The sequence below is a fragment of the Ensifer sp. Root1252 genome, assembly GCF_001425885.1.
Classification (GTDB): domain Bacteria; phylum Pseudomonadota; class Alphaproteobacteria; order Rhizobiales; family Rhizobiaceae; genus Ensifer; species Ensifer canadensis.
The window spans coordinates 1-201,083 of sequence record NZ_LMDT01000058.1 but is presented as its reverse complement, the minus strand read 5'-3'; the positions used below and the strand labels follow the sequence as shown (position 1 = coordinate 201,083).

The window sequence follows — 201,083 nt, the reverse complement described above, 5'->3', positions numbered from 1 at the left end:
TCCCTGAACAGCTTCCACTTGGTTGGTCGGAATGCGACCCTTGCGCGGTCCTGTGTTGTGGTTCTCTCGGGTGGCAGTTCGATTTCGGCATGTGGGTGGTTGCGGCCGAGGTCGAGTTCGAGATGGCGGGTACCGGCAACGCGGCGGCTGGCGGTGACCAGGCCGGCGAGACAGCCGCCACAGCCATCGATCAGCTCGATGTCGTGCGGGCGGAAGTAGAGGGTGGCCGGGCCGTCGGGCTCGGTCGGGGCTCTGAGGCCGATCGGCCGGTCCTCGAACCAGATCTCGCCGTTGGCAAGGGTGACGGCAAGCGCGTTCGACTGGCCGATAAAGCCGTAGACGAACGGCGAGACCGGATGGTCGTAGATCTCGTCGGGGGTGCCGACCTGTTCGATCGTGCCCTTGCTCATCACCACCACCCGGTCGGCAAGCTCCAGCGCCTCTTCCTGGTCATGGGTGACGAAGATGGTGGTGTGGCCGGTGCGGTCGTGGATCTCGCGCAGCCAGCGCCTGAGTTCCTTCCTCACCTGGGCATCGAGTGCGCCGAAGGGCTCGTCGAGCAGAAGCACGTTSGGCTCGACCGCCATGGCGCGGGCRAGCGCCACGCGCTGGCGCTGGCCGCCCGACAGCTGCGCCGGATAACGCTTCTCCAGCCCGGAGAGCTGGACGAGATCGATGAGATCGAGCGCGCGCTTGCGGATGTCGGCCGCCGGTGGCCGGCGGTTGGCCGGACGCACCTTGAGGCCGAAGGCGACATTGTCGAGCACCGTCATGTGACGGAACAGGGCATAGTGCTGGAACACGAAGCCGATGTTGCGCTCTTGCACGGTCTTTTGCGAGGCATCCTCGTCGCCGAAGAAGATCGTGCCGTCGGTCGGGCTTTCGAGACCGGCGACCAGCCGCAACAGCGTCGTCTTGCCCGAGCCGGAGGGGCCCAAGAGCGCGATCAGCTCGCCCGAGCGGATGTCGAGCGAGACATCGTCGAGCGCCGGAAAGCGGCCGAATTCCTTGCGTATGTTCTGAACGCGGACTTCCATGACRATCCGGACCTTTCAATGCCTGCGGCTGGCGGCGATCTCGGCGCTGTAGCGAAGCTCGAGCGCCGTTTTCAAGACGAGGGTGACCAGCGCCAGCAGCGCCAGCAACGTCGCAACCGCAAAGGCGGCGACGAAGTTATATTCATTATAGAGGATTTCCACCTGCAACGGCATGGTGTTGGTCTGGCCACGAATATGGCCCGAGACCACCGACACCGCGCCGAACTCGCCCATGGCGCGGGCGTTGCACAGGAGCACGCCGTARAGCAGCCCCCATTTGATGTTGGGCAGCGTCACATGCCARAASGTCTGCCAGCCGGACGCGCCSARSGACAGCGCCGCCTCCTCGTCRCTGGTGCCCTGTTCCTGCATCAGCGGGATCAGTTCGCGGGCAACGAAGGGGAAGGTGACGAAGACGGTSGCCAGCACCAGTCCCGGCACGGCAAACAGGATCTGGATGCCATGGCTCTGCAGCCACGGSCCGATGAGGCTGTGCGAGCCGAACAGAAGCACGAAGACCAGACCGGAGATCACCGGCGAGACCGAGAACGGCAGGTCGATCAGCGTCGTCAGGAAGGCCTTGCCGATGAACTCGAACTTGGCGATCGCCCAGGCGGCGGCGACGCCGAAGACGAGGTTGAGCGGCACGGCGATGGCCGCGACGATCAGCGTCAGGCGGATGGCGGAAAAGGTTTCGGCATCGCCAAGCGCCGACAGGAACTCGGCCGGTCCCTTGCGCAGCGCCTCGGTAAAGACGGCGGCCAGCGGCAGCAGCAGGAACAAGGCGACGAAGGCAAGCGCTGCCAGCGTCAGGCTTAAGCGAGCAAAGCGGCTTTCCGAGGTGGCGGCGCGCACGTGATGGGCGGCTGTAGYSAGATCAGGCGACATAGACATATCTCCGCCGGCTCCAGGCCTGGATCGAGTTGATGACGAGCAGCATGGCAAAGGAGATCACCAGCATCACCGCGGCAATGGCGGTGGCGGCGGGATAATTRAACTCYTCCAGCCGGATGACGATCAGAAGCGGGGCGATCTCGGAGACGTAGGGCAGGTTGCCGGCGATGAAGATCACCGAACCGTATTCACCGACGCCGCGGGCAAAGGCGAGCGCAAAGCCGGTCAGCCCAGCCGGCAGCAGTCCCGGCAACAGCACCCGGCGGATCGTCTGGAARCGGCTGGCGCCGAGCGTGGCGGCGGCCTCCTCCACTTCCTTGTCGATCTCCTCCATGATCGGCTGCACGGTCCGGACGACGAAGGGCAGGCCGACGAAGATCAGCGCGATGACGATGCCGATGGGGGTGAAGGCGATCTTGATGCCAAGTGGGGCCAGCAGCGCGCCGATCCAGCCGTTCGGGGCATACAGTGTCGCCAGCGCAATGCCGGCGACCGCCGTCGGCAGCGCGAACGGCAGGTCGACCATGGCGTCGATCACCCGCTTGCCGGGNGCCGAGCGTGGCGGCGGCCTCCTCCACTTCCTTGTCGATCTCCTCCATGATCGGCTGCACGGTCCGGACGACGAAGGGCAGGCCGACGAAGATCAGCGCGATGACGATGCCGACGGGGGTAAAGGCGATCTTGATGCCAAGTGGGGCCAGCAGCGCGCCGATCCAGCCGTTCGGGGCATACAGTGTCGCCAGCGCAATGCCGGCGACCGCCGTCGGCAGCGCGAACGGCAGGTCGACCATGGCGTCGATCACCCGCTTGCCGGGRAAACGATAGCGCACCAGCACCCAGGCGAGGATGACGCCGAAGATCAGATTGACGATGGCGGCGACRAAGGCCGTGCCGAAACTGATGCGCAAGGCATTGAGCGTGCGGGTGTCGAGCGCCAGCGTCATGAACTGCGACCAGCCAAGGCCGCTCGAACGCCAGATCAGGCCCGACAGCGGGATGAGGATGATCAGCACCAGCCAAAATAGCGTGACGCCGAGCGCCAGACCAAACCCCGGAAGCACACTCGGCTGGCGAAACCGCCAGCGCCTGTTGTGGCCATGCTCTCTCAAATCCAACTCACCTCTCATGCCCAAGGCAAAAAACCCAAGCGGTCCTCAATGATGCCCGCAATCCCCACGTGGGCCCACTGCACAATTTCCTCCTCAAATCGGAAACGGTTTTACGAGGAAATTTGCAGCAAGTTCAAAGCGCTACAGCGTCCCTTTGCGCGTCATATTTGACGCGCGGCGCTGTAGCACGGGATCGGCCGGATCGAATGGTCCGGCCGATCTTCTCATGTCATGAACAGGGTCGATTATTGCCCCGGCTTGTAGATCTGGTCGAACACACCACCGTCGCCGAAGAACTTCGGTTGCGCTTCCTTCCAGCCGCCAAAGTCCTCGATCGTCACCAGCTTGAGATCACCGAAGCGAGCGACATCCTTGGGGTCGGCAGCCGCCGGCTTGAACGGGCGATAGTAATGCTTCGCCGCGATTTTCTGGCCGGCGTCGCTGTAGAGGTAACCGAGATAGGCCTCGGCGACCTTGCGCGTACCCTTGGCATCGACATTGCCGTCAACCAGCGCGACCGGCGGCTCGGCCTTGATCGAGATCGACGGCGTGATGATGTCGAAATTATCCGGGCCGAGTTCCTCGAGCGAAAGATAGGCTTCGTTTTCCCAGGCGAGCAGCACGTCGCCAAGGCCGCGCTGGACGAAGGTCGTGGTCGAGCCGCGCGCACCGGTATCGAGCACCGGCACATGCTTGAACAGATCGGTAACGAATGCCTGCGCCTTGGGATCGTCGCCGCCATTGGCCGCACGTGCGTAGGCCCAGGCTGCCAGGAAGTTCCAGCGCGCGCCGCCCGAGGTCTTCGGGTTCGGCGTAATCACCTGGATGTCGTCCTTGACGAGATCGCCCCAGTCCTTGATGCCTTTCGGGTTGCCCTTGCGCACCAGGAAGACGATCGTCGACGTGTAGGGTGCGCTGTTATTTTCGAACTTGGTCTTCCAGTCTGCCGGGATCTTTCCGGTTTCCTTGGCGATCGCGTCGATGTCCGCCTCAAGCGCCAGCGTCACGACGTCGGCCTGCAGTCCGTCGATCACGGAGCGGGCCTGCTTGCCGGAGCCGCCATGCGATGTCTGGATCGTCACGGTTTCGCCGGTGTCCGCCTTCCACTTTTCAGCGAAGGCAGCGTTGAAGTCCTTGTAAAGTTCACGTGTCGGGTCATAGGACACGTTCAGGATCGTCGTGTCGGCAAAAGCCACACTTGCAGCACCAAGCTGCAGGCCTCCGACTACAATTGCCAGTCCCACAATTCCGGTAATTCGTCCAAAGCCCATCTCGACCTCCATCGGTTACCAGATAAAACTATCAATTTAATTGACTGCTTCAACGCAAACTGATGATGCGGGAGGTGGCTATCGGGAAAAGTCCTATCGTTGTTGTGCCTTTTTAAGGAACGGTTTGCCCAACGCCCGTCTGGTCGCCGATCTCCTGTCAGTGGCGAACCGGGCGGAGAATAGCATGAGCCCTTTGACGCGCACATCAAAATTCCGGATGGGCTATGTGATCGGGCGGCCGTATGGACGCGGTTTGGGCACGGGACTGCTAGGGATGCGACCCTTCTGGGACGAAGCGGGGCCTAGGAAAACTCAGCCAAAGAACGGTTGCCGCAGCAACAAACCCGCTAGAGCACGTGGCCGCGGGCGACAATCGGCCAGATGGCCTTCGGCTCGTCGCCTTCGACGATATGCACGGCGTCGACCATGTTGGTCACGACGCAGGCGTGATTGGGAACGATGCGCAGCTGCTGCCCGACCGTCAGGCCGATCGGTCCGTCGGTCACAAGTCGGCCGTGTTCCTCCGAGAGCTGGTCTATGCGGATGTCGTCGCGGCCAAGCACATGGCCATAGCCGGTGAGGCCTAGGAGGTCGGCGGTCAGAACCTTGCTGCCCGCATCGATGATCGCACGGTGCTCAGAAGGCACCGAGACGACGGTCGCCAGTACGGTGAGGGCGCAGTCGTCCCAGGTTGCGACGCCGCGCGAAACGAGGGAACGGTCGTTGTAGATATAGGTGCCGGGCCGATATTCGGTTGCAACAGGCGCGCCGGCAGCATGCATCATGCTCGGCGTGCCGCCTGAGGTGATCGCAGGCACGGTCAGGCCGTCCGCCTCAATCAGGCGCTTGGCCTCGCTCATGAAGGCCTGAACCTTTGCCTCGCCGGCAATCGGCGGGTAGGTCATCAGGCCGGCGAATTCGATACCCTTGGCATCATTGATCAGGCGGGCCAGACGGGCGGCTTCCACGGGCGAAGCGACGCCACAACGGTCCGCGCCGGTGTTGCATTCGACGAACACCCGAAGCGGCTTGTCCTTGGTCGAGAAGTGACGGGAAAGTCCATTGATGACCGTCTCGTTGTCGGCGACGACTGCCAGCGCGATGCGTCCGTTAAGGCGCTCGAGCCGGTCGAGCTTGGGCGTTCCGAGAATGTTGTAGGTGATGAGGACATCGTTGATCCGCGCACTACCGTCCACCATCGCTTCAGCTTCGGTCACCTTCTGGCAGGTGATGCCGATGGCGCCGGCGTCGAGCTGTAACTCAGCCATCTGCGGCAACTTGTGGGTCTTGATATGCGGCCGAACGCGGATGCCGTTGATGTCCGCGTAGTCCTGGAACGTGCGGATGTTGCGCTTGGCGATCTCGATATCGACCAGCACGGCGGGCGTTTCGATCGGCAGGGGCATCGCTCATCACTTCCTTTTGTCGGGCGCGGCACACGGGGAAGCTACATCATCCACCCTTGACAAGTTATGACCGTCGGCATTTCATACGTCAATCCATTATTCAGGATTGTAATACTGTATAATGGAACAATGACGGGAACCCAAAAATGGGAGAATGCAGATGATCAAGACAGTTCTCGCGGCTGCCGCCATCGCAGCCGCCTCCATTACCTTGCCGGCACAGGCGCAGCAGCCAGCGAGCAAACTCGACGAAGTTCTCGCGCGCGGTCATCTGGTGCTCGGCACCGGCAGCACCAATGCGCCGTGGCACTTCAAGAGCGCCGAAGACAAGCTGCAGGGCTTCGATGTCGACATGGGCCGGATCATCGCCAAGGCGCTGTTCGGCGACCCGGAAAAGATCGAATACGTCAACCAGTCGTCCGACGCCCGTATCCCGAACATTACCACCAACAAGGTGGACATCACCTGCCAGTTCATGACTGTGACCGGCGAGCGCGCCCAGCAGATTGCCTTCACCATCCCCTATTATCGCGAAGGCGTCGGCCTGATGCTGAAGTCGGATGGCAAATATGCCGACTATGCGGCGCTGAAGGCTGCCGGCTCCTCGGTGACCGTGTCGGTGCTGCAGAATGTCTATGCCGAGGCGATGGTGCATGCGGCATTGCCGGAAGCGACCGTCGATCAGTATGAATCCGTCGACCTCATCTATCAGGCGCTCGAATCCGGCCGCGCCGATACGGTGGCCACCGACCAGTCGTCGCTCGCCTGGTATATGACCCAGAACCCCGATCGCTACAAGGACGCCGGCTATGGCTGGAATCCGCAGACCTATGCCTGCGGCGTCAAGCGCGGGGATCAGGACTGGCTGAACTTCGTCAACACCGCGCTGCACGAAGCCATGACCGGGGTGGATTTCGATTTCTATGCGAAGTCGTTCAAGACCTGGTTCGGCAAGGACCTGACGCCGCCGCAGATCGGCTTTCCGGTCGAATTCAAGTAGGCGCTTCCGTTCGGTCGATCCCGTACTCGTGCGGGATCGACGCCTGTCCTGTCGGCATGGATGGCTGAAGACATGGGTTATCAGTTGAATTTCGCCGCAGTCTGGCGGTCTTTCGACCTTCTGCTCGAAGGTCTGGCTCTCAGTCTCGGCCTCGCCTTCGCGGCGATCCTCGCCGGTTGTCTCATCGGCCTCGTCACCGCCTTCGGGCTGGTGTCGAAGTCCATGGTTCTACGCAAGCCGGCCGGCTTCTATGTGACCGCGATCCGCAACACGCCGATCCTGGTGCTGGTGCTGTTCAGCTACTTTGCCCTGCCGCAGCTTGGCGTCAGGCTAGGCAAGATCGAGAGTTTCGTGCTGACGCTGGCGATCTATTCCGGCGCCTATCTCGCCGAGGTGTTCCGCGGCGGGTTGCTTTCCGTGCCTCCTGGCCAAAGGGAGGCGGGACTGGCGATCGGGCTCACGGAAATGCAGATCCGCACCTCGATCATCCTGCCGCTGATGCTGCGCAATGTACTTCCCTCACTTAGCAGCACGATGATCTCCTTGTTCAAGGATACCTCGCTTGCCGCCGCGATCGCCGTTCCCGAACTGACCTTCGAGGCGCGCAAGATCAATGTTGAAAGCTTCCGGGTGATCGAGACGTGGATCGTCGCCAGTTGCCTCTATGTCGCCACCTGCTCGCTTCTCGCGGCATTGATGCGCGCGGTCGAGCGCCGACTTGCCGTGCCGAGGTGATCGCCATGGATCTTTCCGCATTCCTCGACCAGCTCTGGATCGCCCGCCTCCCCCTTCTCAAGGGGCTCGGCGTATCGATTTCCATTTCTTTCCTGTCCATCGTTGTCGGGACGGTGCTCGGCGTCTTCGTCGGTCTCGCCCTGACCTACGGCTACAAACCCGTGCGCTTCATCGTGCGCGGCTATACCGACTTCATCCGCGGCACGCCGGTGCTGGTGCTGGTTCTCGCCAGCTATTACGTCCTCAGCACCATCGGCATCGACCTCGGGCCGTTTCAGGCCGGCATTCTCGCCCTTTCGGTTTTCTGCAGCTCGCATGTGGGAGAACTGGTCCGCGGCGCGCTTCAGGCGATCCCCAAAGGGCAGACGGAGGCGGCCAAGGCGATCGGCCTGACATACCCGCAGACTTTTGCCTATGTGCTTGGCCCGCAGGCCTTGCGGCAGGCCCTGCCGGCCTGGGTGAATACCGCCGCCGAAATGGTCAAGGCTTCGACGCTGCTGTCGATCATCGGCGTCGCCGAGCTTTTGCTGCGCACGCAGGAGCTGATCTCGCGCACTTTCATGAGCCTCGAGTTCTATTTCTTCGCCGGCTTCCTCTATTTCGTCATCAACTACAGCATCGAGCGCTTCGGCCGTTACGTCGAACGCAAGACCGCCGTCCCATCGTGAGGCACCGGATCCGATGACCCAGACACTTCTTGAAATCCGCGACCTCCACAAGCGTTATGGCCCCGTCGAGGTGCTGAAGGGCGTCGATTGCACCATGGCGCAGGGCGAGGTCATTTCGATCATCGGCTCCAGCGGCTCGGGCAAGACGACGATGCTGCGCTGCATCAATATGCTGGAGGAGTTCCAGGGCGGGTCGATCCGCATTGACGGCCAAGAGATCGGCTATGACACCGTCGGCGGCGTCAGGCGGCGCAAGCGGGAAAAGGAAATCGCCCGCCAGCGGGCAATGACCGGCATGGCGTTCCAGCAGTTCAACCTCTTTCCGCACATGAGCGCGGCGAAGAACGTCATGCTCGGCCTTATCAAGGTGCGCGGCATGGGGCGGGACGAAGCACGGTCGGTCGCCGAGAAGTGGCTGGACCGGGTGGGGTTGCTCTCGCACAGGGATCATTTTCCCGGCCAGCTTTCGGGCGGTCAGCAGCAACGTGTGGCGATCGCCCGGGCGATTGCCATGAACCCGAAGCTGATGCTGTTCGACGAGGTGACCTCTGCGCTCGATCCGGAGCTTGTCAACGAGGTGCTGCAGGTGATCAAGGGGCTGGCGGAGGACGGGATGAGCATGTTGCTCGTGACGCACGAGATGCGGTTTGCCTACGAGGTGTCTTCCCGGGTGATCTTCATGAACCAGGGGCGCATCGGCGAAGAGGGCAATCCGCGGGAAATGTTCCTGAAGCCGCAGACCGAGCGCCTGGCCGAATTCCTGAAAACCTCGTCGTTCAACTGATGCACAAATACCGTTGGTAGGGGCGGTCGTGGCATCCGGGCACGAGGCCGCGGAACAGTGCTTGCGGCGCCTCCGCCGCAGGTCGACATATCGAGCGTCACTTCGCCACTCGCTTTGGGTACGCGATAGGCGCCGGGACCGAGCGAGCCCCTTTCCGCATCAACCGGAAAGCAAGGACCGACCGGTTTCCGGGTCGAACAGATGCAAGGCGCCCTCGTCGAAAGCGAATGTTCGCTCCGCATCGATGGCCAGCTGCGTGCGCGGCGGCAGGCAGGCGGTGATGCGCTGGTCGCCGATGCGCGCCGTCACCACCAGTTCAGGGCCGGTCAGCTCGACAACCTCGACGCGCGCCGTCAGCCGCAGTGCATTGGACTCGTCCGTTGCCAGCCGCAGCGCCTCCGGGCGGATGCCGACCTTGACGCGTTGGCCATTCTGCACCTTGCCATGAAAACGCGCCGGCAGGGCGATCGGCTGGTCGCCGCCTTCCACGCGCAAACTGCTGTCTGATACTTCCGCCTCAAAAATGTTCATCGGCGGTGAGCCAACGAAGCCCGCGACATAAAGCGTGGCCGGGCGATCGTAGATCTCTTCCGGCGTGCCGAGCTGTTCGATGCGGCCGTCGCGCATGACGGCGATGCGCGTAGCAAGCGTCATCGCCTCGATCTGGTCATGGGTGACATAAACAACCGTCGTCTTCAGCAATTGGTGCAGGCGCTTCAGCTCCGTGCGCATCTCCATGCGCAGCTTGGCATCGAGGTTCGACAGCGGCTCGTCGAAGAGGAAAACCTGCGGGTTTCGCACGAGCGCCCGGCCGATGGCGACGCGCTGTCGCTGGCCGCCAGAGAGCTGGCTCGGCTTGCGCTCAAGCAGGTTTTCGATCTGCAGCAGCTTCGCTGTCTCAATGACTGCCTTTTCCCGTTCCGGCGCCGGAACTTTGCGCATTTCCAGGCCGAAACCGATGTTGCGGGCAACGCTCATGTTTGGGTAGAGCGCATAGGATTGGAACACCATGGCGATGTCGCGATCCTTTGGGTGCGTCCCGATGATCGACCGGGGCCCGATGCGGATATCGCCGCCGCTCGGCTCGGCAAGGCCGGCGATGATATTGAGCAGGGTCGACTTGCCGCAGCCCGAAGAGCCGAGCAGCACGAGAAACTCGCCGCTTTCCAGCGCGATGTCGATGCCCTTCAGCGTTTCGACTTCGCCGTAGCGCTTGTGGATGTTGCAGATCTCAAGCGCGCTCATGCGATCGTCTCCTGGAGAATGGCGGAAAAGGTTTTTCCATAGCTGCGCGGCAGCGTCGAGATTGCCTCCGAGGCGATGGTGACGCCGGTGCGAAGGCAATGCTCCAACGGCATGCCGGCGGCAAGGGCTGCAAGGAAACCGGCGTTGAACACGTCGCCCGCGCCGATCGTGTCGATCACGTTGACCGCAGGCGCGACGACGGAGACGATGTCTCCGGTCGGGCCGAGGGCAAGGGCGCCGTTCGGCCCGCGCTTGACGACGACGATCGCGTCGGCCGGCATGTGGGACTTGAGCGCGCGCGCTGCCTCTGCCGCATCGACAAGGCCCGTCAGCGTCGTCGTCTCGACCTCGTTGAAGAGCGCGAGCCGACAGCGTTTCAGCCAGCCGATTGTCGCCGCGCAGTTGGCATCCGTCCAGCCGTCGAGCGGCCAGCCGGTGTCGAGTGCCACGGCGATGTCATGCGCCTCGGCCCAGTCGAAGACATCGTCATAGGCGGCGGTCAGCGCGTCGGTGAGGAAGGAGCCGGCAAGCAGCGCCAGGCCGCCACGCAGGTGCTCGCCGTCGAGCATTGTCCGGATTTCGTCGAAATTTAAGAGCGGTAGGTGTCCACGGGTGGTGAAGAAGGTGCGCTCGCCGTCCGGATGGGTAATGCCGACCGACAGCGTCGTGCCGACGTTTTCGACCGGCCAGCCACTGGCCCGCTCGGCAAAGGCGTCTTTCAGCCAGGTGCCGAACTGGTCGTTACCGATGTTGGCGGCGATCGCATAATCGACCCCAAGCGAATCCCAGGCAAGCGCGCTGTTGCCGGCGCAGCCGCCGACGCGCAGCTCATCGTGATCGACGATGATTTCGGTGCCGGCCTTTGGCCAGGGTGCGGCCGGCCCGAGGATCAGATCGACGTTGACGTTGCCGATGACGACAAGAGGACGCATGCTTCATTCGCTCCGGGTAATCTTGGTCGATCGGACCGGCGTTCCGGCATCGACGACACGCGCCTCGGCAAAGGCGATCATGAACAACTGCGCCACAGGCAGCATCGCAAAGATCGCGGCCATGCCGGCGGCCGGTTTGAAGGAAAGCGTGGTCACGCCAGGGATTGGTGCCTCGCCGGAGGCATCAAAGACGACAACCGGAGAACCGGCTTCGGCTGCGGAAACCGCCATGACGCTGACGAGGCCGGCAGTTGCATCGGCGGCGCGAAACAAGACGACGCCGACCGACGGGCCGAGCATTTCCATTGGCCCGTGCCGCAGCTGCCCGCCTTCGAGCGAGAAGCAGGGCAGCCGGGACAACTCGGTCAGACCGAGCCCGATCGCTTCGGCAAGTCCCTGAAGTTGGCGGCCGGACGTTACCACGGCGCGGACATCCGCAAGCGCTGCGAGCGCCGAAGTCGTGTCGGGCGCCTGAGGCGCTTCGATCGCCTGCAATGCCGCAGATGCGTCGTCTCCGAGGGCGGCAAGGATCGAGAGGTGCAGCGCGAAGCTGATCGTCAGGCTGCGTGTCGCGGCAAATGCCTTTTCGGTGCCACCGACGCCGACCAGCGATGGGGCGCTGCGGGCCAAGAAGGATCCCTCTTCGAGGGTCAGGCCGAAGGTGTCGCCGGTCGCCCCATTGGTCTCGGCGAACCAGCGCAGAACCTCCGCACTTTCACCGGACTGCGACGTGACGAGGATCGTCTTGCCTTCGATCGCCAGCGGCTGGCCCAGCTGTTCGGACAGCGGCAGCGCGATCGCGTCGATGCCGTGGGCCCGGTAGAGCGGTTCGAGCGCGCGACCAACCGCATGCGAGCCGCCCATTCCGAGCAGTAACAGCTTGCCGGTCGATCTGAGCGATGCAGCGATCCTGCCGTTGAGCGCCTGTGCGGCGTGGAACGAGGCGACGGCGTCAGCGGCCTGACGGGCCATTTCGCGGTCTATTGCAATGAGCCCGGCCGGGCGGTTTGTGGTATCGCTCATGGTCATCCCTTGACGCCGCCGCTGGTGAGCCCGGAGATCAGGGCTTTTTGCATGATGAGGCCGATCAGCACCGGAGGCAGGGCGGCTAGCACGCCGGCGGTCGCAATCAGTCCGTAGTCGGAAACGCGGCCGCCGGCGAGATCGGCGATGGCGACCGTCAGGGTTTTTGCGCGCAGGTCCGAGGTGAACAGCAGCGCATAGAAGAATTCGTCCCAGGCAAGCAGAAAGGCAAAGAGTGCCGAGGTCGCCATCACGGGGGCGGCGAGCGGCAGGGTGATCAGCCTGAGGATCTGATCCAGCCTGGCGCCGTCCATCATGGCAGCGCTCTCGATCTCCTTGGGAATGGAATCGAAGCCGGACTTCAGCAGCCAGGTGGTGAAGGGCGCAAGGATGGTGAGATAGACGAGTGCAAGGCCGAAGACCGAATTCAACAGGCCGAGAGTGGCAAGGCCCATATAGAGCGGCACCGCCAGCGCCACCGGCGGCAGCATGTAGGTGGCGATCACCGCGTAAAGCGACCAGGAGACGGTGGGCGTGCGCGACACGGCCCAGGCCGAGGGAATGGCAACGGCGATGGCGGCAAGCGTCGCCATGCCGGCGACCTTCAGGCTATTGAAGAGCGAAGCGACGAAGGCCGCGCCGGCGGTGTTTTCGAGCGTGGTCAGCAGCAGCCCATAGCGCGACAGATCGATCTCATCAGGCCACCAGTTGAGCGGCTTTGCCGAAAGGTCGGCCGCAGACGAGATGCTCATGACGAAGAGCCACACAACAGGCGCCAGGATGACGGCCGTCAGCAACAGGGCGCAGGCGTAGATGAAGGCAGTGAACAGTGGGCTCTGGCGTTCCATCAGGTGGCTCCCGCGGCTTTGCGCACAAGTGCGGCATAGGCGACCGCAAGTACGGTCACCAGCAGTGTGACGATCAGCGCCAGCGAGGCGCCGGACCCTGCCCGCTGAAACGAGAAAGCTTCCTGATAGACGAGGATCGACAGCGTGCGCGTGCTGTTGGCCGGGCCGCCGCGTTTCATCACCCAGATGAGGTCGAAGACCTTGAAGGCTTCGATTGTGCGCAGCACCAGCGCCACGAGCAGAGGGCCGGCGAGATAGGGCATGATGACATAGCGGAAGCGGTTGAACGGGCCTGCGCCATCGACGAGCGAGGCGGCCGTGATGTCGCGCGGCACCGCCTGGAGAGCTGCAAGCGCGATCAGGGCAACGAGCGGAAAGTTCTTCCAGCAGTCGGCGACGATCAGGGCTGTCAGCGCCGAGCTGGGCTCGCCGAGCCAGGAGCGATAGCTGTCGATCAGGCCGATCTGCATCAGGGCCGCGTTCAGTGCACCATATTCCGGATTATAGATCAGCCGCCACAGCGTCGCGTTGACGACCGTCGGCAGCGCCCAGGGCAGGATCATCAAGGCGCGCAATGCCGTGCGGCCGCGGAATTGCTGATTGAGCAGCAGGGCCGCCAGCACGCCGATCACCATTTCGGCGGTCACCGAGACAACCGCAAACCATGTGGTCGTGACCAAGGCCCGCATGAAGTTCGAACCGCCGAGCACCTTGGCATAGTTGTCGAGGCCGACGAAGCTGCCTTCGGTGCCGACGAGCTTTGCGTCAGTGAACGAAAGCCTGACGGTGTCGACCAACGGCCAACCGATGACAGCGATCATGACTGCGAGCAGCGGCAGCATCAGCAGCCACGCGCGTGTTGTTATCCAGGTACCGGACATGGGATGGAAACCTTTTAGGCCATCTACAGCGCCGCGCATCAGATATGACGCGCAAAGCACGCTGTAGCGCTTTAAACCTGCGGCATAATTCCTTAAGTCGATTCCGATTTAAGGAATTATGCCGTGGGCTCATGCTATTGCCGGTGAAACCGTTCCGGCAAGTCCCGGGCGGCAGGGCCACCCGGGAGGTCGAAGCCGTGGGATCAGAGACCGCTGTTTTCGGCGGCGGTCTTGAGTGCATCCTCGGCGGAGGCCTGTCCAAGCAACGCTTCCTGGATCGCCTGCTGCAGGGCTGTCGAAAGCTCCTGGTACTTCGGCGTCGTCGGGCGCGGATACATGGCGGCAAGGCCGAGCTTGGCGGCGGCGATCAGCTCTTCCTGGCCCTTGGTGACATTGGCGTCTTCATAGGACGAGGCCCAGATCGGCAGGCTCAGCTTGGCATAGGCATTCTGCGTCGGCTGCGATGTCATGTGGACGATGTACTTCCACGCTTCGTCCGGGTGCTTGCTGGTCGAGGTGATGCCGAGGCCCATCGACCCGTTGACGGCCGACACCTCGCTCTTGCCCGCAACACCCGGTGCCGGCACGACGCCGACCTTGCCGGCAACCTTGCTTTCCTTGGGGTCGTTGGCGAGGTTGTACATGTAGGTCCAGTTGAGCGCGAAGGCGGCTTCACCGTTCTGGAAGACCTTGCGAACGTCTTCCTCGAGGAATTCCTTCGAGTTCGGATTGGTCAGGCCCGACGAATAGCTCGTGACCATGTAGTTGAGCGCGTCGAGACCGCCGCCGGACGTGAAGGCAGGCTTGCCGCCGTCGATGAACTTGCCGCCATAGGCGCTGACAAGCGTGGTGTAGTCGCAGATCGCGGCTTCGGCCTGCGACCAGCTCCAGGCGATCGGCGTTGCGAGCAACCCCTTGTCCTTGATGATCTTGGCCTGTTCCGTCAGTTCGTCCCAGGTTTTCGGCGGCGCCTTGATGCCGGCCTTTTCAAGGATTTCCTTGTTGTAGAACAGGTATTTTGTGTCGAGGATCCAAGGCATGCCGTAGCGCTTGGCGTCATATTCGACCGTCGTCCAGGCGCCCGGCAGCACGCCGGATTTCATCTCGTCGGTGATCCGGTCGGAGACGTCGACCAGCACCTTGTTGGCGGCGTATTCGGCCGGCCAGATCACGTCGAAGAGCACGACGTCGTAGCCGCCGCCGGAGCCCTGCGCCAGCACGGTCTTGTCATGCAGGCCTTCGTAGGGAACGAATTCGAGGTTCACCTTCACGTCGGGATTGGCCTTGGTGAAGGCCTCGGTCATGGCGCGCACGTCGGCTTCGCTATAGGCCGCCTGCGCCATGAACAGCGCATTGAGTGTGGTCTCAGCATAGGCGTGGCCGGCAAAGGACAAGCCGAGCAAGGTTGCGCTGAGCAACGTGGTTTTAATGGATTTCAACATTCCTGCCTCCAATAACTGAGCGGTTCAGTTTTGCCGATACACCTCCCCGGTGCACCGAATATAAGAAATCCGCCCGCTTGCGGACGGCCGTCGACATATCTATCGGAGCGCTGGTGACGACCTTTGGCCATGACCTTCGTTCCCCTGGAGCTCTTTGCGGCTCTCAATTAAGTCAATTGTCTTGACTTATTTCTTGTTCAATATTCTAACAGTGTCAAGAGGGTTTTGAGGATGAATGATTTACGCCCGATCCGGGCAAAGAGCGGCACCAACCAGGAAGGGGCGAGCGCCCACAACCGTCGTGTCATGATCGACGCGTTGCGGCTGAACGGGCAGCTGTCCCGCGCCGATCTTGCCCGTGCGACGGCGCTGACGAAGCAGACGGTTTCAAACATCATCGAAGAGCTTGAGCGTGACGGGCTGGTTCAGTCGCTGGCAGTCGTTCGCAGCGGCCGGGGACAGCCGTCAACGCCCTATCGTCTGGTTGCCGAGGGCGCCTTCGCGATCGGCCTGCAGATCGACAGGCACGTCACACGCACCATCGCCGTCGACCTGGTGGGTACGGTCCTGGCGCGCCGGGAGGCCAACCTTCCGGCGGGCGGGCCGGTGACCGGCGTGAAAACCATTCTCGACCTGATCGAAAAGACCCGAAGCGACCTGGCGTCGATCGCGCCGCAATCGGAGGATCGCCTCGTCGGGCTCGGTGCGGCGATGCCCGGTCCCTTCGGTATCGACGCCGACGCTGACGATCCCTGGATGATGGCGGCGTGGCAGAATTTCCCGCTACTCGAAACGCTTGCTGCAGGCACAGGTCTCGATGTCGGCCTGCAGAACGACTCTGCCGCCGCAGCCACCGCCGAGCGCCTGGTCGGTGCCGCCCATGGCGTCGATCACGCGATCTGCATCTATCTCGGCTATGGCCTTGGCGCCGGGTTGATCCTCAATGGCGAGCTTTATCGCGGTGCCAATGGCAATGCCGGCGAGATCGGCATGATTCTCAGTCTGCCGCGCGGTGCTGCCGAGCATGAGCGCACGCCGCTTGAATACCGCGCTTCGATCGCCTCTCTGTGCAAGCTGCTCGCGCTCGATCCTGCCGATCCGGACCTCTATGCCCACATTGATGCGGCCGTGGAGAGTGAAGATATCAGGTTGCCCGGTTGGCTGGATGCGGCCGTCTACGAACTGCGCGCGGCTGTCCAGGCACTCGAAACCATCTTCGACCCGCAGACGGTGATCCTGTGCGGCGGGCTTCCGCCCGGCCTGGCGCGGCTGGTCACGGATGCGATGCAACCGCTGCTTCCGTCACTCGCCGATCGCCGTGATCGCAGTCTGCCGCGCCTGCAGGTCGGCTTCACCGATCCCTGGGCGGTCGCGATCGGCGCTGCCGCCGAGCCGATCAGCCGCACATTTGACCCGCGCTTTTCGGCAATCCTGAAGACCCGCGCCGCCGACCATTCCTGAGGCTGCGGCTTGCGGCGCGTCATCGGCGCCGATCAGGTCCCCGGCTCGTCAAGGCGTGCAAGTTCGGCATATTCGGCCGCGAGAAAGTCGAGCAGAGCCCTGACCGAGGGAAGCAGGCCGCGCCGCGATGGAAAGGCTGCGTGAATGATGCCTGATCGGGGCGCCCAGTCGGGCAGCACGTCGACCAGCGTTCCGTCCTTCAGGTCCTGCCTGACGACCATGGTCGGCAGCTGGGTGACGCCGACGCCTTTCAGGGCGGCGAGGCGCAGGGCCACCATATCTTCGGTGACAAGCCGCGGGTGATGGCGGACAATGGCATTGGCACCATCAGGACCGTCCAGACACCACTCATGCTCCTGCCGGTTGGAATTCCATGCCAGGCTCGGAAGGTCCGTGAGATCGGCGGGCTTCAGCGGTCGTGCATCCTGACCGAGCAGTCCGGGGCTGGCGACCAGGCGCTGCCCGCTTTCAGCCAGCCTCTTGATCACGAGATCGCTCTCCTCGAGCGGTGGAAAACGAACGCGGATGGCCACGTCTATGCCTTCGCGCAGCACATCCACTTGCCTATTGGTGCTTTCGAGCACCACCTCGACCTTCGGGCAGCCGGCCATGAAGCGGGCAATCATCTCGCCGACCTGGAAATAGAGGACCGAGGAGGGACAACTGACATGCACGACGCCCTGCGGTTCGGAGCGCATACGGTCGATCACCTCCTGCGCGGCTTCCGCCTCGACCAGCATCGCCACACAATGGCGATAGTACTCCCTGCCGATATCCGTCACGACGAAGTGGCGCGTCGAACGCTGAACAAGGCGGACGCGAAGCTGTTCTTCCAGCAAGCCGATGCGGCGGCTCAGCCGCGAACGCGGCATATTGAGCTTGCGCGCGGCCGCAGCAAAACCGTTCTGCTCGACGACATCGACGAAAAGCTTAAGATCGTTCAGGTCCTGCATGGCGGATGATTGTCCTATTGATAGGACACTATAGTCCGATTTGGCTGTCTACCGCCAGATTTGTCGCGAGAATATGTTCCTCCCAACGTCATCGCTTGCAAGGCGATGCACAAGGAGAAACACCAATGCGCAAGATACTCGGCATTTTTGGAAACGCCCGGCAGCACTGGGTTGGCGATGGTTTTCCGGTCCGTTCGCTGCTGTCCCATGACAGCGTCGGCGAACATGCAAGCCCGTTCCTGCTGGTCGACTATGCAGGCCCGACAGAATTTGCACCGACCAGCCGGCCGCGTGGCGTCGGCGTGCATCCGCATCGCGGCTTCGAGACGGTGACCATCGTCTATCGCGGCGAAGTGGATCATCGCGACTCGGCAGGCAATGGCGGCCATATCGGTCCCGGCGACGTGCAATGGATGACGGCCGCCGGCGGCATCCTGCACGAAGAATACCATTCCGACGCCTTCACCAAACAGGGCGGGACGCTGGAGATGGTCCAGCTCTGGGTCAACCTGCCGGCGCGCGCCAAATCCGCAAAGCCTGGTTACCAGACGCTGGTCAACGGCGACATTCCGACGGTGACGCTGCCGGAGGATGCCGGGACGCTGCGGGTGATCGCCGGCGCGTTCGACGGTCGCAATGGACCTGCGAAGACATTTACCCCGATCAATCTTTGGGACCTCCGCCTGAAACGGGGTGGCTCTCTTGCACTCGACCTGCCTGAGAGCCATTCGGTCGGCCTGGCGGTGCTACACGGCACCGTGCTGGTGAACGGCAGCGATCTGATCGGCGAAGCCCAGTTCGGCCTCCTCGGCCGCGAAGGCGGCGCCATTACGCTCGACGCCAGTTCCGATGCGACCGTTCTCGTCTTGAGCGGCGAGCCGATCGATGAACCCGTGGTCATGCACGGCCCCTTCGTGATGAACACGGCCGACGAAATCCGTCAGGCCTTCGCCGACTTCCAGAACGGCAGCTTTGGCGCCGTTGCCGCACCGGCACTTTGAGTTCTCGTGGGCTCGGAACTCCGCGCCGAGCCCATGACGGCCGATCAACGGCCCGAGCACGCGGACAAGACAAAAGATGAAGGAGTCTTCACTATGGCAAAAACCTACAAGCGTCTCGACAAGGATCAGGCTGCGGTTCTGCTCGTCGACCACCAAGCGGGTCTGCTCTCGCTGGTCAGGGATATCGACCCCGACAAGTTCAAGAACAACGTTCTGGCGCTCGCGGACCTCGCGAAATACTTCAAGCTGCCGACGGTTCTGACGACCAGCTTCGAGGATGGCCCGAACGGCCCGATCGTGCCGGAACTGAAGGAAATGTTCCCGGATGCGCCGTTCATCCCGCGCCCCGGCCAGATCAATGCCTGGGACAATGAAGACTTCGTCAAGGCGATCAAGGCCACCGGCAAGAAGCAGCTGATCATTGCCGGCGTCGTCACCGAGGTCTGCGTTGCCTTCCCAGCCCTGTCCGCCCTCGAGGAAGGTTTTGACGTCTTCGTCGTCACTGACGCGTCAGGCACGTTCAACGAAATCACCCGCCATTCGGCCTGGGATCGCATGTCGCAAGCCGGCGCCCAACTGATGACCTGGTTTGGTCTCGCCTGCGAACTGCATCGCGATTGGCGCAACGACGTCGAGGGGCTGGGAACGCTGTTCTCCAACCATATCCCCGACTACCGCAACCTGATCAGCAGCTACACCACCACCAAGGCTTCCCGCTAATTGCGGTCTGGCAACAGGAGAATACCCATGACGAACGTCAACAATGTCGCCAACTTCAACGGCGCTCGCCCGGTCATCGATCCCGATGATGCGGCCATGCTTCTGATCGATCACCAGAGCGGGCTGTTCCAGACCGTCAACGACATGCCGATGCCGAAGCTGCGCGCCCATGCGGCAGCCCTTGCAAGCATGGCGACGCTGACGAAGATGCCTGTCATCACCACGGCGTCGGTGCCGCAGGGGCCGAATGGTCCGCTGATCCCCGAAATCCATGCGAATGCGCCGCATGCCACGTACATTGCGCGTCGCGGCGAGATCAACGCCTGGGACAATCCGGACTTCGTGGCGGCTGTCAAGGCGACCGGTCGCAAGACGCTGATCATTGCCGGCACCATCACCAGCGTCTGCATGGCATTCCCGGCGATCAGCGCCGTCCATGAAGGCTACAAGGTCTTCGCCGTGGTCGATGCTTCGGGTACCTACTCGAAAATGGCGCAGGAGATCACGCTTGCCCGCGTCGTCCAGGCGGGCGTTGTCCCGATGGACACGGCGGCCGTCGCTTCCGAGCTTCAGCGCACCTGGCATCGTGACGATGCGCAGCAATGGGCCGAGATCTACACCAAGATCTTCCCGGAATATCAGTTGCTGATCGAAAGCTACCTGAAGGCACAGCAGGTCGAGAAAGAGCACGAGCAATTGGATTCAGCCCGCGGCTGAACCAGCACGCACTGAGAAAACGTCGCCGGCGGGAAAATCCCTGCCGGCGACATCTGTCGCTATTTCAGGTCGATCTGCAGTACCGTCTGCAGCAGGACGTCGGTACCGCGCGCGCATTCCTCAGGCGAGGAATATTCCGCCTCGTTGTGCGACAGCCCGTCCTTGGAAGGCACGAAGATCATGGCCGTCGGGCAGATGCCGGCGATATGGGCTGCATCGTGACCGGCACCGGAGACCACTTCGGTTGCGGAATAGCTGAGTGCCTCGGCGCTGGCACGCACTGCTTCGACAGTGGCGGGTTCGAAGACGACCGGCTGCTTCGACCAGATGTGTTTGAGCCCGATCTCGGCATCGATCGCTGCGACAGCCTGCTCCAGCGCGGCCTGCATTTGGTTCAGGCCTGCTTCCGAAGGGTGACGCATATCGATCTGCAATTGCACTGTGCCCGGCACGACATTGCGGGAATTGGGGCCGACCGTGGCAAAGCCTGTTGTCCCGACACCGGGCGAATGACGGCGGGCGATGTCGCGCACGGCAAGCACGATCTCTGAAGCCGCGACCAGCGCGTCGTCGCGCTGCGCCATCGGGGTGCTGCCCGCATGCGCCTCCGTCCCGGTAATGGAGACGTCGAACCAGCGCACGCCCTGCACGCCGGTGACGATGCCGATTTCCGTCGCCGCCGCTTCCAGGAGCGGGCCCTGCTCGATGTGGAGTTCGACATAGGCGGCAAAGCCCACATGTCCGACAGGGATTTCGCCGCGATAGCCGATCGTTTCGAGCGCCGTCTTCACGGTCGTCCCGTCCCGGTCAGTCAGGGCCTCGATCGCTTCCAGGCAGGATGCGCCGGAAAAGACGCCGGACCCCATCATCGCCGGCGAGAAGCGCGAGCCTTCCTCGTTCGTCCAGTTGACGACGGTCAGGCCATGCCGCAGCACTGTGCCGGTCTCCTTTAGCGTGCGGATCAGTTCGACCCCGGCAAGAACGCCGAGGATGCCATCGAACCTGCCGCCCTGCGGCTGGGTATCAAGGTGGCTGCCGACGGCGATAGGCGGCAGTGATGGATCTTCGCCGGGGTAGGTGGCGAAGATATTGCCGATCCCGTCGACGTCGATCGTGCAACCAAGCGAGCGGCATTCGGCGACGAACCAGTCGCGGACCTGCCGGTCCTCTTCCGTCAGCGTCAACCGGGTGACGCCGCCCTTGTCGGTGCCACCGAAGCGAGCGGTCGCGACGATATCAGCCCATAGCCGGTCGCCGTTGATCCGGGGCATGTTGCTGCCGGCGGCAGGGGTTTTGCGTGGCTGGCCCGCCGCGGTCATTTCTGCTCTCCGGCCTCAGTATTCAAGCGGTAGCGGAAATCGCAATGGGACGCGCCCTGCATCACCGTTTGCGTGCGCTCGAGCGTGATGCGCGGATCGTAGCCGGTGCAGAACACGCCGTCGCGGTTGCAGGAAAGCAGGTGGCCGATATGGCCGAGCCCCATCTCGCGATAGGTCTCGGCGTAGCGACAGCGCTTGACGTTGTAGTGGAATTCGTCGTCGGTCGCCTTCGTCACCTCGATCGTCAGGGCATCGTCCTGCGTCCAGAGATCCTGCAATTCCTGGAACGTCCGCAAGTTGGTACCGCCAGGCGTTTTCGCCGCAAACGCCTTGCCGGCCTCGATGGCGGCGCTGCTGACGGCCTTGTCGAGAATAGCCTGGGCGCGCTCCTCGCCGATCTCTTCGCGCATTGCCTCATAGATCGGCGCGATAATGCCGGCCTCGATGCGCCGTCGTGCGAGAATGCCCAACTCGCCTTCCATCGCCGCGCGCGATGTCGTGGCGCTTGCCGCCTTGTCCTGGTCTGTCATGAAAAAACCCTGCCTCCCTGTCCAACAGATGGTTGGTTCGATTGAGGGACAGGATACACCGTGACCGCGGAGACAGGGTTGCAAATCCGTGCCATTCACAAGGGCCGTTGCGCAAATATTTCGCGCCCGGCTGTATTTTTCGCGGAATTATTCTTGGCCGGTTGCGGTTGGCCGCGCGGCCTGCAGATGTCGGTGTAAAGCCATTGCGGCCTCAGCGATGACGTCAGCCAATCCGTTATCGCTGACTGCTTGAAACGAACCATTTGTAATAGGGATTGGCCGGCTCGACCTGCATCAGCAGTTCCATGTCGCGAGCCCATTCGGCGCGGTAGCCGGCATAGGCATTGAGCGAGGCCTGGTAGAAGAGCAGCAACCGGTTGTGCGCCTCGGCAATCGACGCTTTCGTCGTGGGGTCGGCGGCAACAAGCGGAAGTTCCGTCCGCAGGGCGATCAGCGCCGGAAGGATGCGCTGCAACTCGTCGGGGCGCACCCAGCTTGCATATTCGATCCGAGGCTGGTCGTCGGTCACCGGAAGTGCAGAACCCGCGTAACGTTCCAGCCCCGTGCGGTCCATCATCCAGGTCGCCAGCAGATCGGCCGGGCTGGATATGCCGACCTCGCCGAGGGCTGCGGCAATCGAGCGCTCTTTCATCCGGTCGGCAATTCGTGTCGCGTCGAGCTGTTGCGGTTCGAGCGAGCCGATGAGCAGCATCTCGTGCAGTTCCGTCGACCAGAGCGTAGCTTCGGGGAAGGTGTCGAGGAAGCTCCTGACGAGGGAGCGGGTGTCTTCGTCGTTCTGGGTTGCGATCGGCAGCCATTGCGCGACCATGCCATTCTCAGCCAGGCGGTCGCGCGCGAGGCGGTAGAAGTCCGACGAGTAGAGATTGACGACGCCGGCCGCCGATGGCGGCGGCGGCTCCAGGGTGATGAGGTCGTAGCGTTCCTGGCTGCGCAGCAGTTCGCGGCGCCCGTCGCGCAGCCGGACCTCAAGTCGGGGATCCTTGGCTGCGTCATAATTGCCCTTGAACAGGCTTGTTGCACGCGCAACGGAGGGCAATAGCTCCGCTGCCACGCGGCGTTCCAGCCCGGGATAGGCGAGCAGCGAGCCGGCGGTAATGCCGGTTCCAAGCCCGATCACCAGCGCCGACTTCGGTTCGCCCTTGTGGATGAGGAGCGGCAACAAAGCCTGCAGCCGCATGTAGCGCAGCGACGGCATGGCATCGCCGGTGTTGGAAACACCCTGGATATAGAGCCGGCGGAAGCGGCGGTCGGCTTGCCCCTGCTCGATAACCGCGACCGTGGCGCCGAGGCCCTCTTCGTAGGAAATGATTCTACCGTCGCTGCGCGACTTCGTCAGCAGAGTGGCGAGCCGGTCCGATGGCACGAGGACCGCAAGCAAAAGCGTGAGGGCGCCGAGCACGGGCACGACCAGGCGAGAGCCGGCAAGCACGCTGCCTTTGCCCCTGAAGATTGCGACAAGGCCGATCACGGCGGCGACGACCGCCAATATGGCAAAGCTGCGGATGATGCCGAGTGCCGGGATCAGCAGAAAGCCCGTGACCAGGGTTCCTGCGATGCCGCCGAGCGTGTTGAACGCCAGCACACGGCCGGTATCGCGCCCGACATGGGCGGGGTTGACCGCAAGGCGCAACGCGACTGGAAAGGCAGCACCGAGGATCAGCGTCGGAACGAAAACGATGCTCAGCGCCGCCACGACAAACCGCGCGCTCATGCCGGCAAAGATGCTGCCCGTCATGGCTGCGACCGTAGCTTCGGCATTCGTCTGCCAGGCGGTGAGCCAGGTGCCGAGCACAGCCAGTTCGAAAAGGGCGACGAGGCCGGCGGCGGTAATCAGCAGGCCGAACGCGGTCCAGGGATCGGCAAGCCGATCGGTCCGCCGCGCAAAGAGTGCTGCGCCCAGCGCAAGGCCGGCAAGGTAGGTGGCAAGCACAACGGAGAAGGCAAAGGAGCGGGTGGAGATAAATTGCACGATCGCCTGCGACCAGGCGACCTCGTAGCCGAGCGCGACGCCGCCGGCGAGCGCGTAGAGAACAAGCGCCAGGCGAGACCCACCTTCGCCAGTGGACGATGCCGGCGATGCGTCCGGCGCGGAGACGGCGAAAGCCGAACTGCGCAAGAAGCCGATAGCAGCGGCGGTTAGCCCGAGAGCGGCGGCGGCAAGGCCGGTGGCCTGGACCCCAAGCGCTGGAATGATGACGAAGGAGACGGCGAGGCAGCCGACGATCGCGCCAAGCGTATTGGCAGCGTAGAGGCGTCCGCCTTTGGTCCCGATCCCGCCGGGAGCCGACTGCAGGCCGCGCAGAAGAACAGGCAGCGTGCCGCCCATCAGAAAGGCTGGTGTGGCGACGAGCAGGATCAGCATCCCCCACGCGACAACAGGCAAGCTCGACTCGATCGAGACGAAGAGAGGCGCGATCCGCGCCAGTGCAAATGTGGCGACAACGCCGAGCAGGGCGACGCCGGTCTCAAGCAGCGCATAGAGGCGCAAGGGACGGCGGGCACGATCACCGAAGCGACCAATGGCGAAGCTGCCGAGGGCAAGGCCGAGAAAGAAGGCGCTGACGCCGGCGCTGACCGCATGCACATCGACACCGGTGACGAGCGAGAGTTGCTTGATCCAGAGAACCTGAAAGATCAGCGCGGCCGCGCCGGAAAGGAAAAGCATGAACCCGGCCATTGCGGGGCTGATGGCAAAGGCCCGTTGCTGCATGCCCTGTCTCTCGTTAGCCCCGTCGACATCGACCGAGCGTACGGGCGCGGAACTCTTTGCGGTCAATCCGGCTCACCATAGATTCTAAATGCAAAGAAAGAAAAGGCGGCGCTCGGGTGAGCGCCGCCTTCGTCAGCTTATTGGGCGGCCGGGGCCTTTTTCATGATTTCGTCGATCTTCGCATGCACGCCTTCCTCGACCTGGTCGACCGAGAAGCTCGCCGGCTTCTGGCTCGGCGGATACTCGATGAAGGTTTCCAGGAAGCTTGCGGCCTTCATGGTGGCTATCCCTGCAAGATAGACGTTCTTGGTCCTCCAGTCGTCGTACTGGTCGGAGACGATGTCGGCCCGCTCATAGGGGTCCATGCGCAGGTTGAAGATCTTCGGCACACGCAGGCAGGTGAACGGATCCTGCCAGACGTCGAAGCCACCGGGCTTGCGCATTTCGCAGAAGACCGCTTTCCAGTTGTCCCAGCGAATGGCCACGAGCTTGGCGTCGTCGTTGAAGTAGAAGAACTCGTTGCGCGCGCCCTTCGGCTGCTCGCCTAGAAGGTAGGGAAGCTGGTTGTAGCCGTCGAGGTGAACCTTGAAGTCCTTGTCGCCGAGCTTGGTGCCCGTCAACAGCCGCTCCTTGACGTCCTTGTCACCGGCAGCGGCAAGCAAGGTCGGGAACCAGTCGAGACCGGAAACCATCTCGTTGGAAACACCGGGCTTGATCTTGCCCGGCCAGCGCACCATCGCCGGCACGCGGAAGGCGCCTTCCCAGTTGGTGTCCTTCTCGCTGCGGAACGGGGTTGTCGCCGCGTCCGGCCAGGAGAACTGATTGGGCCCGTTGTCGGTGGCGTAAACGACGATGGTGTTCTCGGCGATCTTCAGGTCGTCGAGTGCCTTCAACAGCTTGCCGACATCGTTGTCGTGCTCGATCATGCCGTCGGCATAGTCATTGCCCGGCATGCCGCTCTGTCCCTTATATTCCGGCCGGATATGGGTGAACAGATGCATGCGCGTCGTGTTCATCCAGGTGAAGAAGGGCTTGCCTTCCTTGACCTGCTTTTCCATGAAGCCGATGGCTGCTGCCGTGGTCTCGTCGTCGATCGTTTCCATGCGCTTGGTGTTGAGTGCGCCGGTATCCTCAATCTTGCCGTCGGCGAACGAATGCAGCACGCCGCGGGGCGTGGCCGCCTTGACGAAGGGATCATTGGGATCCTTCGGCCAGTAGGGGCGCTCCGGCTCTTCCTCGGCATTGAGGTGATAGAGGTTGCCGAAGAATTCGTCGAAACCGTGCGCTGTCGGGAGGAAACGATCCTGGTCGCCCAGGTGGTTCTTGCCGAACTGGCCCGTCGCATAGCCGAGCGGCTTCAGCGCCTGGGCGATCGTTACGTCTCGGTCCTGGATGCCGACGGGCGCTCCGGGAACGCCGACCTTCGACATGCCGGTACGAAGCACCGACTGGCCGGTGATGAAAGTGGAGCGGCCGGCGGTGCAGCTGTTCTCGGCGTAGTAGTCCGTAAACATCATGCCTTCAGAGGCAAGCCGGTCGATATTGGGCGTCTTGTAGCCCATGACACCCATGGAATAGGCGCTGATGTTGGTCTGGCCGATATCGTCGCCGAAGATGACGAGGATATTGGGCTTGGCCGCATCCTGGGCCATTGCTGGCATGACCGATGCCGATAGCGTCGACATCAGCACGGTGCCCGCAAGCGCAAGCGCTTTCGGCTTGATGGACCTTCGAACTGCTGAAGCAGCCAGCAGTCCGATGGCATTCTTCATATCAATGGGCATCTCATGTCTCCTCGAGGCACGATGGATTGCTTTTAGTCAGGTAGGCAAAGTCTCGGAACGTACCGTTGAACTTTGGGTTGAGGCGGGTGTTACGGGCAAGTACGTAACAGTTACGAAGGATCGTAACGCCCGGTCCGGCAGCGCTAGCGACTGGTTGGTAAATCGGCGTCGAACGCCGGATTGAGATCGGGGAGTTCATTGGCCGGCACCGGCTCGTCGTCGAAGATTTGCTCGAGCCAGCGGCTTCTGGCTTTGCCAAGGCCGGCTCTAAGCGGCAGGAGATTCGGCTTCTGCGCCGCGTCCTGCTGGTCTCGATAAAGCGACTGCTGGTGGTTGGCGAAGGCGGCCCTTGTCTCCGGGTCGGCGAAGCGATCGAGCCACTGGGTCATTGGAACATTCCCCGTCTTGCGCGACCATGCGTCGATCGCCGCCTCGAACCGCTCTGCGTCGCCGCTGCGGCATCCCTCGTCGACGCGATGGAAAGCCGTTGCCTCGGACTGCGCCTTGCGCGTCCGTATTTCGTCAAACCATGCCTGGATACGGCCGGCCATAACGGCGGCAAAGTGGATCAGGAGCGCCAGTGCCACCACCACCAGGCCTGCGCCGACCCACCACTGCCAGTCGAATGGCGCATTCTCAGGCGGCGGGTGCGGCGGGGCAAGGGCGGTCGCATCTGCAGGTGCTGCCGCAACCGAAACCTTGGCCAACGGCGCTTCGGCCGTTTGCGTCTTGCCGAGCGACGGATTGAACCACTGTAGGCTGATTGCGGGGATCGTGTAGGTACCGGCTTTCGCGAAGACATAGGTGGCCGTGTCCTTGCGGACGCCGCCCAGGAACACGCCGCGATCCGACCTATGCTCGGAGAGCAAGGGGTCGTGGACATAGACTTTGACACCCGCGGGTGCTTCGAAGGACGGCTCCGGGATCATCATCGCCGCCAGTCCATCCGCTTCGAAGGTAACGGTGCGAACCAGAGCGTCGCCGGCACGCAGGCTTGCCGGATCACGATCAAAGACTTGCGTGATCGTCACTTTCTCGGCGGTGACGCCGGCCTTGCCGTCAGCGCCGCCGGGCACCTCCGTCACTGTCAGCCGCAGCGTCGGCAATTTCACTCGCCCTTGCGTGGTTTTGCCGGGAACGGCCGCATAACCGAACGGGATATCGACAGGCGGTAAAGTGTAGTCTCCCGCCGCCTGCGGTGTGATGACGTAGGTCTTGCGGATACCGGAGAAATCGACGCCATCGATTGTCTCGTTGAGGTTCAGGCCGCGATCGTCTGGCATCGTCACGATGGTGCCGGGAAGGTCGAACAGCGGAAACTGTGGCGGCGACAGAAAGTAGTTCGGCGCGAAAACGTCGACGTCGACCTCAACCTGCTGTCCGGCGTAGATCGTTCCCTTGGTGGCGAGCGTGGCGCGGGCGAATGGATCGGCTGCCAGCGCGACGTTCGCCAGCGACAGCCAGAAGGCGGCGAGCGCAAGAAGAATGGGCTGGATACGTCGGTTCACGGCACTGCATCCTTCGCTTCGATCGCGAATTTCCGTGCCAGCAGATCGGCCGGGGAAACCTGGATATTGCGCATCCACATCTCAGCGGTCTGCGGCGCTCCCGCCACCGTGCCCTCCTTGCCCTTCTTGCCCTTGTCGTCGAACTGGATCTGATCCGGATCGAGCCCGGCCGCCTCCTGCTGGGCATCCTGATCCTGCTTGTCATTGTCTGCCTTGCGTTTCTCGGCCACTGCCAGGTTCTGCCTGGCTTCGGGCCAGTCCGGGCGGCGTTTGAGCGCCTGCTGGTAGGCGGCAATCGCCTCCTCGGCCTTGTCGAGATGCATCAGGGCGTTGCCTTGGTTATAGTAGCTTTCGGCCGTATCGCCCTGCGCAAAGGCATCGATGGCATCCTGATAGCGTCCGATACGAAAGAGGGCGACGCCCTGCCAGGCCGGGTCCTGGAAATCGCCGGCCGCTCCCTGGAAATCGCCGCGATCGATGGCCCGCTGGCCCTGCTGGTCCGGGGTGAACCAGAGATCGGCAAAGCTGCGATCGGCTGCCTCGGCCTTTACCCCTGGCAGCACCGTGCCGACGGCTACCAGATAGACCGCCCAACGGACTGTCCAGCCGCGGCGGAACCACAACGCGGCAAGGAGTGCGATCGGGATGGTCAGCCACCAGCCGGCATCGTACCAGCGCGTCAGGCCTTCGGCGGTCCTTTGCGCGAAGCTGCTCTGGATCCGCCTGATGATCCAGCGCACGTCGCTGTCGTCGGGCGTGACCGTCGCGACCTGCGCTTTCGACGCCGCTTGCAATGCCTTCAGCGCATCGACGTCGAGTTTGGCACGGACCCGCGCGCCCGTCGCGTCGGTGAGGAACTGGCCATCGGCCGTCTTCACCGGGCCGCCATCGGCGGTGCCGATGCCGAGCACCATCAGGTCGTTGCGGCCCTGATATCGCGCAAAGGCGTCGAATGCCGTGCGCTCGACGCCATCGGTCATGAACAGGATCGTGCCCGGTACGGTCTCGCTGGAAAGCGCATCCTCGGCGACCTGCAGCGCCCTGCCGGTGTCTCGGCCGGTTACCGGCATGATGCTCGGCGAGAGGGCGGCCAGATAGGTCTTTATGAGGTTTGCATCGTCGGTGAGCGGCAGCACCATGTGTGCTGTGCCGGCATAGGCAAACAGGGCAGTACGCGCGCCCTTTCGCAGAGAAAGGATATCCTGCACCTTCAACTTGGCTCGCTCGAGCCGCGTCGGCGAGACATCAGTGGCATTCATCGTTTCGGTCAGGTCGATCGCGATCGCCAGCGGCGCCGTATCCTCGACGAAGGGCGGCTTTTCACGCTGCCATGTCGGTCCGGCCGCCGCGATCGCGGCAATCACGATCAGCACGGCCGTCAGGTGAACCGGTTGCAGCCATCGCCTTCCGCCTTTCTCGATCAGCAGGTGGTCGAGAAGATGCGGCGCGATCATGTTCTGCCATTGCGAGCGCACGTCGGTGCGTCGGCCGATCAACATCACAAGCAGGGGGGCGGCTAGCAGCGCCAGCAGCCAGAGCGGCCGGAGGAAATGGAAGTCGGTGATCATGCTCCCGCCTCCCTTTCGCGACGCCGGTCTGCGCGGGCCGACAGCAGCCACATGATCGCGTGATAGACGAGGACGAGGATCAACGCCGCGCCCAGCGGATAGTGGAACAGTTCGATGCGCGGCCGCCAGGACAGGGTCTTTTGGTTTTCCGGCGTCAACTGATCGAGAAGCTCGTAGATATTCTGCAGCGAGGCCTGGTCCTGGCCGAAGAAATATCGTCCATGCGTCGCCGTCGCGATCTGTTGCAAGACTGACGTGTCGAGCTTCTGTTCCCCTTGCGCATTGGGATCGCCGATGCCGACCGTGTGGATGACGATGTGTTTTTCGGCGGCAATGCCGGCGGCCTTGTCGGGCGGCATCTTGCTCGCGGTGTCGTTGCCATCGGTCAGTAGGATCAGCACCTTGTCCGGTGCCGTGCTTTGGTCGAACATCTTGATCGCAAGGCCGATCGCATCGCCGATCGCGGTGCGTGGACCCGCCATTCCCGGCAGGCTGTCGGCCAGCATCGCCTTGACCGTCTTGTGGTCGAGCGTGAACGGCACGAGCGGGTAGGGGGCATCGCCAAAGGCGATGAGGCCGAGACGGTCTTCGGGGCGCTTGTCGATAAAATCGGCGACGACCGTGTGCACGGCATCGACCCGGGCCTGCAGATTGCCGGCCGGATCGTGAAAGTCGCGCGTATCCATCGATTGCGACAGGTCGATTGCCAGCATGAGATCGCGTTGCGGTTCGGTCTTTTCGATCGGCGGCTCGATATATTGCGGCCGCGCCAGTGCCAGTACGATCAGGCCCCAGCAGATCGGCGCAATCAGCTTCTGCCCAAAGTTCGACTTGGGCACGACCGATCCTTCGGTCGCGCCGATGCCCGCCGCTGCGGTGATGTCCTTGAAAAATGGGATCCGGATCGCCGCCGATTGCTCGCGATAGGCCGGAAGCAGCCACCAGATGACGGCCGGAAGTGGCAGCAGGACGAGCAGCCAGGAATGATCAAGGACGTACATGGTGCGCCTCGATCCAATATCGTGCCGCCGCAACATGGGCTTTCGCTTCGGCCTCGGGAGCAGATGCCAAAACCACCGGCCCGCGGTACTCAGCCTCTTCGAAGAAATGCGCCGCGGTTGTGGGAAATACAGGGCCACCGGAATGGGCGTCGAGGAAGCCGGTCCAGCCCTTGCCGCTCAGATTGGCGATCGTCTCGCGTGGCCAGACCGCAAGCGCGGTGCGCTTGAGAAGGGCGGGCAGGGCAGCGAGCGCATCGCCACGTGTTTGAGCAGCACCAATGCGCTGTTCTATCTGGCGAAGCTCGCCAAGCGCCTCGCGGCGGTAACGATTGAGCTCGCGGTGGCGATACCAGCGCCGGAGCGCGAAGGCGATTGCCAGCAGAACAAGTCCGGCGAGCACCGCCCAGGCCCAGGTCTGCGGCAGCATCGAGACGGGCGGTGGCAAGGCGATATCGGCAAGGCCGCGGAGCGCGGCAGCGAGGCCGGGATCGACCGCTGGCGTGGTCCCTTCCATCGCTACCGTCTCCGCTGACGCCAGGCCAACTGGCCGAGCATGGTGCGCAATTGCGGTGCAATCTCTTCCGCCGAGGAAATCGGCAGCATCGGCAGCCCCAGGTCCTCCTGCCATGCCTGAAGCGCGCGGCCGCGCTTGCGCGCGAAGCTGTCGATCGCCTCGCGGACGTTTGCATGACCGAATTGAAGCTCTGCCTGTTGCGCGCCGCCGCTGACGACGATGTCGCCCTTGCGCGGCAATTCCAGCATGAAGGGGTCGTAGATCAGGATGGCGATCACGTCATTATGGGCAGAGAGCTTGAGCAGCATGTCGCGCGTTTCCAGGCCGTGGCCGTCGAAATCGCTGATGACGATGATCAGATGGTCATGTTTGGCGATGTTGGCAACGGCCGAAAGCACGATGTCCAGTTGCTCGTCGCCTCTTGCAACCTTGGAGGTTGCGGAGAGTGCGATGTTGTGGCGAACGATGACGTCGGCAAACCGAATGACGGCCTCGCGGCTGCGGTAGGGCCTGATTTCGTCGACGGTCTCATCTCCGAATACAAAGCCGCCGACCCGATCGCCAAGCGCCGTGATGCGCCAGGCGCAGAGGGCGGCCACTTCCGCCGCGGCAACCGACTTCATGGCGCGGCGGCTGCCGAAGAACATGTTGATGCGCTGGTCGACGATCACAAGCGCCGGCCGATCCTTCTCCTCGTCATAAACCCGCACGACCGGTTTGCCGGTCCGCGCCGTCACCCTCCAATCGATGGTGCGGATATCGTCGCCAGGCAGGTATTCGCGAAGCTCCTCGAAGGAAAGCCCACGACCACGCATGCGCGATTCATGGCGTCCTGCCAGCAATCGCCGGACCGGCGCCTTACGCAGGAAGGTCAGGTCACGGGCTGTCGCCTCAAGGCCGACCAGTTCGTCGACGGAGGTGTAGGCGCCCGATGCCTCCACCTTCGGAGGATGGGCAATGCCCTTCGACCGGGCGAATGCGGACAGGGATATTGCCATCGGGCCTCTCCATCTCTCAGGCGACAGCGACCTGCTGCACGATCCGGTCTATGACCTGGTTGGCCGTCGTGCCGCCGGCATGGGCTTCATAGGAGAGGACGAGCCGGTGGCGGAAGACGTCGTGTACTGTCGCTTGCACGTCATCCGGCGTCACGAAGTCTCTTCCCTTCAGCCAGGCATGGGCGCGCGAGACCTTGTCGAGACCGATGACGCCGCGCGGACTGATGCCCACCTGGATCCATTTGGCCACGTCCTTGTCGAGCTTGTCCGGGTAGCGTGTCGCCATAACCAGGGCGACGATATAGTCCTCGATCGCGCTCGAGACGGTCACTGCCGAGATTTCCTTTCGTGCCGTAAACACCGCATCCTGAGCCAGCTTTTCGTTGGACTTCACTTTCGAGGCGGCAGCCGTTTCTTCCGACCGCACCAGCCGCATGATCTCGGCCTCCGACTTGGCGTCGGGATAATCGACCTGGATGTGCATGAGGAAACGATCGAGCTGCGCCTCAGGCAAGGGGTAGGTGCCTTCCTGCTCGATCGGGTTTTGCGTTGCCATCACCATGAAGAGCTCGGGAAGCTCGTGACTGTCGCCACCGACAGTCACTTGCCGCTCCTCCATCGCTTCGAGCAGGGCGGACTGCACTTTCGCCGGTGCGCGGTTGACTTCGTCGGCAAGGATGAGATTGGCGAAGATCGGACCCTGCTGAAAGCGGAACTCGCCCTTGCCGCCTTCGGTGAAATAGACCTCCGAGCCGGTGATGTCGGAGGGTAAAAGGTCCGGTGTGAACTGGATGCGTGACAGCTCGGCGTCGAGGTTCTTCGCCATGCTCTTGATGGCCCGCGTCTTGGCAAGCCCGGGCAGGCCTTCGACCAGCAGGTGGCCGTTGCTCAGGAGGCCGAGCAGCAGGCGTTCGATCATGCCCTGTTGGCCGACAATGGCTTCGCCGATCCGCTTGCCGAGCTGTTCGATGTCGTCACGTGTACCCATTGAGATTTAGCCCCTCCCGCCGGCCCGGCGGCGCCAACCCTTGTGAACTCTCATTTGTGAACTCTGAGGGGAGATTAAGGTGACATGCGGCCCGTTGGAAAGAACGTAACAGTAACGAAGCGGGCGATTGTGGTTCTCGATCAATCCACGGGCGGGGCAAACGGCGCCCGAATTCGATTCGTGCGCCGTCGTAACAGTTACGTACTTTGGAGTCGGAAAGTTTGCGTCTAGACTTCGGGCTATCAGGATGGACGCGACATCCGCCCGGGAGATCGAAGCCGTATGCAAACACTATCCACCAGGCCGACCCTCGACGAAACGCCAATGGCGATCAGCGCGCGCGAGCCGATCTGGATCGAAGGCGGCACCTTCACGATGGGGTCCGACAATCATTACCCCGAAGAGGCACCGGCTCACCCGGTGAAGGTCGACGGATTCTGGATCGACGTCACGCCTGTCACCAATCGGCAATTCGGCGCGTTCGTCGAGGCGACCGGCTACGTCACCGTTGCCGAGAAGGCGCCCGACCCGAAGGATTATCCGGGCGCCCTGCCGGAAATGATGCGGCCGGGGTCGGTGATTTTCGATCCGCCGAAGCGCGTCACCAGCCGTGACCCCTCGCAATGGTGGAACTTCAAGTTCGGTGCCGACTGGAAAAGGCCATATGGCCGGCAGAGCAACATTCGCGGCAAGCTCGACCATCCCGTCGTGCAGATTTCCTATGTCGATGCCATGGCCTATGCGAAATGGGCCGGCAAGGATCTGCCGACGGAAGCCGAGTGGGAGTATGCCGCCAAGGGCGGCCCGAATGACGCGGAATATGCGTGGGGCGCCGAACTTGTCCCTGAGGGCCGTTTCATGGCCAACACCTGGCACGGCACCTTCCCGACCGAGAACCTGCGCCCTGACGGCTTCGAGCGGACGTCGCCGGTCGCCAGCTTCCCGCCCAACGGCTATGGCCTTTACGACATGATCGGCAATGTCTGGGAATGGACAAGCGACTACTGGTCGAGCAACCACCCGGGGCCTGCGCAAAAAAGCTGCTGCATCCCCTCCAATCCGCGCGGCGGCGGGGCTGAGGCAAGTTACGACCCGCGGCAGCCGGAGATCCTGATCGCGCGGCGGGTGGTGAAGGGCGGATCGCATCTCTGCGCGCCGAACTATTGCCGTCGCTATCGCCCCGCGGCCCGTCACGCGCATGAGGAAAATGCGGCAACGACCCATATCGGCTTTCGCTGCATTCGCCGGCCGTAGACGTCTAACACCGACAGTCTTGTTTCAGTTGAGGAGGACACCCGATGATTTTGAGGGCAGGAGAGTTCGCGTCGATTGATGTGGATACGCATCGGAAGGGCTGGTGGCGGACCTTCATGGGAGTTGCGGCATCATTCGCATTGATGCTGGCCGCGCCGGCGCTTGTGGTGGCCGCTGATGCACCTCCGGCTGGCCTTCCTTCCTGGAACGACGGTTTGGCGAAATCGGCAATCATCGACTTCGTGACGCGGGTGACGACCGAAGGCGGCCCTGATTATGTCACTGAAGTGGACCGTATCGCCGTGTTTGACAACGACGGTACGCTCTGGACCGAGCAGCCGATGTATTTCCAGGGCATGTTCATCAACGATCGCATCAAGGCTATGGCCCCGGATCACCCGGAATGGAAGGACAAGGAGCCGTTCGCATCGCTGCTGAAGGGCGATATGGCCGGCGTGGCTGCGGCCGGCGAGAAAGGTCTTGTCGAGCTCGCGATGGCGACACATGCAGGGATGACGACGGACGAATTCACGAAGATCGTCAAGGATTGGTTCGCAACCGCGAAACACCCGCGTTTCGACCGGCCCTATAACGAGATTACCTACCTGCCGATGAGGGAGGTATTGGATTATCTGCGGGAAAACGGCTTCAAGACCTATATCGTTTCGGGCGGCGGCATCGAATTCATGCGGCCGATGACCGAGCAGATGTACGGGATACCGCCGGAACAGGTTGTCGGCAGCACCATAACCACCAAGTATGAACTTCAGGGTGACACCCCGGTGCTCATGCGCGAACCGAAGGTGGATTTCATCGACGATGGCCCCGGCAAGCCGGTCGGCATCAACAAGTTCATTGGTCGCCGCCCGATCTTTGTCGCCGGCAATTCCGACGGCGACTACGAGATGCTGCGGTGGGTTACCTCTGGCGCAGGGCCGAGCTTCGGGATGATCGTGCACCACACCGACGGCGAGCGGGAATGGGCGTATGACCGCCAGTCGCATGTCGGCAAGCTCGACAAGGCGATGAACGAGGCGGAGCAGCGGAAATGGCTTCTCATCGACATGAAAGCCGACTGGAACAGGATCTACGCCTTCGAGAAATAGACAGTGTGCCGGGGACATCACTCGCCGCCAGCACGGCCGCGAGGGATGTCAATTATACCCGCTATTTCGATGTAATCTGCGTGAAGGCGATGCCATCGATGTGGCCGCCTTTTAGCCGATAGACAAGCATTTGCATGACCGTCGTGTTCTGTTCGCCCTGTTGCTGGTGGGTGTAACGCACCATGCCTTGCTTCGGAGCTGCGCCGAAGCGTTCCTCCAGGGCTTCCGTGCCGTCCTTCAAGGTCGGAACCGGAAGCAACAGCGGCGCGAGCGCAACGGTTGGGGTGTCACATTTATCGGCTTCGTCGGCAACTTCTTCGGTGGAGATGAATGTCACCGGTTTCTGGGCAGGCGTGGCTGCGTCAGATCTGTCGTTGGCGACGAACCAGATCCGCCGCGGCAGATCTCCGGTCGCAAGCTCGTAGCACAGCCAGCCGACCGTCATGCCCTCCACCGTCCGGCTGCGGATATTGCCTCCGAACGTGGCCTTGACCTCGTCGAGTGTCGTCTTCTCGAGCGTGATCGGGAGCGAGCCGGCATTGATGAGATTGTTGAAAGGCGTCTCGAACTGGAGTGTCTGCGCTGTCGCCGTCAGCCCACCAAGGACGAGTGAGGGCAGGCCGCTCAATTTGTCGTCGCTTGCCGCAAGCTCGGTGCTCAGCAGCGTCAGACCGGTCGCGGCGATCCCTGCAGAAAGGAACGCTACCAAACGTCCGCAATGAGATGTCTTGTCCAAGGATCGCATGGAAATCTCTCCGTTGTACTCAGCACGCGATACGGCCTGTCGCCGAATGTCATCGTAGGCATTCTAAACATCGCAGTATTCCGCATCGAAGTACGTAACAGTTACAATCGGCGATGAACCGCTGTAGAGAAGTGCAATATGTCAGCTGTGTCACCCCGTGGAAGCCAACTGTAGCGCAATGCCCATGCCAAGCAAGCCGTCGCGATTACGGTAAGCTGCACGTCGCTGGCCTGGGGAGTGGCGGTTGCGATTAACGTGCCCTGGCCTGGCTATCAATGCCGGATCCGACGAGGTGTCATCGGTGCGTTTTCGGGGACGGGATCGCTTCGCCGTCAAGCCAGCGGCGGCAATGTTACTGTTACGTACTTCCGGAAACGGACGGTTCCTGCGATTTTGCGGGGGCAGGAGAGGGATAGGTAGAAGTTGGTCGTTTAGCTGACCCGAGGCTGCACCCGTCAGGTAGGCATATCTCAACGAGACGCTGGCAATCAGAGTACCGGTGGCATTCCGGATCTGTACTGAGGCGCGCGAACGCTATTTTCGCGCGCAGGCGTGGCATGAAGCATCGATCGTCGTTCAAGCGGATAGAGCACAATGCCCAACGAAGCCAAACAACGGGGACTTTTGAAGCTGATGCTCAAGCTTCCGGCGTTGCGCGGCCAGTTGCAACTGCTGAGCGCCAAGAACATGCCGCTCGCAAGCCTTTGCGAGGCATATGACGAGGCGACCTCCATGCTGGATCGGCAGCGTCGGTGTGATCCGCAGGATGCATCGATGGTGGCAGAGTACGAACTGATCTGTCTAGAGATCGAAGAGGAGGTGATTTCCATCTGCCTCTCCAGTGCAAGCAGTGAATCTAATCCATAGTGATCAGTTGTTCGTTGGTCTGGAATTTTCGGTTTCTATCACGCAGCCCCTGTAATCTTATTGGATTTCCAGTTCACTGGCCGTTTCATTTTGGGGCTACGGCATTTGTTAGAAAAATGTTTTGTGACTGCCCTACATTTCTCTTTCCGCTCCCGGCTCTGTGATCTAGAGTTCACCTCGCATTTGCACTCTCTCTCGGGTTGTAGGTAAATGGGGGCGCGCTATGAACACAAGAGAAGACGCGGACCGAGCGGCTTACTGCCCAGTTGCCGAGCGCCCGGCGCGAGCCGAACTCGACCGTATGTTGGGCGACCCGCGCTTTCATGGGACAGAGCGACACCGCAAGCTCTTGCGATACCTGGTTGACGAGTTCTTCGCCGGTCGTTCAGCCTCGGTGAAGGCCTATACAATCGCGATCGATGTCTTCGCCCGGCCGAGCTCCTTCGACCCGGCGACCGATCCGATCGTGCGCGTCGAGGCGTCGCGGCTTCGAGCGGCCCTGGCACAATATTACGAGGCGCTTGGCGATGAAGCCGCCCTGCGCATCGAACTCCCCAAGGGCAACTACGTCCCGCTCTTCGTCAGGGCTGACGGAAAACCGTCACTAGCCGTCCTCGCTCCACCGACGATAGCGCCTGATGCCGCCGAGCCACCGCCGCCATCGCCTTCGGCCGTCGCCGTCGGGCGCCGCATCTCCATGGCGAATGTTGCCATTGCGAGCGCCGGGGTTTTGGCGATGGCTGCAGCGTTCTACGTTTCGATGGCCGACCATTTCCCGTGGAAACCGATCCTGTCCGAAAAGCCGACCGTCGTTGTCGACGTGCAGCCGCAACGGGTGAAAGACGGCGAAGAGCAGAGGAAGATTGGCGACTATCTGGTGCATGCCCTGTCGCAGTTCTCGTCGGTACGGACGCTGGCGCAGGAGCAGCCTGCCGGCATCGACGTCGCATCGGTGACAGGTTGGGTTGCACCCAGACCGGCTGTCCGCCTTGCCGGCAGCAAGGAATATAGACTGTCGATCAGCTACAGCATGGCGAACGATGCTCACGAGCTCGCCTGGCAGGTGGTGGACCCACAGAGTAGCGAGGCTTTGCGCTCCGGTGTCTCGAAGCTGCCACTAGAGAGCGGTAATGCCCACCAGATTCAACAAACGCTTCTGGTGAGACTTGCGCGCGCACTTGCGGGCGAAGACGGCGTCATCACCAGCCTGGAGGCTGCACGCCAGGTCAGTGCGCCATCCCTCGGTTATGGCTGCGTGTTGCAGGCCGATATGGCTTTGGCACGAACCGACCCCGAAAATCTCGCAAGCGCGCTTGCCTGCCTCGAGCGGTCGCTTGCCTACAATGCAAACGACGCGGATGTATCGGCAAGCCTGGCAATGATCCTGGTGGTGACGGGCGAAGCGGATACTTCGCCGATCGCTGGCAACAGGGCGTTGAAGCTGGCAGACAAGGCAGTCGCGCTCGCCCCCCAGGCAAGCCAGAGCTATGTGGCGCAGATGATGGCGCGCTTTGCGGCGGGGGATACGGAGGCGGCCTTTCTTTCAGGGCAGCGCGCCAGCGCGCTCAATCCGCTGGACGAGGCCATTCCGGCGAGGTTGGGGCTGTTGCAGTACATCTCCGGCCACTGGTCCGAAGGTGTAAGATTGGCGCGGCTGGCGGAGGCGAATGGGGAGTATGTGCATCACGATGCAGCGCTGACGCTGGCGCTCGACGCCTATCGCGGGCGCCGTTACGAGGAGGCCCTGCTTCGTGTGCGCCAGCTTGCAAACACATCGGACCTGGCCGTCAACCTGCTGCGCCTGGCCGTCGCCGGCCAGCTCGGATTGACGCAGGAGGCGGCCAGCGCTCTTGACGAGGTGCGCGCGCCGACGGGACCTGCGGATATTTCGCTTTTGGCGAAACCGGTGACAAGGAGCTATGCGCCGGAACTGGCAGCGATGATCGAAGACGGCCTCGGCAAGGCCGGTGTCCGCCCGGCCGAAAATCCCTAAAGCGCGTCGCGATCTTTCAGATTCGCTTGCTGCACTTTAAGTTCTTGTTTCTACGCATGTCGTTATCGCAAAACCGGGGCAAACCTTTGCGCGACACGCTCTACTGCATGTTTCCTTAAATCGTACCCGATTTATGGACAAAAACATGCAGAAATTCAAAGCGCTACAGCGACCTTTGCGCGTCTGAAAGACGCGCGGCGGTGTAGGCGGCGACCAAGCCTGGCCGCCGCGCCAGGCGTTAGTTCTCGTCGGCGACGCGAATGACGAGCTTGCCGAAGTTGTGGCCCTCCAGCAGCCCAATGAAGGCTGTCGGCGCATTATCGAGGCCGTCGACGATGTCTTCCCGGTAGCGGATCTGGCCCGATGTAATCCAACCGGCCATTTCCCGATAGAAGTCGGGGCGCTGGTCGACAAATTCCCTTTGGATGAAGCCGCGAATTTGCAGGCTCTTGCTCAAGACGTCACGCATGACGAGGGGCAGGCGGTCGCCGCCCGTCTGTTCGCCGGGGCGGCTGTTGTATTGTGCGATCAATCCGCAGACGGGAATGCGGGCGAAATCATTCAGCAGCGGAAATACCGCATCCCAAACATGCCCGCCGACATTCTCGAAATAGACGTCGATCCCGCCAGGGCAGGCGGCTGCCAGTTGTTCGGGAAAATCGGCTGCGTGGTGATCGATCACCGCGTCAAAGCCGAGTTCGTCGCGAACGAAAGCGCATTTTGCGGCACCCCCTGCGATCCCGACGGCTCGCGCGCCTTTGATGCGGGCGATCTGCCCGACCGCCGAACCGACAGCGCCGCTTGCCGCCGCAACCACGACTGTTTCGCCCGCCTTCGGCTTGCCGATCGTCAGCAGGCCGGAATAGGCGGTAAAGCCGGGCATGCCCAGGACCCCGAGAGCGGTTGACAGCGGGGCCGCCGATGGGTCGAGCCTGCGCAGGGCTGCGCCATCGGAAACGGCGTAAGCCTGCCAGCCGGAATGAGAAAGCACGAAATCGCCCTCGGCGAAATCCGGGTGACGCGAGCGCACGACGCGGGCTACCGTCCCACCCTCCATCACATCGCCGATCTCGACGGGCCTGGCATAGGATTTCCCGGCATTCATGCGACCGCGCATATAGGGATCGAGCGACAGGTAGACGATCTTCAGCAGGACCTGGCCATCGGCAGGTTCCGGGATCGCGGAATGACCGATCCTGAAATTGTCTTGTGTCGGCTTGCCGTCCGGGCGGGAGGCAAGAAGGATCTGGGTGTTTTCGGAGGTCATGGCATTTCCTTCCGCCGCTGGCGCATGCGCTCTGTGGCAGCGTAGCGGGTAAGATGTTTCTGGTTGGCTACCTTCGCGGGCGTCACTCAAGACGGCAAGCCGCGACTTCTGGCCCTGGGCTCGGTGCCGAACTTTCGAAGCTTTGGCCGATCATCGAATATGACAATGGCCCAACCGTTGCCGACGGTTGGGCCATTGAACCCATTGTTGATTTCGCCGGGTTACGCCGCGTCGATCGCCTGCTTCAGGTCGGCGATAATGTCGTCAGGATGCTCGATGCCAACAGACAGTCTGACATAGCCGGGGGTGACACCGGTTCTGAGCTGGTCCACCTCGGAGAGCTGCGAGTGGGTGGTCGTTGCCGGGTGGATCGCCAGCGACCGCGCGTCACCGATGTTGGCGACGTGGTAGAGCAATTGTAGTCCGTCGATGAAGCGGCGTCCGGCCTCGCGTCCCTCCTTCAACTCGAAGCCGACCAGTGCACCATAGTGGCCGTTGCGCAGGTATTTCTCGCCGCGTGCCTTGGCGTCGCCGTCCTGAAACTTCGGAAAGATCACACGCGCCACTTTTGGGTGCGCACGGAGGAAATCCGCGACCTTGATGGCGTTTTCGCTGTGCTGGCGGATGCGCAGCGGCAAGGTTTCCAGCCCCTGAATGAACTGGAACACATTCTGCGGGCTGATGGCAGCGCCGAGGTCGCGCAGGAGAACGGCGCGGGCACGCAAGATATAGGGGTGAAAGTCGATGGCGGCGGCTTTTTCCAGCCAGGTCTTGCCCTGATAGCTCGCATCCGGCTCGTGCAGATTGGGATGGCGCTCGGCGTGTTCGTGCCACGGAAAAGTGCCGCCATCGATGATGGCGCCGCCGATGGAGGTGCCGTGTCCGCCGATATATTTCGTGGTGGAATAGACGACGATAGCGGCCCCGTGATCGAAGGGGCGGATGGTCAGGGGCGCCGCCGTGTTGTCGATAATCAGCGGAATGCCGAACCGACGGCCGATCTCGGCGACTTCGCCGATCGGGAAGACTTCGAGGCTCGGATTGGGAAGCGACTCCGCGTAATAGGCCCGTGTCCTCTCGTCGGTCGCCTTCGCAAATGCCTCCGGATCGGACGCATCGACGAAACGCACCTCGATGCCGAAACTCTTCAGCGTTGAGGCAAAGAGCGCCCAGGTGCCGCCGTAGAGCCCGGCGGCACTGACGATATTGTCGCCGGATCGGGCAAGGTTGAGCACGGCGAAGGCCGACGCCGCCTGGCCGGAGCCAAGCGCGAGGGCGGCGGCACCACCCTCGATTTCGGCGAGGCGCTGTTCGAATGCGTCCTGCGTCGGATTGGACACGCGGGTGTAGAGATGGCCGGCCGCCTCAAGCGCAAACAGCTTGTCTGCGCCATCGGTGCCCGGCAGCTGATAGGACGTCGTCTGGTAGATCGGCACGGCGACGGCGCCGCTCACCGGATCGAAACGGTAGCTGCCGCCATGAAGCGCCAGCGTTTCGGGCTGAAGCGGTCGCGACGTATCGCGCAGGCCGCTCGGAGCCTTGATTTCGACTGCAGGCTCCTCAGGCTTTTGATGGATCGTCATGGATTGCTTCCTTCAGCGTTCGAGTGGTTGCAATGGGATGGATCAGGCCGGCACCGGCGCCTTCAGCTGCTCGACAAGATCGGCATGGTGGGCAGCGGCGACGTCGGGGTGCGACCTGAGGCGTGATTTCAGGACATTGCGCCCGACCTCGTGGAACAGCGGGTTGAGCGGGTCCTGCGTCACGCCGCGAACCTCGGCCGCAAGTTCGGTCGGCAGATCGAGCACCGGGATGGTCGAGGCGAGGTTGGCGCCAAGGAAGAAGGCGACCGAGCGGCGATCGCCGCCGGCGGGCGGCGTGATGACGCGGTGGATATTGGCGAGCAGGTAGCCGTTCGATGCCAGTTCCAGCAGTTCACCGACATTGATGACGAAGGTGCCGCGCTTCGGCGGCGCATCGATCCAGCCACCCTTGCCGTCATCGACCTGAAGGCCGCCGACTTCATCCTGAAGCAGGATGGTTACGAAACCGCCGTCCTTGTGTGCGCCGACGCCCTGGTCGCTTTCGGTCTTGTCGCGACCGGGATAGCGGATGATCTTCAACAGCTGGTTGGGGCCGTCGCGATAGATCGGCTCGAACACGTCGGCGCGCTGTCCGAGCGCCTCGGCGAAAACCTCGATCAGGCGGATGCCAAGTCGGGTCACCGCCTCGATCCAGGCGAGGATCGCCGGCTTCAGTTCGGGCAAGGCGTCCGGAAACTGGTTGGGGCCGACCAGGCGCTTCCACGGTGCATCGTTTGCGTGGATCGCGAGGGGGGCGCGCTGTGGTCCGAAATCCACCTGCTCGCGCCAATCCTGCGTCCCGCGGGTATATTCCAGGCCGGCGCGATTGTAGCCGCGAAAGTGCGGCGACTTGCGCATCTCGATCGCCAGCTTGTCCTGTTCCGGCAGGGTGAAGAAACGGCGCGAGAGATCGAGGACGCCATCGATCTGTTCCTGCGGGATGCCGTGTCCCTCGAGGTAGAAAAAGCCCACCGAGCGGGTGACGCTGCGCAATTCTTCAAGCGCCGTCGCCCGCTCGGGATGGCCCGCCGCAAAGCGTTGCAAATCGAGAATGGGCAAGGATGAGTTGGCGTCGGTCAATGGTGGCTCCCTTCATTTTCTAGGCTGCGGCGGGTGGCGATGCCGTCTTCTCCTGTGTGAAGCCGACACGGCGCTGAAATGGCAGGCCGCAGATGCTGAGGGAAGCTTACCTGTCGGCGCCGGTTATTCAATATTGTCTATTGAAAATCTAGACTAAATACGGAGCCGCAGGCGCAGAAGCATTTGGGCAACAGTCCCATTTGCGAGAATTTCTATTCTGCTCCGGATTTCTGGGGGAACGCCGGCCGTCGCATTGATGCCTCATGACCGGCATTGATCACTGCGATCGCCATGCGCCGGGCGCGGTGGACAAGCGAAAAATGCGACCTCGGCCGTGGTGGAGTGTGGAGAGGGCGGCAGTTCTCTTCAGTCGCATCATTGTGGGAATGGTGTTGGCGTGCTGGGAGCAGCCAATCAGCGGCTGCTCCCGGCGGCTTCGTCAACGCAACGCAAAGCCACCGTCGGGATAGAGCGTCGAGCCGTTCATGAAACCATTCTCCATGAGGTAGATGACGGTATGCGCCACCTCGTCGGTGGTGCCGACCCGTTTCAGCAGCGCGGCCTCGGCGTAGCTCGAGAACGAGGCCTCCCTGATGGCGTCGGGCTGGCGGCGCCATAGGTCGCTATCGATCGTCCCTGGTGAAATGACGTTCACCCGGATCGGCGCCAACTCGACGGCGAGCGCCCGCCCGAGACCTTCGATCGCGGCATTGCAGGCGCCATAGGCGGCACCTTCTGCCGCCGGCCTGACGCTATAGGCGCCCGCCATCAAGGTGACGGACCCGTTCTTGTCGAGATAGGGCAGGGCGTGCTTCACCGCGTAATACTGGCCCCAGAACTTCGATCGGAAGGAGCTTTCGGCGACGTCGTCGGACGCCTTGTCGATTCGGCCGCGCGAATAGGATGCGCCGGGTGTGAAGAGATGATTGATCGGGCCGGATTGTTCGAAGAAACGGCGCAAGGAGTCCTGATCGATATTGTCGACAACGACGGCGCGGCTCTTCGGACCGAGCTTGATCGTTGCGCGCTGCAACCTTTCCGGATCGCGCCCGCCAATGACCACCTCTGCGCCAAGGTCGATGGCGCGCTCGGCAACACGCAGGCCGATACCGGAACTGCCGCCGATGATTGCTACTCTCTGCTTTCTCATTCTGTCGGATCCCTGAGATGTGAATGACTGGGTGGCACTATATCCGCGATCAAAAATCGCTTATGAGAACACTTCTCGCAGTACCTGAGATTTAAATTCTGGAGCGTGCCATGCTTCCCGGCGATCATCTCAGTGCTGTCAGGGCCTTCATGCAGGCCTCGCGGTCCTCGAGCTTTTCAGAAGCCGCGGAGCGGCTCGGCCTTTCCACCTCTACGGTGGGCAAGGCGGTTTCGCGGCTCGAGGGGCGGTTGGGCGTGCGGCTCTTCCAGCGCAGCACACGTCACCTTGCGCTGACCGAAGAGGGCAGGGTGTTCCTGGAGGGTTGCGAACGCGCCGCGGCGGAACTGGCCGCCGTCGAGGCGGCGCTCGCCTCGCGCATGGAGGAGCCGGCCGGCCGGCTCAAAGTGAGCTTGCCGGAGCTGCTCGGTCGGCGCATTGCCGCGCCTAGTCTGATCGCGTTGGCAGTCGACTATCCGAAGCTGGAACTCGATATTGCCTTTACCAACCGGCTTGTGGATCTGGTCGAGGAGAATATCGATCTATGCGTGCGCGTCGGCGAGCTCGCTGGTGGGGGTGACCTGATGGTCAGGAAGCTCGGCCAGCAACGCCTGACGGTTTGCGGCGCGCCGGACTATCTGGCAAGGCACGGGACGCCGTCGCGCCCCTCGGAGCTCGCTGCGCATCTCTGCGTAACACAATCCCGAGGGCCTGTAGCCGAGAGCTGGCGGTTTACTGAGTCCGGGCAGACGAGGCACATCAACGTGCGCAGCACCCTCAGCGTCGCTGATCACGCATTGATGGCGGACGCCGCCTGCCGTGGACACGGGTTGGTGCAATTGCCGGGCTGGATCGTTGCCGACGCGATCTCAGATGGTCGTCTGGCTCCCGTCCTCGAAGCCTATGCGCCGACACCTCTTCCCGTCTACGCGCTCTGGCCGCACCGGCTCGGCACGACCCCGCGCTTGCGCATCGCGGTCGACGCATTGGTCGATTGTTTTCGCGATTTCTGAAACGGCGTGGCGGATAAAGCGGTCGCGACGCAAGTCGCCCGGTCCATTCGGTCTTTCTAACCCGAGCATCATTGACTAGGTTTCGGCGATAACCGGGGCCAGATCCCGACGGGCAGATAATGAATGGCTGATACGTCCCACGAAGCGATCGACATCCGGCGAGATGACCTCCTGCGGCGCATCGCAACGGCAGCGGAGCCGATCGTTGTTCTGGACGCCGTTGCGGGCATGGGGAAATCGACGCTGTTGTCTCAGCTGGCGTCGAAGCTTCAATGTCCCATATGGCGATCGGTGCTTCCGCCTGGCGAAGACACCTTCGGCGAGGTGCTGCTCTGGGACGTGCCGTCGGACGTCCATGAGGCCGAAGTTGCTGCCGGCTGGCAGGACGGGGGCCGACGTGTCGTGATTGCCAAACGACCGCGAACCCGGCTTCTCGGCCTCGATCGGGCGATTGCCTATGGCAAGGCGCTCTGCCTCGGTACTGACGACCTCTGCTTCTCGCTCGACGAACTCGAGACGTCTTATGGTAAGACCGAGGCGGCCCGGCTGCTGGCCGAAACGGGAGGATGGCCGTTTCTGGTTGGGCTGCTGGGCCGGCAATCGCGAGACGAGGCGGCGGTCATTCGCTTTCTGGCAGACGATGTCCTGCGCGAAATGGCAGATTCCGAGCTCGTCCAGCTCAGCCTTGCCCAGCAGGCGCCAAAGCCGTTGGCCAGCGCGGAAGAAGCGGTGCCTGCCTATCTGCAGGCAACCGGCATCGGCGGTGTGCTTGCCGCAGCCCTTGACATGGTGCTGGCCGAACGGCTCAAGGATAGCGCCCGCGTACCAGTGATCTCGGCGGCCTATTCCGCGCACGGCATGCAGACGGAAGCGATCCTTGTCTTGCAGCGCGCCGGGCTTCACGAACTGGCAGTTCGCGCCTTCGTTGCGGCCTTCGGGCGGTATTACATCTTTTTCCACGGTTCCGAGGCGTTCGACCGGGTTCTCGCCGGGTTTCCGGCCGAGCTGGCGGCGCAGAACGAAGGCATCGTGACGGCGCTTGCCATGCAGGCGCTGAAGCGCGGCGAGGTCCTGCGCGCGCAGCGGTTGCTTGCCGATTGTTACGGATCGCGCGCCAACAATGTGCTGAAGGTGCTGAGCGACCGCGCAGCGTTCTCGGCGGCCTTCCGCTCCTTCCGCCTGGTGATGCTCATTTACGAGGATGTCGTGCTTGGCGACGACCTGCTGGAGCAATCGACCACGCTTCTGTCGGAATTTCCGCTCGACGCCGATCTGGAGCGCGGCAGCATCTACAATTCGATCCTGGAGTTCTACATCCGGCGACGGCGGTTCGCTGTCGCGCAGGACATCGCCGACCGTGCGCTCTTCCACTATGAGCGTGCTGGCGTGCCCCTCCTGTGTTTCTACATCAACCTGCACCAGGCGATGATGCATCTGATGAGCGGTGACGCGGTGCGGGCGCGCAAGAATGCTGTCGATGCCGCTGAACAGATGTCGCGCGTACCGTTCGACAGCCCCATGGACAAACGACTGCTGGCACTGCTGGAGGCCTGTGTGGAATATGAGGACGGCAAGCCCGAGCCGCTGGCGCGCTTCCTGACCTCCGAGATGGATGATTTCTCGCATGGGGAGATCTGGCCGAGCCTGATCGAATTCGCGCTTCAATACGGCAGCCAGGCGCTGAGCGAGCATTTTTCGATGATTGCGGCACGAGGCTTCCTCGATCGCTGGCGTGCCTATCAGGTCTACAACAGGCAGTTCCGCCTGATGATCGAGGTCCGGGACGCCGTCATTCTTCAAAACGGCAACCGCTGGCAGGAGGCTGCGGAAAAGCTCGCTTCCGTGCAGGCTCGCATCAACAGAACCTGGGTGGAGGCGGCCGTCGACGAACTGACCCGCCTGCAGGACCGCGACGAGATCGCGCTGGCCGTCGTCTGGCTGCGCCACATCGTCTTCGAAATGCCGGGTCGCGTCCATCTCGACCGACAGCTCTCCGCTATGGCCAGCAATCTCAACCTGACCGGCCGTCAGCGATTGTGCATCGAAGTCTGGCAGGCCTATGTCGCCCGCCGCCGGCGCAATCTGACAAGTGCGCGCTCCATCCTGCAGAAGACCTTCGAGAATGCAGCCCGGCTCGGCACCATCGCGCCACTCTCGGAGGAGCGCCAATTCCTGCGCGAGCTGACGGGCGACCGGCGCATCAGCGATTTCCTGCAGACGACGCCCACCGCGCAGCAGATCATGCGGCGCCTGCGCGATACCGGCCTGCCCAACACGACGCTCGGCGAAAAGAATGGCCTGACTCGACGCGAGACGCGTCTGCTGCTGATGATTGCGGAGGGAGCGTCGAACAAGTTCATCGCCCATGCTTTGGGCTTGAGCGAAGCGACGGTGAAATTCCATCTCGGCAATCTCTATCGCAAGCTTGGCTGCGGTCGTCGGCGCGAAGCGATTACCGCGGCAAAGGCACTCGGCGTCATTTCCTGACCAGGTTGCAGCCGGCATGATATGCGCCATTCCTTCGCGTGGGCCAGAACAAAACCTATACCTTTCTTGTCAAAACCTATCCTTTCAAGCCGTTGTGCAAACGACCCTTTCGGCTTGAAACTGCCCTCGACCGCAAAAAGCGGCAGACAGGCCGGGCGATAACCGGCCGAGGGGAAAGGGTTGCCAATGGGCAATTATTACGTCGCATTGTTTGCGCGGCGCGCGGTCGGCTTCCTCATGGTGCTGTTCGTGTTGTCGCTGATGATTTTCGTCCTCGCCCGCATCGTGCCGGGCGATCCGGCGCGCATGGCGCTCGGTCCGAGCGCAACCCAGGAGCAGGTCGACCAGCTCCGGCAGCGCATGGGGCTCGATGAGCCACTGGTCACCCAGTATGTGAGCTATGTCAGCCATGCGGTGACCGGCGATCTCGGGCGCTCGATCGTATCCGATCGGGAAGTCAGCGCCGATATCGCCACCTTCCTGCCGGCGACGCTGGAGCTTGTGATCGCCACCATCGTCATCATCTTCGCAGTGGCCGTGCCACTTGGCGTATTGACGGCGCGCTACAGAAACAGCTGGATCGACAATAGCGGCCGCTTCTTCTCGCTCATCGGCGTCACCATTCCGAGCTTTCTCTTCGCGGTTACCCTGCAGATCATTGCCGCGGATCATTTCCCTTCCTGGCCCACTCTCGGCCGGGTCGATTTCCAGCTCGGCGCGCCCGCTGGCCCGACAGGCTTCCTGTTGGTCGACAGCCTGCTTGCCGGCCGCCCGGATGTGTTTCTGAGCGCGCTTCAGCATCTGGTCTTCCCGGCGCTGGCGCTGGCAATGGCCGGTATCGGCCAGATCACCCGCATCACCCGCTCGGCCATGATCGATCATCAGCGTCGCGATCATGTGCTGACGTTGAAGTCCTTCGGCGTGCCGGACCGCGTCATCGTGTTTCGCTATCTGCTGAAGCTTTCGTCGATCGCGCCATTGACGATCATGGGGCTCGAATTTGCCTCGCTGATCGGCAACGCCTTCGTCGTCGAAATGGTCTTCTCCTGGGGCGGCTTTGCCTCCTACGGTCTCGACGCCATCCTGCAGAAAGACCTCAACGCCGTCATGGCGGTGGTCCTCGTCTCGGGTATTTTCTTCATCGCCGCCAATCTCGTCATCGACCTGATCATCAGCATCCTTGATCCGCGGCTTCGCTTCAAGGAGGCCCGCTGATGCAGGATACGACCCGCCTGTCCGCCGGCTACATGACCTGGTACCGGTTCAGCCGAAATCCGGCCGCCGTGATCGGCGCGCTGATCGTGCTCTCGGTCATCGCCATGGCCATCTTCGCGCCGCTGATTGCGCGTTTTCCCGAACATGTCGGCGCCGTCGTCGACTTCCGCAACCGTCATATGCCGCCGGATGTCGACAACTGGTTCGGCACCGACAAGGCCGGTCGCGACATCTTTTCGCGCACGGTCTTCGGCTTCCGCGTGTCGCTGCTGCTCGTCATCGGCGTGCTTGGCGTGGCAGTGCCGATCGGCTCGGCGCTGGGCATGATCGCCGGTTATGCCGGCGGCCTGACGGAGCGGCTCTTAACCGGCTTTACCGATATCATGCTGGCGATCCCTCCGCTGGTGATGGCCCTGGCGATCGGCAACGTGCTTGAGCCCAATCTGGTCAATGCCATGCTGGCGATCACCCTGCTCTGGTGGACCTGGCATGCCCGCCTTGTCTATCGCGTCACGAAGTCGATCGCGGCGGAAGACTATATCGAGGCAGCGCGGCTCGCCGGCGCCAGCCACCTGCACATCCTCGCCAAGGAGATCCTGCCGAACTGCATCTCGGTCATCTCGGTGAAGACGACGCTTGATGCTGCCTTCGTCATCCTCTTCGGCGCGACGCTCTCCTTCCTCGGCCTCGGCGTGAAACCGCCGACACCGGACCTCGGCTCGATGGTTGCCGACGGCCGGCAGTTCCTGCCGGAGAAGTGGTGGGAGGTTCTGGCCCCGGGCTTTGCGATCTTCTACGCCACGCTCGGCTTCAACCTGCTCGGCGACGGGCTGCGCGACATGTTCGATGTGGAGGCCTGAGACGATGAGCACTCCTCTCCTCAAGGTCGAAGACCTCAATATCGCCTTCACCACCTATGGCCGCCGCCAGCATATCCTGAAGGATGTTTCCTTCGCGATCGGCCGGGGCGAGCGCGTGGCGCTGATCGGCGAGACCGGTTCGGGCAAGTCGGTCACCTCAAAGGCGATCCTCGGTACGCTTCCGGACAATGCCCGCATCGAAAGCGGCAACATCGAATATGACGGCAGACGGGTGCTCGATATGCCTGGCCGCGAGCGCGAAGCGCTGAAGGGCACGGCGTTCTCGATCATCATGCAGGACCCGTTGTCTTCGTTCAATCCGGTGTTCCGGATCGGCCGGCACCTCGACGACGTCATGTATTACGCCGATCGGCGCGATGGCGTCCGAAGCTCGGCGAAAGACCGCAAGCAGCGCATTTTCGAGGTCCTTCGCCGCGTGCAGCTCCAGGATCCGGAACGGGTCTTCGACGCCTATCCCTCGCAGCTTTCCGGCGGCATGCGCCAGCGCGTGCTGATCGGCCTTGCGCTCCTGCATCAACCGCAACTGCTGATCGCCGATGAACCCGGCACGGCGCTTGATGTGACCACTCAGGACGAAATCCTGAAGCTGATCAACCGGCTGGTCGACAGCGAGGGCCTTTCCCTGCTGATGATCACGCACAATCTTGGTGTGGTCCGGCAAACGGCGGATCGCGTCTTCGTCATGCGTCATGGCGAGATCGTCGAAAGCGGCAATCTGCGCCAGATCTTCCAGGCGCCGCGGCAGCGCTACACGATCGATCTGATCGATGCGATCCCGCCGCTTTACGGGTCAAAGGTGGTTGATCAGCCGGTTTCGTCGAATGCGCCGATCATCACGCTCGAAGGGGCCGGGAAGGTCTATGTCGAAAAGCCCTTCCTCGGCCGCATGAAGCGCCACGAGGCGGTCAAGCCGGTGACGCTGTCGGTGCCCGAGGGCGAGATCTTTGGCCTCGCCGGCGAATCCGGTTCCGGAAAGACCACCATTGCCCGCATGGTGATGGGGCTGATTGCGCCGAGTTCCGGCACGATCAGCGTTGGCTCGCCTGCGCAGGCAAGCGCGTCGCAACGGCTGACCCAGATCGTCTATCAGAATCCCGGCACGTCGCTGAACCCCAAACGCACCGTGACGCAGACCTTGGCCGTACCGCTCAGCCATGTCGGTCTTCGCGGCAAGGCAGCGACAGTGCGGATGGAGGAACTGATGGCGCTGGTCAATCTGCCGTCCGCCCACCTCTCGAAATATCCGCACGAGCTTTCGGGCGGGCAGAAGCAGCGCGTGGCGATCGCCCGGGCGCTTGCGGCCGAGCCGAAGATCATCGTTCTCGACGAACCGACGTCGGCGCTCGACGTCTCGGTGCAGAAGCAGGTCATCGCCCTGCTGCAACGCCTCAGGGACGAGCTTGGGTTGACGTATTTCTTCATCTCCCATGACCTTTCGCTGATGCGCAATTTCTGCAGCCGCATCGCCATCATGCTGAAGGGCGAGATCGTCGAGGAGGGGCGCACGGCGGATGTCTTTGCCGACCCCAAGCATCCCTATACCCGCGCGCTCATCTCGGCGATTCCGGTGATGAGCGACGAGGAGGAAGCATTGAAACCAACGGTAAGCGTCGAGGAGAGAGCGCGCTTCCTGGTGAGATCAACGGCCTGAGGCCGAACGAGTAAACAGGGCCGAAGGCCCGCCAACAAGGAGACTGTCCGTGTATCGATTGGGAATAGATGTCGGGGGTACGAACACCGACGCCGTCATCATGGAAGGACGGAGTGTGCTGTCGGGCGTCAAGGCGTCGACGACGGAAGACGTGACGTCAGGCGTCATCGAAGCGCTGGAAGGTGCGATCGCCAAGGCCGGCATCGATCGCTCCAAGATCAGCACCGTGATGATCGGCACGACGCATTTCACCAATGCGGTGATCGAGCGCAAGCACATCAACCATGTCGCCGCCATCCGGCTCGGCCTCCCGGCAACCGCCTGCCTGCCGCCGATGGTCGACTGGCCGAACGATCTCGCCGAGGCCGTTGGCCATCACACCCATCTCGTGCGCGGCGGCTATGAATTCGACGGCCGTGCCATCGCGCCGCTCGACGAAGAGGAACTGATCCGCATCGCCGCCGACATTCGCCTCAAGAATGTCAAGGCCGCCGCCATCACTTGCGTCTTCAGCCCCATCAATGCCGAGATGGAGCAGCGGGCCAAGGCTGTCATCGAAAAACATTGCCCTGGCCTTCCGATCGTCGTCTCCGGCGACATCGGCCGCATCGGGCTCCTCGAGCGTGAAAGCGCCGCCATCATGAACGCGAGCCTGTTGTCGCTTGCGGCCAAGACGGTGGACGCCTTCGCCAAGGCGCTGAAGGATGCCGGGCTTTCCTGCCCGTTCTTCATCACCCAGAACGACGGCACGCTGATGGCGGCTGCCACGGTCAGAAGCTTTCCTGTCCTGACCTTCGCCTCCGGCCCGACCAATTCGATGCGCGGCGCAGCCTTCCTGACCGGCCGCAAGGAGGCGATCGTCGTCGACATTGGCGGCACGACCTCCGACGTCGGCGCGTTGCACCACGGCTTCCCGCGCCAGGCGGCGACAATTGTCGACGTCGGCGGCGTGCGCACCAACTTCCGCATGCCCGATGTGTTCTCGATCGGGCTTGGCGGCGGCTCGCTGGTGCGCGAACTTGCCAATGGCGAGGTTACGGTCGGCCCGCAATCGGTCGGTTATCGCATCGCCAAGGAGGCGCTGGTCTTCGGCGGCCAGACCCTGACGACGACGGATATCGCCGTCGCACTCGGCAAGGCCGATATCGGTGATGCGTCCAAGGTCGCGCATCTCGACCGGGCTCTCGCCGAAAAGGCTCATGCCCGGATCGTGTCGATGCTGGAAAACTCGGTGGAGCGCAGCCGCGTCTCGTCCGATCCGATCCCGGTCATCGCGGTTGGCGGCGGTTCGATCCTGATGCCGGACAGGCTTGGGGATCTGGAGGTCATCCGACCTGAGAATTTCGCCGTCGCCAATGCGGTCGGTGCGGCCATCGCCCAGATCAGCGGCGAAGTCGATCGCGTCTTTGCGCTCGAAAAGGGTTTGACGCGCGAAATCTGCCTGAAGCAGGCTGAGCAGGAAGCGACGGAACGTGCGCTTTCGGCCGGCGCCATCGCCGAAACGATCCAGGTCATCGAGCGGGAGGACGTGCCGCTTGCCTATCTGCCGGGGAATGCCACCCGCATCCACGTCAAGGTTGTCGGCGAAATGGGAGGCTTCCATGGCTGAGCGTGCACTGAAGGCCCTGAACTACGATCCGTCCGATCTCTGGGTGCTCGACGAAGAGGACCTGGAGGCGCTGGAAATCGGTGCCGGCATTCTCGGCACCGGCGGCGGCGGCAACCCCTATATCGGCAAGCTGCGAGCGCGGCTTGCGATGCGCAGCGGCTACAACCTGTCGATCCTGCCGCTCGACCGGCTGGCGGACGATGCGCGCTGCATCTCGCTCGGCGGGATCGGTGCACCGGTCGTTGCCTATGAGCGCCTGAAGGAAGGGCGCGAAGGCCTGCGTTGTGTTCGCGCACTCGAAGAGCATCTCGGTATCGCCATCGACGCGATCGTCTGCGAAGAGATCGGCGGAGCCAATTCGATGGAGCCGCTGATCGCGGCCGCCTTTGCCGGCCTGCCGGTCGTTGATTGCGACGGCATGGGGCGCGCCTTCCCGGAAATGCAGATGACCACCTTCTCGATCTACGGTCATCGCTCGACCCCGAGCGTCATGTGCGACCTGCACGGCAATGTCGTCCTGTTCCAGCACGCGGCATCCGAACTCTGGCACGAACGCATGGCGCGCGCCTGCGTCGTTTCGCAAGGGGGCGCATCGACACTCGCCTCGGCGCCGATGACGGGTGCCTTCCTCAAGAAGTACTCGATCCCGCATTCCTACACCCAAGCGGTCTCGCTCGGGCGGGCAGTGCTGAAGGCGCGGCGCGAGCATGCCGATCCGGTTGCGGCCATCTGCGCCCAGGAAAACGGCCGTCAGGTTTTCTCCGGCAAGATCGTCGATCTCGAACGCCATCTGCGTGGCGGTTTCGTCATCGGTGAAGCCAAGCTTGCCGGCATCGATGCCTTCAACGGCGATACGGCCTCGGTGATGATCCAGAACGAAAACCTCGTTTTCAGCCGCAACGGCGAAGTCGAAGTGTCGGTGCCGGATCTGATCATCGTTCTGGATGTCGACAGCGGCAACGCGATCACCACCGAAATGCTGCGCTACGGCCAGCGCGTCGCGATCGTGGCATTGCCCTGCCATTCGCTGCTGCGCTCGGCTGCAGCGCTTGAGGTGGTCGGCCCGAAAGCCTTCGGCTTCGACGACATCACCTTCCGGCCGATCGAGGAGATGCAGGCATGAGCGAGCGGCTCATTACGGCTGCCGACTTGGAAGCGATCGCCATCGGCGGTGCCTATCTCGGCACCGGCGGCGGCGGCGATCCCTATATCGGCAAGCTGATGGCCCGAACTGCAATCGAGGCGAACGGTCCGGTTCGCGTGGTTCAGCCCGATGCCATCGCCGATGATGCGCTCTGCGTCCCCGTCTTCATGATGGGTGCGCCGACGGTAATGGTGGAAAAACTGCCACGCGGCGACGAGGCGCTGGAGGCGCTGCGCCAGCTCGAAAGGTTTCTCGGACGCAAGGCCGATGCCCTGATCTGCGTGGAAGCCGGCGGATTGAACTCGACCATCCCGTTTGCCGTGGCCGCCGCAACCGGCTTGCCGCTGATCGACGGGGACGGCATGGGCCGCGCCTTTCCCGAGCTGCAAATGGTGAGCTTTACCATGCATGACATCAGCGCCACGCCGCTGGTTCATGCCGATGACAAGGGCAACAGCTCGATCATCAATGCGGTCTCGAACCTGTGGACCGAACGGCTGGCCCGCGTCCAGGCGATCCAGATGGGCGGCGCCAGCCTTGTCGCCGCCTATCCGATGACAGGCGCGCAGATGAAGGCCGGGATCCTGCGCGGCACGCTCAGTCTCATCAAGGGTATCGGCGAGACGATCGCGGCCGAGCGCGCCGCCAAGCGCCATCCCGGCATTGCGCTTCGCGAGCAGTTCGACGGTCGGCATCTGTTTACCGGCCGCGTCGTCGATGTCGACCGGGCGACGACCGGCGGTTTTGCGCGGGGGAGGGCCCTGCTCAAGGGCATCGACGGTTTTGCCGGCCGCACCTTCGAAGTCGCGTTTCAGAACGAGTTCTTGGTTGCCCGCGGCGATGGGGGACAGGTCATCGCCTCGACGCCGGACCTCATCTGCGCGCTCGACGCCGATGGCGGGCTGCCCGTTACCACCGAGCAGTTGCGCTATGGCCTGACGGTCGAGTTCACCGGACTTCCCTGCGATCGCCAGTGGCGGACGGCCAAGGGGCTCGAACTCGCCGGCCCCGGCTACTTTGGCTACGACCATGCCTACGAGCCGGTCGAGGCGCTCAATCCGGCCGCCTAAGGGCGACTGATTCGAAAACAACGACAATCAACGAAAAGGGAACTGAGACATGAAGAGAACACTGATCACAGGGCTGCTTCTGGGGCTGGTGCAGACAACGGCACTCACCGCCCCGGCCGCGGCTCAGGAGAAGGTGTCGATCGTCGTTAATGCGACGCAGGAATTCGGCACCATCGATCCCGGCAAGATCAACGACTACACGGAATACATGGCCGCCGTGAACCTCTATTCGGGCCTGACGACAGTCAACCCTGATGGCTCCGTGGTGCCGGAGCTTGCCGAAAGCTGGAGCGTTTCAGACGACGACAAGACCTATACCTTCAAGCTGAAGGAAGGTGCGACATTCCAGGATGGCTCGCCGGTCAAGGCCTCCGATGTCGTCTACACCGTCAAGCGCCTGCTGGCGATCAACGAAGGCCCGTCCTACCTTTTCACCGATATCGTCGACCCGGCCAAGCTGAAGGTCGTCGACGACCGGACCGTCGAGATCGGGCTGAAGAAAGTCTACGCGCCGTTCATCAGCAACACGCCACTGATCCTTGTTCTCAACGAAAAGCTGATCAGGGAAAACAGCAAGGAAGAGTGGGGGACGGGCTATCTGGCCGATCACCCGGCCGGCGCCGGGCCTTACATGCTCTCATCCTGGCAGCGTTCTTCGCAGATGGTCGTCAATCGCTACGAGGGCTATCACGGCGGCTGGAGCAAGGGTAAGCCGATCGACGAGATCCGTTTCGTCATCACCCATGACGAAGCAACGGTGAAGGCGCTCGCGGCCAAGGGCGAACTCGGCATGTCGGCGCGCGCCCAGGCAAACGAGACCTTCGAGGCGATCGAGAAGATGCCGGGCTACAAGATCCTGCGCGGCACGACGGCAACCGGCTTCTACATCAAGATGAACACCAAGGTGCCGCCGACGGATGATATTCACGTCAGGCGTGCGATTGCGCTCGCAACCGACTATGAAACGGTGCGCAACGTCATTCATCCCGGCGAACCGATGAACGGACCGCTGGCATCCGTGTTCAAGGACGCCTATCTCAACGACCTTCCTGCCCCGGAGTACAACCTGGAGAAGGCGAAGGAAGAACTCGCCAAGTCGAAATATGCCGGCAAGGGGCCGATCAAGCTCAGCCATACCTATGTCACGGGCTTGGCCTTCGAAGAAGATATGGCGCTGCTAATGCAGGCCAATCTGGAGCAGATCGGCATCGAACTCGACATCAAGCCGGAACCGTGGAACCGCATCACCGAACTGGCGGCCAAGGTCGAGACGACGCCGGCGACCACGCAGGTCTTCTACGGCCCGACTTATCCGTCACCCGACAGCGTCTTCTATGTGCAGTATCACTCCAAGGCGAAAGGCACTTGGGCCTCGATGGAATGGCTGCAGGATCCTGAGATCGACGCCCTGATTGACAAGTCACGCGAGACGCTGGACCCCGCCACGCAAAACGATCTTTATAAGGAGATACAGCGCAAGGTCGCCGATGCACAGGCCGATGTATTCCTGACGGTGGAGTCTCAGCGTTATGCAGCAAGCAAATGCCTGCAGGGTTACGCCTATATCCCGATGCAGAGCTGGGACCTGAACTTTTCGCGCTTCTGGTGGGATTGCCAGGCCGATTAAAATGAAAAGCCCTGCTTTGCGGGAGCGCGAAGCAGGGCCCTTTTCTGTGCCACCAGCGAAATTGAAGTCGACCTCGTCTGCTCAGCAGTTTCCGAGGCTGGCGCGGCTCATGAGTTCGTTGGTCAGCAGTGCGGTCTTGTCGCCGCATTCCTCGACTTCCTTAAGCAGCGCGGCGAGCGCCAGCTCGAGGCAATATTGAACACCTTCGACATTCAGTGTGCGCGAAGAATCGCGCGCGTAGGTGACAAGGCGGGCCAGCGCGAGCAGCTCCTTCTCCTTGTCTTCAGGTTCAAAGGACATGGCGATCGAAGATTGCATGATTTTCCCCAGTTCCCTACGGATCGGCCCGATCCGCTTCAACATGACAAATCATAGCGTGACTTTTTATTGATGCGCGTGACATCAGCGTGACACACGTTGCATGGGAAATCTGCATTCTTAGGATGAAGCGACAAGTTGATTGAGCAACCGCTTCCAAAGGCTTGTAGAATTGAATGCCCAGCCTCCCGGGGCCTTCGTCTTTTGGGCGGGGGCGGAGCGCATAATGTCGAGCAGATCGAGGGCATCGAGGCGCTTTTGGTCTACCGAGCCGGTTGTGAGAAGCGCCTCTATCCGTTTCAAATCCGTGGTGGGTGGAAGGTTGGCACGCGCCACGATCGCCGACCAGTTGCGGTGCTTGTAAAAGATCTCGGCGGACGCCATCCGCAGTTGCGCGGCAGACGCCGCGTCGATCTGTTGGCGTGCGCGCAAATCTTCAAGGGTCGCCACGACATTGACCAGCGGCAGGGTCAAGGGCAGATAGCCCAGTTCCGCCGGGCCATGGAGAAGGGCGACATCGGCATCGTCCTCAAGCTCGCCCGTCGCATATTGCTGATAGATCCTGCCGACGCCGATCATGCCGAAGGTCGCGCATTCGGCGGCGCGAAGCGCGCCCATACTGGCGGCGCCGTAGATGCGCACACCTTCGGATAACGCGAACAGGATCTCCTTGTGCCACACGGGTGCGACCTGTTCGAAGTGACCGTCGACGAGCCCGATGACAGTGGCGCCGTCCTGCGTGGCGCGCAGGATGTCGCCCTGTACGGCTGGCGGGCGCAACACGATGTCGGTGCCGATGAGCGCTTGCGCGTCCGGCAAGGTCGGGCCGGCAAAGAGGATCTTCATGCGACCTCCAGCGCGCGCGACAGTGCCCTTGCGCCAAAACGGCGCTTGCGTGCTCCGTCCGGATTTTCGAGTTCCGGTACGAAGATTTTTATCACGGAGAACGGTAGCGGCGCGGCGAGTAGTGGAACCGCAACGACAGTCCCGATACCGGCGTGCTTCAGCGCTTCGAGCACGTGCTTGAGCAGCGAGTTGGCTCCGTTGCCAGCGACCGAGGCGAGGGGGTTGCGTGCGCCCGGCGCTGCCTCGAACAGTTGCTGCGTCTCGCGCGGCAGCCTGCGTGTGAAGGTTTCCGGAAAAACATCGTCGCGTGCGCCACTAATATACGTGAGACGCGATTGCGCCGCCTCTGTGATGGCGCGGATTGCGGCGCGTCGCGGATCGGGATGGGCGCCATGCCCGACGGTGACGTCATGGTAACGCGGCTCTTTCGCCGCCAGAACGCCCGCATCCGAGATAACGGCGGTCAGGCATGGGATGCCGATGTCACTGGTCATGTCGAACAGGCGGAACGTCAGGCCCGCTGCCGCAATGCGGCGCGTCATGTCGTTAATGATGGGATCGTCGAGCAGATCGGCGTCGATGCAGGTGCGCAGTCGCGCCGTCAGGGACAGCAGCCGCCACAGGGTCTCGGCATCGCGTTCGATCCGCTCCAGCAGGCCGTGCAGAACCGCCTCGCTTTCGGTGTTGCCGGAGGCAAGCCCATCCGACGACTGCCAGTAGCGACAGCGCTCGAGCGTGCGATCGAGCAGTACCGCCTGAAGTGGAACGAAGGTCGCCTGTTGATCGAGAAGGTCGAAGCCGCGCAGCCACGCCGTTGCTTCGTCATCGTCAAGATCGGCTTCGCCGGCCGCTACAAGGCCCGGAAGGGTGAGCGCTCTTTCGCCCTTTTCCAGCAATGCACGCCGCGTCGCGTGCGTTGTTGGTGCTGATGGGTTGCAGGCGACCGCGCGCTCCAGCGCTTCCATCGCCGCCGATACCTTCGCGTCGATATCGGTGATGCCTTTGCCCTGGTTGATGACGATCGACCTCGCATTCGGCGAAACGGCGTTCCAGACGGGTATGCCGATGCTATCGAGCCCGGTCAGACGGGCAAGCCTGCTGATGCCGAATGAGGGCAACAGAGGAGCGACGCGCGCGAAGGTCTCTTCGGGCGCGCAGACACGGTCGGAGTAATGATCTGCAATGTAAGGATTGTCCGAAATCGGGCGGCTTTCGCTCGCCCGATCTGAATGTGTGTCCGAAGCCATGCGCAAGCGCGCCGAGACTTAGCCGTCCATGAACCCGCCGGACACGGAGCCCGCGGAGTTGGCACGCACGGCCAAGTTGACACCCTTGACCACCGTGGCGCCGGCATTTCTGTGCTCATTGGCCGAAGCCAGGGCGCCCGTGAGCGGATCTACAATGCGTGAGACAGTTCCCGTCCCGAGATCGGCCAGCCACAGGCCATCGTCGCCCTCAACGCCAAATACAACTACCTGAGTCGTCGTCATCATCTTTCCCCTTGTCCCTCATGTGGTGATGATACTTAGAATCCGGCCTTGCGCAGGCCTTCGCAGTAATGGGTTCGCTGCCATTCCTCGCGGAACGGAACGATCGCAATCCATTTGTCCAGGTTGAAGTCCGGGTGGACCTCAAACGTCTTGCGCACGTATTGTCCTGCCTTCTTGCGATTGCCGAGCATACCCCAACTCGCCGCGGCGAGACGATCGGCCGGGGTGGGATCGCGCATGCGCTCGATATAGTCAAGTGCTTGATCATATTGCGAAAGTGAGTAGCAGGCGCCGGCGGCGGTCCAGAAATATTCGTCCGGAGCCATCGGGTTGAGATTGATCGCCGCTTCGATCTTGCGCAGGCCGCCATCCGGGCGCGAGGCCTGTACAAGCGTATCGGCGTAGCTGGCAATCACATTGGCATGCTGCGGGCTGAGCGCTTCGGCCCTCTCATGGAATTCGATGCTTTCGTCGAATTGCCGGCTGTAGAGTTTGACGACACCGAGCTCACGGTAGCCCGCCGCAAGCGTATCGTCGATGGCGATCGCATCACGGGCGTGCTGTTCGGCAAGCGCCAGAAGTTCGCTGTCGCCGCGGGCGGTCAAAAGCCACTCAACGAAATAGCTTCGCGCAAGTCCACTCATCGCCGGAGCCAGATCCGCATTCTGGCTGAGCGCCTCGCGGAAGCTCTTCCGGGCGCGACGGACCTCGGGCAGGTTGAGTTGCTTGAGATAACGCTGGCCGAGCAGGTAGCTGCGATAGGAACTGCCGTTGCTTTCATAGGTCTTGCGCATGGTCTCGTTGCGCTCGACCTGGCTGGCAATGGCAAACGCGATCTGTCGCGCAATCTCCTGGCGTGACCTCATCAAGCCATCGTCATCGAGTGTAAAACGATCGGCCCAGATCACTTCGTCGTTGGCAAAGAAGATCAGCTGCGTGAACAGTGTCTGTCGGCTGCCTTCGTTCGTCAGGCGCGTATCAAGGATATAGCTGATGGCGTGTTGTTCGTAGGTGCTGGCCTTGTCCGCCTGCAGGCTGATCTGCGCTGCCGTGTAGGGCGCTATCACCGAAACCGAGCGGAGCGCGCAAAGTCCGATGGTCACGTCCTCGATCAGGGAGTGAGCAAACAGCGTGGCAGCAGCGTCGGCATTGCCGGCACCCGGCGGCAGCAGTACCACACGCGGCGGACGGGTTTCGCCCATGGTCTCCAGCAGCTGAGTGTTGGTCAAGCTAGACGGTGGTGCCGCCTTGGCGGTTGCGGCCACCAGTCCGCCGCCCGAAAGAAGGCGTGTGTCATAGTGCCGGCCCTCCAGCGTCAGGACGGTCTTGAGGATTTTGCGAACCTCGTCGTCGTCGGGGTTCTTCTCTAGAAGCTTGACGGCAGCGGACCTGACGAGCTTTCGATCCGGGCCGGTCGCAATCTCGGCCGCATTGATCAGGCACTCGCGCAGCAGGGCTGCGTGATCGGCGCGCCGTTGCTCGATCCAGTCGTGAAGCGCTCGGCCCTGCGACTTCAAATCCTTGAGAAAATCGTCACGGAATTTCTCCCCGGCCCATTGGAAGCGCGATAGCGCGTCCTGCTCGGCGTTCCGGCCGATGTCGTCGAGGTCGCTCGCAATCGAATCCGGCTGCATCCGAACAGTCGATGGCGAAAAACTGAGGAACGTGTGGCCGAGTTCTTCCTGACGCGACGTGATGCGGGAGATTGTCTTGCGCAGATTGACCAAGGCCTGGCTCGGAACGACTTCGTTCCACAAGAGCTTGGCGACATCGTTTCGGGATTGCTCGCGATGGCCGCCGGCAATCGCCTGAGCGAGAATGAGCAGACCCTTCTCAGGGAAAGCGACATCGCAGTCGTCTTCGTCAACGAGACGTAATCGCCCGAGGGTCTGCAATCTAAATTTCATCTGGCTATCTCATCGGCAACCTGTGGCGGCTATCCATGCAGGTCTGGGGCGGGCGCAGTGCTGCCGTGGGCTGCGACTGTTTCCGCCTCGGGTGTCTGTGCGACGGCAGCCACCAGCGAGATGATTTTCTTGCGCAGGACCGGATCGGTAATCTTCAGGAAGGCCCGATTGAGCGCAATGCCCTCCTTTGACGAGACGAAGGACGAGATCTCGTTCGGCTCGCGGACATCGCCGAGGCCTGCCCTCGGGGATGCACCCTCTTCGCCTTCCTGGAAGAAGAAGCTCGGATTAACGCCGAGAACGTCGGCGATGGCTTGCAGCCGGCTGGCACCGATGCGATTCGTGCCCTTTTCGTACTTCTGGACCTGCTGGAACGTAATTCCGAGGCCGTCTGCGAGCTTTTCCTGGCTCAACCCGGCCATCAACCGACGCATCCTGACGCGGGAACCGACAAAGACATCAATCTGGCTGGGTGCTTTTGTGTTCACGTGTGTTTCCTCCGCATGTAGGCGTGACCAAATCATACATATGAGTTTGCTCGAATAAATGACTCGATGCAATCACTACGCGCCAAAACACGGATAATTGCGCTGTATGGCACGACTCATTCCCCATTGGATGGCAGGCGTTACGGCCGTTGTTACTGTTACGTACTTGCGCCCGGCCGGGGCAGCGGGTTGCTGTTGAGCAATGTGGGCCATGCCCGCCTGCAACGAAGTCCATTTCGGCAACGTCGGAGATGCGAGATGCGCGGAATAACCTTGACCTTGACGCTACTTTCCATAGCCGCTGCGCCGGCGTTGGCTGGTCCGGCCACGACGACGGCATCGGTCAATTTTCGGGCAGGCCCCGGCACCGGCTTCGACAGCATGGGGAAGATAGACGAGGGCGGACAGGTCGACGTCAAGGAATGTGACGATTCCGGCACCTGGTGCGCCGTCAGCTTTGAGGGGAAGGACGGTTTCATCAGCGGCAAGTATCTGAACGCTGCCGATCCGAAAGCCCTTGGCTGGCCACGCGCCTACAAGACCGACAAGGGAGCGACGATCACACTCTATCAGCCACAGGTGAACGCCTGGAAGAATTTCGTCGATCTCGACGCCCTGATCGCCGCCGAATACAAGCAGTCCGACGATGCCAAGCCGATTTTCGGCGTCATCGGCGTCACCGGCAAGACCGTGACGGACAGTGGCTCGGACGAGGTCGTCGTCTCCGATATCAAGGTCAACGAGATCAACTTCTCGGTTCTCGATCGTCCGGAACTCGCCGACCTGGCACTGGAAGTCGGCAAGATGATGCCTGTAGGCACGATAACGCTGTCGGAGGACAAGCTGACCGCGAGCCTTGCCGACTATGAGCGGCTCGGCAATGTCGAAGGGCTGAAAGCAGATCCACCGCCGATCTATGTCAGCAAGGAGCCGGCGGTGCTTGTCCAGACCGACGGCAAGGCTGTGTTTGCGCCGGTCAAGGGCGTCCAGAGTCTTTCCTTCGCCGTCAATACCAATTGGGACCTGTTCAAACTCGACGCCGACAGCACCTACTATCTTCGCAACGAAAAGGCGTGGCTGCAGTCGAAAGACCTGTCGAGCGGCTGGCAGGCCGCAACGTCGCTGCCGGATATCTTCGGCAAGTTGCCGGATGATGACAACTGGAAGGACGCCAGGGCGGCAATCCCGCTTGCCACCGGTGAGGGCGTGACGCCAAAGGTCATCTATTCCGACAAGCCGTCAGAATTGCTCGTCTTCAACGGTGAACCGAAGCTCGAGGCGGTGCCCGGGACCGGCCTGAAGATTGCGACGAACACCGAGAGCGATGTCTTCTATCTGCCCGCGGATTCGAACTGGTACGTTCTCGTTTCCGGCCGCTGGTTCTCCGCCGCGTCGCTTGATGGTCCCTGGACCTTCGCCACGCCCAACCTTCCACAGGATTTCCAGAATATTCCGGAGGATGCCTCCTATTATACGGTCCGCTCTTCGGTTCCCGGCACCTCGGAGAATGCGGAAGCGCGACTGAAGGCGAGCATCCCCGAAAAGGCTCGCGTTTCGTTGGACGGCTCGGTCAAGGTTGACGTCGCCTATAGCGGAGACCCGAAATTCGAGAAAATCGACGGAACGTCGCTCACCTACGCCGTCAACACCAATGAGACGGTCATCAAGGTTGCCGACAAGTATTTCGTGCTGAAGGATGGAGTGTGGTTTGTCGGCGATACGCCGACCGGGCCGTTCACCGTTGCGAAGGCCGTTCCGGACGAAGTCTACACGATCCCGCCGTCGTCGCCTGTCTACAATGCCACCTATGTCCGGATCTACGAGACCGAGCCGGACGCAGTTTGGTTCGGATATACCATGGGGTATCTCGGCGCGTATCTTGCCTGGGACACGTTCGTCTACGGCACCGGCTGGTACTATGACGACTACTGGGACTACGGTTGGGCCGGTGGCGGCTATTGGCCCTATTATCCGCGCCCGGTAACCTATGGCGTCGGCGCATTCTACAATCCGGCGGTAGGCACATTCGGTCGTTACGGCTACGCCTATGGCCCCTATCGCGGCATCGCTGCCGGCGCTGCCTACAATCCACGCACTGGCACATATATCCGTGGAGCGGCAGGCTATGGACCTGCGGGTGAACGCGGCTTTGTCGCAGCCTATAATCCCCGTACCGGCAACGCTGCAATCGCGCGCGGCGGGAACAATGTTTACGGCAGCTGGGGGACGGCCGCCGTCAAGCATGGCTCGGACTTCGCCCGTATCAGCGGCGGGTCGACCGCTGGCGGCGCCGGTGCGCATTGGCGCACGTCCGATGGCAACCACGGATTTGTCGCAGGCGGCAAGGGCGGCGACGTCTATGCCGGACGCGACGGCAATGTCTATCGCCGCGACGATGGCCAATGGCAGAAGCATACGCCCGACGGATGGCAACCGGTTCAAAAGCCATCGATTCAGGATGCGAAGAAAGCCGGCCAGCAGTTCGCGACCCAGCACCCGGATGCGACGCAGAACCTGAACAAGCGCATAGACAATCGCGGTCAGGTCGGCGACGGCAGCGCGATTGGTGACCGTGCACCCGACCATCTGGCAATCGACCGCGCGGGTCGCCAGATCGGCAATCAGCGTTCATTCGAACATCAGTCCTTCGACCAGCGGCCGCTGAATTTCCCGAGCGGCGGCGGCTTCGGAGGGGGCGGGTTCGATCGCCCCGGCGGATTTGGCGGTGGCGGCGGCGGATTTGGTGGCGGCGGCTTCCATGGCGGAGGCGGATTCTCCGGCGGCGGTGGTTTTCACGGAGGTGGTGGCTTCCACGGTGGCGGTGGTGGTGGTTTCCGGCGCCGTTGACCGCAGAAATGTGCACCGAAAACGGAAGTTGGTATAAACGTCGGGGACTGTGTTAGCGTTTGCGCAAATGAGAACAGGAATCGATCGGCTCTCGCCGGTCGTTGGGGGTATGGTCAGCATGGTCGGTGTCAGTTCGTTGCGTGGATTCTGGGGGCCGATGGCCCGCGTTCTCGCTTTCTTGATGGTGTTCCTAGGACTTGCGTCCGCAAGCCAGGCGCAGAACCAAACCGCCACGCCCGGCGCGGAGCCGGCCAAGGTTCAGCAACTGATCGAGCTGCTCGATGATCCGGAAGTGCGGCAATGGTTGGCCACCAAGCAGCCGGCGGCGCCCGGTGCGACCGCGCCGGCGGCAACGACATCGACCGATGCCAAGCCGGAGCCCGGATTTGCGGCCCGCTGGACGGCTGAGATCCGCCACCATCTGACCGGTATTACCAACGCGGTGCCGCGCATTGGCCCCGAATTCGACGCGGCGCGCAGCCGCCTCGCTGGAGACATGGAAAACCATGGCTCCGCCCCGATCCTCAAGGGATTCCTCTTGATCTTGCTGGTCGGGTACGGCGCCGAATACGCGCTACGCTATTTTTTGAGGCGGACGTTGCGTTCGGCGGCCTTGACCGGGGCGGCGCGCACGATTCTGGTCAAGGTGCTGCCGCTCCTGGTGTTCGCTATTGCCACGACCGCCGTGCTCGCCGTCGCTGAGTGGCCATCGCGGCTTGAAGAAACCATCGCGCCGCTCCTGGTTGCCTGGATCGGAGCCCGCTTGCTGATCACCAATGGGGCCGCAGTAATGTCTGGTGGAGCGGTCGATGCGACCGATCCATCCGGTCGAGCCGGCTATCTCTCGCTGACGGCTGAGGATGCGCATTTTTGGTACCGCTCGTCAGTGGCAATCATTTGTGCCGCCGCCGCCATCTGGGGTATCGGCGACGCCATGCAGGCCCTTTCTGTCGCCCCCGACGTTCGCAACCTTGTGGCGGCCGCGCTCGGTCTTATCGTGCTTGCACTTGCAATCCTCACCGTGCTGAGGAGACCAGCCGCAACCACAGGATCGCGCCGTGTTGTCGGCAACATTCTGCTGGTCTCCTTCCTGGTGCTGCTTTGGGTGCTGTGGGTGGCCGACATGAGGGTTCTGTTCTGGATCGGCCTTTACATCATCGGCTTGCCACCGCTCCTGCGCTTCACCAGTGCCTTTGCCCGCACGATGCTGGATGTATCGGCGGACGACGATATGCGCGTCATGCGCAATGTGCTGATCGAACGCGGCGCCAGATTGGCGATCATTGCCTTGGCGGCCGGATGGCTCGCGCTTGTCTTCCGCGTCAACGCAGCGATGATGGTCCAGGACGACGTTTTCAATCGGATTTTCCGTGGTGTGCTTGCCGGTGTCGTCATTCTGCTCGCGGCTGACTTGATATGGCAGTTGACGAAGAGCCTGATCAGCCTTCGCGTCAAGCACGCTACCGTCCAAACGACTGACCCCTCCGAACGTGCACGCAACACCCGCTTGCTGACGCTGATGCCGATCCTGCGTAATTTCCTTGCGGCCTTCATCCTCGTGGTGGCGCTGCTGATGGTGCTTTCCGGCCTTGGCGTTCAGATCGGCCCGCTGATTGCCGGTGCCGGCGTTTTTGGCGTCGCCATCGGTTTTGGTTCGCAAACCCTGGTCAAGGATGTGATCAGCGGGATCTTCTACATGATGGATGACGCCTTCCGCATTGGCGAGTACATTCAAAGCGGCAGCTACAAGGGGACGGTGGAATCCTTCAGCATACGCTCGGTGAAGCTGCGGCATCATCGCGGTCCGGTCTTCACCGTGCCGTTCGGGTCTCTTGGTGCTGTTCAGAACATGAGTCGCGACTGGGTGATCGACAAGTTCATGATCAATGTGTCCTACGAGGCCGACATCGCCAAGGTGAAGAAGGTGGTGAAGGGCATTGGCGCGGCGCTTCTCGATGATCCCGAATTGGGGCCGACGATTATCGAGACGGTGAAGATGAAGGGCGTCGAGAGCTTCGGTGACTACGGCATCACCTTGAGTTTTGCGATGACGACCAAGCCGGGACATCAGACACAGGTCCGGCGCCGGGCACAGGCGATGATCAAGGAGGCCTTTGACAAGAACGGCATCTCCTTCGCTTCGCCGACAATGCACGTGGCCGGCGACGAACAGAACGCGGCTGCGGCAGCCGCGACGCGCGATGCGATCGCCAAGAAGAATGCAGCGGCAGCGCTCGCCGAGGGTGCACCACCGGAATAGGGTTTTCTCTGGCTGGGGAGGCCATAAATGAGACGCCTCGCATTGTTTCTGCTGTTCTTCGCCGTGGCGGGGACCGGACATCTATGGGCTCAATCGGACGAAAGTACATTCCAGCCGATCATCGCCCCGCATATGGGTGATCTCGACGTCATGGAGAAGCGGCGGCTGGTGCGGATCATCGTGCCCTTCAGCAAGACAATCTACTTTATCGATCGCGGTCGGCAGCTCGGCACAGCAGTCGAGTTCGGAACGGCGCTCGAAAAAGAGCTGAACGCCGGGCGAAAAAAGGAGATCGAAAAGATAAGGGTCGCATTCGTGCCGATGGCACGTGGGCGCCTGCTGACGGCGCTTGAGGAGGGCCTTGGCGACATCGTCATGGGAAACCTCACGATCACCGAGGCGCGGCTGGCCAAGGTCGACTTCACCGATCCGTTGTTCAACGAGGCCAAGGAAGTGCTGGTTACGGGGCCGTCGGCGCCGGCGATCGCCAACCTGGACGATCTAAGCGGCCGGGAAGTCCGTGTTCGCACGTCCAGCAGCTACCACGAGCATCTGGTCGCGCTGAGCGACGGTTTCGTCAAGGCTGGGCGCGCGCCGATCACGATCAAGGAGATGGACGACAATCTCGAGGACGAGGACATTCTCGAGATGGTGAATGCCGGTCTTTTGCCCTGGGCGGTGGTCGACAGATACAAAGGCAGCATTTGGGCTACGGTGTTCACGGATATCAAGATGCGTGACGATATCGTCGTATCTGATCACGGGCAGGTTGCCTGGGCGATCCGCAAGGAGAACCCTCAGCTCAAGACCGCGCTCGACGCCTTCGTCAAGACCCACCGGGTCGGCACCACCTTCGGCAACATCCTGAAGAACACCTACTACAAGAGCGACAAGATGCTGAAGCGTGCCTATGCGCCTGAGGACATGGAGCGCTTCCAGCAACTGGTCGAGATTTTCCGCAAGCACGGCGGTACCTATTCCTTCGACTATCTGATGCTGATGGCGCAAGGCTATCAGGAATCGCAGCTTGAACAGTCCCGGCGCAGCCCGCGCGGTGCAGTCGGCATCATGCAGCTTCTGCCGTCCACCGCCGCCGACAAGGCCGTCGGCATCCATGGCATCGACAAGGACCAGAACCTGAATGTCGAGGCCGGATCGAAGTATCTGAGGCACCTGATCGATACCTATATTGATGACCCGGCGGTCACGCCGCGCAACCGCATGCTCTTCGCCTTCGCGGCCTATAACGCCGGCCCCGGCAATTTGCACAAGTTCCGTGCAAAGGCAAAGGACATGGGCCTCGATCCGAATTTGTGGTTCGGCAATGTCGAAAATGCCGCGGCCGCGATCGTTGGGCGCGAGACGGTTCAATATGTCAGCAATATCTACAAATACTACGTTGCCTACGGGTTGCTGGCGGAGCAGGCTCAGGAAGCCACCACAATAAAATCCTCGGCCACTGCCAATGCCAGTGCGCAGTAGATTTGCATCACGTCGTCTTGAGTGGCCCGCGCCCTTATTGACGACGGAGACCCGAAAGCCAGCTGGACCTGATGGCGCCGACCGGCCTATTGAATGATGCCTTCAATCAATCGGATGAAGGCATTTTTGGGCGAGTGTGAAATGTTGCGGCGACCATGACGTATCGTTTTTGAGGCGTTGGATACTGGGTCACGAGCGCCTCGTCCGGGGCCGGCCCGAAGGAGGTTTTGGTGATGGTTGTATCGAGACGCGCGTTCCGTCCCTGCGGGCCATTGGTACTGCTCGCAGTGTTGGGCCTTGCTCTGGCCGGCTGCACCACTCCGGATCTGGAGCCGATACCGGGAAGCATCACCTATGGCGGGCAGCCGAGGACGAAGCTGACGAAGGCGCCGGTGGGCAGCATGGTGCCGCATACTTTTGTGAGCGGCAGCAGCTTCGTCAAAGAGACATACATTATCCAGCCGGATCGCTCGCTCAGGCTTGTTCGAAGGGATTATTTCGACATACCTGTCAATTGATCCGGTTAAGGTCCGTGTGCGGCCCGAAGGCCGGCTTGCACTGCCGCTGCCGTTGACAGTGTCAAACGAAGACGCGATAGCTCGATCTGCATGAAAATCGCCTTCTACGCACCGCTGAAATCCCCCAGCCACCACGTTCCATCCGGTGACCGGCTGATGGCGCGCCTGTTGATCGACGCGCTGCGGCAGGCGGGACATGAAGTGTGGATTGCCAGCGAGTTGCGCAGCTTCATGGCGGATGCCAGCGAGGTACAGTTCGCGTCGATGGCGGCAGCCGCGGCCAGCGAAACGGCGCGTCTTCGCACGCTTTGGCAGTCCCTAACGCCACCTGATGTCTGGTTTTGCTATCACCCCTATTACAAGGCGCCGGATCTGATCGGGCCAGGGCTTGCGGCCGAGTTTTCCATTCCCTACGTCACAGCCGAGGCCTCCTATTCATTCCGCCGCAATGAAGGCGTGCGCGCCGTTGCGCAACGCCATGTACTGCGCGCCATTGAACAGGCCGCGGTCAATATTTGCCTGACGCAGCGGGATCGCGATGGCCTGGTCGAGGCAGCACCCACCTGCCGGCAGGCGATGCTTCCCCCCTTCATCGATACGGCTCCGTTTACACGGGCATTCCGCAGTGCTGCGGATGGTTGTCGCCTCGTCACCGTGGCGATGATGCGCAGCGGCGACAAGATGGAGAGCTATCGTATGCTTGCCAGATCCCTGTCGCTGGTTGTCGATCGGCCGTGGACAATGACCGTTGTGGGTGACGGGCCGTGCCGGCAGGATGTTCACGACGTTTTTTCCGCTTTGCCGGCAGACCGATTGATTTGGCTTGGCGAAAAAGATGCGAGCGACATCCCGGGCATCCTCGGCGAAAGCGCGATTTATCTTTGGCCGGGCCGCGGTGAAGCCTATGGGCTGGCCTATCTCGAGGCACAGGCGGCCGGACTGCCCGTCGTTGCGCAGCGCACAGCGGGCGTGCCCGAGGTGGTGCGGGATGGCGAGACCGGGCTGTTGACACCCGAGGGCGACGTCGATGCCTATGCGGCAGCGATCCGCTGTCTGATCAACACCCCAGAGACCCGCCAACGGTTTGGCGAAAATGCCCGACGTTTCGTCCACGAAGAGCGGTCCTTCCCCGCCGCAGCACGGCGATTGGGCGAGATTTTCGAAGGATTTCTGGAGGAGCCCGCGTGACCGTTGATGCCGACTGGCACTTACTCGTCGATGAACTCGATCGCGCACACGTGCGGGGACGAAAGGTCGACTTCTGGCTGAGGGACGACGATGCCACCGAGCCGAGCGCTCCGCTCGACCGGCTTCTATCGCTTGCGGCAAGCCATGCGGTGCCGGTGACGCTCGCCGTGCCGCCTGCGCCGGCGACCGAAGCGCTGGCGCGGCGTCTCGCGGGCCTTGCCGATGTCTGCGTGACGGTGCATGGCTGGGCACACCGCAATCACGCGCCGCCTGGCGAGAAAAAGCAGGAACTCGGTGCCCATCGGCCGCACGTCATGATCCTCGATGAATTGCGATGCGGCGTCGAGCGCCTGCAAACGCTCTTTCCCGAACATTTCATTCCGATGCTCGTCCCGCCGTGGAACCGGATCGATCCGGCCCTGCTGCAACGACTGCCCGAGGCTGGATTTGCCGCCCTTTCGGTTTTCGGACCGGAGAAGCCGTCGCCTTTCCCGCTGGTCAACACTCATGTTGACGTCATGGATTGGCGCGGTACGCGCGGATGTCGGGACCACGGGATTATCATTGCCGATATTGTCTCGCGCACGCGGCAGGTCAGCGGCGACATAGAGGGCAAGGAGCATCAGTCGGGCCGCACGGTCGGTCTCTTGACCCATCACCTCGTGCACGACGAGGCCGTCTGGGATTTTCTCGAGAAGCTCTTCACCGTCACGGCCGGGCACCCCGGTTGCCAGTGGCGTCAGGCGAAAGACATCATAGATCGATGATCTGACCGTCACGGGCAGCGAACGCACCGGCAAACATGGACTGTACGTCGATTTCCATCGCGTCCAGCTGTGCGTCTGTTCGCGCGGGGTCGTGATGGAACATTGCCAAGCGCTTGACGCCGGCGGCCATCGCAAGGCGCGCGCCATGCATCCCGGTCGAATGACCAAAACCGCGAAAATGCGTCATCTCGCTTTCGAGATAAGTGCAGTCGTAGATCACCAATTCGGCGGCGGCGATGAGCTCAAGGACCGCCGGGTCGAGGATGCCGGGTTCGTGTTCGGTGTCGTAGACGAGCGCCACTGCGCGGCCGTTCCATTCGACGCGATAGCCGACGCAGCCGCCGGGATGGGTAAGGCTCGTCGTGCGGATCGTCACGCCCTCGCGCGGGGTCAGGACGTCTCCGGGCTTGAAGTCGACGCCTTCAAGGCTTGCCTGACAGATATCCGGATCGACGGGGAACCATGGCGGCCGCATGAAATCGCGGATCATTTCCTTGGTCGTCATCAAGCCGTGCAGATGCCCCGACCAGAACCGCACCGACGACTGACACTTGTAGATTGGCTTGAAATACGGAAGGCCGATGATGTGGTCGTAGTGGCTGTGCGTAAAGAAGAGGTCGTAATTATCGACGCCTTCGGCAATCAAAGAGGCGCCCGCTTCGCGTAATCCTGATCCTGCATCGAAGAGCAACACTTCCTTGCCGCATCGAATTTCGATGCAGGATGTATTCCCCCCATAGCGCAGGAACTGCTCGCCGGATACCGGCAAACTCCCTCTTACGCCCCAGAACCGCACTCGAAAATTGTCTTCTTGCATTCCTGTTTCGGCTTCACGCTGTCCGCGCAAGCCTAGTTGCCTGCGCTTAACTGATAGACAAGCACATATGACCACCCCCCTGCAATGGCATGGGTTATTGTTTAGACATTAACCTTATCAATGCCCACAAATGACGATGGCATATTTGATGTTGTGTCGGGTGGGCCGAAGCCTTGTCGCGGGCAGCGATCAACGGCCGTTTGCAACAATCGTCAGGCTTTTCGGGAGCTTATCCGGCCATTTGACCGTCGCAGCTGTTGCTCCTCCTCAAGCTGATGCAGCGAATTCTTGCAATCGCCAGCGGATATGAAGCGGCACATCCCAAGCGTTGCTTCTGCCTCTACCCATGACGTTTGCGGCAGCGTCTGGTCACGATGTCACCATTTTATGCTGATGCCGATATTCCCCTCCAGCACTTGCGTTTTGTCTCCGCCGAGGTTGGTCGTGTAGTCCGCCGTCGCGAAGAGGCTGGTCGATTCCGATAATTTTGCAACGAGACCACCGCCGATTTCCAAAGCGGTGCCGCCGACTTTGGTGACGATCGCGTCTGAGCCGAAATTTATGCGCTGGTCCGCATCGAAGCCGTGCCAGATATTGGCTTTGACGTAGGGATGAAGCGTTGCCGTCTCTGTCGGAATGTCGCCTTGCAACCGAAAGCCCAAACGGCCGGTAACAGCGTCCTCGCTGTCGAAGGACGTCGTCGAGAATGCATCCCGTTGCTCGTCCAGCGAGAGATGTTGCCAAATCAACTGTGCCTGCGGTTCGAGCGTCCAGCTCTCGGTCAAGGCTATCGGATAGCCGCCCTCCAGCGATGCCGTAATGCCGGTTCCGTCAACCCCGATGCCGGTGCCGCCGTTGGAGTTCGCATCTCCATCGAACCAGGTACCCATCAAAACGGCATCGAGATACCAGTCATTGGGGCCGATATGGGTCCAATATCCGCCGAAGCTGTTTGCGTCGACCTCGATGTCGCCGACGCTCAGATTGTTCCAGCCGAGCGCCTGGCCGGTGATGTCGCCGTCGGCGCGGACGTGGCTGAGGAAAAGACCGACGCGGTCATGATGGCCCGTATCGGTTTCCCATCCGAAAAGGTCCTGACCGGCCTGAAAGCCGAACAGGTTGCCATCGAATCCCGGCGCGACAGTTCCATCCCACTCCATTTCGGTGTTCTGGCCGAAAACACGCGCCCAACTTGTCGGCAGCGCACCTGCGCCGTCAAGCAATGCCTGCTCGCCGCGACGTTCGTGGAACGTGCCGAGGCTGGAGAGGGCAAGATACTGGGCAACGGGCGGCACGGCCGCGTAGGTAGGTACCTCGACACGGTAGAGTGGAACGACTTCCACAGCTGTCGGCGTACCGTCTATCGTCACAACCACCACCTCGGGGGTTACTGGCGTGGCATCCTCTGAAGGGGGCGTAGCGCCAGGTCCAGGCGGTACGAGGACCACTTCCGGCGTCACGACCTCCGGCAGCGGGGTCGTCACCGGCGGCGAGGGCCACGGCTGCCGAGACCTGACAACCGTCAAATTTTAGGAGGAAACTCGGACAATCGAGGATTGTTGCCAAGGCGTTACGTCCAGTTGCCAAGGTCTTTGACGGCTGATGCTGAAACCCGCTTCGCGGGCCTCTGGCGTTGCCGGGGTCGTCGCAGGTTCCCTGAACACGGGTATCGGGATTTGAAACTTTTTCTTGCGGTCTCGCGTGGAACATCTATCGACATAGCCAGTAGGTAAAAGCTCGGAGCATCGATGGCACAGACGAGTGAAACACGATTCTACGACAGCGTGCCGCTCTTTGACGCGTTCGAAGGGGTTGCCGACGAAACGAATTATCGTGCCTTGCCGGACGACTGGATGCTCGCGCTCGCCGATATCGTCAATTCAACCGGTGCGATCGCCGAGGGCCGCTACAAGACCGTGAACATGGCCGGCGCAAGCGTCATCTCCGCGCTGATGAACGGTCTTGACGAGAAATCCATGCCGTTTGTTTTCGGAGGCGACGGGGCGCTGGCGGTCCTGCCAGCATCGATGGCGGAGCGCGCGAAAGCGGCGCTTGCCGCGGTGAAAACGTGGGTCCTCGAAGAATTCGGGCTCGAGTTGCGCGCGGCACTGGTGCCGGTCAGGGACATCAGGGCGGATGGCCTCGACATGCGCGTCGCCCGCTTCAAGGCGAGCGAGGAGGTCTCCTACGCGATGTTTGCCGGCGGCGGTGCAAGCTGGGCGGAAGCGGCCATGAAGGCGGGGCGTTACCAGGTGGAGGCGGCACCGTCGGGCACGCGACCCGATCTCACAGGTCTATCGTGCCGATGGAACCCAATCCAGTCACGACACGGCTCGATCGCCTCGATCATTACAGTGCCCGGCGAAAAAGGCAGCGGACCGGAATTTCAGGCGCTGATCGCCGACATCGTTGCTCTTGCCGACGAGGAAGAGCGACACGCGCATCCGGTTCCCGAGCTCGGGCCTGAACCACGCTTTTCCACTCAAGGCATCGAAGCCGAGGCGCGGGCGAGGGCGCCGCGGGGAGGGCGGCTTCTGGCGCGCCTTTGGATCACGCTGCAGACATTGGCGCTGTTCATCTGTTTTCGCATGGGTTGGAACCTCGGCACGTTCGATACGACCCGTTATCGGCGCGATCTCGCCAACAACACCGATTTCCGCAAATTCGATGACGGCCTCAAGATGACGATCGATATCAGCGCCGCGCGCCTCGCCTTGATCGAGGCGCGGCTTCGTCGGGCCGAGGCGGCCGGCGTCGGCCGCTACGGCCTGCACGAACAGGACTCTGCATTGATGACCTGCATCGTGCCCACCCCGATGAGCCGGGATCACATGCATTTCGTGGACGGAGCCTCAGGCGGCTATGCGGTTGCCGCCAGCAAGCTGAAGGCGGCCTTGGCTAGGCCTTGACGATGTGCGCGCCGGTCAGGCCGTGGCGGTGAAACACGTTGCGCGTATCGACGATAAGCGGTGAGGCGCTAGCAAGGGCGGCGTAGTCGACCTGGTCGTGGTCGGTTGCCACCAGCACGACATCGAACTGCCGGATCGACTGCTCGTCGAGCGTCACGGACCGTCTGCCCTTCAGAGCGCTGTATTCGCGCGTCGATGGGATCTCGGCGACATAGGGGTCGTGGTACTCGCACCGACCGCCGCGTTCCTCGATCAGTTCGATCAATTTCAGCGAAGGGCTTTCGCGAATATCGGGCACGTTCTTCTTGTAGGCGAGGCCGATGACAAGGACCTTCGAACGGCTGAGCGCCTTGCCCGCATGGCGATCGAGCGCCTCGGCGATCCGGCTGACCACGTGGCGTGGCATTGCCGAATTGATCTCTCCGGCCAACTCGATGAACCGGGTCGGCAATTCGTATTCGCGCGACTTCCAGGTGAGGTAGAAGGGATCGATCGGGATGCAATGCCCGCCGAGCCCAGGCCCGGGATAAAACGGCATGTAGCCGAACGGCTTGGTCTTCGCCGCCTCGATCACTTCCCAGACGTCGATGCCCATCGCCTCGAAGACAATCTTCAGCTCGTTGACGAGGGCGATGTTGACCGAGCGGAAGATGTTCTCGGTCAGCTTGACCGCTTCGGCGGTGGCGTTGGACGATACCGGTACGACCGTTTTGACCACCGCGGCATAGAAGCGTTCCATCAGGCTTGCGGCGAGCGGCCCGTCGCCTGCCACGACTTTCGGAATGCTGGTCGTCTCGTAGACCGGGTTGCCGGGGTCTTCGCGTTCGGGTGAAAAGCCGACAAAGAAATCAACGCCCGACCTGAGGCCGGTCTCCTCGAGGATCGTGCGCACGACGCCGTCGGTCGTTCCCGGGTAAGTGGTCGATTCGAGCACCACGAGCTGGCTGGCCCTGAGCGTTGCTGCAATCGCACGTGCCGTATTCTCAACGAAGGAAAGGTCGGGATCGCGGTGTTTCGTCAGGGGCGTTGGCACGCAGATGACGATGACATCGCAACTGCCCAGCTGTCCGAAATTGGTGGTGGAGCTGAAGCGCCCGGCTGTCGCCTGCTCGGCCAGCACGGCGTCCGGTACGGCTGCGATATAGGATTTGTGCGCGTCGAGCGCGACGATCTTTGCCGGGTCGATGTCGAATCCGGTCACCGAAAAGCCCGCGCGTGCCGCCGCAACTGCGAGCGGCAGGCCGACATAACCAAGTCCGATGACGCCGACATGGGCCGTGCGAGCCGAAATCGACGCCAGCAGCCTTTCGTGATGGGGTGAGGTCAATTTTCGGTTCCAGCTTTTGTGAACGGGAGGCGCCAGCCTGGCGACATGTCGTGGTTTGTTGGATAGAAACAAGGTACAAGTCAAGCGTGGCGCGGATGCCTTCCCCTGACTGCGGTGCATTGGCGTGCCATCAAATCTTCGTGTGGCCGCGGCGCGAAACAAAAAATTCGCGCGCCTCTGGAAATTGCAGAGGGCCATCAATATCTGCAGTATATAAGTGCCGCATTCCGGGTGCCTGCACGTCATCGACGCCGGAATCGGTTGGAGCATTTTCTTAACGGGCACGTATCATCATCAGCCGCCGCGAGCGAACGCCGACACATCGTCGGGCCGTTCGCCCATCGCAATTGGGCATGGTGCTGGACTGTCTGTCACGGTGAGGACGCGAAATGGGCCCGGTAAACGATAACGTATCTGAAATCCTGATCGACAAGGTCGCGGACTGGCTCATGCGGACGTCGCTCAGCGACGAGCCGCTGGAGACGATCGTCAAGGGCTTCTGCGAGCGGCTGGCAGCTGCCGGCCTGCCGTTAATGCGCGTGCACCTTTCCTTTTCCATGCTGCATCCGCTCTATGATGCGCTCGGCTTCACCTGGGTGCGCGGCAAGGGCGTCGAGGTCAGCGGCCTGCGGCACGAGGAACTCGCGCTCAATCCGGAGCGGTTCCTGCGCAGCCCCTACTATTACCTGCTCAACAACAATCTCGAGCATGTCCGCCGGCGCCTCTACAAGGATACGCCGTCCGAGTTCCCGATCTTCGACGAGTTGAAGGAACAGGGGGCGACCGACTACATCGCCTTCATGCAGTCGCTCGGCGCCGATTCCGGCCACGGTATGGTCGGCTCCTGGACGACGGACCGCCACGGCGGCTTCACCGATGACGTCATCGGCGCGCTGTTGCGCCTGCAGAACCATCTCGCTGTTGCGGCCAAGATGGCCGTTCTCGGCAAGCTCGCCGACAACATGCTGACCACCTATCTCGGCTCGAGCGCCGGCCGCCGCGTGATGAGCGGGCAGGTCCGGCGCGGTGACGGAGAGACGGTACGTGCGATCCTTGTCATGGCGGATATGCGCCGCTCGACCATGCTTGCCGAAAAGGAGGGCCGCCAATCCTATATCGAAACGCTGAACGGTTACTTCGATGCGATTGCTGCGCCGTTCAACCGCAACGGCGGCCATATCCTCAGCTTTGTCGGTGATGGTTTCCTGGCAGTCTATCCCTGCGGCCGGCACAAGGAACCTTCCGAATTTGCCGCGCGCGAGGCGTTCGGCGCGGTGCGCGCCGCAACCGCACGCATGGAATTGCTCAATTCCGAGCGGCGCAAGCAAGGGCGTGACCCGATCGGCTATGGCGTCGGGCTTCATGTCGGCAATGTAATGTTCGGCAATGTCGGCCTTCGCGACCGGTTAACGTTCTCGGCCTTCGGCTCGGCGGTCAACGAGGTGCAGCGGCTGCAGAACCTGACGAAGAAATACGCCCACAGCGTTGTCGCCAGCGAGGCTTTCGCCAATTATTGCGGCGGCGACTGGACCGCGCTCGGGCAGGAAAAGCTGCGCGGCGTGCGCCAGAAATTCACCATTCTCTACCCGAATGAGGCAGCGCTTCTGCCAAAGCCGGATGAGCGCCTCGATGATGTTTTGCAGGATGGACTTTCGGAAGCAGAGCATGTCATGCTGCTCCATCGCAACACCCGCCCGCTGCAACCGCCGCGTGGCCTTATCGACAAGATGCTTCAGTAAGGACCTCAATGTTCCGAGCAGCCCTCATCGTCGCGAGCTTCTTCATCACTGGCGTTGCAGCAGCGCAGCCGTGGGAAACCAAGCTTTTCGACGGGTTCGAGGGAAAGGATTTCTCGCCGGACGGCGGGCTCTACTACCGGGAGAATTTCGAGCAGAGCGCGGGGACGGCCGAGTTTCAGAGCATCGTCAAGCGCAACGGCAATGGCGGACTCAAGCTGAGCGTCGTGCCGATCTGTCCGGATTCGCTCGACGGCTGCAGTGAGAGAGCGGAAATCTGGGAGAAGACGGCGCTGCGGGTGCCCTACGACCAGGGTATTTGGTACGGGTTCTCCATGAAGTTTGCCGACCCGATCCCCTCAGGTGATCATCGTTATCTCGTGGCGCAATGGAAACGCGAGATCGACCCGGGTGCTGAAGGCGATTTCAGCCCGTTCCTGGCGCTCCGCATGAACTTCGGCAAGTTGTTCGCAACTATCGAGACCAATTATATCGCGCCGGTTTCCACCGGGCCGGACGGGGTCGCCGCCGCCTGCATGCCGGGTGAAGTGCCGGTATGGGGACGCCCGGGCGTCAACCAGATGCGCATGCTTGTGGCCGCTGATTCCGCGTGGAAGGCGGATGACGGCAATCTGTTCAACGCCTGCACAGATGCGATTACGGTGACGAACCACGGCAATCCATTGCCCGATCCGAAGTCGGGCTGGATCGATTTCGCGATTTATACGAAGCCGGGCGCCGACGGCACCGGCCATATCGAGCTCTTTGCCAATGGTAAGCCGATCATCACGGTCAAGGGCCATGTCGGGCATGCTGACAAGGGGCTCGGCCGTAATCAGTATTTCAAGTTCGGCCCCTATCGCGCGGCCGATGCGACCGACTGGACGCTCTATTATGACGATTTCCGTCGATCGCCGCGCTGCGCCGACGTGCTGCCCCAAGAAACTTGCCCTCTTCCCTGAGATCGCGACGCGACCGTAAACTATGCTGTGGTTGCAAGGGGCTAAGCTAGACAGCCCCCTGAAGCTGCGATAGTCTTTTTTTAGAGGCGGCGGATACAAGGGCAATGAGGGAAGTGTGTTGTGATGACATCAGGGGCGGACCTGCTTCGAGTTGAAGGTCTGCGGATCACATTCTCGGTGCTCGGCGGTGAAGTTGAAGCCGTCAAGGAAGCGAATTTCAGAATTTTGCCAGGAAAGGTGACCGCCCTCGTCGGCGAGTCCGGTTCCGGGAAATCGGCCATCAGTCAGGCCGTCATGGGTATCCTGCCGAATGTCGCGCGGGTCGGTGGACATGTCCTGTTCAACGATCCGGCGGCCAAGGGCAAGCCGATCGACCTGCTCTCGCTGGAGCGCGAAGGTGAAGAAATACGTGCCTTGCGCGGTACCCGCATCAGCAAGATCTTCCAGGAACCGATGACGTCGCTGTCGCCGCTCCACACGATCGGCAACCAGATCTCCGAAGTCTTGAAAATTCATACGGATGCGGAAAAAGCCGAAAGGCGCGCCAGAACGGAAGAGCTTCTTGGTTATGTCGGGTTTTCGAACCCGAAGCGTGCCTATGATATGTATCCTTTCGAGCTCTCCGGCGGCATGCGCCAGCGTGCCATGATCGCCATGGCGCTGATCTGCCGACCGGCGCTGTTGATCGCCGACGAGCCGACGACTGCGCTCGATGTGACGGTGCAGGCGCAAATCCTGCAGTTGCTGCGCGAGTTGCAGGTCAAGCTCAACATGGCGATGCTGTTGATCACCCACGACCTCGGCGTGGTTGCCAATATGGCTGACGAAGTCGTGGTGATCTATCACGGCCAGATTGTCGAAGCAGGTCCGGTCGATGCGATCTTCCGCAATCCGCAGCATCCCTATCTCAAGGGCCTGATGGCCGCGGTCCCGCATTTCGACATGAAGCCGGGCGAGCGGTTGAAGGCATTGCGGGAGGTGCCGGTCAAGGCTGGGACACTGCTGGGTGCCAAGGCCTCCACTAGGGCGGTTGGCCCCGACGTTCTCCTGTCCGTACGCAACCTTTCCAAGACCTATGGAACGCGCAAGACCTCGTGGTTCGGCAAGAAGGACCCGTCTCGCCATCGCGCGGTGGACGATGTCAGCTTCGATATCCGTCGTGGCGAGTGTCTGGGTCTGGTCGGCGAGAGCGGCTGCGGCAAGACGACGGTCAGCAAGATTTTGATGCGGGCCATCACGCCTGATGGCGGCAGCGTCAGCTTCGATGACGGCGAAGGTCCGATCGACGTGCTCAAGGCGGAAGGTGATGAGCTGAAGACGCTGCGCTCGAAGATCCAGATGGTTTTTCAGGATCCGGTGTCGTCACTCTCGCCACGCATGACTGTCAGGAATATCCTGAGCGAGCCGCTCGAAATCCACGGGCGCGGAACGGCGAAGTCGCGTGTCGAGACGGTGCGCTTGCTGCTGCAGGCCGTCGGGCTCGACCAGCGGTTCGTCAACCGCTATCCGCATAGTTTTTCCGGCGGCCAGCGCCAGCGCATAGGTATAGCGCGGGCGCTCGCTCTGGTCCCGCAACTGCTGATCTGTGACGAGCCGGTATCGGCGCTCGACGTTTCCGTCCAGGCCCAGATCCTCAACCTGCTCAAGGATCTGCAGAAAGAACTTGGGCTTACATGCCTGTTCATCTCGCACAACCTCGCGGTGGTCGACTATATGGCCGATCGGATCGCGGTGATGTGTGCGGGGCGCATCGTCGAACTCGCGCCGCGCGAAGTTCTGATGCGCAAACCGGTGCATCCCTACACGAAGTCGCTGCTCGCTGCCGTCCCCTATCCGGATCTCGATCGTCCGCTGGATTTCGATCTGCTCAAGGCCATTGAGGGGTCGGACATGCGGCGCTGGGGACCGCAGTTCAGCGACGACGGCGAGGAAGGTGCGCTTTTTCCTGCTGACCTTGGTGGCGACCACTATGTTCTCGCGCGCAAGTCAGTGGATGCAAGGGAGTTACGGCCATGATCACTCGCCGAACTGCGCTCGCCCTGCTCGCAACAGTGGCGTTTCCCAAGTACCTTCTTGCAGCGGCAAGCGAGCCGAAATTTTTTGAGGCGCTTGTCGCCGAGGGAAAGCTGCCGCCCGTCAATGAACGGTTGCCGAAGACCCCGCGCGTCATCAACGTTGCGGCCATGGGACGCCAGCCAGGCAAACACGGCGGCACCGTGCAGAGCCTGATCGGCAGCGCGAAAGACATACGGTTGATGACCGTTTACGGCTACTCACGCCTGGTCGGCTACGACGAAGAACTCGAACTGCAGCCGGACGTGCTGGAAAGCTTCGAGACAGTCGAGGACCGGATCTTCACGTTCCATCTGCGCGAGGGACACAAGTGGTCGGACGGAAGCCCGCTTACGACGGACGATTTCCGCTACTGCTGGGAAGATGTTCTGCTCAACGAGAAACTGAGCCCGGCGGGCCTGCCGATGGCGCTGGTGATCGACGGCGAGGCGGCAAAGTTCGAGGTGCTCGACGAGCGGACCGTGCGCTACACCTGGTCCACGCCCAATCCTGATTTTCTGCAAAAGCTCGCCGCACCACAGCCCTTGGTGCTGGTGATGCCGGCGACGTACCTCAAGCAGTTCCACGATAAATATCAGGATGAGGACAAACTCAAGGCGCTTCTGAAGGAGCAAAGGGTCAAGAAGTGGAACCAGCTGCATATGCGCATGGCCCGTTCCTACCGCCCGGAAAATCCCGATCTGCCGACGCTTGACCCGTGGCGCAACACAACATCCTTGCCGGCCGAGCAGTTTGTCTTCGAGCGTAACGCCTTCTATCATCGGGTCGATGAGAACGGGTTGCAGCTCCCCTACATCGACAAGTTCGTGCTCAACGTCAGTTCTCCGGCGCTGATCCCGGCGAAGGCCGGCACCGGCGAGAGCGACCTGCAGGCGACAAATATCGACTTTATCGACTACACCTTCCTGAAAGATGCGGAAAAGCGCTATCCGGTGAAGGTTCTCCTCTGGAAGAAGACGCAAGGCTCACGGGTCGCGCTGCTTCCCAATCTCAATTGCTCCGATGCGGTCTGGCGGTCGTTGCTGCAGGATGTGCGCGTCCGCCGGGCGCTGTCGCTGGCGATCGATCGTTCTGAAATCAACAAGGCCGTCTTCTACGGACTGACCAAGGAGAGCGCCGACACTGTCCTGCCGGACAGCCCGCTGTTCCGGCCGGAGTTCGCCTCCGCCTGGATCGCCTACGACCCGGTGCAGGCCAATGCGTTGCTGGATGAGGCTGGCCTGACGAACCGCGGCAGCGATGGCATTCGTATTCTCCCTGACGGCCGTGCCGCTCAGATCGTCGTTGAGACCGCAGGCGAAAGCACCCTGGAGACCGATGTCCTGCAGTTGATCACCGACTACTGGCAGAAGATCGGCATTTCGCTCTTCATCCGCACGTCGCAACGCGACACCTTCCGCAGCCGTGCCGTCGGCGGTGAGATCGTCATGTCCATGTGGTTCGGACTCGACAATGGTGTGCCGACTGCGGACATGAACCCAGGCCAATTGGCGCCGACTGCGGACGATCAGCTGCAATGGCCGGTTTGGGGGCTCAACTATCTCTCGCATGGTGAGATGGGGCAGGCGCCCGATCTTCCGGCCGTCGTTGAGCTAACCGAGCTTCTGCAGCGTTGGCGGCACTCGGCCGAGGATGCCGAGCGCACCGAGGTCTGGGAGAGGATGCTGTCGATCTACACCGACCAGGTCTTCTCGATCGGCATCGTGAATGCCTCCCTGCAGCCAATTCTCGTTGCCAACAAGATCAAGAATGTCCCGGAAGCAGGGCTCTACGGATTCGATCCGACGAGCTATTTCGGCGTCTACAAACCCGATACGTTCTGGATCGAGCAGGAAGGCTGACATGCTGCGATACATCCTCTGGCGCATCGCGGCGATGGTCCCGACCTTGCTCATCATTTCAGCGCTCGTCTTCACCATCATTGAGCTGCCGCCCGGCGACTACTTCGAGAGTTACGTCGCCGAGATCAGGGCGCAGGGCGAAGGCGTCAACATGGAGCAGATCGAGGCTCTCCGGAAGGAATACGGCTTCGATCAGCCGCCGCTGCTGAGATATGTTCATTGGCTCGGCGGCATGCTGCAGGGCGATTTCGGCTACTCCTTCGAGTACGAACTGCCGGTCAGCGCCGTCGTCGGCGACAGGATGTGGCTGACGATCCTCGTCTCGTTCGTCACCATCATCTTTACCTGGCTGATCGCCTTCCCGATCGGCATCTACTCCGCCACGCACCAGTATAGCTGGGGCGATTATGGGCTGTCGCTGGTGGGGCTGATTGGCATCGCCATTCCGAACTTCATGCTGGCGCTGATCCTGATGTACTTTGCCAATATCTGGTTCGGCATCTCGATCGGCCATCTCATGGATCAGAAATATCTGGCAGAGCCCATGAGTTGGGCGAAGGCGAAATCGATCCTCGAACATATCTGGATACCGGTCATCATTGTTGGTGCGGCGGGGACCGCCGGCATGATCCGGCGTCTGCGCGCCAACCTGCTTGACGAATTGCAGAAGCAGTATGTCGTGACCGCCCGCGCAAAGGGGCTTTCGCCAATGCGCACGCTGCTCAAGTATCCGCTCAGGATGGCGCTGAACTTCTTCATCTCGGATATCGGTTCCATCCTGCCGGCGATCATTTCCGGCGCGGAAATCACTGCGATCGTACTGTCTCTCGAAACGACCGGCCCGATGTTGATCAAGGCGTTGCAGAGCCAGGACATGTACTTGGCCGGCTCGTTCCTGATGTTCCTCGCATTTCTGACCGTCATCGGCGTGCTGATTTCCGATCTCGCGCTCGCCATTCTTGATCCTCGGATACGGCTGCAAGGCAGGAGCACCAAGTGACGTCATTCCTTCCGGCGCCCGGCGAACCGCTGCCGCACTACGTATCGACAGCACCATTCGATCCCTATTCCGTCGAAGCGATGACGGAAGAACAGGTGCGGGTTAACCAGGCTTCGCAGCTGCGGCTAATGTGGTGGAAGTTCCGCCGGCACAAGCTGGCGCTGATATCAGGCATTTTCCTGGTCGCGCTCTACCTGATGATCGCGATCTGCGAGTTCCTCGCACCCTACAATCTGCACACGCGCAATGTGGATTTCATCTATGCGCCGCCGCAGTCTGTGCACCTGTTCCACGAGGGCAAGTTCGTTGGCCCGTTCGTCTACGGGCGGACGATGGAACTCGATATGGAGACGCTGAAGCGCAACTACACCGACAACCTGCAGGACGTCGAGCCGATCCGCTTCTTCTGCCGCGGTGACAGCTACCGCTTCTGGGGCCTGTTCGAAAGCAATGTGCACCTGGCATGCCCGGCAAAGGACGGTCAGCTCTTCCTGCTCGGCACCGACCGGCTCGGCCGCGATGTCCTGTCGCGCATCATCTATGGTGCGCGGATTTCACTGACGATCGGCCTTCTCGGCATTACGGTGAGCTTCGTGCTCGGCATCGTCATCGGCGGTCTCGCCGGCTACCACGGCGGTGTCTTCGATCTCATCGTCCAGCGCATCATCGAAGTGCTGCAATCGATCCCGAGCATTCCGCTCTGGCTGTCGCTGGCCGCAATCATGCCTGCGACCTGGAGCCCGATCCTGATTTATCTGGGTATCACGATCATCCTCGGGCTTCTCGACTGGACCGGGCTTGCCCGAGCGGTGCGTTCGAAACTGCTTGCGCTGCGCGAGGAGGACTACGTTCTTGCCGCGCAATTGATGGGCGCAAAGAGCGGCCGCATCATCGGTCGACACCTGGTTCCGGGCTTCATGTCCCATCTCATCGCCACTGCGACCATTTCCATTCCAGGGATGATCCTCGGCGAAACGGCGCTGAGCTTCCTCGGATTGGGGCTGCGCCCCCCGATCACCAGCTGGGGCATCCTGCTGACGGAGGCGAAAAGCGTGAGCGTCATCGCCTTCTACCCCTGGCTGCTATTCCCAACGATCCCGGTCATTTTTGTGATTTTGGCGTTCAACTTCTTGGGAGACGGGTTGCGCGATGCCGCCGATCCCTACAAATGAGGTTCGTTTCGACGCCGGCCGCAAGCCGGCGTCGCGAGTTTTGATTCGTTTTTTCCTGAGCGAAAGGTTTCTGGCATGACGCGGCGCTTAGAAGATGCCCGGATACTCATGTACAGCCATGACACTTTCGGGCTCGGCCACCTGCGCCGATGCCGCACGATTGCGCATTCGCTGGTGGAAGATTATCGGGGTTTGAATATCCTGATCATATCGGGTGCGACGATTGCCGGCGCCTTCGATTATCGCGCGCGCGTCGATTTCGTGAAGATTCCGAGCGTCATCAAGCTGCACAACGGCGACTACACGTCTCTCGATCGCCATATCGAGTTGGACGAGACGTTGAAGATGCGCCAGTCGATCATCCGTCACACGGCGGAAACCTTCAAGCCAGACATCTTTATCGTCGACAAGGAGCCGATGGGGTTGCGAGGCGAGGTCGAGGAGACGCTCACCTATCTCAAGGCCCATGGCACGACGCTCGTTCTCGGCCTGCGCGAGGTGATGGATGCGCCGCATCTGCTCGAAGCGGAATGGAAACGCCGCGACACCATGCGCAAGATCGAGCAGTATTACGATACGATCTGGGTTTATGGGCCGCCCGACTTCTACGACCCGCTGACGGAACTCGAGGTGCCGCCCGCCGTGCGCGAGCGCATGAACTTCGTCGGCTTCCTGCAGAGGAGCGTACCGCGCGAGGAATTGCCCGGTCACAAGCCGGAAGGCGACTATATTCTCGTCACCACCGGCGGTGGCGGCGATGGTGCCGACCTGATCCACGATTTTATTCACGCCTACCAGCAGGATCCGGAGTTGACGCATAAGGCGCTTGTGGTCCTTGGCCCCTATATGCCGGTCAAGAAGCGCGAAAAGCTGATCAAAAAAGGAAGCAAGATCCCTTTCATCAAGATCATCGAGTTCGATAATCGCATGGAAGAGCTGATTGCCGGCGCCAAGGGCGTGGTGGCGATGGGCGGTTACAACACCTATTGCGAGATCCTGTCTTTCGATAAACCGGCGCTGATCGTCCCGCGGATTCAGCCGCGCGAGGAGCAACTGATCCGTGCACGTCGTGCCGCCGAGTGGGGTCTCATCGACATGCTGCTGCCCGACGAGGCGGTGGATCCCTTGCGTTTCGCCGCCGCGTTGAAGGCTTTGCCGCAACGCGCGCCGCCGTCGAAAAGTTGTGCCAACGGCCTGCGGCTCGAGGGGCTGGTGCATATCTCCGAAATCGTAGGCGGGTGGCTCGACGAGCAGTCGAGTGAGCACCTGAGTATTGTCAAGAAATCGAGCTGAAGCATTGCCAACGGACCGCAAGATTGCCGTCATTCTGAAGGGATATCCGCGCCTTTCGGAAACCTTCATTGCGCAGGAATTGCTCGGACTTGAGAAAGCGGGGCATGAGCTGGTCCTGATCGCGCTGAGGCGCCCGACCGACGGCAAGCGCCATCCCGTGCATGACGAGATCCGCGCCGACGTGCACTATCTGCCGGAGTACCTGCACGAGGAGCCATTGCGTGTCCTCAAGGGTCTGGTGCGTTCGCTGCCGAAGCCCGGATTCTGGAAGGCGCTTGGGCTGTTTGTGAAAGATCTGGGCAGGGACCTGACGCGCAATCGCTTCCGCCGTTTCGGGCAGGCGCTGGTTCTGGCATCGGAATGGCCGGGCGATCCGCGCTGGCTGCATGCCCACTTCATCCACACGCCGGCTTCCGTCACAGCTTATGCCAGCGTCATCGCCGGTACGCCCTGGACGTGCTCGGCGCATGCGAAGGATATCTGGACATCGCCCGACTGGGAGCTTTCCGAAAAGCTCGGCCGCGCGCGCTGGACGGTGACCTGCACCCGGACCGGCTACGAGCATCTGCAGAGCCTGACCTCACAAAAGGCCAGAGTGCATCTGAGCTATCACGGCCTCGATCTCGAGCGTTTCCCGCGTTTCGACGGCGAACATTCGAGCCGCGACGGTTCCGATGAGGCAGACCCGGTGCGCATCGTCAGTGTCGGCAGGGCGGTGGGCAAGAAGGGCTACGATGTTCTCCTTCAAGCTCTAGCCCTCTTGCCTGAGGATCTTCACTGGCGCTTCGAGCATATCGGCGCCGGCGAATTGACAGCAAAGCTCAAGGTCCTGGGTAGCGAGCTCGGTATCTCGGACAGAATTGCCTGGAAGGGTGCGCTCGATCAGACCGACGTGCTCGCCCACTATCGCACCAGCGATATCTTTGCGCTCGCCTGCCGGGTGACGGCAGATGGCGACCGTGACGGACTGCCGAACGTGTTGGTCGAAGCGTCGAGCCAGCGGCTCGCCTGTGTGTCTACGGCAATCTCGGGCGTGCCGGAACTCCTGGTCGACGGAGAAAACGGTCGTATCGTGCTCTCCGAGGACGCGAAGGCACTGTCTCTCGCCTTGGAACAGCTGATCCGCGACCCAGAGGGTCGCCGCCGGCTGGGCGCTGCCGCCGAGAAACGGGTGAGGGCGCACTTTGACCACCACTCCAGCATCGAACAACTGACGACCCTGTTTGCAAACGAATGGAAAGCGGCGTGATGCGGCAGCGGCGGGTCTTCTTTTATGTCCAGCATCTGCTGGGGATCGGCCACCTCGCGCGGGCAAGCCGCATTGCCAGCGCACTTGCCGCCGATGGTTTCGACGTCACGGTTGTCACCGGAGGCACGGCCGTTCCCGGCTTTCCAAGCGCCGACCTCAAACACGTAGCCCTGCCGCCGGTTGTTGCCGGCGACAAGGGGTTCTCCGGCCTGGCGGACGAAACCGGAAATCCGGTCGATGATGACTTCAAGGACCGCCGACGGAAGATGTTGCTTGACGCTTTTCGCACCTGCGACCCGGATGTCGTGATCTTCGAGGCGTTTCCGTTCGGTCGCCGCCAGATGCGGTTTGAACTGATGCCGCTGCTCGACCTCATCGAGGCATCGAGCCCGCGCCCACTGGTGGCGACATCCCTTCGCGATATCCTGCAGGAGCGGACGAAGCCCGGCCGTGCCGAGGAGATGCTGGATCTGGTACAGGAGCATTTTGACCTTGTACTCGTGCATGGGGATCCCGCCTTCGCTCGGCTTGAAGAGACCTTCCCTTACGCGCAGGAGATCGCCGACAAGGTTGCCTATACCGGTCTGGTCGCGGGCGATCCGCCGGCGCCGCCGTTGGAGCGTTTCGATGTGCTGGTCTCGGCCGGTGGCGGCGCAGTCGGCAAGGAGCTGATTGGCGCCGGTCTGGAATCTGCGAAGCTCCTGCCGCCGGGGCTGCAATGGTGCATGATTACCGGGCCAAACCTTCCGCAGGTCGACTATGACGCATTCGAGGCCGCCGCGCCTGGCAATGTGAAGCTGTTCCGTTTCCGGCAGGATTTTGCCAGTCTGCTTTCGGGTGCGCGGCTTTCCGTCTCGCAGGCCGGCTACAATACGGTGTGTGACATCATTCGCGCCGGTTGTGCGTCGCTGCTGATCCCGTTCACGGCGGGCGGGGAAACGGAGCAATCAACGCGTGCGGTTCGACTGGAAAAGCTCGGGCTTGCCGGTGTCCTGCCGGAGAGCGAGGTAACGCCGGCCCGATTGGCGCGCGACGTTGAAACGCAGCTCGCACGGGCCAAGCCCACGATGCCGCCGCTCGACCTCGAAGGCGCCGCCCACACGGCGGCGATCCTGCGTGAGCGGCTTTCGCAAGTGGCGGTCAAACCGTCCCGATCAGCATGAACCTTGTATATTTCTTCGTCGGCAACGCACCGACGAAATCGAGCGTCGCGAGTTTCGCCTGGTCGGCGAAAGCATCGACGGACTCGACGCAGTTGATGTGCGTCGGTTCGCTGAAGTAATCGTTCGACTGCAGGAGAACACGTGTGCCTGATGGGATCAGCGCAAGCCAGCTCCGCAGATCGGCGATGTGCTCGCAACTCGTGTTGACGATCAGGTCGGCGTCGAGGCTTGCGTAGTCGATCGCGTACATGTCGGCCGTGATGGCCCGGAAACGATCGGCAAAGGTCGCGTTGAGGGTGCGGGCGACAGCCTCGACGGAGGCGTCAATGTCGTAGCTCTCAGCCATTGCGATTTCGAAGCGACAATCCTCAAGCAACATCGCCGAAAGGATGCCGTACCACCCGCCGAGAACGACGATCCGCTTATAAGACTTGCCCGCCGCTTGCAGCAGCGTGTCGCGAGCCCAGAGCTTGCAGGCAACCTGCCTATGATTGAAGGCATTGGCTATATCGGCGTCAGGGTGTCTGGCAATCACCTTGGCGATGCCATCGATCAGCGGGCTTCCGGTATAGGCGGCGATACCGCGCGTCAGGTCGAAAGCGTTTTCGTACCAGTCGCTCGCAGGAGTAGGGGGATGGCTGGTGTGTTTCATGCACTCGTTGTAAGCTGGCAGACAATCGAGTGCAATATGGGCATTTTTCGTTCCCCACGCCTTGATCCGCCGCAGGGAGGCATGAGCGCCGATCTTGAAGGTGCGTTCAGGCGTCCATTGCGGTTTTCTCGCGCTCCTGCATAATCTAATAAACCGGATTCGAAACCGGATCAGATTTTTGCCGAAACGCCTTCGCGACCGGCCGCCCGTGGCAGTTCAGTCGGAAAGGACCACAAGCAAGCATATCGTGGCCGGGTATCGGTGGCTGCCCGCGCCGCAAACAACGCAGTGTTCAATAAGGTCTCGTTGCCAGAAACATGGAACCACGCCTCTCCCGCTACATTTGGACTCATACGCGCAAGGACCAGCTCTGGATCCTGTTGGTCGTGGCGTTCTCGATGGTCCCCTACTTCCTGTCCTTCGATCTGCCCAAGCAGATCGTCAACGGACCAATTCAGGGCGACGGTTTTGACAGCCCGGAAGCGACGCAGGCGTTCCTGGCGATCTCCTTTGACTTGCCCTATCTCGGGACGATCAATCTTTTTGACGGCTTCCAACTCGGTCGCGAAGGCATGTTGCTGGCGCTGAGCCTCGTGTTCCTGCTGCTGGTTGTCGTCAACGGCCTCTTCAAATTCTATATCAACACCTTCAAGGGGCGGCTCGGCGAGCGTCTCCTGCGGCGGATTCGCTTCGAGCTTGTCGATCGCGTTCTGAGGTTTCCACCGACGCATTTCAAACGGGTGAAACCGGCCGAGATCTCAACGATGATCAAGGACGAGGTGGAGCCGCTCGGCGGCTTTACCGGCGATGCCTTCGTGTCGCCCGCACTGCTTGGCGGTCAGGCGCTGACGGCGCTGATCTTCATCCTGCTACAGAGCTTCTGGCTCGGGCTGATCGCCTCTGTTATCGTCGCCGTTCAGGCGGTGATCATCCCGCGCATGCGCAAGCGGTTGCTCGTCCTTGGCCGCGAGCGCCAGCTGACTGCGCGCGAATTGTCTGGCCGGGTGAGCGAAATCGTTGACGGCATCGGCACGATCCGCGGCCACGACACCTCCAATCTCGAGCGCGCCGACATCGCGTCGCGGCTCGCGCGCATCTTCAAGATCCGCTACGACCTCTATCAGTGGAAATTCCTGGTCAAGTTCATCAACAATTTTCTCGCCCAGGTGACGCCGTTCATGTTCTATTCGATCGGCGGCTATTTCGCGCTTCAGGGCCGCCTCGATATCGGCCAGCTTGTCGCCGTCATCGGCGCCTACAAGGACCTGCCCGGGCCGCTGAAAGAGCTCATCGATTGGGACCAGGCGCGCCAGGACGTGCAGGTGAAGTACGCCCAGGTGGTCGAGCAGTTCAGCATCGAACCGCTGCTCGATCCCAAGGTCCACGCCCTCGCAGCGGCAAGTCCGGCGCCGCTGAACGGCTCGCTCGCGGCCGTCAACCTGACGGTGACCGATGATGGTGGCGTGACACTCCTCGACCACGTCTCGCTGCAGGTGCAGCCCGGCGAGGCGGTCGCACTCAAGGCCGGCGGGGAAGTTCTGGCAGAGGCCTTCGCTCGACTGATCTGGCCGGCTGGCGGTCGTGTTGTCATCGGTGGTCAGGATATACTGGAGATGCCGGAGTCGGTCACTGGCCGGCGGATTTCCTATGCCTCCTCAGACGTGTATGTGTTTCAGGGCAGCCTTGGCGACAACCTGCTCTACGGCTTGAAGCACGCGCCAATGACCGAGGTCCGGTATGAAGGCGAAAGGGCGGCCCATCGCAAGTGGGAGCTGGTCGAAGCCAAGCTTGCAGGCAATCCATCCTTCGACGTCAACAGCGATTGGGTCGATTACCAGGCAGCCGGGGCGACCGGGCCAGACGATCTTCTGATCAAGATCAGGCCTGTCCTTGATGCTGTCCTCCTGACCAATGACGTTCTGGCGCTTGCCGTGCGCTCCACCATAGACCCGAACCGCAATGCGGCCTTTGCCTCTGGTATCGTCGAGATGCGCAGCGCGCTTCGGGAGCGCCTTGAACAGGAAAAGCTCAGCGATCTCGTGGTGTTCTTCGAGCCCGGCTCGTACAACATCGAAGCGACCATCGGCGAAAACTTGCTCTTCGGCACGATTACCGATCAGGTGATGTGGGACGGTGCGCTCGAGGGACACCCGTTCTTCAAGACCGTGCTTCAGCGCGTCGGCTTGCGTGACGTCTTCTACGAAATGGGGCTGGAAATCGCCGAGAACGTCGTCGAACTGTTCCGCGACCTGCCGCCGGATCACCCGTTCTTCCAGCAGTTGACATTCATGACGGCCGAAGAAATTCCTGTTTATGAGGCGTTGCTGCAAAAGGTCCGTGGGCGACCACGCGCGGACGTTGCCGAGGATGACCAAGTCAAGATCATTCGGCTGTGCTTCGGCTACATCGAGCCTCGACACCGCTTTGGTCTCCTGACCGACGAACTGATGGCCAAGATCGTAGCTGCCCGGCGCGAGTTCGACGAGGGCCTGCCGACGGACCTCGCCGGCATGATCGAGCACTATCGTCCGAACCGCTACATCGCGTCCGGCAGCATCATCGACAACGTGCTCTTCGGGCGCATCGGTCACAAGCACGCCGATGGATCGGAGAAAATCCGGGCGATCGTGCGCGATCTTTTCGAAGCCGTTGGCCTCTATAACGAGGTGCTGGCCTTCGGCTTCGAATTCAATGTCGGCGCCGGCGGCAAACGCTTGACCGCAGGCCAGCGCCAGAAGCTTGATCTGGCCCGCGCGCTCATCCGCATCTGCGACTTCTACATCTTCAACCAACCGCTGCTGGCGCTCGACCAACGGGTCCAGGAGCAGGTGGTCCGAAACGTCTTTGGGCTCTTGCGGCAGGGCGGGCGCAATCCGGCAATCGTCTGGGTGGTCGCAAATCCGGCGGTGATGGAACTGTTCGATCGTGTCGCCGTATTCGAAAATGGCCGACTGGTTCGCGACAACGAAACGGAAGTGGGGGCTAACGAAGGACCCGACTATAAGGAAATGGCATCTTGATGTAATATTAATGTCAGGGCACCAGCATAAGGTCCCGCGGCAACGCGGGAGGCAGGTCGCCCCGGCTGGATACTCGGAGAAACGGATTGTGATGTTGCTCAAGGATGAAGTCGAAATGCTGCGCCGGATAACCCTGTTTTCAGGATTGCCGCCTGCAAAATTGAAACTCCTTGCCTTCACCTCTGACCGGGTCATGTACAGCGCCGGGGAGGCCCTTTTCTATCAGGGCGATATTGGCGATGCCGCCTATGTCATTCTCTCAGGCAAGGCCGACGTGCTGGTGACGACTGCAAGCGGGCCGCTGAAGCTTGCGGAAGTGGAACAGAATTCGATCGTCGGCGAAATCGCCATTCTCTGTAACACCCCGCGCACGGCGACCGTGCGCACCACGACACCGCTGGAAGCTCTGCGCATCCGCAAGGACGACTTCCTGAAGCTGCTGGCCGACTTCCCCGAAATGGCGGTGGAAATCATGCGCGTGCTCGCTGACCGCCTCAGCCAGACGACGGCCGAACTTACGGAAGCGCGCAGCCGAAACGAGCGCATGGAAGCGTGAAATCGAACCGGCGGCGCCCGTCGTTGGCATGTCCTGGCCGCATGGAAGACCTTCGCAAAAACGATTCCGCTTGACCGGGATATGGGCTAGAGAAGCGCCATGCGTGCGATCACCTACTTCTGCAAGACCGTCCATTTCCCTGACAAGCCTGAGAAGAAGCGCTTCTTTGCGCGGCTTCAAAGCGGCGAGTGGGAGCCGTGCACATTTCAAAACATCGAGCGGCTGGTCGACGGCAACACGACCTTTGTCGATATCGGCGGCTGGATCGGCGTGACGCCCTATTGGGCAGCTCAGATAGCCGACAACGTCATTACGGTCGAACCCGACCCCGTCTGCTTCGGCATCCTCAAGGAAATGGAACCGCAGAACGAAGGGGAGGTCGCGCTGATCAATGCTGCACTTTCCGAGGATGACGTCCTGGTGCTGAACTCGGTCGGCGGATTTGGTAGCTCGGAGACCTCGGCGCTGATCGCCGACGACACGGGGCAGGCGATCAAGGCGAAAACGATCACGATTGCCGAACTGCAGTCGCTGGCGCGAACCGAGAAGCTATGCTTCAAGATCGATATCGAAGGCTACGAATACCGTTCCCTGGCCCAGTTCCGGGATATCGACCGCACGCGGACGACGGGCGTTTTGCTCGCCGTTCATCCGCAGATCCTGTTTGCGTCACTGAGCGGGCCGGCAATCGTCAGGGCATTGCGCACCGTCGTTGCCACCCTCGGGCTCGTGCGCAGCTTTCGCGGCTTCCGCCTCGACAATCCATCAGCGATATGGACTGCCCTCAAGAAATCCACCTTCCGGCGTGAATTCCGCGGGTTCGATCTACTCTTTGTTGCAAGGTCAGCGACCCGTAACGATGCGCGCTGAAGAGAAACAGTCGCTGACGTTCTGAGCCACGGCCGCAGCCAATACATGCCTTGTGGAAGCAGGACTTAGCTGAAAGGCGCTGAGTCCACGAATTAACCACGTCTGCAACAAGGTTAATTCTTGGTTTAAGAATGTTACTTCTGCTGGTATAAGCGGCTAGTTTCTATTTTCATTCCTCGGTTTTTCTGCTGTGCCATGAGAGCGGTCAGATGTCCTGGATGTATTTTGTTGGCGCAACCTATTGTATCGCTGCGCTTTTCCTGTTGGCGATGACCTATCTGGAAGGTCTGCAGGCGCACGCGCCCTGGAATGTCTATCGTGTCGCCGGCATTGTGATCTGTATTTTCTGGCCGCTGCTCATTTTCTATCTAATGTTTAAAATTGTAACGAAAAGAAAAATTCCGCAGGGGTAAAGGTATTTCTGTGATGTTTTGATGACGTATTTTTGTCTTCTTGGAGAATTTACCATACAACCAGAAAACGCCGGCGGTTAACCCATGAACTCTTCATGCGGATTATGTTTCGGTTGTGATTGACCCGTGTGAAAGTTCTGAACATGTGCGGTTTTGGCGGCTATTTCGGTTCGGTCCGGGAAGCAGAAACCCTTCTCAAGAGGATGGTGACCGCGATCGCGCATCGCGGACCGGACGAGCATGGCACATTCGTGGCGCCGGAAGCCGGCCTCGGTCATGTCAGGCTCTCGATCGTCGGGCTTGGTGACGGCCAGCAGCCAATGTCAGATGCGACGGGCGAGCTAACAATCGCCTTCAACGGCGAGATCTTCAATTATGTCGAACTACGTGAGGAACTGCGCGCCAAGGGCCGGCATTTCCGGACTTCGAGCGACACCGAAGTTATCCTCCATCTCTACGATGAGATGGGCGAGGACTGCCTGTCCGTCCTCAATGGCGACTTTGCCTTTGCAATCTGGGACGCCCGCCGCCACCGAATGATGCTCGCTCGCGATCGCATGGGCGTGCGTCCACTTTTCTATACGACCAGAGGCGGCACACTCTACTTCGCATCCGAGATCAAGGCGCTGCTTCAGGTGCCCGGCATCGTAGCCGAGATCGACCCGATCGCGCTCGACCAGATCTTCACGCTTTGGGCGCCGATCGCGCCGCGGACAGGCTTTCGTGATATCCACGAGCTGGAACCCGCAAATTTCATGATCGCCGAGCGGGGGCGTCAGACGATCAGGCCCTATTGGCGTCTCGACTATCCGGATCGCGAGGCCACTTCACGCTTCGTCAATGAAGACGAAGCCGCCGACGAATTGCGGGCGCTGTTGAGCGACGCGACGCGGATCCGCATGCGGGCCGATGTGCCGGTCGGCTCCTATCTGTCGGGCGGTCTTGATTCCTCCATCGTCGCGGCGCTGGCGGCGGGTATGGCGCCGCAAGGATTGCGCACGTTCTCCGTCACGTTCGACAGCGTCGAGCACGACGAAAGCGCCTACCAGATGCAGATGGCCGCGGCCCTCGGCACGCAGCACAGCACCGTTGCCTGCCGTGCCGGCGATATCGCCAGGGTGTTCCCGGATGTGGTACGTTTTGCTGAAAGGCCGATCATCAGGACGGCGCCGGCGCCGCTCTATCAGCTTTCGGGCCTGGTGCGCGAACAGGGGCTCAAGGTCGTACTGACCGGCGAGGGGGCCGACGAGGTCTTTGCCGGCTATGATATCTTCAAGGAAGCGCGCGTGCGTCGGTTCTGCGGGCGTCAGCCTGGCTCGCACATCCGCCCGCATCTGTTCCGCAAGCTTTATCCCTATCTCCCTGGCCTACAGCAGCAGTCGGCTGAATATCTCGCCGCGTTCTTCGGGGCGGGAGACGTTGCGCTAGACGATCCGCTCTTTTCCCATCGCCCCCGCTTCAAGAGCACGGCGGCGACGAAGATCTTCTTCTCGCCCGATCTGCGCGCCAGCCTTGCCGGCTACGACGCGGCAGAGGAGCTGGCGAGCCGTCTGCCTCAGGATTTCGGCCGCTGGCATCCCTTGCATCAGGCTCAGTATCTCGAGGGTCGGTTCCTTTTGCCCGGCTATATCCTTTCGAGCCAGGGCGACCGCATGGCGATGGCGCATGGCATCGAAGGGCGTTTCCCGTTCCTCGATCATCGGCTGGTCGAGTTTGCGTCCGGTCTGCCGCCGGAGATGAAGCTCAAGGGGCTGGTGGAAAAGCACATCCTGCGCGAGGCAACCAAGGACCTGATGCCGGAAGCGATCGGCAAGCGCACCAAGCAACCCTATCGAGCACCCGATAGCCTTTCGTTCACCGGCGTCGGTGAACTCGATTACGTCCGCGAGGCAATGAGCCAAGACAGAATTGCCGCGGGTGGTCTCTTCAACCCGAAGGCGGTCACGAAACTCTACGAAAAGTGCCAATCCCAACCGGTATCCGGCTTCCGCGACAATGCAGCGTTCGTCGGAATCCTGTCGACACAGCTATGGCTGAAGACATTCACTGGCACGAGCATCCACGCCGCCCAGGCGGCCTGAACGACTGAGGAAAGGAAAGGAAAAGACATGACGGAGACGATCAAGGACAAGGTCAGGGCCTTTGTCATCGAGAACTTCTTGTTCGGCGACACGTCCTACGACCTTGCCGACACGGCATCGCTGATCGAGAACGATATCATTGACTCCACCGGCGTGCTGGAGCTGGTCGCATTCATCGAGGATCACTACGGCATCGCCATGGCGGACGCCGATATCGTACCGGCGAACCTGGATTCGCTCGCGCGCATCTCGGCTTTCATCGAAGCCAAATCTGGCGCGACGGTAGCGGCGTAAGCGACAACGGGTGAGGTCCACGCAGATGCGGTTCGAGCAATTCCTTATCGACAACGCCGCGGCGCATGCGGCGAAAACAGCATTGATCACCGACCGCAAGCGGCTGCGGTATGACGAGTTCGATCGGCTTTCGAGCCAACTGGCGGCCTCGCTTTCCAGGAACGGTGTCAAGCGCAATGACCGCGTGCTGGTGTTCATGGACAATTGCTGGGAAGCCGCTGTTTCGATCTTTGCCGTGCTGAAGGCAGGCGCGACCTTCAGTCCGATCAATTCGTCGACCAAGGCAGACAAGCTGGCCTACATCATCGGCGATTGCGAGGCAGCCGCCATCCTCACACAGGCAAAACTGATGCCGGTCGTGGGCGATGCCCGTGCGCTTGCCGGCGATGCGATGCTGTTCGTTGCTTCCACGGCGGCGCCCAACGGCCAGGTGCCTGCGGGTGCCACCGCATTCGACACATGCCTGGAAGGCGAGCCGCAGCCGGTTGTCCACGGCGGGATCGATGTTGACCTGGCGATGCTGATCTATACCTCCGGCTCCACTGGGCGCCCGAAGGGCGTGATGATGACACATCGCAATATCGATGCGGCGTCCGGATCGATCACCACCTATCTGCGCAACCAGCACGACGACATCATCCTCAACGTCCTGCCGCTCGCCTTCGACTACGGCCTCTATCAGCTGCTGATGGCGGTCCGGCTCGGAGCGACGCTGGTTCTCGAAAAGTCCTTCGCGTTTCCGCATGCGATCTTCGAGCGCATTCGCGAGGAGGGTGTCACCGGATTTCCGCTCGTGCCGACGATGGCGGCGATGATCTTGCAGATGCGCGATCTGGAGCCGGGTTTTCTACCCAGCCTTCGCTATCTTTCCAACACTGCCGCGGCGCTGCCGCCGGCACATATTGCCCGGCTAAGAGAACTCTTTCCCGGCGCGCGGCTCTACTCGATGTACGGGCTGACGGAATGCAAGCGCTGCACTTATCTGCCGCCCGAAGAACTTGATCGTCGGCCGGGCTCCGTCGGCATCGCCATCCCCAACACCGAGGCCTTTGTGGTCGACGATGAGGGTAAGCGCGTTCCGCCGGGCGTGCCCGGCGAACTCGTCATCCGTGGCCCGCACGTCATGCAGGGCTATTGGCGCAACGATGCCTCGACCGAACGCATGCTTCGGCCGGGACCGCACCCTTGGGAGAAGGTGCTCTACACCGGCGATCTGTTTCAGGCCGATGCGGAGGGCTTCCTCTATTTCGTCGGGCGCAAGGACGATATCATCAAGACCCGCGGCGAGAAAGTTGCGCCGAAGGAAGTCGAGACGGTCCTGCATTCCCATCCAGGCATTGCGGAAGCCGTCGTGCTTGGTGTGCCCGACCCGGTTCTCGGCCACGCGATCGCGGCACTTGTCGTGCGCTCGGACCAGACGCTCAGCGACAAGGACATCATCCGTCATTGCTCGCGCCATCTGGAGGACTTCATGGTCCCGAAGGTTGTCGAATTTCGCATCGAGTTGCCGAAGACGGACACGGGTAAGGTTAGCCGCCGACTTGCGGCCGAGACGATGGAGCCTGCAGAATGAACATTCGCCCGACCCAGGACACGGCTGCGTTTTCGGCCGAAACGCTTGATATCGACCATGCGGCTGAAACCGACCGCATCGTGGCAGGGCTGCGTGAGCAGCTGCGTGGAATGAAGAAGCGCGGCCTCGTGCTAGGTCTTTCCGGCGGCATCGATTCCAGCGTGTCTGTCGCCCTGGCTGTGCGAGCTGTGGGTGCGAAGAACGTCTTTTGTCTGTTCATGCCCGAGAACGACAGCGACCCGGAAAGCCTGAGGCTCGGCCGTCTGGTCGCCGAAACCTTTGGCGTCGATGCCGTGGTTGAGGATATCGGGCCGATCTTGCAGGCAATGGGCTGCTACGAGCGTCGCGACGCCTTCATCCGCCAACTTGTTCCTGCCTACGGCGAAGGCTGGGCATCGAAGATCGTGATCGCCAACGCGCTCGAAGGTGAGGGCTACAACATCTCGTCGCTGGTGGTCCAGGATCCACAGGGCAAACAGACCAAGCTGCGCATGCCGCCGCCTGTCTATCTCGGTATCGTTGCCGCCACCAACATGAAGCAGCGCACGCGCAAGCAGATCGAATATTACCATGCCGACCGGCTGAATTTCGCCGTCCTCGGCACGCCGAACCGGCTGGAATACGACCAAGGCTTCTTCGTGAAGAACGGCGATGGCGCCGCCGACGTCAAGCCGATAGCGCATCTCTACAAATCGCAGGTCTACGCGTTGGCGGCCTCTCTCGGCATTCCCGAGGAAATCCGCCGCCGCCCGCCGACGACGGATACCTATTCGTTGGAGCAGACGCAGGAAGAGTTCTATTTCTCGCTGCCCTACGACCGCATGGATCTATGCCTTTATGGCCTCAACAACGGACTGGCGATCGAGGCGGTTGCGCAGGCTGCGGGCTTGACGGCAACGCAGGTCGATCGCGTCTGGGCGGATATTGCCGCCAAACGCAAGGCGACGCGCTACCTTCATCTCGGGCCGCGACTCGTCCAGACCGTTGAGGAGATTGCTGACTGATTGGCATAGGGTGCGATGGCCAATCCGGCCGCATCGGTCAGTCGAAGCGGCCGCCCATAAGTCGGCTCCAATGTTCGCCGGCCAACCCGTTTATAAATCCTTGCGAATGGCGGAACGCCTGAACGAGTTCGTCGTCGCGCGAGTGGATCACGGTTGACGCCATGTGCACAAAGGCGATGCGACGACCGAGCATGGCCTCAAGGAGAGCTGGCTGCGTCCGACCACGCAGACCCGCGACACCGCGCGCGGCTGCGTGGTCGATCAAACAATCGATGACGGGGCCGGCCTGTCCGGGAAGGGCGAGGATCTGCAGCACGCGGCCGATATCGCCGGAGCGAGCGTGATAGGCAAAGGCGCCGACGACGGTTCCGGTGCGCGCGGTGACGGATGCGAAGATTGCGCTACCCTGATCAGGTTTTTGCACCGCGTCTGCGAGGATGTTGTTGAGCTGCCCTTCCGCCCAATCCGGGCGCAAAGGGAATTGGGCAGTGAGCGGACCGACGAGATCGGCGAAACCGCTTCTGTCGATTTCACCAACGCGAAAATTTGCCTGTCCCGTTCCGCTTTCGGGGACGGCCGACCAGCGCCGCTCCCCGCGACCCATCCTGTTGCGATAGAAACGATCAAACGCATGCGCGAGCGGATTGACCAGCCGAGCGAGCTTGATCCGGTGCTCGGCGACGCTGAGCGTGAATGCCGATGGCCGGATGACACGCACCCAATCAAGACTGTATTGCGGCAGTACGATACCGCGCAGTTTCGTCCACATCTGAGTCGATACTTCGCTTGCGGTCTCGCTGAACGACAGATCCTGTGGACCCGCGAGGAAGGCCTTCAGCAACCGTGCACCCGCCATCGGATCGCTTTCACGATCCTCGGCCATAAGGGAGCCGCATATGGCGGCTCGCAACGGCCGCCCGTTAAACGTCATCGGCAGCGCGTTAACGCCAACGAAACCGGAGATGCGGCCGTCGCCGTTGACGTGGACGAGGGGCCGAATCTCGCGATCGCAACCAGGTGCGTCCAGGTAGAGCTGCCGCATATAGTCGACGAGCGCAGCTGGCGGCTCCGTCTGATCCTTGCAGAAAACCCTCTGGAACATTCCAGCGATCGCAGGAATGTCTGCGGGTTCAAGCGGCCGGATGTTACTCATCGTTCCTCGTCCCCGGCACCCGCCGCAACGGATGCTTGAGCAACAAGTTTCCTGACGATGGCGACGCGTGGCTTGCCTTCCGCATCGGTGGCGAAGGTGACGGGCTCGTAGGCCTTGGTGCGGGCGAGAAGGGCGGATGCCTGCCGATCCTGGCCGGCGCCGAACTCGAAGAGCAGCCAACCACCGGGTTTCAGGAACGCCACAGCATCGCGGATAAGGCGCTGATGGATCGAGATGCCGTATGGGCCGCCATCGAAAGCTTCCCGCGGCTCGGCTTCAAGCAGATGGGCGCTGTCGCCTTCGAGCCTGGATGTCGAAATATAGGGCGGGTTGCAGACGATCATGTCGACCGAGCCCTCGAGATTGTCGTCGGCCAGCGCAGCAAACAGATCGCCCTGTCGTATGGTGACGCGATCGGCGACGTTCAGGCGAGTGACGTTTCTGCGGGCCAGCGCAACGGTGCTATCGGTCAAGTCCGCACCCCAGACGCGGGCGGAAACGACATCGGCCGCAAGCCCGAGCGCCAGGTTTCCGGAGCCGCAGCACATGTCGATGACGGTTGCGCCGGATGGCCGGTCATGCAGGATCCTTGAAGCCGTGCGTCCGAGCAGCTCCGTTTCTTCTCGTGGCACCAAGACATCGGGTGCCAGTTCGAGTTCGACGTCCATGAAACGGTGCAGACGCGGCGCCTCGCCGCTTGCCTGATCATCCTGAAGGGGATTGTTGTTTTGCGGCACGGCCTCTCCTTCATGCGTCGATCGATGGCTGCACGATCCACACTACTGCAATCAGGTAAACGGAAGCTAAAATGCAATTGATGCGGGAGTGTTAACCGCGCAATCATTTCTAAGTGCTATTCTTTGCGATGATCGGAAGCGTGTGCTCGGCTGTTGCGGCAACGCCCATCCGGCATCGGACGCACATTTCGTCGGATTGTTGTCAAAGGCAGATCGGGATGGCATCGGAAGGTCTCAGAGAACCGGGCGCGCACAGACCGTTCCTGTCGATGGTCATGTCCTATGCCGCCTCGGGCGGTAGCCTCATCATTGGATCCGCTGCCCAGCTTCTGACGTTCGCGATCCTCGCACGTTGGCTCGGCGTTCATGAGTTCAGTGTCTTCGTGGCGATCACGGCGGTTGCCAATATTGCCGTGCATCTCTGCGGGCTGGGGGCGATGGAGTGCCTCGTGCGCCGCGTCGCACGCGACCGGAGCATGTACTCTCGCATGCTCGGTCACAACGTCATCTTGACCGCCATCAGCGGCATCGTTCTGGTTTTGCTTGGCGCGATTGCGCTGCCGTTCTTCTTCACGCTGTCAGCTGACCCGGCTACCAACATTGCCGTGATTACGCTGATGCTGGTCACCAACATCATCTTCGTTCGCGTCATCGTGCTGACGGAGCAAATCTTTCTCGCTCACTCGAATTTCGCATCTGCCAACAAGGTTGTCGTCGGCTTCGCCATCGCCCGCACCATCGCCGCGGCGCTCGCCTGTATCGTCTTTGGCGTGGCGACCGTTGCCTCCTGGGCGGTCTGGCAGTTCGTATGCCATGTGCTTGTCGCCATCGGTTGCTGGTATGCCGTAAAGGGCCTTGGCCGGCCCGTCTATGGGATCGTGCGCGAAGAGCTGCCGCAGGGGCTCTACTTCAGCATCCCCTTCATTCTGCGCGCGGTGCGCCAGAATGCCGACCTGCTCGTCCTGAGCCTCGTTGCCTCCGCAGAAGTGATGTCGAGCTATAGCGTCGCGCGGCGCATGCTGGAGAGCAGCTATCTCTCGGTCGAGGCGCTGAACCGGTTGATTTATCCCGGTTCGGCCAAGGCAACGGCCTCCGGCCTGCACCATGCCTTCGAGCGGGTACGCAAGGTGCTCGTTGCTGCCACTTCGATCAGTATTGCGGCGGCGATCGCGGTCTTCGTGCTTGCGCCGGTCCTGCCTTACCTCTTCGGCAAGGACTATGTCTCGTTGGTGTCCTTCGTTCGAATTCTCTGCTGGGTCGTCGTGCCGATTGCCATGTGGTCGGTCGCAATGGAAGCGCTCGGAGCATCCGGGCATCACCCTGCGCGTGCCTCTGTCATGGGTCTCGGCAGCGTCCTTGGCGCTGCGTTGACAGCGTGGGCGACTTGGTATGCGCCACCTGCGGGCACGTTCATCTCCTTCTATGTGATCGAGATCGCGATGGTCATCGTTTCCTGGAGTGTCTTCCTGCGCTTCGTCCGGCGCGACAGGGAGGGAGCGGTTGAGCACGTCGTCCCGGCGAGGATGGCGCATGAAGGCTGAGCTGAGGGAACTGGAAACTGCCACAGCCATCGGGCATCGCATGCAGCACCCGGGCCGCGTGAGACCGATGGAGCTGGGCGATATCCCTGCAGTTAGCTCGCTCTTCAGCAAGATTTTCCGCAAGCGCGACATTGAGCCAAGTGGTGACCTCCGGCAGTATCTTGAAGCGGTCTTCTTCGGCAGTCCGCTTTACTCTCCCGAGCATGGCAGTATCGTCTACGATGACGGCGACGGCACCATCGCCAGCGCAATCCTGGCATTGCCGATGGAATTCTCGATCCACGGTCGCCATACCGTCGGCAAGCTTCTTTGCGCGTTCATGTCAGACGGCAAGGCGGGTGCCGTTGGTGCGGCATGTCTCGCTCGTACGATGCGCTCCGCGCGCCAGGACATGTGCTTCTCGGATAATTCGTCGCCGGTGAGTGCGGACCATTGGGTTGCCGGGGGCGGGGTCGTGCTTCCGATACAAAGCCTGGAGTGGCAGCGATCGTTTCGACCGGCTACCAGCAGCGCCATTCGTGCCAGCCGTCAATTTCCGGCATTGGGTTCGAAATTGGTGCTCGGTGTCCTTGGTGCATTCGACAGGGTGTTGCGCTGGCGAAGACCATCCGTCAAACCCACCCCGACTTCAGGATGTATGACGAAGGTGATCGGGGCCGGCGAGTTTCTCGGTTGCGCCCGACCGATGATGGAACGGTTTTCGGTCAGGCCCGTTTGGTCAACCGAGGAGTTCGATTGGCTCGTCGCGATCGCCGGTAAGAACCAAGGCCTCGGTGAAGTGCATTTCCGACAAGTAACGGCGGATGGAAGAGCGATTGGCGTTTTCCTCTTTCTTGGCAGGGCGAACAGGACTGCGACGGTTCTGAATGTGCTTTGCCAACCGGGTCGGGAGTTTGAGGTGACGGCCGAGATGTTTGCCTGCCTCGACCGCGAAGGTTACGCCCAGGCCACAGGCGCCGCACAACCATTTCTGATGAACGCGATCTCGCGCCAACGCTGGCTGACGTTCCGCCACCGTGGCTATTTCTGCATGGTAACGCGCCATGGAGATCTCAAGGACGCGGCATTGCGCAACGACCTCTATATCGGGGGTCTGGCATCCGAAAGCTGGAGCCGGTTGCTGACGGACTTCTAAGCGTCAAGGTAAACGGCTGCCGGGCCGATTAACGGAATTTTCACCGTACAACTCTAATCCTTCATTGGAGATACGAGACGCGCAAGCCGGCGATTTTTGCGTCTTGAAGCGGGCGTGAGGGATGCGGATGTATAGGCCGAACGAGCCCCGACAACAAAGGTCGCCTCAGCCAGCGCACGGTCAACGTGCGATGGTCGGCGGCGGTTCGTTGCTCAACCTTCTGCCGACAGACGACGAGGACGCGCTCCCTCCTTTTGAAGAAAAGCAAGCGCCGCGAAGAGAGCCGGAAGTCCGGCGTTCCCAGGTGGTTGCGCGGGCACAGACCGAGACGCAGCCGACGCCGCATGTCGGTGGCCTGTTCTTCCCGCGGCTTCACCTCGTCAGCCAGATCGGGGTAGACGACGGTATTCGCTGGCTGCGCGACGGTATGCTCTGGATCATCGCCGCAGTGACGATTTGCACATTTGCGGCCCTTGTCTATGCAATGACTGCGTCGCCTCGATACACCGTCTACACGGATATCGTCGTCGACCCGTCCAATCTCAACGTTGTCAGCGACGATGTTTTTACAAGCAATCCGCAGCGTGACGCGCAGCTGTTGGAGGTGGAGAGCAAACTCCGGATCCTGACGTCACGCAATGTGCTGGCGCGGGTGATCGACGAATTGCAGCTCACGCGCGATCCCGAGTTCGTCAAGCCGGCATCCTTTGCATCGCTGCGCAACCTGTTTTCATCGAAGCAGGAACAAGAGGTCAACAACGAGCTTGCAGCCATGCGCGCGCTTTCGGAGCGCGTGGAGGCGCGGCGCGAGGAGCGTTCTTTCGTCGTCGTCATGAAGGTTTGGAGCGAGGAGCCGGCAAAGGCCGTGACCCTCTCGAACGCGATCGTCGATGCCTTCGAGCAGGAGCTGTTTCAGTCGGCGGCCGAAAGTGCAGGGCGTGTCGCCAAGAACCTCAACGCCCGGCTGGACGAATTGCGCCGCAACGTGACCGATGCCGAGCGGGCGGTGGAAGATTTCCGCAGGGTCAACGGCCTGCAGTCGACCAATGGTCAATTGGTCAGCAACCAGCTTTCCGGTGAACTCAACACCCAGGTCTTGGACGCACAGCAGCGCTTCATCCAGGCGGAGACACGCTACAACCAGATGAGTGCGGCAATCGCTCAAGGGAGAACCGCCAGTGCGTCGGAGTTCGAGTCCGAAAACATGACGAACCTGCGCGAGCAGTACAACTTGCTCCAGCAGCAGATTGCCTCGATGCAGCGCACGTTCGGCGAACGGCATCCCCGTCTGGTGTCGGCTCGATCCGAGCGCGCGACGATCGAGGGTGCGCTTGCCGACGAGGCCCGGCGCATTCTGGAGCGGGCCAAGGCGGACATGGATCGCGAGCAGCAGGCGCTTGAAGCCTTGCGCGGTAAGGCAAACGTCGAGAAGTCGAATGTCTTCACCGACAATGAGTCTCAGGTGCAACTGCGCGATCTGGAGCGCGATGCCCGTGCCAAAGCGGCGATTTACGAGACGCATCTTGCGCGCGCCCAGCAAATTACCGAACAGCAGCAGATCGATACGACCAATGTGCGGGTGATCTCGCGGGCGTTGCCGCCCAACGCACGCACGTGGCCGCCACGTACGGTGATCCTGCTGGTCGCCGGCGCTATGCTCGGCCTTTTCCTTGGTGTGTCGGCAGCGATCGCCCTCGGCCTGTGGAGATATATTCGCCGCCCGCAGCCGGCGACTGCCTGACGGGAGCGCGCCAATGACGAGCGCCGCCTACGCCGAAACCAATGCCGCCGAAACGCTGCGGCTGCGTGTCGGCACCGTCCTGTTCATGACGACGTTTCTGTTCTTCTGGATATCGATCACCCCGTTCGTCGACCTGACGGGAGCAGCAGTGCTTGATCCGTCGGCCGGTAATTCGAACCGATTGAACCAGATCGTTTCTCTTTTGTTGTTTACGGGCATGCTCGGTTACGGCCTATGCCATCCGATGCGAAATATCATCCTGCAGCCGCGGCCGCTGCTTGCAGTGCTGTTTACCTGGTTCCTTTTCGTATCGGTGATCTCAGCCCACCCAATGCTTGGGATCAAGGGCACCGTTCTTGCCATCATGGTCACGGTCAATGCCAGCATCTACCTGCTGTTGCCCGCCAGCGAACGGCATTTTGCCAAAATGCTGGGCATCGGTACGCTCATCATGCTCGGCGTTGCCTATTACGGCATCGCCTTTAAGCCGATGCTCTCTATTCATCAGGCGTCAGAATTGCGCGAGCCCATGAATGCGGGTCTATGGCGCGGCCATTTCCCGCACAAGAACAGTGCGGCCGCCGCGATGGTGATCGCGGCCTTCTTCGGGCTTTTCGTCATGAATAGCTGGTCGCGATTGGCCGGGATCGCCATCGTGCTGCTGTCGTTCAACTTCCTCATCCATACCGGCGGCAAGACCTCGACCGCGATGCTGCCGGCGATCCTGTTGCTTGCCTGGATATTCGAGAAGATCCGTCTCCTGCGCATCCCGATCGTCATCGGTGGCGTCGGGCTGTTCAATCTGTTTGCCGTCGGATCAGCCGTATTCATGCCGCTCAGCGAGTTCATCACCGAACTTGGCATCGACGCGACGTTCACCAACCGGGCGGATATCTGGCGCTTCGCGTTCACCGCGCTCGCCGAGCAGCCTATCACCGGCTACGGTTTCAAGGCATTCTGGCAAACGGAAGAGCTGGTCCACAGCGGCGGAGCGATCGAGACCTGGGCGGTGGCGGCTGCCAACGGCCACAATTCCTATCTCGACATCGCCTTGATGACGGGCTTTCCCGGGCTGCTGCTCACGGTGTTGTGGATCCTCGTCCTGCCGCTGCGCAATATTGCCCGCATGGCGTCCGCCGAGCAGCATTCACATCTCACGCGGCTCTTTACGCGCGTCTGGCTCTATACGATCTTCAACGCCGGCCTTGAGAGCTTGTTCTACGAGGGCGGCAACCTGCTGTGGTTCACCTTCCTGTTTTCGCTCTACGGTCTGCATTTGCAGGCCCGCGCGATCCTTGCCTTGCCGTCGCAATCTGCCGAAAAAAGGGGCGTGGCCTATGCTTGAGTTTGTGCAAAAGGTTGACGGCCTTGTCGACCGGCTGGCAAATCGTCTGATCTGGCGCCTTGCTCAGAAGAAGCTCGCCGTTGTGACCGACGTTCCGCTCGTCTCGTTCACCTTCGACGATGTGCCTGACAGCGCCTTGCACCAGGGTGCCGAAATCCTTGAACGGCACGGCGTCCGCGGCACATTCTACATTGCCGGGGGGCTCGAAGGGCGGGTTGAGCCGGATCGAACCTTGATCACCGCTGCGGGTTGTGAGGCTCTCTCCAAGCGCGAACACGAAGTCGGCTGCCACACCTTCAGCCACAGCAAGATAAGACGTCTCACCGGGGGGGCGCTTGCGCGCGACCTCGACCGAAATGCGGACTATCTGGCAGCCAGTGGCGTCGCGGAGCCGGCAAGGAACTTTGCCTTTCCCTACAACGCCGCCTGGCCGATGGCACGCAGGGAATTGGGGCGGCGCTACCGAACGTGCCGGGCCGCAGGGGAGGCGATCAACCGCGGTGCAGTCGATCCAATGATGTTGAAGGCGGTCGAGATCCGCCAGCCCGAGGCGCACGCTCTTGCGCTGACCCGCTGGATCGATGACCTCGTCGCGCAGCCGGGATGGCTGGTCTTTTTCACGCACGACATCGCGCCACGACCGACGCCTTATGGCTGCACGCCGGAGATGTTCGAGCATCTGGTCCGCGATGCGGTCGAGAAGGGATGCACCGTCCTGCCGGTCGACAAGGCACTCGATCGGCTTGGCGGATGAGGAGAACGATGTGCTCAACACGATAGCCGCCGGCAAGCGACTTCTCGCCATCAACAACTACTTCTATCGACGCGGCGGCGCCGAAGCGGTGTTCTTCGACCATATGAAGATGTTCGCCGATATTGGCTGGGATGTCGTGCCCTTTGCCATGGAGCACGAGGACAACGAGCGCTCTGAATGGTCCAAGTATTTCGTCTCCGAAATCGAATTTGGTCGGCAAACGAGCTTTCTGCGGAAAATAGAGCAGGCGGCAAGCGTGATCTATTCGCGCGAAGGCCAGCGCAACATCGCCAGGCTGATTGACCGCGCGCGTCCGTCGGTTGCCCATGCACACAACGTCTATCACCACCTGTCGCCGGCGATCTTTTCGACGTTGAAGGCAGCGGGCGTGCCGGTTGTCATGACGGCTCACGACCTCAAACTTGCCTGTCCTTCCTACAAGATGCTGCGCGACGGCAAGATCTGCGAGGACTGTCGCGGCGGACGGGTCTACAACGTCCTGCGTCACCGCTGCGTCAAGGGCTCGGCGATCTTGAGCGGTGTCGTGCTGGCAGAAACGGTGCTGCATCGTACGCTGGGCCTCTATCGCAACAAGGTCGACCGGATCGTCGTTCCGAGCCGGTTCTACGTGGAGAAGCTTGTCGAATGGGGCTGGCCGCGTGAGCAGATGGTGCACATTCCGAACTTCGTGGATGTGGACGATTACAGCAGCGCCTGGGACGAGGGCGACTATTTCGTTTTCGCAGGCCGGCTTGCACCCGAAAAGGGCATCGCCACGCTGATCAAGGCGGCGGCACTTTCGAAACAGCGGTTGGTCGTCGCCGGTACAGGCCCCGAAGAGGCATCGCTTCGTCGGCTCGCGAGCGAGCTTAATGCAGGCGTGACGTTCACCGGATATCTCTCAGGCGAGAGCCTGCACAAATTGATCGGATCATCCAGGGCACTCGTACTGCCGTCGGAATGGTACGAAAATGCGCCCATCAGCTTGCTGGAAGCCTATGCTCTGGGACGGCCGGTGGTCGGTTCAGCCGTCGGAGGCATTCCGGAAATGATCCAGGTCGGGGAAACGGGCATGACGGCAACGTCGGGAGACGCTGATGATCTGGCAAGGGCGCTGGCCGACATGACGGCTCTTGGGCCGACAGCGCGCGCCCGCATGGGCGCTGCCGGCAGGGCGTGGATATCCAGAGATTTCTCCGCCAATGCTTATCGCGACAGAACGCTTGATCTCTACGCTGCGCTCGGGGCGACCTAGTTGGCAGATTTATCCTTGCGTCATTAACCAAGGCTTGCGAATATACTTACCGCGGCATTAAATATGTTCGTTTATTGATCGAACAATTAGATATTTAACGATTTAATTACGATCTTATTAAGTATTGTTAACGTAAATGGCCTTGGGTGCGCAATCTTTGAGGCCACGCCATGGGCAGGAAGTTACGAGTCTCGCAAGTTGATCGTCGGCAACAGCCGTCGGTTTCCACTGAGATTGTACAATCTGGAATATTGGAAGGCGTCGACGGGAAGGGCGGTACTGCCCAGCGTGGAGTCCACCTCGTGCACAATCATCGCGAGCTGACAGGCAAAGATCGTCGGCTGAGCGCGCGAACCGGACGGCGGCGCGTGATGATGCTGGGCCTGCGCGGAATTCCGGATGTGCAGGGCGGCATCGAAAAGCATGTCGAGATCCTTGCCGGCAAGCTCACGAAGCACGGCTGGGACGTCGACGTGATCGGGCGGCGCCGATATCTTCCGGCATCTGTCCCCTTCAGCTGGAATGGCATTCGTGTCGTTCCTTTCTGGGCGCCGCGCCGGATGGCGCTGGAAGCCATCGTTCACACTTTCATGGGTGTTTGCTACGCGGGCTGGCAGCGTCCCGACGTGCTGCATATCCATGCGATCGGGCCAGCACTGTTCGTCCCGCTTGCGAGAATGCTCGGCCTGAAGGTGGTCGTGACCCATCATGGCTATGACTACGACCGGCAAAAATGGGGTGCTCTTGCCAAGGGTACGCTGAAGCTCGGTGAACGCCTGGGCATGCGCTTTGCAAGCGGGCGGATCGCCATTTCGAAGGATATCGCTGAGACCATGGGCGCGCGGCACAATGTGTCCATGGCCCTTGTGCCCAACGGGGTGTCGGTCACGCCGTCCAGGGGCGAGACCGGCATTCTTGCCGAGTTCGGCCTTGCGCCACGGCGGTACATTCTGCTTGCCGCACGGATCGTGCCCGAGAAGCGCCAGCTCGATTTGATTCGCGCCTATGCCAAATGTTCCACTCCGGAGTTCCGGTTGGTTCTGGCCGGCGGTGCGGAATTCGAGACGCCCTACACCGAGGAGGTGAGAAGGCTGGCAGGTGATATCGCAGGTGTCGTTCTAACGGGCTTTCAGTCCGGTGATCGGCTTGCAGAGCTTTTCGCCAATGCGGCCCTGTTCGTTCTGCCTTCCAGCCACGAGGGCATGCCGATTGCGCTGTTGGAGGCCATGGCCTACGGCTTGCCGGTTCTTGCGAGCGATATCGTTGCCAATGTCGAGCTTGGCCTTGCAAGCGACGAATATTTCCCGCTCGGCGATGTCGAGGCGCTGGCATCGGCCATGACGGCGAAGCTTGCCAATCCGCCCAGTGAAAGCGAGATGCGCGCCCGTGCGGCGCACGCCGAAGCCGCCTATAGCTGGACAAGCGTGGCGGAAAAGACCGTCGCGGTGTATAGCGCGTTGGTGGCAAAGTAGATCGCGCGCAATCGCACGCGACATCCCTGTTGCCGTCGGGCTGATTTTTGCCGTGTTGTGTGCGGTGCGGAGAGACAAGAACAGTATGAATATCAAACGCGCCGCTGGCCTATTTGGCTGGCTCATATTCGCCGTGATCGCCTATTCGACCCTATCACCACTCGATCTGCGCCCGCGTATGGGCACGTTCGTGCATGTCGAGCGGTTCGGCGCGTTCGGGCTGATGGGGCTGCTCTTTGCAATTGCCTATCCCCGGCGGCTCCTGCTTGTCCTCGGGCTCGTTTTGGCCACCGCCATCGGGTTCGAATTGCTGCAGGTGGTGTCGGCAGACCGTCACGCCCGGATCGGGGACCTCGCCATCAAATTGCTTGGCGGTGCATGCGGCGTGGCTTCGGGTTGGGTCCTTATCCGCAATCGGTCGCGTCTGCTGCAATTGCTGGTGCAAATAAACCAAAACTCAAAGTATCGCGGGTAGAACTGGCTGCGCCGGGACGCTTGGCTACTGCATAATTCCTTAAATCGGAATCGATTTAAGGAGAAAATTATGCAGCAGGATTCAAGCGTTACAGCGTCCTTCGCGCGTCATATTTGACGCGCGGCGCTGTAGACGCCCCGGTGATTTTGGAGGCGCGCTTGTCAGTATCCGTCATCATCAAGACGCTGAACGAAGAGAAGCGAATAGCGGCCACGATTGAAAGTGCGCTTGCTGCCCTCGGAGCGACAGGTGGCGAAGTCATCGTCGCCGACAGCGGCTCATCCGACCGAACGGTCGAGATTGCCGCGCAATATCCCGTCGTCATCGCCCAGATCAGCCCGCCGGCGCGGCCGAGCTGCGGCATTGGCCCGCAGCTTGGCTTTCAATACTCCAAAGGCGACCATCTCTGTCTGCTTGACGGAGACATGTTGCTCGACCGTGATTTTCTCGCCGTCGCCGTGGCGTTTCTCGCCGACAATCCTGAGGTTGCCGGCGTTACCGGCCATGTCCAGGAGATGCTGACGTCCAATCTCGAGTTCTCGCGTCGCGTCAATCGCAACTCGCCGGAAAACCGGATCGGATCGATCGACCGGATGAACGGCGGTGGGCTCTACCGGCGCGATGCGATCGAAGCGGTCGGTTACCTCTCCGATCGCAACCTGCATGGATACGAAGAATTCGATCTCGGCATCCGGCTGCGAAGCGCTGGATGGGGGTTGCATCGCCTTGACCGGCGTTTCGTCCAGCACTTCGGACATACTGTCAATTCCTATCGCCTGCTGGTTCGACGCTGGAAAAGCAAATATCTCTTCGGTATCGGCGAACTTCTGCGCGCGTCGCTCGGTCGGCCGTATTTCTTCCAGCTGCTGCGTGAGCTGCCCGAGCTGAAGCTCTGGTGTCTCGTCTATCTGTGGTGGGCGCTCTCGCTCTGTGTGCTTTTGTTCTCGCCGAGCCTGGCTGTCGGCCTGGGCATCGTCTTCGCTGTCCTCGCCGCAGTCATCGTGTTGATGAGCATTCGCAAAGGCAGCTTGAACATGGGGCTGTACACGGTCGTCGCCTGGTTCTTCCACGCCGCTGCACTGCCTGTCGGTTTTTTCGGGCGGCGGCGAAGACCGGAGGTTCCGATCGAGAGCAAGTTGCTTGGAGCGGTAGCTTGATGCGCCAGAGATGTCTGGCTACGGTGCTGGCGCTTGCGGTGATGTGCGTGCCTGCGCGCGCCGCGGATCAATGGGTTCCGGTGAAGGAGATCTCCCTCGAATTGCGACCAGGCAGCCCGCTCGACTTCTCGTCCATCCTGCCCAACGGCCGGATCGATGGCGGTCATAGACTGGTTGTCGGCAAGGAGGGACGTCTCGCCTATGCGAAAGCGCCGGATACGCCGGTCAGGATGTTGTGCGCCTCGCTTGCCTGGAGCCCTGCGTCCGGCGGCTTCCCCGATCATGAAGGCGCGGACCGTTATGCGCGCCAGCTGGCGATGCATGGCTACAACATCGCGCGCCTGCATTTCGTCGACGCAAGTCTGATGTTCGGGCGTGATCGGGATCTCGATTTCGACCCGGAAACGCTCGATCGGATCCAGTATCTGCTTGCGGCCCTGAAGCGCAACGGCATCCACTGGATTATCGACGGCCTGTCGTCGCCGCGTGGCGCCTATGGCGGTTTCGATGACCGCTGGGACACGGGCGGCGATGTAAAACTCATGCTACATCTGGACGATCGGACCTTTGAGCATTGGAGGCGGTTGCAGCAGGCGGTCCTCGGGCGCGTGAACCCTTACACAGGCGAAGCTCCGATCCGCGACGAGGCCCTGGCCCTGGTCATTCTGGCCAATGAGAATGGCCTGGAGTTTGAGGCGGTGGTTCATGATCGGCCCGGCCGGGCTCCCTATGACGACCGGTTGGCTCAGCCGTTCAATCTCTGGCTGAAGAAGCGTTACGGCACGACGGCGAGCCTGGCGAAGGTCTGGGGCGTGCTTGATTCCGGGGAAGTGCTTGAAACCGGCGGGATCAGGTTGCCTCGGGACCGCTATAACGACAGCCCGCGTCTGCGCGATCTTCAGGCATTCTTTGTCGAAACCGAGCGTGCCTCCACCGCACGCATGAGCAAGGTTCTGCGCGACCTTGGCTACACGGGCCTGATCACCAACTACAACAACTGGCCGTCGAGCCAGATGGCCCTCAGCAGGCGCGACCTCCAAGTCATCACGGCGAACACCTACCACGATTGGGTCGGCGGCTACACGCCGGGCAGCGAACTCCTTCAAACCAGCTCAATTGCCGATAGCGTCAACTACATCAGGATGATCGCTGCATCGCGCTGGCTCGGAAAACCGTTTGTCGTCAGCGAATACGACCACCTGTTCTGGAACCGCTACCGCTACGAGGGTGGTCTTGCCATGCCGGCCTATGCCGCCCTTCAGGGCTGGGACGCCCTTTGCCGCCACGGCCATGGACCGATCGCGCTCGCCTATGGTGAGCCGTTTCCGCATAAGCAAGCGATGCTGCCCTACGCGATCGCCCTCGATCCGGTTGCGCGCGCGGGCGAAACCCTGGCCGCCTTGCTCTATCGGCGCGGCGATGTCGCGACCTCGGATGTGACGATCCCATTTTCCGTGCGCGGCGAGGAGGATCTGACGGACGACATGCAGGCGCGCGAGCCGGAGTCTCTGACCGATCTTGCCCTGGTCGGTCGTATCGGTCTGGAACGCGCCGAGCGATTGGGTGATGCGATCGCGGTTACCCAGCCGCGGCGGGAAAGCAGCGACAATGTGCTGGCGCTGCTGCGTGCGAGCAGTAGGTTGAAGCCGGACAACGCAACGACCGTCGATGCCGGCATCTATCAAAGCAGCACCGGTGAAATCGTTCTCGATCGTTTCGCCAGGCAGCTGCGCGTAGCGACGCCGGCGACGGAAGCGATGGCGTTTGCGTCCCTGCGCGAACCGGTCGACCTCGGTGTGCTGCGGGTGGAGCGCGCCGACGGCAACGGTCTTGTCGCTCTCTCGGCGCTCGATCCTCCGGCAACCCTGTCCGACAGCCGGCGTTTCCTGTTGATCTTTGCAACCGACGCCCAGAACACGGACATGACGTTCCGTGACAGTGAAGAGAAGGTCATCGAGAGTTTTGGCCGGTTGCCGGTGTTGATCCGGCAGGGGACTGTCGATCTCTCCCTGTCGAAGACGGCGGCCAAGTGGCGCATTTCACCGGTGGGTCTTGACGGAACAGTTCACCCACCGGTCGTCGATGGCGCCGGTGCGGTTAAATTTCGCCTGAGCAACGACGGCCCGTCCGGCCCGACGACCTACTTCCTGCTGGAGTTGCGATAAGCGACGTTCGGCGAACAAGTCGGCCGTCAGGATCAATGATTGGCCACGATCTTCGGCTATCGTCATTCCTCCAAACCGTAGGAGGATGCAATGAGAACGTGGGAAGCGATGCACCCCGGCGCGCGCTGGATAGCGCCTGAAACGGACTTGCGCACCGTGGCAAGGATTATGCGTGACGAAGACATTGGCGCTCTGCCGGTCGGCGAAAACGATCGCCTCATCGGCATGGTGACGGACAGGGACATTGCGTTGCGGGCATGGGCAAACGGGCACGACGACGCTGCGTTGCTGACTGCGCGCGATGTCATGACAAGGGATATCGTCTACTGCCGCACCAGCGAAACGATCGAGGAGGCTGTTCGCCTGATGGAGAGCAAGAAGATACGGCGCCTGCCGGTGATCGATGACGAAAAGCGAATGGTCGGCATGTTGTCGCTCGGCGATATTTCGCATGCGAGCAGCCGTGAATTGACGACCGGATTGGTCAAGGCCGTCACCGCCCATCACGCATGACGTACGACTGTCCGTTTGGTTGCTGCCCTCGCCGTGTAACGGCGAGGGCGGAGATTTTCCACTGCATGTTTCCTTAAATCCTATTCGATTCAAGGATAAAAACATGCAGCCATTCAAAGCGCTACAGCGACCTTTGCGCGTCTAATATGGCGCGCGGCGCTGTAGACCTGAAGCGGTGTCATCCGCTGGCGAAAAACGTCAGAAGCGGTAGGTGATGCCTGTGCCGATCAGCCAGGGATCGAGTTTGACCTTGCCCGTCACCGTGCCGGCGCCCGGCAGGGTCGCGTTGACCTCTGGCTCGAGGAACAGTTTCTTCACGTCGAAGTTGATACCCCAGTGATCGTCGAGCTTGATGTCGACACCGGCCTGCAGGGCCACGCCGAAGGTGTTCTTGAGGTTGAAGCTGGAGAAGTCGCCCTGGGCTTTTTCATTGTAGAAGATGGTGTAGTTCACGCCGGCGCCGACATAGGGCTTGATCGTGTCGGTGAGATTGACGTGGTACTGCAGCGTCAGTGTCGGCGGCAGCAACCAGGCCTTGCCGATCTCGCCGAGACCGGCGATCGAACCGCTGCCCCTTGCGCTGTGCGGGGTCGTGCCCAGGACCAGTTCCGCCGCAAGATTGTCGGTGAAGAAGTAGGTGATATCGAGTTCGGGCACGACCGAGTTGCTGACGCCGACTTTTTCGCCGTCAAGTGACGTGCCATTCAACTGCAGCGATGCCTTGTCTTCGGGTAAAACGGCAAGCGCGCGGGCGCGGATCATCCATGGGCTCTGCTCGCTTGCAGCCGGTAGCTGAGCGGCGGCCTCGCTCGGCGCGGTAAGGTCCGCGGCTTGAGCCGCAGTGACCGAGGCCGCCAGCAAAACGAGTGCGGCGGCGGTTGGCAGGATGGAGCGAGTAGACATGATTCCGGACCCCCAGAAGAAGTTGAAAATTGCCATTCAGGGCATGCGGCGGCAGGGAATCTGCGGCCGGCGGCACTATGGGCAACTCCGCTCGACGGGGGGTTGTTCTAGATCAAGGTACTTTGTTCGTTGGTGAGGGGGTCGCTAACGGTAGATTCGTGAGTGACCGAAGCGCTCAGGCCGGCATGCGCGGAATGCTGGCAAGCAACCGCTGTGTATAGGGATGCTGGGGCGCCGTCAGGATATCGCGCGTCTTGCCGCTCTCGACCACCTGTCCCTTTTCGAGGATGACCATCTCTTCGCAAAGCGATGCGACGACACCAAGGTCGTGCGAAACGAACACCAGCGTCAGCGTTGCCGACAGCGTCTTGAACAGTTCGACGATCCGGATGCGGGTCGACAGGTCGAGAGCGCTGACGGCTTCGTCGGCAAGAATGATCTGTGGACGGGCGACGATTGCGCGCGCAATCGCGATGCGCTGGCGCTGTCCGCCGGAAAATTCGTGCGGGTAGCGTTGCATGGCATCGAGCGGCAGGCCCACAGCCTCCAGGGCTTGCGCCACCGCATCCTTGCGTGGACCGGCGATGCGCAGCGATTGCAGCGGCTCAGCGATGATGTCGAGCACCTTCTGGCGAGGATCGAGCGACGAATAGGGGTCCTGGAACACCGGCTGCACCGCGCGCCGGTAACGGCGCATGAACGCGCCATCGGCCGGATCGAGTGCATCGTCGCCGAAGCGGATCGTGCCGCTCGTGGGCCGCTCCAGACCGAGCAGCAGCCGCAGCAGTGTCGTCTTGCCCGAACCGGACTCGCCCACCAGTCCAACGCTGGCGCCGGCGCGCACGCTGAACGACACGTCGCTCAAAATCTTGCGGTGACGGGAATAGCCGAAGTTCACATTCTGCAGGTCCAGCATCACGATCCCGTCCGTCCAAGGGCCTCGTCGAACATGCGCGCGGCATCGACAAGCGTCTGCGTATAGTCGTGCGACGGGTTGCTAAACACGTCGACAACGGCGCCCTCTTCAAGCGCGATGCCGTCGCGCAGCACCATCACACGCTCGACCACTTCGGCAACAACAGGCAGGTCATGGCTGATGAAGAGCAGCGCCATTCCCGTTTCACGCACAAGCCCGTCGAGCAGCTTGAGGATTTCGGCCTGGGTGGTGACGTCGAGCGCGGTCGTCGGCTCGTCGGCGATCAGAAGTTTTGGGCGGCAGGCAAGCGCCATGGCGATCGCAACACGTTGGCGCTGGCCGCCCGACACTTCGTGCGGATAGGCGTTGGCAATGCGCTCCGGTTGCGGCAGGGCGACCTTGTCGAGCAGGTCGAGCACTTCGCGGTCGACCGCTGAACGCGTCGCGCGTCCCTGTTCGCGCACGAGCCTGCGGCGCACCGGCTCGGCGATCTGCTTGCCGATTCTCATCAGCGGATCGAGGGCTGTCAGCGGCTCCTGAAAGACGACGGCGGTTGCGACCCCGCGCAGCCGGTTCAGGCGCTTGTCTTCAGTGCCGACCACCTCCTGGCCATCGAGCACGATCGAGCCGGTGACGGAGATGTTCGCCGGCAAAAGGCCGGTAATGGCCATAGCGGTCATCGACTTGCCCGAGCCGGATTCGCCGATCAGTCCCATTCGCTCGCCGGAGCCGATGGAGAACGACAGGTCCGAGACCAATGTCTTGCCGCTAGCGCGGACGGTCAGGCCCTGAACGGAAAGCAAGGCGCTCATCGCGATCTCCCGCGTGTCGGGTCGCCGACGTCCCGCAGGCCGTCGGCAAGCAGGTTCATGCCAATGACCAGTGCGACGAGGGCAATGCCGGGTGCAATCGCGCCGACGGGGGCGGTATAGACCGTGCCCTGTGCCTCCTGCAGCAGCCTGCCCCAGGATGCGTTCGGCGGCGGTGCGCCCAGGCCGAGATAGGAGAGCGACGCTTCCGCGATCACTGCCAGGCCGAATTGCAAGGCGAAGTTCACCGAGAGCGTCGGCCAGATGTTGGGCAGTGCATGGCGCACGACGACGCCGGGCCACGAGGTGCCGGAGGTCCGGGATGCGACGATGTAGTCCTGGCGCAGCACACGCTTGGCAAGGATCCGCGTCAAGCGGGCGACGATCGCCGAAATCGCCAGGCCAAGTGCCAGGGTCGCCGACCACAGGCTAGCACTGTCGCTGGCCGCGACCACCAGCATCGCCAGCAGCAGCGTCGGGAACGCGATCAGAATATCCAGGGTGGCGGCCATGACATCGTCGAGCAGGCGCGTCGCGAAAGCGGCGAGGATGCCGAGCGTCACGCCGATCGAGGCGCCGATCGCAACAGCGCCAGTACCGACGATCAACGCCGTGCGCGCGCCGATCATGATTTGCGTCAGGTAATCGCGGCCGAGCCGATCCGTTCCGACCCAATGCAGCAGCGACGGCGCTTCGAGCCGGCCGCCGGAGGCATTGAGCGGGTCATAGGGTGTCCAGAACAGGGTGAGGAGTGCAACCGCGACATTGAGGCCGACAAGGGCAAGCCCGATGGAAAGCGACAGCGAGTGTCTGCGGGCGGGTCTACCCGTCGAAAGGTCAAGCGCGGTCATGGCGCAGCTCCTGTCGCCCGTTCGCGCAAGCGGGGATCGATCAGCCGCTGAAGCAGATCGGCGGCAAAGCCGATCAGCAGCACCAGCAGGGTGGAGATGAACAACACGCCCTGGACGTTGGGGTAATCGCGCTGTTCGATCGCCAGCAGCAGCATCGAGCCAAGGCCGGGCAGGGCGAACACCCGCTCGACCACGACCGCGCCAAGCAGGGTCGTTGCAAGCTCGATGCCCAGGATCGAGACGATCGGCACGGCGCCGTTGCGAATGCCGTGCCGGATCAGCGCCTGCGAGAAACTGGCGCCGAGCGCACGCGCCGTCCGCAGATAGTCGCTGCCGAGAACATCTTGGGTTGCGGATCGGATGTAGCGGATCAGCGAGGCGGCCATGACCAGCCCGATCGTCAGCACCGGCAGCGCGAGCGCATAGAGAACCTGGCCCTCGTTCTGCCAGCCGCGCCGGGGATAACCGCCCGACGGAAAGATCCGAAGATTGACCGCAAAGACGGTGACAAGCAGGATTCCGACCCAGAAGACCGGGATGGCGATGCCAAGCTGCGACACGGTCGATATGGCCGCGCCGTACCAGCGGTTGGCCTTGACTGCCGAAACGATCCCGAGCGGCACGGCGATCATAACGGCGAGCCCAAAGCCCAGCAGCGCCAGCGGCACCGTTACGGTTAGACGGGCGGCGATTTCCTCGATAACGGGCTTGCCGCTGACGAAGGACGTTCCGAGATCGAAGCGCGCAAGGCTGCCGACGAAGCGCAGGAACTGCTCCCAGAGCGGTAAGTTGGAGCCGACCTGTTCGCGCGCGGCCTCGATCTGCTGCTGATCGGCGCCGACGGAAAGCAGGGCGTTCGCCGGGTCGCCCGGCAGCAGGCGCAACAGCACAAACAGCACCACCGCCGCAATCAGCAGCGACAGGATCAGGATGGCGAGGCGGCGCAGGACATAGGCGAGAATGGTCGGCTTCCTTTCGTCCGACGGGTGTAATACCCGGGGCCGGAGCGCTGGCTTTTGCACAAAATCAACGAGGAGGCTACTGCATAATCCCTTATACCCTCATCGATTTCACGGGAATGATGCAGCACGTTTCGAACGCTGATGCGTCCTTGGCGCGCCATGACTGTCGTGTTGCTTGGAAAAGATCTGACGTAGCGTTGTCGACGCAATGAATCGCCGTCAGCTGCAAGGCAAAGGGAGCCCCCAACTCGCTCGGGGGCTCCTTACATGTACGCGACTATAACGGATCGCTTGGGAAACGAGCGATCAGTTCCCGCTCTTCTTGATGTTGTAGGCGAAGAACTGTGAGTTCAGGCCGTTGACGGGGTAACCGGTGACGGCGGAACTCGAAACCACGATCTGCGGATAGAGATAAAGCCAGTTGCTTGCCGCGTCCTCGGCGATGATGCGGTTTGCCTCCGTCAGCTTGGCGGTCTGCTCGTCGGTGTTGGCCGCAGCTTCCGATTCCTTGATCAGGTCGACAACCTTCGGGTTGTTGTATCCCCAGTAGAAGTCGGGATTGCCGTAGAACACGATGTCGCGGTGGTTGACGTGTTCCTGCAGCGTCGCCTGGAAGTCATGCGCCTTGTAGACCTTGGTGTACCACTCGTTGGCGGTGATGATGTTGATTTCGACCTTGATGCCGACCTTCGCCAGTTCGCTCTGCAGGAACTGGGCAACGATCGGATGCGGATCATAGTTGGGCGTGTCAAGCTTGAACGAGAAGCCATCGGCAAAACCGGCTTCCTTCAAAAGCGCCTTGGCGCTTTCGACGTCATAGGCATCGACGCCGGTCAGGTCGACGTACCACGGATCGGTCGGCGGCACGAAGGAACCGATCAGCGTGCCGTATTCGCCCCAGATCGACTGCAGCAGCTTCTTGTCGTCGATGGCGCGGGCGATGGCCTTGCGAACCTTGACGTTGTTGAACGGCTCGACCCTGTCGTTGAACGCCAGAAGCTCCTTGGTGGTCGACTGGCCGGCGGTCACCGTGTAATCAGGATTGTCCTTGAACTGGGCGATCGAATCCGGGCTCTGGACGCTGGTGATGACATCGACGGCACCGGTCAGGAGCGCATTGTTCAGCGCAGTGGCATCGGTGAAGTACTGGAAGACGACTTCGCCATTGGTCGGCGCCGTGCCCCAGTATTTGTCATTGCGGGTCAGCGCCAGCGAGGAGCCGCGGCGCCATTCGTCCAGGCGGTAAGGGCCTGTGCCATCTTCGCCGGCGTTCAGGTCCTTCGCCGCGTCGTTGACGATCCAGACGTAGCTGAGGTTATAGGGCAGCGAGATGGAGCGGGCGGAGAGCTTGACCACCACCGTCTGGTCGTCGGGGGTCTGGATCTCGCTGATCGTCGCCAGGCTCTTCTTGCGCGAGCTCTTGGAATCCGGTGCCACGACGCGCTCGATGCTGTGCTTCACATCCTGTGCCGTCAGCGGGTCGCCGGAATGGAAGGTCACGTTCGGCCGAAGCTTGAACGTATAGGTCAGGCCGTCTTCGCTGACCGCCTGCTCGGCCACGAGGCCGGGAGCGACGTCGCCCGCGTCGGTCAGCGTGAACAGGGCCTCGTAGACATTGCCGTTGAACGCCTCGTTGATGCCCTGGCCGGCGCCGGCGGTGTTGTCCAGGTTCTGCGGTTCATAGAGCGAGCCGATGACGATGGAGGCATCCGGATCGAAGTTTGCGAACTGCGCGAGCGCTGCCGTGCTCGTTGACAGAACCATGGCCAAGGCCGCGGTGGCGAGGATCGAACGCCTGCCTTTCCGGCCCGGTCCTGAAAGTCTGCCAAAGTCGATCGTGTTGCCAGTCATTTCCCTAACTCCTGCATATATGCTCATCACGCGAGGTCGCGCTTGCCATCCGAATGTACACATCGGGCGGTTGCGGCGCATCATACAAATTCCCTACCAATTTAGTGGGAATTTTGGTTCGTTTTGTTTGGCGAAGTTGAAATTTGCACCCGCTGTTGGCATCGGCAAGCGAAGGGCGTTCCTAAAACCGGAGGGCCGCTCCCGCCGGTTCAGCGCTGCGCATATCGCTGCGACCACCGCCGCGGAATCATCAACACCAGCGTGAACAACAGACCGGAGAGGATTGTCGGGGCCCAGAGCGAGAGCTGTCCGAAGCGGTACTCGAGCATGGCGCCGACGATCGCCCCGCCAAGCATGCCGATCCAGGGCACGATCTGGATCGTCCATTGTATGTTGCCTGTGCCGATGATCCACCGGCCCAAGCCACGGCCGAAGCGGGACAGGGCGCCCGTTACATAGGTGAGACTGATCGGCAGGCCCTCGATATGCTCGACAGAGGCGTTCACGACGCCCATGGCAAGGACGATGAGATAGAAGCGCAGTTCGTTCGGCAGGTGGTCGCCACCGGCGGCGGTAAGGGCGAGGGTGACGGTGACGCCGAAAAGAACGCCGCCCGCACGAAACCTGCTTGAAACGATCGTTCCCATGGCATTGCCGACAACGAAGACCGCGAGCGAGCCGAGAAGGATGAGCGACCGCAGGATGTTGCCTTCGGCGACGGCTGTCGCGGCTCGTGTCGTGTTGCCGCTCATGAAAGAGACGAAGTCGCCGACTGTCAGCAGGCCGATGGCGTCGGTCATTCCGGCCAGAAAGGAAATGAGCGCGACCACGAGAAGCGCGGTCCCGGTTCGCTGGCGCCGCACGATCCGGCGCCTCCGCTGAAACGTCATGATGGTATCCTGCAGGGTTTTGCTGGGGCCGTTAAGTGATGTCGGTGAACAGGTGGCATTTGACCGCTTCGCTTTACTGTCAGCATTTCAGACTGAACCAATGGACGCGAGTCGGTGGCCGCTTGTCCACAGTCCACGGTCCGATTGGATCCACAATTTCATCCTGTGCCGGCAAAAGGATTCGACAGTTGCGGCATTCTGATATATCGCATGATTAATCGTTTAATCACCGATAACGGAAACCACGGCCTTGGCGCGTTCCGGACCAAAACTGACGAGGATTGCCAGAGCACTGGGCGTCTCCGCGGCGACGGTCTCCAACGCGCTCTCCGGTAAGGGGCGTGTCTCTGCCGAAATGGCCGAAAAGATCCGCGCGACGGCCGCCGAACTCGGTTATGTGCCGAGCCTCGCGGGCAGGGCGCTGCGCACCGGCCGCACCGCCGTCATCGGTCTGGTGCTTCCCGATATCGCCAATCCGCTCTTCCCGCAGATCGCGCAGGCAATCGAACTGGCTGCCTCTTCGGCCGGTTACGGCGTTCTGATCGCCGACTCCCGTGGGGACGTCACCACCCAGACCAAGGCCATCGAGCGGCTGATTGATCGCGATGTCGACGGCATGGTCATCGTGCCGCGGCGAGGGACCCGCATCGCCGATGTCGGCTGTCCCGTGGCGGTCATCGATACGCCGTCCACGCCAGGCAATACTGTTGCCGCCGACCATTGGGGCGGGGGCCGCCAGATCGCCGAGCATCTGAAAGCGCTCGGCCACCGGAGCGTGCTCGTCATCGGCAACAATCCGGCCTCCAACGTGCAGAATGACCGCATCGGCGGCATTCGCTCGGCGCTTGCCGAGGACGCATTCGTCGAAACCCTGTGGATCGAACCGCTCGAGCGCGAGCAGGGCAAGGGCTGTCCGCTCGGCCTTGCCGAGAAGGTCGCGCAAGGTTTTACCGCCTTTGCCTGCGTCTCCGATCTTCATGCGCTGAGGGCGCTGACCGAACTGCAGCGCGCCGGCATCAACGTTCCGGAGAGAGCAAGTGTTACCGGCTTTGACGATCTCATTTGGTCGCCTGTGGTAACGCCGGCACTGACCACGGCGCGCATGGACATGACGCGGATCGCCGCGATTGCCGTCGAAGCACTTGTAAAAGCGATCGGCGAGCGCGACCCGACCGATGCCGCCATCGGCGCACCGGTGACCGCCGCTAACGCCGAGGTGCCGATGCAGCTGGTCGTGCGCCAGTCGAGCGCCGCGCCGCCTAGAACACAGTTCCAGCCTGCCCAGACGATCGCCAACGCAAGTACGATTGCCGACGCCAGAACCTCAGCCCCCGAAGGAGAACACCAGCCATGAAGAAGATCCTGCTCGCCTCCAGCGCGCTTTTACTCGTCGCTGCACATGCCGCTTCCGCCCAGGAAAAGACGCTGACCATTTCCGTCTACGGTTTTGCCCAGGACGCTTTCAAGGAACTGGTCTACACGCCCTTCGAAGCCAAATGCGGCTGCAAGCTGGTCGTCGAGACCGGCAACAGCGTTGAGCGCCTCGCAAAGATGGAGGCCAACAAGGCAAGTCCGGTCGTCGATATGGCCGTCGTCTCCATGGCTGACGCTCTTTCGGCCTCGCGCGCCGGCCTGATCGAAAAGATCGACAACACGAAGCTCACGAACTTCAACAAGCTCTACGACCTTGCCAAGGACCCGAACGGCGACGGCATGAGCGTCGGCTACACCTTTTACGCAACGTCGATCGTCTACCGATCCGACAAGATGGAAGTGAACTCCTGGGCCGACCTGCTCGACGAGAAGAATGCCAGCCATGTCGCCTTCCCGAACGTCACCACAAACCAGGGCCCGCCAGCGCTCTACATGGTCGGTGAGGCGATCGGCAAGAATACGCCGGATCTGAAGGAAGCCATCGCCGCCGTCGGCGCGAAGAAGGACGAGATCGTCACGTTCTACGTCAAGTCTTCGCAGCTCGTGCAGCTGATGCAGCAGGAAGAAATCTGGGCAGCACCTATCGGTCGCTTCTCCTGGGAGGGTTTCACCAAGCTCGGCCTGCCGATCAAGTGGGCGACGCCGAAGGAAGGCCAGACGGGCGGCATGAACGTCATGGTTCTGACCAAGGGTGCCAAGAACCAGGATCTGGCGCTGGAATTCATGGACTTCTGGCTCTCGACCGAAATCCAGACGGCACTTGCCGAAAAGCTGGTCGACAGCCCGGCCAACAAGGACGTCAAGGTCGCGCCGGAAATCGCTGAAAACCTCACCTATGGCGAGGAAACCGTGAAGAGCCTCAAGCTCATTCCGTCGGCCGTCGCTCTCGACAACCGCGAAGCCTGGCTTTCCGAGTGGAACGCCCAGGTCGGCCAGTAACAGCCATCGACAAACGCCCCCATCGCCGTGATGGGGGCAGTTTTGCGGGTCGGCCGGCAACCTTTGAGCCGATCCCGCAGTGAATGAACGCGACGAAAGGAAGACCAGGGATGTTTCAGAACCGCGCCGAGGCACTGGCGCTCGCTTTGCCGGCGGCGGTCTTTGCGGCGATCGTCTTTCTGGCGCCCGTCGTCATTCTGCTCGCCGAAGGCTTTCGCAGCGCCGACAGCTGGTCGCTTACAGCGTATGTCGATTTCTTCACCGACCCGCTGAACCGCACGGTCTTCCTGCGCACGTTCCGGCTCGGTCTGATGGTGACTGCCGTCTCGGCCGTGCTCGGCTACGCCGCTGCCTTTGCGATCGTCAATCTTTCACCGCGCAGCAAGGGGCAGATGATCGGCCTTGTCGTGCTGCCGCTTATGATTTCGTCGGTCGCCCGCACCTATGCCTGGATCGTCATTCTCGGGCGCACCGGCATCGTCAACCAGGCGCTGCAGCTCATCGGCCTTTCGGACGAACCGATCCGCTTTCTCTTCACCGAGACAGCCGTGTTTATCGGCCTGTTGCAGCTGTTCCTGCCGCTGATGATCCTGTCGCTGATCAGCGCGCTCGAGAACATGCCAAAGGATGCCATTCCGGCGGCGCGCGTGCTGGGTGCCAACTGGTTCCAGGTGTTCTGGAAGGTCATTCTTCCGCTCACAAAGGAAGGTCTCGTCATTGGCGGTACCCTGGTCTTCACCGGTTCGCTGACTGCCTATATCACCCCGGCAATCCTCGGTGGCTCCAAGGTGCTGATGCTCGAGACGCTGCTCTACCAGCGCGTCACCGTCGCCAATGATTTCGTCTCGGCGAGCGTCATTGCCTTCATCCTGATCGTCATGAGCTTTGCCGCCAATCTACTCCTGAAACGGCTCGCCACCGCGAGGAACAAGCGATGACCCCCCGCGTCTTTTCTCCCCTCGTCCTGTTTCTGGTGATCGCCTTCCTGATCGGGCCGTTCTTCATCATCGTCGCGGCATCACTGTCGGGCGGCGAGACCCTGGCTTTCCCGCCACAGGGCTTCTCGCTGAAATGGGTCGCCAAGGTCTTCACCGTCGAAAGCTTCCGTGAAAGCTTCGCCGTGTCGATGTTCCTTGCCATCGGTGGTACCGCGATGGCGCTGGTGCTTGGCATTCCCGCTTCCTACGCGCTTTCGCGCTACAAGCTGCCCTTCGGCGAAACCATCCGCACGATCGTGTCGTTGCCGATCATCGTGCCTGGTATCATCGTCGGCCTGGCGCTGCTGCGCTATATCGTCGTACCTTTCGGCTTCAACATCACGCTGGCGCTCTTCCTTGCGCATACGGCGCTGGTGCTGCCCTATGCTGTGCGTGTCGTCTCAGCGAGCCTCAACAATCTGCGCTCCGATATCGAGGAAGCGGCAGTGCTGCTCGGCTCTTCGCGCGCCGGAGCCTTCTTCCGGGTGGTGATGCCGAATATTCGCAGCGGCATTCTCGCCGCCTTCATTCTCGGCTTCGTCACGAGCTTCAACCAGGTGCCGGTCTCGCTGTTCCTGTCCGGTCCTGGCGTTCGCACGCTGCCGATCGACATGCTCTCCTATATGGAGATCACCTATGACCCGTCGGTGGCCGCTCTTTCAGCGCTGCTCGCCTTCATGTCCATCGGCATCGTTTTCCTTGCCGAACGCTTCCTAGGATTTTCCCGCTATGTCTGACGCTTCCTTCCTCAGCCTCGAAAAACTCACGCTCGCCTATGGCGATACCGTTGCGGTGAAGGATCTCGACCTGTCGATCCGCAAGGGCGAACTGGTGGCGTTCCTCGGTCCATCCGGCTGCGGCAAGACGACGACGATGCGCTCGATTGCCGGGCTGCTGACGCCCGCCTCGGGCCGCATTAGCCTCGACGGTGTCGACATCACGCGGGTTTCCGCCAACAAGCGTTCGGTCGGGCTCGTCTTCCAGTCCTATGCGCTTTTTCCGCATCTGTCGGTTTTCGAAAACGTCGCCTTCGGCCTGCGCCTGAAGAAGCAGCCGGCAAACGACATCGAGACGCGTGTGACCGCCGGCCTCAAATCCGTCGGCTTGTCGAAGTTCGCCACGCGCAAGCCGGCCGAGCTTTCCGGCGGCCAGCAGCAGCGCGTCGCGCTTGCCCGCTCGATGGTGATGGAACCGAAGGTCCTGCTGCTCGACGAGCCGTTGTCGAACCTCGACGCCCGGCTGCGGCTGGAGATGCGCACCGAGCTGCAGCGTGTGCAGAAGGAAACTGGCGTGACGATGATCTTCGTCACGCACGATCAGGGCGAGGCGCTGTCGCTTGCTGACCGGATCGTGGTGATGCTCAACGGCGCCATCGAGCAGATCGGCACGCCCGAGGATATCTACAACCGTCCGGTTTCCCGCTTTGTTGCCGACTTCGTCGGCTTCGAGAACATTTTTGCGGTCGAACGCAGCAAGCTCAAAGCCGCAAACGGCCCGATCGCCCTTTCCGAATCCCTGCCGCCTGACACGGCAGGGCTTGCGTGGCGTCCGCGCATGGTGACCCTTGGTTCTGGTCCTTTCCAAGGCACTGTGCGCGGAGCCTCTTTCTCAGGCAGCACACGCGAATACCTGCTCGATACGCCGCTCGGCGCGATCAAGGCCGAGGAGGATGCCGGCCTCGCCGCGCATCAGCCGGGCACGGAACTTACCTTCGATTTGCCGGTCGCCAAGGCGGCCCGGCTCGAGCGGTTCGGGTAATCAGTAATGGGCATCTGGATCGATACGGATATGGGTTTCGACGACATCGCTGCGGTGCTCGTCGTTCTCCATGCCAATGAGACGATTGACGGCATCTCGCTCGTGTTCGGCAACACGCCGCTCGAGCAGGTCAAGCGCAATGCAGCGAGTGCGGCGATGGCATTCGGCTGGTCGTTTCCCATCCATGAGGGCCGCGCCTTGCCGGTGCTCGGCAAGCTCGAAACCGCGGAGCGGATCCTCGGGCAAACCGGCATGCCGACCGTCGGCCTGACGCTTCCGGCGGCCCCGCCGCTGCCGACGAGCGACGCCTTCGCCGCGCTCTGCCGCTGGTTGGAGGAAGCCGAGGAACCGCGTCGTATCCTGGCGCTCGGGCCGCTGACCAACCTTGCCGCGCTCTGCCTTGCCCGCCCGGATCTGGCCGCGAAGATCACCGACCTGACCTGGATGGGCGGTGGCGTGACCAGCGGCAACCATACGGCCTCCGCCGAGTTCAACGCTTTCGCCGACCCGGAAGCACTGGCGATCGTGCTGGCGCACGAATTGCCGCTGCGCATGGTCGACCTCGACCTTTGCCGCAAGGTCTTCGCCTATCCCGATGATATTGCACCCATTCGTGCCACGGGCGGTGTCAATGCCACGCTGATCGCCGATCTGCTGTCCGGCTATGTGTCCATTGGTACCAGCCGCGGCCGGCCGGGCATGGCGATCTACGATCCGACCGCTGCGGTTGCATTCGTCAATCCGGGGGCGATTTCCTTCCGCAAGGCGCGCATCGATGCGGAGCTTGCAGGCTCGCTGACGCGTGGGCGCACCGTGGTCGAGATGCGTGAAAGCCACGCAGCCTTCAATGCCGAGTATGCGACTGACGTGCATGCGGAAACGGCGCGCGCGCAAATCCTCGGCGCCCTGATGAAGGAAGCCGCCAAGTGACGCGTCTGCAGGAACCGATGGACCTGATGGATCCGGCGCTGCGCACGCGCGCGGTTGCCGCGGCACGGGGTGCGGACGCATTCGATATGCTCATCACCGGCGGCGTCGTCGTCGACATGGTCACCGGTGAAAGGCGCGCTGCCGATGTGGGCCTTGTCGGTCCGCTGATCGCCAGCGTGCATGCCCCCGGTAGCCGCAGCGACGCCGCCTCGATGGTCGATGCCTCCGGCGCCTTCCTGTTGCCGGGCCTGATCGACACGCACATGCATGTCGAAAGCTCGATGGTCACGCCCGCAACCTATGCCAATGCGGTGCTGCCGCGCGGCGTCACGACCGTAGTCTGGGACCCGCACGAATTCGGCAATGTCTGCGGCATGGCCGGCGTTCGCTGGGCTGCAGACGCCATCGTGGACCTGCCGTTGCGCTGCGTTCTGCTGGCGCCTTCCAGCGTGCCATCAGCGCCTGGCCTGGAATTGGCGGGCGCCGACTTCGATGCCGATGCCATCGCCACGATGCTTTCCTGGCCCGAGATCGGCGGCATCGCCGAGATGATGAACATGCGCGGCGTTATCGATGGCGATCCGCGCATGCACGCAATCGTCCAGGCAGGGCTTGCCGCGGGCAAGCCGGTCAACGGCCACGCGCGCGGCCTTGCCGGTGCGGACCTGCAGGCATTCGTGACCGCGGGCGTCAGCTCGGACCACGAACTGGTTTCTTCGGACGACCTGATGGCCAAGCTTCGCGCCGGGCTCTCGATCGAACTGCGCGGCTCGCACGATCACCTATTGCCCGAGTTCGTCGAGGCGCTGAATACACTCGGCCATCTGCCGCAAACCGTGACGCTTTGCACTGACGATGTCTTTCCTGATGATCTCGATCGCTCGGGTGGGCTCGACGACGTCGTGCGGCGGCTCGTGCGCTATGGCCTAAGGCCCGAATGGGCGCTTCGCGCCGCGACGCTGAACGCCGCGACCCGCCTCGGCCGTGCCGACCTCGGCCTCATCGCCCCCGGACGGCGCGCCGATATCGTGATCTTCGAGGATCTTACCGATCTCGAGGCCCGTGCCGTGATCGCCGGCGGCAAACAGGTCGCCGTTGCCGGACGGATGATCGATGCCCTGCCGAGGACCAATGTAGAAGCGCTTGCCGGCACCATGAAAATCGAGCCATTGAGCGAGACCGATTTCGCCATTGCGTCGACCGGTTCAAAGGTGAGGGTCGCTACGGTCGATCGCCCGCGCTTCACGCAGTGGGGCGAGGTTGTGGCCGAAGTCGAGAACGGTTTTGTGGTTCCGCCGCAAGGCGCAACGTTGATCGCCGTCGCTCATCGCCACGGCCGCGCCGACAGCAAGCCGCGCGTCGGCCTGCTTACCGGTTGGGGAGAGTGGCGCGGTGCATTCGCGACCACCGTTTCACACGACAGCCACAACCTGACAGTCTTCGGCGGCAATGCCCGCGACATCATGGAGGCGGCCAATGCCGTCATCGCCGCCGGTGGCGGCATGGCTGTCGCATCGGCGGGCAAGATCGACGCGGTCCTGCCGTTGCCGCTCTGCGGCCTCGTCTCCGATGCACCGTTGGCCGATGTGTCTGCCGGCTTTGCCGCCCTGCGCGATGCTGTCGGGCGGATCGTCGATTGGCAGCCGCCTTACCTCGTCTTCAAGGCCTGCTTCGGGGCAACGCTTGCCTGCAATGCAGGGCCGCACCAGACCGATCGCGGCATCGCCGATGTGCTAACCGGAAAGCTTCTCGAAAATCCGGTGCTCGAAGTCCTCTGAGGCATCAAGCACGGCGACGATTGTCGCCCTCAGACTGCTGACAACGTCAGTACGAGGAGTAAGGAAGGCTCGGCGTTAGCCAAATTCTCCTTCATTCCTGTGCCTGTCACAGGAATCTGGCCAGCCCAAGTCCTTGGGCTGAACGGTCTTTTGACCTGACGGACGTCAGCTCGCTGGATTCCGGCACGGGGCAGGAATGAGGCAGAACTGAGCGAGCCTTTCGTCAACCAGGCATTCTCAAGCTTTGTCATCATGCTCAGGCGTCGATTGACGCCCCGCTGATCCCTTCGGCAACCACCGGCCTCTACCGAAGGGGCGCGACGTTTCGGAGCAGCGGACATTCTGAGCGACGGCGTTACATGTTCAGAGGCCGGCCGAAGCACTCAGTTCCTGTTCCACCAATGTCGTCCAGAAGGTGGTGCCCGGACCAATCGCGTCGTCGTTGAAGTCATAGGCCGTGTTGTGGTGCAGTGCGCCGTCGACGGCGGGTCCGTTGCCGAGCCAGACGTAGCAGCCGGGAGCTTCGAGACCAAAGAAGGCGAAGTCGTCGCCGGCGGTCGATGGCGGAAACTGCGTGCGGGTCTTTTCGCCGAAGACGGCACGGGCTGCCGAAAGGGCGCGTTCGCTGGCGCCGGCGTCATTGACCACGGGCGGAATGCGACGCTCGAACGCGTAGTCGACCTTGATGCCATACATCTCGGCCGTACCGCGCGCCAGCCGGCCGATCTCTTCCTCGAGCTGATCGCGAACATGAGGCGTGTAGGCGCGCGCCGTGCCGCCGATCTCGACCGTATCGGGAATGACGTTGAGCGCCTTCGGGTCGCCGGCGCGAACGGAGCAGGCGCTGACGACGGCCGGCTGTAGCGGATCGACGACGCGGCCGACGATCGATTGCAGTGAGGCGAGGAACGTGCCGGCTGCCGTCACCGGGTCGCGGCCGAGATGCGGCTTGGCGCCGTGGGTGCCGACGCCGCGGAAAGTCAACCGCCAGCTGTCGGACGAGGCGAGCTGCGGTCCGGCGACGACGGCCATCTCGTCGGGGTGAAGGCCGGGCATGTTGTGCAGGCCGTAAACCGTGTCGCAGGGGAAGAGCCGGAAGAGGCCATCCTCGACCATGCGCTTGGCACCGCCACGACCTTCTTCGGCCGGCTGGAAGATGAAATGCACCGTGCCGGAAAAATTGCGCGTCCTGGCGAGATGGCGGGCGGCGCCAAGCAGCATGGCGGTGTGGCCGTCATGGCCGCAGGCATGCATCTTGCCGGCTTCCTTCGATTTGTATGGCCGCTCGGCAAGTTCCGGCATGGCAAGCGCATCCATATCGGCGCGAAGGCCGATGGAGCGGGTGCCGTTGCCGATCTGCAGCGTGCCGACGACACCGGTTTTTCCAAGGCCCCGGTGGATTTTAAGCCCGGCTTCTTCAAGCAGTTTCGCGACCAGATCGCTTGTGCGAACCTCCTCGAAGCCAAGCTCCGGATGGGCGTGGAGATCACGACGGAATTCGGTGAGGAAGGGCAGATCGTTGGTGATCCCATCTGGCACGCGCATTGTCTGGCAGTTCCTTGCATGTCTGTCGGAGAAGGGCCGTCGAATTCCCCAGATTTGCGTCTGCCGGGGCGCCCTTTCGGTTTGATCGAAGTGGTAAACGGTATAGACGAAAACCGCCGGAACCAGAACAGTGCGCCGGCGTTTTCATTGCCTTTCGTTCGAAGCCTTGGTGGCGCAGAAGAGGACAGTACCGATGCAGCCGCATGAATTCTGGCAGGATGTGTTCCCGCCGAAAAGTTTCGATACTGGAAGCGGTTATCGGGATTTCTTCCCGGCAACTCTCGAAGACGGTCGCCAGATCCTGTTGCCGATCCGGCAGCTCTCCGATGGCAAACACGCGCTGGCCTCGCTGATCATCAACCAGGCGAGTTTTGCGGTCGAAGAAGCGCTGGCAACGGAACTGGCCACCAGGCTCGCGCCGTTAAAACCGGATGTCATCGCCGGTCTGCCGACGCTGGGGCTGACCCTGGCGGCTGCCGTCGCCCGCAAGCTCGGCCATGCCCGTTACGTGCCGCTCGGAACGTCGCGCAAATTCTGGTATGTCGACGATCTCTCCGTGCCGCTGTCGTCGATCACCACCCCCGACCAGAAGAAGCGGCTCTACGTCGATCCGCGCATGCTGCCGCTGCTTGAGGGCAAGCGCGTTGTGCTCGTCGACGACGTCATATCAAGCGGCACGTCGATCGTTGCCGGCTTGACGCTGATGGAGACTTGCGGCGTCGAGCCGATCGCAATCGGTGCAGCCATGCTGCAGACCGAGCGTTGGCGACAGCCTCTGGCCGATCTTGCGCCGCGTTGGCCGGAGTGCGTGGTCGGTGTGTTCCGCACGCCGTTGCTGGCCCGAGGGGAAGACGGCGCCTGGCGCGCCGCCTGAGCCTTATCGCCGATAAAGTGCCCGCGCTATTGCGCCGGCCGGACCTCGTAATAGACGGTCGCAGCAGTGCCGGCGGTCTTGGCGATGGTGTAGACGTCGTAGGACGCCTGCGGATCGTTGCCCATGCCAAGCGAACCTGCGGGCATGCCGGGCACGGCAATGCCAGCAATGTCCGGCTTTTCGGACACAAGCTTCTGTACTGCCTCAAGCGGCACATGCCCTTCTACGACATAACCGTCGATGACGGCGGTGTGGCACCCCTCCATGTCGGCCGGCACGCCGAGCCGGGACTTGATCGGCGTCATGTCGGCTTCGTCGCGGATATCGACCTTGAAGCCTGCTGCCTCCATGGCTTCCGCCCATTGTTCGCAGCAGCCGCATTGCGGATCCTTGTAGATCGTCATCGGGCCTGCTGCGATCGCCACACCGGCCGTGAGCATCGTCATGCCCATGATCGCACCGGCGATGAAATGTCTGCGGTTGAGGTCCATCATCGGACGCTCCTTTCGTTTCAGTTCGGCCTCGTCGTCCAAGGCCCGGAATTGTCGTTATACCGGGCCTTGGACATTGGATTACTTGATCTCGGTCACAGTGAGCTTGCCATCGACCCGGTCGGCGACGAATTCGATCGCAGTGCCTTCCTTGAGCTTGGCCAGTATCGCATCATCCTTGACCCGGAACACCATGGTCATCGCAGGCATGTCGAGGTTCTTGAGATCTTCATGGGCGATGGTCACCTTCTTGGCCGAGGCGTCGAGCTTCTTGACCGTCCCCTTGGTGAATTCCGCAGCCTGCGCGGAAGCGGCGATGGCGAGAGCGGCAAACAATGTGAGGAGCGTTTTCATAGTGTCATCCTTTCAGTGGGTTACAGTTATTTCTTCACGACTTCGAGCGGCCCATGCATGCCGGCGTCGTAGTGGCCGGGGACCAGGCAGGCGAACTGGAACGTGCCGTTGTTGGTGAAGGTCCAGACGATCTCGCCGGATTTGCCGGGCTCGAGCCGGATGGCGTTCGGATCAGCGTGTTCCATGTCCGGAAACTTCTCCATCGCGGCCTTGTGCTCCTGAATCTGCGCCTTGTCGTCGAGCACGAACTCATGTTCGAGTTCGCCGACATTCTTGATGGCGAAGCGCACGGTCTGCCCCTGGCGGACCTTGATGCTTGCCGGCGTGAAGATCATCTTGCCGTCGTCGGTTTCCTTCATCGTCACGCGTACGGTCTGGGTCGCCTTCTTGGCGTCGCCCGGTTTGCCGACCGACATGACATCATGACCGCCGGCGTGAGAGCCGCTGGCCAGCATCGGCGAGGCGAGCGAGGAAGCGGCGAGGAACGCCAGCGCGAAAAGTGTCGTCTTCATCTTTGTTTCCTTGGTTGTTTTGGAAGAGGTCATTGCGGTCAGCCCTTTTTTGCGGGAGGCGGCGTAATCACTGTCTTGGCATCGGTTGCCCGGTTGGTTTCCGGCAACGCGCCGGTCCATTCCCAGGCCTGCGTTCCCGGCGGGTTTTCGTACCAGCCGGGGTCGCTGTAATCGCCGGCGGAGATGCCTTCGCGCACCTTCACCACCGAGAACATGCCGCCCATCTCCAACGCGCCGTGCGGGCCCCAGCCCGTCATCATCGGGATGGTGTTGTCGGGAAGCGGCATTTCCATTTCGCCCATGTCGGCCATCCCGGCCGTGCCCATGGGCATGTAGTCGGGCTTGATCTTGCGGATCTTGGCCGCGACCTGGGTCTTGTCGGCGCCGATGAAGGTCGGGATGTCGTGGCCCATCGCATTCATCGTGTGGTGCGATTTGTGGCAATGGATCGCCCAATCGCCTTCGTACTTGGCGTCGAACTCGTAGGCGCGCATGGCGCCGACGGGGATGTCGATCGAGACCTCCGGCCACCGAGCTTCCGGGCGAACCCAGCCGCCATCGGTGCAGGTCACTTCGAAATCGTAGCCGTGCATGTGGATCGGATGGTTGGTCATCGTCAGGTTGCCGACGCGCACCCGCACCCGGTCGTTCTTGGCAACAACCAACGGATCGATGTCCGGGAAGATGCGGCTGTTCCAGCACCACATGTTGAAGTCCGTCATCTCCATGATGCGCGGAACATAGGTGCCGGGGTCGATGTCATAGGCGTTGAGTAGGAAGACGAAGTCGCGGTCGACCCGCATGAAGGCCGGATCCTTCGGGTGAATGACGAAGAAGCCCATCATGCCCATGGCCATCTGCACCATCTCGTCGGCATGCGGGTGGTACATGAAGGTTCCGGACTTCACGAGATCGAACTCGTAGACGAACGTCTTGCCCGCAGGGATATGCGGCTGAGACAGTCCACCGACGCCATCCATCCCCGAAGGCAGGATCATGCCGTGCCAATGGATCGTCGTGTGCTCCGGCAGCTTGTTGGTGACGAAGATGCGCACCCGGTCGCCTTCGACCGCCTCGATCGTCGGCCCGGGAGACTGGCCGTTATAGCCCCAGAGATAGGCGGTCATGCCGTCGGCCATCTCGCGTTCCACCGGTTCGGCGACGAGATGGAATTCCTTGACGCCGTTGTTCATCCGGTGCGGCAGCGTCCAGCCGTTGAGCGTAACGACCGGGTTGTAGTCCGGCCCGCTCGTCGGCACGAGCGGCTTCTGGGTGGCGGCGTTGTCCATGCCTGCCGCCTCCGGCAGGCCGGATGTCGAGGTTTGCGCCCAGGCGGTGGTAGAAACGAGTGCCGCGCCGGCACCGAGGATTTGTCGTCTGTTGAACATGGTCATCGTTCCTTTCAATCCGCATCCGCTGCGGCAGGAGCGGCGGTTTCGACCGCAGTGCCTTCTTCCCCGCCGCCATGGATGGCCGTCATCAGATCGGCGTCCGCCAGCCAGAAATCGCGTTTGGCGTTGATGGAGAGGATCACCGAGTCCACCTTGGCGCGCGTGTCGGCGAGAATTTCGAAGGTGCTGGTGATCATGCCGTTGTAGCTGAGGGTGGCCTCTTCCTCGATCTTGCTGCGCAAGGGCACGACGTTGTTGCGATAATGTCTGGCGATATCGTAGCGCGATCGATAGGCCTGATAGGCCGAGCGAGCTTCCGAGCGGACGTTGACGGCCTTCTCGGCAAGCAGGTTGGCAGCGCGCATATGCGCCAGTTCCGCCTTGCGCAAGCGCGCCTGGCCGGTGTCGAAGATCGGGATGGAGAACTCCAACTCACCCTGGCCGGTGGTCTCGACCTTGGTGTCCCCGTCTTCGCGTTCGCGCTCGGCTTCTGCCCCTGCGACGAGCGTGAGTTCGCTGACGAAGCGTGTCGCGTCGGTCAACCGATAGGACTTTGCCACGGCCTCAAGCTCGAGGCGGGCCATCTGCAGGTCGACACGGCGCTTGAGCGCTTCGCCCTCGATGCTGTTCCGGTGGGCGAGGGTCTTCGGCAGGTCGGGCAGTCGGTTCGGGACCTGGTAGTCGGCGTCCGCTCCCCAGAGACCCATTTTCCGGGTGAGGCTTTCCTTGGCAAGTCGTGCCGCAAGCCGGGCTTGCGCCACCTGGCCGGCGAGTTCGGCATTGAAGACGTGCTCGCGTGCCTGGTCACCCTTGCCCATAGAACCGGTTTCGCCCAGCTTGGCGGCGAGTTCGGAGGATGCGTCGGCTGCGGCCTGCGCCCGGTTGAGCTGCCCGACCGTTTCCCAGGCCGAAACCGTCTCGACCCATGCGCGCCGGGTTTCTGCCGCAAGCGCAAGCGTTCGAAGGGCCGCCGCAAGTTGCGCCTGGCGAAAGCGGGTGTCGGCAACGGCGATGGTCTTCTCCCGCGTCATGAGCGCCAGGATATTGGTGGTGATCAGCCCCTCAATGGCGCGATAGGCTTGAAGCTCCGGCGCCCCGATCCCGGTGGTACCGATCGAAACAGTCGGGTTGAGGAGCATCGTTGCCTGCCAGGCATCCGCCGACGCATCGCCCAGATCCGCATAGGCGGCCTGCAGGCCCCTGTTGTTGAGAAGCGCGATCTGCACGGCGGTGTCGGCATCGACCGATTTGCGTGCCAGCAGGGCTTTCACCTGTGCTTCAGCCTTTGCGGCCTGCTCGCGGTTCTGGATCCAGACGCTTCTCTTCGCAGTGCCTGCGCTGACCTTGGCCTCGACCGCGGTAAAGCCGGCGTCCTTTGCCGAATATTCCGCGTTTGTGGTGCAGCCGGCAAGCGCCAGCGGCAAGCCGATGATCGCGGCGAGCTTGAACCTTTGCCTGCTCATGATGCGCCTCCCTTGGCGGGAGACTGGGCGTCGTTGAGCGGCACCCAGCGTTTTGGACCGACAGGCTCACGGTGGACATAGCCGGCAACAGGGCTTCGGTAAGCCTGACCGCCGGCGCCAGTGGAACTTTGCGAGGGATCGGCGAGGCTTGTGACCTCGGCAGGCATCGTGGTGGCGCATCCGCCCAAAAGGATGGGCAGGAGCGCCATGGGAAACAGACGTTTCATGGTTCAACCTGAAATGTGAATGATGGATATCGGCGTCCGACCGGCAAAGCCGGGCAGGCCAAGACCGCGCGTGCGGTCAGCTGTTCACGAAATCAGGCTCTTGGAGGGCGATGCAGACCAGCGGGCTCGCCTGGGCTGAGTTGCGACTGCAGGCCGAAGCTTAAAGCGGAGCGTGGAAGACCGAAGCGGGCTTCACCGGCGTCGGCAAGAACGGCAACGGACGCACAGAAGGTCTTGCAGCAATCCTTCTTGTCGGCCTTGCTGCTATCGCCAATGGGTTTTGCCTTGCCGCTTTCGGCACTTGGGCAATGCTCGTTCAGCGCTGAGGCACTGATATCGACCGAGGCATCTGTCTGCATCGCCGCGTGCTTTTGCATCGCCGCGTGCATCTGCATGGCTGTGTGTGATGCGACATGGGTCATGCCGGCGGCGCTGGAAAAGGGCAGCACAGCCAGCGACAGCATCGTCACCAGCTTGAGCATCGTCAGCAGACGCTGATATGCAGTTCGTACCTTTTCCATCATCAATCCGTAGAAACGCTGTCGATTCCTGTCAATGCTACCGGCGGGACCGAGGCTCACGAATGCGTGAGCCTCGGTCAGTTTCGGTCGTCAGGCCTGTCTGCGGTTGCGGACCGGGTCGATGCCGGCCGGGCCGAAGCGCGCGGGCTCGAGGGCCTTGCCCGGTTCGTTGGCCATGTCGGCGAGATCGTCGAGGATCGGGCAATCCGGTCGTCCGTCGCCGTGGCAGTTGGCGGCCAGATGCTTGAGCGTCCGGCTCATAGCCTTCAACTCCTCCGCCTTGCGCTCGAGGATATCGACGTGTTCGAGCGCGATCTTCTTCACCTCACTGCTGGCGCGCGAACGGTCACGCCAGAGCGTCAGCAGGTCGGTCATCTGCTCGACGGTGAAACCGAGATCGCGGGAGCGGCGGATGAAGCGCAGGGTGTGGACGTCGTTGTCGCCGTAGTTGCGATAGCCGGCCTCGCTGCGATCGGCCGGAGGAATGAGGCCGATCGTTTCGTAATAGCGGATCATCTTCGTCGAGACGCCGGAGGCGCGTGCGACTTCGCCGATGTTCATGGCTTCACCTTTCAAGAGGCGCGCAGAGCGCGGGCATTCATGTCGAATATAGGAACTCTCCCCGGCGGACGCCATGCGGGCGTGTCCCGCCGGGGAGAGGCTTTGATGTTATCGCGCCGCTGGCGTTTGCGCGACGACGCCGCGAAAACCCCTCAGCCGAAGCGCGTTTCCGAGCACGAAGACGCTGGAAAGCGCCATGGCACCGGCGGCGAAGATCGGCGACAGCAACAGGCCATAGGGCGGATAAAGCGCGCCCGCTGCAACCGGGATCAGGACCGCGTTATAGGCAAAGGCCCAGAACAGGTTTTCTTTGATGTTGCGGATCGTTGCCTTCGAGAGCGCGATCGCGTTGGGCACGCCCAGGAGATCGCCGGACATCAGCACAACATCGGCGCTTTCGATCGCGACATCGGTGCCGGTACCGATCGCAAGTCCGACATCGGCTTCGGCAAGAGCAGGCGCATCGTTGATACCGTCGCCGACGAAGGCGACGGCGCGACCGTCTGCCTTCAGGCGCTTCAGAGCAGCAATCTTGCCGTCGGGCAGCACCTCGGCGATCACTTCGTCGATCCCGAGCTTGGCGGCGATCGCTTCGGCCGTCCGGCGGTTGTCGCCGGTAATCATCGCCACCTTGAGACCGAGATCGTGCAACATGCGGATCGCCTGCGGCGTCGTTTCCTTGATCGGGTCGGCAACGGCGATGATGGCGGCAAGCTTGCCGTCGATTGCTGCATAGAGCGGGCTCTTGCCTTCCGACCCGAGGCGGGCTGCCTGGTCGGCAAACACCGAGACGTCGAGCTTCAGCCGGGTCATCAGCCGATCGGCGCCGACATGGATGCTCCGCCCATTCACCGTGGCGCTCGCGCCGAATCCGGGAACAGCCTCGAAGTTCGCGGCGGTCGGAATGGCGATGCCTTCGGACTTCGCCGCTTCGACGATTGCCTCGGCGATCGGGTGTTCCGACCGGGTTTCGACGGCGGCGACGAGTGCAAGCACCTCGCTGCGCTCAACACCGGCAGACGTGTCGAGATCGGTCAGTTCCGGGCGACCCTTGGTGAGCGTGCCCGTCTTATCGACGGCAATGATCTCGGCATTGCGCAGTGTCTGCAACGCCTCTCCCTTGCGGAACAGCACACCCATCTCGGCGGCACGACCGGTGCCGACCATGATCGAGGTCGGGGTCGCTAGGCCCATCGCGCAGGGGCAGGCGATGATCAGCACCGCGACGGCGTTGACGAGCGCGAAGGTCAGCGCGGGATCCGGGCCGAAGACGAGCCAGATCGCGAAAGTAAGGACTGCCATGGCGATGACGGCCGGAACGAACCAGGCCGTCACCTTGTCGACCAGCGACTGGATCGGCAGCTTGGCGCCCTGGGCCTGTTCGACCATGCGAATGATCTGGGCAAGCACAGTGTCGGCACCGACCTTGGTGGCGCGGAAGGTGAAGGAGCCTGTTTTGTTGATGGTGCCGCCGACGACGTCGGCGCCGGCGATCTTCTCGACGGGAACCGGCTCGCCGGTGATCATCGATTCGTCGACGTAGGAATTGCCATCGACAACGGTACCGTCGACTGGCACGCGGTCGCCGGGGCGCACCAGCACGGTGTCGCCGGCATGCACGTCGGCGAGCGGAATCTCGATCGTTTCCCCATCGCGAACGACGCGCGCCGTCTTTGCCTGCAGGCCCATCAGGTGCTTGATCGCTTCCGAGGTGCGGCCCTTGGCGCGGGCTTCAAGCACCCGACCGAGCAGGATCAGCGTCACGATGACGGCCGCGGCTTCATAATAGACGTTGGCCGTGCCCTCGGGCAAAAGCCCAGATGCGAAGGTGGCAACGACCGAATAGCCCCAGGCGGCGGCCGTGCCGATGGCGACGAGCGAATTCATGTCGGGCGCGAGACGCAACAGGGCCGGTATGCCCTTCTGGTAGAAGCGCAAGCCCGGGCCGAAGAGCACGAGCGTCGTCAACACGAACTGCAGATACCAGCTCTCCTGCATGCCGATATTGATCATGACGAAGTCGTGCACGGCCGGGATGAAGTGCGAGCCCATTTCCAGGACGAAGATCGGCAGCGTCAAGGCTGCGGCAACCAGCAACGCGCGGCTGAGACGCCGGCTTTCGCGCTCGCGCTTTTCGGCCTCCTCATCGGTGTTCGCATCGCCGGTGATGCGCTTGGCGTCATAACCGGCGGCGCGCACGGCCTCTTCGAGACTGGCGACTGTTGCAATGCCCTTGGTGAGGCGCACCGAGGCGCGCTCGGTCGCCAGGTTGACGCTGGCGTCAGCGACGCCGGGCACCGCTTTCAATGCCTTTTCGATACGGGCGACACAGGAGGCGCAGGTCATACCTTCGATTGCCAGCTCGATCGATTCCTCAGCGGCGCCATAGCCGCTGTTTTCGATTGCCTTGACGATGTCGGCGGTCTTGGTCGATCCATCGAACCTGACATCGGCCCGTTCCGTTGCAAGGTTGACAGAGGCGGATGTCACCCCTGGGACTGCTCGGATGGCCTTCTCGACGCGCGCGACGCACGAGGCACAGGTCATTCCCTCGACCGGTATGCTGGCCGTCAGGGCGTTGCCGGCGATTGCTACGGCGCTCTTCGTTTCGATGGTGGTCACGGATCCCATGATCGTGCTCCTTTTCCTTTTCTTTTATCGGAAGATGGGGCTTCCAACGATGGGAAGGTCAAGGGCGGTTTGAAACATTTCTTCATGCAGCAAGGCATCGCATTCAAATGCTCAGTGCTGGTGATGCGAATGCACGACGGCGTGACCCTTGCCACGTGCAATCAGCCAGCGATTGACGGGAAACGCGGCGGCCCCGGCAACAAGGAGCGCGACCGCAAGGCTCGCCCAGAAGAGGAGAGACGTTACGCCTGCATCCATCGCTCCGGGGATGAACAGCATCAGGGCGTTGTCGACGATTTCCATGATGACGATGGACGCCGTGTCGGCGGCAAGCGCCAGCTTCAGGACCACCGCGAACGGCATGCCTGCCTTCAGCAGCGGAAACATGGTCAGGCCGTAGCCGAAGACAAAGGCAAGGAAGACGGCGAGTGCAATGGTCTGGACATTGCCCCAACCAAGCGCCGAGCCGATGACCATGCCGAGCACCTCGCCGATGGCGCATCCTGTCAGGCAATGCACCGTGGCAGAGAGCGCGAGACAGTTGAGTGACATGCTTTCGGGTTTCGAGGGACTGGCGGTCACGCTGCGGTGATCATGTCGGTGCCCGTCGTGTTCGTCGTGTTGCATGCTCGGTCTCCGTGAAGATGCGGAGCCGGCAAGCTAGAGCTTCCCACCGTTGTAGGGTCAAGGCGTGCGGCGGCGTCAAACGACAAACGCCCCGGCTTTGGGAGCCGAGGCGCGCCAACCGGTGACTGGAGGCACCGTTGCGATCTTGATTTAGAGCTGGCGGCCCTCATAGCCTGCCGTCTTCAGCGCGTCGGCAATCGGGCCGGATGCGGCGGCGGTGTCGACGCTGATTTCGCGCGCGCCGAGATCGACCTTGACGGTTGCCTGCGGATCAACGCTCAGGATCGCCTTTTGCACGACGCCGGCGCAATGTCCGCAGGTCATGTTGTCGATCTTGTAATTCTGCATCGCTTGTCTCCTTCTTTTCGATGTGAGACAAACATGAGGTTTCCCACCGTTGGAAGGTCAAGAGGCCATTCCACTATATTTATTCGGCGTGCTTCGGCCGCCGAACCCGGTGGCGAAAGTGCCAGGAATCGGCCTGCCAATCGGCCGCAACTGCTCCGAAAAATTTGAAAGTCTTTCCTTGTCGAACCCTGGAATAGACGGCTAGCAGTCGGCCGCCGGACGACGCACAATCCGAAGGCTGTGCACAAGGGCATTCGCGTCGTCTCAAGGGGGCGGACGATCGCCCGCCCGGCACGGACCGGAAATGGTCCGTGATGCGATCGCACCGGATAATTCGGGGATGATCGAAATGCACTGGTCGGGTACTGGAGGAGACTGTGGCCCGATCTCTGTCGTTCGGCTGCGTCGTCGCGACGCCGCCAAGGGAGGAAATATGTTTGAACGACTATTCAAGTTAAACGAGCATGGGACGTCCGTGCGCACTGAGGTGATCGCCGGCGTCACGACATTCCTGACGATGTCCTACATCATCTTCGTCAACCCCGACATTCTGTCGTCCACGGGCATGGATAGGGATGCCGTCTTCGTCGCGACCTGTATTGCCGCGGCGCTCGGCTCGGCCGTCATGGCGCTCGTCGCCAACTGGCCGATCGGCATGGCGCCAGGCATGGGCCTCAACGCCTTCTTTGCGTTTACCGTCGTCGCAGCCCTCGGCTTTACCTGGCAGCAGGCGCTGGGTGCCGTGTTCATCTCGGGCATGATCTTCCTGATCCTGACGGTAACAGGGGTCAGAAGCTGGTTGATCGCCGGTATCCCGCATTCGCTCAGAAGCGCGATTGCGACCGGTATCGGTCTTTTCCTCGGCATCATCGCGCTGAAGAATGCCGGCATCGTCGTCGACAATCCGGCGACGCTGGTCGGTCTCGGCGACCTGAAGCAGACCGGACCGCTGCTGGCGATCCTTGGCTTCTTCGTCATTGCAGTGCTCGATTCGCTCAAGGTCCGCGGCTCGATCCTGATCGGCATCCTCGTCGTCACCATTCTGTCGATGCTACTGGGGGTGAGTGAGTTCAAGGGCATTGTTTCCGCGCCGCCGAGCATCGCGCCCACCTTCATGCAGCTCGATATCATGGGCGCGCTCCATGGCGGCTTGCTCCACGTGATCCTCGTCTTCGTGCTCGTCGAAGTCTTCGATGCCACGGGTACGCTGATCGGTGTGGCCAAGCGCGCCAAGCTGGTGGAAGAAGGAAAGCCAAGCCGCCTCGGCCGGGCGCTTCTGGCCGACAGCACCGCCATCGTTGCCGGCTCGCTGATCGGCACCAGCAGCACCACCGCCTATGTCGAAAGCGCCTCCGGCGTCCAGGCAGGCGGTCGCACGGGCCTGACGGCGCTGACCGTCAGCGTGCTCTTCCTTGCCGCCCTGTTCTTCTCGCCGCTGGCAGCGGCCGTTCCGTCCTATGCGACGGCACCGGCTCTGCTCTATGTTGCCGGCCTGATGATGCGCGAACTGACGGAAGTTGACTGGGACGACCTGACGGAAGCGGCGCCTGCCGCACTCACGGCACTGGCCATGCCCTTCACCTACTCGATCGCCAACGGCCTTGCCTTCGGCTTCGTGAGCTATGTCGTGCTCAAAGTGTTCACCGGCAAGTGGAGCGTCATCCATCCGGCAACGCAGCTGGTCGCAGCGCTCTTCATCGTGCGCTTCGCCTTCTTCGCCGAATAGGAAAAAGGCCGGGGCAGACAACGCCCCGGCCTCACATAACTTCCCCCGCGAAGCTGGCCGGACTGCAGGCGTTTCCTGCGGCTCCGGTCTTTTTGCGTTTGGCGGTGGTTGGTGGCGCGAGCGCTCCTCGATCAGTATTGCCCGGCCGGCAGATGCACCACGAGGCCGTCAAGCGCGTCGGAAACAGTGATCTGACAGCTGAGCCGGCTTCTTTCGTCCGGATTGACGACGCAATCCAGCATATCCTGCTCCTGATAGTCGGGCGATGGCAGCCGGCCGGCCCATGTCCCGTCGATATAGCAGTGGCAAGTGCCGCAAGCGCAGGAACCGCCGCATTCGGCGGCGATGGCATCTATGCCGTTCTGCACGGCTGCCGACATCACCGACTGGCCGATTTCGGCCTCAACCTCGGTCGATTTCCCCTCGGCATCCACAAAGACAATCCTGGGCATTGCATGGTCTCCACTCAAATCTGAAATCGTTCGAATTGCTTCGCGCTGGAGGGCGCATCTGTTGGCGTTCAGGCCGGCTTGATGGCGATCTGCAGCCGCTTGGGGCCGCGCACCGAAAGGCCTCGCTTGTATTCGGGCTCTTCGTCGACAAGCTCGATCGTCGGGAAGCGCCGCAACAAGGTGCTGAAGATGATGTCCATGTCGAGCCGGGCGAGATGGTTGCCGAGACAGAAATGCACGCCACCGCCAAAGGCCAGATGCCTGTTGGGGGTGCGACCGATGTCGAACGCATTGGCGTTTTCGAACTGCTTGGGATCGCGGTTGGCAGCGCCATAAAGCACTCCGAACTTCGTGCCGCGCGCGAAAGTCCGCCCGCCGATTTCCACGTCCTCGATGCAGTGGCGATGGAAGAACGGCAGCGGTGACTCGTAGCGGAACATCTCCTGCACGGCCGTCTGGATCAATGCAGGGTCCTTTCGCAGCCGCGCCATCTGTTCGGGAAACCGCAGCAGCGCATGCATGCCGCTTCCAAGCACGTCGATGGTCGATCCATGGCCGGCCATCAGGATCAGCATGCAGGTCGAGATGAACTCGTCTGAATTCATCGCGCCGGCACGTTCGGCCTCGATCAGGACCGAGATGAGGTCGTCCTTGGGGTTTCGCTCGCGCTCGTGTTTCAGAACCGTCAGGTATTCGTAGAATTCGGTGGTGTTGGTCTCGGCGATGCGCTTGCGTTCATCCGACCGGTCGACGTCGAAAAACTGGACGATGTTCTCCGACCAGATGCGCAACTGGGGACAGTCTTCGTCCGGAACGCCGAGCAGTCGGCCGATGATGTGACCGGGCACGTGGGCGGCGAGATCATCGACGAAATCGATCTGGCCGCGATCGGCGAGGCTGTCGATCAGCCTGTCGACATAGGCCTGGATCTGATCGCGTAGCTTGGCAATCATCGCCGGCGTGAACAGTTTGAAGACCTGTCTGCGCAGCCGGTCGTGTACGGCGCCATCGCTGTCGAGCAGGCTAAACTGCACAAAGCGGGAGTGGTGCGGCATGTCGTGCCAGTTGCCGGCGCGCTGGATCCTGGCGATTTCCTCTGATGTCGCGATGTCCTCGAGCGAGCGAACCATACGCTTGTCCATGACGATTGCCGAGACATCCTCGAAGCGCGAGGCCAGCCAGATGTCGAAGTCCTCGTAATAGTGCAGACCGTCCTTGTCGCGCAGCGCCTTGTAGGTCGGATAGGGATCGCGCGCGAAATCGGGGGACAAGGGAGTAAACGCGACCTCCACCTGGCTCTCCGTCGATAAGGTCTCTGCCATTTGCCGCACTCCCTGCAAAAACTGCATGATAGCGTCATCAGGCAGTACTGGGAAATGCAGCAATCTCGCGAGATAATGGACAAAACTCGCATCGCCATGCAGAGTGTCGCGCATGTTGGCTGAGCGCGAAGAGATCTATTTTCACACACCGGCACGTTTTGCAGGCGCGTTCCCCTACAAGGCGCTGGTTGCCGGCGCGCGGGTGGCGTTGCCGGAGGAGTCGCCGATACGCAAGCGCTTCCATCAGCACGTGCTCGTTCACACCACCTCGGGGCAGGGGCTGATAGAAGTGCGCGGGCAGCGGTTCGTCGCCGAGGAGGGCCTGTCGGTCTGGCTCGACACGTCGCAGGCCTATGAACATCGCTGCGCGCCCGACGCCCGTGAATGGCGATATCTCTGGATGGGTGTCGAGGGACATGGGTTGGACGAGGTCTATGCCTTCCTCAATGTGCAGCAGTCGCCGTTGTTCGAGCCGTCGGATCGCGAGGCGGCCCGCGTCGCGTTCCAGGCCGTCATCGGCTATCTCGACGATCGCTCGTCGGCAACGGATGCGCTGGTCAGTGCGGCGATTGCCGGCCTGATCGCCAACCTGAGTGCGCCGCGATTGGTGGGTGCTGCCGCACCCGACGATTCTGCCTCACGCGATCGCATAACCAGTGTGCTTGCCGCAGTCCGAAAAGACCTTGCCAAAGCCTGGACGATCGATGAGCTTGCGGTCCTCGCGCATCTCAGCCCATCGCAACTGTTTCGGAGATTCAAGGACACCATCGGTACGACGCCGATGGACTGGCTGCGCCATGAGCGCATCAACCAGGCAAAACGTCTGCTGGTCGAGCCGGAGGCGAAGGTTTCGGCAGTCGCGGCGCACTGCGGCTATCCCGATCCCTATCATTTCTCCCGCGATTTTCGCCGTTTGACCGGCTACACCCCGACGAGATTCAGGCGTGACGGTGGGTACTAGGGCTCGTGAACGAAAGGATGACGGGACCCACTCCGGTAGAGCGGGTCCGTCCTCTGGTGTCAAACCCGCCGTCAGCGCAGCAGGAATGGTTGCTCGAAGAAATGCTCCTCGAGATTGACGCCTTCGCCGCCGCGGTCGACCACGGCAAAGTCCGAGACGTCTTCCAACGGCGTCAGGATGCCGTGCCAGACATTGCGGGCGATATTGACGCCCTGGCCGGGCGCGGTCCGGAAGGCGATCGGTTCGCTCGGACCTTCAGCCGTCTCCTCCGAAACGACAACCAGGAACGGATTGTCGGTCAGGGGAATGAAGGCCTGACTGCCGAGCGGATGCCGTTCGACCATGGTCAGCTTCAACGGCAGCGGATAGGGCTCGCCGCGCACGAGGCTGATCATCGGCCGGGCCTTTTCGCCGGCGGTTTCGATCTTGGCGAGATCATGGTAGCGGGTGCATTTTCCACCGTTGATGGGAAAGCTGTGGGCGTTTTCAGTCTCGATCACGTCGCCGAATGGCGCGAATGCCTCGCGTGTCAGCGGCTTTATCTCGATCTCCTTCATGTGACGCTCCTCCGTCCTATGTTGGTCGTTTACGGGGTGCCGGCCCTTGCAATGCGCCCGAAGACACGCAGCCGGCTGACGCCGCCATCGGGGTAGATGTTGAGACGAACATGGGTGGCGCAACCGACCTCTTCGATCAGGTCAGGGCCGAACTCATGAATGCTGTCGGCGCTCAGTTTCTGGCGCGAGAGGACGTCCCGCCAATAGAGCGAAGATGCTGTTAGCGCCGCGTCGACCGTACAGTCCGTCTCGCCGAGGTCGGCCGCCTGCACCGAACAGGCGTCGGGATAGTTGCCCTTGAAATGGGCGGTATCGACGATGATGCGTTCGATCGACGTGCGTGCGGCCAGCCTGACGATGATCCAGTCGTTGCCGGGTTCGCGCCGCCGTCGCGTCTCCCAGCCGTCGCCCATGTTGATCCCCCGCCCGGGTGCCAGCAGTCGTTGATGGCCGTAGTGGCCGTTGGAGAAGACGACGATCCGGCCGCCGAGCAGCGAGGATGCGAGATCGACCACGTCGTCGCCGATCCGATCCCGGTCGAGGGCGGGCGTGCCATAGACCCGCAACCGGGCAACGCCACCGTCGGGATAGATCCGCAGCCTGATATGGCTCCAGGTCCCATCTGCAAGGGCTGCGAAGTAGTGATGGGCGCTTGGACCAAGCGGGCTCATGCCCAAGAGCTCGGTCCAAGCGGTTGCTTCATCCGGCCCATCAGGCGCCAGACAGGCGTCGACTGCGCAGGCGGAGGGGTAGTTGCCGGTAAAATGCGTCGTATCGACGTCGAAGCCGGCGATCCGGCCGGTGGCGGCAAGCGCGACGATCGCATGGTCGTGGCCGGGACCGCGTCGACGCCGCGTTTCCCAGCCATCCATCCATTTGCCGTGTTCGTCGTAGACGCCGGGATGAAAGACAGCGGGACAATCCTGCAACAGCCGTTCGAGCGGGGCGAAGAACTCGTCGGTGGCAAACACCGGCCTTGCCCCGAGGCCGGCGGAGGCGAGATTGATCGCCTTGCGCGCGAAGTCAGGCAGGCCGACGCTGTCGATCGTCATCGCCTGCACTCAGCTCGGCAGCATGTCTTTGAGGCGGAGAAGCGCAATCCTTTCCACCTGCCGGCAGGCCGTCTCGAGCTCGCTGTCGCGATCGTTCTCGATCCGGGTTTCGAAGGCCGCCAGGATGTCCTCCTTGCTGCGGCCTCTGACCGCGATGATGAAGGGAAAGCCAAATTTTTCGACATAGGCGCTGTTGAGTTCGGTGAAACGCGTGCGTTCAGCATCGGTCAGGGCGTTAAGGCCGGCGGAAGCCTGCTCGCTGGTCGAGCTTTCGGTCAGCCGCTTTGCCTGCGCCAGCTTGCCGGCGAGATCCGGGTGGGCGTTGAGCACGGCAAGACGCTCTTCCGGCCTCGCCTCGCGGAAGACTGCAGTGAGCGCTGCAGCAAGCCCGATCGCCGTGTCGTTGGCGGCCGATAGCTCGCTGGCAAAGGCGCGCCTGGCGATCCAATCGGAATGTTCGAAAACGCCACCGAAGCGAGCGACGAAATCAGCCTCGGAAAGCTGCGATGGACGGTCGTCCCAGGCCTTGAAGGGATAGGCCTTTGCCCAATGCCGTGCGATATCGACGCGACGAGCTAACCAGACCTTTTCGTGGCCCTTCACGTAGTCGATGAAACGCGCAAGCGCTGCGGCGCGACCCGGCCTGCCGACAAGGCGGCAGTGCAGGCCGATGCTGAGCATCTTTGGTGCGCCGGCCGCACCTTCCGCATAGAGCACGTCGAAGCTGTCTTTGAGATAGCTGAAGAACTGGTCACCGCTGTTGAAGCCCTGCGCCGTTGCAAAGCGCATGTCATTGGTGTCGAGCGTGTAGGGAATGACCAGCTGGTGGCGGCCCGCATGTTCATGCCAGTAGGGCAGATCGTCGGCATAACTGTCCGAGACGTAGTCGAAGCCGCCAGTCTCGGTCACCAGATCGAGCGTGTTGTCCGAACAGCGACCGGTGTACCAGCCGCGCGGCGGTTCGCCGGTGACGATCGTGTGCAGCCAGATCGCCTCTGTGATCTCTGTCCGCTCCCGCTCAGGGCTGAATTCCTTGTGCTCGATCCACTTCAGACCGTGCGAGGCGATCTCCCAGCCGGCGTCTTGCATCGCGGCCACCTGCGCCGGGGAACGCTTCAGCGCTGTTGCGACGCCATAGACTGTCGCGGGCACGCCCTTTTCCGTGAACATGCGATGAAGCCGCCAGAAGCCGGCGCGGGCGCCGTATTCATAGATCGATTCCATATTCCAGTGGCGCTGTCCGGGCCAAGCCTGCGCACCGACGATTTCCGAGAGAAAAGCCTCTGATGCGGCGTCGCCATGCAGCACGCAGTTCTCGCCGCCTTCCTCGTAATTGATCACGAATTGCACGGCAATCCGCGCCTCGTCGGGCCAGACGATGGTGGGGTTCGGGCCATGGCCGTGAAGATCGCGGGGGTATCTCATGCAAGCAGTCCTCCAGACATTTGTCTCTGCACCTCGATTCCTAACGGGATTTTTCCGCCGTCATTCCCCCCAAAAATTTTGAAAGTCTCGAATGATCCGCCCGCTTCTCAATGCACTGGCTCACCGGGATACTGCGAAATGGAAAGATGACTTCGGGAGGAGCAAGACGCATGCAATCTCATGGTGGAAACGACGGCCGTCTGACGACCCATGTACTCGATACGGCCAGTGGCAAACCGGCCAAGGACCTGCGCATCGAGCTGTATCGCATCGAGGGCGAGCGCCAGACGCATCTGCGCTCGGTCAGGACGAATGATGACGGACGCTGCGATCAGCCGCTGTTGAGCGGATCGCTGATGCAGGCCGGCACCTACGAGCTGCATTTCCACGCCGGCGACTATCTTGGGTCCGAAGCTGCGCGCGGCGCCAACCCGTTTCTCGATGTCATCCCGATCCGTTTCGGTATCGACGATCAGGCGGCGCACTATCATGTGCCGCTGCTCTTGTCGCCCTACGGCTATTCGACCTATCGCGGGAGCTGATCAGCAATGACCATTCAGATACGCAACACGATCCGTTTTCTCCTGAACCACCGCCTTGTCGAGCTTTCCGACGTTTCTGCGGTGCAGACATTGCTCGATTTCCTGCGCATCGATCGCAACCTGCGCGGAACCAAGGAAGGCTGTGCCGAGGGAGACTGCGGCGCCTGCACGGTGCTGGTCGGCCGCCTGCTCGGCGGGCAGCTCAAGTATGAATCCGTCAATGCCTGTATCCGCTTTGTCGGTTCGCTCGACGGCTGTCACGTGGTGACGGTGGATTCGCTGGCAACACCGGGTGGTCCACTCCATCCCGTCCAGCAGGCGATGGTCCAGACGCACGCGTCGCAATGCGGCTTCTGCACGCCTGGCTTCGTGATGTCGCTCTACGGGCTTTGGATGGAAAACGCCAAGCCGTCGGTCACCGAAATCGAGAAGGCGCTGCAGGGCAACCTGTGTCGCTGTACTGGCTATGCCGCGATCATTCGCGCGGCCGAGGCGATTTCGACCATCGGCGATCTGGGGAAGGATCCATTGTTTGCCGAACGCGATCGTATCGCCGGCGAACTCGCAGCCCTTCAGGATGGCCGCCGCGTGGTGATCGGCGAGGGAGCGGAACTGTTCATGCTGCCGGCTTCCGTCGATGATTTTGCCGATGTGCTCGAAGCCAATCCGAAAGCGACGATCGTTGCCGGCTCGACCGACGTCGGCCTCTGGGTCACCAAGTTCATGCGCGATATCGCGCCGGTCGTGCATCTCACGCACCTGGAAGAACTTCGTCGCATCACCGTCGACGACAAGGGTGTGACGCTTGGCGCTGGTGTCAGCTATGCCGAAGCCTATCCCGTCATTACCGAACATTTCCCGCAATTGCGCGAGCTTTGGGACCGGATCGGCGGACAGCAGGTCCGCAACATGGGTACGGTCGGTGGCAACATCGCCAACGGATCGCCGATCGGCGACACGCCGCCGGCATTGATTGCGCTCGGCGCGTCGGTGACGCTGCGCAAGGGCGCTCGCCGCCGTACCGTGGCGCTCGAAGATTTCTTCATTGCCTACGGCAAGCAGGATCGCGAGCCCGGTGAATTCGTCGAAGCGGTTCACATTCCTTTCCTCGAAGCTGACACCAGCTTTGCCGTCTACAAGATCACCAAGCGTCTGGATGAAGACATCACCGCCGTCTGCGGCGCATTCCGCCTGACATTCGACGGTGCCGGTGAAGTCGCTGACGCGGTGATCGCCTTTGGCGGCATGGCCGGAACACCGAAGCGGGCTGTTCATGTCGAGGCGGCGCTGAAGGGCAAGGCCTGGCAGGAGCCAACGGTCGAGCAGGCGATCTCCGCCTTCGATCAGGACTTCACGCCGCTTACCGACTGGCGCGCCTCGGCGGAGTATCGCCAACTGGTGGCCAAGAACCTGTTGCGCCGCTTCTATCTTGAAACGCAGGCGACCGGAAACATCCGGATCGACCGCAACATTGCCGTAGCCGTCTAGGAGGTGAGACCCATGAATGTGATGCAGCCCATCGACCGCATCCGCGGTGGCGTCCACGAAAACGAACGGCACGAGTCCGGCCACAAACATGTGTCGGGAACGGCCGAGTATATCGACGATATTCCGGAACCGGCCGGCACATTGCACGGCTATCTCGGTCTGTCCCAGCGCGCCCATGCCGATATCCTGTCGATCGATTTCGACGCGGTCAGCGCCAGCGAGGGCGTCATCGGTATCCTCACAGCTGACGACATCCCGGGTGAAAACGACATCAGCCCCGCCCACAAGCACGACGATCCGGTGTTTGCAACCGGCAAGGTCGAGTTCTACGGCCAGCCGATGTTCGCCGTCATCGCCACGTCGCGTGAAGCCGCGAGGCGTGCAGCCGTCAAGGTCGAGGTCGAATACCGCGATCTGCCGCATGTGACCGACGTGCTTGAGGCTGCTGCCGCGAACTATCCTCTGGTCATCGATCCGCTGAAGCTGGAGCGTGGCGACATCGAAGCCGGTTTTGCCAGGGCGAAGAACATCGTCGAAGGCGAGATGCGCATCGGCGGTCAGGACCACTTCTATCTCGAAAGCCAGATTTCCTTTGCCATTCCCGGCGAGGACGATGAGGTCCTGGTTTATTCGTCGACCCAGCATCCGAGCGAAACCCAGCACATGGTGGCAACCGTGCTTGGCGTGCCGTCCAACGCCGTGACTGTCAATGTGCGCCGCATGGGTGGCGGCTTCGGCGGCAAGGAAACGCAGGCCAACATCTTCGCCGCCGTGGCGGCCCTGGCCGCAAAGAAATACCGTTGCGCCGTCAAGGTCAGACCTGACCGCGACGACGACATGTCGGCAACCGGCAAGCGTCACGACTTCCACGTCGACTACAAGGTCGGCTTCGATGACGAGGGCCGGATCGAGGCGGTCGATGCGGTGTTTGCGGCGCGCTGCGGCTTTTCCGCCGATCTCTCTGGACCCGTGACCGATCGCGCGCTCTTTCATGCCGACAACTGCTACTTCTATCCGAACGTCCGTCTTCGTTCGAAGCCGTTGAAGACCAACACCGTCTCGAACACTGCGTTTCGTGGCTTCGGCGGCCCGCAGGGCATGGTCGGCGGCGAGCGCATGATCGAGGATGTCGCCTATGCTGTCGGCAAGGATCCGCTCGAGATCCGCAAGCTCAACTTCTATGGCGGCGAGGGCCGCAATCTCACGCCCTATCACCAGACGGTCGAAGACAACATCATCGGGCGCATCATCGAGGAGCTCGAAACGTCGGCCGATTACGCTGCGCGTCGAGAGGCCGTGATCGCCTTCAACCGCGAAAACCACATCATCAAGCGCGGCATCGCGCTCACCCCGGTCAAGTTCGGCATCTCCTTCACCAAGACCGAGTACAATCAGGCAGGCGCCCTGGTGCACGTCTATACCGACGGGTCGATCCACCTCAACCATGGTGGTACCGAGATGGGGCAGGGGCTTTACACCAAGGTCGCCCAGGTGGTGGCCGACGAGTTCCAGGTCGATCTCGATCGGATCAAGGTGACGGCGACGACGACGGGCAAGGTGCCGAATACGTCGGCGACAGCAGCGTCCTCCGGTTCGGATCTCAACGGTATGGCGGCCGCGGATGCGGCGCAGCAGATCAAGGCGCGGCTGGTGCGCTTTGCCGCCGAGCGCTGGAAAGTCGCCGAGGCCGATGTCGCCTTCGAGCCGAATACAGTGCGGATCGGCGCGGATCGCTTAGCTTTCGGCGAGTTCATCAAGCTCGCCTATGGCGCCCGCATTCAGCTTTCAGCTGCGGGTTTCTACAAGACGCCGAAGATCCACTGGAACCGCTCGGAGGGCCGCGGCCGCCCGTTCTTCTACTATGCCTATGGTGCGTCCTGCTCCGAAGTCAGCGTCGATACGTTGACCGGCGAATATCAGGTCGATCGTACCGACATCCTCCACGATGTCGGCCGGTCGCTGAACCCGGCATTGGATCTGGGTCAGGTCGAAGGCGCGTTCGTTCAGGGCATGGGCTGGCTCACGACAGAGGAACTGTGGTGGGATGCCAAGGGTCGGCTGCGCACGCATGCGCCGTCGACCTACAAGATCCCGCTTGCCTCCGATCGACCGCGCGTGTTCAACGTTCGCCTGGCCGATTGGTCGGTCAACCGGGAGGAAACGATCCGGCGGTCAAAGGCCGTCGGGGAACCGCCGTTCATGCTGGGCATTTCGGTTCTGGAGGCGTTGTCGATGGCAGCGGCGAGCGTTGCGGAGTATCGTATTCCCCCGCGCATCGATGCGCCGGCGACGCCGGAACGGGTGCTGATGGCGATCGAGCAGCTGCGAGCCGCCGCAAGGCAAGGGGCTGTAGCACAGGGTTGATGGCGATGGTTGCGAGCCGAGAGGATATCAGGGACTTCCTGCGTCGCGAACCGGACTGCGTTCTGGTCGAGGTGACGGGTGCCGCAGGCTCGACGCCGCGCGACACCGACGCCTGGATGCTGGTGGCGCCGGACGGCCTCTTCGGCACCATCGGCGGCGGCCAGCTCGAATATATGGCGATCGACCACGGTCGGCGCGCGCTGAAGCGCGGCGATAGCGCCGACACGATGACGGTCCCGCTTGGTCCCGAGATCGGCCAGTGTTGCGGCGGGCGCGTCGCGCTCGCCTTCACGCGCATCGATCGGGAGAAAGCCGCCATGTTGATTGAACGCAGCGATCTGGAGATTGCCAGCCGCCCCCATGTCTACGTCTTCGGCGCCGGGCATGTCGGTGATGCGCTGGCGATGGCGCTATCGCTCGTGCCGGTGCGCACTATCCTCGTCGACACCCGCGAGGACGAGCTTTCGGCCGCCGATATCCACGGTATCGAGACCTGCCTGACGGCGATGCCCGAGGTGGTGGTCCGCGATGCGCCGCGCGGCAGCGCCTTCGTGATCCTCACCCATGACCACGCGCTCGACTTCCTGATTGCAGCCGAGGCGCTCAGGCGTGACGACGCTTCCTATGTCGGCATGATCGGCTCGAAGACCAAGCGTTCGACCTTCAAGAACTGGCTGTCACGGGAAATCGGCCGGCCCGATCTTTTCGACCGCCTTATCTGCCCGATCGGCGGCACGGCGGTGAAGGACAAGAGGCCGGCGGTCATAGCGGCCCTGGCCGCAGCCGAGATCATGACCGCCGCTCTCAATCATCATTGGGAAGCGCCGGCTGTCTCCTCGGTCAAGCCAGGCAAGCGCGTCGGCGCCTGACGCTCAGGCGCTTTGGCGCGGCCGGATGATGCAATCGCCGACCTGGTCGAATTCACCCAGTTCTTCGGCGTGACGCTGGCCCCATTCGCACAGGGCAAGCAGGACCGGCTCGAGGCTGTGGCCAAGCGCCGTTGCCGAATATTCCACCCTTGGCGGCACTTCGCGAAAGATCTCGCGATGAACGAGGCCATGTTCCTCCATTTCGCGAAGCTGCTGGATCAGGACTTTCTGGCTGACGGCCGGCACAAGCCGTCGCAACTCCGAAAGGCGCCTCGGACCGTCGAACAGGTGATAGAGGATCACTGCCTTCCATCGCCCGGAGATCACCTTGAGCGCACGCTCGGATGGCAGTGACGGCAGTCTCTTGATGATATCGGCCATGGTTACCAACCGGTCAGTATGGAACAAAAGGGTGTGTAGAGCCGAACGGGAGCCTAAGGCTATCTATGGATCAAAGCCAGTCAAATGAGGTCGAGATCCATGAAAGCAATCCAGTACCGCTCCTTCGGGAGCCCTGAAGTCCTTGAGCTGATCGATATGCCGAAGCCGGTGCCCGCGCACGGCGAAGTGCTGGTGCGGGTCGGGGCGATCGGACTCAATTTCTTCGAAGTTCTGATGCGGCAGGATCGATATGCGGTGAAGCCTGGTTTGCCGATGGTGCCGGGTGTCGAGGTCGCGGGCATTGTCGAGGCGCAGGGCGAAGGCGTGAAAACGCCGGCGGTCGGCACGCGTGTCGCCGTGCCGATGTTCGCCTTCGGCCGCGGGGCGGGCGGGTGCGCCGAATATGTCGCGATCGACGCTGACGCACTCGTGCCGATCCCCGGCGACGTTTCGTTCGAAGTGGCGACAGCGCTGATGATCCAGGGGCTGACGGCGCTTCATCTCGTTCGGCAAAGCAATCCGCAGGGAAAGACCGTGCTGGTGACTGCTGCGGCCGGCGGTGTCGGCTCGCTGCTCATTCAGCTTGCAAGAGAGGCGGGTGCAAAAACGGTAATCGCGCTTGCGGGCGGCGGCGAGAAGGTCGCGTTCACACGCTCGCTCGGCGCGGACCTTGCAATCGACTACAAGGCAGCGGATTGGCAGTCGGAGCTTGGACAGCATCTGGCGGGTGGGTCAGTCGAGACGATCTACGACATGGTCGGCGGATCCTTCACCAAATCCGCGCTTGGTGTTCTGGCGCAAGGCGGTGAGCTCGTCTTCGGCGCGATGGGTCGCTTCGAACTCGAAGCCGCTGACGTCGAACAAATGCTTTCGGGCAATCAATCCCTGCGTGGGTTCGCTCTATTGCCGTTGCTCACGCCGTCCGCCCTGAAAACCGATCTCGGCGATCTGTTTCGTCGCGTGGAGGACGGGCGGCTCAAGGTCCATCTGGGTGGTCGGTTTCCGCTGGATCAGGCGGCAGAGGCGCACCGTGCCATGGAAACACGAAGCACGACCGGTAAGATCGTGCTCGTGCCTTAACCGATCAAGCAGAGCGCTGTTTTAGGCGGGGCTGTCAGGCGAGCATCTTGCCGATCAGCCGCTGACAGCGCTCCGCCATATAGTCGATCATCAGCCGAACCTTCGGGTCCTGGAAGCGCTTGTGCGGATAGATGGCCGCCAGTTGCACGCCGAGCGGCGGTGTCGAGGCAAGGATTGGCACCAGCTCGCCGGTGTTGATGTAGCTCTTCACCTCGAAGAGAGGCTTGTTGATGATGCCGCGACCATCGAGCGCCCATTGGGTCAACACATCGCCATCATCCGAATCGTAAGGCCCGGTCACTTCGAGCTTCCTGACACCCTCAGACGTCTGCAATGTCCAGAAGTACTCCTTGGAACCGGGATAGCGCAGCAGCAGACAGTCATGCTTGTCGGCGATAAGCTCGTCGGGCGTTTGCGGCACGCCGCGCTTCTCGAAATAGGCGGGTGCGCCGCAGACGACGCGCTCGCAGTTCATGATGCCACGCATGCGCAGGTTCGAATCTTCGAGGATGCCGAGCTTGAAGGCGACATCGACGCCTTCCGACAGGATATCGACATTGTGGTCGGAGAGCCTGAGCCGCACCTCGATATCCGGATATTTGTCGTGAAACTCCGGAATGCCCGAGGCGATCAGCCGCCGACCTATCCCCAACGGAGCGGTAATCTTCAGTGCACCCTTCGGATTGTGCGACAGATCCGCGATGGCGTTCTCCGCCTCATTGACAGCTTCGAGAATCTTGACGGCACCGTCGTAGAACACACGGCCGTGCTCCGTCGGGGTCAGCTTGCGTGTCGTCCGATTGAACAGCCGAACGCCCATGTGGCGCTCCAACTCTTTGATTCTATTGCTGGCAACCGCCGGCGTTACGCGCTGGTCGCGACCAGCTGCCGACAGGGTTCCAAGCTCTACGACGCGTACGAAGACGCGAACATTGTCCAGATATGACATGCCTCCCGATCTCTCCTCCGGGCCCTATCTAACGCATCCATTCCGTCGCGATTTTATAGATTTTTTTGAAAGTGTTGGTGAACCAGCGACGTTCCCGCGGCCTCCAGCAATGACACATAATGCGCCACGGAGAAATGGGAGAATTGCATGTACGAGTATGCCATAGCCTGGGATTGGCTCACCTTTGCCATGAGATGGCTACACGTCATCACCGGTATCGCATGGATCGGTTCGTCGTTTTATTTCGTCGCGCTCGATCTTGGCCTGAAGAAAAGACCCGATCTGCCTGTTGGAGCCTATGGCGAGGAATGGCAGGTCCACGGCGGCGGCTTCTATCATATCCAGAAGTATCTGGTGGCTCCATCAAACATGCCGGAGCACCTGATCTGGTTCAAATGGGAATCCTACGTCACCTGGCTTTCCGGTTTCGGCATGCTGTGCATGGTCTATTACGCCGGCGCTGACCTTTATCTGATCGACCCCAATGTCCTCGACGTGTCGAAGACGACGGCGATCGCCATTTCGCTGGCCTCGATCGGCTTCGGCTGGCTTGTCTATGACACGATCTGCAAGTCGCCGGCCGGCCGCGACAACACCAAGCTGATGGTGCTCCTGTATTTCATCCTCGTCGGCATGGCCTGGGGCTATACGCAGCTTTTCACCGGCCGCGCCGCCTTCCTGCATCTCGGCGCCTTCACCGCGACGATCATGTCGGCAAACGTCTTCTTCATCATCATCCCGAACCAGAAGATCGTCGTTGCCGACCTGATCGCCGGCCGCACGCCGGACGCCAAATACGGCGTCATCGCCAAGCAGCGTTCCACGCACAATAACTACCTGACGCTGCCTGTGCTGTTCCTGATGCTGTCGAACCATTATCCGCTGGCCTTCGGCACCCAGTACAACTGGATCATCGCCTCGCTGGTGTTCCTGATGGGCGTCACCATCCGCCACTATTTCAACACCCGTCATGCCGACAAGGGCAATCCGACCTGGACGTGGCTTGCGACCGCGCTGCTCTTCATTGTCATCATGTGGCTGTCGACCGTGCCGAAGATCCTGAGCGGCGACGAGGAGGCGAAGGTTTCGGCGGCGCAGCAGCCGTTCGTTACCGCCGAGGCCTTTCCGAAGGTTCGCGACACTGTGCTTGGCCGCTGTTCCATGTGCCACGCCAAGGAGCCCGGCTGGGAAGGGCTGGTCGTGCCGCCGAAGGGCGTGACGCTGGAGACCGACGGCGAGATCGCCGCGCACGCACGCGAAATCTATCTGCAAGCCGGCCGTTCGCACGCGATGCCGCCGGCCAATGTCACCGGCATATCGGACGAGGAGCGCAAGCTCCTCGTCGCCTGGTATGAGACGGTCGTAAAGGGAGAGAAGGTTCAATGACCGATTTGCTGATCCGCGGCCGCGTGCTGACGTTTGTCGAGGCGCCCAAAGGCATCGACGACCACGCCTCCTATCGCTACTTCGAAGATGGCGCCGTTCTGGTGCGCAACGGCAAGGTTGCCGATATCGGCGAGCATTCGGATGTTGCCCGCAGGGCCGGGCCAGCGGTCAAGGTTGCCGATCATCGACCGAACCTGGTGTTGCCGGGCCTGATCGACACGCATCTGCATTTCCCGCAGACGCAGGCGATCGCCTCCTATGGTGCGCAATTGCTCGAATGGCTGAACACCTACATTTTCGTCGAGGAACAAAAGTTCCGCCAGCCGGAGCATGCTCAATTCATCGCCGGCCGGTTCATGGACGAGCTGCTTTCCAACGGCACCACCACGGCCGTTGCCTATTGTTCGGTGCATCCGGAGAGTGTCGATGCCTACTTCGGCGCTGCGGAAAGCCGCGGCATGCTGATGATCGGCGGCAAGGTAATGATGGATCGCAATGCGCCCGATGCGCTGCGCGACACGCCTCAACTCGGATATGACGAGACGAAGCAACTGATCGGCAAGTGGCACGGCCGCGGCCGCGCCCACTACGCCATCAGCCCGCGTTTCGCCATCACCTCGACGCCGGAACAGATGGAGATGAGCCGGGCGCTCGTCGCCGAACATCCCGAATGCTACGTCCAGACGCATCTGTCCGAAAACAAGGACGAGATCGCTTTCGCGACGTCGCTCTACCCGGAAGCGAAGGACTATACCGACATCTATGCACGCTACGATCTTTTGACCCGCAAGACGTTGCTCGGGCACTGCATTTACCTCAGCGATCGCGAGATCTCGGTTCTCGCCGAGACCGGCGCCGTCGGCACTTTCTGCCCGACCTCGAACCTGTTCCTCGGTTCGGGCCTCTTTGACCGCGACCGTTTCGACAAACTCGGCGCGCGCTGGTCGGTGGCAACCGACGTCGGCGCCGGCACCAGCTTCTCGATGCTGGAAACCATGGATGAGGCCTACAAGGTTCTTCATCTGCAGGGTCAGCGGCTTTCGCCGTTCAACTCGTTCTACATGATGACGCTCGGCAACGCGCGGGCGCTCGATCTCGACGACCGCATCGGCTCGCTGCATATCGGCGCCGACGCCGATATCGTCGTGCTCGACAGTCGCGCCAAGCCGTCGATGGAGCTGAGAATGCGCGTGGCCAAGACGCTCGCCGAGGAACTCTTCATCCTGCAGACGATGGGCGACGACCGATCGGTGGCCGAAACCTATGTTGCCGGCAAGCCGATGAAACATCGTGCCAGCAACCAGGCAGCCGAGACAGAAGCCACGGGCGGCCGGAAACTCGAGACGGTCTGAACCATCGCGGAAGCCTGGTCTCCCAACGTTCGACGCTGAACGTTCCAACTCAACGCCGCGTACGCAAGCCTCCCCCCACAAGGGGAGGCTTTCTTGTCAAAGATCTCCTTATCAGAGATCTTCGGGGCGCTTGCCGCCCATGGCCCGGGTCAAGGCATCGGCGCGCTCGCGCACGACCGGTCCCAGCACTAAGAGCTTGTCGTCATTGACGCGCACGGATGGTCCTGAGATCGAGATCCCGGCGATCGTTTCCCCATATTCGTTGAAGATCGGCGCTGCCACGCAGCGCATGCCGAGCGTGTGTTCCTCGTCGTCGATCGACCAGCCGCGCTGGCGGATCTTCTGGATGTCCTGCAGCAGCGCCGACAGGTTGTCGCGTGTCTTGTCGGTGAAATGCGCCAGGTCGCGTCCAGCCAGCAGATGCGCGACATCCTTGTCGGCCCAGGTCGACAGGATCGCCTTGCCGATTCCGGAGGCATGGATCGGCCCGCGCCGGCCGGGGCGGAAGAAGGCCCGCATCGGGGCATGGCTTTCCACCTGCGAGATGAAGACGACATCGCCGCCTTCTTCGATGCCGATATTGGCAGTCTCACCGCTTTCTTCCATCAGCTGTTTCAGAAACGGACGGCTGATGGTGCCGAGCTTGCGGAAGCGCAGATAGGCGTTGCCGATCTCGAATGCCTTGAGGCCGATCGTCCAGGCGCCGGTGTCGGGGTCGTTCATCACCATGCCGTGGTTGGCCAGAGACGTCAGCAGCCGGTGCACGGTCGATGGCGCTATGCCTGTGACATCGGACAAGTTCGTCAATGTCGAGCCGTCGCTTTCGGCAACGACCGCCAGCAGCGTCAGGCTACGGTCGAGCACCTGCACGGAGCCGGGCGCTGCGTTTTCGCCCGCCTTTCGGCCGCGTTTTCCCTTGCCTGTCGCATCCATGATCCATCCTCCAGCAGCCGAGTCATTCCTATCATCCTCTAGCAGGACCAGGATTGATTGTTTCGAAATTCTTGAAGATGTTTATTTCCATCTGATGGAAATGAATTCCATTTAAATGTTGAACATTGATGACAATGGGGTATCGTCTCATCAAATAGGAGGAGTTCCCATGGCTAAGATGCGTGCCGTTGATGCGGCTGTTTACGTTCTTGAGAAAGAGGGCATCGATTGTGCCTTCGGCGTGCCCGGTGCGGCAATCAATCCGTTTTATTCCGCTCTGAGGGCGCGCGGCTCGGTTCGCCACATCCTTGCCCGCCACGTAGAGGGCGCCTCGCATATGGCGGAAGGCTACACCCGCGCCAAGCACGGCAACATCGGCGTTTGCATCGGCACGTCAGGCCCGGCCGGCACCGACATGATCACCGGCCTTTACTCGGCTTCCGCCGACTCGATCCCGATCCTCTGCATCACCGGGCAGGCGCCGCGCGCCCGCCTGGACAAGGAGGATTTCCAGGCCGTCGATATCTCCAAGATCGCAGCACCCGTCACCAAGTGGGCTGTCACCGTCATGGAGCCGGCGCTGGTGCCGTTCGTCTTCCAGAAGGCTTTTCACCTGATGCGCTCCGGGCGGCCCGGACCGGTGCTGATCGACCTGCCGGTCGACGTTCAGCTGGCCGAGATCGAATTCGATCCCGAGACGTATGAGCCGCTCGAGCCCTACAAGCCGAAGGCGACGCGCGCGCAGGCCGAGAAGGTCATTGCGATGCTGAACGAGGCCGAGCGGCCGTTGATCGTTGCCGGTGGCGGCATCATCAATGCCGACGCCTCGGATCTCTTGACCGAATTTGCCGAGATCACCGGTATCCCGGTCATTCCGACACTGATGGGCTGGGGCACGATCCCGGACGATCATCCGCTGATGGCCGGCATGTGCGGCCTGCAGACGTCGCATCGCTACGGCAATGCCAGCATGCTCGCCTCCGACTTCGTGCTCGGCGTCGGCAACCGTTGGGCAAACCGCCACACCGGCAACATACCGACCTATACCGAGGGTCGAAAGTTCGTTCACGTCGATATCGAACCGACGCAGATCGGACGCGTCTTCGCGCCGGATTTCGGCGTCGTCTCAGACGCGGGGGCAGCGCTGAAGCTTTTCCTTGACGTTGCGACGGAATGGAAGACCGCCGGCAAGCTGCGCGACTGGTCGGGCTGGGCGCAAGAATGCCGCGAGCGCAAGCGGACCATGCTGCGCAAGACCCATTTCGACCAGACGCCGCTAAAGCCGCAGCGCGTCTATGAAGAGATGAACAAGGCCTTCGGCCGCGACACCTGCTATGTCTCGACCATCGGCCTCAGCCAGATCGCCGGCGCGCAGTTCCTGCACGTCTACAAGCCGCGCAACTGGATCAATTGCGGCCAGGCCGGCCCGCTCGGCTGGACCCTGCCGGCTGCCCTTGGCGTGCGTGCCGCCGATCCCGATCGGCCGATCGTAGCACTTTCCGGCGACTATGATTTCCAGTTCATGATCGAGGAACTGGCGGTCGGCGCCCAGCACAAGCTGCCCTACCTGCATGTCGTCGTGAACAATTCCTACCTCGGCCTCATCCGCCAGGCGCAGCGCGGCTTCAACATGGATTTCGAAGTCAGCCTCGCCTTCGACAACATCAATGCGTCTGAAGACGCGGAGAAGGGCTATGGCGTCGACCATGTCGCCGTCGCCGAGGGTCTCGGCTGCAAGGCGATCCGGGTGCGCAGCCCCAACGAGTTCCAGGAAGCGTTCGACCGGGCACGCGCCCTGATGGATGAGCACCAGGTTCCCGTCGTCATCGAGTTCATCCTCGAGCGCGTCACCAACATCGCCATGGGTGCGGACATCAACGCCGTCGTCGAGTTCGAGGAACTGGCGGCGCGTGGCGAAGATGCACCGACCGCGATCGAAGCGCTTCTCGATTGAAAACTATCACAAGGAGGAAAAATCGCATGGCGAAGTTCGCTGCGAACCTGACAATGCTGTTTACCGAGGCGCCGTTCCTCGATCGTTTTGCCCTTGCTGCAAAAGCCGGCTTCGAAGGTGTCGAGTATCTCTTCCCCTACGAGTTCGAGAAGGTCAGCCTGCGCGCCGAGTTGCAGCGTTACGGCCTGAAACAAGTGCTGCACAACCTGCCGGCCGGCAACTGGGCCGGCGGCGAGCGCGGCATCGCCATCCTTCCCGACCGGATCGACGAGTTCCGCAAGGGCGTGGCGAGCGCCATCGACTATGCGACCACGCTTGATTGCAAACAGGTCAACTGCCTGGTCGGCATTGCGCCGGACGGGGTCTCGGAAGCCGTGCTGCGCACCACGCTGGTCGCCAACCTCAAGCTCGCCGCGAGCGAACTGGGCAAGCAGGGCATTTGCCTGCTGATCGAGCCGATCAACCACTTCGATATTCCCGGCTTCTACCTCAACACGGTCGAGCAGGCCGCTTCGATCATCGACGAGGTCGGCAGCGACAACCTCTTCATCCAGTACGACCTCTACCATCAGCAGCGCACGCAAGGCGAACTCATCGGTACCTACAGGCGCTTTGCCGGCCGCATCGCCCATGTCCAGCTTGCCGATAACCCGGGCCGCAACGAACCGGGTACGGGCGAGATCAACTATCCCTACGTCTTCGATGCGCTCGAAGAGGCGGGCTACGACGGTTGGATCGGCTGCGAATACAAGCCGCGCACGACCACGGCCGAGGGCCTTGGCTGGCTTGGCGCCGAGCGCAAGCGCACGCAATCCGCAGATATCATCAAGATCAGGAGTTAAGCACAATGGCAACGATCGGCTTTATTGGACTGGGCATCATGGGTACGCCGATGGCACGCCATCTGCAGGATGCCGGGCATACGATCATCACTTCGAAATTTGCGATCCCGCCGCGGCAGGAACTGCTCGACAATGGCCTGACGTTTGTCGAGACGCCGAAGGCACTTGCCGAGGCGGTCGACACGATCATCCTGATGCTGCCGGACACCCCTGAAGTGAAGGACGTTATCTTCGGCGAGAACGGCGTCGCCTACGGCCTTTCCAAGGGCAAGTTGGTCATCGACATGAGCTCGATCTCGCCGATCGAGACCAAGGAGTTCGCCAAAAAGATCCGCGAAACCGGTGCGGAATACGTCGACGCGCCAGTCTCCGGCGGCGAAGTCGGTGCCAAGAACGGTTCGCTTTCGATCATGGCCGGCGGCTCTCAGGAGAGCTTCGACCGGGCCTTGCCGTTGTTCCAGCTGATGGGCAAGAACATCACGCTCGTTGGCGATTGTGGTGATGGCCAGGTGACCAAGGTCGCCAACCAGATCATCGTCGCGCTGACGATCGAAGCGGTGTCCGAGGCGCTCGTCTTCGCGTCGAAGGCCGGTGCCGATCCGGCGCGGGTTCGCGAAGCATTGATGGGTGGTTTTGCCTCCTCGCGCATTCTCGAAGTGCATGGCGATCGCATGATCAAGCGCACCTTCGATCCGGGCTTCCGCATCTCGCTGCACCAGAAGGATCTGAACCTGGCGCTGCAGGGCGCAAAATCCCTCGGCATCTCGCTACCGAACACGGCAGCGACGCAGGAGCTGTTCAACAACTGCGCCGCCAATGGTGACAGCGGGCTTGACCATTCCGGCCTGGTGCGTGCCCTTGAGCGCATGGCGAACCATCAGGTCGCCTGAAGCACCGCTACGACAGCATGAAAATACGCATGATCGACCGGCGGCCCGTTCCGTCTGCCGATCGTGCCTCCGGGCGGCGGAAGGAGGAGCCGCCGCCCGAGATCTTGGATGAAGGGGAGAGACATGGCAGCCATTGCCGATCCGCGCACGTTTCTGGAAACGCTGTTCACATCGGCGGTTGCCGCTGCCGACCCGGCACTGGTGATTGCCGCCAACCTGCCGGAGCGGCCGAAGGGCCGGACCGTGGTCGTCGGCGCCGGCAAGGGTGCGGCACAGATGGCGCAGGCCTTCGAGCGACATTGGGATGGTCCGCTTTCCGGCGTCGTCGTCACCCGCTACGGCTACGCAGCCCCTTGCCAGCGTATCGAGGTGCTGGAAGCATCGCATCCGCTGCCGGATGAAAGCGGTCTGCAGGCCTCTCGGCGCTTGATCGCCGAGGTCAGCGGCCTGTCGGAAGACGATCTGGTCGTTGCTCTTGTCTGCGGTGGTGGATCGGCCCTGCTGCCGTCACCACCTCCAGGCCTTTCGCTGGACGATGAAGTCGCCGTCAACCGGGCGCTGCTCGCCTCGGGCGCGCCGATCAGCGCCATGAATGCGGTGCGCAAGCACGTCTCATTGATCAAGGGTGGCCGGCTCGCGGCCGCGGCCTATCCGGCGAAGGTCGTTTCACTCATCGTATCTGATATTCCCGGCGATGACCCGGCGCTGGTCGCCTCCGGCCCGACCCTGCCCGACGCAAGCACTCGTGCCGACGCCCTGAAGATCATCGAGCGCTATGGCTTGCAATTGCCCGAAAAGGTTCTGGCGTGGCTCGCCGATCCGGCTGCCGATGCGCCGTCGCCGTCCGACCCGCGTTTCGCTGCCAACGAAGTACGCCTGATCGCATCCGCTTCCGTCTCGCTCGAGGCGGCTGCCGCCAAGGCGCGGGAGGCCGGCATCGAGGCAATCATTCTCTCCGACGCAATCGAAGGCGAGGCGCGTGACGTCGGCAGTGTTCACGCGGCAATCGCCCGTGAGGTCGCAGGCCGCGGCCGCCCCTTCGCGAAGCCCGTTGTCGTTCTTTCCGGCGGCGAGACGACCGTTACCATGCGCGGGGCAGGCAAGGGCGGACGCAACAGCGAGTTCCTGCTGTCGCTGGCCCTTGGCATTGATGGCGCCATTGGCGTTTCGGCGCTTGCCGCCGATACCGATGGCATCGACGGTTCCGAGGACAATGCCGGCGCCTTCGCCGACGGAACGACGATCGCCCGGCTCGCCGCACAGCGGCTCGACGCCGCAGCACTCCTACAGCGGAATGATAGCTGGAGTGCCTTCGACGCGCTCGGCGATATCTTCAAGCCCGGGCCGACCGGCACGAATGTCAATGATTTCCGCGCAATCCTGGTACAATAGCACGCGAGGATAGGGTGCCTAAGACATTGGTGCCGCTGGGTCAGGCGGCGCTTTGGGCGAAGTGGCAGCTGACTGTGCCATGATTGCCGAAATCGGCAACGAAAGTGTCGCCGCTGCGCGCCTCCACCGCACGCACGAACGAGCCGGAAAGCACGATCTGGCCCGGTTCGATCGCGTCGCCATACTGCGCCAAGCGGTTGGCGAGCCAGGCGATGCCATGGGCGGGATGATTGAGAACGCCCGCCCCCAATCCAGTTTCTTCCACTTCGGCGTTGCGCGAGAGGATGGCGCCCATCCAGCGCATATCGACCGCGTCGGGGCGCATCGGTCGTCCGCCAAGGATCAGCCCGGCATTGGCCGCATTGTCGGCGATCGTATCGGCGATCCCTCGGGCCTGCTGTGTCTCGGGATCGCGTCTGACGATGCGGGTGTCGAGGATCTCCAGCGCGGGGATCACGAAGTCGGTGGCGTTGAGCACGTTCAGGATGGTGACGCGCGGCCCTTTGAGCGGCGCCTTCATCACGAAGGCGATTTCGGCCTCTACGCGAGGCTGGATGAAGCGATCGGCGGGAATGGTTGCACCATCCTCGAACAGCATGTCGTCGAACAGCACGCCGGAATCCGGTGTGTCGATATCAAGCGCCTGCTGCATGGCCTTTGACGTCAACCCGATCTTGAAGCCGATGATCCGTCGGCCGAGGTCCCGCTTGCGCCGCACCCAGGCGGATTGAACCGCATAGGCGTCGTCTATCGTCATCCCCGGATGTTTGAGGGACAACAGGCCGACCTGGCTGCGATCGATTTCGGCCTGGTGAAGGCTCTCGGCTGCTTGCGAAATCTCGGCAGGGCTGAGCATGCGACCGTTTTCCTCTCGCACGGACGTCATCCATAGCCTTGCGATGGCATCCGAAGGACTTCGAGCTTTGCGCTGACGTTCAAGGCCCGGATATCATCGCCGAAACAATCGGGATAGGAAAGGGTTTGATCGCAAGACCCCTCGTGTCAGACGGACTGCGTTGCCAGCATCATGCCGAGGCCGATGAGGATCGAACCGCATGCCCGCGGGACCAGGCTGCTCTGGCCGGTGAAGCGACCAAGGGTCAGGGATGCGAGTATCACAGCGGCGACATCAGCGGCCGACAACGCCAGATTGACCAGCATGCCGAAGACCAGGAACTGCAGCGAGACTGGCATTGCCGCTGCGGGGTCGACGAATTGCGGCAGGAACGTCACGAAGAACAAGGCCGTCTTCGGGTTGAGGATTTCGACGAGGATGCTGTCGCGCAGCACGCCGGGCTTGGCATCGGTCTTATGCGTATCATGCTTGCCGATGCCGAGCAGCATCATGCCGCCAAGCCAGACCAGATAGACGGCGCCGGCAAGTTTGATTGCCGCATAGACAAACGGTGCATGGCTGAGAAGGGCGGCAAGCCCGAGGGTTGCGGCTGCAATATGCACATAGCAGCCGATATGGATGCCGAATGCGGCCAAAAAACCGGCTTTGCGGCCATGCGCCAAGGTCTGCGCCGTCATGTAGAGAATGGCGGGCCCCGGCATGCAGGCAAAGATCGCCGTAGCGACCGCAAACGAAATCCAGTGCTCGATCGAGGGCATCGCAGTTCCTCTGGTTTGCCGGCTGCCCCTCCGGCAGCGTGGCATTCGGCCCGACCCCGTCGGTGCGGAATCGGGTCGGCAGAGAACTACGCTTGGTTGTAGATCGGCGACATACGGCAGGTGCCGTATTTCGGAGCCTCGAACCTGCGGCCAATGATGTGGTGGTTAAGGGAATGTCACCGCTGGAGCCGGCGCGGCATGCGGATTTCAGCCAATGGGCAGGCCGATGCGCACAGCGTAGGCGGCGAGTTCGGCAGCGCTATGCAGGCTGAGCTTGCGCATCAGGTTTTCGCGGTGCTTGCGCGCGGTGAGCGGGCTGATGCCAAGCCGTTCGGCAATCTCGCGAGCCGTCAGGCCCTGAGCCGCGAGCGAAAGGATCTGCATCTCCCGCCGGGTCAGGGGAATGGGCGAAAGCGCTTCGTCGGTCGCGGACGGCAAGGTCCGTCGCTCCGGGTGGCTGACGGCAAAGCGTATCGATTGTGCGAGGTAGATTTCGTTGGCGCCAAGCGCGTCAACGGCAGAGGCAAGCTCGGCCGGGTCGCCGTTCTTCGTGAGATAACCGCTTGCGCCCGCATCTATGGCGGCGCGGACCGTTCGCGGTTCGATATTGGCGGTCAGCACTAGGATCTTCATTCTCGGAGCCAGTTCCCTGATGTCGGCGATGAACTGGATGCCTGCCACGCCCGGCATGCCGAGATCGAGGGTCAGAAGGTCTGCCGGCTCACTTCTCGCAAGCGCCAACACGGCTTCGCCGTCGGCGGCCTCGGCAACCACAGATATGCCCGCCATCGTCGAAAGTAGCATCTTCAAGCCTTCGCGAACGATGGCATGGTCGTCGGCAACGATGACGTTCATGGCCTTCGACATTTCAGCAATCCTTCATTGATATCAGCAATTGTCCGCAACCATAAACAGGTTCGCGTGCGGAGGCGATGCAAACAGCGTGAGCGACTGCAACCTCTCCTGATAGAACTACTATTTCGTCAATCTTACGCGGTGCTGGTCGCAAATTTGGTCATTCCACTACCGGTTGCCATTGATCCGAAGGAGTGGATGCGGTGAGACCCGTTGGCGGGATGCACCGTAACCCTCCACACGCGGACAGTCGGGCGCCTCGGCGGTATTCTGACCGTTCACGCCGGGTCGAGCGACGTGCGCAAACTGCAGCCGACTGAGGGTCTCATCTATTCGATAAAGACGCGCACGCTGGCGGCCCGACCCACGGCGTCGATGACCGTGAGGGTGGAATAGCCGGCGCCATCGGGCTGCCATTGCGTCGTCCGCCGGCGGGTCGGATCGGGCAACGGCTTGCCATTTGCGAGCCACCGGAAGGGCGCGCGGCCGCCCTGCAGCTTCAAAGTAAGCGGTGACATGGTCTCATGGTCGATGCCAAGTTCGACACGCGCGCCCTCGGGCGGAAAGACGATCTGTGGCGCCGGCTCGCGCGCCGAGGCGTTGACGAGGCCGCTTGCGGTCATCGAGAAGCGGCGCTGGCTGATCGGCAGCTCGATTTGGGAGATGCGCACAGCGCCCGGCGGTGCATCCGGCAGCGGCGTGATCGGCAATCCGGATTTGGCAAAGCCTTCAAAAAGAATGGGCGCGGCCGCGCCATAGCCGGTCAGCCCCGGAACGGCGCCATTGTCCGGCCGCCCGACCCAGACCCCGAGCACATAACGGCCGTCGTAGCCGACCGACCAGGCGTCGCGATAGCCATAGCTGGTGCCGGTCTTGTAGGCGATGCCGCGCTGCCGGCTTCCCGCCGGCGGCAAGACGGCCGAGAGCACATCCGAGACATGCCAGGCGGAAACGGGCGAAAGCAGCGGTTCGCCGTCGATCAGACCGGCCGTGCCGGTGATGCCATCGCCGAGCCGCACCGGGAAGCCGCGATTGGCAAGACCAGCATAGAGCTGCACGAGATCGCGCAGCGTCAGGCCGACCCCGCCAAGGCCGATTGCCAGCCCGGGTGCCTCGCCTGCGGGCAGCACAGGCTTCACCTCGGCGCGGCGGAACCTGACCATCAGCCGGGCAGGGCCGACGACGTCGAGCAGGCGAATGGCCGGAACGTTGAGCGACAGTTGCAACGCCTGGCGCACGCTGACGTCGCCTTGGTAGCTCATGTCGAAATTGCGCGGGCGGTAACCGAAGAAATCGGCCGGTCGATCCTCGATAATGGTTTCCTGGCTGACCAGGCCCTCCTCGAAGGCGAGACCGTAGATGAAGGGTTTTAGCGTCGAACCGGGCGAGCGGGTGATCCGCGTCATATCGATCCAGCCCGAGCGGCTCGCGTCGAAATAATCGGCCGAGCCGACTTCGCCGATGATCTCGCCCGTGCGTGCGTCGGCCATGATCATGGCGACGGACACTCTCGGTCCCAGTTTGGCCGCTCCCTCGCGCGCAACCGCTTCGAGGCCGCGCTGGACATTGCGGCGCAGCGTCGTGTGATGCTGCACGGCCGTCGGTTGCTTGCGCAGCGCCGTCTCGGCCAGATGGGCGGCATAGGCCGGCAACTGAAGGCGGCGGTTCGGAATGGCCGTCATCGCGGCCCGTTCAGCTTCGCCTTCGCCGATCACGTCGGCAACCGCCATCCGAGTCAGGACGCGCTTGCGGGCAGCTTCGGCTGCGGCGTGGTTGCGGTCCGGCCGGCGCTTTTCCGGCAATTGCGGCAGCGCCACCAGCAGCGCGGCTTCGCCTACAGATAGTCGCTTCGGCTCCTTGCCGAACCAGGCCAGGCTTGCGGCGCGCACCCCCTCAAGATTGCCGCCATAGGGTGCGTGGCTGAGATAAAGGTCGAGAATCTGGTCCTTGGACAGCCGACGCTCGATCTGGATCGCGCGCGCAATCTGAAGCAGCTTGGCCGCAATGCTTCGTTGTTCGCGCGGTTCGATCAGCCGCGCCACCTGCATCGAAAGGGTGGAGGCGCCGGAAACGATGCGGCCGTTGGTGACGAACTGCAGCGCGGCGCGGCCGAGCGCCAGGAAGTCGATGCCGGCGTGCTCGCGAAACCGCTGGTCCTCATAGGCAACCAGCATCCGCAGAAACTGCGGGTCGACGTCACCGACAGTCGTGTTCAGCCGCCAGAGACCGTCAGGTGTTGCAAAGGCCCTGAGCAATTGGCCGTCGACGTCGAGAACCTCGCGAGACACGATGCCAGCCGCTCCCAGTGGCGGCGGAAATGCCTGGTCAGCCTTGTCGAGCGCAAAGGCAGACAGCCCCGTCAGCAACAGGCCGACGGGGATCGCGATCAGCAATTTTTGCCTTATCGACATTATCGGGCCTATTGGGCTGCCAGAACCTCCATACGCCCTGTCGCGGTGCGCGCCGAGAACTGCGGCCGGTACATGTCTTCGACGCTTGCGGCAGGATGATCGTAGACACCGGGGTTCACCGCGCGGACGACATAGGCGAGCGTCAGCTCGCGGCTATCGCCGGTAGCGCGGTCGAAGGCGGCGACGAAGCGATCGTTGCGGAACTCCGTATGCGTCGCGGTAATCTCGCCGAGCCATTCGAAGTTCGTCAGCTGGGCGCTGTCGACCAGGCTCGGGTTATCGATCTGGAAACCGGCCGGCAAAAGGTCCGAAACAAGCACGCGGGACGGCCAATCGTTGGTTTCGGTGACCTTCAGCACCACGACATAGCGCTCGTTCTGCCTGGCTTGGCTGACATTGGCTTCGGCACCATCGAGTGTGTAATAAGTGCGCTCGATGGCAAAGCCGTCACCGCCGGCCGACAGTGGCTGAGCCGGGGCAGCAACCGTGGTGACCACCGCAGAGACGGCGTCCGCCCCCTCGTTCTTGATCACCACCGGATGAGACAGAAGCGCATCGCCGGGCATCCGCGCGGCGTAGCCGCCGGTCTTCGACGCGCCATTGACGTCAAGCAGCATGCCCTCGTCGCCGCCCTGAACGGCACGGGCGGCAAGCAGCATCCAGGCCTGTTCCTGCGTGCTGGTATATTTCTTCTGCTCCCATTGCCGTGCCACGATCTTCGACAGTTCCGGAATGATCGGCGGAACCGGACGGCTTTCGGCGGCCAGAGCCAGGACGGCCGCGTCGTCGCGCAGCGAAGAACCGTAGTCGGAACGCGACAGGCTGACATTGACGAGGCCGGTCGACATGTTGGCCGAGGACGCAAAGATTTCCTGTGACCGCTGGGCATCGCCGTAGAGCGCCAGCGCCGCTGCGACCTGAGCCTTGGCCAATGGCGTCGGGAAATCATTGATCAGCGTGTTGGCGTAATAGCGGATGTCGTTGACGGCGGCCTTGCGGTTGCGTGCGAGCACATAGAGCGCATAGGCGATCTCGTTGCCGCGATCCTTGACATTGGTGTCATAGCCGAGGCCGTTCTGCAGGTTTTCCAGTGCCTGCACCATCGCTGCCTCAGGCACGTCGTACTTCTGTTCACGTGCGCGTGTCAGGAAGTCGGTGACATAGGCGTCGAGCCAGAGGTCCCCATAGCCCGGCCCCCACAGGCCGAAGCTGCCGGACGACGACTGGTTGGAGAGCACGCGGTAGATCGCTTCCTGCACCCGCTTGGTCACTTCGCCGTCATCGGGAAGGCCGGACTGCTTGGCCAATTCACTCATATAGAGAAGCGGCAGCGCCCGGCTCGTCGTCTGCTCGGTGCAGCCATAGGGGTAGCGGTCGAGCGCCATCAGGATGGCGGGAATGTCGAAGGCCGCAGACCGGGTGACGCTCAGCGAAACCGACGCGCCCTGGAGCACGCTGTCTGCCAGCAACTGGCCGTCGATCGTCAGGCTGCTGCCCGCCGCAAGGTTGACCACCTGTCGCTGCGTGACCGGCAGTGTGGCCGGGCGCACCGGAATGTTGAGCGCCTGTTCGAGCGAAAGTCCGGAGGCGCCGGTGAGCTGGACAGTAACGAGCCCGTCGCCTGTGTGTTGGCCGACCAGCGGCAGCGTCAGAACCGATTTGCCGCCCTGTTCGAGGCGTACCGTTTCGCTGGCGCCGGTCTGTTCCACCGTCACCGGTCCGTTGGTGGTCAGTTGTACTTGGTAGTCACCGGCCGGAGCGTCGGTGTTTGCGATGTCGAGCCGCAGTTCGGCGCGGTCTCCCGGCGCAAGGAAGCGCGGCAGGCTCGCCGTCACGACGATCGGGTCGCGGATGACGACGTCGCGGACAGCATGGCCGACGCCGGACTTCGTCCAGGCGACGCTCATGATCCGCGCCGTGCCGTTGAACTGCGGAATATCGAAGCTGACGGTCGCCTTGCCATCGGCGTCGAGCTTCACCGGACCTTCGAAGAACGCCACCAGCTTTTCGGTGGGCGGGCTTCCCTGCAGCGCGACCTGGCCGCCGTCGCCGCCGGTGCGCAATTTGCCGGTCGCCCCAAGCGAGCCATCGATCAAGCGACCGTAGAGATCGCGCATTTCGAGCCCGAGCTGGCGCTGGCCGAAATACCAGGCGGCAGGATCCGGAGCTTCATAGCGGGTCAGGTTCAGGATGCCGACGTCGACCGCGGCAATCGTGACATAGGCTTCTTCGTTGGCGCCGGCCCCTGCCACCTGCAGGCTGATATCGAGCGGCTTGCGCGGTTCGGTCTTTTCGGGCGCTTCGATGGCCACGGCAAGCTTGCGCTCAGCGGGATCAACGGTCAGCCATTTGATGCCAATCGCGCGCATAGGCATGCGGCTTTCCTGTGCATCACCAGGCCGATAGAGTGTCGCGGTGACATAGGCGCCGGCCCCCCAATCGGCGGTGACGGGCAAATCGATCTCGCCACCCTCGGCGACAATCGTCGCGCTCTTTGTCGTGATCAGGCCTTCCGTGCCGACGGTTACCAGCAGTTCACCGGCAAAACGCGGTGAAACCTTGAGCTTGGCGGTTTCGCCGACGGCGTAGTTTTCCTTGTCGAGCGCGATTTCGAGGCCATCGGGCGTTTCGGTCGATGTCGATGCGACATACCAGCCGGCATCGAATTCGACGCTCGATGTCGGTCCGTCGAGGGCCGCCGTCTCGACTTCGAGACGGTAGCGGCCCCAGCCGACGGGCACGGCGATCTCGCCTCCATCGGCGGTCACGTCGAGCGTGCCGTTCGCAACCTGCTTGGTGGTGACCACCGGCTCGTATTTCCAGGCGGTTCCGTCTCGGTACCATTGATAGTTGCGCTCGACGCTGATCAGCTTCCAGAGCGCACCCGGCATGGCGGCCCTGGCACCGTCGGGGTCGATGGCGATCACGCGGAACTTGCCGACGGAGTTTTCCTGAAGGTCGCCCGAAAACTCGGGTTTGATGCCGATCATCGCGCCTTCCGGCTTTACCGGCAGCGTCAAGGATCGTTCGACGGCGCGACCGCCGGCCTCGCGCATCCGCACGGTGACATTGGCGTTGAGCAGTTGCGTCGTCGACGGCACTTCGCTCAAAGCCACGTCGAAGGTCGACTTGCCGTCGTCATCGAGAGCCGTCAGGTCCTCAAGCGGCAGACGCGTGTCCTCGCTCGCCTCTTCGTCGGCAAGGCCGAAGAAATATCCCTTGAAGGCAGCACTTTCGCGCGTCGGCTTCAGAACCACTTCGCCCTCAAGCTCGAGGCCGGCGGCCGGTGCGCCATAGAGATAGCGTCCATCGACCACGACTTGTACCGGTTCGCCGACAGCGATCTCCTTTGCTTCGCTCGTCAGATCGAACTCCGTGCGGTCCGGCACGAAATCGTCGACTAGAAACTGCTTCTCGCCGATCGGCGAGGCCTTGGGATCAGTGAAGATCTGCATCGTCCAGGTGCCACGCATGGCGTTTTCCTGAACATCGAGATCGAGCGTGTGGCCGCCGAGCTTGCCGCCGTCGCTGATCATCCTGCGGTATTCGACGCCGTCAGGGCGCAGGAACACGAAGGTGAGCGGCAGATTCTCGATGGCCTCGCCATTAACGTCTCGCGCAAGTGCTGACGCGTGCACCGTCTCGCCGACGCGGTAGATGCCGCGCTCCGTCCAGGCGAGGACGTCGATGGCGCCGGGCGCCGCACGGCCGGTGACCCCACGATCCGACAGGTCGAATCCCGCCCTCGTCATGTCGAGGAAAACGAAGTCGTCTTCGCCGCTCTTGGCTGTGATTACGGCCGGGGTCAGGGCGGAGGTGCCGCGGATGAGACCAGCGGTGAAGGTGGCGCGGCCGTCGCCATCCGTCGTTGCCGTGCCGAGGATTTCGTTGTTCTTGGCGACAAGCTGCAGCTCGACACCTTCGATCGGCTTTGCGGTTGCGAGCGATCGGGCAAAGACGTTCAGGCCGTCGGTGCCGGCATAGGTCGACACGCCGATGTCGGAGACGACGAACCATTGGGTAGCGCGGGCGTCCCAATCCTGGCTGAGGCCGGTTTCGGATGCTGCGGTCAGCACGTAGACGCCGGCTTTGCGCTTCGGCAATGCTTCATCGACCGGGAAGCTGGTGACCACTTCCTTGTTGAGGACGCTGTCGATGGCGATCGAACCTTCCCAGACCAGTTCTCCGCTTTCGTCTTGAATGCGCTGGGCGCTGTAGCCGTCGATTTGCGTCAGGAACTGCGAGTTCTGCAGCACCTGCGCCAGGCTGCGATCGCCGATGCGGTAGAGCTTGAGCTTGGCGCTGTCGGTGTTGACGGAAACCAGCGGAATGCCGCGGCGCGCGGTCGAGGGCAGCACGAAGCTGTCGCCGGTAAAGCGCACGACCTGGCCGCGATCCTTGACGTAGACCTCAAGAGTGACCGGCGCCTCAAGCACTTCATCGACCGACGAGGGCAGGCCGGTGCGCAGCGTCAGCTTGTAACGCTGGCCATGCGACAGACCCTCAACGCAAATCTGGTCGCCCTTGGCTTCCACTGCTTTCGGGGCAGCGCCGTCGAGTGTGACGAAGGAGGCATAGTCGGCGCCGCTCTTTAGTAGCTGCTCCGAAAACTGCACGCAGGCGCGCGGCGAGGCGCTATCGGCATCAACGGTGTTTTCGATGACGCGGAAGCGCTTGCGTTCCTTCAGGTCGAGGTAGGCGGTCTCGACCGTTTTTGATTGCACCAGTTCGAGGCTGGCCTTGTAGGCATTGAGGGCGCCGCGGAAATTCTCGGCATTTTCCAGCGCCTTGGCGAGAACGGCCAGCGCATGGGCGCGGCTTTCTGCGGTCCGCGTCAGCTGATAGCCGTTGATCGCCGCAAGGGCGGCTTGCGTCGCGACATCGGTATTGCCGGTGACGCGATTTGCCGTGCGCGCCGTTTCAAGCCACAACTCGCTGTCATCAGGGGTGATCGCAAGCGCGCCCTGGAACGCCTTCAATGCACCGTCGATAATGCCCGATTCCGCCTGCGCGCGCGCCGTTTCGATCAGGTTGTTGACACCGAAGCCCTGCTGATCGTCGGCAAGTGAAAGGTTCGCCTTGGCGTCGCGCGCATCCTGAAGGATCTGGTCGGAGAGAAACGAGAGTCGCGGCGGCGCGCCGAGGTCCGGCTGCACGGCCTGCGCCTGGACGATCTTGCCGGCGATGGCGCCGGGGAAGTCGTTCAACTGATTGAAGTCGGACTTCAGGAAGCACCATTTCACCTTGGGATTGTAGGTGAATGCGCGGCAGGATTGGTCCGCGATGCAGGCGGTCTCGCACTGATCCAGCGAGACATTCTGTTCGGTTCGCAGATCGAAGCCGAAATAGTCACCGTCCTGGGTGATCTCGACCTGACGGCCGGTCTCAGCCGAAAAAGCCGGATATCCGGCGGCCAAAACAGAAACAAGAAGAGCGGAAAGGCCGAAAAACGCGCGCACAGACATAAGTCCTCCCAACGCAGCCGGTCTCGATAGGGCTTCACTTTTTCAAGGTTCCTGATGCCTTGTCAACCACGGACGTTCAAGAGTTGGACGACAATTTACGCGAGAGCGAGCAACATGTCCTAGTGAGGCGGCGCCACTGCGAATGGGCGCCTATCTTCTCTGCTCCTTCAGGAAAACGACGAGCGAACGGCCGGCGTCGAGGATGTGATCCCGGGTGAGCGACGATGCCAGATCGGCGTCACCTTTGGCGCAGGCATTGAGGATCGCCTCATGCTCGCGCGCTGCGCGCTTCATGCCATCCGTCAGCGTCAGCTGCGCGCGCAGATAACGATCGATGCGGTCGAGCGAGGCGCGCACGATCTGCAGGTAGTAAGGCCGCCGCGCGGCCTCATAGAGGCTGTAGTGGAAGTTCCGGTTGGTTTCGCCCCACTTCGCCGAATCGGATTCCTTGCCGAACTCGTCGCAATGCCTGCGGGCGAGTTCGAGCGTCCTTCGATCCATATTGGGCACGGCAAGCCGGATCACCTCCGCCTCCAGCAGAGCGCGAAATTCGAAGATCTCTTCGATCTCTTCGATCGAAAGGCCGGCAACGACAGCGCCTTTGTAGCGTTGCGTCGTGATCAACCCGTGCTGTTCAAGGCGCGAAAGCGCTTCGCGCACGGGGATGCGGCTGGTGTTGAACATCTGGGCGATCTGGTCCTGCCGCAGGTTCTCCCCCTCGGCAAGCGCACCCTCGATGATCGCCTTGCGCAATGCCTCGTAGACGATATCGGCTGCGGAAGCGGCTTGCCTGACATCAACGGCATCGAGTTTCATCGCGTCTAAACCCCGGCGGCTTTGTGTCCCTGACAGTGCGGAAACTGCTGTGGTTCTGGTCATAGGTCCATTCTCTTGGTCGGGCAACAGAGGTCGTGCTGAAAGCAACTAACTCTGCCTCACAGCGTTTTCTTTGCCATTGATTTCATTAAGAAAATAGACGCCCGATTCAAAATCAGCAACGCCGAATGCCCAAAATGAACCCTAGATTGGCCCATTTTACACACATAAAAAAAGACCCGGCAAAATGCCAGGTCAATTTTGCGCTTTTCTGAACAGCCTAGATTTGGTCGATCCGGTAGAAATTTGTGCCGACGCTGTCACTCGAGATTGCGGGCTTCAAACCAAGTTTTTTGATTTTCACCTCGAAATCGTTTCTGAATTTCTTTGAATGCCGAAGCTCGCTTTCCGAGATGTAGGTTTTTTGAAACTCCGCGACATCACGAGCCCGGATACGAAAGGATCGGTGTGTGGTGGGGACGCGGGCTTGGTAGAGGTAGCCGTCGTCAATCAGGGCCTCGACAACCGTTGGCGTAACCTTCAACCTGATGTAGGCTCGTTCCAGGGTGATGAAGTCTTTGGGCTGGTACGTCGAAGTCTCCCAACCTGACTCGGCTTCCGCAAGAAATTCGCGATGCGAGGCGATCTCGCATTCCAGTTCCGGGGTCTTTCCCGGCAGGTTTTCGGCGATTTCAGCCAAAGGAGCCACCGGGAAGACTACCCCGCAGAAATCGCCGGTGGCGGCTAGCCCGGACTCTTCGACGGCCTTTCGCAGGGGGGTGTACGGCAGCCCGAACTCGCGAGCGGCCGTATGCAGTGAATGCATGCGACGCGGCAAAGAAGTGCCGAGGAAGTCATCCGACGGGCCTACCGGCACGACGTCGGCGGCGGTTTCCCGAATAAGCGACAGAGCATCCGCGTATCCGGGATGGTCCCGAAGACCGAGCAGCTCGGTCGACAGGTTCCCAAAGATCGTCTTGGCGCAGAACTCTTCCCTCGGACGATAGTTCGCCTTGATCAGAGACAACACGACATCGCGGAAAGCGTCCTCGCCGCCGGCCAAGATCGCGAAGCCTTCCGATGCGACTTCCGCGCGCTCGGGGGCCGAGGGATCCGCGGAGACGAACGACCGCGGGTTTTGGGCGAAGCCGACGAGCCGTGGCAGGTGAGCCGCCAGCTGCAGCGGGAAGCGGTCGAGCCAATGACCGGAGGGACGGCCGCCTTGGAAGCGGTCAACCAGATATCGTTCGTGGTCGGTAGCCGCGAGCTCGTGGCTGGCGCGCTGTAATTCGTCGAAGCTGCGACGACCAGTTCGCAGGCGCGCGGAAAAGTCCGCGCCCATCAGCCAATTCCAGACGCCCGTTTCGACGAGCTTGCGTCCGTGAACCGGGCAGGCGCGCACGAAGCGGGGAAGCCAGACAAGCCTCGAATACGCTCTGGTTCCAGCACGACCCGGAAGGGTTTCCTCGTCATCGTTGATGCAGCCTGGGCAGACGCGGTTCTGGTTCCACGCCACGAACTCTTTTGAGAGTGCGTGACCGCGGACGGCGATTGACCATCGAAAGTCAAACACCGTCAGCGACGCCTGCAGCTCCGCGGTTTCCCGTCCGATGATCTTGGCGAACTTCTTGACATCGTCAGCCTGGCCGCGACACAGGCCGACGAAGTCAAACCCCAGCAGCGACGCGAAGGTCCGCGCGTCGGGAAACTCGTGAAGGGCGGCGGTGCGAGAGGCGAAACTGGCGATGGTTTCGTCGCCATGAAGCGACGGCACGAGCGACATCGCGTTCATGGGCGATCTCCGAACTTGAAGGGCTTGGATTTACGGCTCGGCTTCTTGGTGCCCGGGATCTCGCGATCCTCCGGGCGTAACAACGCCTGCCCGGGAACGACGGCCTGCCAGGTGGCGCATTCGAAGACATTCTCGTCCGGAAGGCACCCGGAGATGTTCTCGTACGTTTCGGCGAAATCGGACGCGCGGACGACGTCGCGATCATCGCCCATGGCCACTTCCACCGCACCACGCACGGTTTGCAGGATCGTGCCGAACTCGTCGTCGGACGCGTGATGCAGCCGGAGCACCAAGTCTGCGTTCAGATCGTCTGCCATTTGCATGGCTGCATGTTCGACGATGATCCTCGTGAGATAGTCGGCGGTTTTTTTCCGCGCCGCTTTTCCCCGATGCTTCTCGAAGCGCACAGGCGTCATCCGGTTGAGCAACTGTCTGTCGCAGCTAAGGAACTCGAACAGCGGAGAGACGCCTGCGAGAACGAGGCGGACAGGCCAGTCGGGCATCTGAACCAGATGCTTCAGCGTGTTCCGGATGAGCTGGCGCTGGACCTCGTTGGAGGTCTCGAAAGCCTGTTGAGCTTCATCGATCATGACGATGTTGACGCGATGGGTGCGGAGCGCGGTCCTGAAGGCGTCCCAGGCCTCGTGCTCCTTGACGGTGTTCCGAATGGGCAACCCGAGCGCCTTGAGCCCCTCCAAGGCAAGCCGTTTTGGCGAGCAAGGCGAGGGTGCTTCGAAGCACAGAAGCGGTCTTGCTTGCACGCCGTCCTTATCGGCGTAGGGCTGTAGTGCCGGGAAGTTGCGGATGTGTTGCATAATCGCCCGGGATTTCCCTGCGCCGGATTCGCCGCAGATGACGACGATGCGCCGTTTATCAGGCCGGGTGGCCTCCTCCGGCCGGTGTGCTGCTACGCTGCGCTGGAGGGCTTTAAGAGCCGCATTCAGCTTTACGTCGCGATCGAGGCCAAAATACTGCCCATGCAGCTTCTCAACCCGATCGGCGAGCTGAAGCTCTTCGGGGCTCATCATTTCGCGGAAGCGCGAGATGGCGTCGTTTTCCTTGTTCGTCCAGTTCATTTGACCTTACTCCTTACTGTTGAGGTCTTGAGCCACACTCGTTTTCTAGGGATGCCGCCGCTCGTCGGCGGTCACGGTTTTGCCCTGCTCATCGGTCGTCTGTTGCCCGCTGCTCTGAGATTTGCGCCACGCCGCACAGCGTCGAACCGAGGGCCTTGAAGCCATCGCGCGCGAGTCGGCTTGTTGTGCAGGGCGGGGGGAGCCTCGAAGCTCAACAACGGTTTCGTTTCGCGACCGTCCTTCCAGTGGAAGCTCTGGCTGGCCTCCGCCGGCCGAATTTCGGCGAAACTACCCTGGAACGCCGCATCCAGGCGCCCTTCGCGAGCGAGGCTGATGTGGTGCACACGTAGTTTTGCGGTGCGGTCATCGGCCCGAGGTTCTTGGGGAGCCTTCTCGCACAAGCGCGAGAAGGCGTGAGCGTTCTTCTTCGTCGAGGTCATCAAACCTACTCCTTGCTGTCGAAGTCTTGAGCTACGCTCGATTTCTTGCTGCGCCGGGGCGGCGCGTCAGCGGCGACGATCACGTTGGTTGCGACTTGCGGATCGGTCTCCTCGATGCCGTCGTCGTCGGGCTGCGTAGCCATGGGGTCGCTCCAACCGATGTTGGGGTCCGGCAGAGCTTCATCGGAGATTTCGATGCCCATCGCCGCCCAGAAGTCCTCCGGCAACGACGCACCGTTGGCGAAGTCCTCCGGAACGGAGCTCGTCTTTTCGGTGACTTCGATGTTCATGTTCATCTTGGATTCCCAGTATTCGTACTGGGATTCCGACGGGACCGGGTTGTCGATGCCTGCTTCGAGACGCGCGATCTTGCCCTCTGCCCGCAGAGCCTCTTTCGCCTTCCGGATGGTCGCACGCGCGAGCTTCGCCTTTTCAAGGTTGCGGCGACGGAGCTCGCCGCAGAGCGCGGTCCATGCCCAGATGCTCATGCCCTGAAACTCGTCGTAGACCGCCTTTACGCTGAGCCATCCGTCACCAGCCCAGACCGAAATCTCACCGAGATCGTAGTGGTCGACGCGAATGAGCACTTGGCTCGCGCGGTTTCGACGCAACGCCTGGAGGGCAACCGACTGGTAGTGGATTCCCATGAACCGCACGCCATTCTGATCGATTACGCGGTGCATGTTGATGCCGAAGATGTGACGACGGAGGCTGCCGGTGGGTGCCGGGATGACCTTGTGCTGACGAAGAAGCCGTTTCCACGCGTCGCGCGGCGTCTCACCGTGCAAACCCGAGTGAGGCGTGTTGTGGTAGACGTCAACGTAGAAGCGAGTCAGGGCGCCGGCGATTGCGTCGAACATGACGCTGGCCTCAGCTTCCGAATCGCGATCGCCTTTCTCCTCGATGGAGCCCCAGGTGCGCCCGGAAAAGAAGACCAATGCCTGGCTGCTCGACGTGCGGAAGAAGCTTTCGATCGTTCCGCGGCACGAGGCTTTTCCAGCCGGGGGCAAGAACAATGTTGCCCCAAGGTCATTGACGGTCACGCGGAACGGTTGGTTGGTGAACCATTTGGCAGAGTCGACGGCGACCAACTCGGCCGAACCGAAGAAGTCCCAAGCGTCCTGGCAACCGAACTGCCGAGCGATCCGGGTTTTATCGATCGTGGTCATCTCAAGTGTCGCGATCGCGGTCATCGCCGAAGGGGCCTGGCGGTGGACACGCAATGCGACGAGACACTTGGATGCAACATCGATGGCCGCCGTGACCCAGAGACGGATACGCGGTACCTTTTTCTGCTCCTTCTTGCTCATCTTCTGCCAGATGCCGAGAGTCGCCAGGAGAACATGAAGGTCGAGCCGCCACTCGTCCATCTCAATGCGCTCCATGGGGCGCAGGATTTCCAACCCTTTGGTGATCGCATTCCATTTCTTGGAGGCAGCCTCTTTGCCCAGACGGCCGTAGTCGCGATAAGCCGGCGAGAGGCTATTCACGCGGTTCTGGAACGTCCGCAAGGAAGGTGTGCGCAACTTGCGGGGATTGCCTGCGGCAGCGCGTTCCGCATTGAGGTCGTCGATCTCGTCGGTCATTTCTCCGTGAAGATCGACCATCTTCGGCTTGCCGTCGGCGGCGTACTTCAGCGCGTAGCGTTCGAGGATTTCGGTCTCGTCGGCGTCGAAGTGCGTGTTCTGGCGAGGCGCGCCATAGGCGCGGCACAGGGCCAGGGGATGATTGTCGTTTTCGTAGATGGTCAGCCAACGACGGACAGTTCGCGGGCTGGGCTCGCGCTTGTTCGTGACATAGGTTTGCGTGCCGCCGCCCTTCGTCACGTCAGCAGAGCGCTCGTTGGCGATTTCCCGCAACGCGACGAGCATGCTCCGGTCAGAACGGGAGACACGCTTATCCGTGGTCTCCTTACGCAGAAAGCGTTCGCAGTAGTCGATGCGGAACAGGACCTTCTCCTGCTCATCGTTCGGAAGATCGCCGACGTGGGCGCGCGGGCGAGCAGCGTGCTGTACACCTTTAGCGGAGTAACGGCCCTTGTAGTAGACCATCGGCGCGAGCGGCGCGTTGAGCATCTCGTGGATCTGCTCGTGGGTGAACGACACGGGCAGCTGGTCGTCTACGCGCTTCAGGGTTTGGCCGTCGATGAACTCGGCCTCCCAGCAGTAGTCGGTGCCGCGATACTCGAAGCCGTCGCCCTCGCGGAAGTCATACGTGGGAATTACGGGGGCGGTGTTCTGCTTGATTGCGATCGTCATGTTACGTCTCCTTCGATGTGTTCGGTTTTGGTCTGTGGGATCAGGCAGTTTTGGTTCCAAAGGTCACTTCAGGTCTTCGGCACGGAGAGGCCGGGGATCGGGATCAGCGCGCGACCGGCGACGACAGCCAGGCACTCGGGTTTGCCTGCCGAGGGCAGGGATAGCGATTGCTCCAGATCATTCACCGCCACCTGGATGGTTCGACCGGTGAACCTGTTGGCAGAGTCGACTGCCACGGTTTCCGCCGAACCGAAGAAGTCCCAGCGGGCTTTGGCAACCCGCCGTGGGCGACGCATACGCGCCAGGCCGCGACCGACGGTAACAACCTCGCGAGGGAGCGCCTTGACGCGGCGGTGAAAGGTCGTGAGCGAGGGCGCGCGCAGCGGAGGTTCGCCGTTCGTCGCACGAGCTTCATTCCAACACCTCATCTCGTCGACCATCTCGTGATAAAGGCCGATCACAGTGGGACGATTATGCGAAACGTACATCCAGGCGTGCTTTTCAAGCATCGCCTCTTCCTCCTGGGAAAAGAACCCGGTGCGATCGCCAGAAGGCACGCTCTGGTTCATTTGCCTCTGCTTTGTGCTCTCATAGATTGTATCTGTGGTCGTCATTTCACTTGCTCCTTTCACGAGCAGATTCAGAGGTTCTAGGGGAGGTGGCCTACCGGACCTTTTCGACGGTCGACTTTGCAACTTGCGGCGGGCGTCCGAGAAGTTCAGCCGGGCGCTGCGCGACATGCACGTCCGGCGCGTCACAAAGCTTGTTGCCGGGCTTGTTCTGTACGAGGGTGCGTTCGTAGATGAGGCACCAGATTGCGTTCATCGCCGACGGAAAATCGCCGAAGCGCTGCCCGAGGTCGTAGACGTTGATGGTGCCGTGGACACCCTGCAGGAAGTCACGCACCTCGTTGCAGTCGCTGTCGTTCCGGCAGCGGCGGGCTCGGAGGATGTTTTTAGCGTTCCAGGCTCGTGCCTTCGTCAGTTGCTCGTCGGTCAGGAGGATCGCTGTGTCGGCGAACCCGTTCAAGACCGGCCGAACGCGCTTGAGCACGTCGCGGATTCCCGTCTTCTCCACCAGGTGGGACGGTTTCACGGCAATCGCCGTGGTAGCTCCGCTCCGGAGGGTTGCCCGGTAGTCGAACGTGTGTCCGTGAACCTTGCCGTCAGCACCCATGTACTCCACTTCAGGCGGCTGGTCCTCGATATCGACGACAGCACGGTTGGCAAGCAGCATCAGGGCGCAGGCCAACTCGTGCGTACTTTCGAATCCCACGGCGCGCTCCGTGCCCGGATCGACGAGATAGCCACGGCTATGCCCTTGGGTGCGCGGGGTAGGTTGACGGGTTCCCGTCGAGCGCTTGGGGGGAATCCACAAGACGTCATGTGCCGGAACGCCGTCCTCATCCAGGAAGTTGACTGTCTGATCGCGACCTGAAGTCACCTTGTCGGGTGCCAGGGCCGCGGGGACTTCCTCAAGTTTGTCTCGGTCAAAACCGAATTGCTGCTCTTTCATGAAGCGCAGTACTGCCTTCGCCTTCATTCGACGCCCCTTTTCCGTGCGCAAGCGGTCCGAGAACTCCTTTGTTCTCAGACGGTTGTAGAGAGCCGTCGGTTCCGCTTTGTGCGGGCTCGACGACTACGCCGACAGGCGTATGGGGCGCGGAAGGAATACAAAGGAGGGCATTACCCCGGCGCGTGTAGCGACGGGAAGCTCGGTGTAGAAGTTGTTTGAAAGGACGAAGGCAGCGAGTCGCGAAGTAGCGATCTCAGCCGTGCAGCGGTGTACGCGCGCCGCGGAAATCGAGGCACGTGGCGCTTCGGGGCGAGCCCAGTGGCAGAAATCAGACGATGTAGTAATGATGGTCTTCAACCGATTTCCCTCAGCGTTAAGATGCGCATTCGAGGGTTGGCCGCGATCTCAAGTCGCGGTAGAGCATACCGGACTAGAGAGTCGTGTAGCGGCCAGCCCGCTTCTCTATCGTTATGCTCGTAGGTCTCATAAGAGTGCCTCTCGGTTTCGGTCTCGTTTGTGTATTTATTTTGGTCGAGATGTGCAAGGAAATCCGGAGTTACTTCATCTGGATTTGGCACACATTCGTGGGGCGTGGTTAATATTTGGTTTCACTCAAGGTGAATCTGTGGGGGCCCGTCTGGGTGTAGTTGGCTGAGGCGGAAAGGGATACCCCCAACGATCCCACGCGGCAGAGTTCGCAATCAACCCCTTTGCGGGTACCGTGTTAATTGGTTGCAAACTGATCCTGTGACACTCCGATCCAGCAACTTTCTCGGACGGATGAATATGGCAATTACAGCATAGGCTCGTATTCAACGCCGGGGCCAGATCCCCATAACCCAGCAATTACTTTCATTGCTGACCTACCCGGCGGCGGGACGGCGCAAGGGGAGTTGGGAGTGGTGATGAAGGCGATCGACATAGCCGCGCAGAAGATCCAAATGAACCACGACGCTGAGACCCTCGAGGCCTGGATTACAGCCTTGGCAGCACTTGCCGAGGATTACGAGGCCACCAGACTTGAAATGGAAGAGGACCGCTTCGTGCGCGCCTCGTGTCGGCGGAAGAGGCCAAAAGAACAAAACGGGAATCAGATACTAGGTTTGGTAACGGCGTGGCTGACGCGGTGGTTGCAAACTGGGCTGTGCACGACTACCAAGCCCGGGGCCTTCTGAATACACGCTTCAATCCAGGCGTCCGGTCGGCGTTCCTTTCAGGTCGAGCCGCTCGCCGTCAGGTAAAGTTCCGCGTAAATCAGGCTGGACGCATCGGCTATTTGGACTTAGCTGAACCGGAATTCATCGGCGCAAAAGGTTCTCGATCCTTCAACGGTGGAAAGAGGCGGTCGACCACACCCTCAGATATCGCTTGACACAAGTTTTGAAGCGGAACCACCATACCTCATGGCAATAGGAGAGATCATGGAAACGAGGGCGCTTTTCAACAAGGCAGAGGCAACGCTTAGGGCTGTCACGAAGGAAGCTGACTCCATCCTTCTCGCGCTTCGGGAAGCGGAGACAGCGGCGGAAACCGAGCACCTTCGGGCAAAAGAGGCGCGTGATTGGGACGATAAAAATACAGTGCTGGCAGCGAAGCACGCTTATGAGCGCTACTCGGCAATCAGTTTGGCGGCTCGGGATGTTTCAGGATTTCTGGTGGGAGCGCAATCTGCCCTTCACGCGCTCAATATGAAAACTTGTGAATGGGCGGTGTACGCAGCGAGGAACGATATTGCAGCGTAGACGTCGGCGACGGACATGGCCCGCGCAGGTTGCAATTTGATCCGGTGCAGGAGCCGTGACCAAAAATTCCAACCATTTCCATACGACGAGGGACATTTGAGATTGGCATTGATCTTCGTCGACGACTGCTACGACAACGCCCTCGCCGAGACGATCAACAGTCTAGGCAGGGCCGAGGGCATTCATCGACGCGGCCCAGCTTTCAACTCGAACGGTCAAGGAATCGGCCGCTCGACGCTAAACAGCGGCTGGTTTATACGTCGCCGACCAGATCAGGTATTTGTTGCAAGAGCCTATTTAACCAAAGCGGCGCGAAAAAATACGTCAGCGTGATCCGCCGGCGCCGTTAAGGCACTTACCCAGAGAATTGTTTCCGTTAACGAGATTTTTTAAGATTACAGCGAGATAGCCGAGATCGTGCTTGCGGCCGACGAAATCCCGAATGACTATAGTATCATAGGCCCTTGAAGGAACCCTCGTTTGAAAAAGTCTCGTTCGATTCGTCTTGGCGGATATACTCTTCAATTCGCTCCACCTCCGCCTCCGCTTCCGCAACCTGTTTCGAGCCCCGAGGCACGCGCGGCAGTGGATGCCTTTTGCAATCACGTAAACGAGCTTCCAGTGCAGGCGGTAGAGATGCTCGAAGTATCTGACACGGGCATCAAGTTTCGCAGGCGTGCGGGCCGTCTTAAGTCAAGCGTAGTGTGCGCCGACCTCGGCTTCCTCGGAACAAAGGCAACCTCAGAGAATGTCGCTGCGGTATTCAGACAGGAGCGCTGTCGCAAAGACCTTGAGCACATGGTTGACGCTGTGCGGGCTGGAGACCTCTCCGAGGCAAAGTTTAGGGCGAGTATGATCTCTGGTGCCGTGTATACAGTGGTAGATCGTGCGAACTAATTCGGCACTTTGAACTTTCCTTGAAGGCCGCGCCCTTCAGCGACTCTGGCGAAATAGCGGGTGCCCGCGTGCACTCACTCCCCCTTCGCTCCGTATGTTGAAATTCCTATCGGCAGGGTTTCGTAATTGCATCTTCCCCACACGCTAACTTGGGTGTCTTCTAGGGTAAGCCGGCGCGAGCCAGCCGCATTTGTACGACAATGCGATTGTCATGGCGGGTGACATCCCCGGTTCCCCTTCTGGCACCACTGTTGCTTCACCGCGTCTTAGCCGTTCCCGTGAAGCGCCCCCGCGGTGAAAGCCATTCAATGAATTGCAGCGCAACCGGTTAGGGCCTCGGCCCTTCGACGGAACTCGAAGAGTTACTCGCACTCCGCCAATCCGCAGCCAGTCGAGCATAGGGCGTTTCAGCGAATGCTAGTTGGCCAATCGCTTCGTACGCGAAGCAAGCTTTCTGATCATCGGAAAACCAGAAAAGCCCGGTTGGCCACCCCTTAGGTCTCGTTTCGCGTTTGGCAACCTGATCGAAGCGAACGATCTTTTCGGTGATGCCCATGAGCACTGACATCCTCTGCTCGTTGTCTGCGTCTGTGAACGACGTCTCGCCGCCGGATTGAGGGTCGTCGTCAGATGGGAAAATATGGAGGTCGTAGCCGCGGAGCTCTGTATTGCCCGCCTCGTCTGCCAGTTCAACTGCGTAGGGTTCGATCCAAGAAGTTCCTCGAATGACAACCCACCGGCCAAAGATAGTAGCGCGTACGAAACTAGTCAGCAGCGGCGTCACGGCGTGCCGGATCTCCCGTTGATGGTAGGCAACAAACGCCCGTTGCGCTCCCTCCGTGACTGGGACCGTATCCACAAACGTCTGTACGCCTTCGTCCGTAACGGAGATTGCGACATCCGGACCGGGCAGGAGAAATTTCGCCCAGTAGCTCGTGGGCCGGCTGTCTGTAGCAGCACCAAATGTCGCCGCGGACGCGATGTCTGTAATCACATAGTTCACTTACAATTTCCTGTTTGTTACTCGATGGTCACCCGGATTTCGCAAGCCCGCAACAGGTAAATGCGGGTCAGATTGAACTATGGGAAACGTACTCGATGGCTGGGCAATTCAGTGCGCGACAAGGGCGAGGCTTTGAAACGGAAGCAATCACTGGTACGAGACTTGCTGCCTTAACCGGTCGCCCATTAGGACAGGTCTTCTGCCTACATGTTCGCGACGCCTTGTGCTCGAACGTCAGTGGCCCTTTTGACGGCTTGTCGACGAGCTTTTTCCACTTCCTCTGCGATACGAGCATACCGCGTTTCTGAGAACGCCCGGTGCCCAATCGCTCTGTAGGCCAGACAGTGTTCTTGGTCTTCCGAGAACCAGAAAAATCCAACGGGCCACCCCTTCGATCTTAGCGCAGCAGTTTCGTCGAACACCAGTCGATCTTCGGTGAGGGACATTAACACGGACATGATCTGCTCTCCGTCTTCGTCCGTAAATGAGACCTCGTATCCGGTCATGGGATCTTCGTCATGTTTGAAAATACTGAGGTCGTAGCCTTGGAGCTTTGTTCTTCCCAGCGGGTCGACCCGTTCGATGGCATAAGGTTCCATCAAACCCGCGGTAATCCATCGACCAAAAATGGTAGCGCTCGTGAAACCATCCAGCAGCGGCGTAACCGCCGCCAGAACCTGTTCTCGATGGTCGTCAACCAGCGACAATTGCTGGCCCCCTGTTACCTCGATTGAGTCTACAAATGTTCTTATTTCGTCGCCCGCGACGGAGATTGCAATGTCAGGGGCGGTCGTCAGAATCTTCGCCCGGTAAATGGTTGAACCGCTGCCGGCGGGAACGGAGAATTTTGAAGGCGAAGCGGCCCCTGTGATCGTGTAATTCATTGGGCATTTCCTATCGGTTTATTCAATGGTCACCCGGATTTCACAAGCTCGCAACATGAAAATGAGGCGGGTGGTCTCGCCAAGCCAAAGGCTGGACGCCTCTGCGCTCGCTTGGCGCACGTCCTCATCGGAACGCATGCCAGCCCAAAATGTGAAGCTACTTGCCGCGGCATCAACAGACGCCGCGGCAAGTTGGAATCAGGAGGCAACCCCAGGAAACGAGCCTTCGCAGGCGCGCGCCAAGTTCACGAAGTCACGAACAGCCTGCTCGACTTGGCGCTGGTGGCGAGACGGCATGCGGTATCGCCATAGGCCTTGACCATGAAGTACGCGAACTCAAGCGCCTCGCGCTCGAAGGGGATGCCGATTACTCCGATTGCGTGCGCGGCAGGGAGGCCAGGAGCCAGTGGCACCACGACCGCATTGCGCGAGTAGTTGCGAGCCGGAATGGTAGCGAGATGGACGCCGTTGCTGTCGACGACGAACGCATTTCCATCGAGCTTTCCGCCAGACGCACTGACGTGTTCATGATACAGGGCGAGGTTGAACGCCAGGTACGAAGGCGCGAGCTCGAGATTGACTACCGAGTGGGAGGACGCCCACAGAGCGTTGAGTTCAGAGGTAGAGTGGATAGGCATGCTGGTCCCTTCATCATAGACGCTACTGACCGGCGGCGTCGTTCCGACGCGCGAGCTTTGTGCTCGCGACATATGAGCTGCTGTCGGTAGGAATGGTGAAAGGTCATGCGTCGTCACTCTCCGAACGTTCTCCGGCGCTAAGCGACTGGATCGTTGACAAGCGCGGCGCGTGCTACCGGCTGCTTTCGGACTAAGTGCTACGGCAACCGGAGCATGATTGTCGAGCACGGAGAACGGCGGTGGAAGCCTTGGAACCAGTGGGTTCGGTTTGGTCGCCGCCTTTCGACGAATGTATCACAAGTCTGCGCCCTCTTGATGCAGTTTGCGCCTTCGGATGAACGGATGATGAGGTCCGCATTCACGAGTTTCGAACCCAAAAAGATGGCGCCGGTAATCCTAAATGGCGGTAACGCACCTTGCTTGCGCCGATCCGCCGGTCGCCTCACAATTGAACAATCAAGGCGGGGAGGCATGCAGATGCAGTGCAAAGATGGGGTCGCGGAGGAGTTGGAGCGACACGGACGCCTCGATCGTAAGTGGGATTGCCGCCTCGGTACCGTCCTCGATGAGGCGATTGAAACGGTTGATTGTGCGTGGGCAATTCTCGCAACGGAAATCCGGCGTCTCGGGTACTTTGCTGAGAGGCCAGTTCGTGAGAATGAAACTCCGTACTCCTACTTCAACGCCATAAAGTGGGATGCGCTTGAAATGTCAGATTCCATTTATTGGTCCCTCCCAAATGAAGAAAGAGAGAAGGACGATCGGGACCTCGAAGAATTTGAGGTGACCTACATGCTCCGAGAGGATTGCTCTCCGCGCGTCAAAGCTCTCGCGTTTCTGACGGTCGGTAAGGGCCTCATCTGTTCGGCTGATGACGGATTTCGAGAGTGTCGATGATATGTGCGGCGATCCGGTGTTCCTGCCGAAGCGCTTGTCCAACTCGCGGAAGCGGATGCGTTCCGGTCATCGCTGAAGCTCGAACGCCGCAATGCCCTGTGGGCGATAAAGGCGCGGCGGGATGAACCCCTGCCGTTGTTCGCGGCCGCCGCCGAGCGCGAGGAGCGAACGATCGCCGAACAGCTGGAACCGGAGGTCTCGCTTCGACAGATGACCGACGGACACAACCTCTTCGAGGACTACAGCCACACCGGACTGACCCTCCGCCAGCAAATCGCGTTCCTGCGCAGGGATCTCGAGAAGCGGAACATCGTCACTTGCGAGGAGGCTATGAACACCCGCGATGGGAGATGGGTGTACGCCGACGGGCTGGTGCTGGTGAGGGAGAAGCCAGGTTCAGTCAAGGGCGTGATCTTCATTACCATCGAAGACGAAACGGGGGTCGCGAACGTCGTCGTCTGGCCGACGCTGTTTGAAAAACGACGGCGCGTCGTCCTGGGCGCGAGCTCGAACGCGAAGGCGAAGTCGTCCATCTCGTCGCGCAGCAGCTACTTGATCTCTCTGGGGATCTGTCGGCGCTGGCTGACCGCGACATTGACTTCAAGCTTCCGACCGGACGTGGAGATGAGTTCGCCCATGGATCTCCGGGAGGGCATGTCTAGGATCGGCCGGAGCCTATGCCGGAGGCAAGGGACATCCGCGTCAGGGATTTGCATATCGACACGTTGAAGGTAAGGGCGCGGAATTTCCATTAAAGCAAGCCGCTTGCGCACAACATATCCGTCCCTAAGTATGAAGTTCCGGTTGCAACTTGTGTTCTGCCTCCCGATGCTACTTGCAGATTGGACGGAGTCGGGAATGATGGGTGAAGGTATGACGACAGGATTGATGCGGCGTATCAAAGGCTCAGGGAACGCGCCGCATCGCCATGGGGTCGGCGGTCAACGCGTGGAATCCTACCTGACGTCGTACCTGGATCACTACAAGAGTGCGATTGAGCCAGGGTTCGCCGTGCTCGTCACCGGTCCTTGGGGATCAGGGAAGACACACCAGGTCACGAGCGCGCTCCTTCCCGAGGAGTATTACTACCTAAGCCTTTTCGGTCTCCAATCTGCCGATGAGATACGAGCAGCCGTCTTCGCCGCAATGTATCCGACGAAGGATCGTTTGAAGAAGATCGCAGCGTTCGGAGACGGCATCAACATTTCGACCGGAGGCTTCGGAACGGTCGGAACCAAGGGACTTCCTTCGGCTATTGTCGGAGCACTGGTCGGAAATAACGTGGAGACCGATCGCGTCATCATCTTTGATGATCTCGAGCGATGCAAACTGCCGATCAACGACGTCCTTGGCGTCATCAACCGCTATGTTGAGCATCATAACTGCCGAGTTGTAGTGATCGCCCATGATGACGAGGTGGCGGGCCTCGGGCCAATCAAGGAGAAGGTATTCGGTCAGACAATCCGGGTGTCGGTGCAGATCGAGAGTGCCTTCGATGCATTTGCACGACGTCACGACCTTGAGGTGGACGCTCTATTCCTTGCGCAGCATCGTTCCGAGATCATCGGCATCTTCAAATCCTCCGGCTGCGCGTCCCTGAGAAACCTTCGGCATACGTTGGATGACCTATGTCGGCTCCGCGCGACCCTTCGTGCCGAACATCTGAACAACATCACCGCAATGGCCGATCTCGTCAGGCTGTTCACTGCGCTGTCGCTGGAAGTTCGGATGGGCAATGTCACGCAGGCGGAGATCAAGGATCGTTCAGGGGCCCGAATGCGGGACCCCGTCGCACGTGTGAATCGCCGAGGTAACGAAGAGGTCGAAAGATCGTCTTTCGGCAAAGCTCAAGACAGATATCCCGCTTTCGACCTTTCCGGTACGCTCCTCAAAGACGGAGTTCTCGACGACATCCTGTTCGCGGGTCGCTTCGATGAAGAGGCAATAAAATCCTCACTCGACTGCGACCCTCATTTCGCCTCGCTTGGCAATGTACCCGCGTGGCGTATGTTCATGGATTTCGAAAGTCTCCCCGAGGACCGAGCAAGAGCCGCGCAGGATTCGATGCTGGAAGAGTTCGAAAGCAGGAAGATCGAAAAGCACGGCGACCTCCTGCATCATTTCGCGCTTCGTTTTATGATGGCCGAGCATGGTCTGATTAGTGACAGTCGTGCGGAGGTCTTGGCCCAGTGCAAGTCCTATGTGGACGACCTGGAAGGTCAAGGCCGAATAGAGGAGATCGAAAGCGTATGGTACGGCAGGCCGGCTGGGAGGCGCGAAGCCGCGGAAGGCATCGGGTTTTGGGTGGAAGATGCCTATCGAGCGGAGTTCCAGGAAATCGATGCATACGTCCATGAAGCACGACGCAGGGCGTTGAAGTCCACTTTCCCGCAGAAAGGGGCAGAACTGATGGCCTTGCTTAGCGCAAGGACTACGGCGTTCTTCGAGCGCGCCTGTCATAGCAATGCAGGATCAGATCCATTGGCCGCCCTCCCGGTCTTGGCGGCAATCGATCCAGTTGCATTCATCGATGCTTGGATGCTGGCTCCCGCAGAGAATTGGTACTGGATCAGCGGCGCCCTGGTGAACCGTTACAAGTCAATGTCGCTGTCCGACACCCTTTCAGAAGAACTGCCATGGATCGCAAGAGTCCTTGAACTCCTCCAAGAGCGTGAAGAGGCGGCCCAGTCAGGAATTCTTCGGTTACGCATCCAAAGGATACGTGCCCGCGACGAGATCCCGCCGATCATCGAGGATGCCCTGGAGATGCGTCGCGAGGCGGTCGCGCGGGCGTCCAGATTACCATCGCCGAAAGCTGCGCCGGAGAAGGCACTTGGAAGCAGCCAAGGCGGTCGAAGAAGCCGCTGACTAATGGTCATCAGTAATTCGTGAGAGCACCTACCCGGCATCCCGGCAGACGCCTTGGATATTTGAAAGGGAACGACAGGCTCCGCAGGGCTGCCGCCACTGCCTCGCCGTGGGCGCTATTTCAGGAAGCCGTCGGAATTGAACTCGTCCCAGCCTCGCAGTGGAGAAGTTCCGGATTCGTCCGGCCGCGCCGGCTTACCCTCCTTCCCCTTCTTTAGGGATCGCGTGAGCTTCGCCTTGAGCGTAGACCGCCTCCTGTTTTCCGCAGCTGCGGCCGAATCCTCCTCGCGCCATTCGTCGACGGCGCCGCGGTCGAGGATTTCCACCACCACATCCGGATCGAATACGTGAAAGGTGATCTGACGCGCGCGGCCGTTCAGCCTCACGGTACGTGTTCCTGCTGAAGGCAGACGGCCATCCTCCAGCCAGCGGCGGCGTTCGGTTGTCGAGATCGTCAGGATATCTTCGATTTCCCGGGGAATGACGGGAAGACCTGCCATGTTGGCGAGCAAGTCGGTGACCGCAGTCGAAGTCATGCGGAAGGTTGCTCTCGAAGTCTCCGCCATGGTCAAGGTCAGCACACCGCCGTCAAGGTCTAGGCACTTCCGAACCGCAGAAGACAGGCGAGCGCGAACTTCCTGCAAAATGCCTTTTGCCCGAACGGCGGACCCGAGCGTCAATGCCGTAGGCAGTTGCCACGTCTTGATAAGTTCCGGACCGTCATTTTCTTTCTGCTTTTTCATCTCTTCTTAGATGGATGCTGCCGTTCTTCTCGTCAACAGCAGGCGAAATCCCGTCCTAGAGCCGAGGCGCCTCAAAGCATTCCGCGAGGGAAGCGAGCCTAGCTATCCCGCCGACCGAAGTCGATTTGCGACCCTGCGGGCACTTCCAGAAATTCACGAACTGGCAAACGAGTTGGACGTTCTTCGGTTCGTAGTGTCCGTTGCTGTCGATACGATTAACAGACGCGAGCATGTCGTGGTCCAGATTCTTCTGACCATCGACATATATCTGCAAACCCGAGATCACGCATATCTGTCCGCCGGCATTGCGGACGCGCCACCGCGGAAACCGGGCTAGCCTTCCGATTCACTTCCGGCTTTGCCTTCGACGTTATAACTTCGACTTCGAAACGATATTCGCAATTGAGGCATGGGAACGCTTGAGATTAGTCATATTCGGTTCCCGCATGCCCGATGAATTCCGACCACAGGGCCTCCGCCGCCTGCTGCGCGTCATACTTGGCATCGCCGCGCCCCATGAGGCCGCCAAAGCCTAGCGTTAGGAACATGTTGTAGTCATCGGCGGATACACGGATCGGGCCGTTCGAAGTGCTGGTGTCCGCATGGGCTTCGAACACGTAGTTGATGTCACCGAAGTGATGCCTCCCGCCTTTGCTGTTGTGAACCGTGATGTGTGCTTTCCGCCCACCCTTTATGCCCCGGTTGACGACAGTGCAGGTAAAGGAGCCGTCACTCATTTTGTGGAACTCATCGCACGAGCTCTTGAAGTAGCCGCGGATAACGTCAAAGGCTTGATCGACAAACTCCCCGCTGAATTGAATCGAATTCTTGCTTGATCTTAATCCGCCGGCCCGACGTCACGCCCTTTGAAGAACTATGGCCCATCGAGTCGACGGCGGCGAGGAATCCGGAGTTGAGGGACAACAATCCAGGTTGATGTGACGATGAACAATTTTGGTGGGCCCGGCAGGACTCGAACCTGCAACCAATCGGTTATGAGCCGACGGCTCTAACCATTGAGCTACAGGCCCCACAGAACGGTTCTAAGGACGGCATAGCAATTGATCAAGCTCCCGTCATGGTGAATTACGACGACTGAGCGTAGATCGCTCATCACCTCGAACTTTACTCAACAAGTGTGTGTCCAAAGCGTTCGGCTCGTGCCTCACAGGGGAGTTGGAAGTCGCCGCGCCATATACCAATGCTCGATGATCGAGCGGTTTTCTCCGCAGTCGCGCACTTCCCACGGATGTACTGTGCCCAGTCCAGAGCGTTACCACTTTCGACCAACCAGCGATTTACCTCCCGGCCGTCGGCGTGAAAGCAGACGCCGACGAGTCTCTGATACCGATCGCGGTCGATCACGTCGCAGCGGATTGGTCAGCTCGGCAAGGTATCGATCGAGCGCGTTCGTCGCCGTCTTTCCGCACCGATAGGTGGCGCCATCGGAACATCCTTGCCAGCTTTCCAACGCATCCACGCCGTGTAGTCGTAGACGTTTGCCGGCGATTTCTATCGTGTCTCCGTCGATCACTGAGGCGCGGCCAGTGAACGTGTCCAAGCTGGATGCTGGGGCAGGCGACAGCAGTAAGGCGACTAAGGGTACAATTCGCTTAAACAACTAGGTAGGTCTACTTCCGGCAGCGCGGCGTTGCGGTAAAATTCTCGGCTTCTTGAAGCATCCTGGTAAAGGCAAACGGGCCGCAGTAGGACGGCTGACCTGACCCCCGACGATAAGGACCGACATCAAGTTTGGCCTTCGGACGCGAACTAAAATGCGCGTCCGTTTCGCGACGCTTGCAGGCGTTCGCGTTCGATATCGTAAGGCGCGACCGCCGCTGTATTTTGCCGCTCCATCCTCATTATTGGCCTGATCGCGCGTCGCAATCTTTGCATGCTGGTCTGCTCTCAAATCATTTGAGGCTTCACGGGCGGAACCGACGCCAGCGCATCTGTTTCGTCATCGTCATCAAACGGTAGCTGGCCGTTGGGAGTCAGATCATCAACGGCGGTTGGCAGTGCGCGACTCAACCGACTTAGTATTTCCTGGGGTGAGAGCCCTGTTCTCGCCGAGAGGTCGTTAAGGACTTCTGGGTCAAGCACCTCGGATAGTTCGCGGTTGTCGACCGGTTTATTTTCGCCGGGCTGGACCCATGAGTTGGCCGTCTCGCCGTGACCCTTCTCTTGAAACTGTCGCAGCAACTCCCCAAGGCTTCCGGCGAGACCACCTCCTGCGGCAGCTTCGCCACCAAACAGCCCTCCAAGGCCTCCCAGACCACCCGTGCCCGTCTGGCCGCCGCCCGCCAGTCCGCCGAGTAGATCACCCAGTCCGCCGCCCGATTGCGGTTGGCCAGCGACTCCGGGTTCTGACGGGTTTCGAAGACCCTTCAGCAGCTCACCGATTTTGTCCCGGTTCTGATAACCCGCCACAGCCAGTACCCCCAAGAGGGCCTTCAAAGCATTGCTTACCATCGCTCGTCTCCCTGAAAGATGATGTCCGCGACCATGACGGTATTCTCGGTCGCCGCCTTGGATCGGATTAATCGTCAACGCCGTGGAACCGTGCTGGTTCCTGTATGACACCCCAATTGATTTAGCGCCGGCGAAACGGCGGAGCTCGCACATTCATCCGACCGATGCCGTGACGGTCGGCCGCCGACTGCAAGGGACCATACTTCTCGCAAATAAAGCACCGCCGGCGGGCGAGGCCCTGCGGCGTCAGCCCGACTTGCTGCTCGTGCGACGATGATTGTCGGCCTCGTCACGCGAGTCTACTAACCGGTTCTGAAAGCCAATCACAATCTTTGGTGGTTTCTTTCGATGGAGCTCGGTATAGTTTTGCTGCGAGCACGTGAAAGCAAGTGAGGCTCAGAATGCCCAGATTCAGCGTCGAAAAAGAAACAGATGATCTTTTGGAGACTCTCGTCTTTACGCTTGGCGTCATACTCCACAGCGATCCGGACAATCGGCGGCGCATTTCGGAAGCGTATATCGATGCTCAAGCGCTGGCGGCAGCAATCCCGCCCCAAGATGGCTCGGCTCGACCGCGAATTGTCGCCTGCCTCGAGCTTTTTAGAGCGCACAAAGAAGCAGGGAGGGTGGAAGCGGCCGGCTGGATGTTGACTGCCATCCAGGAACGCGTTGCCGAGAAGAACCTACCGGAATGCGACAAGTTGCAAGTCGTCGTAGACAACGCCAAACAACTTCTTCTCCCAAAGTGCAACGTTCATTGAGTAGACGGACGCTCCCATGCGCGTGTTCGCGGCGAGGGAGAGTTGGTCGCTCGTGCCCTTCGATCCTACGATGAAGGCAGCGAGGGCAGACAAGATCGCGGCGGCGCTACATTGCCGAACGACTTTCTCTCGTCCGTTCACGACATCGACCGTTGTTGTCTCCTCCTGTTGTCGGAACATAATTAAGAACATTCGTGGTGATGCGGCCGCCAAACTGAAATTACAGATCACTGAAATACTCCAACTTGGAGAAGGAGAACGACACGCAGGCGACTATCAGGACCCTACTGGCCGACTGTAAGCACGACAACAGCGGAAGACTGCTCCAGACGCTAACTAGGCCGTGAACCCATTAATCGGAATGACAGGATTGGCATGCAAACGATGCATGCTGCTTTGGTCGATAATAACATCGATGCCGGAATGCGTTGAGGGGCAAGGGCGTGAACGGATAGAGGCATTTTAGCGAGGTTGGCGATGGAGCAGGCAATTAGAGACCTTTTTGGTCGCTATGAGAGTGAGACGAACGCGGCGCTCCTCGGCGAGCGGGACATGGCCGCCATCAGCGATCTTTATGATGATGCATTTATTGGGTCTTCTCCCGCAGGCGTTATGGCCGGCAAGAAGGACGAGGATTTCAAGAAGGCGCTTGCTACGGGCTTCGCGCGCAATCGCAAGATCGGCGCTCAACGGATGGAGGTCGTGGACCTGCGTGCCGAGGAGATCGACGCAATGCACGCGCTTGTGCACGTGGATTGGCGGGCCACCTACAACAGCGATGGAAGCCAGAAGGCGATCGACTTCACAAATGTGTATTTGACGCGCCTGGCCAATGGTCGATGCAAGGTGTTTGGCTGGATCACTGGCGATGAGGACGCCGAGCTTCGGAGGCACGGCGTCATCTGATTGCGCTGATCTAGCCGATTTTTGCGACGAGGGCTGTTTCCTGCCAGGCGCATATCTGATTCAACATCGGGATGAGCCGATACAACCTGCGACTTTGAGTGGCGCGTTATCGAGCCCTGTTGCCCAACAAGCCCAGAGGCGTGCCGCGTGTCGATGACCGCCGAGTGCTGAACGGCATCTTTTGGGTACTGCGATCTGGTGCGCCGTGGCGCGATCTGCCCGATCGCTATGGCCCGCGCACCACTTGCTGCAACCGCTTCGTGCGATGGCGAAAGGCCGGCGTGTGGGATCGGATGATGGATGCGATCACCGTCGCACATGACGGCGATATCCAGATGATCGACAGCACTTCCGTCCGGGCGCACCGACAGGCCGCGACGGCAAAAAGGGGGATCGAGATCATTGTCTCGGTCGATCACGCGGCGGGCTCACGACCTGCAATGTCATGACGGGCAGGCCTGCCGACAATCTACTCGGTCACATTGCAGCCAGAGCAATCGTGCTGGCAGATAAGGCCTATGACTACCGGGAGCGCAACCTGATCGAGCGCTTCTTTTCCAAGCTGAAGTCGAGAGTTCTAATCTCAGCCGCCAGGCCCTCGGCACGGCAGTCCTTCGTCGACAAGAACGTCACAGAGTTGGTTGAACCAAACCGGCAACTTTCGCGTCTCTTCGTGAGAAGGGAGCACTCGCCAATATCCCGCCGAAGGCAAACCGGCGATCTAAACCCTACTTCAGCACGTGGCTGCAGGCCGGACAGCAGTTGATGACCGTTGTCCCAGACGGCATGCACTATGAGCTCGACGGAACGCTTCTGAACAAGGACAAAGGCTTTGTTCGCGAGGGACAGGAGGTCAGGATCAAGCTCGATGCCTTCCCTTATACGCGATATGGCACCCTTTCCGGAAAAGTCGTCTCTATTTCGAACGACGCCGTATCGCAGCGGCGCTCCGCCAGGAACTCGCAAAGGCAGAGCTTTTCGAGCGAGCAAGTGTTCTGACCGCGCCCGTATCGGGAACAGTCCAACAGATTCAAGTTCATACGATTGGGGAAGTTGTGGACGCCGGCGCTACTTATCGTTTTCAAAGCTGTGAGTAAAAACATGGATGGCGTTTTCAAGACGCTCTCTGACCCGACGCGACGTGAAATCCTTGTTCTGCTGCGGGAGCGTGAGATGACCGCGGGCGAGATCGCGCGTCATTTCAGGCTTTCCAAGCCCACATTGACTCCCATTTCGGGATTCTTCGTAGCGCCCACCTTATCCGAGGCGAGAAGTCTGGCACAAGGATCACCTATAGTCAAAATTTGTCGGTCCTCAAGCGCGCCCTGGGGACGTTCACCGAGCGTTTGCGGATCGACATGGATGCAGACTTCAAGGAGTTATCTGGCGCGTCGCCGATCTCGCATGCGACGCGGGATAGCTCGTAGTCGGCGCGATGAGCGTTCTGGTCGCCATAAGTATATGTGGCCCGGCTGGGAGAACTGTGTTCGCTTGCGAAAACCATCCGACACGATCTGCGCTGACAGCCCAAGTGGCGTTTCAGAGTTCGTTGCTCGAGTTGCGCGCCATAGGCGAATGTCATGGCCCGACAAGTACCAGGATCTGCGACCGCCCTCCGGGTACCACTGTTCCGTCACCGTCTTAGGCATTTCCTGCGAAGTGCTCGGGCGATGGGGGGCCGCCCGAATGAGTTGCAACGCGGCCGGTTTAGGGCCTCGGCCCCTCGACGGAGCTTGAATACTTGCTCGCACTCCGCCAACCCTCGGCCAATGGAGCATAAGGCGTATCCGCGAATGCCCTTTGGCCAATTGCTTCGTGGGCAAAGCAAGTTTTCTGATCATCGGAGAACCAGAAGAGGCCGGTTGGCCACGCCTTTGGTCTCGTTTCTGCTTTGGCAACCTCATCGAGCCGAACGGTCTTTTCGGCAATGTGCATGAGTACCGACAGGATCTGCTCGCTGTCTTCGTCCGCGAACGACGTCTCGCATCCGGATTTAGGGTTGTCGTCAAATGGGAAGATGTGGAGGTCATAACCCCGGAGCACTGTATTGCGTGCCACGTCGATAAGTTCAATTGCGTGGGTTCGATCCAAGCTGTTCCTCGAAGGGCAACCCACCGGCCAAAGATATTAGCGCGCACGAAGCTATCCAGCAGCGGTGTGAGGGCGAACCGGATACCCCGTTGATGGTATCGAACGCTCTATCGAACCCGCGGTTAGCGGGCACCGGAAATTCAATCGGCTCTGGCCGTTGCGGCGGAATGGCTGCCCTCCGCGGAGGCCTACGAAGCACAACATTAGTCTCGGATCAAAATTCGAGCACCCTAGATTTGCTAGCCTCGTCGATCCGGGCTGAACTACTTCCCTGGCCCAAACTGCCTGTTCGCCAAAGAACCTCTCACCGCACCACATCCGCCCAGCGGCGTCCTCGTACCCAACGCTGACATTTACGGAATTAGGTAGATCCTATGAGGAGGGTGGATAGCAACCAGCGCCGTGGCAAGGTGAGGTTSCTTAACCACAAACACCCTACCTTGGAGGCAAGCATGCCCGTTGCAGCTCACCGATCCGAAGCGCCGGCCGCTATCCGGACTGATCTTGGCGCAATCTTCNCTTAACCACAAACACCCTACCTTGGAGGCAAGCATGCCCGTTGCAGCTCACCGATCCGAAGCGCCGGCCGCTATCCGGACTGATCTTGGCGCAATCTTCGTCTCGTTGGAACTCAGTCAATCTAAATGGCTCATCACCTCGCTGTCGCCGAGTGGTGGCGAGAAGATGTCTAAGCATGCGGTGGCGGCCGGCGATGTCGCCGGCATGCTGGGGCGTTTTGCTGAACTCAAGAGGAAGGCGCGGGCGCGAACCGGGCGGTGTTTTCCGATCGTTGTCATCCAGGAGGCCGGGCTAGACGGCTTCTGGATCCATCGCGTATTGGAGGCCGAAGGGATCGAAAGCCATGTGGTCGATCCGGCCTCGATTGCAATCTCGCGCCGTCGGCGGCGGGCGAAGACAGACAGGATCGACGGCGAAGCGCTGGTTCGCGCATTGCTCGCTTATCAGCGGGGCGAACCGCGGGTGTGTGCGATGGTCCGGGTGCCGACACCCGAGGAAGAGGATCGACGCCGCCTTTCGCGTGAGCGCCAAGCGTTGACTAACGAGCGCATACGGCACGTCAACCGCATCAAGGGCCTGCTGTTCAGTCAGGGCGTATCCGGCTACGAGCCGCTGCGCCGCGATCGACGCAAGCAACTGGAGGAATGCAAGACCGGCGACGGCCGTCCGCTGCCGGCACACTTGAAGGCGCAGATCGGTCGCGAACTCGATCGGCTGGAACTGCTGCTCCAGCAGATCAAGGCTGTCGAGGCCACCCGCGACGCCATGCTCGCTGCTACACAGGCCGTCTCGCCAGCACCGGCGATGCTGCTCACCCTAAAAGGCATCGGGCCGGAGTTTGCCGCCGTGCTCTGGTCGGAGGGGCTGTCGCGTCACTTCGACAATCGACGACAGGTTGCCGCCTATGCCGGCCTCGCGCCGACGCCTTGGCAGAGCGGCTCGGTCGATCACGATCAAGGGGTTTCGAAATCCGGTAATCCAAGGTTACGAACGACGATGATCCAGATGGCCTGGCTGTGGGTGCGTCATCAACCGCAGGCGGTGCTCACCTTGTGGTTTAGAGATCGGGTCAAGCAGAACGGCGGCCGTCTCAAGAAGACGACCATCGTCGCGCTCGCCCGAAAGCTGCTCGTCGCGCTGTGGAAATACGTCAATGCCGGCGTCGTTATCGAGGGAGCGGTCATGAAGACCGCCTGATCGGTTACCCAAACTGAATTCTGCAGTCTTCCAGGACCCGATCAGTCCTGGCGGATCCAGGTGGACGAACCTAGCATTTGCTTGGCTCAAAAATAGGCCGCTCGTGTAGAATGGTATCGCCCTCCTGAGCCTTGTCCGCCCGCAAGCGGGATGTTGGTGCTGCTGTCTCGAACAGCGACCGTATATAAGTTGGATTTGGCTTGGCAACGAGCCGCGTCGCGCAACGGGCTCAGGCCATGGATGCCGCAATGAATCACGGAGTGCCAGATGTCACCCTGACGAAAGTTCTGTGTTGACCCTCCTCATATAAGCAAATGCCACAAGACAATACGAAGGCGTCCGCTTCCTGCGGTTCGTGCACCGGGCTCGTTGAGCAGGTGATGTCGCTGACGCTTGG

General features: G+C 61.5%; 173 protein-coding genes, 1 tRNA gene and 4 pseudogenes. 89 read left to right on the top strand and 89 right to left on the bottom strand.

Going from position 1 to position 201,083, the window contains the following annotated elements; translation table 11 throughout:
* The 6 genes and pseudogenes from ASD02_RS35740 to ASD02_RS35715 all read right to left on the bottom strand — a co-directional run.
* A partial coding sequence (locus tag ASD02_RS35740) for a sulfate/molybdate ABC transporter ATP-binding protein (protein WP_057220140.1) occupies positions 1 to 1,037 on the bottom strand: 1,037 nt, incomplete at its 3' end.
* 15 nt (positions 1,038 to 1,052) lie between these two features.
* On the bottom strand, positions 1,053 to 1,925 hold the full coding sequence (gene cysW / locus ASD02_RS35735) for a sulfate ABC transporter permease subunit CysW (protein ID WP_057247431.1): 873 nt from the start codon (positions 1,923 to 1,925) through the stop codon (positions 1,053 to 1,055).
* Positions 1,915 to 2,481, bottom strand: a pseudogene (gene cysT, locus ASD02_RS35730) (sulfate ABC transporter permease subunit CysT); the annotation flags it as partial. The pseudogene cysT (ASD02_RS35730) and the gene cysW, both read right to left, overlap by 11 nt.
* 1 nt (position 2,482) lies before the next feature.
* Positions 2,483 to 3,046 (bottom strand): sulfate ABC transporter permease subunit CysT (gene cysT / locus ASD02_RS35725; protein ID WP_244494340.1); only part of this gene is annotated, 564 nt, incomplete at its 3' end.
* A gap of 239 nt (positions 3,047 to 3,285) precedes the next feature.
* Positions 3,286 to 4,311: a sulfate ABC transporter substrate-binding protein gene (locus ASD02_RS35720; protein ID WP_057220144.1), complete on the bottom strand. Its 1,026-nt coding sequence runs from the start codon at positions 4,309 to 4,311 to the stop codon at positions 3,286 to 3,288.
* Positions 4,312 to 4,658: 347 nt separating this feature from the next.
* Positions 4,659 to 5,717, bottom strand: a complete 1,059-nt coding sequence (locus ASD02_RS35715; protein WP_057220139.1) for a D-TA family PLP-dependent enzyme — start codon at positions 5,715 to 5,717, stop codon at positions 4,659 to 4,661.
* A 160-nt stretch (positions 5,718 to 5,877) separates the two neighbouring features.
* On the opposite strand from ASD02_RS35715, the gene ASD02_RS35710 reads away from it, so the two are divergent.
* The 4 genes from ASD02_RS35710 (at position 5,878) to ASD02_RS35695 (ending at position 8,904) form a co-directional block, all read left to right on the top strand.
* Entirely contained in the window at positions 5,878 to 6,717 is an 840-nt protein-coding gene (locus ASD02_RS35710; protein ID WP_057220138.1) for a transporter substrate-binding domain-containing protein, read from the top strand.
* Between the two features lie 72 nt (positions 6,718 to 6,789).
* Positions 6,790 to 7,452 carry an amino acid ABC transporter permease gene (locus ASD02_RS35705; RefSeq protein ID WP_057220137.1) on the top strand — a complete coding sequence of 221 codons (663 nt, stop codon included), beginning with the start codon at positions 6,790 to 6,792 and terminating at the stop codon, positions 7,450 to 7,452.
* Positions 7,453 to 7,457: 5 nt separating this feature from the next.
* Positions 7,458 to 8,120 (top strand): amino acid ABC transporter permease, encoded by a 663-nt coding sequence (locus ASD02_RS35700; RefSeq protein ID WP_057220136.1) that lies wholly within the window; start codon positions 7,458 to 7,460, stop codon positions 8,118 to 8,120.
* A gap of 13 nt (positions 8,121 to 8,133) precedes the next feature.
* On the top strand, positions 8,134 to 8,904 hold the full coding sequence (locus ASD02_RS35695; protein WP_057220135.1) for an amino acid ABC transporter ATP-binding protein: 771 nt from the start codon (positions 8,134 to 8,136) through the stop codon (positions 8,902 to 8,904).
* A 159-nt stretch (positions 8,905 to 9,063) separates the two neighbouring features.
* On the opposite strand, the gene ugpC is transcribed toward ASD02_RS35695, so the two are convergent.
* From ugpC to ASD02_RS35665, 6 genes are all read right to left on the bottom strand, one after another.
* The gene (gene ugpC, locus ASD02_RS35690) at positions 9,064 to 10,149 is read right to left on the bottom strand and encodes a sn-glycerol-3-phosphate ABC transporter ATP-binding protein UgpC (RefSeq protein ID WP_057220134.1); all 1,086 of its coding nucleotides are present in this window, start codon (positions 10,147 to 10,149) and stop codon (positions 9,064 to 9,066) included.
* A complete protein-coding gene (locus ASD02_RS35685) occupies positions 10,146 to 11,081 on the bottom strand; it encodes a PfkB family carbohydrate kinase (protein ID WP_057220133.1) in 936 nt (311 codons plus the stop codon). The genes ugpC and ASD02_RS35685 overlap by 4 nt, the downstream gene beginning before the upstream one ends.
* A gap of 3 nt (positions 11,082 to 11,084) precedes the next feature.
* Entirely contained in the window at positions 11,085 to 12,110 is a 1,026-nt protein-coding gene (locus ASD02_RS35680; protein ID WP_057218276.1) for an aminotransferase, read from the bottom strand.
* The gene (locus ASD02_RS35675; protein ID WP_057220132.1) at positions 12,107 to 12,952 is read right to left on the bottom strand and encodes a carbohydrate ABC transporter permease; all 846 of its coding nucleotides are present in this window, start codon (positions 12,950 to 12,952) and stop codon (positions 12,107 to 12,109) included. The genes ASD02_RS35680 and ASD02_RS35675 overlap by 4 nt, the downstream gene beginning before the upstream one ends.
* On the bottom strand, positions 12,952 to 13,833 hold the full coding sequence (locus ASD02_RS35670) for a sugar ABC transporter permease (protein WP_057220131.1): 882 nt from the start codon (positions 13,831 to 13,833) through the stop codon (positions 12,952 to 12,954). Before ASD02_RS35670 ends, ASD02_RS35675 begins: the two co-directional genes overlap by 1 nt.
* A gap of 203 nt (positions 13,834 to 14,036) precedes the next feature.
* Positions 14,037 to 15,275 carry an extracellular solute-binding protein gene (locus ASD02_RS35665; RefSeq protein ID WP_025428479.1) on the bottom strand — a complete coding sequence of 413 codons (1,239 nt, stop codon included), beginning with the start codon at positions 15,273 to 15,275 and terminating at the stop codon, positions 14,037 to 14,039.
* Between the two features lie 231 nt (positions 15,276 to 15,506).
* On the opposite strand from ASD02_RS35665, the gene ASD02_RS35660 reads away from it, so the two are divergent.
* Entirely contained in the window at positions 15,507 to 16,736 is a 1,230-nt protein-coding gene (locus tag ASD02_RS35660; protein ID WP_057220130.1) for an ROK family transcriptional regulator, read from the top strand.
* A gap of 32 nt (positions 16,737 to 16,768) precedes the next feature.
* Here the strand turns inward: ASD02_RS35660 and ASD02_RS35655 are convergent, their stop codons facing one another.
* Positions 16,769 to 17,689, bottom strand: a complete 921-nt coding sequence (locus tag ASD02_RS35655; RefSeq protein ID WP_057220129.1) for a LysR family transcriptional regulator — start codon at positions 17,687 to 17,689, stop codon at positions 16,769 to 16,771.
* 125 nt (positions 17,690 to 17,814) lie between these two features.
* Between ASD02_RS35655 and ASD02_RS35650 the strand changes: the two genes are divergently transcribed.
* From ASD02_RS35650 to ASD02_RS35640, 3 genes are all read left to right on the top strand, one after another.
* Positions 17,815 to 18,690 carry a pirin family protein gene (locus ASD02_RS35650; RefSeq protein WP_057220128.1) on the top strand — a complete coding sequence of 292 codons (876 nt, stop codon included), beginning with the start codon at positions 17,815 to 17,817 and terminating at the stop codon, positions 18,688 to 18,690.
* Positions 18,691 to 18,783: 93 nt separating this feature from the next.
* On the top strand, positions 18,784 to 19,410 hold the full coding sequence (ycaC, locus tag ASD02_RS35645) for an isochorismate family cysteine hydrolase YcaC (protein ID WP_025428483.1): 627 nt from the start codon (positions 18,784 to 18,786) through the stop codon (positions 19,408 to 19,410).
* A gap of 27 nt (positions 19,411 to 19,437) precedes the next feature.
* Complete coding sequence (locus ASD02_RS35640) at positions 19,438 to 20,127, top strand: isochorismatase family protein (protein ID WP_057218266.1); 690 nt, start codon at positions 19,438 to 19,440, stop codon at positions 20,125 to 20,127.
* Between the two features lie 59 nt (positions 20,128 to 20,186).
* On the opposite strand, the gene ASD02_RS35635 is transcribed toward ASD02_RS35640, so the two are convergent.
* From ASD02_RS35635 to ASD02_RS35590, 10 genes are all read right to left on the bottom strand, one after another.
* A complete protein-coding gene (locus ASD02_RS35635; protein ID WP_057218264.1) occupies positions 20,187 to 21,446 on the bottom strand; it encodes a Zn-dependent hydrolase in 1,260 nt (419 codons plus the stop codon).
* Positions 21,443 to 21,976 (bottom strand): L-2-amino-thiazoline-4-carboxylic acid hydrolase, encoded by a 534-nt coding sequence (locus tag ASD02_RS35630; protein ID WP_057218261.1) that lies wholly within the window; start codon positions 21,974 to 21,976, stop codon positions 21,443 to 21,445. Before ASD02_RS35630 ends, ASD02_RS35635 begins: the two co-directional genes overlap by 4 nt.
* A gap of 235 nt (positions 21,977 to 22,211) precedes the next feature.
* On the bottom strand, positions 22,212 to 24,773 hold the full coding sequence (locus tag ASD02_RS35625; protein ID WP_244494339.1) for a fused MFS/spermidine synthase: 2,562 nt from the start codon (positions 24,771 to 24,773) through the stop codon (positions 22,212 to 22,214).
* A 71-nt stretch (positions 24,774 to 24,844) separates the two neighbouring features.
* On the bottom strand, positions 24,845 to 26,392 hold the full coding sequence (locus ASD02_RS35620; RefSeq protein ID WP_057218327.1) for an arylsulfatase: 1,548 nt from the start codon (positions 26,390 to 26,392) through the stop codon (positions 24,845 to 24,847).
* A gap of 242 nt (positions 26,393 to 26,634) precedes the next feature.
* The gene (locus ASD02_RS35615) at positions 26,635 to 27,999 is read right to left on the bottom strand and encodes a BatD family protein (RefSeq protein WP_063978341.1); all 1,365 of its coding nucleotides are present in this window, start codon (positions 27,997 to 27,999) and stop codon (positions 26,635 to 26,637) included.
* Positions 27,996 to 29,567 (bottom strand): VWA domain-containing protein, encoded by a 1,572-nt coding sequence (locus ASD02_RS35610; RefSeq protein WP_057220127.1) that lies wholly within the window; start codon positions 29,565 to 29,567, stop codon positions 27,996 to 27,998. Before ASD02_RS35610 ends, ASD02_RS35615 begins: the two co-directional genes overlap by 4 nt.
* The gene (locus tag ASD02_RS35605; protein WP_057218254.1) at positions 29,564 to 30,568 is read right to left on the bottom strand and encodes a VWA domain-containing protein; all 1,005 of its coding nucleotides are present in this window, start codon (positions 30,566 to 30,568) and stop codon (positions 29,564 to 29,566) included. The genes ASD02_RS35610 and ASD02_RS35605 overlap by 4 nt, the downstream gene beginning before the upstream one ends.
* The gene (locus ASD02_RS35600) at positions 30,555 to 31,082 is read right to left on the bottom strand and encodes a DUF4381 domain-containing protein (RefSeq protein WP_057220126.1); all 528 of its coding nucleotides are present in this window, start codon (positions 31,080 to 31,082) and stop codon (positions 30,555 to 30,557) included. The genes ASD02_RS35605 and ASD02_RS35600 overlap by 14 nt, the downstream gene beginning before the upstream one ends.
* A gap of 2 nt (positions 31,083 to 31,084) precedes the next feature.
* On the bottom strand, positions 31,085 to 32,080 hold the full coding sequence (locus ASD02_RS35595) for a DUF58 domain-containing protein (RefSeq protein WP_057218252.1): 996 nt from the start codon (positions 32,078 to 32,080) through the stop codon (positions 31,085 to 31,087).
* A gap of 16 nt (positions 32,081 to 32,096) precedes the next feature.
* Positions 32,097 to 33,068, bottom strand: a complete 972-nt coding sequence (locus tag ASD02_RS35590) for a MoxR family ATPase (RefSeq protein ID WP_057218250.1) — start codon at positions 33,066 to 33,068, stop codon at positions 32,097 to 32,099.
* Between the two features lie 324 nt (positions 33,069 to 33,392).
* Between ASD02_RS35590 and ASD02_RS35585 the strand changes: the two genes are divergently transcribed.
* Both ASD02_RS35585 and ASD02_RS35580 read left to right on the top strand, forming a co-directional pair.
* The gene (locus tag ASD02_RS35585) at positions 33,393 to 34,322 is read left to right on the top strand and encodes a formylglycine-generating enzyme family protein (RefSeq protein WP_057218248.1); all 930 of its coding nucleotides are present in this window, start codon (positions 33,393 to 33,395) and stop codon (positions 34,320 to 34,322) included.
* A 143-nt stretch (positions 34,323 to 34,465) separates the two neighbouring features.
* Positions 34,466 to 35,428 (top strand): HAD family hydrolase, encoded by a 963-nt coding sequence (locus ASD02_RS35580; protein ID WP_057218326.1) that lies wholly within the window; start codon positions 34,466 to 34,468, stop codon positions 35,426 to 35,428.
* Between the two features lie 61 nt (positions 35,429 to 35,489).
* On the opposite strand, the gene ASD02_RS35575 is transcribed toward ASD02_RS35580, so the two are convergent.
* Positions 35,490 to 36,173, bottom strand: a complete 684-nt coding sequence (locus ASD02_RS35575; protein ID WP_057218245.1) for a hypothetical protein — start codon at positions 36,171 to 36,173, stop codon at positions 35,490 to 35,492.
* A 594-nt stretch (positions 36,174 to 36,767) separates the two neighbouring features.
* Between ASD02_RS35575 and ASD02_RS35570 the strand changes: the two genes are divergently transcribed.
* Both ASD02_RS35570 and ASD02_RS35565 read left to right on the top strand, forming a co-directional pair.
* Entirely contained in the window at positions 36,768 to 37,040 is a 273-nt protein-coding gene (locus tag ASD02_RS35570; protein WP_038577818.1) for a hypothetical protein, read from the top strand.
* Positions 37,041 to 37,263: 223 nt separating this feature from the next.
* The gene (locus ASD02_RS35565) at positions 37,264 to 39,033 is read left to right on the top strand and encodes a hypothetical protein (RefSeq protein WP_156408542.1); all 1,770 of its coding nucleotides are present in this window, start codon (positions 37,264 to 37,266) and stop codon (positions 39,031 to 39,033) included.
* 238 nt (positions 39,034 to 39,271) lie between these two features.
* On the opposite strand, the gene ASD02_RS35560 is transcribed toward ASD02_RS35565, so the two are convergent.
* The 4 genes from ASD02_RS35560 to ASD02_RS35545 form a co-directional block, all read right to left on the bottom strand.
* A complete protein-coding gene (locus tag ASD02_RS35560; RefSeq protein WP_057218239.1) occupies positions 39,272 to 40,300 on the bottom strand; it encodes an NADP-dependent oxidoreductase in 1,029 nt (342 codons plus the stop codon).
* 221 nt (positions 40,301 to 40,521) lie between these two features.
* Complete coding sequence (locus ASD02_RS35555) at positions 40,522 to 41,883, bottom strand: O-acetylhomoserine aminocarboxypropyltransferase/cysteine synthase family protein (RefSeq protein ID WP_081788924.1); 1,362 nt, start codon at positions 41,881 to 41,883, stop codon at positions 40,522 to 40,524.
* 42 nt (positions 41,884 to 41,925) lie between these two features.
* Complete coding sequence (locus ASD02_RS35550) at positions 41,926 to 42,963, bottom strand: 2-oxoglutarate and iron-dependent oxygenase domain-containing protein (RefSeq protein ID WP_057220124.1); 1,038 nt, start codon at positions 42,961 to 42,963, stop codon at positions 41,926 to 41,928.
* 439 nt (positions 42,964 to 43,402) lie between these two features.
* Entirely contained in the window at positions 43,403 to 44,113 is a 711-nt protein-coding gene (locus tag ASD02_RS35545; RefSeq protein ID WP_025428501.1) for an SDR family oxidoreductase, read from the bottom strand.
* Between the two features lie 110 nt (positions 44,114 to 44,223).
* Between ASD02_RS35545 and ASD02_RS35540 the strand changes: the two genes are divergently transcribed.
* The 9 genes from ASD02_RS35540 (at position 44,224) to ASD02_RS35500 (ending at position 56,807) form a co-directional block, all read left to right on the top strand.
* Positions 44,224 to 45,123 carry a LysR family transcriptional regulator gene (locus tag ASD02_RS35540; RefSeq protein WP_057218234.1) on the top strand — a complete coding sequence of 300 codons (900 nt, stop codon included), beginning with the start codon at positions 44,224 to 44,226 and terminating at the stop codon, positions 45,121 to 45,123.
* A 123-nt stretch (positions 45,124 to 45,246) separates the two neighbouring features.
* Complete coding sequence (locus ASD02_RS35535) at positions 45,247 to 47,610, top strand: LuxR family transcriptional regulator (protein WP_082555719.1); 2,364 nt, start codon at positions 45,247 to 45,249, stop codon at positions 47,608 to 47,610.
* A gap of 186 nt (positions 47,611 to 47,796) precedes the next feature.
* The gene (locus tag ASD02_RS35530) at positions 47,797 to 48,825 is read left to right on the top strand and encodes an ABC transporter permease (RefSeq protein WP_025428504.1); all 1,029 of its coding nucleotides are present in this window, start codon (positions 47,797 to 47,799) and stop codon (positions 48,823 to 48,825) included.
* On the top strand, positions 48,825 to 49,685 hold the full coding sequence (locus ASD02_RS35525) for an ABC transporter permease (protein WP_025428505.1): 861 nt from the start codon (positions 48,825 to 48,827) through the stop codon (positions 49,683 to 49,685). The genes ASD02_RS35530 and ASD02_RS35525 overlap by 1 nt, the downstream gene beginning before the upstream one ends.
* 4 nt (positions 49,686 to 49,689) lie before the next feature.
* Complete coding sequence (locus ASD02_RS35520) at positions 49,690 to 51,357, top strand: ABC transporter ATP-binding protein (protein ID WP_025428506.1); 1,668 nt, start codon at positions 49,690 to 49,692, stop codon at positions 51,355 to 51,357.
* A 49-nt stretch (positions 51,358 to 51,406) separates the two neighbouring features.
* Positions 51,407 to 52,966 (top strand): hydantoinase/oxoprolinase family protein, encoded by a 1,560-nt coding sequence (locus ASD02_RS35515; protein ID WP_057218229.1) that lies wholly within the window; start codon positions 51,407 to 51,409, stop codon positions 52,964 to 52,966.
* The gene (locus tag ASD02_RS35510) at positions 52,959 to 54,089 is read left to right on the top strand and encodes a DUF917 domain-containing protein (protein ID WP_057218227.1); all 1,131 of its coding nucleotides are present in this window, start codon (positions 52,959 to 52,961) and stop codon (positions 54,087 to 54,089) included. The genes ASD02_RS35515 and ASD02_RS35510 overlap by 8 nt, the downstream gene beginning before the upstream one ends.
* Positions 54,086 to 55,180 carry a DUF917 domain-containing protein gene (locus tag ASD02_RS35505; RefSeq protein ID WP_057218225.1) on the top strand — a complete coding sequence of 365 codons (1,095 nt, stop codon included), beginning with the start codon at positions 54,086 to 54,088 and terminating at the stop codon, positions 55,178 to 55,180. Before ASD02_RS35510 ends, ASD02_RS35505 begins: the two co-directional genes overlap by 4 nt.
* A 49-nt stretch (positions 55,181 to 55,229) precedes the next feature.
* A complete protein-coding gene (locus ASD02_RS35500) occupies positions 55,230 to 56,807 on the top strand; it encodes an ABC transporter substrate-binding protein (RefSeq protein ID WP_057220123.1) in 1,578 nt (525 codons plus the stop codon).
* An 81-nt stretch (positions 56,808 to 56,888) separates the two neighbouring features.
* On the opposite strand, the gene ASD02_RS35495 is transcribed toward ASD02_RS35500, so the two are convergent.
* From ASD02_RS35495 to ASD02_RS35470, 6 genes are all read right to left on the bottom strand, one after another.
* Positions 56,889 to 57,170 (bottom strand): hypothetical protein, encoded by a 282-nt coding sequence (locus ASD02_RS35495; RefSeq protein WP_128090383.1) that lies wholly within the window; start codon positions 57,168 to 57,170, stop codon positions 56,889 to 56,891.
* A gap of 75 nt (positions 57,171 to 57,245) precedes the next feature.
* Entirely contained in the window at positions 57,246 to 57,971 is a 726-nt protein-coding gene (locus ASD02_RS35490) for a TfuA-like protein (RefSeq protein ID WP_057218221.1), read from the bottom strand.
* Positions 57,968 to 59,218 carry a YcaO-like family protein gene (locus ASD02_RS35485; protein ID WP_082555718.1) on the bottom strand — a complete coding sequence of 417 codons (1,251 nt, stop codon included), beginning with the start codon at positions 59,216 to 59,218 and terminating at the stop codon, positions 57,968 to 57,970. Before ASD02_RS35485 ends, ASD02_RS35490 begins: the two co-directional genes overlap by 4 nt.
* 18 nt (positions 59,219 to 59,236) lie before the next feature.
* The gene (locus tag ASD02_RS35480; RefSeq protein WP_057218219.1) at positions 59,237 to 59,461 is read right to left on the bottom strand and encodes a hypothetical protein; all 225 of its coding nucleotides are present in this window, start codon (positions 59,459 to 59,461) and stop codon (positions 59,237 to 59,239) included.
* A 35-nt stretch (positions 59,462 to 59,496) separates the two neighbouring features.
* Entirely contained in the window at positions 59,497 to 61,368 is a 1,872-nt protein-coding gene (locus tag ASD02_RS35475; protein WP_025428515.1) for a hypothetical protein, read from the bottom strand.
* Between the two features lie 29 nt (positions 61,369 to 61,397).
* A complete protein-coding gene (locus ASD02_RS35470) occupies positions 61,398 to 61,856 on the bottom strand; it encodes a helix-turn-helix transcriptional regulator (RefSeq protein ID WP_025428516.1) in 459 nt (152 codons plus the stop codon).
* 258 nt (positions 61,857 to 62,114) lie between these two features.
* Here ASD02_RS35470 and ASD02_RS35465 point away from each other — a divergent pair, with 258 nt between their 5' ends.
* From ASD02_RS35465 to ASD02_RS35440, 6 genes are all read left to right on the top strand, one after another.
* Positions 62,115 to 64,703 carry an SH3 domain-containing protein gene (locus ASD02_RS35465; protein ID WP_057218216.1) on the top strand — a complete coding sequence of 863 codons (2,589 nt, stop codon included), beginning with the start codon at positions 62,115 to 62,117 and terminating at the stop codon, positions 64,701 to 64,703.
* Between the two features lie 181 nt (positions 64,704 to 64,884).
* Positions 64,885 to 66,963, top strand: coding sequence for a mechanosensitive ion channel family protein (locus ASD02_RS35460; RefSeq protein ID WP_244494344.1), 2,079 nt, complete (start codon positions 64,885 to 64,887; stop codon positions 66,961 to 66,963).
* A gap of 27 nt (positions 66,964 to 66,990) precedes the next feature.
* Positions 66,991 to 68,445 carry a lytic transglycosylase F gene (locus ASD02_RS35455; protein ID WP_057218214.1) on the top strand — a complete coding sequence of 485 codons (1,455 nt, stop codon included), beginning with the start codon at positions 66,991 to 66,993 and terminating at the stop codon, positions 68,443 to 68,445.
* 233 nt (positions 68,446 to 68,678) lie between these two features.
* Positions 68,679 to 68,963: a hypothetical protein gene (locus ASD02_RS35450; RefSeq protein WP_057218212.1), complete on the top strand. Its 285-nt coding sequence runs from the start codon at positions 68,679 to 68,681 to the stop codon at positions 68,961 to 68,963.
* A 90-nt stretch (positions 68,964 to 69,053) separates the two neighbouring features.
* Positions 69,054 to 70,151 (top strand): glycosyltransferase family 4 protein, encoded by a 1,098-nt coding sequence (locus ASD02_RS35445; RefSeq protein WP_057218210.1) that lies wholly within the window; start codon positions 69,054 to 69,056, stop codon positions 70,149 to 70,151.
* Positions 70,148 to 70,918: a polysaccharide deacetylase family protein gene (locus ASD02_RS35440; RefSeq protein ID WP_057220122.1), complete on the top strand. Its 771-nt coding sequence runs from the start codon at positions 70,148 to 70,150 to the stop codon at positions 70,916 to 70,918. Before ASD02_RS35445 ends, ASD02_RS35440 begins: the two co-directional genes overlap by 4 nt.
* Here the strand turns inward: ASD02_RS35440 and ASD02_RS35435 are convergent.
* Together ASD02_RS35435 and ASD02_RS35430 are read right to left on the bottom strand one after the other, a co-directional pair.
* The gene (locus ASD02_RS35435; RefSeq protein ID WP_057218207.1) at positions 70,905 to 71,735 is read right to left on the bottom strand and encodes an MBL fold metallo-hydrolase; all 831 of its coding nucleotides are present in this window, start codon (positions 71,733 to 71,735) and stop codon (positions 70,905 to 70,907) included. The two genes, ASD02_RS35440 and ASD02_RS35435, sit on opposite strands and share 14 nt — an antisense overlap.
* Before the next feature lie 377 nt (positions 71,736 to 72,112).
* On the bottom strand, positions 72,113 to 73,105 hold the full coding sequence (locus ASD02_RS35430; RefSeq protein ID WP_244494338.1) for an autotransporter outer membrane beta-barrel domain-containing protein: 993 nt from the start codon (positions 73,103 to 73,105) through the stop codon (positions 72,113 to 72,115).
* 378 nt (positions 73,106 to 73,483) lie between these two features.
* Here ASD02_RS35430 and ASD02_RS35425 point away from each other — a divergent pair, with 378 nt between their 5' ends.
* Positions 73,484 to 74,644, top strand: a complete 1,161-nt coding sequence (locus ASD02_RS35425; protein ID WP_057218204.1) for a DUF3095 domain-containing protein — start codon at positions 73,484 to 73,486, stop codon at positions 74,642 to 74,644.
* On the opposite strand, the gene ASD02_RS35420 is transcribed toward ASD02_RS35425, so the two are convergent.
* Positions 74,634 to 75,971 (bottom strand): nucleotide sugar dehydrogenase, encoded by a 1,338-nt coding sequence (locus ASD02_RS35420; RefSeq protein ID WP_057218202.1) that lies wholly within the window; start codon positions 75,969 to 75,971, stop codon positions 74,634 to 74,636. The genes ASD02_RS35425 and ASD02_RS35420 overlap by 11 nt on opposite strands.
* A 389-nt stretch (positions 75,972 to 76,360) precedes the next feature.
* Between ASD02_RS35420 and ASD02_RS35415 the strand changes: the two genes are divergently transcribed.
* From ASD02_RS35415 to ASD02_RS35375, 9 genes are all read left to right on the top strand, one after another.
* The gene (locus ASD02_RS35415) at positions 76,361 to 77,710 is read left to right on the top strand and encodes an adenylate/guanylate cyclase domain-containing protein (RefSeq protein WP_057218200.1); all 1,350 of its coding nucleotides are present in this window, start codon (positions 76,361 to 76,363) and stop codon (positions 77,708 to 77,710) included.
* A gap of 8 nt (positions 77,711 to 77,718) precedes the next feature.
* The gene (locus tag ASD02_RS35410) at positions 77,719 to 78,669 is read left to right on the top strand and encodes a polysaccharide lyase (RefSeq protein ID WP_082555716.1); all 951 of its coding nucleotides are present in this window, start codon (positions 77,719 to 77,721) and stop codon (positions 78,667 to 78,669) included.
* A 123-nt stretch (positions 78,670 to 78,792) separates the two neighbouring features.
* Positions 78,793 to 80,685 (top strand): ABC transporter ATP-binding protein, encoded by a 1,893-nt coding sequence (locus ASD02_RS35405; RefSeq protein ID WP_057218198.1) that lies wholly within the window; start codon positions 78,793 to 78,795, stop codon positions 80,683 to 80,685.
* A complete protein-coding gene (locus tag ASD02_RS35400; protein WP_057218195.1) occupies positions 80,682 to 82,583 on the top strand; it encodes an ABC transporter substrate-binding protein in 1,902 nt (633 codons plus the stop codon). Before ASD02_RS35405 ends, ASD02_RS35400 begins: the two co-directional genes overlap by 4 nt.
* Before the next feature lies 1 nt (position 82,584).
* Positions 82,585 to 83,583, top strand: coding sequence for an ABC transporter permease (locus ASD02_RS35395; protein WP_057218193.1), 999 nt, complete (start codon positions 82,585 to 82,587; stop codon positions 83,581 to 83,583).
* The gene (locus tag ASD02_RS35390) at positions 83,580 to 84,755 is read left to right on the top strand and encodes an ABC transporter permease (RefSeq protein ID WP_057218189.1); all 1,176 of its coding nucleotides are present in this window, start codon (positions 83,580 to 83,582) and stop codon (positions 84,753 to 84,755) included. The genes ASD02_RS35395 and ASD02_RS35390 overlap by 4 nt, the downstream gene beginning before the upstream one ends.
* A gap of 75 nt (positions 84,756 to 84,830) precedes the next feature.
* On the top strand, positions 84,831 to 86,048 hold the full coding sequence (locus ASD02_RS35385) for a glycosyltransferase family protein (protein ID WP_025428533.1): 1,218 nt from the start codon (positions 84,831 to 84,833) through the stop codon (positions 86,046 to 86,048).
* A 4-nt stretch (positions 86,049 to 86,052) separates the two neighbouring features.
* Positions 86,053 to 87,297 (top strand): glycosyltransferase family 4 protein, encoded by a 1,245-nt coding sequence (locus ASD02_RS35380; protein WP_025428534.1) that lies wholly within the window; start codon positions 86,053 to 86,055, stop codon positions 87,295 to 87,297.
* Positions 87,297 to 88,460: a glycosyltransferase gene (locus ASD02_RS35375; protein ID WP_128090385.1), complete on the top strand. Its 1,164-nt coding sequence runs from the start codon at positions 87,297 to 87,299 to the stop codon at positions 88,458 to 88,460. The genes ASD02_RS35380 and ASD02_RS35375 overlap by 1 nt, the downstream gene beginning before the upstream one ends.
* On the opposite strand, the gene ASD02_RS35370 is transcribed toward ASD02_RS35375, so the two are convergent.
* Positions 88,438 to 89,112 (bottom strand): hypothetical protein, encoded by a 675-nt coding sequence (locus tag ASD02_RS35370; RefSeq protein WP_025428536.1) that lies wholly within the window; start codon positions 89,110 to 89,112, stop codon positions 88,438 to 88,440. The two genes, ASD02_RS35375 and ASD02_RS35370, sit on opposite strands and share 23 nt — an antisense overlap.
* A gap of 317 nt (positions 89,113 to 89,429) precedes the next feature.
* Between ASD02_RS35370 and ASD02_RS35365 the strand changes: the two genes are divergently transcribed.
* The 8 genes from ASD02_RS35365 to nadE all read left to right on the top strand — a co-directional run bounded on the left by ASD02_RS35365 (position 89,430) and on the right by nadE (position 98,923).
* Entirely contained in the window at positions 89,430 to 92,132 is a 2,703-nt protein-coding gene (locus tag ASD02_RS35365) for an ABC transporter transmembrane domain-containing protein (protein WP_057218187.1), read from the top strand.
* Between the two features lie 91 nt (positions 92,133 to 92,223).
* Positions 92,224 to 92,688 carry a Crp/Fnr family transcriptional regulator gene (locus ASD02_RS35360; RefSeq protein ID WP_025428538.1) on the top strand — a complete coding sequence of 155 codons (465 nt, stop codon included), beginning with the start codon at positions 92,224 to 92,226 and terminating at the stop codon, positions 92,686 to 92,688.
* Between the two features lie 99 nt (positions 92,689 to 92,787).
* Complete coding sequence (locus ASD02_RS35355; RefSeq protein ID WP_057211309.1) at positions 92,788 to 93,558, top strand: FkbM family methyltransferase; 771 nt, start codon at positions 92,788 to 92,790, stop codon at positions 93,556 to 93,558.
* A 209-nt stretch (positions 93,559 to 93,767) separates the two neighbouring features.
* Positions 93,768 to 93,971 (top strand): hypothetical protein, encoded by a 204-nt coding sequence (locus ASD02_RS35350; RefSeq protein WP_057218185.1) that lies wholly within the window; start codon positions 93,768 to 93,770, stop codon positions 93,969 to 93,971.
* Between the two features lie 143 nt (positions 93,972 to 94,114).
* Entirely contained in the window at positions 94,115 to 96,052 is a 1,938-nt protein-coding gene (asnB, locus tag ASD02_RS35345; RefSeq protein WP_025428541.1) for an asparagine synthase (glutamine-hydrolyzing), read from the top strand.
* A gap of 27 nt (positions 96,053 to 96,079) precedes the next feature.
* Entirely contained in the window at positions 96,080 to 96,346 is a 267-nt protein-coding gene (locus ASD02_RS35340) for an acyl carrier protein (protein WP_025428542.1), read from the top strand.
* Between the two features lie 25 nt (positions 96,347 to 96,371).
* Positions 96,372 to 97,919, top strand: coding sequence for a class I adenylate-forming enzyme family protein (locus ASD02_RS35335; protein ID WP_025428543.1), 1,548 nt, complete (start codon positions 96,372 to 96,374; stop codon positions 97,917 to 97,919).
* Positions 97,916 to 98,923 carry an NAD(+) synthase gene (nadE, locus tag ASD02_RS35330; protein WP_057211307.1) on the top strand — a complete coding sequence of 336 codons (1,008 nt, stop codon included), beginning with the start codon at positions 97,916 to 97,918 and terminating at the stop codon, positions 98,921 to 98,923. Before ASD02_RS35335 ends, nadE begins: the two co-directional genes overlap by 4 nt.
* Positions 98,924 to 98,960: 37 nt before the next feature.
* Here nadE and ASD02_RS35325 read toward each other — a convergent pair whose 3' ends face one another.
* Complete coding sequence (locus ASD02_RS35325) at positions 98,961 to 100,076, bottom strand: hypothetical protein (RefSeq protein ID WP_025428545.1); 1,116 nt, start codon at positions 100,074 to 100,076, stop codon at positions 98,961 to 98,963.
* The gene (locus tag ASD02_RS35320) at positions 100,073 to 100,744 is read right to left on the bottom strand and encodes a HemK/PrmC family methyltransferase (protein ID WP_082555721.1); all 672 of its coding nucleotides are present in this window, start codon (positions 100,742 to 100,744) and stop codon (positions 100,073 to 100,075) included. The genes ASD02_RS35325 and ASD02_RS35320 overlap by 4 nt, the downstream gene beginning before the upstream one ends.
* 287 nt (positions 100,745 to 101,031) lie before the next feature.
* Here ASD02_RS35320 and ASD02_RS35315 point away from each other — a divergent pair, with 287 nt between their 5' ends.
* The 11 genes from ASD02_RS35315 to ASD02_RS35265 all read left to right on the top strand — a co-directional run bounded on the left by ASD02_RS35315 (position 101,032) and on the right by ASD02_RS35265 (position 114,366).
* Complete coding sequence (locus tag ASD02_RS35315; protein WP_057220120.1) at positions 101,032 to 102,354, top strand: lipopolysaccharide biosynthesis protein; 1,323 nt, start codon at positions 101,032 to 101,034, stop codon at positions 102,352 to 102,354.
* A gap of 40 nt (positions 102,355 to 102,394) precedes the next feature.
* The gene (locus tag ASD02_RS35310) at positions 102,395 to 103,489 is read left to right on the top strand and encodes a GNAT family N-acetyltransferase (RefSeq protein ID WP_156408545.1); all 1,095 of its coding nucleotides are present in this window, start codon (positions 102,395 to 102,397) and stop codon (positions 103,487 to 103,489) included.
* 127 nt (positions 103,490 to 103,616) lie between these two features.
* Positions 103,617 to 105,230: a GumC family protein gene (locus tag ASD02_RS35305; RefSeq protein WP_057218175.1), complete on the top strand. Its 1,614-nt coding sequence runs from the start codon at positions 103,617 to 103,619 to the stop codon at positions 105,228 to 105,230.
* Positions 105,231 to 105,243: 13 nt separating this feature from the next.
* Complete coding sequence (locus ASD02_RS35300) at positions 105,244 to 106,575, top strand: O-antigen ligase (protein ID WP_057220118.1); 1,332 nt, start codon at positions 105,244 to 105,246, stop codon at positions 106,573 to 106,575.
* Positions 106,568 to 107,329 (top strand): polysaccharide deacetylase family protein, encoded by a 762-nt coding sequence (locus tag ASD02_RS35295; RefSeq protein WP_057220117.1) that lies wholly within the window; start codon positions 106,568 to 106,570, stop codon positions 107,327 to 107,329. The genes ASD02_RS35300 and ASD02_RS35295 overlap by 8 nt, the downstream gene beginning before the upstream one ends.
* Positions 107,330 to 107,339: 10 nt before the next feature.
* Positions 107,340 to 108,584, top strand: a complete 1,245-nt coding sequence (locus ASD02_RS35290) for a glycosyltransferase family 4 protein (RefSeq protein ID WP_244494337.1) — start codon at positions 107,340 to 107,342, stop codon at positions 108,582 to 108,584.
* 371 nt (positions 108,585 to 108,955) lie between these two features.
* Positions 108,956 to 110,056 carry a glycosyltransferase family 4 protein gene (locus ASD02_RS35285; protein ID WP_244494343.1) on the top strand — a complete coding sequence of 367 codons (1,101 nt, stop codon included), beginning with the start codon at positions 108,956 to 108,958 and terminating at the stop codon, positions 110,054 to 110,056.
* Positions 110,057 to 110,141: 85 nt separating this feature from the next.
* Positions 110,142 to 110,531, top strand: a complete 390-nt coding sequence (locus tag ASD02_RS35280; protein WP_025428554.1) for a VanZ family protein — start codon at positions 110,142 to 110,144, stop codon at positions 110,529 to 110,531.
* Positions 110,532 to 110,689: 158 nt separating this feature from the next.
* Entirely contained in the window at positions 110,690 to 111,688 is a 999-nt protein-coding gene (locus tag ASD02_RS35275) for a glycosyltransferase (protein ID WP_025428555.1), read from the top strand.
* The gene (locus tag ASD02_RS35270) at positions 111,688 to 113,853 is read left to right on the top strand and encodes a hypothetical protein (protein ID WP_057211293.1); all 2,166 of its coding nucleotides are present in this window, start codon (positions 111,688 to 111,690) and stop codon (positions 113,851 to 113,853) included. Before ASD02_RS35275 ends, ASD02_RS35270 begins: the two co-directional genes overlap by 1 nt.
* 90 nt (positions 113,854 to 113,943) lie before the next feature.
* Entirely contained in the window at positions 113,944 to 114,366 is a 423-nt protein-coding gene (locus ASD02_RS35265; RefSeq protein WP_025428557.1) for a CBS domain-containing protein, read from the top strand.
* 198 nt (positions 114,367 to 114,564) lie between these two features.
* Here the strand turns inward: ASD02_RS35265 and ASD02_RS35260 are convergent, their stop codons facing one another.
* The 7 genes from ASD02_RS35260 to ASD02_RS35230 all read right to left on the bottom strand — a co-directional run bounded on the left by ASD02_RS35260 (position 114,565) and on the right by ASD02_RS35230 (position 121,548).
* Positions 114,565 to 115,269: an OmpW family protein gene (locus tag ASD02_RS35260; RefSeq protein WP_025428558.1), complete on the bottom strand. Its 705-nt coding sequence runs from the start codon at positions 115,267 to 115,269 to the stop codon at positions 114,565 to 114,567.
* Between the two features lie 175 nt (positions 115,270 to 115,444).
* The gene (locus ASD02_RS35255; protein WP_025428559.1) at positions 115,445 to 116,191 is read right to left on the bottom strand and encodes an ATP-binding cassette domain-containing protein; all 747 of its coding nucleotides are present in this window, start codon (positions 116,189 to 116,191) and stop codon (positions 115,445 to 115,447) included.
* Positions 116,185 to 116,997 carry an ABC transporter ATP-binding protein gene (locus ASD02_RS35250; protein WP_025428560.1) on the bottom strand — a complete coding sequence of 271 codons (813 nt, stop codon included), beginning with the start codon at positions 116,995 to 116,997 and terminating at the stop codon, positions 116,185 to 116,187. Before ASD02_RS35250 ends, ASD02_RS35255 begins: the two co-directional genes overlap by 7 nt.
* Positions 116,994 to 117,845 (bottom strand): ABC transporter permease, encoded by an 852-nt coding sequence (locus ASD02_RS35245; protein WP_057220116.1) that lies wholly within the window; start codon positions 117,843 to 117,845, stop codon positions 116,994 to 116,996. Before ASD02_RS35245 ends, ASD02_RS35250 begins: the two co-directional genes overlap by 4 nt.
* Entirely contained in the window at positions 117,842 to 118,792 is a 951-nt protein-coding gene (locus tag ASD02_RS35240) for an ABC transporter permease (RefSeq protein ID WP_256435857.1), read from the bottom strand. Before ASD02_RS35240 ends, ASD02_RS35245 begins: the two co-directional genes overlap by 4 nt.
* 321 nt (positions 118,793 to 119,113) lie before the next feature.
* Complete coding sequence (locus tag ASD02_RS35235) at positions 119,114 to 120,658, bottom strand: ABC transporter substrate-binding protein (protein WP_057211286.1); 1,545 nt, start codon at positions 120,656 to 120,658, stop codon at positions 119,114 to 119,116.
* Positions 120,659 to 120,867: 209 nt separating this feature from the next.
* Positions 120,868 to 121,548 carry a YoaK family protein gene (locus tag ASD02_RS35230; protein WP_025428564.1) on the bottom strand — a complete coding sequence of 227 codons (681 nt, stop codon included), beginning with the start codon at positions 121,546 to 121,548 and terminating at the stop codon, positions 120,868 to 120,870.
* 250 nt (positions 121,549 to 121,798) lie between these two features.
* On the opposite strand from ASD02_RS35230, the gene ASD02_RS35225 reads away from it, so the two are divergent.
* The 7 genes from ASD02_RS35225 (at position 121,799) to ASD02_RS35195 (ending at position 129,364) form a co-directional block, all read left to right on the top strand.
* Positions 121,799 to 122,902, top strand: a complete 1,104-nt coding sequence (locus ASD02_RS35225) for a LacI family DNA-binding transcriptional regulator (RefSeq protein WP_082523803.1) — start codon at positions 121,799 to 121,801, stop codon at positions 122,900 to 122,902.
* The gene (locus ASD02_RS35220) at positions 122,899 to 123,921 is read left to right on the top strand and encodes an ABC transporter substrate-binding protein (protein WP_025428566.1); all 1,023 of its coding nucleotides are present in this window, start codon (positions 122,899 to 122,901) and stop codon (positions 123,919 to 123,921) included. The genes ASD02_RS35225 and ASD02_RS35220 overlap by 4 nt, the downstream gene beginning before the upstream one ends.
* Before the next feature lie 110 nt (positions 123,922 to 124,031).
* The gene (locus ASD02_RS35215) at positions 124,032 to 124,859 is read left to right on the top strand and encodes an ABC transporter permease (RefSeq protein WP_025428567.1); all 828 of its coding nucleotides are present in this window, start codon (positions 124,032 to 124,034) and stop codon (positions 124,857 to 124,859) included.
* Positions 124,856 to 125,635 (top strand): ABC transporter permease, encoded by a 780-nt coding sequence (locus ASD02_RS35210; protein WP_025428568.1) that lies wholly within the window; start codon positions 124,856 to 124,858, stop codon positions 125,633 to 125,635. Before ASD02_RS35215 ends, ASD02_RS35210 begins: the two co-directional genes overlap by 4 nt.
* The gene (locus tag ASD02_RS35205) at positions 125,628 to 126,656 is read left to right on the top strand and encodes an ABC transporter ATP-binding protein (protein WP_057220115.1); all 1,029 of its coding nucleotides are present in this window, start codon (positions 125,628 to 125,630) and stop codon (positions 126,654 to 126,656) included. The genes ASD02_RS35210 and ASD02_RS35205 overlap by 8 nt, the downstream gene beginning before the upstream one ends.
* A 6-nt stretch (positions 126,657 to 126,662) precedes the next feature.
* Positions 126,663 to 127,586 (top strand): nucleoside hydrolase, encoded by a 924-nt coding sequence (locus tag ASD02_RS35200; RefSeq protein ID WP_057220114.1) that lies wholly within the window; start codon positions 126,663 to 126,665, stop codon positions 127,584 to 127,586.
* Complete coding sequence (locus tag ASD02_RS35195; protein ID WP_156408541.1) at positions 127,583 to 129,364, top strand: adenine deaminase; 1,782 nt, start codon at positions 127,583 to 127,585, stop codon at positions 129,362 to 129,364. Before ASD02_RS35200 ends, ASD02_RS35195 begins: the two co-directional genes overlap by 4 nt.
* A 363-nt stretch (positions 129,365 to 129,727) precedes the next feature.
* On the opposite strand, the gene ASD02_RS35190 is transcribed toward ASD02_RS35195, so the two are convergent.
* Positions 129,728 to 130,909: a M20 aminoacylase family protein gene (locus ASD02_RS35190; RefSeq protein WP_057220113.1), complete on the bottom strand. Its 1,182-nt coding sequence runs from the start codon at positions 130,907 to 130,909 to the stop codon at positions 129,728 to 129,730.
* Between the two features lie 193 nt (positions 130,910 to 131,102).
* On the opposite strand from ASD02_RS35190, the gene ASD02_RS35185 reads away from it, so the two are divergent.
* On the top strand, positions 131,103 to 131,783 hold the full coding sequence (locus ASD02_RS35185) for a phosphoribosyltransferase (RefSeq protein ID WP_057211279.1): 681 nt from the start codon (positions 131,103 to 131,105) through the stop codon (positions 131,781 to 131,783).
* A 26-nt stretch (positions 131,784 to 131,809) separates the two neighbouring features.
* Here the strand turns inward: ASD02_RS35185 and ASD02_RS35180 are convergent, their stop codons facing one another.
* The 11 genes from ASD02_RS35180 to ASD02_RS35135 all read right to left on the bottom strand — a co-directional run bounded on the left by ASD02_RS35180 (position 131,810) and on the right by ASD02_RS35135 (position 140,909).
* Positions 131,810 to 132,235 (bottom strand): DUF411 domain-containing protein, encoded by a 426-nt coding sequence (locus tag ASD02_RS35180; RefSeq protein WP_225906303.1) that lies wholly within the window; start codon positions 132,233 to 132,235, stop codon positions 131,810 to 131,812.
* Positions 132,236 to 132,355: 120 nt separating this feature from the next.
* The gene (locus ASD02_RS35175; RefSeq protein WP_057211277.1) at positions 132,356 to 132,628 is read right to left on the bottom strand and encodes a copper-binding protein; all 273 of its coding nucleotides are present in this window, start codon (positions 132,626 to 132,628) and stop codon (positions 132,356 to 132,358) included.
* A 26-nt stretch (positions 132,629 to 132,654) separates the two neighbouring features.
* Positions 132,655 to 133,140, bottom strand: coding sequence for a plastocyanin/azurin family copper-binding protein (locus ASD02_RS35170; protein ID WP_057218308.1), 486 nt, complete (start codon positions 133,138 to 133,140; stop codon positions 132,655 to 132,657).
* 38 nt (positions 133,141 to 133,178) lie between these two features.
* A complete protein-coding gene (locus ASD02_RS35165; protein WP_057218306.1) occupies positions 133,179 to 134,528 on the bottom strand; it encodes a copper oxidase in 1,350 nt (449 codons plus the stop codon).
* A gap of 14 nt (positions 134,529 to 134,542) precedes the next feature.
* Positions 134,543 to 135,994 carry a TolC family protein gene (locus ASD02_RS35160; protein ID WP_057220112.1) on the bottom strand — a complete coding sequence of 484 codons (1,452 nt, stop codon included), beginning with the start codon at positions 135,992 to 135,994 and terminating at the stop codon, positions 134,543 to 134,545.
* Complete coding sequence (locus tag ASD02_RS38875) at positions 135,991 to 136,221, bottom strand: hypothetical protein (protein ID WP_063963374.1); 231 nt, start codon at positions 136,219 to 136,221, stop codon at positions 135,991 to 135,993. Before ASD02_RS38875 ends, ASD02_RS35160 begins: the two co-directional genes overlap by 4 nt.
* Positions 136,222 to 136,313: 92 nt before the next feature.
* Complete coding sequence (locus ASD02_RS35155; RefSeq protein ID WP_113567519.1) at positions 136,314 to 136,742, bottom strand: hypothetical protein; 429 nt, start codon at positions 136,740 to 136,742, stop codon at positions 136,314 to 136,316.
* 90 nt (positions 136,743 to 136,832) lie between these two features.
* Positions 136,833 to 137,303: a Cu(I)-responsive transcriptional regulator gene (cueR, locus tag ASD02_RS35150; RefSeq protein WP_025428581.1), complete on the bottom strand. Its 471-nt coding sequence runs from the start codon at positions 137,301 to 137,303 to the stop codon at positions 136,833 to 136,835.
* Positions 137,304 to 137,411: 108 nt separating this feature from the next.
* The gene (locus ASD02_RS35145) at positions 137,412 to 139,934 is read right to left on the bottom strand and encodes a heavy metal translocating P-type ATPase (protein ID WP_082555713.1); all 2,523 of its coding nucleotides are present in this window, start codon (positions 139,932 to 139,934) and stop codon (positions 137,412 to 137,414) included.
* A gap of 111 nt (positions 139,935 to 140,045) precedes the next feature.
* Entirely contained in the window at positions 140,046 to 140,561 is a 516-nt protein-coding gene (locus tag ASD02_RS35140) for a DUF4396 domain-containing protein (protein WP_057211269.1), read from the bottom strand.
* A 150-nt stretch (positions 140,562 to 140,711) separates the two neighbouring features.
* Entirely contained in the window at positions 140,712 to 140,909 is a 198-nt protein-coding gene (locus tag ASD02_RS35135) for a heavy-metal-associated domain-containing protein (RefSeq protein ID WP_057218150.1), read from the bottom strand.
* Positions 140,910 to 141,342: 433 nt separating this feature from the next.
* Between ASD02_RS35135 and ASD02_RS35130 the strand changes: the two genes are divergently transcribed.
* Positions 141,343 to 142,635, top strand: a complete 1,293-nt coding sequence (locus ASD02_RS35130) for an NCS2 family permease (protein ID WP_025428585.1) — start codon at positions 141,343 to 141,345, stop codon at positions 142,633 to 142,635.
* A gap of 131 nt (positions 142,636 to 142,766) precedes the next feature.
* Here the strand turns inward: ASD02_RS35130 and ASD02_RS35125 are convergent, their stop codons facing one another.
* The gene (locus ASD02_RS35125) at positions 142,767 to 143,087 is read right to left on the bottom strand and encodes a 2Fe-2S iron-sulfur cluster-binding protein (protein WP_025428586.1); all 321 of its coding nucleotides are present in this window, start codon (positions 143,085 to 143,087) and stop codon (positions 142,767 to 142,769) included.
* Between the two features lie 68 nt (positions 143,088 to 143,155).
* The gene (locus tag ASD02_RS35120; protein ID WP_057211383.1) at positions 143,156 to 144,409 is read right to left on the bottom strand and encodes a cytochrome P450; all 1,254 of its coding nucleotides are present in this window, start codon (positions 144,407 to 144,409) and stop codon (positions 143,156 to 143,158) included.
* A 112-nt stretch (positions 144,410 to 144,521) separates the two neighbouring features.
* Between ASD02_RS35120 and ASD02_RS35115 the strand changes: the two genes are divergently transcribed.
* A complete protein-coding gene (locus ASD02_RS35115) occupies positions 144,522 to 145,370 on the top strand; it encodes an AraC family transcriptional regulator (RefSeq protein ID WP_057211266.1) in 849 nt (282 codons plus the stop codon).
* A gap of 71 nt (positions 145,371 to 145,441) precedes the next feature.
* Here ASD02_RS35115 and ASD02_RS35110 read toward each other — a convergent pair whose 3' ends face one another.
* Genes ASD02_RS35110 through puuE form a run of 3 tightly spaced genes read right to left on the bottom strand, consistent with a single transcriptional unit; the run spans position 145,442 to position 148,404 of the window.
* Positions 145,442 to 145,927: an ureidoglycolate lyase gene (locus ASD02_RS35110; protein ID WP_057211263.1), complete on the bottom strand. Its 486-nt coding sequence runs from the start codon at positions 145,925 to 145,927 to the stop codon at positions 145,442 to 145,444.
* A 29-nt stretch (positions 145,928 to 145,956) separates the two neighbouring features.
* A complete protein-coding gene (gene alc / locus ASD02_RS35105) occupies positions 145,957 to 146,979 on the bottom strand; it encodes an allantoicase (protein WP_057218148.1) in 1,023 nt (340 codons plus the stop codon).
* A gap of 9 nt (positions 146,980 to 146,988) precedes the next feature.
* The gene (gene puuE, locus ASD02_RS35100; protein ID WP_057218146.1) at positions 146,989 to 148,404 is read right to left on the bottom strand and encodes an allantoinase PuuE; all 1,416 of its coding nucleotides are present in this window, start codon (positions 148,402 to 148,404) and stop codon (positions 146,989 to 146,991) included.
* A 170-nt stretch (positions 148,405 to 148,574) separates the two neighbouring features.
* Between puuE and uraH the strand changes: the two genes are divergently transcribed.
* Genes uraH through xdhC form a run of 4 tightly spaced genes read left to right on the top strand, consistent with a single transcriptional unit; the run spans position 148,575 to position 153,667 of the window.
* The gene (gene uraH / locus ASD02_RS35095) at positions 148,575 to 148,946 is read left to right on the top strand and encodes a hydroxyisourate hydrolase (RefSeq protein ID WP_025428592.1); all 372 of its coding nucleotides are present in this window, start codon (positions 148,575 to 148,577) and stop codon (positions 148,944 to 148,946) included.
* Between the two features lie 6 nt (positions 148,947 to 148,952).
* Complete coding sequence (gene xdhA, locus ASD02_RS35090; RefSeq protein WP_057211257.1) at positions 148,953 to 150,434, top strand: xanthine dehydrogenase small subunit; 1,482 nt, start codon at positions 148,953 to 148,955, stop codon at positions 150,432 to 150,434.
* Between the two features lie 12 nt (positions 150,435 to 150,446).
* On the top strand, positions 150,447 to 152,798 hold the full coding sequence (gene xdhB / locus ASD02_RS35085) for a xanthine dehydrogenase molybdopterin binding subunit (protein WP_057218143.1): 2,352 nt from the start codon (positions 150,447 to 150,449) through the stop codon (positions 152,796 to 152,798).
* A complete protein-coding gene (gene xdhC, locus ASD02_RS35080) occupies positions 152,798 to 153,667 on the top strand; it encodes a xanthine dehydrogenase accessory protein XdhC (protein ID WP_057218141.1) in 870 nt (289 codons plus the stop codon). The genes xdhB and xdhC overlap by 1 nt, the downstream gene beginning before the upstream one ends.
* A gap of 3 nt (positions 153,668 to 153,670) precedes the next feature.
* Here xdhC and ASD02_RS35075 read toward each other — a convergent pair whose 3' ends face one another.
* Positions 153,671 to 154,048 carry a helix-turn-helix domain-containing protein gene (locus tag ASD02_RS35075; RefSeq protein WP_057218139.1) on the bottom strand — a complete coding sequence of 126 codons (378 nt, stop codon included), beginning with the start codon at positions 154,046 to 154,048 and terminating at the stop codon, positions 153,671 to 153,673.
* A gap of 99 nt (positions 154,049 to 154,147) precedes the next feature.
* On the opposite strand from ASD02_RS35075, the gene ASD02_RS35070 reads away from it, so the two are divergent.
* Positions 154,148 to 155,128, top strand: coding sequence for a zinc-binding dehydrogenase (locus ASD02_RS35070; RefSeq protein WP_057218137.1), 981 nt, complete (start codon positions 154,148 to 154,150; stop codon positions 155,126 to 155,128).
* A 34-nt stretch (positions 155,129 to 155,162) separates the two neighbouring features.
* Here the strand turns inward: ASD02_RS35070 and ASD02_RS35065 are convergent, their stop codons facing one another.
* Positions 155,163 to 156,077: a LysR family transcriptional regulator gene (locus tag ASD02_RS35065; protein WP_057218135.1), complete on the bottom strand. Its 915-nt coding sequence runs from the start codon at positions 156,075 to 156,077 to the stop codon at positions 155,163 to 155,165.
* 147 nt (positions 156,078 to 156,224) lie between these two features.
* On the opposite strand from ASD02_RS35065, the gene ASD02_RS35060 reads away from it, so the two are divergent.
* Positions 156,225 to 157,463: a urate hydroxylase PuuD gene (locus ASD02_RS35060; protein WP_057218133.1), complete on the top strand. Its 1,239-nt coding sequence runs from the start codon at positions 156,225 to 156,227 to the stop codon at positions 157,461 to 157,463.
* Positions 157,460 to 158,815, top strand: coding sequence for a guanine deaminase (guaD, locus tag ASD02_RS35055; RefSeq protein WP_057218131.1), 1,356 nt, complete (start codon positions 157,460 to 157,462; stop codon positions 158,813 to 158,815). Before ASD02_RS35060 ends, guaD begins: the two co-directional genes overlap by 4 nt.
* Before the next feature lie 111 nt (positions 158,816 to 158,926).
* On the opposite strand, the gene ASD02_RS35050 is transcribed toward guaD, so the two are convergent.
* Positions 158,927 to 159,748, bottom strand: a complete 822-nt coding sequence (locus ASD02_RS35050) for an IclR family transcriptional regulator (protein WP_057220111.1) — start codon at positions 159,746 to 159,748, stop codon at positions 158,927 to 158,929.
* Between the two features lie 169 nt (positions 159,749 to 159,917).
* Between ASD02_RS35050 and gcl the strand changes: the two genes are divergently transcribed.
* From gcl to ASD02_RS35030, 4 genes are all read left to right on the top strand, one after another.
* Positions 159,918 to 161,702, top strand: coding sequence for a glyoxylate carboligase (gcl, locus tag ASD02_RS35045; protein WP_057218128.1), 1,785 nt, complete (start codon positions 159,918 to 159,920; stop codon positions 161,700 to 161,702).
* Positions 161,703 to 161,728: 26 nt separating this feature from the next.
* On the top strand, positions 161,729 to 162,544 hold the full coding sequence (gene hyi, locus ASD02_RS35040) for a hydroxypyruvate isomerase (RefSeq protein WP_057218126.1): 816 nt from the start codon (positions 161,729 to 161,731) through the stop codon (positions 162,542 to 162,544).
* A 5-nt stretch (positions 162,545 to 162,549) separates the two neighbouring features.
* Positions 162,550 to 163,434: a 2-hydroxy-3-oxopropionate reductase gene (gene glxR / locus ASD02_RS35035; RefSeq protein WP_057218124.1), complete on the top strand. Its 885-nt coding sequence runs from the start codon at positions 162,550 to 162,552 to the stop codon at positions 163,432 to 163,434.
* Between the two features lie 123 nt (positions 163,435 to 163,557).
* Positions 163,558 to 164,826 (top strand): glycerate kinase, encoded by a 1,269-nt coding sequence (locus tag ASD02_RS35030; RefSeq protein ID WP_025428605.1) that lies wholly within the window; start codon positions 163,558 to 163,560, stop codon positions 164,824 to 164,826.
* A gap of 40 nt (positions 164,827 to 164,866) precedes the next feature.
* On the opposite strand, the gene hpaH is transcribed toward ASD02_RS35030, so the two are convergent.
* The 12 genes from hpaH to ASD02_RS34970 form a co-directional block, all read right to left on the bottom strand.
* Entirely contained in the window at positions 164,867 to 165,682 is an 816-nt protein-coding gene (gene hpaH / locus ASD02_RS35025) for a 2-oxo-hept-4-ene-1,7-dioate hydratase (RefSeq protein ID WP_057218123.1), read from the bottom strand.
* Positions 165,683 to 165,828: 146 nt separating this feature from the next.
* Entirely contained in the window at positions 165,829 to 166,440 is a 612-nt protein-coding gene (locus ASD02_RS35020) for a LysE family translocator (protein ID WP_057218121.1), read from the bottom strand.
* 207 nt (positions 166,441 to 166,647) lie between these two features.
* Positions 166,648 to 167,307, bottom strand: a complete 660-nt coding sequence (locus tag ASD02_RS35015; protein WP_057211243.1) for a response regulator transcription factor — start codon at positions 167,305 to 167,307, stop codon at positions 166,648 to 166,650.
* A gap of 317 nt (positions 167,308 to 167,624) precedes the next feature.
* The gene (gene pbpC, locus ASD02_RS35010) at positions 167,625 to 169,706 is read right to left on the bottom strand and encodes a penicillin-binding protein 1C (protein ID WP_057218119.1); all 2,082 of its coding nucleotides are present in this window, start codon (positions 169,704 to 169,706) and stop codon (positions 167,625 to 167,627) included.
* A gap of 8 nt (positions 169,707 to 169,714) precedes the next feature.
* Complete coding sequence (locus ASD02_RS35005) at positions 169,715 to 175,165, bottom strand: alpha-2-macroglobulin family protein (protein ID WP_057218304.1); 5,451 nt, start codon at positions 175,163 to 175,165, stop codon at positions 169,715 to 169,717.
* Positions 175,166 to 175,321: 156 nt separating this feature from the next.
* A complete protein-coding gene (locus tag ASD02_RS35000; RefSeq protein WP_025428611.1) occupies positions 175,322 to 175,987 on the bottom strand; it encodes a GntR family transcriptional regulator in 666 nt (221 codons plus the stop codon).
* 280 nt (positions 175,988 to 176,267) lie between these two features.
* On the bottom strand, positions 176,268 to 177,779 hold the full coding sequence (locus tag ASD02_RS34995; protein WP_057220110.1) for a TniQ family protein: 1,512 nt from the start codon (positions 177,777 to 177,779) through the stop codon (positions 176,268 to 176,270).
* Positions 177,776 to 178,855: an ATP-binding protein gene (locus ASD02_RS34990; protein ID WP_057220109.1), complete on the bottom strand. Its 1,080-nt coding sequence runs from the start codon at positions 178,853 to 178,855 to the stop codon at positions 177,776 to 177,778. The genes ASD02_RS34995 and ASD02_RS34990 overlap by 4 nt, the downstream gene beginning before the upstream one ends.
* Before the next feature lie 71 nt (positions 178,856 to 178,926).
* On the bottom strand, positions 178,927 to 179,295 hold the full coding sequence (locus tag ASD02_RS34985; RefSeq protein ID WP_057220108.1) for a hypothetical protein: 369 nt from the start codon (positions 179,293 to 179,295) through the stop codon (positions 178,927 to 178,929).
* Positions 179,296 to 179,300: 5 nt separating this feature from the next.
* On the bottom strand, positions 179,301 to 181,553 hold the full coding sequence (locus ASD02_RS34980) for a Mu transposase C-terminal domain-containing protein (protein ID WP_057220107.1): 2,253 nt from the start codon (positions 181,551 to 181,553) through the stop codon (positions 179,301 to 179,303).
* 68 nt (positions 181,554 to 181,621) lie between these two features.
* The gene (locus tag ASD02_RS34975) at positions 181,622 to 182,122 is read right to left on the bottom strand and encodes a hypothetical protein (protein ID WP_156408540.1); all 501 of its coding nucleotides are present in this window, start codon (positions 182,120 to 182,122) and stop codon (positions 181,622 to 181,624) included.
* A gap of 94 nt (positions 182,123 to 182,216) precedes the next feature.
* On the bottom strand, positions 182,217 to 183,095 hold the full coding sequence (locus ASD02_RS34970; RefSeq protein ID WP_057220105.1) for a hypothetical protein: 879 nt from the start codon (positions 183,093 to 183,095) through the stop codon (positions 182,217 to 182,219).
* An 878-nt stretch (positions 183,096 to 183,973) separates the two neighbouring features.
* Between ASD02_RS34970 and ASD02_RS34965 the strand changes: the two genes are divergently transcribed.
* From ASD02_RS34965 to ASD02_RS38870, 3 genes are all read left to right on the top strand, one after another.
* Positions 183,974 to 184,243 (top strand): hypothetical protein, encoded by a 270-nt coding sequence (locus ASD02_RS34965; protein ID WP_057220104.1) that lies wholly within the window; start codon positions 183,974 to 183,976, stop codon positions 184,241 to 184,243.
* Positions 184,244 to 184,489: 246 nt separating this feature from the next.
* Complete coding sequence (locus ASD02_RS34960) at positions 184,490 to 184,810, top strand: hypothetical protein (protein WP_057247440.1); 321 nt, start codon at positions 184,490 to 184,492, stop codon at positions 184,808 to 184,810.
* Between the two features lie 102 nt (positions 184,811 to 184,912).
* Positions 184,913 to 185,143 carry a hypothetical protein gene (locus ASD02_RS38870; RefSeq protein ID WP_156408539.1) on the top strand — a complete coding sequence of 77 codons (231 nt, stop codon included), beginning with the start codon at positions 184,913 to 184,915 and terminating at the stop codon, positions 185,141 to 185,143.
* 892 nt (positions 185,144 to 186,035) lie between these two features.
* Here ASD02_RS38870 and ASD02_RS34950 read toward each other — a convergent pair.
* From ASD02_RS34950 to ASD02_RS34940, 3 genes are all read right to left on the bottom strand, one after another.
* Positions 186,036 to 186,710, bottom strand: a complete 675-nt coding sequence (locus ASD02_RS34950) for a hypothetical protein (RefSeq protein WP_057220101.1) — start codon at positions 186,708 to 186,710, stop codon at positions 186,036 to 186,038.
* A 203-nt stretch (positions 186,711 to 186,913) separates the two neighbouring features.
* Positions 186,914 to 187,594, bottom strand: coding sequence for a hypothetical protein (locus ASD02_RS34945; RefSeq protein WP_057220100.1), 681 nt, complete (start codon positions 187,592 to 187,594; stop codon positions 186,914 to 186,916).
* A gap of 245 nt (positions 187,595 to 187,839) precedes the next feature.
* Entirely contained in the window at positions 187,840 to 188,232 is a 393-nt protein-coding gene (locus ASD02_RS34940; protein WP_057220099.1) for a hypothetical protein, read from the bottom strand.
* A 471-nt stretch (positions 188,233 to 188,703) separates the two neighbouring features.
* On the opposite strand from ASD02_RS34940, the gene ASD02_RS39075 reads away from it, so the two are divergent.
* From ASD02_RS39075 to ASD02_RS34925, 3 genes and pseudogenes are all read left to right on the top strand, one after another.
* Positions 188,704 to 189,129 carry a hypothetical protein gene (locus ASD02_RS39075; RefSeq protein ID WP_057220098.1) on the top strand — a complete coding sequence of 142 codons (426 nt, stop codon included), beginning with the start codon at positions 188,704 to 188,706 and terminating at the stop codon, positions 189,127 to 189,129.
* Positions 189,098 to 189,884, top strand: a pseudogene (dnaE2, locus tag ASD02_RS34930) (error-prone DNA polymerase); the annotation flags it as partial. The gene ASD02_RS39075 and the pseudogene dnaE2, both read left to right, overlap by 32 nt.
* Positions 189,885 to 189,987: 103 nt before the next feature.
* Positions 189,988 to 191,997 carry a hypothetical protein gene (locus ASD02_RS34925; protein ID WP_156408538.1) on the top strand — a complete coding sequence of 670 codons (2,010 nt, stop codon included), beginning with the start codon at positions 189,988 to 189,990 and terminating at the stop codon, positions 191,995 to 191,997.
* A gap of 116 nt (positions 191,998 to 192,113) precedes the next feature.
* On the opposite strand, the gene ASD02_RS34920 is transcribed toward ASD02_RS34925, so the two are convergent.
* From ASD02_RS34920 to ASD02_RS34900, 5 genes and pseudogenes are all read right to left on the bottom strand, one after another.
* Positions 192,114 to 192,740, bottom strand: a complete 627-nt coding sequence (locus ASD02_RS34920; protein WP_057220095.1) for a hypothetical protein — start codon at positions 192,738 to 192,740, stop codon at positions 192,114 to 192,116.
* Positions 192,741 to 193,165: 425 nt separating this feature from the next.
* Positions 193,166 to 193,477 (bottom strand): hypothetical protein, encoded by a 312-nt coding sequence (locus ASD02_RS34910; protein WP_057220093.1) that lies wholly within the window; start codon positions 193,475 to 193,477, stop codon positions 193,166 to 193,168.
* Positions 193,478 to 193,695: 218 nt separating this feature from the next.
* Positions 193,696 to 193,771: transfer RNA gene (locus tag ASD02_RS34905), tRNA-Ile, on the bottom strand.
* 94 nt (positions 193,772 to 193,865) lie between these two features.
* Positions 193,866 to 194,361: pseudogene (locus ASD02_RS37875) on the bottom strand (thermonuclease family protein).
* A 287-nt stretch (positions 194,362 to 194,648) separates the two neighbouring features.
* Positions 194,649 to 195,212, bottom strand: coding sequence for a YidB family protein (locus tag ASD02_RS34900; protein WP_057220092.1), 564 nt, complete (start codon positions 195,210 to 195,212; stop codon positions 194,649 to 194,651).
* Between the two features lie 401 nt (positions 195,213 to 195,613).
* Between ASD02_RS34900 and ASD02_RS37870 the strand changes: the two genes are divergently transcribed.
* The 4 genes and pseudogenes from ASD02_RS37870 (at position 195,614) to ASD02_RS34880 (ending at position 197,878) form a co-directional block, all read left to right on the top strand.
* Positions 195,614 to 195,973, top strand: coding sequence for a hypothetical protein (locus ASD02_RS37870; RefSeq protein ID WP_082555712.1), 360 nt, complete (start codon positions 195,614 to 195,616; stop codon positions 195,971 to 195,973).
* A gap of 477 nt (positions 195,974 to 196,450) precedes the next feature.
* Complete coding sequence (locus tag ASD02_RS34890; RefSeq protein WP_057220090.1) at positions 196,451 to 196,879, top strand: nuclear transport factor 2 family protein; 429 nt, start codon at positions 196,451 to 196,453, stop codon at positions 196,877 to 196,879.
* A 98-nt stretch (positions 196,880 to 196,977) separates the two neighbouring features.
* Positions 196,978 to 197,309: pseudogene (locus ASD02_RS34885) on the top strand (IS5 family transposase); the annotation flags it as partial.
* A 335-nt stretch (positions 197,310 to 197,644) separates the two neighbouring features.
* Complete coding sequence (locus ASD02_RS34880; RefSeq protein ID WP_057220089.1) at positions 197,645 to 197,878, top strand: HlyD family secretion protein; 234 nt, start codon at positions 197,645 to 197,647, stop codon at positions 197,876 to 197,878.
* 69 nt (positions 197,879 to 197,947) lie between these two features.
* Here ASD02_RS34880 and ASD02_RS40490 read toward each other — a convergent pair whose 3' ends face one another.
* A complete protein-coding gene (locus ASD02_RS40490; RefSeq protein WP_277996372.1) occupies positions 197,948 to 198,079 on the bottom strand; it encodes a hypothetical protein in 132 nt (43 codons plus the stop codon).
* Between ASD02_RS40490 and ASD02_RS40275 the strand changes: the two genes are divergently transcribed.
* Positions 198,026 to 198,616: an ArsR family transcriptional regulator gene (locus ASD02_RS40275; RefSeq protein ID WP_244494341.1), complete on the top strand. Its 591-nt coding sequence runs from the start codon at positions 198,026 to 198,028 to the stop codon at positions 198,614 to 198,616. The genes ASD02_RS40490 and ASD02_RS40275 overlap by 54 nt on opposite strands.
* Here the strand turns inward: ASD02_RS40275 and ASD02_RS39450 are convergent.
* Positions 198,587 to 198,970, bottom strand: coding sequence for a hypothetical protein (locus tag ASD02_RS39450; RefSeq protein WP_057220088.1), 384 nt, complete (start codon positions 198,968 to 198,970; stop codon positions 198,587 to 198,589). The two genes, ASD02_RS40275 and ASD02_RS39450, sit on opposite strands and share 30 nt — an antisense overlap.
* Before the next feature lie 552 nt (positions 198,971 to 199,522).
* Here ASD02_RS39450 and ASD02_RS34870 point away from each other — a divergent pair.
* The gene (locus ASD02_RS34870) at positions 199,523 to 200,686 is read left to right on the top strand and encodes an IS110 family transposase (protein WP_025431442.1); all 1,164 of its coding nucleotides are present in this window, start codon (positions 199,523 to 199,525) and stop codon (positions 200,684 to 200,686) included.
* Positions 200,687 to 201,083 lie beyond the last annotated feature (397 nt).

Excerpts from the sequence above, each read along its gene's own strand:
- ASD02_RS35720 (WP_057220144.1), bottom strand. The coding sequence starts at position 4,311 with ATGGGCTTTGGACGAATTACCGGAATTGTGGGACTGGCAATTGTAGTC.
- ASD02_RS35715 (WP_057220139.1), bottom strand. The coding sequence starts at position 5,717 with ATGCCCCTGCCGATCGAAACGCCCGCCGTGCTGGTCGATATCGAGATC.
- ASD02_RS35710 (WP_057220138.1), top strand. The coding sequence starts at position 5,878 with ATGATCAAGACAGTTCTCGCGGCTGCCGCCATCGCAGCCGCCTCCATT.
- ASD02_RS35705 (WP_057220137.1), top strand. The coding sequence starts at position 6,790 with ATGGGTTATCAGTTGAATTTCGCCGCAGTCTGGCGGTCTTTCGACCTT.
- ASD02_RS35700 (WP_057220136.1), top strand. The coding sequence starts at position 7,458 with ATGGATCTTTCCGCATTCCTCGACCAGCTCTGGATCGCCCGCCTCCCC.
- ASD02_RS35695 (WP_057220135.1), top strand. The coding sequence starts at position 8,134 with ATGACCCAGACACTTCTTGAAATCCGCGACCTCCACAAGCGTTATGGC.
- ugpC (WP_057220134.1), bottom strand. The coding sequence starts at position 10,149 with ATGAGCGCGCTTGAGATCTGCAACATCCACAAGCGCTACGGCGAAGTC.
- ASD02_RS35685 (WP_057220133.1), bottom strand. The coding sequence starts at position 11,081 with ATGCGTCCTCTTGTCGTCATCGGCAACGTCAACGTCGATCTGATCCTC.
- ASD02_RS35680 (WP_057218276.1), bottom strand. The coding sequence starts at position 12,110 with ATGACCATGAGCGATACCACAAACCGCCCGGCCGGGCTCATTGCAATA.
- ASD02_RS35675 (WP_057220132.1), bottom strand. The coding sequence starts at position 12,952 with ATGGAACGCCAGAGCCCACTGTTCACTGCCTTCATCTACGCCTGCGCC.
- ASD02_RS35670 (WP_057220131.1), bottom strand. The coding sequence starts at position 13,833 with ATGTCCGGTACCTGGATAACAACACGCGCGTGGCTGCTGATGCTGCCG.
- ASD02_RS35665 (WP_025428479.1), bottom strand. The coding sequence starts at position 15,275 with ATGTTGAAATCCATTAAAACCACGTTGCTCAGCGCAACCTTGCTCGGC.
- ASD02_RS35660 (WP_057220130.1), top strand. The coding sequence starts at position 15,507 with ATGAATGATTTACGCCCGATCCGGGCAAAGAGCGGCACCAACCAGGAA.
- ASD02_RS35655 (WP_057220129.1), bottom strand. The coding sequence starts at position 17,689 with ATGCAGGACCTGAACGATCTTAAGCTTTTCGTCGATGTCGTCGAGCAG.
- ASD02_RS35650 (WP_057220128.1), top strand. The coding sequence starts at position 17,815 with ATGCGCAAGATACTCGGCATTTTTGGAAACGCCCGGCAGCACTGGGTT.
- ycaC (WP_025428483.1), top strand. The coding sequence starts at position 18,784 with ATGGCAAAAACCTACAAGCGTCTCGACAAGGATCAGGCTGCGGTTCTG.
- ASD02_RS35640 (WP_057218266.1), top strand. The coding sequence starts at position 19,438 with ATGACGAACGTCAACAATGTCGCCAACTTCAACGGCGCTCGCCCGGTC.
- ASD02_RS35635 (WP_057218264.1), bottom strand. The coding sequence starts at position 21,446 with ATGACCGCGGCGGGCCAGCCACGCAAAACCCCTGCCGCCGGCAGCAAC.
- ASD02_RS35630 (WP_057218261.1), bottom strand. The coding sequence starts at position 21,976 with ATGACAGACCAGGACAAGGCGGCAAGCGCCACGACATCGCGCGCGGCG.
- ASD02_RS35620 (WP_057218327.1), bottom strand. The coding sequence starts at position 26,392 with ATGTCGACGCTATCGGCATCGGTCATGCCAGCAATGGCCCAGGATGCG.
- ASD02_RS35610 (WP_057220127.1), bottom strand. The coding sequence starts at position 29,567 with ATGATCACCGACTTCCATTTCCTCCGGCCGCTCTGGCTGCTGGCGCTG.
- ASD02_RS35605 (WP_057218254.1), bottom strand. The coding sequence starts at position 30,568 with ATGTACGTCCTTGATCATTCCTGGCTGCTCGTCCTGCTGCCACTTCCG.
- ASD02_RS35600 (WP_057220126.1), bottom strand. The coding sequence starts at position 31,082 with ATGGAAGGGACCACGCCAGCGGTCGATCCCGGCCTCGCTGCCGCGCTC.
- ASD02_RS35595 (WP_057218252.1), bottom strand. The coding sequence starts at position 32,080 with ATGGCAATATCCCTGTCCGCATTCGCCCGGTCGAAGGGCATTGCCCAT.
- ASD02_RS35590 (WP_057218250.1), bottom strand. The coding sequence starts at position 33,068 with ATGGGTACACGTGACGACATCGAACAGCTCGGCAAGCGGATCGGCGAA.
- ASD02_RS35585 (WP_057218248.1), top strand. The coding sequence starts at position 33,393 with ATGGCGATCAGCGCGCGCGAGCCGATCTGGATCGAAGGCGGCACCTTC.
- ASD02_RS35580 (WP_057218326.1), top strand. The coding sequence starts at position 34,466 with ATGCTGGCCGCGCCGGCGCTTGTGGTGGCCGCTGATGCACCTCCGGCT.
- ASD02_RS35575 (WP_057218245.1), bottom strand. The coding sequence starts at position 36,173 with ATGCGATCCTTGGACAAGACATCTCATTGCGGACGTTTGGTAGCGTTC.
- ASD02_RS35570 (WP_038577818.1), top strand. The coding sequence starts at position 36,768 with ATGCCCAACGAAGCCAAACAACGGGGACTTTTGAAGCTGATGCTCAAG.
- ASD02_RS35565 (WP_156408542.1), top strand. The coding sequence starts at position 37,264 with ATGAACACAAGAGAAGACGCGGACCGAGCGGCTTACTGCCCAGTTGCC.
- ASD02_RS35560 (WP_057218239.1), bottom strand. The coding sequence starts at position 40,300 with ATGACCTCCGAAAACACCCAGATCCTTCTTGCCTCCCGCCCGGACGGC.
- ASD02_RS35555 (WP_081788924.1), bottom strand. The coding sequence starts at position 41,883 with ATGACGATCCATCAAAAGCCTGAGGAGCCTGCAGTCGAAATCAAGGCT.
- ASD02_RS35545 (WP_025428501.1), bottom strand. The coding sequence starts at position 44,113 with ATGAGAAAGCAGAGAGTAGCAATCATCGGCGGCAGTTCCGGTATCGGC.
- ASD02_RS35540 (WP_057218234.1), top strand. The coding sequence starts at position 44,224 with ATGCTTCCCGGCGATCATCTCAGTGCTGTCAGGGCCTTCATGCAGGCC.
- ASD02_RS35535 (WP_082555719.1), top strand. The coding sequence starts at position 45,247 with ATGGCTGATACGTCCCACGAAGCGATCGACATCCGGCGAGATGACCTC.
- ASD02_RS35530 (WP_025428504.1), top strand. The coding sequence starts at position 47,797 with ATGGGCAATTATTACGTCGCATTGTTTGCGCGGCGCGCGGTCGGCTTC.
- ASD02_RS35525 (WP_025428505.1), top strand. The coding sequence starts at position 48,825 with ATGCAGGATACGACCCGCCTGTCCGCCGGCTACATGACCTGGTACCGG.
- ASD02_RS35520 (WP_025428506.1), top strand. The coding sequence starts at position 49,690 with ATGAGCACTCCTCTCCTCAAGGTCGAAGACCTCAATATCGCCTTCACC.
- ASD02_RS35510 (WP_057218227.1), top strand. The coding sequence starts at position 52,959 with ATGGCTGAGCGTGCACTGAAGGCCCTGAACTACGATCCGTCCGATCTC.
- ASD02_RS35505 (WP_057218225.1), top strand. The coding sequence starts at position 54,086 with ATGAGCGAGCGGCTCATTACGGCTGCCGACTTGGAAGCGATCGCCATC.
- ASD02_RS35500 (WP_057220123.1), top strand. The coding sequence starts at position 55,230 with ATGAAGAGAACACTGATCACAGGGCTGCTTCTGGGGCTGGTGCAGACA.
- ASD02_RS35495 (WP_128090383.1), bottom strand. The coding sequence starts at position 57,170 with ATGTTGAAGCGGATCGGGCCGATCCGTAGGGAACTGGGGAAAATCATG.
- ASD02_RS35490 (WP_057218221.1), bottom strand. The coding sequence starts at position 57,971 with ATGAAGATCCTCTTTGCCGGCCCGACCTTGCCGGACGCGCAAGCGCTC.
- ASD02_RS35485 (WP_082555718.1), bottom strand. The coding sequence starts at position 59,218 with ATGGCTTCGGACACACATTCAGATCGGGCGAGCGAAAGCCGCCCGATT.
- ASD02_RS35480 (WP_057218219.1), bottom strand. The coding sequence starts at position 59,461 with ATGACGACGACTCAGGTAGTTGTATTTGGCGTTGAGGGCGACGATGGC.
- ASD02_RS35475 (WP_025428515.1), bottom strand. The coding sequence starts at position 61,368 with ATGAAATTTAGATTGCAGACCCTCGGGCGATTACGTCTCGTTGACGAA.
- ASD02_RS35465 (WP_057218216.1), top strand. The coding sequence starts at position 62,115 with ATGCGCGGAATAACCTTGACCTTGACGCTACTTTCCATAGCCGCTGCG.
- ASD02_RS35460 (WP_244494344.1), top strand. The coding sequence starts at position 64,885 with ATGGTGTTCCTAGGACTTGCGTCCGCAAGCCAGGCGCAGAACCAAACC.
- ASD02_RS35455 (WP_057218214.1), top strand. The coding sequence starts at position 66,991 with ATGAGACGCCTCGCATTGTTTCTGCTGTTCTTCGCCGTGGCGGGGACC.
- ASD02_RS35450 (WP_057218212.1), top strand. The coding sequence starts at position 68,679 with ATGGTTGTATCGAGACGCGCGTTCCGTCCCTGCGGGCCATTGGTACTG.
- ASD02_RS35445 (WP_057218210.1), top strand. The coding sequence starts at position 69,054 with ATGAAAATCGCCTTCTACGCACCGCTGAAATCCCCCAGCCACCACGTT.
- ASD02_RS35435 (WP_057218207.1), bottom strand. The coding sequence starts at position 71,735 with ATGCAAGAAGACAATTTTCGAGTGCGGTTCTGGGGCGTAAGAGGGAGT.
- ASD02_RS35425 (WP_057218204.1), top strand. The coding sequence starts at position 73,484 with ATGGCACAGACGAGTGAAACACGATTCTACGACAGCGTGCCGCTCTTT.
- ASD02_RS35415 (WP_057218200.1), top strand. The coding sequence starts at position 76,361 with ATGGGCCCGGTAAACGATAACGTATCTGAAATCCTGATCGACAAGGTC.
- ASD02_RS35410 (WP_082555716.1), top strand. The coding sequence starts at position 77,719 with ATGTTCCGAGCAGCCCTCATCGTCGCGAGCTTCTTCATCACTGGCGTT.
- ASD02_RS35405 (WP_057218198.1), top strand. The coding sequence starts at position 78,793 with ATGACATCAGGGGCGGACCTGCTTCGAGTTGAAGGTCTGCGGATCACA.
- ASD02_RS35400 (WP_057218195.1), top strand. The coding sequence starts at position 80,682 with ATGATCACTCGCCGAACTGCGCTCGCCCTGCTCGCAACAGTGGCGTTT.
- ASD02_RS35395 (WP_057218193.1), top strand. The coding sequence starts at position 82,585 with ATGCTGCGATACATCCTCTGGCGCATCGCGGCGATGGTCCCGACCTTG.
- ASD02_RS35385 (WP_025428533.1), top strand. The coding sequence starts at position 84,831 with ATGACGCGGCGCTTAGAAGATGCCCGGATACTCATGTACAGCCATGAC.
- ASD02_RS35375 (WP_128090385.1), top strand. The coding sequence starts at position 87,297 with ATGCGGCAGCGGCGGGTCTTCTTTTATGTCCAGCATCTGCTGGGGATC.
- ASD02_RS35370 (WP_025428536.1), bottom strand. The coding sequence starts at position 89,112 with ATGAAACACACCAGCCATCCCCCTACTCCTGCGAGCGACTGGTACGAA.
- ASD02_RS35365 (WP_057218187.1), top strand. The coding sequence starts at position 89,430 with ATGGAACCACGCCTCTCCCGCTACATTTGGACTCATACGCGCAAGGAC.
- ASD02_RS35360 (WP_025428538.1), top strand. The coding sequence starts at position 92,224 with ATGTTGCTCAAGGATGAAGTCGAAATGCTGCGCCGGATAACCCTGTTT.
- ASD02_RS35355 (WP_057211309.1), top strand. The coding sequence starts at position 92,788 with ATGCGTGCGATCACCTACTTCTGCAAGACCGTCCATTTCCCTGACAAG.
- ASD02_RS35350 (WP_057218185.1), top strand. The coding sequence starts at position 93,768 with ATGTCCTGGATGTATTTTGTTGGCGCAACCTATTGTATCGCTGCGCTT.
- asnB (WP_025428541.1), top strand. The coding sequence starts at position 94,115 with ATGTGCGGTTTTGGCGGCTATTTCGGTTCGGTCCGGGAAGCAGAAACC.
- ASD02_RS35340 (WP_025428542.1), top strand. The coding sequence starts at position 96,080 with ATGACGGAGACGATCAAGGACAAGGTCAGGGCCTTTGTCATCGAGAAC.
- ASD02_RS35335 (WP_025428543.1), top strand. The coding sequence starts at position 96,372 with ATGCGGTTCGAGCAATTCCTTATCGACAACGCCGCGGCGCATGCGGCG.
- nadE (WP_057211307.1), top strand. The coding sequence starts at position 97,916 with ATGAACATTCGCCCGACCCAGGACACGGCTGCGTTTTCGGCCGAAACG.
- ASD02_RS35325 (WP_025428545.1), bottom strand. The coding sequence starts at position 100,076 with ATGAGTAACATCCGGCCGCTTGAACCCGCAGACATTCCTGCGATCGCT.
- ASD02_RS35320 (WP_082555721.1), bottom strand. The coding sequence starts at position 100,744 with ATGGACGTCGAACTCGAACTGGCACCCGATGTCTTGGTGCCACGAGAA.
- ASD02_RS35315 (WP_057220120.1), top strand. The coding sequence starts at position 101,032 with ATGGCATCGGAAGGTCTCAGAGAACCGGGCGCGCACAGACCGTTCCTG.
- ASD02_RS35310 (WP_156408545.1), top strand. The coding sequence starts at position 102,395 with ATGCAGCACCCGGGCCGCGTGAGACCGATGGAGCTGGGCGATATCCCT.
- ASD02_RS35305 (WP_057218175.1), top strand. The coding sequence starts at position 103,617 with ATGTATAGGCCGAACGAGCCCCGACAACAAAGGTCGCCTCAGCCAGCG.
- ASD02_RS35300 (WP_057220118.1), top strand. The coding sequence starts at position 105,244 with ATGACGAGCGCCGCCTACGCCGAAACCAATGCCGCCGAAACGCTGCGG.
- ASD02_RS35295 (WP_057220117.1), top strand. The coding sequence starts at position 106,568 with ATGCTTGAGTTTGTGCAAAAGGTTGACGGCCTTGTCGACCGGCTGGCA.
- ASD02_RS35285 (WP_244494343.1), top strand. The coding sequence starts at position 108,956 with ATGATGCTGGGCCTGCGCGGAATTCCGGATGTGCAGGGCGGCATCGAA.
- ASD02_RS35280 (WP_025428554.1), top strand. The coding sequence starts at position 110,142 with ATGAATATCAAACGCGCCGCTGGCCTATTTGGCTGGCTCATATTCGCC.
- ASD02_RS35270 (WP_057211293.1), top strand. The coding sequence starts at position 111,688 with ATGCGCCAGAGATGTCTGGCTACGGTGCTGGCGCTTGCGGTGATGTGC.
- ASD02_RS35265 (WP_025428557.1), top strand. The coding sequence starts at position 113,944 with ATGAGAACGTGGGAAGCGATGCACCCCGGCGCGCGCTGGATAGCGCCT.
- ASD02_RS35260 (WP_025428558.1), bottom strand. The coding sequence starts at position 115,269 with ATGTCTACTCGCTCCATCCTGCCAACCGCCGCCGCACTCGTTTTGCTG.
- ASD02_RS35250 (WP_025428560.1), bottom strand. The coding sequence starts at position 116,997 with ATGAGCGCCTTGCTTTCCGTTCAGGGCCTGACCGTCCGCGCTAGCGGC.
- ASD02_RS35245 (WP_057220116.1), bottom strand. The coding sequence starts at position 117,845 with ATGACCGCGCTTGACCTTTCGACGGGTAGACCCGCCCGCAGACACTCG.
- ASD02_RS35235 (WP_057211286.1), bottom strand. The coding sequence starts at position 120,658 with ATGACTGGCAACACGATCGACTTTGGCAGACTTTCAGGACCGGGCCGG.
- ASD02_RS35230 (WP_025428564.1), bottom strand. The coding sequence starts at position 121,548 with ATGACGTTTCAGCGGAGGCGCCGGATCGTGCGGCGCCAGCGAACCGGG.
- ASD02_RS35220 (WP_025428566.1), top strand. The coding sequence starts at position 122,899 with ATGAAGAAGATCCTGCTCGCCTCCAGCGCGCTTTTACTCGTCGCTGCA.
- ASD02_RS35215 (WP_025428567.1), top strand. The coding sequence starts at position 124,032 with ATGTTTCAGAACCGCGCCGAGGCACTGGCGCTCGCTTTGCCGGCGGCG.
- ASD02_RS35210 (WP_025428568.1), top strand. The coding sequence starts at position 124,856 with ATGACCCCCCGCGTCTTTTCTCCCCTCGTCCTGTTTCTGGTGATCGCC.
- ASD02_RS35205 (WP_057220115.1), top strand. The coding sequence starts at position 125,628 with ATGTCTGACGCTTCCTTCCTCAGCCTCGAAAAACTCACGCTCGCCTAT.
- ASD02_RS35200 (WP_057220114.1), top strand. The coding sequence starts at position 126,663 with ATGGGCATCTGGATCGATACGGATATGGGTTTCGACGACATCGCTGCG.
- ASD02_RS35190 (WP_057220113.1), bottom strand. The coding sequence starts at position 130,909 with ATGCGCGTGCCAGATGGGATCACCAACGATCTGCCCTTCCTCACCGAA.
- ASD02_RS35185 (WP_057211279.1), top strand. The coding sequence starts at position 131,103 with ATGCAGCCGCATGAATTCTGGCAGGATGTGTTCCCGCCGAAAAGTTTC.
- ASD02_RS35180 (WP_225906303.1), bottom strand. The coding sequence starts at position 132,235 with ATGGGCATGACGATGCTCACGGCCGGTGTGGCGATCGCAGCAGGCCCG.
- ASD02_RS35175 (WP_057211277.1), bottom strand. The coding sequence starts at position 132,628 with ATGAAAACGCTCCTCACATTGTTTGCCGCTCTCGCCATCGCCGCTTCC.
- ASD02_RS35170 (WP_057218308.1), bottom strand. The coding sequence starts at position 133,140 with ATGAAGACGACACTTTTCGCGCTGGCGTTCCTCGCCGCTTCCTCGCTC.
- ASD02_RS35165 (WP_057218306.1), bottom strand. The coding sequence starts at position 134,528 with ATGTTCAACAGACGACAAATCCTCGGTGCCGGCGCGGCACTCGTTTCT.
- ASD02_RS35160 (WP_057220112.1), bottom strand. The coding sequence starts at position 135,994 with ATGAGCAGGCAAAGGTTCAAGCTCGCCGCGATCATCGGCTTGCCGCTG.
- ASD02_RS38875 (WP_063963374.1), bottom strand. The coding sequence starts at position 136,221 with ATGAAACGTCTGTTTCCCATGGCGCTCCTGCCCATCCTTTTGGGCGGA.
- ASD02_RS35155 (WP_113567519.1), bottom strand. The coding sequence starts at position 136,742 with ATGGAAAAGGTACGAACTGCATATCAGCGTCTGCTGACGATGCTCAAG.
- cueR (WP_025428581.1), bottom strand. The coding sequence starts at position 137,303 with ATGAACATCGGCGAAGTCGCACGCGCCTCCGGCGTCTCGACGAAGATG.
- ASD02_RS35145 (WP_082555713.1), bottom strand. The coding sequence starts at position 139,934 with ATGGGATCCGTGACCACCATCGAAACGAAGAGCGCCGTAGCAATCGCC.
- ASD02_RS35140 (WP_057211269.1), bottom strand. The coding sequence starts at position 140,561 with ATGCAACACGACGAACACGACGGGCACCGACATGATCACCGCAGCGTG.
- ASD02_RS35135 (WP_057218150.1), bottom strand. The coding sequence starts at position 140,909 with ATGCAGAATTACAAGATCGACAACATGACCTGCGGACATTGCGCCGGC.
- ASD02_RS35130 (WP_025428585.1), top strand. The coding sequence starts at position 141,343 with ATGTTTGAACGACTATTCAAGTTAAACGAGCATGGGACGTCCGTGCGC.
- ASD02_RS35125 (WP_025428586.1), bottom strand. The coding sequence starts at position 143,087 with ATGCCCAGGATTGTCTTTGTGGATGCCGAGGGGAAATCGACCGAGGTT.
- ASD02_RS35120 (WP_057211383.1), bottom strand. The coding sequence starts at position 144,409 with ATGGCAGAGACCTTATCGACGGAGAGCCAGGTGGAGGTCGCGTTTACT.
- ASD02_RS35115 (WP_057211266.1), top strand. The coding sequence starts at position 144,522 with ATGTTGGCTGAGCGCGAAGAGATCTATTTTCACACACCGGCACGTTTT.
- ASD02_RS35110 (WP_057211263.1), bottom strand. The coding sequence starts at position 145,927 with ATGAAGGAGATCGAGATAAAGCCGCTGACACGCGAGGCATTCGCGCCA.
- alc (WP_057218148.1), bottom strand. The coding sequence starts at position 146,979 with ATGACGATCGACAGCGTCGGCCTGCCTGACTTCGCGCGCAAGGCGATC.
- puuE (WP_057218146.1), bottom strand. The coding sequence starts at position 148,404 with ATGAGATACCCCCGCGATCTTCACGGCCATGGCCCGAACCCCACCATC.
- uraH (WP_025428592.1), top strand. The coding sequence starts at position 148,575 with ATGCAATCTCATGGTGGAAACGACGGCCGTCTGACGACCCATGTACTC.
- xdhA (WP_057211257.1), top strand. The coding sequence starts at position 148,953 with ATGACCATTCAGATACGCAACACGATCCGTTTTCTCCTGAACCACCGC.
- xdhB (WP_057218143.1), top strand. The coding sequence starts at position 150,447 with ATGAATGTGATGCAGCCCATCGACCGCATCCGCGGTGGCGTCCACGAA.
- xdhC (WP_057218141.1), top strand. The coding sequence starts at position 152,798 with ATGGCGATGGTTGCGAGCCGAGAGGATATCAGGGACTTCCTGCGTCGC.
- ASD02_RS35075 (WP_057218139.1), bottom strand. The coding sequence starts at position 154,048 with ATGGCCGATATCATCAAGAGACTGCCGTCACTGCCATCCGAGCGTGCG.
- ASD02_RS35070 (WP_057218137.1), top strand. The coding sequence starts at position 154,148 with ATGAAAGCAATCCAGTACCGCTCCTTCGGGAGCCCTGAAGTCCTTGAG.
- ASD02_RS35065 (WP_057218135.1), bottom strand. The coding sequence starts at position 156,077 with ATGTCATATCTGGACAATGTTCGCGTCTTCGTACGCGTCGTAGAGCTT.
- ASD02_RS35060 (WP_057218133.1), top strand. The coding sequence starts at position 156,225 with ATGTACGAGTATGCCATAGCCTGGGATTGGCTCACCTTTGCCATGAGA.
- guaD (WP_057218131.1), top strand. The coding sequence starts at position 157,460 with ATGACCGATTTGCTGATCCGCGGCCGCGTGCTGACGTTTGTCGAGGCG.
- ASD02_RS35050 (WP_057220111.1), bottom strand. The coding sequence starts at position 159,748 with ATGGATGCGACAGGCAAGGGAAAACGCGGCCGAAAGGCGGGCGAAAAC.
- gcl (WP_057218128.1), top strand. The coding sequence starts at position 159,918 with ATGGCTAAGATGCGTGCCGTTGATGCGGCTGTTTACGTTCTTGAGAAA.
- hyi (WP_057218126.1), top strand. The coding sequence starts at position 161,729 with ATGGCGAAGTTCGCTGCGAACCTGACAATGCTGTTTACCGAGGCGCCG.
- glxR (WP_057218124.1), top strand. The coding sequence starts at position 162,550 with ATGGCAACGATCGGCTTTATTGGACTGGGCATCATGGGTACGCCGATG.
- ASD02_RS35030 (WP_025428605.1), top strand. The coding sequence starts at position 163,558 with ATGGCAGCCATTGCCGATCCGCGCACGTTTCTGGAAACGCTGTTCACA.
- hpaH (WP_057218123.1), bottom strand. The coding sequence starts at position 165,682 with ATGCTCAGCCCTGCCGAGATTTCGCAAGCAGCCGAGAGCCTTCACCAG.
- ASD02_RS35020 (WP_057218121.1), bottom strand. The coding sequence starts at position 166,440 with ATGCCCTCGATCGAGCACTGGATTTCGTTTGCGGTCGCTACGGCGATC.
- ASD02_RS35015 (WP_057211243.1), bottom strand. The coding sequence starts at position 167,307 with ATGTCGAAGGCCATGAACGTCATCGTTGCCGACGACCATGCCATCGTT.
- pbpC (WP_057218119.1), bottom strand. The coding sequence starts at position 169,706 with ATGTCGATAAGGCAAAAATTGCTGATCGCGATCCCCGTCGGCCTGTTG.
- ASD02_RS35000 (WP_025428611.1), bottom strand. The coding sequence starts at position 175,987 with ATGAAACTCGATGCCGTTGATGTCAGGCAAGCCGCTTCCGCAGCCGAT.
- ASD02_RS34995 (WP_057220110.1), bottom strand. The coding sequence starts at position 177,779 with ATGAACGCGATGTCGCTCGTGCCGTCGCTTCATGGCGACGAAACCATC.
- ASD02_RS34990 (WP_057220109.1), bottom strand. The coding sequence starts at position 178,855 with ATGAACTGGACGAACAAGGAAAACGACGCCATCTCGCGCTTCCGCGAA.
- ASD02_RS34985 (WP_057220108.1), bottom strand. The coding sequence starts at position 179,295 with ATGACCTCGACGAAGAAGAACGCTCACGCCTTCTCGCGCTTGTGCGAG.
- ASD02_RS34980 (WP_057220107.1), bottom strand. The coding sequence starts at position 181,553 with ATGACGATCGCAATCAAGCAGAACACCGCCCCCGTAATTCCCACGTAT.
- ASD02_RS34975 (WP_156408540.1), bottom strand. The coding sequence starts at position 182,122 with ATGAACCAGAGCGTGCCTTCTGGCGATCGCACCGGGTTCTTTTCCCAG.
- ASD02_RS34970 (WP_057220105.1), bottom strand. The coding sequence starts at position 183,095 with ATGAAGGCGAAGGCAGTACTGCGCTTCATGAAAGAGCAGCAATTCGGT.
- ASD02_RS34965 (WP_057220104.1), top strand. The coding sequence starts at position 183,974 with ATGAAGGCGATCGACATAGCCGCGCAGAAGATCCAAATGAACCACGAC.
- ASD02_RS34960 (WP_057247440.1), top strand. The coding sequence starts at position 184,490 with ATGGAAACGAGGGCGCTTTTCAACAAGGCAGAGGCAACGCTTAGGGCT.
- ASD02_RS34945 (WP_057220100.1), bottom strand. The coding sequence starts at position 187,594 with ATGAATTACACGATCACAGGGGCCGCTTCGCCTTCAAAATTCTCCGTT.
- ASD02_RS34940 (WP_057220099.1), bottom strand. The coding sequence starts at position 188,232 with ATGCCTATCCACTCTACCTCTGAACTCAACGCTCTGTGGGCGTCCTCC.
- ASD02_RS39075 (WP_057220098.1), top strand. The coding sequence starts at position 188,704 with ATGCAGATGCAGTGCAAAGATGGGGTCGCGGAGGAGTTGGAGCGACAC.
- ASD02_RS34925 (WP_156408538.1), top strand. The coding sequence starts at position 189,988 with ATGATGGGTGAAGGTATGACGACAGGATTGATGCGGCGTATCAAAGGC.
- ASD02_RS34920 (WP_057220095.1), bottom strand. The coding sequence starts at position 192,740 with ATGAAAAAGCAGAAAGAAAATGACGGTCCGGAACTTATCAAGACGTGG.
- ASD02_RS34910 (WP_057220093.1), bottom strand. The coding sequence starts at position 193,477 with ATGAGTGACGGCTCCTTTACCTGCACTGTCGTCAACCGGGGCATAAAG.
- ASD02_RS34900 (WP_057220092.1), bottom strand. The coding sequence starts at position 195,212 with ATGGTAAGCAATGCTTTGAAGGCCCTCTTGGGGGTACTGGCTGTGGCG.
- ASD02_RS37870 (WP_082555712.1), top strand. The coding sequence starts at position 195,614 with ATGCCCAGATTCAGCGTCGAAAAAGAAACAGATGATCTTTTGGAGACT.
- ASD02_RS34890 (WP_057220090.1), top strand. The coding sequence starts at position 196,451 with ATGGAGCAGGCAATTAGAGACCTTTTTGGTCGCTATGAGAGTGAGACG.
- ASD02_RS34880 (WP_057220089.1), top strand. The coding sequence starts at position 197,645 with ATGACCGTTGTCCCAGACGGCATGCACTATGAGCTCGACGGAACGCTT.
- ASD02_RS40490 (WP_277996372.1), bottom strand. The coding sequence starts at position 198,079 with ATGACGCGCGATCTCGCCCGCGGTCATCTCACGCTCCCGCAGCAGAAC.
- ASD02_RS34870 (WP_025431442.1), top strand. The coding sequence starts at position 199,523 with ATGCCCGTTGCAGCTCACCGATCCGAAGCGCCGGCCGCTATCCGGACT.